This is a genomic window from Bacteroidota bacterium, from assembly GCA_030706745.1.
GTDB lineage: Bacteria > Bacteroidota > Ignavibacteria > Palsa-1295 > Palsa-1295 > PALSA-1295.
The window spans coordinates 57672-223536 of sequence record JAUZNX010000006.1 but is presented as its reverse complement, the minus strand read 5'-3'; the positions used below and the strand labels follow the sequence as shown (position 1 = coordinate 223536).

Here is a 165865-nt window from a genome sequence, read left to right as displayed (position 1 = left end):
TTTGCCGCCAACGGCCCGATCATCCGGTCCACGGACTCCGGCTCGAACTGGACACAGCTCAGTCTCACAGCTAACACGAGCAGGCTGGCATCCAGTGGGCCGTATCTCTTTGCTGGCACGGATTCCGGTGTGTATGTATCCCTTGACTCTGGCAATACCTGGCGCCAGGAGAACGATGGCCTCGGCAAGTATTATCAGGTCAATTCTCTGTGTGTCTTCGATACGCTACTCTTTGTCAATACGGCCCTGGGTTTTCCCTATTATACGGCCATGCGCCCGATCCGGGAGATGGTGGACACGACGAAGAGCGCGGTGGCGGCAGGGCCGGTGCCGCAGGATACGCTTTCGATTTATCCGAATCCAGCGACCGGGCTTGTTACGATTTTTGCTGGCACAATTCCGATTGAACGAGTGAGTGTGCTTAATCTGCTCGGAGTGGGAGTTCTCAACTCTCCGAATCCACACACATCCGAACTTACGCTTGATCTTTCCGAGTTGCCTTCGGGGACCTACATCCTCCAAATCATGACCGCGAAGGGGACCATACTGCGGAAGGTTATCCGAGAGTGATTGTAAAATAAAGTTAAGAATTAATGCAGCAACCGGCGAGTTAATTCTTGTTATATAAGCGGAGGGGGTTCTCTTCATCAAATCCATCCTTCCAGTCACGATTGGGTCCGTTCATGAATTTTTTCCGAAAATCAACAACAAAATTATTCGGCAAGATGGGGAAAGTGTGGCTCGAGGAGGGGTGAAGTGTTTGCTGATGAGTTTCCCGGGCACACCTGTTGCTCCTGCAGTGGTCGAAAGGAGAATTCATCATGGCGTTCACGGTATCATCCGGGACTATTCAGACGAAGCAGACCACGCACGTGCATACGGGCCCGGCGTATCAGGCGTATCAGATTTTGCACGTTGGCTTCAGCCTGTTGCCGCTGATCGTTGGTCTCGATAAGTTTTTCGACCTGCTCGCAGGTTGGGATAAGTACCTATCGAATGCGTACGCGAGCCTATCGCCATTCGATCCAGTCACAACGATGAAGGCCGTCGGGGCAGTCGAGATTATTGCGGGCTTCATCGTGGCGTTCCGGCCAGCGATCGGAGCGTACATCGTTGCCGTGTGGCTGCTGGGGATCATCGTGAACCTGCTGTTGCTGCCAGGATATTACGATGTGGCCTTGCGCGATTTCGGTCTATGCCTTGGTGCGCTTGCGCTTGGTCGCCTCAGCGAGGAGTACGATCACCGCCACTGATGTGAGTGGCCGATCGGCGACACAACTTGCTCTCGCTCTGTTGTCGCGTCACCTTGATCACGACACCACTTCTGATCCTCTGTCTCGTCGCGTTTCTGGCGGGCTTCGTGGATGCCATTGTCGGCGGCGGCGGATTGCTCCAGATCCCAGCGGCGATCGTGCTGTTCCCGGGCATCCCAGTCGCGACGATGATCGGGACCACTAAGATACCATCGTTCTGCGGGACCAGCATGGCGGCAATGCAGTACTCGCGACAGGTCACGCTGAACTATAAGCATTTGGGACTCATGGCAGCAATCGCGAGCGTTGCTGCATTCAGCGGCTCTCGAGTCCTGACGCTTGTGAGCAACGATTTTATGAAGCCGCTCCTGCTTGTGGTACTGACTGCCGTGGCAATCTATACCTATACCAAGAAGAATTTCGGAGTCCACACGGAGCAGGAACATTCCGAGCGGTCGCATCTGATCTATATCGTTTTGATCGCACTGGTGATCGGATTCTATGATGGGTTTATCGGTCCCGGCTCCGGGAGTTTCCTGATCCTGACGTTCATCACGTTGCTCGGCTTCGATTTTTTGAAGGCGAGTGCGACCGCGAAATTCGTGAACCTCGCTACTAATACGGGGTCGATCATCCTGTTCGCGGCAAGCGGGAAGATCATCTATGGCATCGCGCTCCCAATGGCGGCCTGCAACGCAGCCGGTGGATTCTTGGGAGCTAAGTTGGCGATTCTGAAAGGGAATAAGTTCATCCGGATATTCTTTCTGAGTTTGGTGGTTGTGATGATCGTCCGGTTTGGGTATGATATTTTTTGGAAATAGCAGATGACCGATGACCTGAAATCACGCGCCGAGCGCGAAATGGCAGAGCAGCAGAAGGCGATGCGCGAGATGGGTCCCTATATGACGATGGGGATCCAGCTCGTGCTGACAATCCTGGCATTTTTCGGACTCGGGTATTGGCTGGACAGCACTCATCATTCTGGATCGCTTTGGCGGGTTGTCTGCACCGGATTTGGGGCATTTGCAGGCCTGACGTACTTCGTCCTAACAGTGCTTCGGTTGTCGAAAAATGATGAAACGAAAGGCGGCTGAATTGCATTTGGTGCGCGCCGCCGCACGGGAAGGGTTGGCCTCAAAATGGCCTAATTCGACGCGAAAGGTAACAAACGGGTGAGATTTGCGTAAAGCAAGCCAGAAATCTCCCGTCCATGACAACAATACAGCGAGAGAGAGACGATTTGAGCTTACGACCGAAGACTTCCGCCATGGCCCTGCCAGCTAGCAAGCTTGCCGTGCGGAGCGTGACAGAGCTTCTGGCCAGCCAGGAGGCGACCCGGTTCTTCCTCCGGCAGTACTACCGCCTGACGTTTGCACTGGTTGCCGTGGCCACAGTCCTGATGTATTTCCTGGCAACTCCGGCGTTCATGCAGGCGTGTTATTTTGGGATGGCATTCCCGATCGTCACCAGTTTCGTCAGCTTCCTGATCACCGAGTGGGCATTCGAGCAGCCGAACATGATCTTTTTTACGGTTGCGATCATGAGTGTGATCGTCCGCATGTTCAATTTGCTCATTGCATTTTGCGTCGGGTACCTCATCCTGAAGATGAACGGCGCCGGGGTGATAATTGGATTGCTCGCGACGTATTTCTCCTATCTGGTGATTGAGATCGCCTACATCCACAACAAAGGGAAGCTGCTCGGGCAATGATGGAAGGCCAGGATACGATCGCGTTAACCTCGTCCCAGACTGCCCCAGCCGAGGCGGCCAAGCCGAACTTCTTCAATGAAGGGTTCGGATTTCTGGGCAACCACCACACCCTCGATTTTACCCTCGATGCCGGCCCGGTTCATTTTGGCAAGGTGCCACTGCCGTATATGTTCTTCGACCAAGGTAGCTTCCACTATTTTGGCAGTGAGTCTTCCTTAGTTTCGACGGGTGTCTACACGACCGATATGAGCAAGGAAGCCTCGCCGATTGGCGAGAAGGGGAAGGCGATCCGTAAGGACGGCCATCCGATCGGATTAGACCTTTCGATCACGTCGAATTTGTTCTTCTTGCTATTTGGAACGCTCATCACGTTGGTTGTGCTGCGCACCGCTGCGTCCAAGGCCAAGAAATCGCTGGTGCCAAAGGGGCTTCGGAATATGGTCGAAGTACTTATCGTATTCGTGCGCGACGACATTGTTTCGCCGAACGTCGCTGAACCATATGGCGAACAACTTCTGCCTTATTTCCTCACGACGTTCTTCTTCCTCATGATCGTGAACTTGTGTGGGCTGCTGCCATACGGACACACGGCGACGAGTTCGCTCGAGATCACCGCGGCACTCGCAGTCTGCACGTTCATCGTCACCCAGGTGGTCGGTATTCGCTCGCAGGGTATTAAGACGTTTCTGCTCCACCTGACGGGTGGATTGCATGAGATGGAGCTTTCGATCTTTATGAAGATCTTCCTGCTCCTCATCATGGTGCCCATCGAGATCATGGGGCTATTCACGAAGCCATTCGCACTTGCGATTCGTCTTTTTGCGAACATGACGGCAGGGCACATCATCATCGTGTCGCTCATTTGCCTGACATTCATGTTTCACAGTCTGGCGGTCGGCGCGTTCGTGACGGTGCCGTTCTCGCTATTTGTCTATCTGTTAGAGATTTTCGTTGCGGTGCTGCAGGCGTACATTTTTACGACCCTGTCGGCAGTATTTATCGGGATGATGGCGCACTCAGAGCACGATGAGCATGTTCACGACAAGGACTTGCCACATCCGCCGGATGGCGATCATCTGATCGGGACGGTCCATGCGTAGCAAAATGCGCATTCGTCCGTATAAGCGTTTGGCAGTTGCATTTACGTTACATAAAGGACAATAGACTACTATGAATCCAGCAGGATTTGCATTCTTAGGAGCCGGAATCGGAGCGGGTGTTGCGGTGCTCGGCGCAGGACAAGGTATCGGCAAGCTCGTTTCGTCGGCTATCGAGTCATTGGCCCGTCAGCCAGAGATGGCAGGCGGTCTTCGCACGACGATGATCATCGTCGCGGCGCTCATCGAAGGTATCGCGCTCTTCGCGCTCGTTATCTGCATCATTCTCGCGACCAAGTAACGAGTGGATGAGTAACGAGTAGCGAGCGGCCTTTGCCGCTTGTCATCACTCGCTACTTGTTGCGCGTTACTCGTTACTGAACGAGCATGCTTGAAATCAACCCAGGTCTGATGATCTGGACGTTCATCATCTTCATCGGTCTCCTCGTGATTTTGGGGAAGACCGCATGGAAGCCGTTGCTCGCGTCGTTGAAAACACGCGAGCAGGCGATTGCCGATTCGCTCGACCGAGCAGAACAGGCGCGCGCCGATGCGGAACGTCTGATCGCGGAAAACCAAAAGGAACGCGTCCTTGCCGAAGCGGAAATCCAAAAAGCGCTGAAGGAAGGGCGTGACTACGCCGAGAAAATGCGCAAGGACCTGGTCGAGAAAGCCAAGGTCGAAGCGGCCCGATTGCTGGCACAGGCGCGGCTGGAGATCGAACACGATACGCAGCATGCGATCCGTCAGCTTCGCTCGGAAGCCGCCGATCTTGCCATTCTGGCGACATCCAAATTGCTGGATGAGAACATGAATGAGGACCGGCATCGCGCTGTCATCAATAAGATGATCGCCGATATGCCAGATAATCAGCGCTCAAAAGTCACAGCATGAATCGACGCATCGCACATCGGTATGCATTAGCACTGATCGGATTGGCCGAGGAGCTTAAAATCCTCGACCCAATTGCCGATGATATGCATTCTCTTGAAGAGACCATTCGCGATTCGCGAGGACTGAAGATCCTGCTAGGAAGTCCGGTCGTGAGCCCAGACCGGAAGCTCAAAGTATTGCGGGAGATCTTCGACCATCAGCTTCAAGAGCAGACGATGGCGTTCGTTTCGTTACTGGTTCGTAAAGGCCGATCCGAATATCTCTTTGCGACAGCGGAAGAGTTTTTGAATATGCTTGACGCCCGTCGCGGCATTTTGCATGCGCGTATTCAGAGCGCAAGTACATTGTCGGAAGAGCAAAGGATCGAAGTGCAGGCGAAGCTCGAACGAATGACTGGCAAACGGATTCGTCCGGCATTCTCGCTCGATCCTGAACTTCGCGGTGGATTCATCGCTCGGATTGGCGATGAGTTGGTCGATGCCAGCCTTTCCCACCAACTCGAATTGCTTCGCGAACAATTTCAGCGTGGTGGTTCGCCAATCTTGAATTGATTGTTGTGCGAGTCTTCTTGCTTTGCCTTCTTTCCATTGCATCGGTCTTACTTGTCTCGACCGTCCATGCGCAGCAACCCAATCCTGGGACCCAACCTTCCCATGTGACCCAACCATCTCATGGAACGCATAAGCAGCGAAGACCAGCAAAGCCATCGGTCCGGATTATGCCTGCTGCGGTCTTTCATCCAACGTGTAACCTAGACTCCAATTCGGTCGGATACTTTTTTTTTCCGCCGAACCTTGGTGCTGAGTGGATGATGCGCACCATCTCCCAGATCATGGATGCACATAGCAGAGTATTAAAAAGCGATACCACCTTCAGTTTCGAGCGGGTCATCAGCGACTCCAATCGAACATTGCAGGGATTGCCCATTTTGCGGTGCTCGTCCTCATTTCCGTTTCACGCTGGCGCTCAGGATAGTGCGAAGCGTAAGGAAGTCGAGTATTACCTCGACGACTCCGTCATCGTTGCAGTTATGAACCACTCGGTCTCCAACGGTCTGAGTCACATCCTGTTGGTGAATCCCCTGCGGGTAGGAGCCTCCTGGCGAGATGACGCTGACGATACGATCCGAACAAAGGTGATTTCGCTGGATGAACCGGTCACGACTTCGTTGGGGACATTTCCACACTCCCTTGTCGTTCAGTCGCGGGTCGGATTTGGAGAGCTTTCCAAGTACTTTGTTAAAGGGGTAGGCATTGTCAAAACGGTTTATCGTGGACTATCTCCGCGAGAGAATGGATCGTTTGTCGTCACGACGGAACTCGTCCGGCTTGATGCCGGCGATCCGAAACGAAGTATCAAGTTTCGATTCCCAAAATTAGTAGCGAAGCCGATCGCAGTACCGAAAACGAAATCAAGGAAGAAGTAATCATGGCAGCAGTGCGTCCGGATGAAGTCAGTGCCATTCTTCGTCAGCAACTGGCGGGGTTTGAGAAAGAAGTCGATGTCTATGACGTGGGCACGGTGCTCATGATTGGCGATGGCGTCGCACGCGTGTATGGTCTTTCGAAGGTCATGGCTGGTGAGTTGCTGGAATTCCCGAATGGAGTGCTCGGCATGGCCCTGAATCTCGAAGAGGACAATGTCGGCGCCGTTTTGTTTGGTGATGAAACCCTTGTCAAGGAAGGGGATACCGTCCGCCGAACCAGCCGTATTGCCTCGATGCCGGTCAGCGATGCCATGTTGGGGCGCGTGGTCAATCCGCTCGGCATTCCGGTCGATGGCGGTCCGGAAATCACACCAGAGAGATATCTTCCGCTCGAACGCAAGGCGCTTGGTGTGATGCAGAGGCAGCCCGTTAAAGAACCGCTGCAAACCGGTATCAAGGCAATTGATGGAATGATCCCGATTGGACGCGGCCAGCGCGAACTCATTATCGGCGATCGCCAGACTGGAAAGACAGCGGTTGCGATCGATACGATCATCAACCAGAAGTATACCCACACAGAAGAAGCTGCCAAGCGCGGCATCCAGCCCGTCTATTGTATTTATGTGGCGATCGGTCAGAAGGCTTCGACCGTTGCGAACGTGCGCACTAAGCTCGAAGAGCAGGGCGCGATGGCATTCACAACGATCATCATTGCCACAGCATCCGATCCGGCACCACTGCAATTCATCGCTCCATATTCCGGCGCAACACTTGGCGAGCATTTCCGCGATTCAGGACGACATGCGCTCGTGGTGTATGACGACCTTTCGAAACAAGCCGCAGCGTATCGTGAAGTTTCCCTATTGCTTCGCCGGCCACCGGGACGCGAGGCCTACCCCGGCGATGTGTTTTATCTTCACTCACGCTTGCTCGAGCGTGCGAGCAAGCTGTCGAACGAACTCGGTGGCGGATCGCTGACGGCGCTTCCCGTGATCGAAACGCAGGCTGGCGACGTATCTGCATACATTCCCACGAATGTGATTTCGATTACGGACGGTCAGATTTATCTCGAGCCGAATCTTTTCAACGCCGGTATCCGCCCTGCCATCAATGTTGGTATTTCGGTTTCACGCGTGGGTGGAAGTGCCCAGATTAAGGCAATGAAGAAAGTTGCCGGCACTTTGCGTTTGGATCTCGCACAGTATCGCGAGCTCGAGGCATTTGCCAAATTCGGCTCCGATCTTGATAAGGCGACACAGCAGATGCTTCGTCGCGGTCAGCGCCTTGTCGAACTTCTCAAGCAGGGCCAGTATCAGCCGTTGCCGGTCGAGGAGCAGGTAGTCTCCCTGTTCGCAGGCACTCAAGGATTTCTAGACATGCTCCCAGTCGAGGATGTTCGCCGATTCGAGCTTGCTCTACTCGAAGCGATACGGGTTCGGCAGCCCGAATTGCTCACCGCCATTGCAGATAAGAAGGAAATGACGCCGGAGATCACCGAACAACTGAAGAAGACAATCGGCGATTTTGCCGCCAGTTTCAAATAGGCCGCACGAGTGCGGCCACTCGGGTGCTCCGAATTAATGCTTCGTGTGTTAGTCCTTTGATGACTAATTGCGCGAAACGACTCATCGTCTCCTTTTGCCTTTCCGGCGTGATGTTTTCGGGCACCTGCCTGCGAGCCCAACAAGCAGATAGTACACACGCCGATTCTCTCGGTCGTACGGCGTTTCGGACAACGAATGTTGTGCCCTATGCACCATCGGGGCTCGAGCGGACAATCGATTTGGTACTCAGTGGAGGGGCCGGACTCTATGATCGAGGCAGCACAAGCGGGTTTCAGGCGATGGCCAATGCCGATTTCTTTGCGCGAACAAGTTCGCTCAATCTGACAGCAGGATTTCACTTCGGGTTTTCTAAGCCAGCCACAGAGGGCCTTACGCTGGGTCTCAGATTCCCGATTTCGGAAACAGATCCCAACCACGGTATCTTCGCTGATGTAGCGTTGCTCGTGACTGATAATGGTCAGGATAGCGATGCTTTCCAGACAGGGCTACGGGGTGCGCTCGCTGCGAGGTCCGGACTGTTTGAATATCGATTGGCAGCCGAGTTTCGGCGTCTGCCTTTTTCTGGTGGGCCGCTCGAAGCATGGGGAGGAGTTGAAGCGGGGTTTGCTTTCAATCTTCTCCGTGAGGGAATTCGTGAGCCTTCTCGGAAGGATTCCCTCTGGGCCGCTCTGAAATATATCGCGAGCGCGCAGGATTTTGAGGATTTGCAGAGGGTCCAATCCAGTGCTGAACTTGATCGCTGGCTCGATAGCTTCTGGGAAAGCAGGAATCCGACTGGCTCGCCTCGCAACGAGGTCCGGGAGGAATATATGCGTCGCATTCGGTTCGCGAATGAGCACTACGGGACCGAGCATCATTTGGGCGTGGCAACAGACATGGGGCGCGTGCTGCTGCTCTATGGCGAGCCGGATCGCACTGAAAATGCCTTTTCGACCGTCAGCCAGGACCGAAAATATCAACTTTGGGTCATGGAAGGCAGAGTGAAGGGATACCAAACGGCAATATTTTTGTTTGTCGCGCTCGAAGGCGGACGGTATTCTGCCTATTATGTGGGCCAGGGCGGATTTCGGGAGGTTTATTCGAATGTTCGAGGTGAATATTCCGATGGCATTCCCAGCGATTTGCCACCCGCGATGCTCAATTACGTTCAGACGTTTGGAAGATAGAAGTGCTGAGTGCTAACTGCTCAGCAAAAGATAGTTATTACTTAGCACTCAGCATTTACCCATGGCGACATTACGCGACATTCGTCGGCGCATTGCAGGCGTTAAATCCACCTCAAAAATCACGCAGGCGATGAAGATGGTCGCGGCGGCCAAACTTCGCCGTGCGCAGGATTCCATCAATGCCGCACGGCCATATGCTCGCGCGCTCGAACATCTGCTCAAGGAGTTGCTTCGCAGCGCCTCCCTCGAAGGGGCGCGCTCACCATTGCTATCCGGGCGGAGTTCGGATAAAGATGAGCGCGTGATCCTGATCGTGGTGACAAGTGACCGGGGTCTCGCTGGGGCCTTCAATTCGAATTTGCTGAAGTTTACGGAGAGCCGCATTCGCGATCTGTATCAGGCGCACAAGGATTCAGGCCGACTATCGATTGTTCCGATCGGACGCCGATCGACAGACTATTTCACCAAACGCGGCTACAAGATCGCAGCCAAATACCCCGGCATCTTTACAAAGCTCGAGTTCGATACCGCGCGCTCGATCACACTGTTTGTCAGTGATCTGTACAATCGCGATGAGGCCGACCGGGTCGAATTGCTTTTCAACGAATTCCGCTCCGTCGTGTCGCAGCGGCCAATTGCGGAGCGATTGATGCCAGTCCTCGATCCATCGAGTTTTGTCGAAGGTAAAGGCGAGCCCGAGCGGGATTATATTTTCGAACCGGACCCGATCTCGATCCTGAATGTTCTGGTGCCGCGACACCTGGAAACCATGCTGTGGCGCGCATTGCTCGAATCCAATGCGGCCGAACAAGGAGCCCGCATGACAGCAATGGATTCCGCCACGCGCAATGCGAGGGACCTCATTAGCGCATTGCAGCTTACCTATAACAAGGCCCGTCAGGCCGCGATCACAAAGGAAATTCTGGAGATTTCCGGCGGCGCCGAGGCACTGGCGAAGGGATAAGTTGCAGACTAGATTGCACGGATCGGGAATGATACCCAGGATTGATCCGCGGGATTGAAGATTACGTGACATCACAGAATCTCAGATCTATCGAGAGTCGAATCAGGGATGCTTGTCGCCGCGCCGGACGTGAGCGCAAAGATGTTCGCTTGCTGCCTGTTACGAAAACCCGATCCATCGCGGCGGTTCAGCAAATGTATGATCTTGGTCTCCGAGATTTTGGAGAGAGCCGCGTCCAGGAATTGTTAGAAAAGAAGACCGCGCTTTCGGCTGATATTCGCTGGCATTTTATCGGCCATCTACAATCGAACAAGGTTCGGCAAATAGCATCCTTCATAAGTTCTGTTCAATCGATAGATTCGATAGAGACCGCACGTGAGCTTGCGAAAAGAGCAGCCGAGCACCAGAGAGTCATTCGCATTCTGGTCGAGGTCAACATCAGCGGTGAGGCGCAAAAGCAGGGCGTGGCTCCACGTGATGTCCAAGCCTTAGTGGTTCAAATTGTGGAAACGTGTCCAAGTCTCGTCGTTGCAGGCCTGATGGGGATGGCGTCGCTCGAAGAAGATCTCGGGCGGACGCGACCGCAATTCCGCATCCTGCGCGAACTTCGCAATGAGATTCAGGAACGGCAACCGCAATTAAAGAGCTTTACAGAGCTATCGATGGGCATGTCGAACGATTTCGAAATTGCCATCGAGGAAGGAGCGACTATTGTCCGTATTGGCAGCGCACTTTTTGCGAGCGATGAGTAGTGAGTAACGCCTGTTGCTCGTCTGCTGTTACTCTTCGCGCGTCATTTGGCACCCATAACCCGTTACGATCATGCGTCTGAGCGCCCTCGAAATCAAGAAGAAGGAATTTCAACAGAAGATGCGCGGCTGCGACCCCGAGGAGGTGCAGGCGTTTTTGGATCAGGCCTCGATGGAAGTCGAGACGCTTGGTACGGAAAAAAAAGAGCTCGAAGATGCACTGATGACCGCGCGGGAACGGCTCGAACATTACACCGCGCTGGAGCAAACAATTGAAAAGACGCTCGCCGCGGCGCAACAGACGGCCGTCACGATGACCGAGCAGGCGAAACGCGAAGCCGAATTGATCCTCCGAGAAGCCGAGATCGAGCGTTCACGCAAACTGAATGATGGCCGAATGGAGAACGAGCGCGTGGAGCGAGCGTTGCTAACACTCCGAACGGAGTACGACGTAACGCTGGCCCGCATGCGTTCCCTGCTGTCGAGTTTCTCCACGTTTGTTGCAACGCTTGAACGAGACCGGGAGAATACCTCCATGTCGACGAATGGTATTCCCTCCATTGCAACAAGCGAAGCCGCCACTGCAAGTGTCTGATATTTCTTAGATCGGAGTCTCCGATGCGAATTGTACTATCGTTTCTTTTTGCACTACTCGCCGCCGGTTGTTTGCGGGCACAAGTCTGTACCGTTAAGCATGATGGTGGGATCTACTCCGGTCATGATGCGACTGGAGGTCACCCACTTTGGGAGGAGAGCGTCATGCTCCAGCCAAAAGGGCCCTGCAAAGTTGTCCTGCTTTATCTGTATCTCTTCGGCACGACGCCGGTCCAGGACACGATTTGGCTTGCCGGCGATGCCTCCGAAGGTCTGACGCCACCGAGCCATTATGTCTGGGACCATAATCTATTGACAGATCCAATCGTATTTACCACGAATGGTAAGACAGGCTGGGATACAATCGATATTAGCGACCGCAATGTCCGAAGCGATGGCTACGATCGCATCGTTGTGCAGCATCGCTTGAGAACAGGAGGCCCGGCGCTTTGCATTGCGCGTGGTGGGCTCACAAAGCCGGTTGCATCTTTTTTGTATGATCCCTGGACGCCCAATTCGGGCTTTTACAACATTCCGGGGATTCTGTATCTGCCCAGCGGCGACTACATGGCTCGGCTCGGGGTGCGCTATGATTATCCGGCCGGCGATTCTTCTCAAGCTCCTCCGCCAGCTACGCTTGTCGATGTCGCCACGCAAGTTGGTCTTGCTTCGGGTAGTGCACATGTCCTGGCTGATAGGGTGAGTGTCGCTGATTGGAATGGTGATGGATGGGATGACATAGCGATCGGCTCGATGTTTTTCCAGAACAAGGGCGACGGTACGTTCCAAGACGTTTCTTCGAAGATCAATATTGCCGCTTCGTCAACGGTATGGGGCGATTTCGATAATGATGGCCTGATCGACTGTTATGCAATCAATGGTGGCACGGGTGACAAGCTCTTCAAAAATAATGGCGATGGGACTTTTACCGATGTAACGGCACATTCCGCCCTGATGAATCCCTACCCAACAGTTACGCCGATTTGGTTCGATTACGATCACGATGGCTGGCTCGATCTCTACATTGCGAATGGCCGTTCCGTTGATGCGCAAGGCAATGAGACCTATCATCCACAGAAACTCTGGCACAACAATCAGAATGGGACCTTCACGGATGTCAGTGACGATGCGCAAATTACCAATGGCGATCCGGATCCTTACTATGACTGCTGGGGTGCCGCACCGGGTGATTACGATCGCGATGGATGGCCAGATATATTCGTAGCCACGTACCGTCTCGCCCCAGATTTACTCTTTCACAATTTGCATGACGGAAGCTTCGAGGAAGTCGGTGCCGCGACGGGTGTACAAGGAACCGAGACCGTTGTTCCGAACTATTTCGGACACGGTATTGGGTGTGATTGGGGTGATTTCAATAATGATGGCTTGCCGGATCTTGCAGTCGGAAACCTCGGTCATCCCGATCAGCGCGGGCAGTATTCGAATCCGTCGCTCATTTTCAAGAATGGTGGCGGTCCCGATTTTCAATTTACGGACATGCACCAGCAAATGGGGCTCAAGTTTCGTGAGATGAATGCCGGCATTATCTGGCTCGATTTGAATAATGATGGGTATCTCGATCTTTGGCATTGCCAGTACTCTTACAATGATGTTGGAGATACCGTAGGTCTTCCGCTCATCGAGCAGTACCGTCCATCGCGGATGTATTTGAACGAGGGGCCAGACAGCAACTTCCGTCTTAAGGATGTCACGTGGCAGCTTGGTTCACTGATTCACGGGTCATGGACTGCTGCACGTGGGGATTTCAATCATGATGGACGTATGGATATTGTCGCGGCGAGTGGCAAGAAGAGCCAGGGCGTGAAGCTGTTTCAAAACAATATTGCGGGTGCCGGCAACTGGATCGAAGTTCGGCTCAAGGGCGACCCGGTGCACAAGGTCCCGATGGATGCGTATGGAACCTCGATCACCGTTTGGGCGCATGGCATGCAGATCTATCGGGATCTGATGGGCGGCGGTAGCGGCACAACCGGCACTCAAAATACCAACATGTATCACTTCGGTCTCGGAAGCGCAACGGTTGTGGATAGTTTGGTCATTCGGTATCCGAATTCCCGGCGCCGCACCATGTATGATGTTGCTGCAAATCAGTTATACACCATTCCTTATGATGAGAGTAAGAACGCTGTTCTATTGGGATTACAGGGTGCCGTGCTCCAGGTTGGCGAAGTAACGACCAGCTCTTCCGCAGCAAGTGTTTCCATTACAATGCCGTCAACGGCGCACAGTCTCACGCTAAGGATTCTAGATGTGCTTGGGCATGTACTTGCTGTGTCAATTCATTCTGAGGCTCTCTCCGGTCCGCAGTTTCTGCGGCTCGCTTCGCCACTTGCCAGCGGCATTTATTTTCTGCAAGCGGAAACCGAGCATGGCAGTGTGAGCCGCAAGTTCAGCGTCCTGCGCTGAGGAACAATGCCTGCTCCGAAAATCAGTGTCGTCGTCATCACGCGCAACAGGCTCGCATACCTACGAGAGTGTGTGGAGTCGGTCCTCTTGCAGGACTATCCAGCGTTCGAACTACTGATCGGAGATAACGGCTCGACGGATGGTACGGTCGAGTATCTTCGAGAGTTGACAGGACGTGACAACCGCGTGATGGCGCTTTTCAATGGCCGCAACCTTGGTTCGTGCGAAGGACGCAATCTGTTGCTTCAGCGTGCGGCGGGGGACTTGTGGTTTATCATCGATGACGACGCCGCATTTCAATTCCGGGACGATCTTCTCAAAGTAGTCTCGGTGTTCGAGAAGCACACGAGAGCCGGAGCAATTGGATTTACCGTTGTCAATGCCGACGATCCAAAGACACTTAATCTTTGGATGTATCAGGCCAATCCCGATCGCGCTCGGAACACGGAATTCCGCTCCGCACAGTTTGCAAGCTGTGCCGTGTGTTTCCGGCGGGAAGCGATGGAGGTGTCGAAGTTTGCACCGGGAGAATATTTTGTCAATTCGTTCTTCTATAGCTGGGATGAATTCCCAATCGCCTGGCGGCTGCTCGAAACCGGATGGGAATGTTGGTATTCTCCGTTGGTCGCAATCCGGCATTATGGTTCATCGACAATTGACGTTCCGACGGCCCACCGTGTGCGATTAGATGCGAAAAGTATTGGCCAGTTTGCCGGACTGATATTGCCCTTTCCGCATGGCTGGTGGCGGTATGTGGTACGGCTCAGCCTCTGGATGCTGAAGCGCGCTACGCGCACGCACACGCTGAAAGCGTGCCTCACCGGATTCTTGGAAGGCATCCCCGCGTTCTTCTCCGAACGCCGAAAGCGTATCAAGGTACGGGCTTCAACAGTCCGGGGCTTTATTCGCTTGGTGGAAGCTGAGAAAATAATTACGAATTACGAATGACGAATTACGAATGAGCTTCATTCAATTCGTAATTCGTAATTCGTTATTCGTAATTGAACAGAGTGTATCCAGAACTTCGAACATCCGTTTCTCCCGATGAGCGCGAGCACTTAGTGTTGCGCTCATGGAAAGAGAACAACATCTTCCGCCGCTCCGTCGATGAGCGAAGTGCGGAGCACGTCTTCTCGTTCTATGAAGGGCCTCCGACTGTCAATGGCACGCCTGGTATCCACCATATTTTTTCGCGCGCGCTGAAGGATGTTATTTGTCGCTACAAGACGATGTGCGGTTACCGGGTCGAACGCAAGGCCGGATGGGATACGCACGGGCTACCAGTGGAGATTGCAATCGAAAAAGAACTCGGCTTCCGTCATAAACATGACATCGAAGAATATGGCGTCGAGAAGTTCAATGCACTTTGCCGGCAGTTCGTCTTCGATCTGATCGGTCGCGACGGCGGATTCAATGAGTTTACCGAACGGATGGCCTACTGGGTCGATCTGTCCGATCCATACATCACCTGCACGAACGACTACATTGAATCGGTCTGGTGGGCGCTAAAGAAATTTCACGACGCGGGACTGATCTACAAAGGATTTAAGATTCAGCCCTATTGTCCGCGCTGTGAGACGGCATTGTCGTCACACGAAGTGGCGCTCGGATACCGCCAAGCAAAAGACCCGAGCGTGTACGTGAAGTTCAAGCGAAAGAATGTCGATACTGATGAATACTTCCTCGCGTGGACGACGACGCCGTGGACGCTGATCTCCAATGTGGCGTTGGCGATGCATCCCGATGTTGACTACGTTACCGTCCTTAATACCCGCAAGGACCGCGCGCCGGAACGGCTCGTGCTTGCGAAGGCGCTTGTGAGCAAGCTCGAAGGCGAGGTAGAGGTTCTAGCCGAACATAAAGGCAGCGACTTCGAATACCAAGCGTATGAGCCGCTCTTCAACTATGTGCCTATCGAGGGGAAGGCATTCTATGTCGTGCTCGGCGATTACGTAACGACGGAGGATGGGACTGGCATCGTCCACACCGCACCCGCATTTGGCGAGGACGATTTCCAGATCAGCAAGAAGTACACGTTGCCGGTTATCAATCCGGTCGATAAGACAGGATCATTCGCGCCCAGCATTACCGATTTTGCAGGACAGTTTATCAAGAGCGCCGATCCTGCGATCATGGATAATCTCAAGGGTCGTGGTCTGCTCTATCGCAAGGAGACAATCGAGCACACCTATCCGTTTTGCTGGCGCTGCGAGTCGCCGCTGATCTATTATGCGCGCGATTCCTGGTACATCCGAGTGACGGAGTACAAACAGAAGCTCATTTCGGAAAACAAGAAGATCAACTGGCAACCGCCGGAAATCCGAGATGGGCGCTTCGGCAACTGGCTGGAAGATCTGAAGGATTGGGGAATCTCGCGAGAGCGATTTTGGGGTACGCCTTTACCGATCTGGGTTTGTGAGGCGTGCCAAAAGCAGAAGTGCGTTGGCTCTGCCGCGGAATTGGCTCAGCCCAAAGATTTTGATTTGCATAAGCCATACGTCGATGAAGTCACATTCCAGTGCAACTGTGGTGGTGTGATGCGTCGCACGCCTGAAGTCATCGATGTCTGGTTCGATTCCGGATCGATGCCCTTCGCTCAGCATCATTTCATGGGCGAGTCTGCGAGCCCCCTGAATTATCCTGCGGACTACATTTCCGAAGGTGTCGATCAGACGCGCGGGTGGTTTTACACGCTGCACGCGATCAACACATTCCTCTTTGGCCACGCACCATATCGGAATGTGATCGTCAACGACATGCTGCTTGATAAGAATGGGCAGAAAATGTCGAAGTCAAAAGGCAACATCGTGAATCCGTTCGAGGTGATGTCTCGCCATGGTGCGGACGCCACGCGGTGGTATTTGCTTTCTGCATCGGTGCCATGGAAGCCACGGTCGTTTAACGAAGATGATCTTGGTGAACTCGAACGAAAGCTGTTCGGGACGCTGACGAACACGTATGGGTTCTTCGCGCTGTATGCAAATATCGACAAGTATCATCGTAGCCAGGATGCCACCAAGGTGGATAAGCGACCAGAAGTAGACCGGTGGATTTTATCCAAGCTGAACTCACTGGTCGCATCTTGCCGTGCGGATTTCGATACATATGAAGTCACGCGGCCCGCGCGCGCGATTCAGGACTTTGTCACAGAACAGCTTTCGAACTGGTACATTCGCCGCAACCGTCGTCGATTCTGGAAAGGCGAGCAGGGAGAGGACAAGCAAGCTGCATACGATACGTTATATGAATGCTTGCTGACGATCTCGAAATTGATGTCCCCGATCGCGCCATTCTTTTCAGACTGGCTCTATAGTGCGCTCGGCGGTCCCTTCGATTCAATTCATCTCGACGAGTACCCGCAACCTGATCCGGCACTGATCGATATGCCACTCGAGCGCCGGATGGAAGCGGCGCAAGTCGTCTCCTCGCTCGTGCGGCAAATGCGCGAGCGCGCGAGGCTCCGCGTGCGCCAACCGTTGGCCCGTATCCTGATTCCTGTCGCGGACCGGCGTGAGATCGAGGAATTGCGACGCGTTGAGGATGTCATTCGTGATGAAGTGAACGTTAAGCGGATCGAATACGTGGAAGCCGGTGATAGCGATGTGATCAAGTTGAAAGCGAAGGCGAACTTCAAGACACTCGGTTCGCGACTTGGGAAGTCGATGAAGATAGTTGCTGCCCAGGTGCAGAAGCTGACGCAAGAGGAGATTCGGACGTATCAAATGACTGGTGGCTTGTCGATGAATATCGATGGCCAGAACTTCGATCTGCTACGAGGAGACATTGAAGTTACGGCGGAGGATGTCGAGGGCTGGCTGGTTTCGAGTGAGAGTGGGATGACCGTGGCACTCGATACTCACATGACGCCCGAACTCGAACGAGAAGGCATGGCGCGAGAATTCGTCAATCGCGTGCAAAATCTCCGGAAGGATTCGGGATTCGATGTGACGGACCGGATCGGAATTCACGTTGCTTCCGCTTCGGAGGAGATCATGGAAGCGGTTCGCGCTCACGCCCGGTTCATTCAGGAAGAGACGTTGGCTGAGTCAATTTCATCGAATGGAGATGTTTCTGGCGACGCTTCGGCTATCGTAGATATCCTCGAACGAGCTGTTTCTATATGGCTGTCACGAATTCCATAGATCAGCCGGATGGCGGCTGCATTCCGGATTAAGGAGTATTTCGAAAATGCCTGAAATATCATTGAGTCGCTTCAATGAACTAATCCTCCTTGTACAACAAGACCTCGAGTTAAGAAGCAAGCTTGTTCAGACGGGGGAGCTCTTCGGCGACTACCATCCTTTGATGGAGGCCTTGCACACGTCTAATGGCACGCGGTTGGAGACTCTGATCGATAGTTTTGGTTGGCCTATACTCGAGATTGACGGCCCAGAAGTCTTGAAAGCTGCGTGGCTAATCGTGATGCACGCCATTTCGCTTCCAGCACTCCAAAAGAAGGCTCTGAACCTCCTCAGAGCCAGCGGTGGTTGTTCCCCTGAGGAGTTAGCGATGCTTGAGGACAGAATCTTAGTATTTTCTGGCATGAAGCAAAAGTTCGGGACTCAGTTCGATTGGAGCCGTGATGGTTGCCTTCTTCCGTATCCCATTGAGAATATCGAATTCGTTGACGAGCGAAGATGCACTATCGGCCTGCCGCCACTTTCGGATGGCATCGAGCGACTCCGCGAGCGAGCAAGACTCGAAGGTGAGAAGCCACCGAGCGATTACTCTGCCTACCTTTCTCGGCGCGAGAGTTGGATGCTTCGAGCGGGGTGGATCTATCAAGTCTCTGATATTGATGAAGCATTCCACCAATTTTGACCTCAGTATTTCGGATTCTTTCGGGCACCCGTGTGTTTTGACTCATCCGTTTTAAAAAACGACCGTTTTCTACAATTCTATGGCGAAATCGAGCAAACTGAAACGGGGACAAGCCGCGAAACCTGCGGCGAAGCCCGTCAAACGGGCTATCAAGGCGAAGGCCGCGAAACCAACGATGAAGGCAATGCCGAAAGGAGCTTCGAAGGCTTCCCGGTCCGTCACTGCCACATCGAAGAAATCTTCGGCGAAAACAGTCGTAAAGAAGGTGATTAAGGCTGTTTCGCGGAAAGTCGCAACGATCGCAAGTCGCGGTAAAACAAGTGTGAGCAAAAAAACTGCTCCAAAACCCCCATCAAAAGCCGGCGCGGGTTCGAAAATTGCCAAGAGAGTAGTTGCCAAGGCCGCTAGTCCGGCCGCGATCAAGACGGCGGTGCGCTCGAACGGCGCAGTTCCGCCAGTAATGGGCGGAGCCAAAGGTAACGCCAAAAGCAAGAACAGAAATTCAGGAATGCCAACATCAAAAGTGACCCCAAAAGAAATTGCACCAGGCGGTGGACTTGTCCAGCCAGCGACGAAGTCTGCCCCGGCCATGCGACTTCGTGCGGACGATGCCGAGATTCTCGCCACCGCGAAGGAACGCTACAGTACGAAGGACCTCGATCAATTTCGCAAGCTAATCCTTGAGCAACAGCTCGAGGCGCGCGAAGAATTTGATATTCTGAGTCAGAATATTCTCGACACATCCGGCGAGTTTGAAGCTGACAATCAGACGTATTCGTTGCACACGGCCGAACAAGGTACGGATGCCATCGAGCGGGAAAAGACCTTTCTTCACGCGCAACGGACAAGCGACTACATCAAGAAGCTTGACGAGGCCATCGAACGCATCGACCGTGGAACGTACGGGATTTGCGTCATTTGCGGCGGCCTGATCGAGAAGCAACGCCTCCAGGCAGTGCCGATCACGCAGAAGCATGTGGACTGCAAGAACCGCACAAACACACGTCGTCCTGCCGAAAGCGGTCAGCGCGAAATGGAAGAGCCCGCAGCGAATATCGAATAAGGGATTTGTGCGTTTACACCAAGTCCTGACCTTTTTCATTTCGGTGCTTGGCCCTGACTGACTTGGCATTCGTACTGACACATGGCCGTTCTCTGGATCACAGTTATCGTCGTTATTTTCGATCAGCTGACGAAGCTGCTCGTGAAGGGTTCGCCGTGGAGTGTACTCCCATTCCCGGGAATGCGGTATGGAAGCTCGATTCCGTTTATTGACGATATCGTTCGGATTACCTATATCGAGAATGCTGGTATCGCGTTTGGCATTAGCATTCCTGGGTTTAAGGTTGTCTTCGCGGTATTTTCCATCGTTGCCTCCATTGCGATCCTCTGGTATTTGAAGCACAATCTGGAACGGTTGCGCACAAGCGAGCGCGTCGCGCTTGCGCTCATTCTGGGTGGTGCTGTAGGCAATCTGATTGACCGCGTCTTCTATGGTGTTATCTATCACGAGCAATCACTCTTTTATGGTCGCGTGGTCGATTTTGTTGACTTCGGCTATCACCGCAACTGGTTTCCTGTTTTTAACGTCGCCGACTCATCGGTCACGATTGGTGTTGGGCTCCTGATCCTTCTGCTCATGCGCCATAAACCTTCGCAACCGGAATCAATTGTTGCTGAAGGCGAGCCGCTCCCGATGGAATCGAAACCTAATGAACCTGAGGCCAGAGAATCACACTCCGAGGCCGCTGAGTCTTCCGCGCCATGAATGCCACCGAAGGAATTCCTTCGGACGAGTATCGCTCAAGTCTACCTTCGACATCGCGAACGATCGAGATTGCTGCTCCGAGGGGCGAACATCCCGAGCGCGTCGATCAGTATCTTTCCCGACAGATCGCGAACAGTTCGCGGAGCAAGATTCAAAGCGCGATTGCGGCGGGAGCAGTTCTTGTCAATGGACAAGTCTTAGACAAGCCTTCGTACAAGGTCCGAGGCGGTGATTTGTTTCAGATTACGATTCCCCGGCCACCGCCCATGCAGGCCGAGGCGGAGGACATCGCGCTCGATATTATTTTCGAAGATGAAACGCTGCTGATTATCAATAAGCCCGCAGGCATGGTCGTGCATCCGGCACATGGGCATGCAACCGGTACCTTGGTCAATGCACTGCTGCATCATATTAAGGAATTTCGCAAGGGGTATCCATCGAGCGAGCCCGAGCGGCCCGGGATCGTGCATCGGTTGGACAAGGACACGTCGGGCTTGCTCGTAGTTGCAAAGACAGAAGAGGCGCATCGTAACCTTGCGCGGCAGTTTTTTTTGCACACCGCACAGCGGACATATAACGCGATCGTCTGGGGTATCTTCAAGGAGCGCGCGGGCCGTATCGAGACGTTGATTGGCCGGCACCCACGCGACCGAAAGCGCTTTGCGGTAATTAATGAAGCTCCACTCTATCTAAAAGAGAAGGAGGGGGGAGGCGGCAAGATCGCAATTACCGACTATGCCGTCCTCGAGGAGTATCTTGGATTCTCTCTCGTCGAGCTCCGCTTGCAGACAGGCCGCACGCACCAGATCCGTGTTCACATGCAGCATATCGGGCATCCGGTGTTTGGGGACGTGACATACGGTGGCCGAGCGATGAATGTCATGCGGCAGGATATTCCGCAGTGGAAGTCGAAAATCGAGCATCTCTTGTCGGACTTTCCCCGTCAGGCATTACATGCTCGGTCGCTACGCCTGAATCATCCCACGACCGGCGAGCGGATGGAGTGGTCAGCGCCTCTGCCGGAGGATATGGAGCGGGTGTTACTGGAGATGAAGCGGATGGCGCAGAGGAAATAGATACAATCTGAAGAATCTATCTGCGCAATCCGCCAAATCAGCGTAATCTAGGTTCTATGATCTTCCATTCCTTCTCGGTCACCGGTGTGATCGAAAGCCGCGAGCCTTTTTGGAGGATGACCATCTTCTCGAGTCCCTTAGTCTTTCGAAGCTCGTCGATCGAGATCGGTTCCTTCAGGTGTTTGACGTACTTCACCTCGACGGCGCACCAGATCGGATTCGCCTCAGTCGCTTTGGGATCGAAGTGGGAGTCCTTCGGGTCGAAGGCAGTCTCGTCGGGGATTGACGTGCTCGCAATCTCACAAATACCGACGATGCCCGGTCGAGAGGCATTACTGCCGCTACCCATATTCGAGTGATAGAACAGCGCCATGTCGCCCGGCTTCATCTGGTCCCGCATGTAGTTGCGGGCCTGGTAATTGCGCACGCCCGTCCAGGCGGTCGTCTTGTCGCGTTTCAGGTCGTCGATCGAGTACGATTCAGCGTCGGATTTTAAGAGCCAGTATTGCATTCCAGTAACGAGTAAAGATGAGATCATCGATGATCTCATCTGAGCAACGAGTAACGAGTCTGAGGAACATTCCGGTTTCGAATGACCTATAGGCTCTGTCGTCATGTATATCGCTCCGTATCGCAGACTGTTCGAATCTGGCGAGCTTGCCCGCCGGGCGGAGCAGCTTGTTGGTATGCTCGAATCGTGCAATATCTGTCCGCTTGATTGTCATGTCAACCGGCTCGAAGGTGAGATCTCACGATGCTACTCGGCGCGCCTGCCGATCGTCTCATCCTATTGTCCGCACTTTGGCGAAGAGCCGGCGCTGGTCGGTACGCGCGGAGTCGGCAATATCTTTTTCGGGAATTGTAATCTCAAATGCTCCTATTGCCAGAACTATGAGATCAGCCAACGCTGGAAAGAAGAGCGCAAAAACGAAGTGACGGTTCAGCGGCTTGCCGAGATGATGATCGAGTTGCAGGACGTGCATCATTGTCATGCCATCGGCTTTGTCTCGCCGACTCATTTTGTGCCGCAAATGGTCGAAGGGATTTTTGAAGCATGTAAGCTTGGACTCCATCTGCCAATCATTTACAATACCAACTGCTATGATTCCGTCGAGGTGCTCCGTATACTCGATGGAATCGTCGACGTTTATCTGCCGGATCTGAAGTACTCCGAGGACGAGATGGGGTATACATACTCCGGCGTGAAGGAATATGCGAAGCATTCACGGGCGGCGTTGCGGGAGATGTATCGGCAAATGGGCAGTACGCTGGTGATGGGAGATGATGGATTGGTCGAGCGCGGATTGATTATTCGCCATCTTGTCTTACCAAACGACCTTGCCGGGACGCGTGAATCGTTTGAGTTCATATCGAGTGAGTTGTCTCCCGGCGTGACTCTTTCGGTGATGTCGCAGTACTATCCGACGAACAAGGTGTCCGACGAGAACGCCGAGAAATTTGAATCGCTCCTGTTGCTCAATCGCCGCATTCGCGAGCGCGAATATGACAAAGTGCTCGACATGCTGGATGAGTTCGGAATCGAAAATGGCTGGGCGCAGGAGTTCGAGAGTCAGGACTACTACCGGCCGGATTTCTCAGACCGTGTTACTCCCTTTCAAAGGTAAGTCAGACCGGTTCCGCTCTATACCGATTCGTTCAATATGCTATAGATTCGCATGGTGCGACCATTAGAGCGTACTGTCTCACGTTCGAAGGTCATGCCAACTTTTTCGGCGACGCGTTGAGAGGCGATATGCTCGGGATCGACAAGCGAGACAAGTCGCGAGAGTCCTGCAACGGCAAACGCATAGTCTGCCAATGCTCGAGCGCCTTCAGTCGCGTAGCCGTTACCCCAATGGTGCTTCGCAACCAAGTAGACCAACTCCGTTTCCACAGCCCCATCTACTTCTTTTTGAATCAACCCAAAATCTCCGATGTATTCGTTTGTATGAGTTTGGATCGCTGTCCAGAATTGGTTCGGGGTGTGAATGTCAGTTGCGTCTTCATGCGTGAGAAGATCATCAATATAGGCCAGCAGTTTTGTTCTCTCTCGTGGGCCACCCATATATCGCATCGTTTCCGCATCGCACCACATATCCACCGAATGTGGGATGTCTTCGCGCTCGAGCGAGCGAAGCGTGAGTCGTGGAGACGTGGTCAGTATAGCCATTCCGAGGCTAACCGATTCCGATTGCAGGTCATTCTCTGACCCGAGTTATTTTCTGATCTCGCCCGTTTCCATGCTCCAAAACAGCAGGTCCAACTCATCGAGCGAGATGTCGATGCGTTTCGCATACTCGTGCCATAGCCTTTCGATCTCCAGATAGCGTTTCTTCGTCGGGCCGCTCATCGGAATCTCATTGATTACACCAAGTCGGGTCAGATGCTTGAAGATATGCCGGTCGAGAATGGCGAGTCCGCGTACGCCGATGTTGCGGAGAAAATGCGAGGCTTCCTTCATGCCGAGTCCCTTCACGCTGGCTAAGACGATCTCACGCTTTGCCTCAGGCGTTGCGGTTTGATCGAGCAAGTAGGGCAGCAAATCTGGAAAGCGCTCGCGAATCTCGAGCAAGCGCTTCGCTTTCACATTATGAAAGCGGATATAATGCTTCGCATCTCGCAAATAGCTCATCGGATCGAACCCACGTTCAAGAAAGTGATCCCGGACAAGTTCGGCTATTGTTGCCTCGGCATTTGCTGCACTCGATTGTGGTGTAAGAATACAAAAGGCAAGTTCGTAAAAATACTGATCGGGGGGAACATCCGAGAAGTCCAGTAGACGTTGCAGAATAGCCGATTGTCGTTCGGTGTAGACTGAGCGCCATGGCTCTGGCAGTTTATTCATTTGCAAGTATGAGCGTGCCATCAGCGCTTTCGTGAATGAATTGTTCAGCGACGAGCGTCTTGACCAGTTGTTTGATAAAGGGGGCGAAACCAGCGCCTTCAATCTCGAATCGCTTCTCCATGGTTGATGTAAGAGTGCGCGTCGCAACCCCATCCGCGTTCGCAATAGTCCGCAGCACGCGGCCTCGCCATATGCGTCTCGGTTCTCCAAAATAATGTGGCTCGGAACGAGCGGACTTCTGAGACGAATGCTCCATCGTAACCGATGGGCAGGAGCGACGGAGCGGACACTCCAGGCACTTTGGTGCATTCTTTGTACAGATGGTAGCACCCAAATCCATCAGTGCCTCGTGCCACGCGGAGGACTGACCCTTTGGCAAGACCGACGCATCAAATTCGTACAGATCTTTCTTTGGCAAGGTCGTCCGGTTGTTCGGCATCTTCTTCCAGAGCCGAGAGAGCACTCGTTCGACATTCACATCGATGACAGGCATATCCGCATTGTACGCAAATGCCAGGACAGCACTGGCTGTATATTGTCCAACGCCGGGTAGCTTCTGTAACGCTTCAAGCGATTTAGGAAACGTGCGTAGCGCAGCCAATGCCTTCGCGGCGCGATGCAAATAGAGTGCACGACGGTTATAGCCGAGCCCTTGCCATGCTCGCAATACTTGGGCTGGTGTCGCATTCGCGAGCGACTTCACGGACGGAAACTGCTTGAGGAAGATTGGCAATCTGCGATCAACGTGTGTTGTGCCCGTTTGCTGGAGCATGAATTCACTCACGAGCACGATGTATGGCGATCGCTTCACTCCGCGCCAGATAAAGCTGCGTTTGTTCGCAGAATGCCAGGCAAGTAATCGAGGTACGATGCTACGCCGGAATGCCTTCGTGCGTGAGGCGGTCGAGGATGTTCTTGTTGCCACTCAAGTGCAACAACGTAGGAAGCGCCTCATTTGACACCCATTGGATTTTATTGAACTCGCAATTTTCCATCGTTCCGGTCCATCCCCGGACCAGGTAATAATGAATGTCGTAGGTCAAGCCATTCGAATAAGTGGCAGTCTCCCGCAGCCATTCCTGCGCATCGGTGATATGAATCGCCAGTTCTTCCGAGAGTTCTCTTCGAAGTGCGTCCAGCGCGGTCTCTCCGACTTCGAGTTTTCCTCCAGGGAATTCCCAATGCAATCCGTAAATTTTGTCGGGACGACGTTCGCCCATGAGGACACAGCCATCCCTTAGGAGGAGACCGACGGCAACAGAAATGGGTATCATGCAAACCGGAGGGCGTCGAGCGGCTGCATCCGAGCGGCAATTCTTGATGGTATCAGGCAGGCCGCCAGCGCCAGCGCGAGAGCGATCCCAGATACGATCGCATAGTGCTGCCACTCGATCGAGACTGGAACGGACGACATGAAGTAAATCTCGGCGCGAAGCTTGAAGAAGTGATAATGTGCTTCGAGCGTACAGAGAACAAACGCGATCAGGTCGCCGATGAGCGTCCCGAAGATAGCGATCGTCATTCCCTCCGTGACGAAGATGCGAGCAATTCCGCCCATCGTGGCCCCAAGAGTTTTCAGTACTCCGATCGAGTGTGTCTTTTCGATCACAATGAGTAAAAGTGTGGAAACCACATTGAATGTTGCCACTAAGATGATAAGCCCGAGAATAATCGGGATCGGCTTCTTTTGCAGATCGATCCACGCGAAAATGGTTGGATAAACATCATACACGCTCCGCGCGAAGTAGGGATATCGGAGTACCCGGTTGATCTTCCGTGTGACAGGATTCGCATCCGCGATGGATGCAGTGCGAATATCATATCCGGTCACCTGCGTCATGCTCAGACCATTGAAAGCCTGCGCGGCCGGAAGAGTTGTGAAGGCCACAGAATTATCATATTGCGTCATGCCGGTCGAGTAAATACCAACGACACGAAATTTTCGGAGATTGGCAAGAATATCTTCCCGCGAACGGAGCCGTTCATTCATCCGGATGGCCGCAAGTGTCTTGCCGGTATCGATATGGAGGTCGCTCGCAAGGCCGATGCTGATCAGGATTGGCGGAAGGGAATCGGGAGTTGTGGAGGCGAAGTCATGTCCTCGGACAATGCGATGTCGCACAAGAGCCGCTGTATCGGAAAGCGGAAGCCCACGCAAAATAATACCGGCCACACCATGCGGTGAACGCAAGATCGCTTCGCGTTCGACGAAGGGCACCATCGATCGAATCTCAGGCACCCGTTGCGTAAGAAAACGGGTCGTGCCGGGAAAATCGGGTAACGGTCGATTCCCGTATGAGCTGATCTCGACATCGGATGTAAAGCCGAGCACATTATTCGTCAAGGTCTTTTCAAATCCGGAGAGAATCGAAAGTGTGACGACGAGTGCAGCTACTCCGAGTGCGACACCAGCGGCCGCGATGAGCACAATCGTCGAGACAAATCGGTGCTCGGCCCGGTCTTCCGACTTGTTGCTCGCACTCTGGCCATGTCTCCGCTCTGCGGTCAGATATCGAGCAGCGATAAACCGGGAGTATTTCACGGTTACTCGGCGTCCACAACTAAATGATCTGGATTGGTCGCATCTCCATGGATGCCCACATACCGAGCCGTGTAATAACCACCGGAATCAAGGATTTCGTTGTAAGAAGAAAGGACTTGCGTAAAGCCGGTGGGAATGACAAGTAACTGATGCTTGCCAGCCGGTACATCGGCGTATCCACTTAATTCGCTAAACGGGATCGTATCCAATGGATTTGAAACATTGTCGAGTGCGAGACTCATCGAACTCAAATAGTCAACGCCATTGATGAACCGGATACGTGCATAGCCTCTTGGAATCGGTTTCCATTTGAGTGAATCGTTGTTGACGCCACCGTTGGTATTAATGCTGGGATTTCCGTTCGAGGATATGCGCCAGGAAAGTGCAAAAGTATTGATACTGGCATCGGGCAGTTGTTTCCCCGAGAGCACAATACTATCAACGAGTTGGCTATTGAAGAATACGTAGTAACGAGCATCCGAATCCGGAACCAGTGGCAGGTAATAGGGCTGTGTGCCAGAACCAGTACTCACAAAACCAGGATCGTCGGGGTTCGATGTAAGCTTGAGAACGAAAGCACTCCTTCCATCCGGATACATAGAAACGAATCGCACAAGCGCCGGGCCGGTCGGAACAGAAATGTACGTCGTATCACGGATGGTGGTCGGCGTTACCGGATCGGAGCATCCCGTGAAAGAGAATGCGAGCAGAAGAACGATGGGAACAGAAAGAAGCAGTTTCATCGCGAGTTCGCCATACTTAATGCTGGTAGAGATACATACATCGAAACATCCAACGGAATCATGGAATAATTTCCCTGGAATCAAGAATTCAGTGGAAAACAATTCTCGATTCGGAATTGCAAACAACTATTTTGAGTTTACGGTGCGCCGAACCAATTAATGTCGAAATCCTCCCGCAGTGTTCGTACCAAAACTTTTTACCACTCTTTCCGGCTACGACCGTAAGGCCTTCGGCCGCGATCTGGGCGCCGGAGTAATCGTTGGCGTCGTTGCCCTTCCTCTTGCGATTGCGTTCGCTATCGCGAGTGGAGTGACTCCCGATAAGGGGCTCATTACCGCCGTCGTGGCGGGGTTCATTATCTCCGCGCTCGGTGGGAGCCGTGTCCAAATTGGCGGGCCGACTGGCGCGTTCGTCATCATCGTCTATGGCATTGTCCAGAAGTATGGCATCGATGGTCTCATAATCACAACGTTTCTTGCCGGGATCGTTCTGGTTATCTTTGGTCTGGCAAAACTCGGAACCGCGATCAAGTTTATCCCCGCGCCCGTCATAATCGGGTTCACGAGCGGTATCGCGGTGATCATTTTCACGTCGGAGATTCCGGATTTTCTTGGCGTCCGATTCGACAATCCGCCAGCACACTTTCTGGCGAAGTGGGCACTTTATCTTTCCAGCTTCGGCTCCGTGAACTTCTATGCGGTCGGGATTGCGCTCCTGACGCTGCTGATTATTGTGTTGTGGCCGCGCATCAACAAGACGATCCCGTCGCCGTTCGTTGCTCTGGTGATTTCGACCGGAGTTGTATCGCTGTTTCACATCCCGATCGAGACGATCGGCTCGCGGTTCGGAGCCATCCCAACTATGCTGCCGCACCCGCACATGCCGCACGTGACATTGGCTGCGATTCGGGAGCTGACTCCGTCCATCTTCACCGTCGCGATCCTCGCTGCCGTCGAGTCGTTGCTTTCGGCTGTGGTAGCCGATGGCATGATCGGTTCGAAACACCGGTCGAACATGGAATTGATTGCTCAGGGCATCGCGAACATAGGGTCCGCCGCCTTCGGAGGAATACCGGCAACGGGCGCCATCGCGCGGACCGCAACCAACGTTCGTTCGGGTGGTCGCACGCCGATCGCCGGGATCATCCACGCGATCACATTGCTACTCATCATGCTGTTGCTTGGGCAACTGGCTTCGACAATACCGTTGGCCGTGCTCGCGGCGATTCTCGTCGTCGTGGCATACAACATGAGCGAGTGGCACGCATTCGTCGAGGTGTTCCGCGCACCGAAGAGCGATCTTGCCGTACTGCTGGCGACTTTTTTTCTTACGGTGCTTGTCGATCTCACGGTCGCCGTGGAAGTTGGGATGGTGCTCGCGGCGTTTTTGTTTATGCACCGCATGGCGCAGGTCACGAACGTTCGGCCATTTACGAGCGAGATCGAAGAGCCGCAAAGCGAAACGGATGCAATTCGACCAGCGAAATTGCCTCTGCCAGATGGCGTGATGATCTTCGATGTGAGCGGCGCGCTATTTTTCGGTGCGGCTGAGCAATTCGCCGAGACGATCAACTCGCTACATGCCTTCCCTCGCGTGCTCGTCCTTCGTATGGCGGATGTTCTGGCTGTCGATGCGAGCGGCCTTAAAGTGTTGAGAGATCTTCATCATCGCGCGATGGTGCACCATTCCACATTGCTCATTACAGAACTTCATGCCCAACCACTCGTTGCGTCCCAACGAGCGGGACTACTCGAACTCATTGGCGAGGAGAATATCCATGCGACGCTGGAAGATGCGATCGCTCAGTCACGAGTAATCAGAGCAGAACATTAGGTTATGTGGTGAGATGTTGTATATTTGCGGACCTAACTTCGCAACGTTTCAACAGATCATGATCGCACAGTTTCGGTTTAATCTTCTCGTTCTTTGTGTTGCCGTCATGGGTTGCAGCAATAGCAACTCTCCGTCTGGCAGTTCGACAAACAATAGTCCGGATTCGACAAAGAACAATCAGCTGTCGGGTCCGGCAGCCTTTCGGGTGATTGTCGGACATGATACGATCTACCGGACCAACTCTGCGGCGACGTACGGTGCAATCGCTACATATTCCAACACGAGCATATCGGGTCAGCCGGGAGGGAATTCATTGTTCATTCAGCTTCAATATACTCCCGCATCGCTCTATGCCACAACTGTGACAACGAACATTGATATCCCGATTTCCGGGGCGGTCGTGAAATCATATCCGGTGATGCCAAGGAACAGCCCGGACGGAGTGTCGATCACAATCGACTCGGCAATGCAGGACTACAACTCACGCGCGGATGGGACATTCACGATCACCAAGTTCGATACCGTGATGAATCTGGTCTCGGGGACATTCCGCTTCACGGCTTCGCCGAACTTCAATCCATCGGAAATCGATACCATTATCGGTGCTTTTAACGATGTCGGGATCAGTAATGGGACATTCGGGCAAGGAAGTATTTCCGCCATTGTTGATGCGCAGGGCTATCATCCCGATCAAATATCCATCTCAATGACCGAGACGAACGGACTCTCGCTGGATGCTGTCGAGGGTAATCCTCCGGTCTACCGAACCCTACAGATGCAAGTTAAGGACCCCAAGGTTGGTTTGTTTCCATTCGCACAAGGAACAACCGCCGGCACGGCGAACGTCGAGTTCGATCAGCAGGCATCGGTCATGCTGCAAGTGCGAGGAAATATGGGGACACTCAACATCACATCATTCGATACCGTGACTCGCCGGATTTCCGCGACCTTCTCGTTCTCCGGGACGGATACCCGTACCGGCCGTACTGTTTCAACGACAAACGGCAGTATCAATAACCTTCAGTGGTTCATCCCCTAATGACGTCTTAGCCGATTTCAATATCGAATGCATCGAGCAATCCCAGCACTTCGGGCAGATCGAAGTGGGCACCCTTGATCGTGTTAATGCGCGGATCGACGGAATAGCCGCGTGCCGTGCGGAAGTCGGCCTTCGTGAGGTTGGTATTTCGAAACGTGCAGTCTTCGAAGCTTGAATTCTCAAAGTTCGCTTCTGTCAAATCGGCGTCCGCAAAATCGACGAATTGTAGCGTACAGCCGTTGATCTTGATCTTCTTGAGTTTAAGCTCTGCGAACGAAGAATATCGAATCAGACAGTTTGTAAATGAGAGCAAAAGCAACTCCCGCTTGGCTGTGAAGAAATTGATGCCCTCGATCTTCGAATTGACGAAGTGTGCCTGAATAACGGCGCCATCAACTTTCACAGAACTCAATGTAGAACCTTCGAATGTGCAGCCGATGAATTTCGCATCGCGGGCATCGGTGCCGATGAGTTCGCATTGCCTGAAGGTCGCGCCTTCAAATTCGTTGCCGCGTATGTCTTCGAATTCCTGCTTCTCGTAGAGTCTCATATTTCGGTTTCTTTGCGGATGCTCATATAATAGATAAGAACACACATTTGGATGCATTGAATGTAAAATCGCAGTATATTTGCACCATGTTGTTTCGTCTTAATCCATTACGCATCCTCTTGGTCATGTCCTTGGGAGGCATGATGGCCTGTTCATCCAACCCATCCGCACCGGGAGGGTCTGGTGGTGCATCGAAGGCCGATACTACGCGACGCGCTCTCAAGATCTTGCCCGATTCATCAACGGCGACAATCCGCACGCTCGCACACTTTACCCTCTCGTCAAGTCCATCGCTGCCGAAGCGCTATTCGATTGCATGGAGCTTCGATTTGGCGCAAGTTGTCCGCACCAACACCGATTCCGTCTCCTATACGTTCACCACAGTGGGGAAGCATACGCTGCGCGCGGTCTATATCGATTCAACCGGCAGCAGGCGGGATTCTGCCACGAGCATTATCACGATCGTGGACACCGTATCGCCACTGTCAGGTGGGCTCGGCGCATTTAATATCACGGTCAATGGCGAAGCCTTCGATCGGGGTACGGTCCCGATGTTTTGTACCGCTACAGCCACCTTTTCCCATTTCCTCTTCAATGGCAGTCCCGGAGACCGGATGCAACTCGGCCTCGATTATTCGCGCACGCAGTATAACCTCACCGGAGATGTCCACTTGGCCTTTTGGGTCCGGTTGAACAACCTCATGCCATCGACCTATACGCTGACGACGTATGGCGACGATAATGGTGCATACGCTCAACTTATGAAGGACTCTAAAGAATTTTTTTCGCTGCCGGGCGGCTCGTTTACGATAACTTCATTCGATACGGTGCATAATACAATTTCTGGCACGTATTCGATGGTGCTCCAGGATGCGGGCGGTCTTAGCGTGTTCGATACGGTCAAGGGGTCATTCACCAATGTCTGTTTTAACGTCGGATTGTTTGGTCAGGGACTATATACCGCGAACGCCGGTCCTCTAACCATTCAGCAGGATGGTCCCAAAAACTTTTTCATATCAGAGTACATCCCTCCTGTCGATCGACTCCAGCTTGAGAGCGTTCAAAATGATTCGTCGCGGCAAGTTCTTAGAATTTGGATCACCTCCCCGCGAGTCGGCACGTTCCCAGTCGCCTGGCCTCCTCGGCCAGGCACAGCCTACTTTGAGTACAGCGCAGGTCTTGATTTTTACTCGACCATGAGTGGCGGACCTGGCTCCGTCACGATTACTGCATTCGATACTGTGACCCGCCGCGTTTCCGGGACGTTCTACGTTACAACTCATATGCAGACCGGCGGAAAGAAGATGGACGTGACGAACGGTGTCATCGACAACGTCATGTGGGGACGCGATTAACGGACTTCGCCTTGCGGCGCAACCACGAAAGCTCCTGCCTCGCTGCTCGCAGGAATCCCTCGAACACCGTCCGGATTGGTCTGCCGCGCGTGAAGGCACATGCGATCGAGTACAGCGTGCGTACGGAGAATCTCGGCTCGTTCGCGATCGCATAGATCGGCTCCCAGCTCTCGGGCTCGAACTTTGCCTTGAAGAATTCCAGGCCCTCGAAATCATAGAATCGCTTGCCGTGAGCGCGAGCCCAGCGAAGTAAGAAACGAATGAAAGCGGGCGGAGCCTCCGGCAGATATCCACCAAAGGGAATGAGCGGCGAAAGTCCGAGTGTCAAGTAGTCGAACCCATCCTCGGCGAGTTGTTCGGCTGCGGTGTGCAGCATCAACTCGACCGTCCCGTTCGGAGCGTTTGGCGAACGGACGAACTGCTCGACGAGCCAGCCATTGCGCTCGGGTACCGGCGAGATATTCAGGAAACCAAGCAACTCCGTGCCGCGAAAGGCAACGAAGAGTCGGCGATCAGAGAGATTCGAGAGCGTTTCCGGCTCCACGAGGAAATGGAGGCTGGGAAGCCCACGCGTTTCGAGCCAATCGTGCAGGAGCGCATGCAGACCAGGATGGTCGGTTGCCTTGTCTGCGTTCCATCGCTCGACTATCACGCCCTTATTCCACGCGCGGTGCAACTGTGTGCGGAGCGAGCGCTTCTCCTCCATCTCGCGCGCCAACTCCGCCGGTCGCCAAACCGGCTGGGCACCCAGGAGCAACACCGAATAGCCGGGCTTGCTGGCGATCTCGCGTTCAAGCCGCGCTTCGCTTGCGAAGTAGCAAACGCGAAGTCCATGCGAGCGGGCATCGGCTTCGAATTCTTGCACGACATCGTTAATTACGTCATCGGCACAGACCGGTGCGCCGCCAACGATCCGTGTGCCCGAGAATTGGACGTACCCGACGACAGCCACATGCCGCTCGCTGAACCAATACTCAAAGCCCGGATTCAGCAGTTGGTAGCAGGTCGAATTCCATCCAAAGCGGAGGATGAGTTCGCGGACTCGGGGCTTATGGCTCTCACCACTATCGGTAATCACGGATTACCTATTCGTTGACGAAGCTCCGCGTCACAAGTTCGCCGTCGGCCATCGCGCTCACGCATATTGCTTCTGCTACGGAACCTTGAATCCGAGAACGGGCGATGGAGTTTGGTTGAGAGACGTGAGAACGTACTTGCGAGTTGCTGGATCGTAATAATCATTTGGTGGGCTCGCTCCAACGATGGGTGCGCCATAAACTGCTATGTAAACAGAATCACCTGATTGAAACCCTTCGCTCTTGATTGTCAGAAGGTCGATTGGCTCCCAAAAGGTCATGGAAGTTGTATCGTACAAGTTTTGGGCCCCTGGATAGTAATGGTAGTAATACGCAGAGTAGTGTCCCAAACTCGAAGAGACGTCTGATGAGTGCGAGATGTATACGGCTATTCCGCCCATGGTAATAGGCGTGCTTCCCCCATATCCTCCTCGCAAGATGAGATAGCTGTGGCCGTACCCCATGATTGTTGTATCCACCACGTATGCGGAGTGAAGGCTCAGTACCAATTCCGGTTGTTTATAAAGTGTTGGATTCCTGTAATACGGATCCTGTGGTCCGTTCAGGTAAATCGTCGAATTGCCACCCCCCTCGATCATTTTTCCAATCCATCGAACCTCTCCGTACCCGTTTTTGGAAAATCGGACGTTGTAGGTGCCTTCCGGTACTCCATTAAGTTGGAATATTCCGCTATCATTCGTGATGGTAGAGATCGCAGTGCCTTCGAAAGAGATTTGCACGCCGCTGTAGGGCGGCGTGTACGAATCATAGGCATTAGCCAGCGAAACGATACCCTTGACCGTCGCCATCCCCGTATCCGGCGCCAGCGTTTGAGTCCGGCACGAGAGGAAGCTGAGAGCCGCGAATGCCGAAAGGACCACCAGGAATGACTTCATTGGGTGTTTCCAGATTGGTTAAGTTGTAATAAGAACCTCAGATAATTCGGAAAGTTACACCCTCAAGAAATCTTATGTCCGCAACCCTCATAAAGGGGACTCTTACCCCCATATTTTGTGTTCTCTCAACAGCCAAAAATCGCTGTTTTTAGGTGCATTTCGAGCGATTTTGGCGTTCATATTGGGCACCTCGGAGTAGAGCGCAACCATCGTTGCGCGCAGCCCCTGATCCGAGGGATTCAAATACGGTTATTCACGGATTTTTGACCGGTTTCAAACCCGGTCTATACCCCATTTTTGATGGCAAATCATCAGCAAGAATACGGCGCCGAAGATATTCAGGTACTTAAAGGTCTCGAGGCCGTTCGCCGCCGGCCGGCAATGTACATCGGCGATGTCTCCTCACGCGGGCTGCATCATCTCGTCTATGAGGTTGTCGACAACTCGATCGATGAGGTCTTGGCTGGCTACGCGAGCGAGATCAATATTATCCTCAAGGAGGACGGCTCGATCGAAGTCGCCGATAATGGACGTGGTATTCCGACCGGGATGCACGCGGGCGAAGGCGTTAGCGCGCTTCAAGTTGTCATGACCGTGCTGCATGCCGGAGGTAAGTTCGATAAGGGTGCGTACAAAGTTTCTGGAGGTTTGCATGGCGTTGGTGCGTCAGTTGTGAACGCGCTCTCGGAATGGTGCGAAGTTGAGGTCCATCAGGATGGGAAGATCCATTACCAGAAGTACGAGCGCGGCGAGCCATTGGCCGATGTGACGGTCATCGGTAAGACGAAGAAGACTGGTACGGTCACCCGCTGGAAGCCGGACGCGGATATATTCAAACAGTCCATCACTATGCGAATGGACGTTCTGCGCGAGCGCATGATGGAGTTGTCGTTTCTCAATCCGCAAGTTACGATCACACTTAAGGACGAGCGAACGAAAGAAGATGAGACGTTTCATGCGAAGGGTGGTATCCGCGACTTCGTGAAGCATGTCGATCGCACGCGTATTTCGCTGCACAAGCCGGTCTTTATCGAAGGCGAGCGCGATGCAACACCGGTCGAGATTTGCTTCGAATACAATGATGGCTTCAACGAGAACCTGTTCTCGTACGTGAACAACATCAACACACATGAGGGCGGCTCGCACGTCGCGGGATTCAAAGCAGCGCTGACGCGCACGATGAATAACTATGCGACGAAGAACAATCTTGTCAAGTCAGATAAGATTTCGCTCACCGGCGATGACTTCCGCGAGGGACTGACCGTCATCATATCGGTCAAGGTACCCGAGCCGCAGTTCGAAGGCCAGACGAAGACGAAGCTCGGCAACTCGGAAGTGAAGGGCATCGTCGAGGGCATCATGAACGAGCAGCTCGCTCAGTTCCTCGAAGAGAATCCGCCGATCGGCAAGCGGATCATCGAGAAGGTGCTCCGCGCTGCAGAGGCGCGCGAAGCGGCCCGCAAAGCTCGTGACATCGTGCGCCGCAAGAACGCACTCGAAAACTCCGCACTTCCCGGTAAGCTCGCCGATTGCTCGATCAACGATCCGGAGCATTGCGAGATCTATCTGGTTGAGGGAGATTCCGCCGGTGGCTCCGCTAAGCAGGGCCGCGACCGGCGCTTCCAGGCGATTCTCCCGCTCAAGGGAAAAATTCTGAACGTGCAAAAGGCGCGCTTGCACAAGATGCTCGAGAACGAGGAGATTCGCAACATCTTCACGGCGCTTGGCGTCGGCATTGGCGAACAGCAGGATCTCACCAAGCTGCGATATGGCAAAGTCATCCTCATGGCTGATGCCGACGTCGATGGCGCGCACATTCGCACGCTGATCCTCACGTTGTTTTACAATCACATGAAGGACCTGATCGAAGCAGGTCACATCTACATTGCGCAACCGCCGCTTTACAAAGTCAAGAAGGGCAAGCAGGAGCACTATGCCTACAATGACGAAGAGCGCGACGAAATCCTGAAGCGCCTGCGAACTGGCAAAAAAGAAGAGGACGAGATCGTTGAGATTGTCGAAGAAGTTGCCGTAAATGGTGAAGCAACCACGGCACAGATGATGGACGGCGTGGCAACGAAGGGCACCGTAATCAGCCGCTTCAAAGGCTTAGGCGAGATGAATCCCGAGCAGCTTTGGTCCACGACGATGAACCCCGAGACGCGCACGCTGCTGCAAGTCCGCATCGAAGATGCCTACGCCGCCGCGAACATGTTCGAAACCCTCATGGGCGATGCCGTCGAACCCCGCCGCGAGTTTATCGAAAAGAACGCGACCTATGTGAGGAATTTGGATGTGTGATGAAGCTGCCGAATGTGGAGCGGGCAGTTGTTGCCGACTCAAAGCTAACAGAGTATCTCCTTTCAACCACTCATGCCGAAGGTAAGGAGAAGGCTGTTGTATTCTTTTCCCGTGGATTTAGCGTCGAACGCCTGGATGAGTTGAGACAAGCACTCCTTCAAGTAGCACAGGAAAATCCCGTGACTCAATCATCCGAAACCGTACACGGGATGAAATTTGTCGTGGAAGGGCGACTTCGGACTCCCAACGGGTTGCCACTGTCTTTGAGGACCATCTGGATGATCGACCGTGGTGGAACCATACCACGCCTAATCTCGGCTTATCCTTTATAATAGGGACCATTGAAGATGATTAAAGAACATGATCTTGTCGTTCTCGAGCATGACATCGACGATCTGGGACTTGCGCGCGGTGATATTGGCACGGTAGTCGGGGTTTATGCTGATGGGAAGGCATTTGAAGTAGAATTTATGACCGCCGGAGGCAAGACCATCGATGTGCTGACACTGGAACGAGCGGATGTTCGGCCGTTTACCGGACATGAGATTCTGCACACGCGTGAGATGGAAGCAGTGTCGTAGCGCACTACCTGGTTTTGTCTGCCGATTCTTACCATGAATCCCACAAATCCCAGTTCTCTCTTCCGCCGCGAGTGGCCGACTGCCCTGGTCGTTCTTTTGCCGTTTGTTGTCTTCGTAATCATCTGGCCATCACTTCCGGCACAAGTGCCGATGCACGTCGACTCGCACGGGATTGTGAACCGTTACGGCATTCCTATAGAGTTGCTGATCCTGCCCGGCATCAACCTGCTCGTTGCGATTCTGCTTTACTTCATTCCGCGCATCGATCCGAAGCAAGCGAACATCGCGGCTTCCTTGCCGGCCTATCGCTGGATACGGTTCGCAATTGCCGCGTTTCTTACGTGTGTGTTTGGTCGCATGCTCGCGACGACGCTGAATCCGACGTTCGATGCGATGCCATTCATCGGGATTGGTCTGCTGGTGCTCTTTTGTATGCTGGGCTTCTTGATGCCGAAGTTGAAGCAGAATTATCTTATAGGCATTCGCTTACCTTGGACGCTCGATAGTGAAGAGAACTGGCGGCGGACGCATGCCTTCGCAGGTAAGTGGTGGGTACGTGGATCTTTGTTGGGAATTGTTCTCTCGCTCGTGTTTCAATCCATTAGCTTCTTCATCGCATTTGGTACATTGATTGTGCTTGTCATTAGCACGGTGATATATTCGTATCGACTCTTTCGGCGGGAGACTCAACACGTTAGCTGACTTTGCGTAGATACCAAATCGGACTTCCGAATCCAATATGAACGCTGCCACTTTCAGGGATAAACCTCGATAATTCAGAGCCCATCCAATCGGTAATCGATTCAAGCGGCTCGCCTCGCTCCATCGCGGCGCTGATGTTGCTCTGTGTGAGCAGGTAGGCTGTCAATGATTCTTTAGTAAACTCCGGCCATTCCTCGTGCATCGATTTATGCACGAAGTCAAAACCCTCCGCATTCGCGTCCTCAGGTGTGAATTGGACTCTTGGTCGTGGAGGTGTCGGAAAACGAGATAGATATTCTGCAAACCAAGGCTGAAAGTCAGGTTTTTCCTGCATCATCGCGGAGAAGTAGTTATCGTACACAACGATCCAGCCACGGCTCTTGAGTACCCGTCTTGCTTCGCTGAAGAATTTCGCTCGATCGAGCCAGTGAAACGACTGCGCAAGTGTAATGAGATCGAACGAGTTATCCTCGAACGGAATGGCCTCGCCCGGAGCTTGCGCGAAAGCAAGGTGTGGTGCCGTGGGCACGTGGCGCAACATTTCAGGTGAGGTGTCAATCCCTCGAACCTGTGAAGCGACTTGCTGAAGGGCTCGTGAAGAGAGGCCTGTTCCGCATCCCACATCCAGCGCATTGTTGAAGGGAACATGATCCTTCAGAAACTCTGCAACTTGTGCGACAACGGATGGATGGAAATACGGCCTGCCCTTGGCGTAGAAATCGGCGGCAACTTCTGATGACCAGTAGCTCATGACCACAAATATACGATTCAGCCAGTAGCAAAAATAAAAACCCCTCTTCGAATGGAAGAGGGGTTTTGAAATTCAGCGCGTTCGCTTAATTCCTTCGGTCGCGGAATCCGCCGCCACCTCCATTGCGCCGGTCGCCGCCGCGATCTCCGCCGCCACGACGATCGCCGCCACCGCGTCGGTCGCCGTAACCACCGCGGTCGCCGCCGCCTTCGCGGCGCTCACGTGGACGCTCCTCGTAGCCTTCCGGTACCGGAAGCAACGCCTTGCGCGACAGCGAGAACTTGCCGTCGGGCTTGACAGCGATGAGCTTTACGTCAAAGACATCACCCACCTGGATGACATCCGAGACGTTCTCGACGCGCTGGTAATCGATCTCCGAAATATGGAGCAAGCCTTCCTTCTTGGGAAGGAATTCGACGATCGCACCCAGTCCTTCGCGGACCTGGGTGACGCGACCGGAGTAGGTCCCGCCTTCTTCCGGCTCCGCGACGAGCGCCATAATAAACTGCTTTGCGCGATCCGACGCCTCGCCCGAAAGCGCAGCGATCGTGACCGTTCCATCTTCCTCGATGTTGATCTCGACGCCAGCATCGGCCTGAATCTGGCGGATCGTCTTGCCACCAGGTCCGATGACGAGTCCGATACAATCGACCGGCACCTTGACTGTCGTGAGACGCGGCGCGTATTGCGAGAGCTCGGATTTCGGTCCCGAGAGAGCCTCCGCCATCTTGCCGAGAATGTGCAAGCGGCCATCGCGCGCTTGCATCAGCGCCTTCTCGAGCAGATCGAAGTCGATGCCCTTGATCTTCATATCCATCTGGCAGGCGGTGATACCATCACGCGTGCCGCAGACTTTGAAGTCCATGTCGCCAAGATGATCCTCGTTACCGAGAATGTCCGAAAGGATCGCGACGCGATCACCTTCCTTGATGAGGCCCATCGCAATGCCGCTCACGGGCTTCTTCAGCGGTACACCAGCATCGAAGAGTGCCAGCGTGCCGGCGCAAACCGTCGCCATGGAACTCGATCCGTTGCTTTCGAGAATATCGCTCACGATACGGAGCGTATATGGAAATTCTTCGACGGTCGGAAGCAGCAACTTGATCGCGCGCTCGGCGAGATTGCCGTGGCCGATTTCGCGGCGACCGGTTCCGCTGTAACGTCCAACCTCACCGACGGAATACGGCGGGAAATTGTAATGCAGCATGAACCGCTTGGTCGTCTCGGGGAAGAGACCCTCGATGTTCTGCTCGTCGCGCTTGGTGCCAAGCGTGCAGCTTGTCAGCGATTGCGTCTCACCGCGTTGGAAGACAGCAGAGCCATGCACGCGTGGCAGAACGGCAACTTCGCACTCGATCGGACGAATTTGCGTGGAGTTACGTCCATCGAGACGATGGTTGTTATCCAGGATCATATTACGCATCTCACGCTTCTCGATGTCATACAGGATATGATCGACATCGCCGCGGATGTGCTCGAACTGCAACTCGCCGACAGTCTCGGTGAGTGCCTTGCGTGTTGCGTCACGGGCCGAGTGCGTTTGCAGTGAGCGTTCTTCCTTTGCGAGCACAGTCTTGGCAAGCTCGCGCAGCTTTGGCGCGGCAAGGGCTTCGACCTGCGCGATGAGCGCCGGGTCCATGATGTGCTCGTCCTTGATGCGCTTCGGCTTTGCGAGGCCACACTCTTTGACGATGCGCTCCTGACCGATGCAGAGTTCACGAACGGCGTTCGAGCCGGCGCGGAGCGCTTCGATAAACTCGGTCTCGCTGATCTCGTGCGACTCGCCTTCAACCATCAGGATCGAATCCTTCGTCCCGGCGACGACGAACTCGTAGTCAGCCGTTTGAAGTTCGGTGTAGGTCGGATCGATGATGATCTGGCCGTTGACGCGTGCAATGCGTACTTCCGCGACCGGCTCTTCGAATGGAATGTCGGAGATGAGCAGCGCAAGCGAGGCCGCAGTTGCGGTGATCGTGTCGGCATCGTGCTCCTGATCGGAACAGAAGATGGTCGCGACGATCTGCGTCTCGACGCGCCAGTCCTTCGGGAACATCGGGCGGATCGGACGATCGATCTGACGGGCGGAGAGAATTTCTTTCTCGGTTGGGCGGGCTTCGCGCTTGAAGTAGCCTCCCGGAATCTTGCCGGCGGCAGCCGCGCGCTCGCGGAATTCTACCTGCAGCGGCATAAAGTCAATGCCTTCTTTTTCCTTTTCGGCGGCGACTGCGTTGACCAGCGACATCGTGTCGCCGAGACGGACCATCACGGATCCGTTCGATTGCTTGGCATACCGGCCTACATCGAACTGCATCGATTTGCCGTTGCCGTACTGTACGTCGTATTTCATTATAGTGGATAGTGTATAGTGGAAAGTGGATAGTGTGCAGGGCCGTTCATGCGGCCATGCCACAAAGAAGATAGCAGACGAGTAGAACTATCCACTCTCCACTATCAACTATCCACTATTTCCGGATTTCGAGCTGCTGGATCAGCGCGCGGTATTTGTTCACGTCCTTCTTCGCAAGATAGTCCAACAAGCTGCGGCGCTTGCCGACCATCTTGAGCAGACCGCGACGACTGTGGTGGTCCTTTGGATTCTTTTCGAAGTGAGGGGTGAGCGAATTGATGTTGGCGGTGAGAATCGCGATCTGGACTTCCGCGCTCCCGGTGTCGTTTGGCGCTTTGCCAAACTTGGCAGCAGACTGCTGCGTGATCTCTTTGGTAACTGGCATTATAAGTAATGTCGTATAGCGCCGTGAAATTGAACATCTGCCCGGAACCTCGCGCTATCAAAGCCGCCGGACAGCTTGCTCCTCGTTGGAGCTGTTATGTAAACTTTTTGAACTGGCGGGAAACGGGGGATTGGGCGCAATAATTCCAGTGTAGCGCATGCTTTAGCTTGCGCGCAGAAGCGCACAGGACTACGCAAACGGATTCCGAACGGTCATCCGATTGCGGATGCGCATGCCATTCTGCATGTCTTCGGAGTAGAGTCGAGGAAGATCAAATCGTACGGTCGTATATCTCTTCGCGCGTCAAGGGTGTGAACTCATCGACGGGAACGGGATGATTGATCATACGATCGACAAGGCGGGTGCGGCGCTTACCAACGGAGAGCGATACATGCACCGTCTCGCCCTTCACAAGCTCGCGCTTATACTCAGCGGGGATGCGGATGATGCCATCGCCCTCTACCGTGCCTTCAAAATCAATGCGGTCCATAGTGATTCCATAACACGAGCGAGACCACATTCGTTGAAGGCGCCCGAACTCCCGGTAGCACCACCCTGTTCGTTTGCCAGCGTTGCAATGAGCAATTAGGGATGACCTATCATGCTATTGGTGGCATGGCTGAGGCTCCAAAGACCCGCCAGCCCCCGCGCCGATGTGACCCGGGGCGCGAGTTCGGCCCACGCGAACACTGAGAAGTTTCACTCTTCGCTATTCCCTAAGCTGGAATCACTTTGCTGCAAGCGGCTGTTCGCTTAAGCGAACAGCCGCTTGCATGTGCTTCTGCTACCATTGGAACTCTATTACGTTTGGCAAAGCCAAACGTAATAGAGTTCCAATGGTTTATGTCCTTTAGATCCACTCAAAGGTCCACCTCACAACTCGGCCAAAATAACGGTCCAACTTCTCGGGAATTCGATTGCCGGGATTGAAGTTTCCTGTTCGTATTCGGCTAATCTTGCTAATTTATGAGGATTATAACTTATTATGAAGTCGGCCAATAAGTCGGCCAATAAGTCGGCCAATAAGTCGGCCAAAAGTGCCAAGCTAAATGGGAAATCAGTGGCCCGGAAGGCTGTGATGCCCATGTACAGCGGAATCTCTCAAATGGAGCCGATGTGGCCCGCCCGCCCAAGTCTCGAAGAGAAAGCGGTTGAACTCCTCAAACGATCGCAACAGCTTTCGGGCAAACTCCATCCCATCACCCAGCGTCAGACCTCTCAGCTCCTTCGGCTGATGAATAGCTATTATTCCAATCTCATCGAGGGAAATGTCACGCATCCATTGGACCTCGAGCGCGCACAAAAGAACGATTACTCTGCGGAGCCTCGCAAGAAGGCGTTGCAGATTGAAGGGCGAGCACATATCGAGGTGCAGGAACAGTTTGAGCGAGAGCTACGAGATTCTTCAGATGTCGATGTTGCGTCACCGGAGTTTCTCCTGAGCATGCACAAAAGCTTTTACGATAAGCTCCCGGAAGAATTCAAATTAGTCCGTGCGACTGCCGGCAACGTGCTGAAAGTCGTGCCAGGCAAATTTAGACGGGATGATGTGCAAGTCGGCAAGCATGTTCCGCCGCAGCACTCCTCGATCCCTCAGTTCATGGAGCGATTTCACGAAGTCTATTCTCCAACTCCTCTCGGCTCCGTGAAGAGAATTATCGCCGCTATTGCAGCACATCACCGACTCGCGTGGATCCATCCCTTCTTAGATGGGAATGGACGGGTTGTCAGGCTTTTTACGCACCTCTATTTTATGAGGGCAGATCTGGATAGTAATGGGCTGTGGTCGCTCTCCCGCGGTATTGCGCGGAAAAGGGAGGAATACTATAAAGCACTGGAGGCCGCAGATGCACCCCGTTACAACAATTATGATGGACGCGGCAATCTCTCGCAACGCGGACTGGATGACTTCGTCGATTTTTTGCTCGATGTTGCAATCGATCAAGTGAACTTTATGTCTGGTCTGCTCGAGACCAACGCGATGCTCGATCGTCTTACGCAATATGTCGAACTTCTTGCGTTGCAAGGAGTGCTCGACACGAGCGCGAAATATCTTCTTACGGAGATTTTCTTAAGAGGAGAACTTCCGCGAAGCGAGGTAGCCAGGCTGACTGGTACATCGGATCGCTCCGCAAGGAGAATTACGCAGGCTCTCACCAAACTGGAACTTGTCACTTCACTCACTCCGCTTGGCGCGCTTCGGCTAACTTTTCCGATCAAAGCAGTCCCGTATATCTTTCCCGCGCTCTATCCCGCTGGAAGCATCACGTAGAGACGAGCTACACCCTACTTGCCTCCACGCGCCCGAACTCCCGGTAGCACCACCCTGTTCGTTTGCTAGCGTTGCAATGAGCAACCATGGGCATGGCTGAGGCTCCAAAGACCCGCCAGCCCCGCGACGCTCGACCCTGAGCGCGAGTTACCCACACCTCACGATACCTCCACGATTTCCCAAATATCTCTGTCAATCGCACTTAAATGAGCTTCAAATCGCTCCTTGTGAACCGCGAAGCAAAGCAGATGCGTCGGACGCGAGAAACCTACGTAGAGCAACCTTGCGGTTTCATTCTGGTACGTTCCTTTGATCTTAGCACTGCCATTCAGGAAAGGTCCGGGGAGTCTGGATGACTCATACATTTTCTGGTAAAAGGACTCCATGTACAACGTTGCTGTGTGCGTGTGTCCCTTTACTGCGTGAACGTTTGACACTTCAATCCTAATGTCTCCCGATGGCTCGATGGCAACGTTTACATCTCGACTTTCGGAGGTATTCTCCCCAACCGATTGACTCGATGCTGAGTCTGCATTGACAAATGTGATCGCGTCCGCTTTCGTAAGAGTCTTGTCAAGCCAGCCCAACAGATTAGGAAGGAAGATGCGCAGGTCCCTCAGGGCCTCAGTAGTCTTCCCGTTTGCCACCGCACTGCACCATTGAAAGAGCTGAAAATTAAATTCGTCCGAATATTTTGTATCTCGCGTGAGGTCAAGTTGATTCAATTGGCGAAGAAAGCGCGCTTGCGTATAGTATCTATTGTTCTCATCGCGTATATCTTCAAGTCGTAACACCTTCAGAATGGCGTTGATGAGATGACTACGTATTGCTCTCACGCACTGACTTACCGGATCCATCGCATCGAAGTAAGCCCTAAGGCAATAATAATTTGAACCTGACTCTTGTTTGACACGCTTGAAATCAGCAAAGTATCTAGAGAGTGTCGTTTCCGTCTCTTTCTCTTTCGTCACCCAACAGATTGCATGGAACCCATTTGCTGTATTGGATGGAATAGCCCCGGAGTCGACATGCGTTCGGATAATTCGGATGTACTCATTAATCACGTGCGAAGGCTCGGTATAAACCAACAAGCAAGGCTTAATTGGCACACGAAGCTCCCGCCGCCCATCTATTGCTATAGGAGTGAGGGCGAATGGCTGCACGACTTTTGCGACTTGACTGCTCAAGCGATATGACCCTTTTAGGGAGAGTATTCGATCAGGCGCTCGATCCTGCCAAATCTCCCCGGTAAGCCCCTCGTATATCGCTTGGTTCTTGTCTCCGATCCTTTGATAAATGGGTTGATGAGGCCCCGAAGGTGCAAAAAGCGTCTCTAACAAGGTGTATTGGTGGGGATCCATATCTTGCATCTCATCAACGAAGACGTATGGGAATCGCTTTCTCACAATTGGGGTAAGCTCAGGGACAAGAATGAGATAATGCTTGGCAAGGATATAGGCGTAATCAAACGAAAGATAACCCTCGGCGAAAGTTTCTTGAGTAATCGCCAGCAGTGCATTAAATTTTGGATTGGTCTTCGACTTCAGGAGCGCTTTACCATCAATCCCATTCCTAAAGCATTCCTCGTTGTAGTCGTAACGAATATTTTTCACGTGCGCTTCGATCAACGCATTGCAGAGGCGCCTAACCTCTGGCTTATTCTCTCCGGCGATTTCTTTCGCGGTCGCAATGTGCATGCCATAGAACCACTTCCCGAGACTTCCGAAATCTTCGCGTTGTTGCACGAGACGGAAGTTCTTCCAAAGCCTCTCCGAAAAAGCTTCTGAATCGACACGGTCAAATCTAACTCCGAGACAGTTGTGTCCGTAGGGTATTGCAAGGAATTTATCTGTGAAGCTCTGTATTGTGCCGACGTAGTTAGGATACGCGAATAGCTTCGGACAGTGGATGCCAATTGCATTCTTGATCTCATCCACTGCTGCGTTTGTGTGCGAAAGTACCAGGACCCCAGATCCGTCATTCAGAGGCAGATGCTTCTCGATAATCAGCAGTTTGGCAAGGAGCGCTGTTGTCTTGCCACTTCCTGGAACGGCCTGAAGGTCTATGGTTTCAAAATTGCGAATGAAGGCCCGACGTTCATCATCGAACGTCATGCCGGCGGGCAACAGAATACCCTCGGCGTATTCGATGTCACCGTTAGTGACTACTAACGCGGCAGGCATACTTTATGGCATCGATGAGATAAGAAATATTAGTGTCGGTCTCGATATCAGTCTTCGCAACTGCCCCTTCATCCAGGAGCTTGGCGAAATGCTGGGCAATGATAGTCTTCGAAATCTTGCCCCTGGCCAATTCCAGCACCTTGGCTTCTCCCAAAATTTGAGAATAGATCGAACTGGCTATCTCAGCTTCACTCTTACTCCAACCATTGAAGTGCACGTCTATATTCGTAATTGCCGTGACATATTCTGCCAATCCGGTCTCGCTCATTCCTTCATCCTCCTTTTTCTCACGCAATGCCTCCAAGATTGCCTTGTAGAATGTCCTTCGGAGTTTAGTCGATCTTGCAATACAGTACTCCAAGGTCCAATGCGGGGAGACGAATGTTTTTACTGGTACGCCATCGTACTTCGCCTTCTTGGTTGTTGTTTTACTTTCTGCGTCAGCACCTTCATCCTCAGGCATAATGTCGAGGTCGGTTACGACGGCCACAGGCATCTCCATGGGGGGAGGAGCCTGCCTTTGAAAGATGCTGGAATATCGCAAGAAGGCGAGGTTCCCGACATTAACGACGGAAACACCCTTCTTCGTAAGGTCGCAATCAATGGCCTTGGCGAGAGCCGGAATCAGAATTTCCTCTGCCCACCCTTCGACAAGGATGACTCCTTTCGCGAAAAATAGATTTGCTTTCGTTGCGTCGAGAAATCTCTCAAGAAATGTGTAGTCGGGGCTTTTGAGTCTGGTGCAACCATCCTTCATCGGAAAGACATTGTCGCCACTACACAAGATCAATTCTTTTAACTTGACCTTTGAACCAATATTCGGACTGTGCGTGGTGAGAATCAGTTGAGTACCGCTTATCTCTCGGAGTGCCGCAATGATACGCATTTGAGCCTGAGGATGAAGGTGAGCTTCGAGTTCTTCGATGAGGCCGAGGCGTAGCCCAGTCCAATCCTTCTTCTCAAGGTGAAGCAATTCAGAAGAAACAAAAAGTCGGTTCAGGGTGCCGAGCCCAGGGTTCAAGTCATTTTTCAAGCTCAACTCGAGCTTCTCAAGAATCTCCTTTACTTCCTTCTTCGAAGTTACATCAAAGTTAGATTCTTTCGATTCATCGTACATCTCACTGAGCAGACTATCGACTTTGTCCTTCAGCTTCTTACCTTCTTGATCCTGGGATGGCGCTTCGCTACCGTCAGTCCCAACGTCCACGCCTTCAAAATATCCAAGGATGGAATCATTGAATCTCTCGAAAAGACGGACCAAAAAATGAGTTGTTTCTTTGCCCTTAAAAGCCTCGTGGCTCGCAAGAATTTGTGACAGTCTTGAATTCCTCTTTGGGGTCAAGTCGCTCTCGGCATCGCGCAATGGCTTGAGGTAAGTGACTTTCAGGTATTCTTTTGCGCCGGCATCGAGAAGATAACACTCGTCATCGACGCCAGCCCTCACGTCAGATGGTAATATTCTTCCCTCCTCCAGTTTGCGCTGTACCTCGTAAACCAAGCGCAAGTATGGCACCTTCTCCTTAGACCCGGTCTCGGTAGTCTTCTCTTTCCATCCTAACCATTTAGTAAAGTTCTTTGCTTCGATGTCCTTAAAACCGTCGAACTCTAATTCTATTCTCAGCTTGGCGGAGTCATTGAAAAAATCCTCTCGCTCAATTCTCAACCACTCGTAGCTTTGCGTCTTGAGCGTGAGCTTAATTGCATCAATGATAGCTGATTTCCCCGAGTCGTTCTCACCGATCAGAACATTGAGCCCATTCGAGAAGTCGAGACTCAAGTGGGGGTTCCGAAGATCGAGCGTTGACTCTTGACCCGCGCGTCCGTACTTTCGGAAATTCCAGAGCTTAATATTAGAGAGGTACATGATTCTCCTTTCGTACAGTCATAGCAAACTTACGGCAAAAAGCTGCGCATGCAGGAATTTCTGGAGCGTAGAAGCGGGCACTTCCCCACGCACGGCGGGAGTGCGGGTGTGTTGGGCGGGTGGTGGTGGAGCGCCCGGCGCGGCGGGGTGGCGCTTCACGGCGCTTCCGCGCCGCGCTACACAGCGCCGCCTCTCCGAGGCGGGGACCGGCGGGAGCTTGTCGATTGGTCCCAACGATTATTTGCAGAATTCATCGAAAATATGCGATGCCGGATGGGTCGAACAACGTTGTAATAGATGGAAGGGGGGCTCTTCCGTAATGATGAATGTGATGTGAAAGAATAATAAGCTTATACACAAAATGAGCTAAAGTATATAATTAGATGATGTCATTGCAACACCTGGACCCTCGAACCTTGTTATATATGGGGTGAAGGGGGGCCTCTCGATTTGTAGTGTTTGTTTCAGTGGGACATTCGCCCGTTACTGGGGTCCAGTCAATTGAAACAGACCGAATCGGGATTCTACCTTTCGTTTGGAGTTCATTGACAATTGAAATTTGGGGCAAGCTGAAGCATGCTCCACACCGAGACCTGAAACAAACGAGCAATTTTTCACGTCCATAGACGTCAATCACCATAACAATGACAGCGGAACTGACGCTTAGCGATATCAAGGGACTGGGTAAGGCTGAGGGCTCGAAACGGCTCGAGGCTGCCCGGCAGTCGCTCGTCCGATTTGTGTCATCACGCGTGCGAGATCTCGAAACTGCCGAGGACATCGTGCAGGACGTGTTCCTGAGCCTTCTGCGCTCATCGAACGCGGTCGGGAGTCCGGACATGATCATCGAGGACGCCGGCGCCTGGCTTGCCAGGGCTGCGCGAAACCGGATCATCGACTGGTACCGCAAGCACAAAACCGAGCGGATTACACCGGAGATCGAGCGGACGGCGCGATCGACGAGCAATGCGCTGAGCGATCTCGCAGCGAGCGACGCCTACGAAGCGTTTATCGATGCGCTGGCCGAGATGCCGGCGAAGCAACGCGAGATCTTCGTGATGAACGAGATGGAAGGCGTCAGTTTCCGCGAAATTTCCGAAGCGACTGGAGAAAATCTGAACACGCTCTTGGCGCGGAAGCACCGGGCTGTTCAGTTTCTTCGGAAGCGGCTGGCGAAGTATCAGTTGGAATTCGATGAGGGTTAACCACCCCGCATCATAGTCGATGCACCCGCCTTGAAGGGGCAGGGTAGTCTATCCAAAATGGTGAGGTAATAATGTTTATATTCGCACTTGCGATTCTCGGGCTGCTCGCGATGCTGCTTTGGAATGCGCTCATTCCAGATCTCTTTCATGGTCCATTCCTGAACTACTGGCAGGCGGTTGGACTGGTTGTGCTGTCCCGTGTGCTAGTTGGAATTCGCGGTCCGCGTCGTGGTTGGTGGAAGCCGTGGCACAAGCGGCATTGGAAGGGTTCGGACAAGAACTGGAACTGGGGATGGGACTGCGGCCCAAGTTGCGGACCATCATCACATGACTGGCGCAAGTGGGCGAAGATGTCGCCCGAGGAACGTCAGCAAGCCAAAGAAGAGTGGAAGCGCAACAAAACCGAGTGGAAGCAAGAGTTCAGAATTCGATTCGGTGAAGATAAGCCTGAAGGCGGCTCACCAGGAGTATAGCAGTCTGGGTATCATTTTCGCGCAATGCATGACAGCCGGACTTTCTATCGCCCGCATGCGTTGAGGGTCCAATGCAATTCATAGACGAAGCGAAAATTCGAATCGGAGCCGGTAAGGGTGGCGATGGTGTCATCTCCTGGCGTCGGGAGAAATATGTGCCTAAGGGCGGTCCCGATGGCGGCAATGGCGGCAAGGGTGGGGACGTATATTTCGAGGCCGATCCACAATTTTCGACGCTTCTCGACTTCCGATATAAGCGGGAGCATGAAGCTGAAGATGGTGCCAAGGGAGGCGGTAGCAATTGCACGGGCCGCAATGGCGAGGACCTTGTGCTACGCATGCCAGTCGGGACAATAGCCCGCGAAGCTGGTACCGATCGGGTGCTTGCTGATCTGACTGAGTCTCATCAACGCATACTCGTTGCGAAAGGCGGCAAAGGCGGAATGGGGAACTGGGCGTTCAAATCGCCGACGAACCAAGCACCGCGCAAACAGACCAACGGAAAGCCGGGTGAGGCTCTTGAGGTCGAACTCGAGCTGAAATTGTTAGCAGACGTTGCCTTGGTGGGCTTCCCGAATGCTGGAAAGTCCACGCTGATTTCACGCATTTCGGCAGCGCGGCCAAAGATCGCGGACTATCCTTTCACAACGCTGGTGCCGAATTTGGGCATTGTTAGAGCGCCGGAAGAGCATAAGTCTTTCGTCATGGCGGATATTCCCGGCCTGATTGAAGGCGCGAGCGAAGGCAAAGGCCTCGGCATGCAATTCCTGCGTCACATCGAGCGGAGCCGCGTCCTGCTGTTTCTGCTGGACGGGATGTCTTCGGAGCACGATCCGAAGACCGCCTACAAAATCCTGCGGAATGAGTTGAAGCGTTATGATCCTCTGCTCCTGAAAAGGCCATCAATCATCGCCATCACCAAGGGCGATGCAATTGGTGAAGATGAGCATGAAACGCTCGCGCGTGCTCCAATAGACAAGCGGAAACCACTTGTCATTAGCGCCGTTACGGGCTTTAATATTGATGTACTGATCCGGAAGCTTTGGAACCTGCTTCAGCAGGAATCTTAGCGGAGAACGATCGCCGATAGTACGACGAGGGCACTCAGCAGGGATACAACTTCAACGAATACGCGGGCAATAGATACTTCGGGGCGTCCAAACATGGCTTATTTCTCTTAATTGTGGCAAACTAACTGTCTTCAAATGGGAAGGAGCTGGCAAAAGCCCACATTCCCTGGTAACTAAACTAAGGAGACACAATTGTCTCAGCACTAAAATACATGAGTCACCTATGAAACGCAAGAGCTCAAACACAAAAAACAGATTGCATTTAGAAAATAGGTGATTTAGGTTAATCGGTGCTTGTTGAGCCGTCTCATTTTGATACACTATTTTGCAGATTTGGGATTAGACGTCTATCGCATCAATCTGCCCTCGTGAAAGATATTGAGAAGAAACCTTCGGAGATGTCCACGTATTAGTACAGTTGTATGGCTCACATTCTGATAATCGACGACGAGGCTGGAATTCGCGATACTCTCGCGATGATCTTCGAGTATGAGCATCACCAAGTTTCGACTGCCGAGAGCGGCATCGAAGGGCTGAAATTTGCCCAGAATTCCGATACGCCGATCGACTGCATTCTCTTGGATGTCAAAATGCCTGGCATGGATGGCATTGAGTGCCTGGAGAAACTGAAAGAAATCAGGCCCGATGTGCCGGTTATCATGATCTCTGGTCATGGAAATATTGAGACGGCTGTCGAAGCGACTAAACTTGGCGCATTCGATTTCCTCGAAAAACCACCGGATCGTCAGCGCTTGCTCTTGCTCGTTCGAAACGCGACCGAGAAGAAGCAACTTGTTAGTGAGAATCGCGTCATGCGCGAACGCCTCAAGGGCAAGGAGCGCATGCTGGGCACCTCACAGGCGATGCGGAACATTCGGGCAATCATCGAGCGTGTCGCCCCGACAGATGCGAGGGTACTTGTCACGGGAGAAAACGGTACGGGTAAGGAGCTTGTCGCAAGAGCCATCCATCGTGCATCCAAGCGAGTGGACAAGCCGTTCGTCGAGGTGAACTGTGCGGCAATTCCGAAGGATTTGATCGAGAGTGAGTTGTTCGGCCACGAGAAGGGATCGTTCACTGGGGCAGCAGCTCAGCGCATTGGAAAATTTGAGCAAGCCGATCTCGGAACATTGTTCCTGGACGAGATCGGCGATATGTCGATGGACGCCCAAGCCAAGATGCTTCGCGTCATTGAAGAAGGCAGATTAGAACGTGTTGGCAGTTCCTCAAGCCGCCCAATACCTGTAAACGTCCGGATCCTCGCGGCAACGAATAAGAACTTGCCAGAAGAAATTCGGCAAGGCCGCTTTCGTGAAGATTTATATCATCGCCTGAATGTCATTCCAATACATGTTCCACCATTGCGGGAGCGGCGCGAAGATATTCCGCTGCTCGTCCGTGCGTTCGGTGAAGAATTTACCGGAGAGATGCCGCGAAAATCTGTCCGTTTCGATGAGGGCGCCATGCGGTTACTCACACAACTCCCATTCAGCGGCAATATTCGTGAGCTGCGCAATATCGTCGAACGGATTGTGATCCTCGTCCCAGGCGATATCGTTCGTGTGGAAGATGTCGAGCGCCTTGGGCTAGCGTTCTCAATGTCCGAATACTCGGCAGATGGTCGTGAATCAGAATCGCAACGAGTCGACGCACCATCCAATGAATTAGAAAAGAGCGTAATTCTCACCCCAATCGACCGGCGGCGGATCGAATCGGTTGAGCGCGATTATGCCTTGATGGATGAGGACCATCCTCTTGATGGCGCGATGCAGGCTCCGACATTTCAGGAATTTAAAGATCGGGCGGAGAAAGTATTCATCGAGGAGAAGCTTCGCGAACATAATTATAACATCAGCCGAACGGCCGAAGCCCTTGACATCCAACGTTCGCATCTCTACACCAAAATGCGAAAATTCGGCCTGACAAAGGATAGCAAGGGCATTGAAACCGTAGCGCCGGATTTGAAAGATGTGAGCGATGTCGATCTTGAAGATGATGATATGTTGTAAGCGCAGCAGCCATCTGCTCAACAAAAAATCACGAACCTTCGCGCAGCCCTGTGCGTTGCGTTCCTGTTCTTTCAAAACAGTATTTGGTCCGCCCTGCGCGACTACCTCACTCTAAGCAAAACGAATGGGAGAATCACTAAAAGATAAGATGGAGCGTGCGCTTGCCGATGGGTTCGAGCGCGCACAAGATGATAAGGTCCGTGAACTGAACCGGCTTTCTCGAACTGGCAAGAAGATCACCCGTAAAGATTACAATACTCGCAATCTCGCCGATCTCTACCACGAGTTAGGCCTCGAATATCCAAGTGGAGTGGCACTTGGCGAGTATCAGAACAATTAGCGTTTCCGGCTTTCCTTATTCTGGTTGTTCGGGACGATACTTAACCCTTATTCGCTCGAACCAGTCGATGATTCTGCGGAAATAGGTGCGTTCTGGTTGCAGCAGAAGGTTATAATCGGCTGCACAGGCACTGAAATCTAATCGAACTGGCTTGATCTCCGCAAGCGGGACAATATCCATTTGATAGAGCTCATCCTCCGGGCAAACCTGTGTTACGTCGGCCGAGTCTATGGCATAGAGTCTGCCCTTAATAATCAGTTGTTGTAACGTATCGAAATCGGCTGGCTCCAGTTGAGCGAGTGCATTTATCGTGTGAAACTTTCCGTCCTTTCCACGCTTGGTGGTATGGACACCCATCATATGATTTGTGTCCATGAGGAGCATATCATAAGGCTTGTTCTCAAGTCCACTACCGCTAATCCGAAAGCTGAACTTAAACGGAGCCTTGGCAGCGGCAGTGCTTGTGCGTGATGTCTGGTCATTCGATGTCCGGGTCACGGTCTTGCTCGAGCATGAGACAAGAAAGCAAGCGGCAAGAAAGATCGCGATTCTCATTGTACGTTGCGAATGTTCCGAAGTGTCTCTGTTGCTGCTTCGATGGAAGCCGACGATTCACTAAATGCTTTTAGAATAAAGTGAGGCGCGTGTTCGCCTAAGGGTGCAAAATGCCGATCGAGATACGGATCTCCAAACAAAATAAGCCCGGCAAATCCTGGCCCGTGCTCCGCGAGCGTTGCGCCTATGCTGCGCATCATACGTGGGACGGACCATTCGGTTGCAGTAGAATCGATGTAACCGCGAGCCCGATGAAAGACGGCCAGCACCGTATCTTCATTCAATATTGGAATTTCGCCGGAACTGGCTACAACAGTCTTGATACTGTCAAAGAGGCTTCTTACACCTGCGATGAATTCTTCACTTCTTTGAATGGCTTTGGCTCCATTGTCGATCAAGACGATGAGCGATCTTGAACGCATTTCCGCTTTGCCAGTCAATTCGATTGCGCGGCGTGCTATTTCGGTCGCGAGCGATTTATTCTCGCTTTCCAGGTGGCTCAGTCGTTCGAGATTTGGTGCGGGATTGCCGGCAAATGTCTTCAGCGAACGGATCCGCGATATTCGTGCGAGGATATGTCCGCTCGTGATCCTTGCGTGATTCGTGGCTTGCAGTAATGCATCGAATGCAATTTCAGGTTCTGGTGGCATCAGGATGATGTCTGCCCCGGCGAGAAATGCTTTCACGGTGGCTTCGCCATCATCAAAAGAAGCTCTAATGGCACGCATCTCCAATGCGTCCGTAACAATGACCCCATCAAATCCAAGTCGATTACGGAGCAACTCCGTTGTCAGGAGTCTTGAAATGGTAGCGGGCAATTCGCATTCATTGGGTTGCGCACCAAGTACTCGTGCAAACTCTGGCGTCGCAAGATGACCTGTCATGATCGACTTGACCCCATGCTGGATCATTGATCTGAATGGTGGTAGCTCGATTTTCTCAAAGCGCGAAACACCATCCAGAATCACCGGTAACGCACGATGCGAATCCACGGATGTGTCACCATGGCCGGGAAAGTGCTTTGCTGTTGCATTCACGTGCTCGGATTGCAGACCAAGCATAAACGGAAGAGCGAACGTTGAGACTGTCTCGGGATTATCTCCGAATGAGCGCGTATTGATGATCGGGTTATCCGGATTCGAATTTACGTCCGCAACTGGCGCAAAATTCCAGGAAAGTCCGAGCGCCCGCATTTCGTTGGCTATCGCCTGTCCAACTTGATACGCGAGTCCTGGTTCGCCGGCTTTGGCGATTGCCATCGCATCTGGGAATTCGGTCCCACACTCGAACCGCATGGGCAGGCCAAATTCACAGTCGGCTGAAAAGATCAAGGACTTCGGTGTCCCATCGAGATGTGTCCGATGCCCAGCCTCATTTTGTAGTACCGTTACAGCATTCGCGACGGATTCTGCTTGGCTGCCGAACATGCAAAACCCGCCAGCCTTGTTTTCACGCACGAGGCGGAATATTCGTTCGCGATAAGCACTGTCCTCCGCAAATGCCTCGGCATTGAGCCGAGGCATCAGAACTTGGCCGAGAAATGTCTCTTCGGGACTCATTCGCATTGCAGTCTTGTAACTACATCGTGCTCCAGCTAACTCCCACACAACAAAAAGCCCTGAGTACTGAGCGACATCTTGCCATTACGGCGAATGCCGGTTCAGGTAAGACGCGCGTGCTCGTCGAACGGTATGTCAATCTGTTCGAAACCGCCCCGGACCTCCAGGCCCAAAATGTCGTTGCGATTACCTTTACGGAAAATGCCGGAGCGGAGCTCCGAAAGAAGATCCTTGGCGAGGTCAATGAGCGAATCGCAGCACTTCCGCGAGTGAGTGATCGACGGTCCCGTCTGACACGATTGCGAGATACCCTTCCCAGCGCGTTCATCGGAACGATCCACAGCTTTGCATCTCGGATGCTCCGCTCCTATCCGGTTGAGGCAAATGTCGATGCCAGCTTTTCTATCATTGAAGGGGCGGATGAGCGGCTCTTGCGGGAAGAGGTAATCGAGCGCACATTTTACTCACTGCTCGATGAGGCTTACGAGCAGCCAGAAGAGCCGCCGGTGTTGCACCTCTTCCGCGCGCTCGGTCGAAAGGAAGTGAGCCAACTGGTTCGCACGTTACTCGCAAATCCTGCTCGCACGAATGCCCTTCGTTTGAAGCTGCTGGTGTTGACTGATGATACCATCCTCTCCTCGTGGCGCGAGAAGGCTGAAACGCTTCTGCAATATCCTCAATCCGCCAGAGATTTGATCTCGGATCTTTACGCAAACGTGAAGACCGGAAAATTAGGCAAGGAAGTTGTGCCATATTTCGAGGCGTATCTCAAGGCCAGGGAGCCATTTGCAGTAGTGTTCGCATTCGCCGCATTGGCCAAAAAGATGATGACCAACGCAGGCACGATTCATTCGCAACGCATCGATCTCAAAAATGTATCTCCTGACCTCGTAGCAGAGCGCGAGGAGTTTGTTGCATACATCCAGCGACATAAATCCCTACTGGAGTCCATTCCTGCATCTGAGGAAGATTGGCTCCGCGAGCATCGGGCGTACATCTCGCTCATGCGAAGCGCGACGACCCTTGCCGATCAAGTCGCAATAGAATATACTGCAGACAAATCCGCATACGGACTTCTCGATTTCAATGATCTGATTCAGCGGTTTCATCGTCTGCTCGAAGAGCCGCGGATTCGCGAGGAGCTGAGCCGCCAGTTCCGGTTCATTATGATTGATGAGTTTCAAGATACAGACGCTTCGCAATTCGAGCTTGCACGACTTCTCACAGAGAATTTCAGTGCACATACGAACCTCATGATCGTTGGCGACCCAAAGCAGTCGATCTATGGCTTCCGAAATGCCGATGTGGCTGTCTTTCACGAGACCGAATCGAAGATTTCCGGGCAAGTACTTTCCGGAGATGCACTCGCGGAGTCGATCACACTTTCGCTCAGTCCCGAAGAGGAGCGGGGCCGCATTCAACTCGGTGAATCCTTTCGGATGGCATCGCGACCTCTGGCCACAATCAATAAGCTATTTCACACGCTGATGCAGCCAGCCACGATGCCGTTCGCGGCCAGGCATGAGGTGGCATACTCAGAACTGATCTTTGGTCGCGTCGTCGAAACTGCCGGAGGGGTGGAGTGGATCTGTCCAGTAAGGCCCTCAAAATCATCGCTTGGGGAAGGCGTCGAGGGGGAAGACTCTATCTCCGAGGATGCCGCAGAATCCGAACTCATTGCTCGAAAAATCGCTGTGATTGTCGGCAATACTCGATATCAGATCGAAGAGAACGGCAACCTGCGCGAAGCTCGATATGGCGATGTGGCAATCTTGTTGCGATCCCGGACTAATCTTCCGTTGATCGAGCGATCGCTTCATGCATTGGGAATTCCGTTCGTAGTCTCGAAGGGCGCTGGATTCTTTCTCCAACAGGAAATACTCGATGCGACCAGCTACCTTTCTTTTTTGATTTCGCCAAACAATGATATTGCACTGATCGCCATCCTGCGCTCTCCATTCTTCGCGCTCAGCGATGTCGATCTGTTTCAGATTGCACTTCACAGTGCAAAGCATCAGGAGGGCGTTGCGCTCAGCTTCTGGGATAAACTTCGCCGCTACTGCTCGCAAGCTCCGAAACCATATTTGTTGCATGCGCTTGAGCTACTTGAAGCAAATCTTGCGATTGCTGGCCGAACCGGTGCCGCGTTCCTACTCGAGAAAATATACTCCGAGACAGGAATGTTCGCTACGCTTGCGGCGGGTGCCGATGGCCGCCAAAAGATTGCGAACCTCGAGAAATTCCTAGGCATGGCTCGCGCATCCGATGCCGGAGGGTTTTCGAGCCTGTTCGATTTTGTCGAACGCATTCAGTATCTGATCGATGAAGACGAAAAAGAGTCGCAGGCCGATTCGGCCGGCGTGACAGATGCAGTTCGGATCATGACCGTCCATGCCGCGAAAGGTTTGGAATTTCCGATCGTAGTCATTCCCTTTCTTCAGAAGCGCTTTCAGTTCGATTCACGCGGAATGCTGGATCCCGAAATTGGGCTCCATATCCGTTTCTCCGATGCCGAGCGACAGCCGCTTATCGCCGAAATCATACGCGAAGAATTTCACGCTCGGACCATCGCCGAGGAGAAGCGTATCTTCTATGTTGCAATGACGCGTGCTCGCGACCATTTGATTCTCTCTTCCACACTGCCAATGAATTCGCCGAAAGATAGTTGGTTGGCGTGGGCGGGTGCGGCATTGCCCGCGGTTTTTGATGAGTCATGTAGCACCATTCCGCTTGAAGAGCGAGTAACTCGGTACGATTCCAACCGCCGCGAACGATCGGAGACTTTTATCAAGTTTGCGATACCCTTGTTGCGAACCGAGAGTGATATTCCCCTTGCTCGGCGTGACACGACCGTTGAGGCTCCCGATGAACTTGGGCCGTTCCATCTTTCGCCGATCACGATTGAGCGAAGCACCTCACGGTATAGTGCAACACAATTCCTCAGATTCCGGGAATGTCCGACGAAGTATCATCTGTCATATGCTCTCGGGCTTCCGGAAGAGCCGAGACTTGCTTACGATCTTGAAGCGGATCTTCTCTCCGAGACGGTTCGCGGATCATTGCTGGGCCAGATCGTTCATAGAGTGCTCGCCTCGATCGATTCCCTCGTTACGGGTCGAACGGTGAACGCCGCCAAAGTGGACCGTGAGTTAAGCACCGTATTCTTCTCGCTTGGTGTGTTGGATACTCGCGAACAATCGAAGCTGCGGCACGAGGCACTGCGCCACATTCAGAATGTTATCGATTCACCGCTGGCTTTGAAAGTCATCGCTGCAAGCGATGTTCGTACAGAGTATTCTTTGCAGACCCAGGTGCCAAGTGGTAATACATTCTATGGTATCATTGACCGGCTGTATCGCGATGCGGATGGCATTTGGACCATCCTGGATTACAAAACGGAACATAGTCATAATAAAGAACGCGATCGCGCCAACCGAGAGCGCCACAAATTTCAGCTGCGTTTCTATGCATATCTCGTCCATCTCATGTATCCCGAAGAGTCGTGCATAAAGTCAATTCTCTTCTATACTGACCGAGGCGAAGCCTTGGAATTCTCCTTTACTCCTGAAGATTTCATCGGACTGGAGGTCGAGTGTGACGCGATGATCGAGCGGATTCGACAGAACGAAATGGTGACGGATCTCATCGATCTGGACCGTAATCTCAAGCATTGTCCGGACTGCAAATTCTTGAGCGGTGAAGCCTGTATTGTGCTGAACGCCTCAGAATCCGAACGCAAGACCGGCCAGATAGCCATATTCACTTAGGGTACGCAAGCCGGGGCCGTTATATGAACGACTTGCACTGCCGATAGGGCCGATATAAGGAAAGTACCATACTCGACCCAACGCGACAATCGCGATTTCATATTTGCCACCAGTCCAAATCGTGTAACGCGCCCGGAGTGACGCGGCCATTAGGAGCGCCTGCCATGCAGTCTCCGATGTGTGTGTGTCGGTAATATTTGTCGTATCGTGTGTGACATCCGCTGATGCACCACCGAGACCGAAGCCCAATCCAAATCCAGCACCGAGACGAAAATCGGATGCCGTGATGAGCGTCCGATTTGTCTCCAAACCGATCACGGTCACCTGGAGATTCTCTGATACGCTCGCTGGAAAGTTCTTGGAGCCACCGAGTATTTGCGCATCAGTCCAAATGCCGCTCCAATTTCGAGTTTCATTAATATGCTCGAGAAAGATCGAGAGCGACTGCACACCATTGGTCTCAAAGCTATAGTAGAAGTGCTCGATCGTCGGGTTCGTGAAGAATCCGCGATTGATATCATTGCTCTTCACCAGTGACGCTTGACCGTTCGCTGCAAACAGAAATCCCGCCTCACGCGGCATGTTCTGCGCAGTAGATGATAGTGGGTAGATAATAGTGGATAGTGAATAGAGGAAAATGGATAGTGCCCATACTATTGGCAGCATCCGCTTCTCATCGATCAATCTCCACTCTGTGCATTTCAACTGTCCACTACCCACTATCAACTATCCACTACTAATAGACGCGTTTCTTTGGCTTGTACTTCGTCACAGCGACAGGCCGGTATTCGAGGGTTGGGGCCGCAAAGCCCGACTGATTTCCCTTGGAGGCAAATGTATGCTTCATCCAATTCTTATCGTCTCGCTCAGGGAAGTCCTCTCGGGCATGACCACCGCGTGTTTCCTCGCGATTTAACGCGCAATTGACAACCACGTTAGCTGTATCGAGTAAGTTGCCAAGCTCGATCGCTTCGAGCAGATCGGTATTGAATTGCATACCCTTGTCATCGATCACGACGCGAGAATATCGTTCGCGAAGACCGACGATCTTATCACGAACGCTCTCTAAGCCTTTAGCGGTGCGGAAAATACCGCAGTCATCCATCATGATCTGCTGCAATTCGGTGCGGATTGGCGCGGGTTTCTCGCCGGTTGCGCGCGACTTGATCTCATCGATCTTCGAGCGGGTCCACTCGCCGGCCGTTGCCGGGAGTTTCGCATACTCCGCGCCAGCCTTCAGGTAATTCGCAATTGCCTTACCGCCTCGACGTCCAAAGACGATGATATCAAGCAGCGAATTCGTGCCGAGTCGATTCGCACCATGAACGCTAACGCAAGCGCACTCGCCCGCAGCATAGAATCCACGCGCAAGGCCATCGCCGCTGTTGCTGCGCACCTGACCATCAACGTCAGTCGGAATTCCGCCCATCGCATAGTGCGCGGTCGGCTGGATCGGCACGCCTTCAGTCGTCGGTTCGACGCCAAGATAGGTCCGCGCAAATCCAGTGATTTCCGGAAGCTTCTCGTTGATGACCGATGCCGGCAAATGGGTCAGATCGAGGTCAATGTAAAATGTGCCATCGGAGCCCTTGATGCCGCGGCCTTCGCGAATCTCCTGAATGATTGCGCGCGAAACCATGTCGCGCGGAGCCAAATCTTTCACGGTCGGCGCGTAGCGCTCCATGAAACGCTCACCATCTTTATTGCGAAGGATACCGCCTTCGCCGCGAGCTGCTTCGCTCACCAGAATGCCAAGCTTCCACAATCCCGTCGGATGGAATTGCATAAATTCCATGTCTTCAAGTGGCAGACCTGCGTTGTAGGTCAGCATGAAACCATCGCCGGTGCCGACGTGGGCGTTCGAGGTGATGCGCCAGATGCGGCCATCGCCGCCGGTGGCGAACATCACAGCCTTTGCATGGAAGGTATGAATCGCGCCGGTCAGAATTTCGATTGCGATGACGCCCGAGCAGACGCCGTTCTCATAGAGCAACTCCGTCGCAAAAAACTCGCTGAAGAAGTTGACATTGTTCTTGAGGCAGTTCTCATAGAGCGTGTGTAGCATCACATGGCCAGTCCGGTCCGCGGAGTAGCACGCGCGCATGACTGCGACTCGCTTTGAGTCCGGATCGTTCGGATCGGTCGGACGGGTATGACCGCCGAACTTGCGTTGCGCAATCTTGCCTTCCTCAGTTCGAGAGAATGGCATGCCCATATGCTCCAACTCGATCACAGCGCGCGGTGCATCGTTGCACATCGTTTCGATTGCATCCTGATCGCCGAGATAATCAGAGCCTTTGACGGTATCGTATGCGTGCCACTCAGGATTATCCTCTTCCTGATTGCCCAGCGCAGCGCAGACGCCGCCTTGGGCCGCGCCGGTATGCGAGCGGAGCGGATGCACTTTCGTCAGCACCGCGCACGTGTAGCCAGCAGGAATTTCCACCGCCGCGCGAAGCCCTGCACCGCCCGCGCCTACTATGATTACGTCGAATTGATGTGTCATTAATTCCTTTCGTCGCGCCTTCAAACAGAGGTGAACGCAACCCTGGTTGCGTTTGGAGAACGCCTTTGTCCTGCAAAAATACGACACGAACGCGATGTTTTTCTGAAGCCGTCATTGCGGGGAGGCCGAAGGCCGACGAAGCAATCTCGTTCAGGGCATCCAATTGGCCGCTAAATGCGAGGTATGAGGGTATTTCAATTGTCAATGAACTCCAAACAAAAGGTGAAATCCCGATCCGTTCTATTTCAATTGACTGGACCCCAGTAACGGGCGAATGTCCCACAGAAATAACTCGATAAATCGAGAGTACCCCTTCCATCTATTACAACGTTGTTCGATGGTCACGGTGTTGCAACGACATCATAAAAATATATAGTAAGGCTCAGTTTGTGGATAAGTTTATTGTTCTGGCAGTGGACATTCATAAATTTGCGCTGTAAGCTTGATGGTGTTAATTGGATTATCAAAGCCTTCTACGTATACGTTGAAAGACACTTAGTGAGAATCAACATATAGGTTGTTAATAGGAATCGTTACTTAAACATATGGGTTGATATGCGAATGAGTAAAAGGATTCAAAGAAAGCAACTCGACGAAGTACTCCTTAATGTAGGTAGTTTCCCCACGATCGCTGCCCCTGCGAGGGGATGGCTTCATGCCATTCGTCAATCATTGGGGATGCCGCTCCGAACGTTGGCAGATAGGATTGGAGTGACGCCTCAAGCAATCGAGCGTATCGAGAAAAGAGAGGCCGATCGGAGCATTACGCTTGCCTCGCTCCAAAGTGCGGCGGAAACGCTCGATTGCCTATTCGTCTATGCGATCGTTCCGAAGCGCCCGCTGGAAGAAACACTTCACAAGGCCGCAGAGCAAGCAGCGGATGCAATGATGAAGGGCGTCGACCAATCAATGGACCTCGAAGGTCAATCGGTTGAAGTCAGTGGCTCACGAGAGGAGCTTATTCTCAAACTCGAAAATAACCCGCGCCTGATCTGGAGGTGGGTGAAATGATATTCGATTATTCCGAAGGTGCCACACCAATTGACCCGAACGACGAGAGCGATCTGATCCCAAAGAACATCGCAACTCAGTCGCAACTCAACGAGGTGGAATTTCAGAATATCGTCATGTCCCGAGCGTGGTCGAGGGCTCGCAAGCATGGCGACCTATTAACAACTGCATTCATGGAGCGTCTGCATAAACGAATGTACGGAGATGTGTGGAAATGGGCTGGCAAACGCCGAATTGTTCAGCTTCAGAATGAAAAATTTGCCGATTACTACATCATAGCTACTGCAACAGAGAACATCCTTGCTGACTTCCGGTATCGATTGCAGCACGCGAGACCCAAAACGCAAGCAGAATGGAACCGGCTTGGTGCGGAGTTTCATCATCGCATCGTAAAAGTCCATTACTTCAAAAATGGAAACGGCCGGCATGCGCGCGAGCTGACGGAGCTTCTGCTCATGCAATATGGCCAAGCGCCATTTACCTGGGGAAGCGAATCGCTCTCTCGAATGAGCGAAACCCGCGACCGATACATCGAAGCCCTTCACGCGGCAGATGATGGCAATTATTCACTACTTACAGAATTTGTCAGGACATAATGGAGGATGACCACTGGGGGAGGCCTGGCATCCCCGTGCACGGCACCTGTTAATTTGTCGGGTCGTTTGGGTGCAATCAATCACGTTTACACATGAATCTCTCCGGCAATACCATTCTCATTACTGGTGGCGCGACGGGCATCGGCCTGGCGATGGCGCGCGCATTTGTTGCCGCGTCCAACACAGTGCTCGTCAGTGGCAGGCGGGATGCAAAGCTCATGGAGGCGAAGGTTGCTATACCAGAACTGTTGACGAAAGTCAGCGATATTTCGGATGCATCGGAGCGGACATCACTCGCCGATTGGGCACGCTCGGAAGGCGTGAACATCCTCATCAACAACGCCGGCATCCAGCGCGAGATCGATCTTAAGCGTGGCATTCCGGCACTCGACGAAGGTGACAACGAATTCCGAATCAATTTCGAGGGTGCAGTCTATCTCACCGCAGGACTCATGCCGCACTTGTTAAAGCAACAGAACGCGGCGATCTGCAATGTCTCTTCGGGTCTCGGTTTTATCCCCATCGCCTCCATGCCGATCTATTGCGCGACGAAGGCTGCGATCCACTCGTACACCATCTCACTTCGGCATCAATTACAGCCGACCGGTATCAAGGTATTCGAGATCATCCCGCCGACGGTCGATACCGAACTCGATCGTGGTGCGCGTGCCAGGCGCGGACAAACCGACCGCGGCATTCCTGCAATGGACGTAGCGGAAGCTGCGATCAAGGGGATGTCCGAAGACAAAATGGAGATTGCGGTTGGGATGGCAGCGAATCTGATGAGCGCACCGAAGGATGTTGCCGATCAAATCTTTCGACGGATGAATGGAGTGCGATGACGGCGGGCTTTAGTTACGGTGGTATCTTTGTAGAATGAACATGGAAGTGATTGAGGTCAGGGTTTGTCCCGATTGCGGCGTGGCATCATCGGGCACGTATTGTCCGGCGTGCGGTGAGGAGATGGAGCCAGCGCTGCCAACGGTCAAGCATTATCTGAGGGAGCTATCGCGCGAGTTTGTCGAACTTGATTCGAAGCTCGTCCGCACGGTTCCTGCACTCTTCCGGCCCGGGTTTTTGATGAAGGAGTATACTGCAGGCCGGCGGCAACGCTACATGAAGCCGTTGCGCCTCTATCTTCTGATAGGCATCGTATTCTTCTTGTTCTTCGGTTCGATGGCAAAGGAAAAGATTCAGCGACCGCTCCCATCACACTCCGGAGTCCTCAATCTTGCTGTGAACACCAGCAACGCAACACATGCGCGACAGAATGGAGTGGCAATCCTAACTTATGTCACCGAGATTGCGCCCTATACAATTCTGATTTTTTCCGCACCACTCCTTGCTTTGAGCCTCAAAATCCTTTATGGCCGCAGGAGGCTCTATGTGGAGCACATCATATTCTCCTATTACGTGTGTTCCCTGGCTTTGATAGTGTTTGCTCCTGGTGTGTCACTCGATTCTGGCGATTTGACGATCGCCGGACTCACTGCATTTCTGATCTATCTGTTTGTTGCCATGAGGCGTGTTTATGCCGATCGCGGTGTGGCCCTCTTTCTCCGGTTTGTGACTACAACAGTCGCCTACTTTTGTCTGATGGCGCTTTCCCTTGCCATAAGTTTAGGTGCAGCTTATATTTATGGAGTGCTGACGGGTGTTATTCCAAAGGGTGCGTCCGTATATCTCTGAAGAAAGACGCTACCGAACTACAACGACTCTGCTTCGCGCAATGGAGCGCCCATGGTATTGAACTCCAATCATATAGAATCCGCTCGGCAATCCCTCAAGACTCACCGCCTGATCGCCAGAAAGTAACGACATTGGAATCGTTCTCACTGGAATTCCCAGTTCGGTAAAGACGACAACTTCTGCGTCAAAATCTCGCGATGCATGCAGATCAATCGATGGTTCGCTGCCACTCTGGACGCGCAGGATCTGAATCAGCGGCTCGCCTTGCATGAAAGCCCGGAGTGTCGAATCGCCGCAGCCAAGGATGGTGATGTCAAATGGGGAATTCGTGATGGATGCCGCTGCAACGCAATCATCGAAGAGCGTATCATTAAAACGAATTTGATCGGCGGAGTAAATTGCTTCGCGGCCTATCGTGAGATATGTCCGGTAGGGTATGCGCGCGATGTCAGTACCTGCGGGCAAATCTTCCCCGTGCGGGTGCCGCACGACGAGCGTTTCGCTCCCAAGTGTGTGCGATTCGCGTAAGATCGAGAATGGTGGCATGACGTCAGGGCCAGGAGCAAGCTCGAGCATCGTGCTATCGAATGAAGTCTGCATCAGAATCGAATCGAGTCCGGTTGAGCCGGAGATGGAATCGAGCAGACGCAGCGTGAGCAACACAGTATCACCAGCTTTGACTTGTGCTGATGGATTGCCATTGGCGAGCAGTGTCAGGTGGGGTAGCAAGCGATTGCCGGCGACGTTGCCAGTGATTCGTACGGTGTCGTAATATGCTACACCGTGCGAATGGTACGCGAGGTAGAGCGTCCCGGTATCCGGTGTGTGGAATAGCGGATCGTGCTCGATAATAATCGGATAATCGCCACTGATCGGGTAGGGCAGTGTATCCCGAAGTACCAGACGAAATCGCGATGGTGGCTCGATTCTCGCCGAGTCGAATACGGCCGGTACACAATCATTCAGATAACGAATGAAGAACGTAGAATCGGTCGGGCCGCACTGTAAACCATTGATCTCAATCCGATGCGATGCTGCCAGCGGACGATCGAAGTGCCCGCCATCATACTCAGTCGAGTCTCCAATGTATCGCCACAACGTGAAGGTCGTTGCGGCGGCATCTTCACCGGGCGCGTAAATGTAGCTGCCGCGTACATAAAATCGCGTGTCATTTTCTTCGGACGGTCCGATGTTTCCGCGCCGATCTGTGACGGGCGGCCATGTTTGGCCACCGTCGTCCGATCGAAGTATGCCGCTGCTCGTACTGTTGGGGTCATTGTTTGCTTCGACGAAGAGCGCACCACAGGGGCTCTCGCGCATCGTGCCGGTGGTCCAGAACTTGCGACCCGGGAGCAAGCTGACGAAGTTCAGTCCGCCATCCGAGGAGACATTGAGGGTCTGATGGTTCTCCGATGCGGCCCAAACGAGTTGGTGCACGGTATCAGCAAGGGGTTGCCAGGTCTCGTCATTGCCGCCACGAAGGACGCCTGTCCAGGTCAAACCGCCATCCGTCGTTCGCAAGTAACCGGGATCGTGATAGTGTGTAACAATACCACTATCGTCGTTCAGGAAGGCGTAGCCATTGAGTGGAGGATCGGTCGCGAACACGCTCCACGTGAGACCTTCATCGGTAGATAGGCACGAGTGTTTGATTCCCTGAACGGGCCATACAGATAGGAAGAGAAGATTTTGCTTTGGCCGATAACATATCGAGGAGCAGTAGGCGGTCGGAGCGGTCTGAGCGGACCACGTCACTCCGCCATCGGTTGTCTTGAAGTACGGAGCGCCAGTCGATGACCAATTGGAGAACCACCCAGTGAGCGAATCTTTGAATGCGAAATCGGATGCATCGAAACCGTAATCGGAGGCCACCGTTGGCAGCCAGGTTTCGCCGCCATTCGTGGTGCGATAGACCATACTATCTGCGCCCACAAACCCGATGCGTGGAGGACCTGGCATATCGAGAAACTGAATCGTGAAGATCTTATGCGGGAACGTCGCAAGCTTTTGCCAGAGATTTTCCTGCGGCTGGGCATTGGCAAGGGAGGACAAAACCACAAATAGTAAGAGTGCAACGCAAAGCTTCTTCTGAACAGAGCGAATCCTAAAGGACCGCTCCCCGAAGGGCAAGCGATGCTTCACTGCGCTCAGAATAACGTAGGGTTGGGTGCTCACGAATTACTTGTCGATGATAAGAACTTCGAAACCGGGAGAATGTTACACGTAAATTCGCAGCCAAATGATCCAACGCATAATCCTCGCCTGTTTCCTGACTTGTATCGCCGCCTCTGCTTTTGGGCAGGGCTATCAAGGCCGCGATTTCTGGATTTGCTTTCCGGCCAATGCCATTTACGAGCAGGGTACCGCCATTGAGCTGACCCTTCATATCACGTCTGACTCGCGGACGACCGGCACAATCCAGCTGATGAACGACACAGGGAAGATCCCGTTTTCGGTCGAGTATGGAGCGGAAATTCCCGTTGAGATCGATTCGTCGATCGTTATCACTTCCAGCGGGCAGGTCGAGCGCAAGTCCATTCACGTCACGTGCGATCACGATATAACACTCACGGCCGTGAGTCATCGCAAGGCGAGCACCGATAGCTATGTGGCGATTCCAACGTCAATGCTTGGGAAGGAATATATCGTAGCAGGTTATGCCTCGTTGATGTCTCAAGGCTATCCGACTTTCACTTCTCAGGCAGAAATTATCGCAACCGAGGACAATACACTCGTGACGGCCCATCTGACTGCCACGACGCGTGATGGCGAGCCTGCCGGAAGGACGATCATGTTTGTGCTGAACCGTGGCGAAGTCTTCCAATCACAAGGCGCGGGCGATTCGGCGCATAGTGACCTGACTGGAACAATCGTGACAGCCAGCAAGCCCATCGCCTTCTTCACCGGCCATCGATGCGCGCAAGTGCCGAATGACGTGCAGTTCTGCGATATGCTGCTCGAAGAGGAGCCGCCGGCCAACGATTGGGGAAAGGAATTTATCGTGACGAAGTTCGAAGGCAAGACCTATTCTGTCGTGCGTGTCATTGCGCGGGAGGACTCAACAGAGGTCGTTCTCAATGGCGCCCGCGTGGCGAGTTTGCAGAAGGGAGGATATTGCGAAATCGACACACTTCATTCGGATGCAGAAATTCAGGCTTCGAAGCCAGTGCTTGTGGCGCAGTACTCGACGAGTGCAAATGCAGACAGCATCAAAATTGGCGATCCGTTTATGCTGATCGTAGTGCCGAACGACCGGTTTATCAAAGAAGTAGCGACGACCTCCGTCGGCACAGGTCAGTGGTATCATTACCTCAATATTGTGGCCCCCGACTCCGCGTTCAGTTCGATCCGCGTCGATGGCCGGAAGATTGGCCCAAACGTCAAGCATACACGAATAGCTGACAAACTGAGTGTCGTACCACTATTAGTGGAAGCTGGTCGCCATGTTGTGAATTGCGTGTCTCCCATTGCCGTCTATTCCTATGGATTTGGTGCTCTCGGCGAGAATTACGATTCCTACGGTCATGCCTGCGGAATGAGACTGGATATAAACAAATAGCTATGAAATCACTCTTGGTTTTGTCACTTGCCCTGTGTGCCTCTTCATGCGTTGTTAATTTCAAAAGCGAGAAAACGGCGACGAATATCATCCACGTCGATATCCGGTGCTCGTATCCCGGCAAAAGCGAGCTGAACACGTATGAAGGATACTACAAAAAGGAGATCGCGCCGGGCCACTACGCGCAGACAAATATCACACTCGATCCGGGCCAGCAGTTGTTGATCCTGAACAAGGCGCTGGTGCTCCATTTCTACCAAATGCCCGCCAAATTTACCCATACCAGCGAGACCGACACGCTGCACCACTCGCTTCGCATCCAGGCCGATACGCTGGACCACACGATAACGTGGCAAGGCTCGATTCAAGGGTTGCATCCAAATACTTACCATCCGGAACAGCTTTTCGAATATATCGACTCGATCGTCCGCTCCACCGAGGAGTACCAGGCTTTGCCGAAGGTTGCGGGGGAGAAGTGAACGATTCCCCCTGATTGCTCGTACTCCTAGAGCCCGGACACGCCTGTTCCGGTCCGTTTCGTCAGAGTCCCGCCTACTCAAGTTTCCATCGTCTATTTCAACAATATGCAGCAAATCAAGAATATCACGGACGTCGTTTCCGTCAAGGATCAGAGCGTGAAGTCGCGCTATCAGAACGGTGTCAAGATTCCGATCACGACATTCATCGAGGACTACATGAACGGGCGTGTGGATCTCAAATGCTCGGTGCAGGAGATCATCCAGAACCGAACGTTCTTTTTCAATTACAAATACACGCAGCACCATCTGAAATTTCTGTTCTCGAAGTTCATACCCCAGGTCACCATCCACTCGAAGGCGCAGGATGAGCGGGTGATACGGGATCACTACGATCGCGGCAATGATTTCTTCGCTGGATTTTTAGGTGACCGTATGGTCTATACGTCTGGCTTTTTCAAGACGGGTCTCGAGGACTTGGAGACGGCGCAGGACCAGAAGATGAACCTCGTCTGCCAAAAATTGCAGATGAAGAAAGGCGAGCGCCACCTTGATATTGGCTGCGGATGGGGAACGCTCGTCGCACATTCTGCCAAGTATTACGGGACGGACTCGACCGGTATCACGATTGCGCAAAAGGGCGCGGACTACGCGAACGATCAAATCGAGCGTTGGGGTGTCAAGAGTCATGCTCGCGTTCACCGCATGGACTACCGCTCGATCCCGCAGGACAAGTTCGATAAGATCTCATGCCTCGAAATGGCCGAGCACGTGGGCGTTAAATATTTCCAGCGCTTCATGAGGCAGATTGCCGGACTATTGAAAGACGACGGGCTTTTTTATCTTCAGATCGCCGGACTTCGCGCCGGATATCATCAGGAGTCGCTCGTGTGGGGCGGATTTATGGGAGAGTATATCTTCCCTGGTGCTGACGCGAGTTGCCCGCTCAGTTTTGTTGTCAAGCGCCTCGAAGGTGCCGGCTTCGAAATTCACTCGGTCGAAAATGTTGGTATCCATTACTCACTCACGATCCAGAAGTGGTACAACAACTGGCAATCGCACAAAGCAGAAATTCTTGCCAAGTATGGCGAGTGGTGGTTCCGTTGCTGGGAGATCTTCCTGGCCTGGTCGGTCGATATTGCGAAGCAAGGTAATTCGACCTGCTTCCAGATCGTCTGCAATAAGAACCTCGATGCCTACAACCGCGCGCGCTTCTTCGGTGGCGTAAACTTAGGTGAGCGCGACCTTATATCGAACACGAAGGTTGCCTCTGGCGGAGTGCTGGAAGCAGCCTAACTCTCAGGCAACAGCAAAGCTGTGTTGAAATGAAAAGGCCGGGTCAAAGACCCGGCCTTTCTATTTATACCTCTGCTGGTTCTGGATGATCGCCGCCAGAATCCGTGTGCGCTTCGTGGTGCGCTTCTTCTTCTGGTGGGGCCGTCGTGATGCCGGCTTCCTTCATCACTTCATCGATCGAGGCCGTTGGAAGGGAAACGGGCTGTGCGTCCGGTCCGACACCCGCCTTCGTCTCGATCGTAAACAGCAACTCTGCTCCGTTAGCCGCGACATCGACCTTGACGAGTGTACCATCCTTGACCGTCCCCTTCAGAATTTCCTCGGCGATTGGGTCTTCGACAAATTTCTGCATTGCGCGCTTGAGTGGGCGCGCGCCGAATGTCTTGTCATATCCTTTCTCGGAGAGGAAGTCCAGCGCCTTATCGGTCAGTTCGACCTCAACGCCCATCTCATGCACCCGCTTGAGCAACTTGCCGAGCGAGATCTTGATGATCAGCTTGATATCGTCCTTCTCGAGGTGACGGAAGACAATCGTGTCGTCGATACGATTGAGGAATTCCGGATTGAAGAGTCGCTTCATGGACTCATCGACCTGGTCCTTCATCTTCGTATGTTCATCGCCGCCGGCAGACTCCCCAAATCCGATGCGGGCCTGCTTCTTAATGTCCTTGGTGCCGACGTTCGACGTCATGATGATGATCGTGTTCTTGAAATCGACGCGGCGACCGAGCGAATCGGTAAGTTGGCCATCATCGAGTACTTGCAGCAGGATGTTGAACACATCTGGATGCGCTTTCTCGATCTCGTCCAAGAGTACGACCGAATACGGTTTGCGACGGACCTTCTCGGTCAGTTGGCCGCCTTCTTCGTACCCGACGTATCCTGGAGGCGCGCCGACCAATCGGCTCACGGAGAATTTCTCCATGTATTCCGACATGTCAATGCGCACCAGTGCATCATCGGTATCGAAGAGATACCGCGCGAGCACTTTCGCGAGCTCGGTTTTTCCCACGCCCGTAGGGCCAAGGAAGATAAAGCTGCCGATGGGCCGATTCGGATCTTTGAGTCCGGCGCGAGCCCGGCGGATTGCCTTCGTCAACTTCTCGATGGCCTCGTCCTGACCAACGACAGAGCCACGCAGGGACTCCATCATGTTGAGCAACTTCGAGGTTTCACCTTCGGCAACCTTGTTAACCGGGATACCCGTCATCATTGCGACGACATCTGCAATGTCCTCTTCGCTGACTTCGTAGACCTGTGCGCCCGTCTCGGCCTCCCACTGGGAAACAGCCAATTCGAGATCTTGCTGATACTTCTTTTCAAGATCGCGCAAGCGAGCCGCTTCTTCGAAGTTCTGGGTCTTGACGACAAGATTCTTTTCGGTCTTGACCTCTTCGATCTTCTTCTCCAGCTCCTCAATATTCTTCGGCGCATGAACATTTGCCAGATGCACGCGGCTGCCGGCTTCATCGAGCACGTCAATGGCCTTATCGGGCAGGAAACGGTCCGTGATATAGCGGTCGGAAAGTTTTACAGCTTGCTCGATCGCCTTCTCCGAGTAATGCACGCTATGGTGCTGCTCATACTTCAGCTTGATGTTATTCAGGATCGTGATCGTCTGCTCGACAGTCGGCGGATCGACAATGATCTTCTGGAAGCGTCGGTCGAGAGCACCATCCTTTTCGATGTACTGGCGGTACTCGTCTAACGTCGTCGCGCCAATGCACTGGATGTCGCCACGGGCCAGCGCCGGCTTGAACATGTTCGAAGCATCGAGCGAACCCGAAGCGCCACCGGCGCCAACGATTGTATGAAGCTCATCGATGAAGAGAATGACGTCTTTCGCTTTTTCAAGCTCGTTCATCACAGCCTTCATACGCTCTTCGAACTGACCGCGGTACTTTGTGCCGGCCACGAGTGCAGCCAGATCGAGGGTGACCACGCGCTTCTCGTAAAGAATGCGCGGGACCTTCTTCTGAACGATGCGCAGCGCCAGGCCTTCCGCGATTGCGGTTTTGCCAACGCCTGGCTCGCCAATAAGCACCGGATTATTTTTCTTGCGGCGTGAGAGCACCTGGCTCACGCGCTCGATCTCCTTCTCTCGGCCCACAATGGGGTCGAGTTTGTCGTCCGCAGCCATTTTGGTCAGGTCGCGACCGAAGTTATCGAGCACGGGCGTTTTCGTCCGCTCGGGCTTTTTCGTCGCGTCTGCCGCGGCGGTTTTTGGCGGTGATGTTGGGCGGCCCGAGATGATATTATCAAGCTCGGCACGTACGGCATCGTAGGTGACCGTAAACTGATTCAGGATTTGCGCGGCAATATTATCCTCATCGCGCAACAGCGACAGCAGCAGGTGCTCGGTGCCGATGACATCGCTCTTGTACAGTTTGGCTTCGAGATAGGTGATCTTCAGCACCTTCTCAGCCTGCTTGGTCAGCGGGATATTGCCGATCGTGAGCGTCGATCCGGATGACCGAACGGTATCCTCGATCGCCTTCTTGATCTTATAAAGGTCGGCCCCGAGATTGCGGAGGATCTTGACCGCGATCCCTTCGCCCTCCCGAATAATCCCGAGGAGCAGGTGCTCCGTGCCGATGTAATCATGGCCTAGCCGGATCGCTTCTTCGCGCGACAGCCGAATGACGTCCTGAACTCGATTTGAAAAATTGCCTTCTGGCATAATGTTTCTCCTAACAGCAGCTAAACTTGTGTGGCGAAGGACCTGTATGGTCCCGCATTCCACTTCGAAATTACGACTTGAAACTCAGCCTTCCACCAAAACCGTCCTTATGTTTCCTAAAATCAACCATTGTGCCATTCTAAGCGCCATAGCGGATGAATCTGATGCAAAACCTTACAGACAATTACGCATGCCTGTACTATAAGTAACACTAGACCAGGGATGGAATTACACCTCGCACGCGAAATGAAGTCGATTTAATAGCGGAATTTGTACCCATCATGGTAAGTTCTCATCGTTTGAAGCAACGCAAAATTCATCGAGCTACTCCTAACGGGTGATGGTCTTACTCTCTCGAACGCCTCTTATCCGGGCAATTCTGAGTTTTGCGATTCTTGGTCTTGCGATGCTGTTGCTGCCGAAGCTTTCCCATGCGCAGCCAAGCATTCAATGGCAAAAGTGCTTTGGATCGATCAGCGATGACTATTTCTTCTCCATTATCCAAACCCGCGATGGAGGATACGCGGCATGCGGGTATTCCCTATCCAATGATCTTCCTCGCCATCACACTGGCCCAAATGAGGACGCCTACGTGGTGAAAATGGATGCCAGCGGCAACCTGGAATGGCAAAAATGCTACGGTGGAACGCAGAATGAAGAGGCATATCAGATCATCCAGACCAGAGATGGCGGGTACGCCGTGGCGATTCGGGCGGAGTCGAGCGATGGCGACGTGCCCATGAACAATGGATGTGGCGATGCCTGGATCATCGTGCTCGATGATACCGGTGCCATTGAGATGTCGAAAGTATTTGGCGGCCCGAATGAAGATGCTGCTGAGGGCATTGTCGAGCAGGCGGATCGCTCGCTTGTTTTTGCCGGGTACAACCGGTCAGCGACACCGGAGACGGGCGCGCACCACGGTGGCGCCAGCCAGAATGATGACGGTTGGGTGGTAAAACTCAACGCTCCGAATGGCGCAGCCAATTGGCAACGCTATCTCGGAGGATCTGCTCGGGACTTCTTTCAGGCGATCATCCCGACCCGCGATGGTGGATTTGCCGTGACCGGGCTTACGAATTCGACCGATGGTGATGTGGGGGGATATCCCCGCCAAGATACATTCTATAATCTCTGGGTGTGTAAGCTCGATAATGGCGGGTTGATCCAGTGGCAACGACAGTATGGTGGCTCCGCGAACGACTGGGGCAATTGCATCATTCAGACTTCTGATGGTGGCTATGCAGTTGGGGGGATGGCTATGTCGGATGATTTCGATGTATCTGGCAATCATGGCTCAAAGGATGGCTGGTTTCTCAAGCTCGACTCCGCCGGAAATATTCAATGGCAACGATGCTTTGGCGGGACACTGGTCGATGCTCTCTGGTCCATCGTCCAAAATCGAGATGGCTCATACACCATTTGCGGTCTGAGCAACGACACGGATGCTGTCGGACAACATGGTGGCTTTGACGGTTGGCTCATGCAAGTTGATTCGAGCGGTAATCTGTTGTGGCAGCAGCGACTTGGTGGAAGTGGCTATGAATGGCTTCATTGTATCATTCCCACAAATGATGGAGGCTATATGATTGCAGGGCACACATCCTCTAACGATGGCGACGTGTCTGGCAATCATGGTGGCAACGATGCCTGGGTATTGAAGCTTGCCCCTCAGGCCGGCGTGGCAAGCACCCCACTACAGCGCCAAAACGATTTCGTTCTCAGTGCCATCCTGAATGCGGAAGGATCTTCGGCCGAGCTCCACTATTCCATTCCGTGCGATCATTCGACCGTGTCAATTGAAGTCACAAACATTCTTGGAATCCCAGCCCAGCACATAAATGCCGTCGAGCAATCCACTGGCGACCACGCAACAAATATTGATTTGAGCAAACTGTTTGGCGGGACCTATTTTGTTACGGTACATGCTTGTGGCTCCATTCAGACCCGAGCAGTTCAAATCATTCGATAGCGCATGCTCGATCCTTCCTCATGGGGTTCTATTCACTTCTTCAGGAGAGGCTTCCGCTATGGCTTCTCCGAACGAGCAGCGATCAAAGTAGTGGTCGATGCAGGAAGCGCGGTACTGACATAATATGCGGTCGTTTGAAGTTATCCTACTCGTTCTCTTGTGTTTCGGCTCGCCATCGCGGGCCCAGGATAGTGCGCGCTTCGCACGTTTAGGATATGTCATTGGCGCATCAGTCGCATTCTCGCTTGCCGATTATGTCGGGTATAGTCTCGCTCGCGTCGATAATGTAAACGGTCACGCGCCGATATGGTATCGACTCATAGAATCCTCAGTACAGGCCGGAATGAGCTATTTACTCTACGAAAAATTTGGCTTACCATCGACGATCGCATTCAATTTGATTTGGTGGACATGGGGCGATGATCTCGGTTATTATGGCTGGGCGAATGCGCTCAATCCCGGGAAGCAAAGCGTTGGGGTTTGGGAGAACCGGGAGGGAAATGGTCTTCGAAGTAATCACATTACGTGGGCCAGTTGGACACCCATCGGTGTGTTGCGCCCGCCAGGCAGCCTCATCGCCCGCGATGCTTTGATTGCGCAAGCGATGGTTGGATTCTCCGTTTCAATGGCAATTCTCTGGTGAAGCCTATGAGAACGATCATCATACCAGTCGTCCTCACAATGCTTCTGGCGACCGACGTGCAGGCGCAGGATAGCACGCGTGTTCAGCGGATCGAGTATGTCGTCGGTGCCTCACTGACGTTTGCGCTTGCTGATTATCTGGGCTGGAATCTCGACATCTACAATCACCCGGGTAATAGCAAAGTGGTCTACCGGAGTCTACAACTTGTAGCACAAGCGGCAATTTCCTACTTCTTGTATAAGACCTGTGGTCTGAACTCGGCAATCGCGTTCAATCTTGTCTGGTGGACCTGGGGCGACGATCTCGCTTTTTATGGATATCAGCTCGGAATTAATCCGGCCGCTCCATGGCCGAATCGAAACCTCGATAATAACTTGCGTGATAATGCGATTCGCTGGGCAGGGTGGACTCCGATCGGGCTCATGAGGCCTCCCAACAGCATCATCCCACGCGACGCGTTGTATGGTCAGGCGGCGGTCGGATTTGCACTTTCCATGAGTATCTTATGGTGACCGTTCGACAATTGGTTCTTAGTGTTCTCCTCGTTGGAATTGCCTCGGGCCAGGTGGTGCGAGCCCAGGATAGCTTGCGTGCGCAACGGTTCGAATATGTGATTGGCGCGACGGCGGCATTTTCATTGTTCGATTTTCTTGCATATAGCGGCGGACGAACCGTCTTCAACTTTGATAACGGAAGTTCGGGGTTGATGGTCTATCATATTCTGCAAAGTTCTCTTGGTGTGGCCATTAATTATTTTCTGTATCGGACCTGCGGCCTGCCTGCGGCACTCGCCTTCGATTTGACTTGGTGGACATGGGGAGATGATCTGGCATTTTATGGTTGGGCTGATGCGCTTAATTTGCCATCGCCATGGCTCAATCGGACCGATAACGGCTTGCGGAATAATCCCGAAATCAGCTGGGCATCCTGGACACCAATTGGAATGGTGCGACCAAAAGGAAGTTCCATCGCACGGAGCACGATTGTTGCTCAGGCAATCGTCGGGTTTTCAATTTCATTGGCATTCCTTTGGTGAATTGTCTGCGCCTCTTTCTTCTCATGGCTATTTGCCTTCTGCTCCTTGCTTCCAGCACCCGAGCCCAGGATCGCTTGCGCGTGCAACGGATCGAATATGTAATTGGCTCGTCACTTGCGTTTTCATTGCTCGATTATGTCGGCTTCAATCTCGATGTCCGGCAGTTGCACAATATTGCGTGGGTCTATCATGGCATTCAGAGCGTGGCGCAGGCCGCGATCACATATTTTTTGTACAAGACATGTGGTCTGAGTTCGGCGATCGCATTCAATCTAATTTGGTGGACCTGGGGCGACGATCTCGGATATTATGGTTGGGCTTATGCGCTCAATCCTCCTTCGCATGGCTCATGGGAGAACAGGGTCTATAATGGCCTGCAGAGCCATCAAATTAGCTGGGCGTACTGGACACCCATTGGGCTTCTCCGACCTCGATCGGCCTTGATCGCCCGCGATGCGCTTGTGGCGCAGGCCATTGTTGGCCTTTCTGTTTCCATGGCCATCCTTTGGTAACAAATGAATCTTGCATCCGGATGGTTATTCAATGACGAGTACATCGCACTTAGCACTCAGCACTTAGCACTTAGCACCTAAAACTGTGTCAGCCGTCAAACAACGCGCCGAAAAGGCATACTTAAACGAATCCTTCCTGACGAGCCCTGAAGCTCGCATCATTCGCATGCTTTCGGAGTATGTCGAGCCGCGCATGCGGCTCTCGCATGCACGCGTGCGGGATACTATTGTATTCTTTGGCTCTGCCCGCATTCAGTCGCCCGAAGAAGTCGATGCGGAGATTCACCAACTTGAGAATGCTCGCTCGCTTGCCCAGCAAACGAACTCGATGTCGCCCGATGTCGAGACCGAACTCGATGAGGCGATGCGGCGCGCCAAGATGCACAGCGATTTTTCACGGTATTACGTCGAGGCATCCGAGCTGGCGCGCCTTCTCACGGAGTGGTCCATCACCAAAGCCGCGCAAAATTATGAGCGAGCGCAGGTGGCAAAAGGTCAGATTGCGGCCGCGCAGGTGAAGGAGCAAATTCCTTACGTCAATGTGGAGACCATCAAGACGCACTCCTTTAAACAACGATATGTCATTTGCTCCGGCGGCGGACCCGGCATCATGGAAGCAGCTAACCGGGGCGCAACGCTGGGCGGGGGGAAGTCCATCGGGTTCAACATCGCGTTGCCCTTCGAGCAAATGCCGAACAGTTACATTACCGATGAGCTGAACTTCGAATTCCACTATTTCTTCATGCGCAAATTTTGGTTTGCATATCTCGGTAAAGCCCTCGTTATTTTCCCCGGTGGGTTCGGCACGATGGACGAACTCTTCGAACTCCTCACCCTGATCCAAACCGGCAAGATTCGCAAGAAGATGCCGATCGTCGTTTACGGTCAGGATTATTGGCAGCAAATCGTGAACTTCGATAAACTTGCTGAATTCGGAATGATCTCTCGAAGCGATCTGAATCTCGTTCACTTCAGTGATACCCCAGAGGACGCATTCGAGCACATCAAGAGCGAGCTAACCCGACTCGATGAAGGCGAGGAGACATTCCTGCATTCGAATCCGCTGACGTAGGCGGTGGTGATGGCAAAGGGCTATTCCGAGTGCCCTCCGAATTCGGAGAGTCACTGGTTGGTTTGAATACAAAATTCAAACTACGATTACATGTGGATACTATCGACAATCGCGATCCTCTGTATGACAACCAGCCTTCGGGCAACGCCGGTGGACAGCGGGAAATGTCCGTGGAAGCTGCCATTCACACTGCGTGGCACGTTCCTGGTTGAGCAACAACTGTTGCATGTCGGATTTAACTCGACGACTGGCCAGTGCTACGAAGCTGACCCGTGGGTTGCTGACTCTGTGCTAGTAGGAATAGGCGTTACTGTCGACACTACACTCAAGGGTGCCAGCCTAGTTATCCGTGGAGATACGCTACGGTACCAGCGCCAAATTGGTTACTCGGGCGAGTTTGACTCTGGAGGAGAAGATTTTAGAGTGTGGATTGTCTTCGCTCCAAATAGCGATAGCATTCGCACACTTCAGTTTAGCGTTGACTCCTCTGGGGAGAGTTTTCAGTATCACGCAGATTGGAGCTATTCTGGCAGCGCATTCCTTTTTGGTCTCACCTACGACAGCGCATCGATTCAATGTCCACAACTCGGCGTAGGGCAGATGCTAAGTCTTCAATGTGAGAAGAGGTATTGCCATCACATCGGTCCAGGTGACGGCCACAAATCGACACTCCTTGGCACCTACTCCGCCGACCTTTCTGGAATCTTCCCTCCCACTCATCTTACAAATGGTACGTCCGCAGTGCGAGAGGTGACTCAATTAAGGAGTTTATCCATTCGCTCCTTGGGCGGCTCCATCGAATGCGCTTTCGCATCCTCTCCGAATCCGAGAACTCTCGAAGTATTCACACCCCTCGGTGTGAGGATCACCGAGCAGTCAATTGCAGTGGGAGAGACTTCAGCGACTATCCCGCGCCTCCCGTCTGGACTCTATTTCATCCACATGGAAGGCGCGTTGGTGAAGGTATTCGTGTCGGAGTAGACTTAGCGGGCAACAGCGCTAACCGGCTCGACTCGTCCAGTCGCGGTAATTAACTTGCCATTACCTGTCACAGTCGCACCCGCAGGATGGAGGGCATGTCTCTCCCCAATCTGCTGACGCCACATGGCATAGTAAAGTCCTTTGAGCGCGAGCAAGTCGGCGTGATGGCCCGACTCGACGATCTGGCCTCGTTCGAGCACGAAGATCCGGTCGGCATGCATGATGGTCGAAAGCCGGTGTGCGATCATGACGGTAATGAGATCGGTCCGGCTCGAAACCTCGCGAATCGTCTCCGTGATCTCTTCTTCGGTCAGTGAATCGAGCGAAGACGTCGCCTCGTCAAACACAAGCAGGTTCGGCTGTCGGAGCAAGGCGCGCGCAATAGAGAGTCGCTGCTTTTCACCACCTGAGACTTTTACGCCGCCTTCGCCGATCACCGTGTCTAATCCCTCCGGCGCGCGGGCAAGCAGACCTTGACAGGAAGCTTTTTGTAGCACGTCCATGCACTCGGCATCCGTCGCATCAGGCCGGACGAATCTGAGGTTCTCGCGGATGGTCCCGCTGAAGAGCTGCGTATCCTGCGTGACCATTCCCATCCGCTCGCGGAGTTCGTCGAAGTCGATATCCGTCCCGGAAATTCCATTGTAAAGGATTCGACCTGCCTGCGGTGGATACAGTCCGACGAGTAGCTTCACCAGCGTGGTCTTGCCAGCTCCGGATGGTCCGACGAATGCAATGGTCTCACCCCGCCGAGTCTCAAACGATATATTGGAGAGCGCGAAGTTGGAGGAAGAGAGATGCTTGAAGGAGACTTCGTCGAATGCCAGACTCTGAATCGTGCCGATTGCTGCGGGCTTCTCCGGCTTTTTCTCGATTGGCATTTTCAGCAAGTCTTCGAATATGCTAAGTGATGCTTCGGCTTCTCGGAATGTATTGATGATATTTCCAAGCTCCTGCAGCGGACTGAAAATGAAGAACGAATAAATGTACAGCGCGAAAAACTGCCCATACGTGATCGCGTGGGTGAACACGAGAAACAGCATGAGGAACAGAATGCCATTGCGCAGACCGTTCACAACAGTCCCTTGCAGGAAGCTAAGGCGCCGGATATACTTCACCTTTTGAAGTTCGAGCTGCAGAATCTTGTCCGTCGTCGAGTTCAACCGGCGGATTTCCTGATCGGCAAGTCCAAGACTCTTGACAAGCTCGATATTGCGGAGCGATTCTGTCGTGGATCCGGCAAGCGCGGTTGTCTGAGTTACAATCTTCTTTTGGATGGCCTTGATCTTCTTTCCGAGTACCCAACTCATGTAACCGATCACCGCCATTCCGAAGAAGTAGGCCGGAACAATGCTCCAGTGAACATAGAATGAATAGCCAATGACGAACAGAACGCCGATGAGCGTCGTGAACACAAAGCCAACTGCAGATTGGATAACCTTCTCGGTATCTGTTCGAACTTTCTGCAATTTCCCGAGTGTCTCACCGCTTCGTTGGTCTTCGAAAACCTGATACGGCAGCTTGAGCGAATGCTCGACGCCTTCGCTATAGATCTGGACTCCGAGCCGCTGCGTCAGGACGTTGGTATAATAGTCCTGAAAATTCTTGGCCACTCGCGAGACAAACGCGGCGCCCATCATGAGCAGGATCAGCGGTCCCACGCCCCCAAAGAATTCGGAGGAGGAGAGCGCCTCGAACTTTTTGACGTAATTATCCAGAATCCGCGCGAAGATCATTGGATCGACGAGCGAAAACAGTGTATTGACCGCCGCCAAGCCAAGCGTCAGTAGGACGAGCTTGCGGTATCCGCGAAGATAGCGTAATAAGAGCTTCATAATTTGGACGACGAATAGACGACTGACGTTTCAACGAATATTTTATTGTTGGGTTTCCGGGGCAGGTTTGAAGGATGATGGGTTGAAGGACAGGGGTGGGATCCGACCCTTCATCCCTCAACCTTGATCCCTCAGCCGCTCCACAACGGCGAGGGTGCGTGCCCGTTCATCAATCAGCCCATCCTTCAAGAATTTCTGAATATTCGTCCCCGAAGAGCCAATCTGTGTGTGGCTTTCCGGATCGACCGGGACAAACTTCCGGGCCAGACCAAGATGCGTATTCGATGTCATGAGATAGGTCTGGGCGACATCGCGCAAGGCGCTCAGGATTTCGCTGTCGCCCGATGCAACTGCGGCAATGATGTTTGGGGCTCCATTGGCAAACAAGGCTTCGGTTTCCTCGAGCTTCGCGTAGTCTTCCGGCAGCAGATAATTACGTCTAAGATAATCGCCGTGATTGAACTCGTGGATGATGGCATCCGCTACCGTTTGGACCTCTGGCGGATACTTCCGATCGAACGCAATCTCGAATACGTGCTTGAGATTCACTCCAAGCAGGAGATCGATGATATAGGACCACGGTTGGTCGCCAGCATTCACTCCGCGCAACGTGCGGCCCTGGACCACGACGGTCTGGAAGTACTCGGTCAATGCTTTGAATTCATCGCGGTCGAGCGTCTGCGCCAGTTCACGGTTCAATGTTACAATGCGCTCGAAGTCGGCTGTGGCGCTATGGAGAAGTTCGAGGACGTCTTTGGATCCCGACGAGAGTCGTTTGTGCGCTTCGAGTAATTGAAGCGCAGCACTTTGGAAGTACTTGGTCCCTTCGCGGTTGATGTTCGCGAAAGCAGCCTCGCCCGGTCCCGGACGGAATTGGGCGTGGAGGCCATTCACTTTGGGATTGTGCAACAGATAGAAGAACGCCAGGAAACGGTGCTCGACCCCAAGCGAGGCGGCAAGCGGAATCATCACAGATTCTACTTTTCCCACGGCCAGCTTCAGTTCCTCCGATGGCACAGCTCGCTCGTGCCGATAGAGCGAGCTGTGAATCATCGAGATATAGGTGAATCGCTCGCGCTCCTGCTTGCACACGTGAGAAATTGCGCTGCAGGCACGAACGGATTCTTCCGCGAGCGCGTGGATGGCACCGAGCGCGGGGCCATCATCGATAGCTTTATTCAACTCCGGGAAGCGGAGTCGCATCCAGGCGGAGTAATCGTCGGGCGAAATGGTAATTGGCAAGGGGCGAGTCTGTTCTCTGGTTAGTAATCTCTAAGACTCAACTCCTTGAGTTGCTCCCGAATGATATTGAGTCCGATCTGAAGTTCTTCGCGTGTGATGTTCAGCGGCGGACGGAAGCGAATTGAGCGGTCGCCCGCGCCGATCAGAATCAGACCTTCCTCGAAGCATTTCGCCTTTAGGAGGTCGCGCATTTGCGCTTCGGCCAGATCGAACGCGCACATCAGGCCGCGGCCGCGGGCTTCGGAAACGAGTTCGGGGAATTCCATCCCAAGTTTCTCGACCTCTTCGAGCAGGAATTCGCCTTCGATCGCCGCATGCTCGACAAGTTTCTCTTCAGTGATGATTTCGAGATAGCGTTTGCAGCGGAGCATATCGACCAAGTTGCCTCCGAACGTCGAGTTCAACCGGCTCGAGCGTTGGAAGACATTGTCGTGGACCTCGTCCACGCGGTTCGAGGCAAGGAATCCGCATACTTGCGTCTTTTTGCCAAAGCTCATGAGATCAGGTTTGACAAAGTGCTCATGCGCCCACATTTTCCCAGTCAGTCCGATGCCGGTCTGCACTTCGTCGAAAATCAGCATGGCTTCGTTCTCGTCCGCAAGTTCGCGCAACGATTGGAAGAATGCGGGCGAAAAGTGGTGATCGCCACCTTCGGCCTGGATGGGCTCGATAATGATCGCGGCAATGTCATCCGGATTATTGATGAAGGCGTCCTTCATCTGTTGCACGGCACGGGCTTCGTCCTTGCGCGCCAACTCGCGATTGGCTTCGGTCTGCGGAAAGTGTAGATACGGAGAATCGATGCGCGGCCACTCCTTGAACTTCGGGAAGTACTGTGTCTTATTCGGATCTGTATTCGTGAGCGACATCGTGTACCCCGAGCGGCCATGAAATGCGTAACGGAAGTGCATGATGAGCCGTCCACGTTCTGCGGTATAGCCGCGTGCGAAGTTCTTACGGACTTTCCAATCGAATGCCGTCTTAATAGCGTTTTCGACTGCAAGCGCGCCTCCTTCGATAAAGAATGAATGCGGCAGATACTCCGGCATCGCCAGACGTGCAAAAGTCTCGACGAATTCGGCCATCTCAACGGTGTATGCATCTGAGCTCGACGGCTTGTTGACTGCCGCGCGCCGGAGTTTCTCCTGAAAGGACGGCTCAAAGAGCTTCGGATGGTTCAGCCCGATCGGGCTCGATCCGAAGAATGTAAAGAAATCGAGGAATCGCTTGCCACTTCGGGCGTCTTCGATCCAGGAGCCGCGCGAGCGCTCCAGATCGACGACGAGATCGTAGCCATCGGCCAACATGTGCCGGTTCAGCGTCTCGTGTACTTTGTCGGGAAGGATAGTGACCGGCTCGAACTTGCGGGAGGTGCCGCCATTCATGGAATGACCGTTCGAAGCTGGCTGATTGTCGGTGAGGATTGCAGCTTTCATAGTAATTTTGAAACAAAACTCCGGGAGCAATAGGTCTCTCGGCACTTTTGCGGCGAATTGGGCCTCTTGGGACTATCAGAACGATCTTTATCTTCCTCATTCGGGCGTATCAGCAGCTCATATCGCCGCTGTTCCCGCCGTCGTGCCGGTATACTCCGACCTGCTCGGAGTATGCGGTGCAGGCAATCGAGCGGCACGGGATATTCGCTGGCGGATGGCTCGCGGTGAAGCGTATTAGCCGATGTCACCCCTTCCACAAAGGCGGCTACGACCCTGTACCCTAACACTTAGCACTCAGCACTTCACACATGGCAACCAAACTTTTCGCCTTTGCAATGATAGCGATCATTGCCTTGCTCGTACTCGCCGCGCTCGGTGTGTTCGCCGGGAAGGTCGGGTTGTTCTTTACGCTGATGTTGGTTGCGGCATTAATCCCGATGCTGATAGCGGCTTATGCCGCGCTGAAGCTCCGAAGCAAGAAGCGAGACGATGTCGACCGGTCGCGCGGGAGCGTCCTCAAGCATGTCTGGGAAGAGCAGCAGCACCGGGAGTGGTGACGCTCACTTGTACGCTTGCCGCACGCGAGCTTCCAATGTGTCTTTGTAAGCCGGGCCTGCGGTAAAACCATTGGTGACGAGTTTGCCATCCTTGCCCAGGACAAGCGACTCCGTTACATAATAGGTCGGACCAGAAAGTCCCGCAGTGGCAAATTGGATCTCTACCCGTTGCGTGGAATCCGTGATGAACTGACTCAAAAAATGATGAGCGGAGACATACGAGGTGACAGTATTGAAATTTGTTGGCGCATTGTCATCCGCGAATGCGATCGTGCCCACGCTATCGCCCATCTCGGAACGGACCGAATCGAGTGATGCGTATTGTGCGGTGGAATAGGAATCCGAGGTCTTCCCGAATACAAGGACGACGGGTTTGCTCCCCTGATATTCACTTAACTTGTGGGAGATTCCGGTCGAGTCGAGCCACTTGAACTCGATTCCCGTGCCGGTGCCAATTGATGCCAGAGCATAAAGTGTCGAGACATTGGCGGAATGCTGCGCATTCGAATTCAGATAGTCCGTAGATTGAACGGTAGCTGTTGAAGGGGCGCACGCGGTGAGCGCGAGAAGAGAGACTAATAGCGATTTCTTCATTGCCAGCGAATAGATTGAGACGTGATTGGACTCTGGTGACTGTGATCTCTCTAAGAGAAACCACGCTACCAGATAAATGGTACCAATCGGTACTTCACGATTCTGGAATAGTCAGAATATACCGGAAGATTGGCAGCGAGGAATCTCTCCTCATCGAGAAGCCTCAAGATGATAACTAACGTGATTGGAACGACCGCGATCAATCCCCACCAGGATCCAAGCGCAAGCGGCACTCCGATGAGGAAGATGAGTCCGCCGACATACATCGGATGCCGCACAACTGCATAAGGTCCGGTCGAAATGACCGTCTGCTCCGCCATCACCTCGATCGTGCCAGAGGTAAATGTGTTTGCCTTGAATACGAAGAATACCAGCAGCAATCCAAGCGCCACCATACCATCACCGGCAATGACGATCGGAGCCGGAACCAAGGACCAACCCATCCGGTGATCCACAGCCGGGAATGCGATGACAAGCAGGAACGCAATCTGTGCAAAGCCTTGGATGATCTTCTGTGACTTTTGCTTCTCTGCTGCCGGGCCGGCATTGACCCGCCGTTCCAAAAGCTTTGGATCATACTTCATCAAATAGAGCGTGATCGCGAGCACGGACGATCCAAAGATCGTCAGGAAGAGCCAAGCTTGCCAGTAGCCGAATGTTCCAGCGGCTGAGAACAGGACCGCAGCCAAAATGAGTATCAATGCGAGGAGCCCGCCAAGTGCTTTCCGGTTCAGATCGGTCATTGGTTACAAAGTTACAGCAAAATTTTCCCGTTTGCCGGGTGCGGTATGGCTATTGATTCGTGTTACGCATTGCCTATGCCGAACTTCAAGCGAACCCTCATCACCGCCGCGCTGCCGTATGTTAATGCTCCGTCCCACGTCGGGCATCTGGCCGGATGCTATCTACCGGCCGATCTCTATGCGCGGTTCAAGCGCCTGAAGGGCGAGGATATCCTCTTCATTTGCGGCTCGGACGAACTCGGCGCGGCAATTACGATTTCGGCGGAAAAAGAGGGCGTCTCGCCGCAGATCATCATCGATCGTAACCATACGCTGAACAAGGCATCGTTCGAGAAACTCGGAATCTCGTTCGATTATTACGGCCGTACCTCCAGCGCGACGCACCGCGAGACGGCGCAGCAGTTCTTCCTGGAGGTGCATAAAGGAGGTTATCTCGTCCCAAGAGAAGAGCCACAACTCTATGACGAAGCAGCGAAGATGTTCCTGCCGGACCGCTACGTCGAAGGCACGTGTCCCGTTTGTTCATCGACGAAAGCGCGCGGCGATCAGTGTGAGAATTGCGGGACTTACCTGAACCAGACCGAGCTGATCGACCCGATCTCAACCGTTACCGGGACACGACCGGTCTTGCGGGCGACCAAGCACTGGTATTTCGCGCTCTCCAGATTCCAGAACCAGCTCGAAGATTACGTTGAGAGTCACCGGCTCGATTGGAAGGACAACGTTCTGCAAGGCGCACGGAGTTGGCTCAAATCCGGATTGCAGGACCGGCCCATCACCCGCGATCTCACCTGGGGTATTCCGGTCCCCCTTGACGGCGCCGAAGGCAAGGTACTCTATGTGTGGTTCGATGCACCGATCGGATATATCAGCGCAACCAAGGAGGCGCGGTCGACCGACTGGCAAACCTGGTGGCAAGATTATGACACCCGCTGGGTGGCATTTCTTGGCAAGGATAATATTGTGTTTCACACGATACTATTTCCGGCGATGCTCATGGCGCACAATGCATCAGGCGCCGATCGGAAGTTCATCTTACCAGATAACGTCCCTGCGAACGAGTTTATGAATCTCGAGTCGCAGAAGCTTTCGAAATCGCGCGGCTGGATCATCGAGATTCACGAGATGCTGGAGCGGTATCCGGTGGATGTGATCCGCTATGCCATCGCGACGATGCTGCCCGAGCAAAAGGATTCGGACTTCACCTGGCGCGAGTTTCAGGCGCACGTCAACAACGAACTGGCCGATATCTTTGGCAACTTCGCGAACCGCGTGCTCACGTTCGCCTCGAAGCATTTCGAGAACAAGATCATGGGCAACCGCAAAGAGTTGGACGATGCCGGCAATGCTATGCTCGCGCTGTTCGGCACGCGCGCGAAAGAGATTGCCGCGCTCTACGAGCGATTCCGCTTGCGCGAAGTGACCAGCGAGACGATGGACCTTGCGCGCACGGCGAATAAGTATTTCAACGATGCCCAGCCGTGGAAGCTGATTAAAGAAAACAAAGAGGAAGCGGCGAAAGTCATTCGCTCGTGCTTGGAAGCATTGCGCGCGCTTGCGATTTATTTTGCCCCCATTACCCCGGATGCCTCGAAGCGCATTCTTGCCACGCTTGGAAGCACCGATCCGGAAACATGGGACAACGCCCACGAGCCGAAGCTCCACGGGCAAGTCGCTATTGGGCCAATCGAAATCCTGTTTCACAAGATCGAGGACGAGACCGTGGCGAATGAAGTCGAGCGACTCCGAACGATGGCAGCGAAGGTTGATGCCGCGGGCGCCGGGGTCGGCGCCCACCACGCGAACTCTGCACTCAGCACTTCTGGCGCAACCACGGCTGCGCCTGAGCACTCAGCACTTATTTCCATTGACGACTTCAAGAAGATTCAGCTTCGCACGGCACTGATCCTGGAAGCCGAGCGCGTGCCGAAATCGAAAAAGCTTGTGAAGCTCCAAATTTCTTTGGGCGAAGAGAAGCGCCAGATCGTCGCCGGCATTGGCGAGAAGTACACGCCGGAGCAACTGGTGGGGAAGACGATCGTTGTGGTCGCCAACCTCAAGCCGGCAAAGCTGATGGGTCAGGAGTCGAACGGAATGCTGCTCGCGGTGAACGATGCGAATGGTGTTGTCTCGCTCGTAACACCAGAATGGGCCGCGATGGATGGGCTGGAAGTGCGGTAGGGTAGTGAGGATCGTGGTTCAGTGATGTGAGCTTTTCCGATTTCGATTGTTAAGGAGCCATGAAGCCATTTTGTGTTCGTCTTATTCTGCTCGCCGCAATTGCGGCGTTTGCTCCGTTTTCTGCTCAAGCCCAGTGGTCCGCCGACCAAAAGCTCTCCACCACAGACACCAACGCCATGCTCAACGAGAACATGGGCCGCTGCCTTGCCGTGAGCGGCGATAGCGTCTATGTCGTGTGGGTTGACACTAAGACTGGTTCGGTCTACCACAAGCATTCCTATGACGGCGGCTCGACGTGGAGCGCGGATATGATCGTGGCCACCGGCCACTGTGCGTTTCCTTCGATCGCGGCGAGTGGCGGCAGTGTGCATATCGCGTATCGCGGAGCGATCGGCACCGATTACTACTCCTATTATGTCCGGTCATTGGATGGCGGCAATACGTGGGGCGCAGCCCTCTCGCTTGGAAAATTCTACTGGTGGCCATCGATCACCTGCGAAGGCAATCACGTATTTGTTGCGATCAACGATACGCTTGCCAACACAGCCTATAACTCCGAAGTCTATTTCTTCCGCTCGATGGATAACGGATCGACGTGGGACTCCCTCGTTCGCATTTCGAATGCCGCGGGGCGCTCAGAAGATCCGAGCATTGCGGCCGCAGGTGGCTGCGTCCACATGGCGTGGAACGACAACCGAACGGGCATCATGCAAACGTGGTATCGCCGCTCGACCGACGCGGGTGCGACGTGGCTGCCGGATACCCAGCTTACGAATTCGACGGTGTTCTGTTATTTCCCAATTCTTTGCGCATCGGGCTCGAATGTCGATCTCGCATACGGCGACCGACAGACTGGCAACTATGAGATTCACTTTAAGCAGTCTACTGACTTTGGAGAGACGTGGGCAGGCTCTATCCAGCTAACCCATGCCGGAGGCACTAGCACGGAAGCGTATCCCGTGATCGCGCGGAGCGGCGATGACATTCACGTCGTCTGGTTTCTATTCGGTGGCGGCGTGTACTACGAACATTCCGGCGATGGCGCCAGATCTTGGGACTCTGAAGTGACGCTATCGTCGAAGGCCAGCAACCCTTTCGTTGCCACCGGAAACGGGGCAACCCACGTTATATGGATCGATCATCGTGAAGGATATGCGGCGGTATATTACAAGCATCGCTTGGTCGTCAGCAAGCAGGCAACGCTTGCGGTACCGACGAATCTAGCGTTTGAGAAGTCGCGGGTAGGCGGAGAAGTCGATCTTTCAATCGAGATTTCAAACCCAACCAATACTGCGATTGCAATTCTGAAGGATACCATCGATTCTCCGGTGTTTAAGTGGGTCAGTGCGGCTCCGCCCATGATCATTCCTGCGAATGATAGCATTCGGATTACAATGGGCTTCTCTCCAACCAGTTCGCAGTCTTATTCCGGAGCAGTCTGGATCATAACGAACGAAAGCAGTATAAATCTGCATCGGATTATGTTGAGTGGCGAGGGAGTCAGTCAATCAGTAGTGACGGCAGGCAGCTCAATCGATCAGATTCAGATCTTCCCGAATCCGGCGAACACAAACGCGACGCTCCGGCTCACCAATCAGACGTCGCTAGAAAATGTATCGCTTAGTTACTATGACGTTGCTGGCAAACTCCTGGGTACCGAGACCATTGGGAATGTGAGTGCAGGCCACGTGAATCTTCCGATGCTTTTACCGCAAAGCACCGGTGCACTCTTCGTCCGTGTCACGTCCGATGGAAGGCTGCTTGATGAACTCAAGATTGTGCAATCCCGGTAACTCAGTGCTCGACCGTAAAGCGGACAGTTTGCGTGCCTCTCTTTGTTGTTACGTTGCAGAAATAGACGCCGTTCGGAATCTCCGTGACGTCGAACTGGAACTCACCGAGTGTTGAACCCGAGGTTGTTCCAGTAGTATAGGACTCCACCGTGCGTCCCAGCACATCGAGAATCATCACATGTTCGATCTCGTCATTGGTGACATCGATGCGAGCCGTTGTGCCAACCGGATTCGGAGAGATCCAGAGTGAGCCGGTGATCGCGGGAGTCATGGCGACGGAAGAAGACGAAGCGACGCCCGTCCCATAGACTGTCACAATATCAGGAAAGCCGCCGTGAGTAAAGACGGATACATGGTTGCTATCGCGGCCAATCACGTGCGGCCGATATGCGACGATGACCGTCTCTGTCTGTCCTGGTCCGATCGTATCTCGTCCAAGCGGGGATACGACTGAAAAAATCTGAGGTCCAAGGACGGCAATGGAATCGACGAAGTGACTGACGGAGTCAAAGTTGACGAACGTAAACGATTTCGTGAGACTCGAGCCGGTATCTACGTCGCCAAAATCCAAAGTCGAAGTGCTGAACTTGAAGATCGGGACCTGCGTCCACGCCGAGAGTAGAAAATTGCTGACATTGCCAGACGGAAACGAGTTGCCAATTGCGATGAACCTTCCGGCGTGAGGATTGCCGGTCAACTTCCCGACCGGGACGAAGCTGAGAATTTGGTTGCGGCGCGTACCCATATCGGCGTCCAGAAGGGTCAGACCGTTAACTCCGAAGGAAGAGTCCAGAAGGCCTTTACCAAAAAATTTCATCGCGGCGCCAACGGTATGACCGCCGGGCGTCACCGGTGCCAACATTTCACCGGCTAGTAAAATACTGCCATCATTTGTCAGGGTAATTCCCTTTGGAACAACCTTCGAAAGGACTGGGTCCGTTGCGTAGCCATTCGATCCGTAATTGTGGTCGAGCACGCCGTTGGTATCGAAACGAAAAATCGCATAGGGGATGTGCGTGGAGGAATCCGGTGCAGCGACCACGTACAAATACTTATCCCTTGCGGAGAAGATTGAAATTATCGTGCTATTCGGCACAATGCCCGGCCGCAGCAAAGCATTGACACCGAACGTGCTGTCGGGTCGGCCATTGGTGTCCAAACGGGAAAGGAGAATCTCGCCGGTCGTATCGGCGACTCCAATGAGGAGATAGCGGTGACTGGGAAGTTGGAAGCCATGGACCTGATGGACTGCGGCTGAGACTCTCGTTAGCCCACCATTGCCAAACCGCGACTCCAGGGTACCAGTCGTGTCAAACCATGCGATGGAGAACCCAGCACCGGGCAAACCACCTCCGACATAGCCCATCGCCACGAACCGCTGTTGTTTCGTCGTACCCACCCAGATGGATACTGAGTCGATGCTGCCGAATTCACCATGGCCAATAGTCTGTGCAAAGCTTCGGCGTCCCGTCCCTTCAAATGTCGCATCGGGTGTTCCATCGGATTTCAGATGATAGAGCGTCGGGAACGATGAGTCCTGAGATGGCGCAACTGAATTCGTGCTGCCGCCAACGGCAAATACGCTGTTATCCGGCATCAACAGGAGTTGCAGCGGGTAGTCATTGGTCCCGCTCCAACTCACGTTCGCCATTCCGTTCGTGCCAAAACCAGGCAGCGGGTTGCCGTAGACATCATAAAACAGTAGGCCGAAGTGAATGCCGTTATTCGTCTGGTCGTAAATCTTCCCACCGGCCAGGACATCGAGCGAAAAGCGATTCGCAAAATAACAGGTCACCTCCGCGGACGTGCCACCTGCGGCGGATTCGATCTTTCCAGGCGTGCTAGCGGCTGCGGCGAACCCGGAGTCGAGCTCGAGCGGTCCGACATTGCTTTGCGCGAAACTACGGCTTGGAAGGGTGCAGACGGCGAGGGCGCTGGCGAGCGCAAGAATGATAAACGACCGACTCATGTCAGGAATTAAGAGTTAAGAATGAAGAATAGTAACCGCAGTACTCTACTCTTAATTCTTAACCCCCAATTCCCAACTCAAAATCCTTACTGGCCGGTCACCCACATCATGGCCTTGGATTCGCCAAGCGTCATGTTGGTTAGAACCAGGATGCCAATGAGTATAACCGTGGCAAATTGCCGGGACACAAGGGCGCGGAGTTCTTCGCTGGCGCCACTCATGGCGTTCGCTCCCTGCAGTTCAGCGATCGCCATCTTCTTGATCTTTTCGCCGCGCGGGATCGTACCGACAAAGGCGACTACCATCAGGACGATAAACACGCATTGCTTGAAGGCGAGCCACGGAAACGTGGAGAACGGAAAGAAGGAGTACTGGATGAGCGTGAGCGCCACGCCAGTAACCAGCAATCCAATGAGTGCCAACTTACCCATGATCTCTCCAAGGTTGGCCATCGAGCGAATCATCAGGAGTTCACCCATCGTGCCCCGCCCGGCTTTGCCGGTAATGCGGCCGATGATTGTGACAGCGACGATGCCGACGGCAATGCCGACAAAGATCAGATGCAAAATAACGAATGTTGTGTAAAGCATGACGACAAGAATAGATTAGGTGTTTAGAGACAGGAAGCGGTTACCCGCCGGGTGCTCCCACCGCAGGCGAAGGCGCCGCTTCCAAACGAACACTTTCATAACCCTTACGCTTCGCGACGACACGGTAATCAAATTCACCATTCGAATGAGGATTACCATTCTCGATCACGTCGAATCCGGTGGCGCCTTTGACGACATAGGCCCCGGCGATCTCCGAATTCATTTGAAGGAACACACGCATGGGATCAGCACTATCAATCGTCACCGTTGCAAGAAACGTCGGATCGAGATTGATGTGCGCATGACCATTAACCAAATGGCCCGAGCCATAGTCCGTGAAAAATACCTCGGCCGCTTCTTCGCAGTACAGCTTGCGCCAGCCATCTCCGACCGGTACCAAGGCGGATTTCGTACCAGTGGCAGTCTGGTTGCCGATGACATGAAGACCCAGGCCACCACTGAAATAACCGGAATACCCTCCTGAATCCGGCGTGACCCCGTAGATACCAATATAACCGTTGCCCAGTATACCTTGACCTCCAACTGTGGCGCCATTGTATCCATACACACCTGCGGCCTGGCCCTGTGTCGAAACGACTTTTCCAACTACCCCATAGGCTGGACTTGTCGAAGCATTCGTATTGACGCCATAAACTGCGGCACTGTGAGGTACAGAAAAATTATTCGGAGAATTCGTCTCGCCTCGGATCGCGATTGCCGTGCTTGCAGTGGACCTGACCGCGAATGCAGTATCTGCATTTGTCAAACCGGAATACGGAAGCAGGAAGGCGCCTGAGCCTCCCGTACCATTCGATGCAAACGTCACGCGGCCTTTGGTGTCGACAGTCACCGTGGCGTTCGTGTAAGTCCCTGCGGCAACGCCGGTGGTTGTAAGGGTTGGATTCGGATAGCTGCCAGCGAAGTCCCCTCCGGCATTTCCACCAGGTGGGAATGTGGACGGTTTGCCGGTAATGCTCGACCAACTCGCTGTGCCCGGCGCAACGGAAAGATCGACCGTCGGACCGTTGGGATTTGTGATCTTGACGCTATGATCGCTCGATCCGATGCTGGCGAGCGTTCCGCCGCTGGAGTTCAAAGCATACGGTGCTGCCGTCAGAGGCGAGCGTTCGGCAATTTCATTGCCGCCATCGATCGATAGACCGAGCCACATTGGCCGGTCGAAGGCCACCGATTGCGGAATCGAATCGAGCAGGATACTGAACATCCCATTCTGGGTGGTAACCGTGTCCTGCTTGCTGTAGAGTACCACCTTACCGGTCCGTGTGCCATAGAGTGCTGCCAGAAGGATATGCTGACCGTCAGGCAGCGGAACGCCCTTATTCGTCGCCAGAACGCCCTGGTACGAAATCGTCCGTGGAATTTGAGCGAAAAGTGCCGCTCGCGGTGTTATGGCGATGGCAAGAAGAACTATGGCGAGTGGGCGCATCCTAATTTTGAGGAGAATCTTGCTACGAAAATACTACGATTTGCGCTTCGCCACAACAAATTCGAGAAGATGAAGAACAGTCTCTCACAGCCGCATAACACGGCACACATCACCGCAGAAGTTGCGATTGAGCAAAATCCATTTTTCGATCTGGGTCTCATTCCCGAGATTTGCGAACGGGTCGCCAAGATTGGCTACACCACGCCAACTCCCGTGCAGCGCGAGGCAATTCCGCTCGTGCTCGAAGGGCACGATGTCATTGGCATCGCGCAGACGGGTACCGGCAAGACCGCCGCTTTCATGCTGCCGCTCATCGACTCACTAATCTGCTCCGGCATCGTGGGCGAGAGCGAACCAGCAAAACCAAAATCCGCCCCGGCAAGACCCTCGGGCCGACCGGCCTCTGGCAGGCAGGGCGCGCGTGCTGCTGCGCCGAGAAGTCCTGCGCGGACTCCTCGCGTTCTGGTGCTCGAACCAACTCGCGAGCTCGCAGTCCAAGTCCACGAGGCAACCGTGAGCTTTGCCCAAGGATCCGGACTCCGCGCAGTTGTCATCTACGGCGGTGTCGGCCAGCGGCCACAAGAACGCGAGTTCGAGCGTGGCTGCGATATCCTCATCGCCACACCGGGCCGACTCAACGATCTGCTCGGTCAGCGCATCGTCTCGCTTTCCGGAATCGAATTCCTCGTGCTCGATGAAGCCGACCGGATGCTCGATATGGGATTCCTTCCTCAGATCAAGCGCATCACCGCACAGGTCCCACGCGATCGTCAAACGCTCATGTTCAGTGCCACGCTCTCGCATGAGATCGAGGAGCTCGAGCGCCGACTCACAAACGACCCGACACTTGTCGAAGTCGGCGGACGCCGCAAACCGGCCGAAGGCGTGACGCAGCAAATCTACTCGGTTATGCGGCTCAAAAAGCCGGAGCTGTTGCTCAAGCTTTTGCAGGACATGCAGCGTGATGCCAGCGCGACCGAAAAGCCGCTTACCCTCATCTTCACCCGCACCAAGCATGATGCCGATCGTGTCGCGCACGTGCTCGATCATGCCGGAGTCAACGTGACCAAGCTCCACTCCGATCTGACGCAAGCCGACCGCACCCGAGCGCTGGCTGATTTCAAGAGTCGAAGGTTCGACACCCTCGTCGCGACCGATGTGGCAAGCCGCGGACTCGACATCGAGGACATCAGCCACGTCATCAATTATGAGCCGCCCATGTCGCCGGACGATTACGTCCACCGCGTGGGCCGCACTGCTCGCGCCGAGAAGACCGGCATTGCGATCACACTCGTCGGTCCCGAAGAAGAGCCGCTGATGCGCGAAATTGAAAAGCGCATCGGCATGCAGATCGAGCGGACGACCATCGAAGGCTTCGCTCCGCCGCCGCCGATTGAAATGTCCATAGCCGAACGCCGACGGCTCAAGGGCTGGTCGAGGAGGTAACTCCCCCTCCTATGAAGCGAAGCGGAATAGGAGAGGGCTGGGGGTGGTTGACCCCTCTCAATTTTGTTTTTTGAATTTCATATTCATAATCATTATCGAATCCATTCCATTTCCGCCATTCGCTTCGATTTTATTCATGAAGGACTTCTCTCTTTTGTGTTGTCATTTAATGAACGCCCTCTCCGCTCGGGCGAAACCGCCTAAGTTGTCAATGAGCTAACGACCGGGGCCGCCTTCATCCCTCATCCTTCAGCCCTCATCCTTATCCCAGAAAACGGTGCCCATAATCTGTCGAACAACATACAACATTCCTCACCCCTCGCGCAAGGTGCCCATCAAAGAATTCACGAAGTATTTTTCGCCAGCGAAGTAAGAGCCTTGTCTTAGCTCCGGCGAGTGAGCAGCCGTGGGACTCGAGCATTCGACAACATGCCTGTAACAAATCCCAAAATCCGAGGTTCTTCCATTCGAAAGGACGTTCCTAATGAAGTTCATCCGTATCGGAATTCTACTTCTTCTCCCGCTCGCGGCACAAGCCCAGACAATCACGCTTGGGCCGATCACAAAGCTCGCATATTGCGTCGGCGATACGATGCTCGTGCCCTACGCGGCCAGTGGGACGTTCGCGAGCGACAATCACTTCTTCGTGCAGCTATCGGATGCGAGTGGATCGTTCGCGTCCTACGCGCCAATCGGAAATGACGCAGCTCTGAATGGGTCTATCAGCGTAGCACTGAACAATGTGGGATCACATTTCAGAGTAAAGGTAGCATCTACCAATCCATACGATACGTCGATGAGGAACGCGGACGACATTGCGGTTGTCGCATACCCATCTCCTATCCCAGGCACTATCGCACCACGTTTCAAGAAGCTTGGGCCGGTGGGTGATAACCCATTTACTAAAGCGATTGGGTTAGTCGGTACAGATATTCGGTTTGCGGATCGAGCAGCAGAAGCAAGCGGTTCAACTTATTCATGGACCTTTGGAGATGGATCGACTCCAACCTCATCTTTGACGGATTCTTCAGTCGTAAGGTTCGCTGCGGATGGCAAAAAGATCGGATCAATAACCGCAACGAATCCGACCGGTTGCATTACCGTGGATTCCTTCAAGTGTTTCGTTCTTAGTTGCAATCCAGTTATCCCTCGGGACGCGCACATAGTCACAGGCGATGAGACCGGCGATTATCCAAGCGTTTGGGTCAAGGCTGGTGGACGTTTCACGACGACCCACTTTCGAACGCAGTTTGTATATGTTGAACCCGCTGGCGTCCTGGCAGTCGGCGATAATGAGAACGGAGTCTACTTTGTTCGCGCGGGCGCTTCCATTACGAGTGGAATCACTCCAGAGTACCTTGCGGCAGTGCTATCTCCGGGAATGACGATTTCGAATTACGGCAATCTGGAAGACTTCGACACATTCTATTGTCCGGATCTCACATTCAATTATTCAGAGTTAGGAGTCACCTCCTACAATCTGCCGGAGTCCCAACTCTCCATCCACCAATCCTCCAATCAGCTTTTCGCCCGTGCCGATGCCGCCGAATCAATAAACCTAAAGCTCCTAAATATTCTCGGCGAGGAAGTGCTGGCAAAACACGGAATCGGTGAGATCGATCTCGATCTCACGTCGTTCCAGGAAGGGGTATATTTTGCAGTCGCGCAGGCGGGAAATCAGCACGAAGTGCGGAGAATCGCGGTAGTACATTAGAATTCTCATCATGAAGTTAGCTCGAATTTACCTTCTACTTCTTCTCCCGCTTGCAGTGCAAGCCCAGACAATCACGCTTGGGCCGATCACAACGCTCGCATATTGCGTGGGTGATACGATGCTCGTGCCATACACGGCCAGCGGGACGTTCGCGAGCGACAATCACTTCTTCGTGCAGCTATCGGATGCGAGTGGGTCGTTTGTGTCCTACACTCCAATCGGGAGCAACGCTGCTTCAGGTGGGATAATATCCGTGCCGCTAAACGGTTCGGGATTGCACTTTCGCTTGAGGGTCGCGTCGACCGATCCGTATGATACTTCAGCACATAATGGGAGCGATATTCGGGTTGTTGGCTATCCAACGGTTAAGCCGATGGGGCGTCGAGGGTCGCAGGACAATGACTTAGCTCAGCAATCCCGAATATGGGTCTCGCAACTGAATCGATTCGATACGGACTACCGGCCACTTGCGCTCCTCGATGAGCCGATTGTCTTTCATGACAAGTATGCAGCGGCGGGAGAGAGTTTTCAGTGGCATTTCGATCAGGATGCAACCATCAGCTCGTCCACCGATTCCGTCCCTACGATCTCATTTCTCTCGGAGGGAATCAAGACTGGCTCGCTCACGGTGATGAACTCAACCGGCTGTTCAGTTACCGATTCGTTCAATTTCCGCATCGTTGGTTGCACTCCGGTAATACCTCCATCGACAGTTACGGTAACCCGAGACACTTCCGACATCTATGCAGTGTCTATTTTGGTAAAGGCTGGTGCGCTTTATCGTACCGATTCATTCCAACACATTTACGTTGAACCGGGCGGAGCAGTACAGATCGCTGGCAGAGCCGTTGTCTATTTGGAGAGCGGTTCATCCGCACAATTCCTGGATGGCGGAGGAGGCGTCGTGATTGGGCCGACATCGATCACACTGCCAAGTAACGATATCTACGATACGCTATATTGCGGATCGCTCAGCTTTGACTATTCACTGTTAGCGGCAGGAGTTGCGGTCAATTCCATTTTCCCTTCCCTTCATCAATCCTCCAACCATCTCTTCGCTCGCGCCGCTGCCGAATCAATCGACCTGAAGCTTCTAAATATTCTCGGCGAGGAGGTAGTTGCGAAGCGCGGAATGGGCGAGATCGATCTCGATCTCAACACGTTACAGAATGGAGTTTATTTCGCAGTCGCGCAGGCGGGAAACCAGCACGAAATGCGGCGAGTGGCGGTGGTGCATTAGAAATCTCATTATGAAGTGTGCTCGAATTTATCTTCTACTTCTTCTGTCGCTTGCACTGCCAGCCCGCCCAATACCAAGTCACACCCCTTGTTAAGTGAATAGGAGTAACAGCATGGACATAAGGAAGTCATATTGGCGTGCGCTTTGGGTCCTGGCATTTTTTGCGATGTCCCCTCAGGTGAAGGGACAAAAGCTACCGGGTACCTGGCAGAAGGTGGTGTTGCCCGTTGCCAATTATAGCTTAGGGGATTTCGCATTTGCAGACAGTCTTCATGGCATCGCCTATTCATTTCGATGGAAAATCCTTTCGACAATAGATGGCGGCAAAAACTGGGTCCTCGATACTGACTTAGTGTCCAATATCAGTGGGAAGAGCACACTAAACACGGGCGAGTGTACCGGACCCCATCGGGGATTTTTCTTTTCCAACGACGAAACCGTATCCATCGCCCCAGGAGCAACTGCAGTCCATGAACTTCCAAATATCAGCGAACAGAATTGGAGATTCTATGTGATGCTGGGTGAGAAGATGTACGACACCTCGTACGGATTTCGTGTCGCAGAGTATGTAAGCACACATGATGAAAATGACTATCAGGACAGCGTCGTGATTCTTGTGACTCATGACGGCTGGCAGAGTTCGCAACTCTATGGCAACGCGTTTCTGCTCAACCCGGCGCCACATACAACTCCTCCTGTGTTGTATAGTGGTACCGTTGTCGATAGTAATGACATCTGGATGGGGCGTGGCGCGCTCCATAAAGCGAACGTTCTCCTGCACACCTCGAATGCGGGCACGACCTGGGATACCCTTTTGCCGGTCGACACCAATCGCTATAAGGTCAAAATTAGTGGAATCCAGGTCAATCCTAAGACACACGAAGTTTGCATTCTCTTCTTGGACAGCGGCTCGCCGGACTACGCCTATTCCAGCGATTATGGCAAATCATGGCGGGTCGATTCCACGTTCGGTCAACGGCTATGGCGGTTAGCAAATCCTGCCCCGGGGATTTTGTGGGCAATGATTGGCCAGGGCATCTGTCCGTGCATCTACATAGATCCGCCCGCCGCCATAGTTCCCAGCGAGATGGCGCATAAACTCGCGTATAGCTCCAATAATGGGGCGACATGGACGATTGATTCCGCAACCTTCGCTTCTGACTCGTTGGAAGAGATGCACTTCATCGACGCACGTCATGGCTGGATCGCCTCCTGGAGTCATGATAGTGTAGGAATATGGTATTACAATGCGGACGCAGAAAGCGGCGTGATAGAAGACAATCACTCTTTGGTATTGTCTAATTCAATTTATCCCAATCCCGTCCGCGATGAATTCACCGTCAGCTTCACGCAACCGGAGGGCGAGCGAGTCCGCTATGAGATTAACGATGCACTGGGCCATGCAGTGGCGCGTGGCGAGACGGATCAGCAAACGCTCACGCTCTCCGCGAGCAATTTTCCCTCGGGGGTGCTGCTGCTTCGCGCAGAAGCTGATGGCATCGTTAAGACATGGCGGTTCGTGGTGACGAAGTAGTGGGCCAAACTGGTCAGGCACTTGCTCCCGGCTTCTTTGGTTTTGGATTTTATGCAGGCTTATCATTATCACACAACGGTAACCAAGGAGCACGGAATTCTCTTGCCTCGGCTGCCTCTGGAGCCCGGTCAGGCGGTCTCGGTGACGATCGAGCCAACCCCGAAGTCGAAGACGAAGCGTAACTTTCCGCTACGGGGATTGCCGTTTGCATACCGGGACCCATTTAGCCCGGCTGTCGATCCCGACGATTGGAATATGTTGCGGGATGATCCTGCTTGACACGCATATCTGGTGTTGGCTGGCGAATCTTCCCGAGTTGCTATCGCATTCACAGCGATCGCTGCTCGAAGAGACGGAAGAGCCTCTTGCGGTTAGTGTGATTTCGCTGCATGAAGTTGCGCTCCTTGCCAGCCGAGCCCGGATCGATCTTCCGTTGCCAATCGAGCTCTGGTTTCAAATGGCGCTTGACGAGTCGTCAATTTCTGTCGTCGACCTATCACGTGAGATTATCATCGAATCGACGCGTCTTCCTGGCGCGTTCCATCGCGATCCGGCGGACCGAATCATTGTCGCAACGTCTCGAATTCTGGACGCGCCTCTTGTGACTTCCGATAGTGAGATATTGAAATATGAGCACGTGCAGATACTTCCGGAACGGAAGAATCCTTCTGTGGAGCTTAGGTAGAAAACGTTTCGTATCGCCTCTCATCCGAAACTTATCGCGCCTCATACCAGCTTATTCTCTTCCAATATTTGCCAATTTATGTCCACATCAGTTTTGTCGCTGGAGAACGTCACCAAGACGTATGGTCGGCAGGTTGCCGTAAACAACGTTTCGCTTGCGGTGCAGCAGGGGAGCATCTTCGGATTGCTCGGTCCCAACGGCGCGGGCAAGACCTCGACGATCCGCATGATCACCGGCATCACCTTGCCGGATCGTGGCGCGATTCGTCTCTTCGGTGAGACGCAACACGAAGACCATCAGAACCAGATTGGCTACATGCCCGAGGAGCGGGGACTTTACCGCAAGCTCCCGGTGCGCACGCAACTCGAATATCTCGGCTCGCTGAAGGGGATGGAAACCCGCGCGCTGAAACAGGCGATCGACTACTGGCTCGACCGATTCGAAATCAAATCCTGGGAAAAGAAGAAGACTTCCGATCTATCGAAAGGCATGCAGCAGAAGCTGCAGTTCATCCTGACGCTGCTGCACGATCCCGCGCTGCTCGTACTCGATGAGCCGCTCTCGGGGCTCGATCCCGTCAACGCCGAACTCATCAACGAAGTCTTGCTGGCGTTGCGAGGTCGCGGCAAGACGATCATTCTTTCCACACATCGAATGGAGCAGGTCGAGCAGCTCTGCGATGAGATCGCGATGATGAATGAGGGTAAGATTGTGCTTGCCGGTAAGGTGCTGGAGTTGAAGGCCCGCTCGGGCCGCACACTTATTTCCATGCGCTTCTCTGGCGATGCAAGTTTTCTGCGAACGTATGGCGAGGCGCGCGTAAAGATTCTCGAGCACACGCCGAATGAAATGTTGTTGGAGTTAGGCGTGAGCGAAAAGCCGAACGAGTTGCTCCGGAGTATCGCTGAGTATCTCGAGATCGAGAAGTGGGAATTGGTGAAGCCACCGATCAAGGAGCTGTTCCTCGAAGCCATCGCAAAGCAACCCGCCGCCACAACCCTTCAAGCTTAATCCGCCATGAACAAAACTCTTATCGTCCTCAGGCACGAATTCTTGCAGAAGGTCCGCTCGCGCACCTTTATCATTATGACGGCGATCGGCCCGCTCCTCATGGGTGCGATCATTGTCATTCCGGCCTACTTTGCGTCCACGAATACGGGCGAGGTGCGGAATCTGGTCGTGATCGATAGCACCGGACGACTGGCGCAAGCGATGATCGCGGCATCTAACGAGGACGCAGGCAAGTTCTTCACCAAGAAGATATCGACGAAGGTCACGCTCGAAAGCGTACAGCCCGGCCCGAACGTAACGGACTCGCTCGGCAAGTTGGTCGAGTCGAAGGCGCTCACCGGATACATGACGATCCCCGCGAACGCCATTGCTGACAGTGCCAGCACCGCGCAGATCAAGCTGCACAATCCGAGCGATTACACTGCCGTCGCGTTCTTGAAAGACTCGTACCGCGATGCCGTCCGCGACGCGAAGCTGACATCGCGCGGTATCGATCCGAAGGCGGTCTCGAATGTCGAGTCCGGCGTGCATGTGGAGACGATGAAGATCGAAGCCGGCAAAGAGAAGAAGGATAGCGGCGATACAGGAGTGGTGATGGCCTTTGTCACGGCGTTTATCCTTTACATCTCGATGATCCTCTACGGCACCATCATCATGAACAGCGTGATCGAAGAGAAGTCGAGCCGCGTCATCGAACTCATCGCATCGAGCGTGCGGCCGTTTCAATTGTTGGTCGGGAAGGTGCTCGGCGTTGCAAGCGCGGGCCTGATTCAGATTGGCGTGTGGGCGATCATGCTGGTCGCGCTGACGACGGTTGGCCTCACCGCCGCGAGCGCAATGCTGGGACAGGACGTGATGCCATCGATCTCGCCATTCCTGTTTCTCTATCTGATTCTCTTCTTTGTTCTTGGATTTCTGATATACGCGACGCTCTACGCGGCGATCGGCTCGACCGCTGAATCCGCGAGCGACGTGCAGCAGGTCTCGTTTCCGGTCGTGATGCTGCTGGTCATTCCATTTATCATGCTGCAGGGCGTGATCCAAAGTCCATCGAGCACGAAGAGCGTGGTGCTTTCGCTCGTGCCGTTCTTCTCACCGATTCTGATGCTCGCCCGCATCTTTACCGAGACGCCACCCTGGTGGCAGATCGCGCTCTCGGTCGCGCTGATGATCGGGACGTTCTTCGGCTGCCTCTGGCTCGCCGCGCGGATTTACCGCGTCGGCATCCTCATGTACGGCAAGAAATTCAAGCTCAGCGAGATCGCCAAGTGGGTGAGATACACGTGAAGTAAGCGCCACTATCGCTGTGTGCGCGGAAGCGCTGCTTCCGCGTTTTACACCGGGAAGCAGCGCTTCCCGGCACACAGGCAGAAGTGTACGGCAAGAAATTCAAACTCAGCGAGATCGCCAAATGAGTGCGATATAACTGAGGCAACAACAATTCGTGCCATTCAGAGTCTGACGAGCGCGACAGCATTATTCCGGATTTCAGGCCAAAGCTCATTCCTGGCCGTATGTTTGTCCAGCTTTCTTTCTTCTGTCGTCGCCTTTTTACATTTTCGAGTTTGAGTCTGCGGACTCAAATCCCTCCTTGCCGAACGGCGCCTGCGGACTTCTGTCGTCCACTGTTCTTAAACGAATACATCTATGACTCGTCTCAGCGCATTCGTGTGCTGCGGCCTGCTGCTCGTTTCCTTGAGCGCACGCGCCCAGCAAGTTCCGGTGCAATCCCGCACGCTCAGTTATCAAGGTACCCTTTCGTCATCCGATGGCTCTGTTATCGATGGGCTCCGCGATTTCACGATCCGGTTATATTCAGATGCAGAGGGACATTCGCTCGTCTGGCAGGACACCTACCATGCACAAGTTGTGAATGGTATCTTTAACATTACGTTAGGCTCCGGCACGCAGCCGTTGCCGGCCAGCGATGTGCTGTCCCATCCGATATGGGTCGGCATGCAGATCGGCACTGATGAGGAGTTGCGTCCGCTCGCGCCGCTGTCGGCATCGCCATTCGCGCTCTCGATCGCGGATCAGTCGGTCACGAAAGAAAAGATGGCGACCGACTACGTCAGTTCGATCACACTCAACGGCCAAAAGGTGAGCGGCAACGGCGCCGACATCAAACTCGAGACTGGCGACGGCATCGTCGCGGCGGTCGATCCGGCCACGAACACCTTGCTGCTGAAGTCCGGCCCAACATTGCTCGAAGGCGCTAAAGGCGGTGCTGTGCAGGGCAACACGACGATCAGCGGCTCGCTTACGGTGACCGGCACATCGTATCTTGGTTCGAGCTCCGCACCGGCGACGATCTACGGCAATGCGAACATCCACGGCGACATCATCATGTCAGCGGGCAAAACGATCACGATGCCAGGACTCGCCGCCAGCAGCGTCGTGCGCACGGACGCATCGAGCGTGCTCACGACCGGCGCCGTCGATCTTTCCACGTCTGACGTAACCGGCAATCTTCCGGTGACCAATCTCAATAGCGGCACCAGCGCAAGCTCTTCGACCTTCTGGCGCGGCGATGGAACCTGGGCAGCCGTCGGTGGCGCCTGGGGACTGACCGGCAACGCCGGCACGACCTACGCAACCAATTTCATCGGCACAACGGACGGGGAGAGCCTGCAATTCAGGGTGAATGATCAGCCGTCAGGTATGATCGAATTCACGAACAATCTAAATACCGGCTTTGGCTATCAAGCGCTAAAGAATAATACCTCTGGGGTAGGCAATGTGGCAAGTGGCTTTAATGCTCTGTTGAGCAATAGCACAGGCTCCTTCAACACTGCCACGGGTTATCAAGCGCTTCTTAATAACACTCTCAATGGCGGCAATACCGCAACCGGCACGATGACGCTTCGCACCAACACGACCGGTGTCCAGAACACAGCCACTGGCGAATCAGCATTGTACAATAACACTCTTGGCAATAATAATACCGCGACTGGAGTGACAGCGCTCTTTGGCAATACGACAGGTACCTACAACACTGCTCTCGGCTATGCTGCGAATGTTAGCTCCGGAAATCTCACGAATGCCACCGTTATTGGCGCGAACGCATCTGTTGCTTCCAGTAACACGATCCAACTTGGCGATGCGAACGTCACATCAGTGAGCACCTACGGCGGCCTCAGCGCTGGCAGCGGAACATTCACGACCGACGTGAATGGCAACATTACCAAGATCAACAACGTCGCGACGAGCTTCCCGTCCTCACAGGGCGGTGCAAATACGGTTCTGACGAACAATGGAAGTGGGACGCTCTCCTGGGCAGCGGCTTCGAGCGGCTGGGGACTCACCGGCAACGCCGGCACGACCTACGGCACAAACTTCCTCGGCACGACCGATGGACAGAGCCTGCAATTCCGGGTGAATAATCAGCCGTCCGGCGTGATCGAGTACAATGGCAATCAAAATACCGGTCTGGGCTATCAGGTATTGAATAGCAACACCACCGGCAGCGCCAATATGGCGAGCGGATATCAGGCGCTCTACTCCAACACGTCCGGCTCAGCCAATACGGCGAGCGGATATCAGGGGCTCCATTCCAACACGACGGGCTTCGCCAACACCGCCAGCGGGCTTCAAGCGCTCTATTCCAACACAACGGGCAGCTACAACACCGCGAGCGGGTTTCAGGCGCTCTATTCCAACACGACAGGCAGCGGCAACACCGCAAGCGGGGATGCAGCGCTCTATTCCAACACCACGGGCAACGACAACACCGCCAGCGGCTTGAATGCGCTCCAATCGAACACGACGGGCAGCTACAACACCGCGAGCGGCTATCAGGCGCTCATAGCTAACACGACGGGCATCAGCAACACCGCGAGCGGACTTCGAGCGCTCTATTCCAACACGACAGGCAACGACAACACCGCAAGCGGAGAATCTGCGCTCCAATTCAACACGACGGGCAGCTACAACACCGCGAGCGGAGAATCTGCGCTCATTTCCAACACGACGGGCGACAACAACACAGCCAGCGGCTATCAGGCGCTCTATTCCAACACGACAGGCGCCAGGAACACTGCGAATGGGGCCGATGCGCTCACAGCCAATACAACAGGCTTGAACAATACTGCAAGCGGATATGAAGTGCTTCAGAATAATACCACTGGGTCTGCCAATACTGGAACTGGCACACTGACGCTTTCCTCCAATACGATTGGGCAAGACAATACTGCAACGGGCTTCGCGGCGCTTCTCGCCAACACGACCGGCAACAACAGTACCGCGAACGGCTTCGCAACACTATTTAATAACACCACCGGCACTAACAACACTGCGGCCGGCTATCAGGCGCTCTATTCCAACACGACGGGAAGCGACAACACCGCGAGCGGGTATGAGGCGCTCGAATCCAACACGACGGCCGGACAAAACACCGCTATTGGAGAGAGTGCATTACAGACCCAGTCCTATTCCAACACCAATACCCCGTGGAACAGCAATAACGTCGCGGTTGGGTATCAGGCGCTGTATTCCAACCAGCCCACATCGACGTCAAACGGCATGCAAAATACGGCGGTAGGGAATTTTGCGCTCTTCGCCAACACGACCGGCAACTACAATACGGCGAGCGGATATCAGGCGCTCTACTCCAACACGACCGGCTACTACAATACGGCGAATGGATGGCAGGCGCTCTACTCCAACACGACCGGCTCCGAAAATACGGCGAGCGGAATGCAGGCGCTCTACATCAACACGACCGGCTCCGCCAATACGGCGAGTGGAAGTGCCGCGCTCCTCTTCAACACGACCGGCAACTACAATACGGCGAGTGGAAGTGCCGCGCTCTTCTCCAACACGATCGGCAACAACAATACGGCGAGCGGCTATTATGCGCTCTACAACAACACGACCGGCTCCGACAACACGACGAGCGGAGCCTATGCGCTCTACCACAACACGACGGCTGGACGAAACACCGCGATTGGAGAGAGTGCATTACAGACCCAGTCCTATGCCAACGGCGGCACGGCCTGGAACAGCGATAACGTCGCTGTTGGGTATCAGGCGTTGTATTCCAACCAGCCCACATCGACGTCAAACGGCATTCAAAATACGGCGATAGGGAATTTTGCGCTCAACGCCAACACGACCGGCAAATACAACACCGCGAACGGCTTTGGAGCGCTTCAATCCAACACGACGGGCGACAACAACACGGCCAGCGGGTTCAGTGCGCTCCTTCACAACACGACGGGCAACAACAACACCGCGAGCGGGTATGAGGCGCTCTATTTCAACACGACGGGCGCCGACAATACGGCAAGCGGAATAAATGCGCTCCTGTTCAACACGATCGGAACCTTCAATACTGCGAGCGGATATTCGGCGCTCAACGCTAACACGACGGCTGGACAGAACACCGCTATTGGAGTGAGTGCTTTACAGACCCAGTCTTTCTCCAACTCCAATACCCCATGGAACAGCAATAACGTTGCCGTTGGGTATCAGGCGCTGTTTTCTAACCAGCCCACATCGACAGGAAACGGCATTCAAAATACGGCGATAGGGAATTTTGCGCTCAACGCCAACACGACCGGCAAATACAACACCGCGAACGGCTTTGGAGCGCTTCAATCCAACACGACGGGCGACAACAACGCGGCCAGCGGGTATGCAGCGCTCTATTCCAACACGACGGGCGCCAACAACACGGCCAGCGGGTATGCGGCGCTCAACTCCAACATGACGGGCAGCAACAACACCGCGAGCGGCTATCAGTCGCTCATACTCAACACGACGGGCAGCAACAACACCGCCAGCGGGTATGAGGCGCTCTATTTCAACACGACGGGCAGCAACAACGCGGCGAGCGGCATGTATGCGCTTTATCACAACACGACTGGCGGCGACAACAGCGCGAGCGGCTACGAAGCGCTTTACTCCAACACGACCGGCAACTGGAACACCGCGAGCGGCCATACGGCGCTTCAGACCAACGCAACGGGAGACCACCTGACTGCCATCGGGGAAGGCGCGGACGTCAGCACGGACGGGCTGACGAACGCGACGGCCATCGGCGCGACCGCGATCGTAACGGCGAGCAATACGGTCCAGCTTGGCAATACCTCAGTCACGAACGTGAGTACCTCCGGAAACCTCACGATTACAACCGCTGGAAATGGGATCGCCATCAAGGGTGGCTCCAATGCGAAGATCGGCACGGCCACGCTTGCGGGTGGGACCGTTACGGTCAGCACGACAGCGGTGACGGGCAATTCGCTGATCTTCCTGACGGTTCAGGCTGCTGGCGGAACGGTCGGTAACTTAGCCATCGGGACTGTCACGGCGGGGACGAGCTTCGTCATCAACAGTAGCAATGCAGCCGAGACCTCGACCGTCGCCTGGCTCATTGTTGAGAAGAACTAAACCGGCATCCGCAGTTCGCAACGAAACTGCAGCGGCTAACTCCTAAACGGAATATTTTCAACCGTCGAGACGAGAGTTCAGAAAGAGCCTGCCCAATGTGGCAGGCTCTTTTTTTTCTCTTGTTTTTCTGACGAACTCGGAGGTCGGGGCGTTGCCGGGCTCACGGCGCTCCCGCGCCATGCTACACAGCGCGGCCTCTCCGAGGCGGGGACCGGCGGGAGCTTGTCGAAGGTCCCTACGATTATTTGCAGAATTCATCGAAAATATGCGATGCCGCAGGTATCGAACAACGTTATATTAAGTGAAGGGGAGTCTCTCGGGAAAATATGAAATATGAAGTATGAAATATGAAATTGGCTGTTTTCAATTCAATATGTTGGCTGTCACGGTGACACCGCAACTGCTTCATGAAAAACTTCCGAAAACGTAATATAAAATTATATAGCGTGTCTGATGGAACACGTGAGAATCGCGAGAATGGAGCTGGCGTTCATTAAATGACAACTCAAAAGAGAGAAGTAAAGTATTACTTTAACTTTGGGCACCTATTTCAGGCGGCAAGCTGCGTCACTTACCTAGTTTGTAGGCGAGGAGCGTTCGGGTCCAGGCCGGCATTGCCGGGCTGCCATTCGTGGAGCGTTCTTCTTGTTCTTTGACGAAATAGCCGAGCTTGGCGGAGTACCAGTAGGTATCGGTAATCACAAACGTGGAGTCGAGCGAAGGTTGACCGAATCGCGTGTAGACCGTCGTTTCCCGCGCGAGTTTCGTGCACACGAAGTATTGACCGGCCGCGAGCATGACCTCATCGTCCAGATACATATTCCGGATTGTGATGATGCCATCGCCGATGACCCCGTCCTTCTTCACTGGTGTTGTCGTGGTCATCTCGTATGGCATATGAGTACCGATGGGCAAGGCCAGGTTGTCGCAGCCGCAAATCCTGAGATCGCCATTGGCAAGGACCTGGAAGGAATCAATCGCTGTGGTCGAAAATGTGCCGATGGTATCTGACAAGCGATGAGCGTAAAACCTGGATGCAATGGTGTCCATGAGTGTGACATGCTCCGTAAGTTGCACGGCGGGATCGGTACCGGCATAGCGAAAGGTAAACGTGCTGCCATCCTGCGGGATGACTGCGGGATTAGCCGAAGGATCGGGGCCAGTCGAAGATTTGCAGCCAGCTATGGAAACGATGCATAGCACACTTAGGAGGAGTTGCTTCATGCAGTAAGAACTTCGGAGGGAAGGAAAAGTTACAGGATGAGAATAAGGATTCCGCGGAATCCCGGTTCTATCTCAGAGTATAGAATTCGGTCTTCTCAAAGGCATGGATCATGATCGTACCGGCGCGGACGAGGGAGACGAGAATTTTCGAGGCGCGCCGGTGGCTAATGTTGACCAGCTCGGCGAACTCATCGAGCGTGATGCGGCCATAGCGCTCCAGATAATCGAACAGGGCGCGCTCGTTGTAGCCGATCGAAAGTTTGAGCGGCTCGGATTCGGGACGCGCGCCACGCATGACTTGCATCATCTCTTTGCTGGCCAGGACGGACTTGTCTTCGTAGCGGACATATCCCGTCGCAGTCTGCTCCTTGGCCCGTCGGCCACTGGAATCGTATTCGACCAGATGATGCGGTTTGTTATGGCTTTCGGGCACGCGGACGAGCACGATGTCGAGTCCGCGTCCGGCATGGACATTTTCGGTGATGATGTCGGCTGGCGGCTCGATCATAAAATGCGCCGCATGCTCGATCTCCTCCAGTTCGGATTTCTCGCTGCGGACTCCGACGACGGTTCCGTCATCATCGACACCAAACAGGATGTAGCCGCCACGGGTGTTGGCGAATGCGATGATTTCGCGAGCAATTTTTTCGGGCGAAGAAAATCTTCGTTTGAACTCCACGTCCGATCCTTCGCCCGAGTCGATCAACTCGTACAGCTCGTGCCGGCGAATGGGGTAGGATAACGAACGCACTGTCTAAACCTGATTTAATAAGATGCTGCGGATAACGAACGACAAACTACGGACCTGAGAATCCGATCACAAACCGGCATCACGGTCCAGGGGATCTTACGGCGTATCTGCTGAGTCCTTCTGGCGTCAGGAGATAGATGATGCCATTGCGCATGGCCATATCGGTTGGCACCCAACGCCGGTCGTCGGTGCCGACGATGGTCCATCGGCCAATGGGATCGAGTGCCGGGGCGCGAAGCAGCGCGACTTCGGTCGGGCTAAAGACGAATACGGTATCGTTGGAGGTGAGGAGACGGCGGGTGGGCAGCATATCGGTGGCGCTCGGAATGGGTCCGAGGGAGCGGCGCGCGATGAAGTTGCCCAGGTTGTCGTATTCGACGACGGAATTATCAGCGTCATCGAGCACAAATAGTCGCTCGGTCTGGTCGACTGCGAGCCGTGCGGGACGCGTGACAATGGCTTCGGGCCGTGTGGCATCCGTGAAGCCACCGATTACGCGTTCGACGGTATAATCCGAACGGACTTTGAGCACTCGTTTATTTTCCGCGTCGGCGACATAGATATTTCCCGCATCATCGACTGCGACTGCGACGGGATAGCCGAATCGCTTCGCGGCATCCGGATTGTCGCGGGTTTGTAGCGTCGAGACGTAGGCGAGATCCTTCGTGTATTGCTCGATGCGATGATTGCGGGAATCAGCGATGAAGATCGCGGTGGAAAGCCGCGCGTCGACATCGAAGAGTCCGTTGAATTGGTAATGGTCCGAGCCGGTTCCGCTGACACCGGCGAGACTATCGCCGGTGTGGGTAAACTTTGCGAGCGTATTGCGACCCATGCTGATCGCATAGATATTTCCGAATTGGTCGATGCTAAGTCCGGTGCCACGCTCGAACGGATAAAGAAAATTTTGACGCTCGAGCGATCCCGTGATGGGCGCGGTCGCAACGGTTGTCTTCTGAGCGGAGCCGCAACCAGCAAGGCTCACAATCAGTATCAGCGCAAGGCAATACCTAGCATTCATGGTTATTTTCAAAATCGAATCCTGAGTGCCAGCCCGTATTCCTGTCGCGAAGGATCGTAGAACGATCCGATTGGAGTGGGCGACGGATTGGAAACATCGAAGTCATAAAGATTAGCAGCGATGTAGGCGTCCAGAAGAGTCGCAATGTACGTCAGCCCGACATAGATCCACCATTTATCGCGATCGTCACGGTAAAACTCACGGACCGGCTCGTTGCGCATCGCCCAGAGGCTATCGCCTGGGGTATGACGTGCGTATGCGTTGGTGATCGTATCCTGGGTATAGTGGTAGCGAAAATTCTGGATGTAGGCGCCATAGAGGAATCCGCCACCAAGTCCCCAAATGATCGGCACCTTCCACCATTGGTCGAGATACGCCTGGCCGGCGCCGGGAATTGCAGCGCTCAACAGTATTGCTTCAAGCGGCGATTTCGTCATGTGGAATGCGCCGGTATCCGGCGTGGCAGAGGTACGCTCGGCAGCACGGATAGTATCGACCTGCGCCCGCGCGGGCAATGCTGAATGGAGAATGATGATTGATGAAAGAAGACAGGAAATGATGATCCTTGCCCAACGGAGCGAACCCATTCCTTCATCATTCATCATTCTGCAATTACCAGTTGACGAAGCGCCGGTTAGCGCAGCGCTGCCACGCATTCGATTTCGACTCTTGCACCTTTTGGCAGCGCGGCAACCTGCACCGTGCTTCGAGCCGGACGCGAAGTCCCGAGCAGCTCGTCGTAGACTTTGTTCACAACCGCGAAGTCATCCATGTTGGTCAGAAAAATCGTAGTCTTCGCGACGTTGGCAAACGTGGCTCCGGAGGCCACGAGCACGCGGCGAAGATTCTTCATCACCTGTCGGGTTTCTTCCTCGATCGATCCATTTTTCATTTCACCGGTCGCTGGGTCGAGTGCGATTTGACCCGAGCAAAACAAAAAGTCGCGCGTGCGAACGGCCTGCGAATAGGGTCCGATCGGTGCCGGAGCGTCGGGGGATAAAACAATTTCAAGAAGGCTTTGCATGGGCAACGCTGAGTAAATAAAAGATGAGTGCTTCCGTTATGCTTCGCGCACGGATGACAGCAATTCTTGCAGGCGCTCTAGATCTTCGAGCGAATAAAATTGGATAGCGACTTCGCCGGTCTTGTCCGGTTTCATACGAATTTTTACCTGCGTGCCAAGATTGCGTTGTAAGCTGGTCTCGAGTTCGCGAACTCCGGCGATTGAAGTTTCGCTATCGGCATCTCCAGCGCCCACGCTCCGGCCGTTGTTCTCTACGCGGCTTCCGCCAATCCGTTTCGCGCCGGATGCCCGCTCACCCTGGGTGCTCCCCTGAACGGCGGAAGGTTTGCTGGACGCGAGGCGCGCAAGTTCTTCGAGTTTACGAACCGAGAGTCGGTCCCTTACCGCGACCTGCCAGAGTTCAACCTGCTTTTCGTGACTCTCGACTGCGAGCACGGCCTTGGCGTGTCCAGTGCTGAGTTCGCCAGCGCGGAGCGAATCTTTGATCGACTCAGGGAGCCGGAGCAGGCGGATGGAATTCGCAACCGTTGTCCGATCTTTGGAAATACGCTCGGCAACATCTTCCTGCGTCAAACCGCAATCCTCGATGAGGCGCTGATACGCTTCGGCTTCCTCGACCGGATTGAACTGCTCGCGCTGGACATTCTCGACAATTGCCATCTCGAGCATTTTCCGGTCGCCCTCGACTTCCAGAACATAGGCCGGAACATGCGTGAGTCCCGCCTCAATGGATGCGCGAATGCGCCGCTCGCCACTGATGAGTTCGAAGCGCTGATCTCCAGCACGCCGAACGGTGACCGGCTGGATCACGCCATGTGTGCGGATGGATTGCGTTAAGTCTTCTAAGCTCTCTTTCGAGAATTCCTTGCGTGGCTGAAGCGGATTCGGAGCAATGCGTGCGATCTCGACCATCGCGAGATATGGCCCGGTGCGCGGCGAGGCTGCTGCTGCCGGGCGAGAACGCAGTTCCGGCGAAACCTCATCCAGCTCGATTCCGCCGACGCGTTCTTCTGCCTCCGCGCCGGGGATGAGCGCGCTCAGGCCTTTCCCTAAAACCGATCGTGTTTTGGACATTCAGCGAAGCACAACCCCCTCCATGAGGGGGCGGTTTCCGGCAGGAGTTTGGGTCACTTCGAAAAAGTGATGGTCACGCGAGGTGATGCGGACGTGTCGGACCAATCAATCGTTTTATTGACGTCATTCTCGTCCACAAATACCCGAACTCCTGACTTGTTAGTCGAATCCACTGAAAAATAGGAGCTTGCAGGGTGGGGTTTGATTCCAATGAACGTTACGTTCGAGCCCGTTTGCGCAAAAAAATTAACTGAGCTGAGACCATAGTTCTCTGAATTGATTTGAAGTTCGAAAGACTCCTTTCCCCCCATTATCTGGTGATCATAGTAGTAATAACGATAAGCACTAAGACTAAGAACAGCTGAACCAACCTGGTTTAACACGCCACTTAGACCTTCTCGATAAACCACCTCTGTTTCCCAAAAATTGTTGTGAGTGGGGTCGGCAGGTGTGTAAGAATAGGATGTGTCCCGGCATGAAAAGGAAGCCCCGTTCCAGACAACTTGAAAGCCCGCAGAGATGCTATCAAGAGCGCGCGACGAAACTGTTGTGACAGTTCCAGGCTCACTGCGGTGCGCGGTTTGAATTGTTCGGTTAGTCATCCCGACACCTGAAATCGTGACGTGTTTGAAGCTATGTAAAGTAGCAAGATCGACATGCCCTAAGGCAACCGTTATCTTCTTACTGAATGACGAGAGTTGGTATTTGGTTGCCGAATCGATCAGCAATACGGTGACTATATACACACCTTCGTTCGAATAGGTATGAGTCAAGGAGTTGGCGGCTGATTTGGCGGAATCTCCATCCCCAAATCTCCAGAGATACAGCCACGTGGAGCGAATCGAATCCGATGCGGTCACCTTAAAGGATGTCGGGTCACCGGGACGCACCGTGTCGGGTGCTTGAATGGTTAGGATCGGCCCAGAAGTGGTCGGCCCGGAGGGGATCGGTCCGTTCGGAGTGGACAAACAAGACACGAATACCAAAAGAGGAATTAGAGGGATCGATCGATAAATGATTTTCATCGTAATCCATCAAACAGGGAAGGATGAATATGGTGCGGAAGGGCTCGATTTGTGACCTTAATGCGCCCTTCGATCACTGCATTTTGCCCGCCACTACCTTCCCCCGAATTGTGTTACTGCACCCCGATGATAAAGGCCATTATTTTCGCAATCGTCCTCCTGGCCGCATTTGGCGGCATTCTGATCAATAGCAAGCGGCTCATCGACTTCCTCCGGTTGGGCCGGTGGACCGACCGGTTCGATAAGCCCGGAGAGCGTTTGCGCCGTGTGCTGACGGTCGCCATTGGGCAATCGAAGATATTTCGCGATCCCATCGCAGGGCCGGTCCATGCATTCATTTTTTGGGGTTTCCTGGTGCTGATATTCGCCGTCATCGAGGCAATTGGCGAGGGACTTACCGCCGGGCATTTTTCGCTATCGTTTCTGGGGCCGGTTTACACTGTGATTACTGTCTCACAGGATATTTTTATGGCGCTGGTTGTGACCTCAGTCGTCGTTTCCTTCTGGCGGCGGTTTGTCACGAAGGTCAAGCGACTTCAGGGCGATCGACATGAGCGAATCGACGCCTCCGTGATTCTTCTTCTGATTCTGGTAATCGTCTGCTCGCTCACGATTGCCAACGCCGCTCGCATGGCACTCGGCAACTCATACGCGTGGGAAGTCCGTCCGCTTGCCGCGCTCCTTATGCCGATGTTTCTGGTGCAATCCGGCAGCCACTTGTCGGCCTCAGCGATGACGCCCTTCATCTATGAATCGGCGTGGTGGATTCACATTGTCTTCGTGCTCGGCTTTATGAATTACCTGCCGTACTCGAAGCACTTGCATGTTCTCACCTCATTGCCGAACGTATTCTTCGCCGATCTCAAACGCAAGAATTCTCTTGCGCCGATCAACTTCGAGGACGAGACGATCACGCAATATGGCGCCGCCGACATCCAGCATCTGACATGGAAACAGTTGCTTGATGGCGACACCTGCACGCATTGCGGCCGCTGCACATCGGTCTGTCCGGCGAACTCCACCGGAAAAATTCTCGACCCGCGCATGATTATCATTGCGACGCACAAGCGGATGCTCGACAAAGCGCCGTATCTCACAGCGCAGTCGGCATACGGCTTCGATACCTGGTCGGGTCAGGCCATGAAGTCTCACGTGGCCACGAGTGGAGAGGCGCTCAACGATGAGATCGTGACGCCGGAGAATCAGACGCTGAGCCACGCCCAGGGGATGTTGCTCTACCAAAAGCCCACGCTCACGCGCGAGGAAGTCGATGCGAAGAAATTCGTCGGCGATTACATCCCGGACGAAATGCTCTGGCAATGCACCACATGCCAGGCATGCATGACCGAGTGTCCTGTCACGATCGAACATGTGGACGAGATCATCGACCTGCGGCGCAATCTCGTGATGATGGAGTCGAGCTTCCCGCCGGAGTTGCAGTCCGCATTCGGCAACATGGAAAACAACTTCTCGCCGTGGGCATTCTCGCCCAGCGAGCGTGGGGAATGGGCCGAGGGACTTGGAGTGAAGACGATGGCCGATGGTGGTATGGACAAACCGCCAGTCCTCTTCTGGGTTGGCTGTGCCGGTTCGTACGATCAGCGCGCCAAGAGGATTTCGCGTGCGTTCGCAGAGTTGATGCAGATCGCCGGCGTTGACTTCCGGATTCTTGGCAATGAAGAGAAATGCACAGGCGATCCGGCGCGCCGCATGGGCAACGAGTATCTCGCGCAATCGCTGATCCGAGAAAATGTTGAGACGCTCAATCGCTATCAGGTCCAGAAGGTCGTGACGGCGTGTCCGCATTGCTTCAACGCAATTAAAAACGAGTGGCAGCAATTCGGCGGGAATTTCGAAGTAGTACATCATACCGAATTGATCCAGGACTTGCTCGATCAGGGCCGCATCAAACCGAAGAACGAATCACAGCAGAAAGCTACGTACCACGATTCGTGTTATCTTGGCCGCTCCAACGACATTTACGAAGCCCCGCGCACCTCGCTCGCAAGCGTGCCGGGACTCGACATTATCGAGATGGACCGTTCGCGCTCGCGAGGATTCTGCTGCGGCGCCGGCGGCGGACAAATGTGGATGGAAGAGAAGCAAGGCAAGCGCATCAACATCGAACGCACCGAAGAGGCTCTGGCCACCGGCGCGAAGGTTGTCGCATCGGCTTGCCCCTACTGCATGACGATGCTGACTGATGGCGTCAAAGCCAAAGGCGAGCAGGAGACCGTGCAGGTCAAGGATATCGCGGAGATCGTGCTGGAATCAGTGAGGTAAGTCTCCTCCATCAAAAATAGATGCGGGCAATCGCTGCTGCCTTGGTGTTCAGCTGGTGACCGGTTGGACTGGGTGCGCTCTGCGATGTTGATGGGGATGCTGGAGTGATCGTCGTGGTTCTCGTCAGCGTGCCGTAGTTCAGATATTCGACCTCTGCTTCGACACCCATCGAAAATGCACGCGAAAAGAAATACTCTCCGCCGAAGACAAGGCCAGCAAAGAAATCGGTTCGCGAGTAGTTATCTGTGCTTATCTGGATTCCAGAGCTGAAGAGGCTGTCGGTAGCCTTATCCGTTTCGTTATACGCTTCGATCCCAAGTTTTGGCCCTATGTACACACTGGCACCCGAAGCGACTGGAATGAGATAATAAAAGCCAGAGCCAAAGTGAAGAAGGCCGAAGGTCACGTCCCTGCCAGAACCATTGTACAGTGGACTCGAATAGGATGAGGAAACATAGCCGATCTCTGGTTCGATCTTGAACGCCGAGAAGCGCATCGGAATCAGGAAGTTGACCGCGCTGAGTGTCACATCGGAAAATGGATCCCGATTGTTCTCCGATCCAAGGACAGCTACGTTCGTTGTAATCGAAACGCCGAGCCCGATATGAAACGCCGAGTCATTTTGCACATTTGATTGCTGCGCGCTTGCGATATTTCCCGAAAGGAGTAAGCTCGATAGACTCAACGCGAGAAGACCCAGGGACTTATACACGAAGTCTTTCATAGAATTGACGAGTAAGTGGATGAAACAAAGATACGACAGCGGAGAGGAGGGAGCGACAAAATGAAACGTAGCCACTCGATACATTTCCGAGCACGCAGGTCTTCCGTTTGCCTTTGATAAAAAAAATGAGGGGCGGTCCCCCCACGGGCCACCCCTCTCCTCATTGGCTTAGGCACGTTTCTTCTTATCTCACGCGCCCGTTACCACTCTTTGCCTGAACTCCGATATTATCGCATCATGGTTCTGACTATCTTCCTGGATTAATGATGGCATATCCGATTCTGATCTTGTCCGATGTCGAATAGTTGGAGCCACTGGTGATCGTCGGTATCATGCTGACCCGGATGTCGAATGCTCCAGTAGTTCGATTATTAACGTCGATAAAGTATACCGCTGATCGGCAATCCGGCGCATTGCCATCGTCAATTTTTGAAAGCACGCTGATGAGCACGATGCTGCTGGCAGAAGCATATCGATTGTTGATCGTGAGGGTACCAAGATTTTGGAAGAGGCCGGCGGTGGGCGCAACTGTGCTAAGGTTTCCGCCGCCAAGCGTGAGTTCGATCACGCCGCTGGGTCCTTGCGCGGAATAGGCCGTCCCGCTGGCTGCGCCCTCGACGGTCGTTCCGACCCCTGGCGCTTCTGTTGTTCGACCCATTGCGAACTCGCCATCATTAATTTGCAGCGCGACGTTGGTCTGGCCTGCACTCGTGTTGACGTTGCCAGTTGCGAGCACTCCAATCGAACCGGTGCCCGCACCCGACGCGTTTCCCCAAGTGCCGACAGCGGCATTCAGTGTAGCACCGGTAGCCTCGCCCATGATGGCAGCGACTTCATCGGTTGTACCTGTGTACAGTGAACGCAATTGGTGCGCCGACGTCGTCGTATTGATCGCGACTTGTCCGGTGGAGAGAATACGCATTCGCTCCGTATTGGCAGTCTTAAAGACGAGCGGCTGTGCGTCCTTCGTCCCGAGATAATTGTAGGAGGCTGTCGTTCCGGCGTTGCCCCAGGTTCTCCAGTAGAAATTTCCGGTCGAATCCCAGACTGGTGGTGAATTCGACCCTGTAGAAGTGAGGAGATAACCGGTCGTTCCGGCTAGTCCATTAGGCATGAGTGCACCGGAGAACCGAATATTCCCGGTGACATCGAGTACTTCAGCGGGCGCATAGTTGCCAATGCCTAGTTTCATGGGGGTAGCTCCGGAAGAATAATACACGATGGTATTATCCGTGGTCACGTTGCATCCCTGGCCAAAGGCCATTGAATAATTGCCCGTAACGCTGTTGTAGCTGCCACCCAATACCGTTGAGTAGGTGCCACAGGCGCTGTTGTTGTTGCCCCCGACGACGATAGAGTAGGTGCCACACGCCGTATTGTATTGGCCTGCGACCACCGAGGCGTAGGTGCCGGTAGCTGAATTGTTACTGCCACCTCCGATCGTACTATATGCGCCGGAAGCTGTGTCATAAAATCCGCCAGCTACGTCGGATGCGTATCCCGAAGCGATGTTGTGTTCGCCCCAAACGACGGTTGCCGTTCCGGATGCCGCGTTGAAGTAGCCACTCGTAATTGAATAGTCGCCGGAGGCGACATTGCCTGCGCCATGGCCGTAGAGTGCAAGATGTCCGGTACCGCGCGACCACATCGTGTCAATACCGCCACCACCACTCGAGCTGAATCCTCTCCAGGTCAAATCTCCAAATCCATCCGTGCAGAGGACCCAGTTTGTTGCCTGGCCATCGGATGGAGGCCAAATGTAATTGGGTGACGCAGTCTGAACGCCGGCCTTGAAGCCTGTGTAATATGACCCTGACCCGGATGGCATAAACAATCGCAGCTCTTCCGCAGTATTGTTATTATTAATGAGGCCCATATTGCCGCCGGAATAGATCCGTACGCGTTCCGTGTCGTTCGTCCGGATGACCCAATCAACGGAGTCCTTCGTGCCGATAAAATTGCCGGTTGGGTTGGTGCCAGAGTTACCGAGCAAGAGCCAACCGCCACCGAGGAACGGGATCCAGGAAGAGCCATTATAATACCAGAATGTCGGAGCCTGACCGGCGTAAGCCCCGGTCGTCGCGGTATCCGTTTCGAAGATAAGCAATCCTGTCGCAGGCGATGCGATCCCGTTCTTCTGCGCCTCGGACATGCGTGGCACAAGCAATCCTTTCGAAGTGCTGGTCAGGTCAAGCAACGCGCTCGGATCGGGTGACGTGGTGCCGATTCCCACGTTGCCCTGTGCCCGAACCGAAAAGACGAATGTCGAATGCTGAAGGATGAATAGGAGAATGACAAATGCGGAACGGCGAACGAGCATTCTCGCAGAGGCGACCGCCATGCGCGGTGCCAGCCACAAGTGCTGCCAGCCATTCGTCATTCGTAATTCGTAATTCGTAATTCGCATTATCTCCCTGGGTTGACTATGAGATATGACAGACGGATCTTATCCGAAGTTGTATAATTCGAAGCGCTTGTAGTGGTCGGAATCATACCGATCTGAACGTCGAATCCTCCGCTGGTACGGTTGCTGACGTCGGCAAAATACTCTGCCAATTTACAGTCGGGGGCGACGCCGTCATCGCTCTTGGAAACGACATTCACGATCACAATGCTCGATGCTGAGCAATAGCGATTACTAACCGTGATCTTCCCAAGGTTCTGGAAGACACCCGAATTTGGTGCGACCGTCGAAAGGTTGCCGCCTGATCCAAGTGTCAGCTCGATCACACCGCTCGGACCTTGCGCAGAATATGCTGTGCCGGTTGCGGCGGATTCCACCACGCTGTACGAACTGGAAGTCTCGGTGGTGCGACCCATCGTGACCTCGCCATCATTAACTTGCAGGGCGACGTTCGTCGAGCCGGCGGATGTGATGCCATTGCCGGTTCCGAGCACTCCGATCGAGCCAGTACCCGTTCCTGAAGCACTTCCCCATACGCCGACAACTTGACTCGAAGTGGCGCCGGTGGCCTGCCCGAAGACGGCGGCCGTCTCATCGGTTGTTCCGGAGTAGAGGGAGTGTAATTGATGCGTCGTTGAAGTCGTGTTGATCGCAACTTGTCCGGTCGAGAGAATACGCATTCGCTCCGTCGCATACGTTTTGAAGACGAATGCCTGCGCATCGCTCGTGCCGATATAATTGAACGGGGGAGTCGTACCACTGTTGCCCCATGTGCTCCAGGCACCAAGGCTTCCGGCGGATGCCCAGACCGGCGGTGTACTCGCGCCGGCGGATTGCAGAATATAGCCGGGTGTCCCGGCAAGACCGTTGGGCATCAGTGCGCCGGAAAAACGCAGATTGCCAACGATATCGAGTGCTTCCGCCGGAGTTTGCGTACCTACACCAACTTTTGCGGGCGTATTACCGGAAGCATAATACACAACAGTGTTATCCGTCGAAACGAGTGCGCCGATCCCAAAGGCCAATGAATAATTGCCGCTGACATTATTGTTTGTACCGCCCAAGACCGTCGCATAACTTCCACATGCAGTATTACTCGTACCACCAACGACCACAGCATACGGACCGCAAGCACTGTTATATTGCCCGGCTACCACGGAAGAATATGAGCCGGTCGAAGAATTATTGCTGCCGGCACCGATCGTGGAGTAGTTACCACTTGCGGTATCGCTCGCACCTCCGGAGATGACCGAGCCATAACCCGAACCAATGTTGTTTTCGCCCCAGACAACGGAGGCAGTACCAGAGGCCCAGTTATCAAAACCATCGGTGATCGAATAATCGCCGGAAGCCGTACATCCGGCGCCGTGACCGATCAGCGAGAATCGTCCTGTTCCGCGTGACCAGAATGTATCGAGACCACCACCACCGGCTGATCCAAATCCTCTCCACGAGAGGTTACCAAATCCATCCGTACAAAGAATGTAATTTGTTCCGTTACCATCTGCCGAAGGCCAGGTATAGGTGACGGAGTTGGTTGTCCTTGGCGATGCTTTAAATCCAGAATAGAGGGATCCTGTGCCGGAAGGTTGGTAGAAGCGAAATTCCTCTGCCTTGTTATCCGCGTTCGTTAGCGCCACGTTGCCGCCAGCGTAGACTCGCAACCGCTCGGCATTGTTGGTGCGGATGACCCAGTCGACCGAGTCGAGAGTGCCGATGAAATTCGTGTTGGCACTCGTCCCGGAATTTCCGAGCACGAGCCAACCCGCACTGAGAAAGGGTACCCACGTCGTGCCATTGAAGTACCAGAACGTTGGCGTCTGTCCGGCATACGGTGAGATTGTTGCATTATCGGTCTGATAGATCATCAGTCCGGTAGCTGGCGAAGATATGGCAACCTTTTGCGCTTCCGTCATCCGAGGGATTAGCAGGCCGCGCGAGATGCTTGTCAGGTCCAGCAATGCGCTCGCGTCCGGAGCGGTCGTACCAATCCCCACGTTGCTGCTCTGGGCATGCGCCCTCGAGAGGCCAAATAATCCGGCCAGAACGAGAAAGATGAGGATGTTGCGGACGTTCTTCATCTGCCTGGATTGATTACGATGTATCCGATGCGAATATAATTCGACGCCGGGTACACATGAGTGTCCGATACAAACGGGATCATCGAGACGCGCAACGTGCATGAGCCGGACGCGCGGCTCTCGACATCGACTCGATAGATGGAGTTTCTGGGATCAGGGTTGCCGCCGCCGTTGATTTTATCGACTACTCCGACGAGAATGATGCTCGAAGAAGTAATGTAGCGATTGTTGATCGTGACGTTTCCCAAATCCTGAAACACGCCAGCAGTCGGAGGCAGCGTCGTCAGATCATTTCCCATCGAGAGTTGAATGACACCGGAAGGGCCTTCCTGGCTGTATGCAGCGCCTGAAGCAGCGGCGTCCGTAGCGGTGCCCGGCGATGGGTTCTGCGATGTACGGCCCATGGCGAACTCTGCCTGCGAAATTTGGAGGGCGACATTGGTGGAGCCTGCGCTCGTAGCACCATTGCCTGTGGCAAGGACTGCGATCGTGCCCGTGTTTGATGAACTCGTATTATCTGCTCGGCCCCAGACACCGACCGATTCGGATGAGGTAGTGCCAGTCGATCCACCAAATGCCGCGGCAGTTTCGTCCGTCGTGCTCGTACTGACGATATGAAGTTGATGAACCGGAGTCGTGGTGCCAACACCAACGAATCCAGTTGAGCGAATTCTGGCGCGTTCCGTTGCATTCGTTCGTATGACGAAAGCCATCGAATCTGTCGTGCCGATGTACGTTGTTGGCGGGCTGGATCCGGAGTTTCCCAACGTTGACCAGTTACTGGTTGTGGGAATTGAGACAGTCCCCCATGTGGGCGGCGAACCGGTCCCCGCCGATTTTAGAGTCAAGCCGGCGCTGCCTGATAATCCATTCGGAACCAAGGCCTGTGAGAGGCGAACGTTGCCGGTCACATCCATGGCCTCGGCCGGGCTCGTATTCTGAATTCCGGTTCGAATCGCAGTCGACGTTGGGGGATAAAAAATAAGTTGGTTCGATCCGGTTGGATGGGCATTATATCCAAAAACCAAGTTATTGTTGCTGGCGAAGGTATTGTCTGCTCCGTTGATGATAATGGAGTTGTCGCCGCTGGTGTGATTGGAATCGCCGCCCAGAATGACGCAGTCCTGTCCAGATGCCTGGTTTGCCAGACCTCCAACGATCATCGTGTTTTGCGACCCGGAAGAATTCCACGCTCCTCCGCGGACGACGCTACCGCCGTTACCGGAAACGCTATTGTTCGATCCACCGGTAACGCAGCCATACTTGGCGCTGCTACTGTTGGAGTCGCCAAATACAGAGGAAGCTTCGCTGCCGCCAGAGCAGTTTTCGGTCGATGCGATCGACCATTTTCCGTTAGTTCGATTAAGTGTACCGAGTGAATAGAGCGATGCCGTTCCGCTTCCGCGTTTCCAGAGTGTATCGCCAAACCCTCCTCCGACCGTGCCAAAAGTCTTCCAGCCTAAGGTCCCAAGACTATCATCGAGGGCCTGGCCGCTAATGCCATCTGTGGGCGGAAGAATGTAATGGATTGTGCTATCCTGATTGCCGGCCTGGAAGGAACTGTATAATGTCCCGGAGCCCGAGGGCTCATAGAATATCAGAGAGCCGGCTTTGTTCGTGGTGTTTGTCAGCGCTACGTCTCCGTTGGAGAGGACACGCGCGCGCTCATGATTATTGGTCCGTTGCACGAGATCGACGGAATCCTTCGTACCAAGGAAATTCGTCGAGGCACTCGTGCCGGCATCGCCTGTAAGCGACCACCCACTACCCGCTAGAGGCGACCAGAAGGAGCCAGTATAGTAGTAAAACGTGCCTCCAGTAGTATTATAAACCAGGTCCCCGGTTGCAGGCGAGGCGATCGCCTGCATTTGAGTGGTGGTCACTCTGGGAATCAACAAACCCTTTGAAGTCGACTCGAGATGGAGAAGGGCCGAGTTATTTGCAGTCGCGGTGCCGATCGAAACGTTCTGAGCAGATACGAGCGTGGGCTCCAAACACGCCAGTATGGTGCAACAGACCAAGGCAACTGTTGCTCGCGCGCATAGGGCCGAGGCAAAGCTCCGGCTCGGGTCCCTTCGGGCGCATCCAAACGCAAACATTAGCAAAGTATCCTACCATTTGGCGGAAATGGTCCACTACCAAGACTCATCCGCACTTCCCAAATATAGACGCTTTGAGAGCCGAAGTCAATCCTTCTTTGTAACTAATTCTACGGCTTTTGGATGAAAAGATAAGTTTAGTGGTTCGCCCATAGAATCATCGTCTCAGGGTGGTACACATTTGTCTCACTTATGGACAGTTGTCGGGCAAAATTGGTGGTTTCGCGGGACCTGGCAAAACTCATCGGATATAGTACCCTCGCATGTAGGATTTTACTTTTAGTGTCGTCGGCGTTCCAGAAGATACCCCTTGCGCCCATTTGAGTTGGATGTTGCCTGCAGTCGAGCCGGTAACCACCACGCCCCAAAAATGGATCGGAATATCTCCGGCGTTTAGTTGGATGGCTCCGGTCGAGGTGCCACTCGACGTAAGAATGAACGTCTCTTGTGATCCCAACCTGACATCATCGACGTAGATCCCGATATCCATTGAAGCCCCAGTGGGGATCGTCCACGCGAGCCGAATTTGAGGAGTTGTTGAGGCGACATTAGCATGCAAATATCCTTCGACTACCATCGAATCATTTGCGTTGATGGGAATGACCAGATTGTTGTCGTTTGTCAAGGTTGTCGAGTTCGAGATACTTTGATCCGCGGGTTTCTTGACAGTGATGACGCCGGTTGTGGATGTGGAAACGGTTGTGGAGGAGCTGATGACGATCCATCGGCTATCGGCTGCGCTGTATATCAGTTTCACGGCGCCCTTCCCGCTGATGACGATATCGCCGGTGCTATTCAGTGTCCAGATCCTGTTCGCAGCCAGCGAACTCGCGCTCTCGTTCGAGATTGTGATCTGCTGTGTTGTGGCATTGAATAGTACGAGCATCTTACCATCGACGCCGCCGGCAATGCCCGTGACCGAAAAGGAGGCCGTTGGTCCCGTTAGCCGGACAAAACTCGATGTGCCGATTGTGAGATTGTTGTTGGCTCCGTTCGAAGCCGAAACCGAAGAATAACGGGTAGCAAGATCGCCATTAATATCGAGGTAGGTTGCCGGCGCGGTAGTATTGATCCCAACATTGCCGCCTTCAAATATCCCGGAGTAGTTCGTGGTACCGCCGGTGGCATTGACATGGAGACCCACATTCGTGGCGGATGTCCCATTCCATGTCCCGGTCGATAGAATGTCCGTTCCGTATTTTGTGATGGAGGGTGTCGAAGATGTCGCCGTATTCGTAAGCAGATTGCCTGTGTAGTCAGCGGTCATTGCGCCCGAAGCCACTGTATGCAGCTTCGAGGTGGGCACGGCAGTTCCGATTCCAAGATTACCCGCAGTGGTCAGTCGCATGCCTTCGAGTGCATTGGTTTTAAAGACGAGATCAGCATTGTCCGTTGTCCCGACGAAGTTCGTCCCAGCAATGGTCCCGCTATTTCCAAGGAGTTGCCATGCGGTTCCGAGAAATGGTACCCAGGCCGTTCCATCATAATAGTAAAATGTTGCAGGACTGATTGCGCTGACGAAATCGGTACAGTAGACCAGCAGGCCAGTTGCGGGAAGGGTCACAGCATTCATTTGCGCGTGCGTCATCCTCGGCACCAGAAGGCCTCGAGTGATGCTTGTTAGGTCAAGTAAGGCGCTTGCATCGGGAGCCACGGTCCCGATCCCAACATTCCCCTGTGCACGGAGCATGCGCAGGTTTGGAGCTAGCGCAAGCATAACGGTAAATGTGAATGCCAACAGGCATTGTAGAGGCGCCCGGTGTTGAGGTTTGGCGAAGAAGAATGCAATCATAGTTCGAAGTTCGAAAGACTGTTCAGCGGATCAGTGTCCCACGGATATAGGATTTTGCCTTGAAGGTTGTCGGGGTCGATGACGAAACTCCTTGCGCCCACTGGATTTGAATCGTTCCAGCGTTTGCACCACTGATGACCATGCCATAAAAATGAATAGGAACGTCGGTACCGTTCATGCCCATGTCACCGGTTGATGCGCCGCCGGCAGTGAGCGTCCACGTTTCTGGCGGGGGTTGGATTACGTCGTCGGTGTAAATTGCGATGTCCATACTTGCTCCGGTTGGAATGGTGAATGCCATTCTCAAACTGCCGGAGCCGGTGTTATGATAATGGATATATCCTTCCACGATCATTGAATCATTCGCCGAGATCGGCAATTGCAGGTCGTTATCATTTTGCAGCGTTGTGGAGCTTCTGACACTTTCATCTGCTGGCTTCTTGGCGAAGATCAGTCCCGTGCTGGACGTTGAGACTGTGGTCGAACTGAGCACAATCCATCGACTGTCCGGCGCGCTATAAATCATTTTGACCGCCCCTTTGCCATCGACGACGATGTCGCCAGTGCTGTTGAACGTCCAAATCCGGTCTGCGGCCACGGAACCAGTGTTTTCATTGGAGATCGTAAATAGTTGGTTGGTCGGGTTGAATAGAATGAGGACCTTCCCATCCACGCCGCCGGCAACGCCGGTGACCGAGAAGTCAGCCGTTGGACCGGTAAGGCGGACAAAACTCGAGGTTCCGATATTGATGTCATTGTTGACTCCATTTGAGGCCGAATAGGAGGAGTATCGGATCGAAGCATCGCCACTGACATCCATATATGTTGCGGGTGCTGTTGTATTGATGCCGGCGTTACCGCCTTCGAAAATGGCCGAGTAATTTGTCGTGCCGCCAGTTGCATTCGTGTGCAGCCCGATATTGGTCGCCGATGCGCCATTCCACGTGCCGCTCGAAAGAATGTCCATTCCGTATTTGGTAATTGAAGCGGTCGAGGATGTCGCCACATTGGTCAGGAGGTTTCCTGTATAGTCCGTTGTCATCGCTCCGGATGCAACGGTGTGGAGCGCGGAAGCAGGCGTGGCCGTACCGACGCCGAGATTTTGCGATGTGCTGAGCCGCATGCCCTCCATGGCGTTTGCCTTGAAGACCAGGTCCGCATTATCTGTTGTCCCAAGAAAATCTGTACCGGCTATCGTACCACCGTTCCCCGATAATAGCCAGCCGGTCCCCGTCATTGGGATCCATGCTAAACCGTCATAAAAATAGAACGTAGTGAGGGACGTATTGAAAATGAGATCGCCGGTGCCGGGTGAAGGAACGGCAAACATTTGAGCGCTGGTCAATCTTGGCACGAGCAAGCCCTGCGAAGTGGAAGTCAGGTCAAGCAATGCAGTTGCATCCGGCGTCGACGTTCCGATGCCGACGTTCTGCGCGAAAGCAGCCGTTGAAAGCTCCAGCATGAGCAGTCCAGCGAATCCGAACACGGTGGCCACGTGCCATATCTTCAAGACACGGCGGAGCCCAACGGGAATGTGAATCCCCAGGTCTATCAGGGAGACCATTGCTAATTTTTACAGAGATGTTTTACGAACAGATGCTACATCATTCGGGGTAGCTCCCAAATATAGACACAAGCCAGAGAAAAAGCAAGCCTCGATTGAAATCTTTTTAAGAACATTCACGCTGCTTTGAAGATCATCCACCCGGATCAGCGAATTGGTGTCTCATAATCATACATGGTCGTCTCAACATACGACACTCTGGGCCGCTCAAGTTCACCAGCTCATCTCCAAAGGGAATGTGTGCGAAGCTTCGGCGGCAATATTCCAGCGCCGAGCGAAGGGATAACGAGGCTCAAAAAATCCTATCGACGGACAACAATGCTCTTCGCAATGTGTGAGTCGCCCGTCGTAATGCTCAGTTGATAGATCCCCGCAGGGAGGTGCGAGACATCCTGACTGAAGAGATGCTCGCCGGCAGTGAGATTAAGGTCCGCGATCTGCCCGACAAGTCTCCCGCTAGCATCATAGAGCATTGCATTTACGTGTCCATCTTCAGCAAGCCCGATTGAAATGTTCGCTAATTGCGATGTCGGATTCGGATAGATCGCAACCGAAAGCGAACTAGGAATCGCAATCTGGTGGAAGTCGAGCGTTCGAGATCCAGAGTGAGTGCGTGTGCCATTGGCATCGATCTGATACAAATCGTAGACATATGTGCCATTGGCAAGGCCATCGCCGTCGACCGTTTGATAGGTCGCCCCATAGGGTGATTTGGCGAGCAGTGATGAATCATGTTCGAAGCTCTTGATCAAAACCGATGGCTCGCCTTCGCGGCGACGTTCCACTTCGAACCCGAGACTTTGAATCTCGCTGTATGTCTTCCAATCGAGTACTACGTGATTCGCGACTTGCTTTACCGAGAACGGTCCCATTTCGACGGGCAGGGAGTTGTCGGAGGTAAGCGATGCGATTGTAAAGGGCCTGTTGATGATTGCGGTGCCATACTTAACGGCCGTAACCACTGCGGATTCGATCCATCCGGACAGATAGCTCGCTCCCGGCGAGAGCGCGCTCACACCAGCCGTAACCCATGCCGGCGTTGGGCCAGGAATGACGGGCGCCAGCGTATCCCAACGCGCGACTACAAGGTTCGACATCGTGGACATATACACCGACATCGTATAATCGCCAGGAATCCAGTAAAGCCGTGCAATTGCATCCGCTCCGCCAGTCGCCGGCGTTACGATATCTGCGTGCCAGTATTGAATCTTGCTGACTTGCTGCAATGGCGATTGGATCGAAGTGGTGTTGACATACGGATAGTTAAAATACTGCATCCGATATGTTGTCGCTGTCGCGCTCTGAGGAGTGATTGCACCGGTATTGCCACGTCCGCTCTTACCAACTGGAAACCAGAAGCGGTTCGTGGAGTTCATGTCCTTCTCACATGGGCCATCGACGTAGCTGGCAGCAGGTGCGACGGGCAGACCCGCATTGTTAACCCAATTGCCGTTGATCGTGAAGTTCAGCACGTTGGTCTGCGTGGTGTAGACAATGCCGTTCGTGAAATACGCATCCGAGTCAACGATTTCCTTTTGTGTTAGGGTCTTCGAGCCGCCATTTGTAAACTGAAGGTCATAGAACGTCGTGATCACTGCGCCACCGACATTCTGATTGGATGTACCGTTGAGGTTTACGGTGCCAGTTTTACGCTGGAATGTGCCATCATTCGTGAAGTTACCGCCAATGTTGTACCATCCCGATCCTCCGGCCGTGGCTGCACTGTTGTTCGTGAAGTCGGTTGTGATCGTAACGATGCCAGAGTCATCGATCGAACCAGTCTGGTTCTGATACGCCCCATTGACCTGCATGAACGAGTTAGTCTTTGTGACAATCGTTGCGCCCTTATTAATCATGAGCTGCGCGCCGGCCGCCTGAGCCATAACCATATACAGCACCGCAACTGCCAAAAGTCGAGCAATTCGACTGGCAGTCGCGGGGGCGCTGATATGCGTTTTGGCAAACGTCGCGTGCTGGGGCATCGCCGGCTATAATTTCCATCAGTTCCGGCGCCCTTAGTGGCAAACTAAATGAAGCCGGCAAACTAAACTATCGGTCCGGAAGCTAATAATATCACCCGTCCCGTCCTAAATATAGACACGCCAAAAGAGAAAGTCAATCCGAGCGGATATGAATTATTGTCGAATACGAAGGAATATGGAGAATTATTGGTATCAGAATTGGACAGTCTGTTCCAGAATGAGTCAAATGCGTCTCACTCTGATACTACCCAGATTCCTCCACTGAGTCTGCGATAGTCTGGCTGATGAGCGCATGGTTTCGCGCTCAAATAAGATGTAGGAGGACTTTTCTGATTAGGGGACGACTATTCACCCAAGATCAGCAACCGGGAGGCCTGACCGCCTCTCCAGAACACCCTGGCTATATAGACACCGGCTGGGAGGCTCATTATTGTTCGCATTTGCTCTGTGAACTCCCTGGACATTTCCGGGCGACCGATCACATCGTCCAATTCGATGCGTCCCTCCTGGTTTGCCCCGAGGACAACTGAGAGCTGCTTCCCCTGAATGGAGATTTGCGGATCCAAGGCTGGCTCTGCTTCCGATGTTGCCTGGACCCAGCGTTCGGCGAGCCAGGTTCTGATCCCATCATTCGAAACCTCGTAGAGATCATATTGCATCGGACCTGAAGAGGTATCCAGAACCGAATACAGCTGACCGTATCTTGATTGGGAAATCAGGCTGCGATCGGACAAGAAACTGGCTACGTTGACTGGGGCTATCCGCGAGCCTCGGTCTAATTCGAAGCCTGCAAGATTTATCTCGGCCGCGGTCTCCCAAGTGAGATCGACACCGCCCGGACCGCGTGTTGCGCTAAAGCTAACAAGATCGATTGGCGTAGGATGGTCTGTATATCCTTCGGATAGCATCCAGTAAAAGCTGCCAGAATCATTGGCAAGGCCAAGCACAGTTGTATCCCACTCGAAAGCGAAGGTCTCAGGATCGAAATTGCTGATTCCACTAAATGCCCATGCCCGGCCTTGATCGCGTGAGCGCCAGAAATGGAGGTGGTTTGGATTTGCGCCGTTTAGCTCGTCGCAATGGAGTTGGAAGGTCATTTCGTCCGGCGCGCCTTGCTGTGGCGAAGCACCTGGGGTGATCACAAAATATCGGAGCGCCGGCCTTGCGTCATCACGGGCACCTGGCGGCTTGTATCCATTGACACGAACGACTCGGGTGCGGCCAATGTAAGGGAGTGTCCCGGTGCGGATCGTTAGCCCGAGGCCATAAAAACTATCGACAGGATTTGAAGCATCGAGCGTTCTCGGAAACTCCGAATAGATTTTGCCGATCACATGACCACCGCATGGAGGATTTTCTTCGGTGAGGTGTGTCAGGATGTCCAGTGAATCGCAATGCAGATCGTCGAGATACCGAATACTCAGTACGGTATTTTTCCGCACAAGTACACTCCCAAGTTGCGAAGGCCCGGACCAATGGCATGTGTCTTTTCCACTGCTGCCAGTGAATCGATCGAAGACCCATACTTCAGAACCCGATGACTGCATGCCACAGCCGCGAAGCCCTGCGCCCGCCGAGCCGGATTCGCCACTATTCTGGTTCACAACGTCTCCTGATATTGTGACGACCTGCGTGTCAAATCCCTGTACATACGCGACTCGTGCGGCAGCGATGATGGAAGCGCCGGAATCGATCAGCAGCGTTCCGCGAATTCGCACCGGATTCGACCGAAACGAAGCGTCCATGCCGTTTAGCGTGAGATTGGCATACGAATGGTCTACAAGATTATTCGCAAGATAGGAAACGTCAATCAGATCGAGATTCTGTGAATAGTACTCGAACGTGCTCGAATCATCGAGGGCAAAGAGCGGACTTGAAAGAGAATCGAAAATGCCGGAGGTGGGAAACGGAATCGCTGATGACATGCGGAATAGTCCACCGGCTGCAACCTGAATGACAGGTCGTGGCGATACTGGAGCAGGAAACGCGAACCATCCGCTGCCAGCATCGAGCGTGCCGAATATTTGAACGAGGGTGTCGTTTGGCGAGGCACTAAAGAACAATGTATCTCTGCCAAGTGAGAATCGACCGTAGATGGTGACCGCATTCAACGCGGCACTTGAGGAATCAAGATAAACTGAATCCGCGCTGGCGATGATCACAGTATCTCCGGCTTGCGGTGTGATGCCTCCGGCCCATGTTGCCGCTGATGACCAAACTCCGCTTGATTGCGAGACTCGTTGACCGCCAAACATCGAGTTGGGCGTGCCAAAGATCACCATGGCGAGGATGGCAGTCACTGGCCACAGGGTCCGGCCTTGCTGTGCAATATTGGCGAACATTATACGTCTGGCAAACGATACGGATGATGTATCTTCCGCGGGAACCTAACATGTCGGAAATTTGAAGTAATTCCTGTTGTAACGAATGATCGCACGCCAACGTATGACTGACGACGTGAATCGTCGCCGATCTCTGATGGCATGAAGATTTCACAGTCTTCTACTATAATGGCTGATACTGTCGTGCTCACTCCTCAGTCGCACTCACTTTGGCTCAAATCCAAAGCCTGGGACCTTACCTGGATTTCCGGCTCCGTGTTGCTGGTAACGATACCGTATGCTTCCTATTACTTTGGTCAGGCGATCGGTCTCAATCCGGATACGGCTCGGAACGGCGTCAACATGCTTGTCGCCTTCCTAATCGGCGGGCCACACATGTATGCCACACATCTGCGCACGACGCTCGATCCGGAATTCCGCGCGCGGCATCAATCCATCTATCTGGCTGCGTTCGTCATTCCCGCGGCGGTGATTTATCTTGGCTACTATCATTTCGTCTTTCTCCTGACGTTCTTCTTCTTCTGGGCGAGCGTCCACGTCTTGCATCAGATCATTTATCTGGTGGATTGTTATAATGGCCGTGCCGATGACCGAGCGACCTCACGGGTTTCCACCTTCAAATCAAAAGCGATCGACTATTCGGTGGTGCTCACGGCGCTCTATCCCGTTGCGATGTACCGGTTCGTCCACGGCACGTTCAAGGTCGGGCAAAATACGCTCTACTTTCCGGACATGCTCAAGATCGATCCAGTCTGGTGGCTGGCATCCATTGCATTCGCGACAGCGCTCACGCTGTATATTTCAAAGACCTATCGCGAATTCCGAACCGGCGAGGGTAATATTCCGAAGACCGTTCTCATTACGGTCACCGTCATCGCGAGCTTCATCACCCCGATGTTCCACGAACTCGATGTGGCGTTCCAGGGCATGAACACCTGGCATTCGTTTCAGTATCTGGGACTCACGTGGTATATCAACCGTCTCCGCTACGATCGCGGCGAGTTACCAAACAAGATCTCAATCTTCTCGCGACCCGGCGAGTGGTGGCGTTACTATGGCTTCAACATGACGTTGAATGTTATTACGTTGCTCCTGATCGGGACCCTGCTCATCACGAAATCATACACCGGACTCTCCTTCGACCAGTGTTACTACATGGTTGTCCTTTGCTTCCTGCTGACGCATTACTATCACGATCACATCATCTTCACCGAGCGGACCAGCTTTGCCTCCGCGTCGGCACTGACGGCAATGTAAGGGCAAGCTCCAGCTTGCCCTGAGTATCTGTCACACCGCGAGACGCCTACTTGATCAGCGTTACGTGACCGGTAAGCTCCTTTGATTTGCCGAAAACGCCGTTGACTTTTAATGTCAGCGCAGGGGTATTCGCATTCCAGTTCTGTGTGATTTCCGTCTTGTATGCCGATTCCTTACTGGAACCATCGAGAGCAGGAATGGCCGAAGCATTCCGGGTCGCGGCGGATACCGTCACATTGGGTAAGCGATCGATTTCAAGTGAGAATCGTGGCGACGCTACACGGGACACCGCGCCAGTACCCTTCGTGTTGATTGCTCGGGCACAGGCGGTATATTCGCAAAAAAGATTGTATGTCCCTTCGGGTAGATTGGAGAAGCTGAATTTGCCTTCGGCATCGGTAGCAGCATGGTAAGTGCGTTCGGAGCCAACCATTCCAAGTTTGATGTCAACGCCTTTGAGTGGCGCGCCGGCAAGGACAATGGTGGCGTATGTGGCAATCGCAGCAAACAGGAAGAAGCCCAAATACTTATGTGATGTCTTCATCGAATTAAGGCGTTAAGTGCAAAACGACTCAGGCAGAATGCCTGCATCCCTGAAATCGTTCAGGCGCGGTCTTCTGCGTTCTTGGGAGACCAAAAGTGCTTCTCCATATCCACCAACTCCCCCTTGAACGTCACGCCTTCGCGCCGCAGCATGGAACGCATTCGCTCATAGCCGCCAAAGTGATGCGCGCCACTCAGTGCGCCCAAACGGTTGATAACACGTTGCGCCGGAACACCCGAGCCTTCCGGAAGAGCCGAGAGCGCCTGCCCGACCATTCGCGAGGAGCTTCGGATACCGAGTACCTCCGCGATTGCGCCGTAGGTCGTGACCTTTCCACGAGGGATTTGTTCTACGATCGCATAGACGCGCGCGTAGAAATCAGGCTGAGGTTTAAGGTGCCTCATAGAATCTATAGATTCTATAGATTTCATAGATTCTATGGGGCCCTTTGAATTCTTGTGACTCATCCAATCTTTTGCAACATTCAAAAATAGCGATTATTGGTGCCGGGGTGAGCGGGCTCGCTGCGGCTGTGAGGCTAAGCGAGTCCGGCTTTCGCGGCATCACGCTCTTCGAAGCCCGGCGTGAAGCGGGTGGTCGCACGCGCTCCTTCCTCGATCCAAAAACCGGCGACACACTCGATAACGGTCAGCACCTGCTAATGGGTTGCTACACCGCCACGCTCGACTATCTCGATCGAATTGGTACCAGCCGTCTCATCGAGCGCATTCCGCTTCGGATACCATTCTGGAGTCAAACCGGCGTTCGATCATTCACTATCGATCGCACGCTTGCCCCGCCACTGAATTTGCTCTCGGCGATTATGCGGACTTCGATGCTCACACTAGCCGAGAAGCGAAGCGCGGCCAATCTTGGCAATGCGCTCTGGCGCAACAAGCTGCCAAGTGACTTACCCAACTTAACGTGTGCCGAGTTGTTCAAGCGGTTCGAACAAGCGGCATCGCTCTGCGAGAAATTGTGGGAGCCGATCGTATTCGCTACGCTCAACGCTTCCACGGAGCAGGCGAGCGCGGTTCTTTTTACGAGTGTCATACGCGAGGCATTTTTCTCCTCCCGCAAGGCAAGTGCTTTGCTAATACCAAAGTGTGGCCTTTCCGAGTTGCTGATCGATCCGGCGACTGCACTGCTTGAGCGGCATGGGGCATTGACTCGATTGAGCGATCCGGTTCGGAACATCGAGATCGAAGCGACTGGCATCCGAATTGTCACTGATTCGGATGAGCAGGTGTTTGACAGGGTTGTCAATTGCACTAATGGCCTGCAAGGATCAAATCATACTACTGGCCCCGCTACGCAATACTCCCCAATTGTCAATGCATACTTTTGGCTCGATCGTACGATCTTCAATGCCCCCATTCAGGCATTCGTTGGCATGACACTTCAATGGGCCTTCCCGAAAGCCAGTATGTTTAGTGCGCAACGAGTGGCGCTGACCGTCAGCGCGGCAGATGCGATCGTCGACAAATCGAATGAAGAAATTACGAGTCTTTTGTGGAGCGATCTTGTGCGAACAGTGCCATCAGCACGTGACGCACAGCTCATGCACGCTCAGATCATTCGCGAGAAGCGGGCGACGCCGCTCTTCTCGCCAAACGTTCAAATGACGAGGCCACTGAGTACAACAGATGATAAGCGATTCATTCTTGCCGGGGACTTCGTTCAAAACGGCCTTCCCGCAACTATTGAAGGGGCCATTCGTAATGGATATGCTGCAGCGGACATAGCAATAGCGGATGCAGCAAGGAAGATGAAGGATTATTAAACCTACTTTTTCTCCGTGCGTCCGTATTGAGTTTACAGGCTCTATAGAACATAACAGATAAAGATGTCGGAAACCAATGTTATTGTCAATCGCGAGAGTCGTCCGAAGGTGGATGGCAAGCCTACGGCACGCGAAGTAGTGCAAACGGTCAAGCTCGGTCAAAAGAAACGGAACTTGAAACCGTTGTATGCCGTGCTGGCATTGCTGATCGTGGCGTTCGGTGCGTGGTACATTTTCTTCCGGCCGGCGGCTAAGGCGCCGCTCGTGATCCGATATGCCGCTGTGGATCTTGGCGGGATTTCCCAGGGCGTCACGGCGACCGGCACACTTCAGGCGGTAACAACAGTCCAGGTCGGCAGCCAGATTTCGGGCATGGTCAAAGAGCTCGACGCGGATTATAACACAAAAGTAAAAAAGGGGCAGGTTCTGGCGCGTCTGGATCCCGCGACGTACGAAGCCAATGTCACACAGGCCCGAGCAAATGTCGCGCGTGCACAAGCCGATCTCGATGCCAGTATTAAAGATGAAGCTCGCCAGCGCCAACTACTGGCCCGGCAACTCATTGCGCAGGCTGATTACGATGCCAGCAAAAATAAGTTGGAAGATGCAAAGGCATCGCTGCAACAGACGACCGCGCAACTCAAACAAGCCGAGGTCAACCTCGGCTATACGACGATTCTCTCGCCCGTCGATGGTGTGGTACAAGCGCGCAACGTCGATCGGGGGCAGACTGTCGCCGCGGGACTCAACGTCACGACTCTTTTCGTGATCGCGGAAGATTTGACCAAGATGCAGGTCTCTGCTAATGTCGATGAGGCGGATATCGGACAAGTTCAGCCCGGACAGAATGTGAAATTTACTGTCGATGCGTATCCTGGTGAGCCGTTCGTGGGAACAGTCAGCCAGGTCCGCATCAATCCGGTCACCCAACAGAACGTCGTCACGTATGCGGTCATTATTATGACTTCGAATCCGGATGGCAAGTTGTTACCGGGAATGACAGCGACCGTCACGATCGTCAACGCGAGCCGCGAGAATGTTCTGCGCGTACCGATTGCCGCAACCAGATTCCAGCCACCGCCGGAGTTCTTTACCGAGACGAAACTACCGCCAGATACCGCAGCTCGCGTTCGCAAACAGCGCGCGCCCGGTGATACAACTCGGCGGAGAATGGCTGGTGGACCCGCTGCAGGAATGGCCGGCCAGAAGGTCCAGTTCGCCAAAGTGTATATCAAGTCTAACGACAAAACCGGGCCGACGGTCAAGCCGGTGCGAATTGTTGAAGGTCTTACCGATGCGAATTATGCCGAAGTACTTCGGAGTACGCCGGAGATCAAAGTTGGAGATAGCATCGTCGTGGCAGCCTTCACGATGTCTCCGACTGCGAATGGCACTTCATCTCCGATCAACAGCCGGCCAGGGATGGGCGGGGGACGACGGTTCTAAAGACGTAACGCGTAACGCGTTACTCGTTACGCATCCACGCATTACGATCCAATATAATGACTCAACTCTTAAGCAGTATCGTCATGGCGTTTCAGTCGCTCGCCTCGAACAAGGTCCGCGCGGCACTGACGATGTTGGGTATTATTATCGGCGTGGGAGCGGTTATTACAATGACGGCCATCGGTCAGGGTGCCTCCCAGGCCGTTCAGAACCAGATCAATTCGATGGGCACGAACGCGCTGCTTATCTTTCCGGGAGCGGTGAATGTGGGTGGCATTTCCAGTGGAACTGGCGGCTCGCAACGGCTGACCGAAGACGATGCGAACGCGCTCAAGAAATCCGAGTGGCTTGCCGCCGTTGCACCGACCGTTGGCACCAGCGTGCAGGTGGTTGCCGCGGACGCCAACTGGTCCACCCGAATCACCGGTACGACGCCGGACTACTTCCGGGTCCGTAACTGGCCGGTTGTCAGTGGCAGTGAATTTACGGATGCCGACGCGAAGAGTGGTACGAAGGTCTGCATTCTCGGCAAGACTGTCGTGACCAATCTGTTTGGTGAAGCTGTCGATCCGGTCGGGCAAACGATTCGCATTAAGCATGAGCCATTTACTGTGGTCGGCGTACTCCAGGAGAAGGGCTCCAACTCGTTCGGACAAGATCAGGACGACATTATCATCGCGCCATTCGCGACCGTGCAGCGCAAACTCATGGGAATCACATGGGCGAATAACATCATGGCAAGCTCGATCACGGCCGAGTCATCAGCCGCTGCCAGTGCCGACGCCACACAAATTCTTCGTCAGCAACACAAGCTGTTGCCGAATGATGATAACGACTTCCAAATCCGGTCACAGGTCGAACTTGCCGCCGCTGCCGAACAGAGCACAGCGACGATGACGAACCTGCTCACGGCTGCAGCCGTCATCTCTCTTCTGGTCGGTGGCATCGGCATTATGAACATCATGCTTGTGAGCGTGACCGAACGCACGCGCGAAATCGGCATTCGCAAATCCATTGGCGCGAAGTTTACAAATATCCTCTTCCAATTCCTGACCGAAGCCATCACCCTGAGCCTCGTCGGCGGCGTCATCGGCGTTGTGCTTGGATACATTGCATCGAGCTTCGTCTCCAGTTCGAATGGCTGGATATTGGTCATATCCCCGCAGGCCGTTGGTATCTCATTTGGTGCGGCGGCCTTCGTCGGTATTTTCTTCGGTTGGTACCCGGCCCGCAAAGCCGCCCGGCTGAACCCGATTGAGGCGTTGAGATATGAGTAACACTTCATCGATGCGTGCGAGTTATTTACGCTTTGCAATCTTCGTTTTGACAGCGAGTGGCTGCGCCATTCCGACCGGTTGCGGATAGCCACGGCCGCGAAGTGCCGCGATCGGAATGATGATTTCCTTTTGCCCTTTGATGCGGCGCGTCATTGCGGGCCGGTGATCGATGTTCCGGTGGCTGGTTGATTCCTTGTTCGGTGACTCATTGCCCGATGTATCCTTGAGTGCGATGTCCCTCACAATGTTCGTATCGGTATTGGTCGTGATATCTTTGGACATTTCGTGCAGCGCAACGAGGACCATGGACTGCTCGTCAAGCGTCAGGTCTTTCATCGAGAGGCCGTACGTCATTAGTGTCGCGTCCAGATTCTCCTGCGTGTTGGTGTTGTGATCGTACACGTCGCGATAGATGTGAAGTTGTCCGCTATCCGCCACGATCGTCTCATAGCGCAGTTCGATTGCCACCGACTTCGGCAGGCGCACATTGTAGGTTGATTTCTTATCCTTCTCGTAGCTGGCAACGGCGGAATCAGACAGCGTCTTTCCGGAAAGTTGGGCCAGTCGCGGCGCGAAGTCGGTCGCATCCCGATCGACAAGGCCGACGCAGCCATGCGAGCCGAAGGTCCCAAGTTTGGCAGGTGACTTACCGCCATGGATCAACGAAGGTTCTCCGATGGGGATTTTCAACACTCCAAGTGGATTCAACTTGTCGCCCGCCGCGATCTTCTGTCCCACCTTCACTTTGCCGTTGGGACTTTCCACCCAGGATTCGTCCGGAGGCGTCCACGTCGGATTAAACAGTATCTCACGGGCCTTGCGCATCCCGGTCGGTAGCGGAAACTCCGGATATCCGATCGTGACCTCATAACTTTTCACCAGATTACCGCTATCGAATACATCCATTCGATACGCCGGAATATTCACCACCACACGACTATCCTTCGGCACCGCATTTCGTGTGCCTTCCATGGAATTGGTATCCGTAGCGGCCGTGCCGCCCGTCGCATCCGCACGATCGCTCCACTCTTCCTGCACGAACGCGAATAGCTTCGTCCGCTTGTCGGCTCCGATAATGGAATCCAGCAAACTGATCGCACGCGCTTTCGCATCGGCTGTCGAACCGGAATAGTCCCCAGTGTTCGCCATCTGCGTCTTCTCTAATCGCGCTGCTTCATCATGTGCGATGCGCCGCACCCGTAGAAGTTCGGTATCGGTGAGCCCGGTCCTTGCTTTGGCCAGAGAGTCGAACGTCGAATCGGCCATAAAGGCATCGAGGACCGGGAGCGTCACAGGATAGTTGACCGCAACGACGGCAGGCGATGTCGGTGCAGATGCGTTGTACGTTCGGGTTGTGGAACTGTCGAAGGCGGTCCCGTTGTGCGTCTTTGTGGTGCAACTCGAGAATCCGACGATCATCGAGATGAATAAGAGAAACGATAATAGTATAGAATGTCTGTTCGCGATCATGTAGTGTGTGTGTTGTTATTTGACTTGTCGTAAGATTGGATAGGGGTTGACGTTGACGCCATCCCAAAACTTCTTCGAATCCTGGATTAGCCAGATCGCAAAGTGAAGATGGTAATTCCCGGGACCGGCATCGCCCGAGTCACCGACGTAGCCCAGCAATTGCCCTTGCGCTACCTGCTCACCCTCGGTGAGTCCGTCCGCATAATGATCGAGATGCGCGTAGTAATATATGGTATGGCCATCCGGACTCAGCTCGTAGATGGTCGTGCCACCGAGCTTGCTTTGGAACAGCCGCACGACCTGCCCGGACGCTGCCGCGATGACAGGGCTATTGTGAGGCGCCATGATGTCGATCGCGTCGTGGATTCGGCCATTGCCTCGCGCTTGCGTGTAAGTATCGGCAAGTTGATCGGCCGTCGCACCAGCCACCGGAATGATCAAGCCTGTAGAAGCAGGCGAGGATGCAACCGGGGAGGGAGGAGCCATAACCGCCGGCGGCGGCAACTCTATCTTCGGGGTCGGGCCGCTTTGGTTGGTAACGTTCTTAGGAGCAAGAATTGTGGTGCTTGTGGAGTCAACATGGGAGGTCGAAGACTTCTGGATACTCGGCTGCTGGCGCTCCGAGATCCTAAACCACAGCGACGGGACAACGAGAATGAGCAAAAAGGCCGCAAAAAGGCCCACCAGGGTTCTCAACGAGAAGCGCATGACGTGCCCGCTTGCAATTGCAGAGCCAGACGGCTCCTGGCGCCCGCAAAGCCGCCCGGCTAAATCCGATCAAGCCGTTGAGATATGAGTAGCCTGTAACATTTGGGATGTTGCGCGTGTCGCTCGTGCATGAAGATAAGCGCGCTCGTAGTCGTGATACTGTGTGTTGCACCCATCGTCACCCAGGCGCAATGGGAACAGATGCATTCAGTAGATCGTAATATCGATACTGATCTTGTTTCGGCATTCCTGCCCGTTGGTAGTAAGATTTTTGCAGCCAGCTGTTATTTCGGAATCCTTAAATATTCGGAAAGTACAGCAAAATGGGAGTTAAGCGGACGACCGACTCCAGGAGAGGCGGGTATCGCGTCCCTTTATTCGCTTCATGATTCGCTCCTGCTGGCCGGAACAATTCTCGGAGTGTTCCGATCTACGGATTCGGGACTAACATGGTTCAAATCAGATAATAGTGCTCTGCCAGATCTGAGTACCGGATGGTACGTCTCGCAATTTGCCCAAAAGGGGGAATACCTCTTCGCTGCTTGTCATGGAGTATTTCGCTCTGCAGATTATGGCATATCTTGGCAGGAGGTGAGTGGTGGTTTGCCGACGGAATCCAGTGTAACGGGAATTGCAGCGTTCGGCTCTAAGCTCTTTGCGGGGACTGATTGGTATGGCCTCTATTGTTCTATAGATGATGGCGCGAGTTGGAGTGTCACATCGCTACAGAGCGACATCAGTGCTGTCACTATACATGATTCGCTAATTTTTGCCGGTACCTCTTACAATGGATTGTTCGTTTCCAAAGATGGTATAACATGGGACTCCAGCAATGATGGCCTTCAAAACAGGACCGTGTTTCAGTTCACATCGAGTGGGCAGAATTTCTTCGCAGCAACAGACAGCGGTGTCTTCCTTTCCACAAACAGAGGTCGAACGTGGGTCGCTGTCAGTGATGGTTTCCCGACGGATTTTCCGTTGCCGAGAGAGTGCTGGATCATGAGTCTTGGTGTTAGCAAGGGATACCTGTATGTCGGTCTGTGGCGTAAAGGAATCTGGCGTCGCCCGCTTTCTGAAATGATCGCTAGAAGCGCGGTGCCGGAGCAGCCAGTGGCATCAGAGCGTGAAGCCCAAGCCAATCCGAACCCATTCTCAGACAAGACGACGATCCGTTTCACAACCGCCGAGCGCGGACCCGCGCGAGTCAGCATTGTGAACATGCTTGCTGTCGAAGTCGCGTGTCTCTTCGATGGCGAGTTGGCTGCCGGCGAGCATGTATTCGTGTGGAGCAATTCTGGTGGCTTGCCTGATGGGACGTACGATTGTATCGTGCGGAGCAACAATCAGGTTGAGCGCGTGGCACTGATCCTTGCTCGTTGATCGGGGATCTGTATCCAACTCGATCGCGGCGTGCTGAATGATTTGTCGATGACTCTTGTATGAATGCTCACATGTCGGCAAGACACTGAGCTACTGCAAGTGAATCGTCACAGAGGTAAATTTCTCACCGGATTTCAACGGCTTCTTTTGCGGGCCGTTTTGCCATGTCTCCTGCTCATCGCTGGTCGCAGCTCCGTCACGGCGTTCGATACCTACTGGCATTCCGGCATGGCTACAGAAATTGGGACGCGATGGAAATTCAGCCCCGATGCGATTCGGGTTCTTCAGCTCAGCAGTTTCTGCGTAGATTATTTTGGACCGTTCATCACGGAAGCGATCGGCTTTGTGGAGAAGAATGCAAGCTACCTTGAGCTACGCAATCTTCCAACCACTGGTCGCACGCATGCCGCTTCCAACTTCATGCATTTCGATAATCTGGCCGGGCAGCTCGACCGCAACTGGAAATTCGATTACTTATGGTCGCGCCTGTTGGATAACACCCGCAATACCGTTGCATCGTATTACAAGGATACCAGTCTCAAACCGGACGATCGCAAGCGACTCATTCTTCTCGCGCTTGGAGCATCGCTTCACATGGTGGAGGATTTTTACAGTCATACGGACTGGATCCATTTCGATTTTGTAAAGAAAGGATTTCATCAGCAAAAGACTGCGGGCGGAGAGGATCGGACGCCGACATGGTTCGAAGTCCGGAAACGACTCGGAGCTCCAAACGCGCGGCAACGAACGGAGAATTGGAAATTTCGGATTTGCAGCGGTGTTTTTCCACCAGCCGACAACGTCCCTCTCAGCACGTTTGGTGTCCCGATTTCGCATACGATGATGAACCATGATAATTCGCAACTCTATTATGATGGGGCTTCACAAATTAAATATCACGCCTTCGGGGTCCATCCCGCCATGGACTCGGCAAGCGCCGTCGAGCATCAACTCTTTGCATACCACACAGCGATTGAAGCCGGGATCGAATGGATCGGCATGCTCGAAAATGATCCAGCGGCGAAACGCGCGATTGATTTTGCCAAAGGCTGGGACATGAAGAGCGTCGGCGCCGATGTTGCGGATGATTTGAAAGATGGATTGTATTCTTCCGTGATGATCTCGTGCATCATGCAGAAATGGGATGGCAACTATCCTCCCCCCGAGCGCGCCAAAGACTGTGGAGTATTCAAGCTGCTCGCGCATATCCATGTTCCGACCATGGAGAATACGTTTTGGGGTTCATTCCCAAAGGACAGTATATTAGAACATCTCTCAGTCGGCTTCGGCGATTCGACCGGTCATTATACATTCGATTCGTTATGGGTCGGGCGTCACCCGATGAAGCACGAATAAATCCTTGGGAGAGTTTTCACAAGTGCGCGAACGGCTACGCCACAACATTGTTGAGTATGCGTGATTATTTCTGAAGACCCGCGCCTAACTAATTTCATTCAACCCGTAACAGACTCCAGCATCACCGCGGCCAATGTCGTTATCCTCGGCGTCCCGACCGATGAAGGCATTCGCCGGAATGGTGGTCGCGTCGGTGCCAGTAAGGCACCTGCTGCAATCCGAGAATGGCTCGGAAAACTCACGCCATTTGCCGGCCCGCACTTCAAGCACCATCTCGACACGCTTCGAATCGTCGATCTCGGCGATATTACTCAGGGCAGTCTCGAAACCATGCATGAGGCGGCATCGAAAGTTGTCAGCGATATGATTGCTGCGGGGAAGATCATCATTGCCATCGGGGGCGGCCATGATGTCACCTATCCGCTCGTGCGTGGATTCCAAAGTGGTTTGAGCAGGCAGAACGGGCAGAGTGAGCCACAAGAGATTGGACTGATCAATTTCGATGCTCACCTTGACGTCCGTCCCAAAAAGAATGGGCAACATCATTCCGGCAGCAGCTTTCGTCTGTTGCTCGAAGAGGGGATCGTGAAAGGTCAGCACTTTGCCGAGATTGGGATACAGTCTTTCGTTGTAGCGCAAGCACAATTCGAGTGGGTCCTTCAGCAAGGGGCGCGCATCCTGACTTTCGAGGATACTGCGGATGCGAGCCTGCCCAATGCCTTCGAAGAGTGTGAATTTGCCATTACGCATGGCAATCCGGAAATGCCGGTCTATCTTTCATTCGATATGGACAGCGTGCGAGCTTCAGACGCTCCCGGTGTCAGTGCGCCGACGCCCATCGGGTTTCTTGCTGAAGAAGCCTATGAACTCTCGGTCGCTGCCGGACTTTCCAAGAATGTTCGGGTGCTCGATCTTGTGGAAGTCAGCCCACCACATGATCTTGATGGCCGCACATCGCGGCTCGCCGCGCGGATGATCGCAGGATTCCTGGCAGGAGTTGCCAATCGAGAGATTGGATGAAATCTATTGATTCAACAGAATCGATAGATTCCATTTTGCACTAATGCGGCTGTTAAAGCGTTTACCCGCCCGATGAATACAAACGGTCAATCGAAGAACGGACAGACGCCGAAAACGGGGACCCTGCTGGTAAAGCGGGCATTCCCACAAATGCTCAAGGGCGGCGTCATCATGGATGTTGTTAATGCCATGCAGGCGAAGATCGCTGAAGATGCTGGCGCGGTCGCCGTCATGGCGCTCGAACGCGTGCCGGCCGATATTCGCGCCGATGGCGGCGTTGCCCGCATGTCGGATCCTGAACTGATCCTCCAGATTATTGATGCTGTTTCGATTCCCGTAATGGCGAAAGCACGCATCGGACATTTCGTCGAAGCGCAGATTTTACAGGCGCTGGGTGTCGATTGCGTCGATGAAAGCGAAGTGCTCACGATGGCCGATGAAGAAAATCACATCGACAAGACGAAGTTCGAAGTGCCGTTCGTTTGTGGTGCTCGAAATCTTGGCGAAGCATTGCGTCGCATCGCGGAAGGCGCTGCAATGATCCGGACCAAAGGCGAGGCCGGCACCGGCGATGTGGTTGAAGCCGTGCGGCACGCACGCTCGATCTTTGGAGAGATTCGCAGGTTGCAAGCATTGTCAAAAGATGAGCGATATAGCTACGCAAAGAATCTCGCCGCGCCGCTCGATCTTGTCAATGAAGTTGCTGATACAGGAAAACTTCCCGTTGTGAATTTTGCCGCCGGCGGACTCGCAACACCAGCCGATGCCGCGCTGCTCATGCAGCTTGGCGTTGATGGAGTGTTCGTTGGTTCAGGAATTTTTAAATCTGGCGATCCGGCCAAGCGTGCCGCAGCAATTGTCAAAGCGACCACCTATTTCAACGATCCAGCAGCGCTCGCGGAAGTGAGCCGCGGTCTGGGCGAGCCAATGGTCGGTCGGACGGTTACTTCTCTTGCTGGAAGCGAATTGCTAGCTGGTCGTGGCATCTAAGCCCGTCGTCGGGGTACTCGGTCTCCAGGGCGATTTCCGCGAGCACATCCAGAAGCTGGAATCGCTCGGAGTGCAGACGCGCGAGATTCGCCGCACCAGCGATCTCGTTGGACTCGATGCGCTGATTCTCCCTGGCGGCGAATCAACTGCCGTTGCGATTCTGGAAAGTTCTGATGCCGCTCGAGGTATTTTCGATGAAATTCAAAAGCTTGGTAATACTGGGTTGCCAATCTGGGGCACGTGCATGGGTTCTATCCTGCTCGCGAAAGAAATAGAAGGCTCTAAGCAAGGCCGGTTGGGCCTCATGGACATCAGGGTTCGCCGCAATGCATTTGGTCCGCAACGGTTCAGCGCCGAGACTCCGGTCGAAATCCCGGCATTGGGTGCAGCACCATTTCCAGGAGTGTTCATCCGCGCGCCTCTTATTACACACGTTGGCAAAGGTGTCGAAGTGCTCGGTACGATCGAGAACGGCATCGTCATGGCGCGTGAAAAGAATCTGCTGGCCACTGTGTTCCATCCCGAAGTCGTCAATGATGCTCGAGTGCATGAATACTTTTTGAAGATGATCGGAGGCTGAGTTTCTACTTGCTGAGTTTCAATTTATGATTTCCCCTCGCCCGAAATGGTTGGCTGGGCACGAAGTTGTGAGTTATTATAGACTGATCTCTTGAAAGGAGGCAGTTATGAAAACACTCAGAAACGTACTGGGTGTATGTCTCGTGGCAGCGTTTGCCCTCATGCCACTCAATGAGGCAAGCGCACGAGTACATCACCGGTATATGAGACATCATATGGCAGCGGCCACAGCATCATCTTATTCGAGATCGCCTGGTTACATGACAAGGTCGGCTTACGTGCCAAGCACGAACCGCTACGATAACGGTCATGCGAACGTGATCAATAAGACCAGGGAAAAGTGGGCGAATGCAAAGCGCACCACCCGCTATGAAACGTACCGCCTATCTCATGGTGGCAACATCCCTGCCAGCGAGCGAGCGCAAGATGCTCGACGCGAAGCACAGGACCGCGCCCATGAAGCGCAAGACCGAGCCCGCATGGGCCGATAGCAATAATACTTGCCAGTGGCGTTCATGGCTCCGCTCCTTTATGGGAGCGGAGCTTTTGTTTCTTTGACAGTACCAAGCAGAATGGTCGCGATGACTGCAATCGCACCACCGAATAGAAATGGTGCCGCAGGACTGATCAGTTGCCAGAGAATTCCCGCAATCAAACTTGCCGGCAGCGCGGCAATTCCGACGGCGCCATTATAGATGCCGTAGGCTGCGCCACGTTCTTCCGGCGCCACGAGATCGGCCACGAATGCTTTCTCGACGCCCTCGGTCAATCCATAATAAATGCCGTAGACGATATACAGGGTCCAGATATGCCACGGTTCGCTCGCGAAGGCGAAGCCGACGTAAATCAGTGCATACGCGATCCAACCCGCCCGGATCAGCGCGCGACGCGTCAGGCGGTCGGAGAGAATCCCGGCAGGGTACGCCGAAAGTGCCGTGACCAAATTGAACAGCGCGATGATAACGAAGATCTGCCAGAGCGCGATGCCCAGGCTTTGTGCCCGAAGTACGAGGAATGCATCGCTCGATAGTCCCAGAGTAAAAAAGGCGACGATCAGCATCAGCCTTCGGAAGCGACGGTCCTTTCCAACGTGCAGGATATGTTTGAGGGGCGGCGGCGTCCGCCGCTCGCGCTTTTTTTCCTGCACGATGAAGAAGACGATCAGTGCTGCGATCGCGCTCGGAATGAGTGCGACAAGCATGAGCGTCTTCCAATGCGGGAGCGAGAGACCACCGCTGCCGAATGCGAATCGAGATGACTGCCAGTAATACAAGAGTCCCGCTCCGATCAGCGCGCCGAGCACGGCTCCGGCAGGATCGAGCGCGCGGTTCAGGCCAAACGCTCGGCCGCGCATCTGTGGCGAGACCGAGTCGGCGATAAGGGCATCGCGCGGTGCGTTACGAATGCCTTTGCCCGCGCGGTCCAGAAATTTGCTGAAGAGCGGAAGGACCCACGTTGTAGCAAAATAGAGCATCGGTCGGGCGAGGGCCGTCATGGTGTAGCCAGCTCCGGCAATGGTCTTGCGGTTGCCCCAACGGTCGCTGTACCAGCCGGAGAAGACTTGCAGCAATGATGCCGCCATGTCCGCGAGGCCTTCAATCAGGCCAATGACGCTTTTGGAGACACCCAGGGTAGCCGATAGGAAGAGCGGAAGTCCGCGCTGGACGATCTCGCCGGAAATATCATTCATCATCGCGGCAATCGAAAGCCAGATGACATTGCGAGGGAGGCGTTCCGGTGTTGGTTTCGGCATCATGAAGGATTGTCACGAACAAAAATAGCCGGAGCATCGGCTCCGGCTATTCATGCATAATTTCAATGTTGCCGTTAGGGCATCGTTTTGTTCAAGTGCATCACGAGCAACTTCGGAACATACGGCGAACCACTGCCGGCCTGGGTACTGCTTCCGACCGAGACGATCTCATAGATTCCTCCCGGAGCGGCTGTAAACGTACTCGAACTGCCTGCTACCGCGGCGCCGACCTTACCCACCGAGTCGGTGACAGTAATCTGGTTGTTCGCTGCGGGGATCACCACGATATTTGACATACCTGGTACCTTGCTCAGGAATGACATGTCGGGCAGGCCGGAAATCGAAGTATAAAAGCTGGTATAGGGCTTGGTTCCACCAACCGGATATCCGACTGCCGAGACGAATACGAGGATAATCGAGTCGGGATAAGAGTAATTCGGAATTCCGATCGCCGCGTAGCGAGGATTGGCCTTCATAGTTGAATCGCCGTTGTAGAAAACGAAGGAGATCGAGGTGTCCGAAGAAAGCTTTGTTTCATCGAATCCCAGCTTGTTGTTGTCGTTGAGATCGAACAACAAGTGGGCATTCTTTCCAGCATCATCCGTCGCGGACGCCGAAAGTCCAACCTTGTGGCTCGGGATCGATGTGCTTGCAAAATTCACTTCCCAAAGGCTGTTCGTTGGATCCACCATGTTGAATCCCGAACCCGCGGGTGTCAGTGCCGGGACAGGCCAAAACGTGAAGTTATCGCGCTCCGTAAATGTCTCGCCATTGATGACAAATCCAAGCTTGGTATCGCCATTGTAGTATCCACTCGCCGGCGGTACAATTCCGTTGACAACATTATACCGGAACGCCGGCTGCAGGGGAGCAGTCTGGTCGTTGCCAAGATTGTTGTCATCGAATGCACGCAGCCGGAAGTTATCCAGAGGAGCCTGTGCCGTGTCGGTCGTTGCCGTATCGGTTGGGAGCCGCGCGGGATCGCCGGCATATATCAGTGTATAAAAATTGCCACCGGTAAAGGTCTGGTCGGTCAGGCGCGCGAGCACTCCGGCAGTTGCGTTTCCGGTCTGAATCACGTAAAACGAGAAGCTTGTGTCGAGTACGGTCTTGAGCGGCACATAGTCCGAATTGGCATTAAAGGCAACACCATGGGAGCCGTTGACCATATCGATTACATCGCCAAAGCTCGGATCGTTGACGCGCATGGACAGATTCGGCGTACCGGGCTGCATGTTGATAAAGCGGACATAAGCTTTCGAAGAATCGAACGTACCGGACACGACACGGTCCGGAATTAGACGGGTTGTGAAATTTCCGTTGACCGTCGTGATCATGAGCGTATACTTTTTGCCGCCGACGATCGTCATTGTCGGATCTCCCGGAATATCGTGTTTTTCGGGATGTGTCGCTGGCGTGACGTCATAATGATAGACTGTTCCGGACGTGGACGCAAGAATTCCTGTGGTATAGACAGCCCCACCACCATATCGGAGGTTCTGGCTTTGCGGCAAAGCAGGGTGGTTTTCGCCATATTGCCACCAATACACATCCATCGATGAGGCAGGCCACGGCGCGAAGTTCATGACCCGGATATTGGCAAATTCTTGTGGTTGGACGTCCACGGTCCCGGCCTGACAGCCCGCCATGATCAGCAAGCACAGAGCGGGAGCGAAGAACAGTGTTTTGGCCAGCGGACGGCGGGAATTCTGCTTCATGATTTCTAAACCTGGATGATGTGGCGGGCGAGGAGTGAGGTCATTAATGATCTCACAGTCTCCCGCCCGTGTTCGGATTCTCGGAAAACAATCGAGAGTTCCGATGCGCTCCGGAAACCCTCCGTGGCGCACGAGCCAAGTACACACGAACCCGGAAAAGGTTGCGCGGGGCACTTGGACACCTGAATTGGAGTACAAATATACGATTCATTCCGGCTCGACGTCTCAGTTCGGGCTTCAGCCGCAAAGCATTGCCGCGCCGAGCGCGGCTTCTTCGGTAACCCGGGAGACTGAAATGGGCAGGCCGAATCGCTGTTCTGCGGCCTCCCGGAGCGATTGATTGCTCCGCATACCACTGCCGGCGCCGATCAGCCGCTGGTGTCGCATACGGCTTTCCCGTTCGAAATATGGCGCGGCAATCTCTTCGATCATTCCTTCGACGAGTGCTCGCAACAGTGGTGCAAGGAGAAAATTCTCTCTCGTTAGCCCGACGATCGAAGCCCGCTCGCCCTCCGGCCGAAACTTGCTACCGGCAAAGATCGGATCGAAATGAATGCCGTGGGAGGAAGTGCCACAGGCAAGCCGGTCCATGAGAGCGAAGATCTTCGACAGGTCAGATCGGCCCAACCTTTCAGACGGGCCTGACGGAGGTTCGAATTCGGAAAGAACATCTTGAATGAACAATGCCATCGTGCGGTAGGCCTCGCCGCCGGCGAGAGTTGGTACTGTCACGAGAAATCGATCCCGCATCAAGTATCGAATGTCCGTCCCTCGGCTGGCGAGGGGAGTGGTGGTCTCCCACATGCTCTGTGAGCCAGTTCCGAAGTTAAGCAGAAGGTCCGTGCTCGTACATCCTGCTCCCAGATAGGCTGCTTGCGTGTCCCCGATGCTGGCATGGACTGCTGTATCAAGTGGCAGGCCGAGTACGTTGGCAAGCGATTGTTCGACCTGTCCGACCCATGCTCCCGGCTCGAAGACATCCGGTAGGAGCGATTGCGGAATACCGAAGCTATCGAACACAGCATGTCGCCATTCCTTCCGTATGGGGTCGAACATTGCCCACGCCGCTGCACTGGTGATATCGGTAACGGCGTGGCCGGCGAGCAAGCTTGTGAGCCAATCGTAGATGCCGAGAACGTATGCGGAGCCGTTCGGCAGTGCTCCGTGCCGATTCCACCACGCAAGCGTCGTCAGCAGAAATCCATTGCGAACGTTGAGACCGGTCGGATCTTCACCAAACTGCGTCTCCAGTTTTGGCAGCATCGCCGTGCAGCGTTTATCCTGCCAGGTTACGAAATTGGTGAGTGGTCGAAGGCGCCGATCGACGACCAGTCCGCCATGCATCTGACCAGTAAATGCTAATGCGCTGATGCATAAGCCGAGTTCACTGGTCTTTCCTGCGAGCTTCGAGATAATCTCGAACGCCGCATCACGAATCGCGAGTGGATCGTGCTCGAAAAATTCGGGAGCGGTCGGGAGTCGCGCGGGAATTGGAAGTCGGTCGGTGTGCAGCACAGTACCCTCGGCGACCAGCGTGCCCTTGATCGCGGAAGAGCCGACATCAATGCCGATAACTGCTCTCATAAAGGACGCTCGAGAAAATCGACTTCGGTGGCGTGGCCGTCACGCACAAGGAATGTCCTAATTTCGAATGGAGAAAATGACGTGCGCCATCGCGCACCAAGCGTGGGAAATTCGAATGTGGCCTCGCTCGACTCGCCGGCCTGCTCCACGGCTCTGAGAATAATCCCATTGTCATCCTGAGCTTTCTTCAGTGCGCCAACGTGTATCGCTCTGCTATCCCGCTTGAAGCCGGCAAACGTGCTTGGCAATTGTCCGTTATGTCCGGATTCAGTCTGGACGATGAGAGGCGATTGAAAGCGCGCAATATGACTTCCACTCCAGTTGCCTTCATAGGGGATTAGCAGCAATCGGAATTCCTGTTCGCCCTGATCCTGGTACCGCTCGCGCTCGCCTTCGTGCATCACATGCGGCGGTGTATGATGTGCGAACAGCGGACTTCGCGCGGCAATGATGTAGATAAATTCGCTATCGACCGAATAGCTGTATTTCGAATCGGTGACAATCGCCACACCGTGAGAACCGTCGCGCTCCGTAACGCACACCCACATTTGTCCCGGCCATTCACGTGGTCCGGTAGGCCGCTGAACCCACGCATACGGAATCTCATAATTCGCAACGGGATCAGCGCATCCATGACGAAATCGGATCTTAAGAATCCGGTGCCGCTCGTGCCAATCGAGAAAAACGCGAATCTCGATCGCGGGGTCATCTTTCGTCCAAAGGATTTCTTCTTCCATGCGGGAGGCACCGCCACTACTCTTGATGCGGCAACCAGTTCGAAGCGGCCCATGCTCGATGGTCTCGATCGCATCGATACGAAATTCGCTTTCATAATCGGTAAAGGACGTTGCTCCATGTCCCCACGTATCAGACTCATCACGAACGATCACTGCCGGAGCATATTCAACCGGAAGTGTTATTTCACTCACATCAGTCACACTGACCGAATTGCTGCGTTCAATGCCAAAGACGCTCCATCCAAACGCCGGGACCGAAACGATGGCTGCATACCTCATTCGATCGTCACCAATTTTTCCGGATGCCTCAATTCTTTGCGATGGCACGGCTTTGCCATCTGGGGAAATCAACCGCACTTCTGGAAGTGGTTTCTGTCCGGATTCATGCGGAAGCCAGCATTCGAATTCGATCAATTCTTTGCGAGGGTGAGCGCTGAGATTGAAGACAACAAGATTTTCGATGTGCGCGCTCATATCAATGCGAGCCATCAGACTCCCAAGTTTGTCCCGGGTAATCCGATCGGCGACCGAAATAGCCTCGCGGTACATGGAAATCGAGTCATCGCACGCTTCGCGAATCGCCACACCACCCAGCAAGTCGTGAAATTGATTGAAGCATAGATTCTTCCATGCACGATCTAATTCAACCACCCCCTGCCCCCGCCTTGAAAAAGCGGGGGAATCCTCCGTCTTATCAAGGCGAAGGTCTTCGCGCATGATGAGCGATGCTTGACTTCCTAGCAGGTACTCGAAGAGGAATCCCAACACCTGCGCGCGCTCCGCAGTCAGCAGCGCATGCTCGGTACGGCGGTGCAGTTGCTTGATCTCGCTATGGGCGCTGTAGCAGCCAATGGCATGCGGTTGAATTTCATCATGAACGACGGGCAGCGTCGTGCAGTCGATTGCTGCGAAGAACCGTTCGGGCTCGCTTAGCTCGATGCCTCGTTGCTCTTTTCGCAAATCGGCAATATCCTCTAACTCCGCGATCGTCGGACCTCCACCATGATTACCGACACCAAAGAAAATCATCCAGGGTGGCTCCGGCGTGTAGAGCGGATAGTCTGGGAGTCGGTGAAGTTTCTCTCTTGTCGAAAATTCGTAATTTGAGTAATGCAGTGGAAGACGGTAGGCAGTCACGCGGTCGCCGCTCGGCGCCTCCCATTGGAAGAGCGAAGCGGGGAGTGGCTTTTCTTCCTCACCGGGTCGCATGAAGACGTAGGACGTAAGCCCTGCCTTTCGCAGCAACTGCGGCAGGTTGGCATTGTGGCCGAAACTATCGATGTTGTAGGCAACGGTTGCGATCTTCCCGAACCGACGCTGAAAATATTCTTGCCCCAGGAGTGCCTGACGAATAAAACTCTCGCCACTTGGTAGATTGCAGTCGGGCTCGACCCACCAGCCTCCGACAATTGCCCAGCGGCCATCGCAGACTGCTTGTTGAATGCGACCGAAGAGATCCGGGTCGGTCTCTTCGACAAAGGCAAAATGCGCCGCACTGGAGCAAGTGAAGATAAAGCCCGGAAACTCGCGGATGCGATCGAGAGCGGACCGGCACGTTGCGCGGAATGCAGCAAGGCCTTCCTCCATGCGCCACATCCACGCCGGATCGAGATGCGCGTTACCGATTAGGTGAATCTGGGGCAATGATGAATGTTGAATGATAATAAATGATGAAATAGATTATCCGATGAAGAACATCCGCTCTCCATCATTCATCATTCGACAGTCATCATTAATTCGCCCGACGGCTCATTGCCAGTGCCGGCCCCTTGAACGTCCCCCACTTGACGAGCGGGCGATAATGCCGCTCGACACGCTGGATGGTAATTCCAGTGCTGCGGCCGCCTCGAACTTCGAGGCTGCACGCGGCCGTGGCATTTCCCATGGCGGCACATTCAAACGGCGGATGTCCGCGCAGCATAGCGGCGATATAGCCGGCATTGAAGGCATCACCAGCGCCGGTGGCATCGACGACCGAGGTGACTCGAGGCACGGGGACCTCAAAAATCGTCGAGTCCATTTTCGCCGGATTCCGGAGTCCGACCAGCGTGCTCTGCGCGCCGCGGCAAAACGCGACTTCCGTAAATCCCATATTGCAGTAGTGATCGACAGCGGCCGCCGCTTCGCGATGGTTAAAGAGCAGGGCGTCGTCCTGAGCCGAGACGAATAAGACATCTACATGCGGTGCGAACACTGGTAACAGTTCGCGCAACGCATCGAGGTTGTCCCATAAACTTGGCCGCACATTGAGATCGAAGCAGACCTTAGCATGACCATGCGTTTCTCGAACGAGTTCGATCAGTCTGTTCCGATCCTTCATCACCGCAACCGGAATGGAGGAGAACAGCACGGCGCGTGCGCTCGAGGCATAGCGAATGAGATCCTCCAACGGCTGCGCAGAGAAGGCATAGGTCGCGGCCGAGTCTCGCCGTAAAAAGTGGAAGTGGGGATTGCCGCCTTCGTCTCGATGAATAAAATAAGCGCCGTTCGCTTTGCCCTCGAGAATTGGCGCATGCGAGAGATCGATATCTTCGGACTGGAGTACTTCAACGAGTCCATCGGTAAATGGATCGTCGCCAAGCGCGGAAATGAGTCCGGTCGTGAGACCGAGCGCTTTCGCAGCCGAGAGAGAGTTCAGCACATCGCCGGAGTAGCCGAGCTGATACATGCCGCGGCCGCTCTCTTCATCAACAGAATTCAACTCGGCAAGACATTCGCCGATTCCTATCAGGTCCAAGTTCGTTTCCATACTTCAAAAATACGACCCTTTTCGATGAGCGCTGTTCAGCTGGTCACATTTCATAGAATCCATAAAATCTATAGATCCTAATAAATCGCTGCGATGGTTACACCTGAATCACCCCCACATTGAACTTCCCGATCTCTGGCACATGGCTGGCGGCTTCGATGCCGGTGGAGATGATCTCTCGAGTGGCCCGCGGATCGACAATCCCATCGGTCCAGAGGCGCGCGGCGGCATAGAGTGGGCTCGTGTGCTCGGTGTAGCTCCGTTGGATGTCATCCAGCATTTTTTGCTGTAGCTCTTTCGTGATCGTCTCGCCGGTTTTCTTGAGCGAGGCGAGCTTGATCGAAAGCAGCGTCTTGGAGGCCTGCTGCCCACCCATGACGGCAATCTGCGATGTCGGCCAGGAGAAGATCAGTCTGGGATCGTACGCTTTGCCGCACATGGCGTAGTTGCCGGCGCCGTTGGAATTGCCAACGAAGAATGTAAACTTCGGCACGACAGAATTCGCGACCGCGCTCACCATCTTCGCGCCATCGCGCAGGATGCCCGCGTGCTCCGAGCGGCTGCCGACCATGAAGCCGGTCACGTCCTGCAGGAAGATGAGCGGGATGTGCTTTTGGTTGCAGTTCATCACGAAGCGCGCAGCTTTATCCGCAGAGTCGGAGTAGATCACACCGCCGACCTGCATCTCGCCTAAGGCATTCTTCACGACCGATCGTTGGTTCGCGACAATTCCGACCGACCAGCCATCGATACGAGCATACGCGGTGATGATCGTCTTGCCGAAGTCCGCCTTATACTCATCGATTTCGGAGCCATCGACCAGGCGTGCGATGACTTCGTACATATCGTATGGTTTGGCGCGATCGGCCGGCACAACGGCCAGCAGATCATCGGCAGGGAAGCGCGGCTGCAGGGCCGCTATGCGGTCGAAATGTTGGCGCTCGATAGGGCCGAGCTTGCTCATCAGGCTCCGGATCTTTTCCAGGCACGCATCGTCGTTCGGCATCTTGTAATCGGTGACGCCGGAAATTTCGGAGTGGACACGCGCGCCACCCAATGCTTCATTATCGATCCGCTCGCCGATGGCGGCTTCGACAAGTGCACTGCCGGCCAGGAATACGTGACCAGTGCCCTCGACAATCAGCGCCTCGTCCGACATGATCGGCAGATACGCGCCGCCCGCCACGCACGGTCCCATGATCGCTGCAATCTGCACGATGCCCGTGGCGGACATGACTGCATTGTTGCGGAAGATGCGGCCAAAGTGTTCTTTATCGGGAAAAATATCATCCTGCATCGGCAGGTATACCCCGGCGCTATCGACGAGATAGATGATCGGCAGATGATTTTCGAGCGAGATTTCCTGGGCGCGAAGATTTTTCTTGCCTGTCATCGGAAACCACGCGCCGGCCTTGACCGTCGCGTCGTTCGCGACAATGACCGCCAACCGGCCACTCACGCGGCCCAAGCCAACGACGACGCCCGCGCTGGGCGCAGCACCAAACGTGCGGTCGCCGCCTTCTTCTTCATACATCCCATGAGCAGCAAAGAGCCCGAGTTCGATCAGCTCCGTTCCGGGATCGATCAGCTTCGCAATCCGCTCGCGCGCAGTAAGCTTGCCCTTTTCGTGTTGCTTCGCGATGTTCTTTTCGCCGCCGCCGAGCCGGACGGTTTCGGCGAGCACGGCGAGTTTTCGCAGTTCATTCTGAACGTGATCGCGGGCGCTGCGGGCAGCGAGAGATTCGGGGTTGAGTGGCTTTCCTATGAGGCTCATGAGTGCAAAGTTACGAATCGGCACCAAACCCCGAAGAGATAATAACAAGTGCCGAGTACCGTGCTCCTCAAGACGCCGGAGGACAGAATGTACGCATCATCATCTGCAATCGGGCTCGAATATTTTCAACAATCACACTTCTGAATCTTTGGAATGAATTCTCTTCGGTGGTGTTAAATTCGAGTCGTTTGTTGGACTTCAACCATTAGTCAAGATTGTATGACGCGTCCCATGTTAGGTCTCTTCCTTCTCGCATGTTCTTTGTGTATCTCCTCATGCAGCAGCAGCCGGGCGGTCTATAAGCAGTACAGTGCTGACGACGATAAAATCGGGTACGTTGATGCTTTGCTCACCGATAGTACATACGAGGTGAAGTTTCGAGGAGGTGATTGCACCGAAGCAGCGGTTAATAATGGCGCGATGTATCGATGTGCGGAACTGACAACGAATAAGGGTTACGATTACTTTGTTATTCTGCGCGATACCATCGAACAGGAATATCAATTCCAGGGCTGGGCGCCAACCAATTACGGCGGCACGATCCAAAACAGGCCCTACAATGTGTATTATCCGGTGGGTGTGAAGGCATTCTCTGTCGGCAAGGGAGCTACGCCGAACAGAAGCGGAGCCTTCAACGCAAAGGACGTCATGGTTCAATACGCGAGTAAGATCATCAAGCCCGGACAGTGAGAGGCGAGCAGAGTAAGTACCCGAAACCCGCCATAGTGGTCGACGGGTGGCGAACCATATTATTGATCTATTCCGAAGACCAGCGCATCAATACGCAAGAGTCACCGATCCATCGGTGCCAGAGGAGCCGGCGGTGCCGTTCGCACTATGGCCATTGCCGGTGCCGCCCGTTCCCCCAAGATTCGTTGCCGTAGGCGGACCGCTCCCACCCGCTCCGCCGGCTTTATCACTATTCGCTGCTCCGTTTACCCCTGCCGCGCCAGCATTGCCATTCGTGTGACCGGCGGTCGAACTGCCCGTTCCGCCTGGACCACTCGTGCCCCCTTGCGCGTTCGTTGCGTCGTTCAGAGAGTTATGTCCGCGACCGCCACCCGTCCCACCGTTTGCTACTAACAGAGTACCGGAGGTACTTCCGACTATAGATGTAACATTGCCGTTACCGCCTACGGTCGAAAGCGTGCCCGTGCTCGTACCTGCGCTCCCACCACTGCCACCGATACCAACCGTAATCGTAAGAGTCTCGCCCGGTGTAACAGACAATCCCAACGGCGGAATATATTCGCCAGCACCACCTCCACCACCCGAACCTCCTCCGGTCCCGCCATTATCGCCCCCTCCGCCGCCTCCGCCGCCTGCTCCACCGATACCTGTGGCATAGATCGTGGTAATGCCAGACGGGACGACATAGGTTGTGCTCGAAGTGTATGTACGCTCGAAGGCCGAAGCATATTGCCAGGCGGTAAGGAAAGAATTCCTGTAAACTGTCTTGAGGCCGGCGTCGCCGGTCGCGGGTGCCGCGATCTGTAACTGGACTGTTCCGTTCGATCCATTCGTGTTATCAACGGTGCCGAAGATGAAAATACCAGCATCGTTATCGGCCTCTAGGTTGAACGGACCCACCATTTGTCCGGAAGATGAAATTCGTATGAAGACGGTATGGCCGCTCGCCCCTAAATCGACGAGGCCTTCAGCTTCTGCTTCAATCCTTGCGCCGGTGGGAATTGTAAGACCTACATTCATTCCATTCGCATTTGTCGCGCAATTCATCGAAACTTCTATTCTAAAGGACCAGAAGTCTCCTGCTCCGATTGGGAAAGACATTCCTGCGACGTTCACGGGTGTATTGCTCGATGCGCCGGTATTTGTGCTCGTATTAATTGGAGCACGGACCAGATACATCGCACCACTCCCGCCGAGCCCGCTGCCAGTACTCAGGCCGTTCACCCATCGAAGTTGTGCCGGGTTGCTTCCGTCTGTTGCTAGCACCTGGCCGCTCGAGCCATTCGTGGTGGGTAATTTGTAAGTGATTGCCGCAGTGGCAACACCGGCCTGGAGCGCCGTTAAGTTGGCGTTGGAGGAGTTTGCAAACGCCAGCGAGCCGGTGTTAGAAGATGCTGCTCCGAGTCTCAGAATCTCATTTGTGCTGACGGTTGTGCCATCATCGGCGATCGAGGCGTCGGCAAAATTCCCGACACTGCTTGTACTCCACTTTGGGATTCTGTTGTTCGTCAGTGTAGCGTTGTTCTCGACGATCGCAGTCGAACTCGATACCATTGGTCTTCCGCCGCTCAATGAAGTGCTGGCATTTGTTCCGCCATTTGCAATCGGAAGTGTGCTCGTGATATTATTAGAGTTCGAGAGGTTGATTGCATTCCGCGTAATAACTTGTCCCGCAATCGTGAGATAGTTCGGTGACCCGGCGAGACTTACGTCGCCGGTATTGGTGCCAGAGAGCGGCGCCCATCCAAGACTGCCGTTGCCATCCACGGTGACGAGCGTTTGTCCGGCGGCGCCGACGGTGCCCGGCAAGGTCAACGAATAGCTGCTCAAGCCGGAAGCCGGAGCCAACAGCGTCAGCGGAGTAATCCCTGCGGCATTTCCTCCCAGAACGAACTTCGTTCCGTAACGCTCAGCATAGACCTGCGCGAAGAGATTGCCATACGCGCTCAGGAGGATGAGAAGTACAGAAACGGCGTGAAGAATCTGTTTCACTGCTGTGAACGGTTGAAGAATTCTGAAATTCATATCCACCTCCCGCGACGGATTCCGGAATGCTAGACCGGAATCCATCGTCGAGGTTTTTCCGTCATACGTCGATTGCTGTTGAGCGAATCCCTTTATTCATCCGGATTGCTCAATTGTTGGCGAAGGAGCACCAGCGTTGGAGCGTGCTGTCGTACATAAAGCTGACGGAGCCAGCCGGCATGAGGATAATATTGCCAACCGATGTGTGGAAGCGGTTCGCTGCGGTTCCCGTCGTCGCTTCGTCTACAATCGTAATGACGTTCGAGGCGTCGGCATTGACGATGACTAACATCCTGCCCGTGACCGGATTATTCACGCTTGTCACGCGAGCGGCGCCGGAACCTGCCGTGAGCCGAATGAACGTGTTCGATGAACTGACGTCAATATTGTCGTTCGTCCCTGCCGAGAGGGCGAAATTTGCCGCTTCGGAGAATGCCAGCGAACCCATCGTTTGCCGTCCCGTCCACGTGTTGGCGCTCGCGAGATTCAGTCCGAGTTGGTGCGAACCGTCCACGCCCAGCGTCCCGTCGTGTTTCATGTTCTCGCCGTTAATCGCATTGCTCGTGCTGTTATTGATCGCTGTTGCGATGGATGGTCCAGCTGCCGTGTGAACGGCATTGACTGAAACCGCTCCGGTATTCAGGATTGTGGCATCCCCGCCCATGGCAACGCCGGCCGCCTGTCCACTACTGTTTCCGACCACGATATTCCCATTGGCTAAGGCCATTGAGCCGAGAGTCACAGAGCCGGACGGAAGGGAGACCGTACCCGTAACAGTCAGATCGGTAAACGAACCGGTGCTTCCGGAAATCGGTACGCCACTAATCGTGCCACCCGTGATCGTGCCCCCAGTGATCGACACGTTGTTCGCATTCTGTGTCGCGATCGAGCCCAACCCGAGATGCGAACGTGTCGTTGAGGAATTCGCAAGCGTTAGACTGCCACCAGTGTCAATGGTTGCATCCCCGCCGAGGGCTTTCGTGTTCCATTGGGTTCCATTCGCGATTAAGAGATTCCCTGCAGTCGCGGTTGTCGCTCCGAGCAAGGCCCCGTTAATTTTTCCGACCACCGTCGACGAAATGCCGCCGGTTACATCACCGTCTACTTGCACGTTGACGCCCTGCGGGTCTTGCCATGTCAGGTTGCCATTTCCATCCGTCTGGAGCACATATCCCGTCGAGCCATTATTTGCAGGAAGATGCCAGACCAGTGGACCGGAATTCGCGCCGGCGAAGAGTGTAAGACTATTGAACGGATTGGTTGAATCCGCGGCTAATACCACCTTCGTCCCAAAGATCCCCTTGAATGCTTGTGAGTGCGCGGCCGTCGCTGTCATTGCCAATGCAATGAGGACAACTCCGGTCATGAGTGTCTGTTTTGTTTTCATCGTCGTATGAGTTGAGAATGTGTAAGAGAAAAATCCTAGTTGGCTGAGTTCAAGAACCAGCCGTGCAGCACGTCATCATATTGGAAGGTCGCCATTCCGTTTGCGATCAGGATTATGTCCGTACCCCCCGGCACGATAAATTGATTCTCGGGTGCCGAGAGGGCAGAGCGGTTCTTGATCACGATCGGACTCGTGCCGATATTGATTAGCGAGACCACTCGCCCGGCCAGAACGCTGGTGCGATCCAGTCCCGTAAAATCGATGGAAGTTGTGTTGCTATTGAGGAGCCGCACATATCTCGCGCCGCTCTCCAACTGATAATTATCTGCGTTCGAATATAGAGGCTCCGGTGTCCAGACGCCCTTCGATGCTCCGAAGGAGAGTGTGCTCGTTGCGTCATCATACGTGAGATCGACACCGTTCGCCGATTGCAGATTGATCGTCTTCGCCTGACCAGGAATCGGTGTGCCGTTGATCGAGATCTGCTTGAGATAATTGAACGCGACTTTGTCCGCCGTGACCGCTCCTCGCGCGATCTTGTGTGTGGTAATGGCCCCATCCACCACGTTCAGCGCAAACGGCGAAGCCGTCAGTTGTGCCAGTGGACGCATTTCCTGGCCTTGCTCGACTTGTACTCCGATCCAAAGCGGGCGGTCCATCTCCTGTGGCGTCGGCAGCGGGGTATCGCCAGCGCCGAGTAATACGGAGAATACGCCGTCCTGCACTGTGGTATTGTACGTGCCGGCCCAAATTCTACTCTGTGCAAGACTGTCGGTATAGATTCGGAACGTCAGCTTATACTCCCCATTGAGCAGCGGTCCGGAAGAACCCGCTGTCCCAATGGAGAGTACGCCCTGATAGCTCACGAGCCGCGTGAGGTTGTCCTGGGCTCGGAGTGCGGGGGCTATGGCTGAGAGAAAGAAAATGAAAAATGCCCCCATCAGCCATATGATTCGTTTTGTCATGATGGCAGCGTGTTTCCTGTTGCCTGCCACAAAGGGGAAGAATCATGCCTTAGCTGGCAAGCTCTCCATACATGCTCATTCTCAACACCTGTCTGTTATCCAGACAATTCTTCGCACAACTGCCGTAAACTTCTTACGATACCGGTTTAGCAGGACGTGCGCAGCGCGGAGCCTGGCCCCTGAACCCGTCGAATGGGTCCCAACTATTATTTGCAGAATTCATCGAAAATATGCGATGCCGGATGGGTTGAACCTCGTTATACAGGGTGGAGGGGAGTCTCTTCGCAAATTACGTACTACGAATGACGAATTAAGAATTTGGCTCACAATCGGCTTTCTGGCGATGCGAACGAAGGGTTGCCAAAAGACACCGTAATTTATTCATGAAAAATATCCGAAAATTAAATATAAAATTATTTGCGCTGCCCAAGGGCCACAGGAAATTGCGATGCCAGATTGGGGGATAATTGGGGGACGGGCGGGAGCCGAATTCGAGATTTTCTGAACTTTTCAGGGCTGAGAGGCATTTGAAGGCGCTCCGAATCCTTGCCATCGCAAGGAAGGAGCCCCGCATCATGCTGGTGCATCATGCTGGTGCATCATGCTGGTGCATCATGCTGGTGCATCATGCTGGTGCATCATGCTGGTGCATCATGCTGGTGCATCATGCTGGTGCATCGTGCTGGTGCATCGTGCGGGTATGGAGTGAGATCACAGGTGATCTCGGGATCATATCAGATCTCATCGAACCAAGGAGCTTATTATGTTCGCGATCGTCGAGATTTCAGGAGAGCAGTTCAAGATCGACCAGGCCATGAAGTCGTTGCGCGTGCCGTACATGGCCGACGCATCGATCGGGCAGGAGGTCACGCTGGGTAATGCCATGGTATCGCAGAGCGAAGGCGGCATCAAGCTCGGCAGCGGTACACTCCCGACGGCGACGGTTACCGGCCATAGCCGTGGTGACAAGGTAATCGTCTTCCACAAGAAGCGCCGCAAGCGTTATCGTAAGTTGAACGGCCACACTCAGCAGTACACCGAGCTCGCTCTTAATTGGTAAGAACGCTCATAGCACTCAGCACTTAGCACTCAAGATTTTCCAATGGCACATAAAAAAGGAATGGGATCGACGCGCAACGGGCGCGATTCCAATGCACAACGACTCGGTGTCAAACGCTTCGGCGGAGAATTCGTCCGCGCAGGTAACATCCTCATTCGCCAGCGCGGTACGAAGTATCATCCGGGCACGAACGTGCTTCGGGCGAAGGACGACACGCTGTTCGCCATCGCAGATGGCTTCGTGAAGTTCTCCCGGTTCCGTCTGGACCGGCGGAAGGTCAGTGTCATTCCGGCCGAAGCCGCGAACGCATAAGTATTCAAAAGCCCGCTGCGAAGCGGGCTTTTTCGTTCTTTCACATTTTATTCCGCCTGCGCCGGCGCAATGCGAGGCCAGATCGCTTCAGCGTTCGGAACTGGTTTTGCCTGCAAGCCGAAGACGACATCATCGACGTATTCCTCGGAGCGCATTCCGACCAGCACCGACGAGACGCCAGGAACACTACGAACCAGCAATACCGACTTCTGCGAGAGCGAAAGGGCGTGATCCTCTGCGGGGAGCAGGGAGTCGAGTGCGGCATGAATCTTCTCGGCACGAGCGTGACCGCGATTCGAATAGTAGTTCGATATATGCTCGAAAACGTCATCGGCCGTCTCCGCATACTGGACCATTATGGAGTAGAGCCCTTCATCGTCTTTGGATAGTGGTCGAAGAATGTCGAAGACATATTGGAGTCGCGGCGCCAGTACGGTTTGGGAAATATCCTGCCACTCCTCGACGCTGGCGAACTCGCGCCAGTTGCCTTCGTCTAGGTTGCGTCCAAGCGTCATCAGCTTTTGTACAGCATCGCTGGACTGGGGATTGAGTGTGAGGCCTTTGAACTTAACGGAGAAGAACTCCTCCTCCTGCAAACGAAGATCATGTGTCAGATCGTCAATGTCCTGTTCCGGCGGGACTTCCCGCTCAGGAAAGTCTGCAAGGCGTATGAGTTGCTTGCCAACGATTGCATTCAGTGGACGATTAATAAGGACGCCGAGATTCTTCTCCCGGCAGAACTCCATAACGGTTTGTGTGCCACGCTTCTGGTTTCGCTCGGTGATGGCGCCATGCTCGAATATGTTGAGCGGAAATTGGACAATGGCAAAGTGATGATTTGGAGAGATGTCTTCAGCGGCTCGCCAGCAAGCTTCGAGCGAAGTGCGATTTACAGTGCCTTCGGGCTTGACGAACGTGTTTGAGCTGATGCCATACCACTGAATGCGGCCCTGCTCGACTTCAGACTCAAGATGGCGAAACGCCTTCTGAATGCGCTGATAGTACTCTTCTTGCACTTCATCTTCGGGGTGGCCTTCCGCGATGGCCCATTCAATGAAATATTCAGGATTATGGAGAAGATAGACATCAATTGCCGGCAATGCAAGGCGGTCGAGCGAAGCGGTGATTTGATCGCGAAGGAAGTCTGGGTGAATCGAGTGCCAAAGACCGTTGCTGTGGCGCACGAGGTCCGAAAGTTCAGAGCCAGCGGAGTAGTCGGCATGTGGGGCATTGGCTCGGAGCTGAATCTCCTCGAAGAGCGCCCCTTGAATATAGCTGCCCTTGGAGATAACGACCATTTCATCGCGTTTGGTAAGCCCTTGCTTCACCAAACCGGCGAGTACTTCTCCGATCAAACGCTCAGCGTTGCCGCCGGCGTAATTCGAGGAGGTATCGATCAGGTTGACGCCCATTCGAATTGCTTTGGCCAATGCGGCACGATGCGACGCTACCCGGTGATCGACGCGATAGGACCCGAACCCTGCGCCGCTTACAGTCAAGCCGGTGCGGCCCAGAGACCGATAGGAATCAGTCCATTCCGGATGCCGAATGGGAATGGTGTGAGTCGCTTCAGCCGTCGCGTGCCCGGCAATTTGCAGTTCTTCGAGTTGACCGTTTGCTGTGATATGCATGATGACTTTGAAACTTGCGCGCCTCGTAACCGTTTCCACCCTGCAACCGTGCCGAACATCAAGAATTCCATCCTGAGCGCAGAACACCGTGAGATTTAGCGAGCATCTCGGAAAGGGGGCGTGGGCATTTGCATCGCGAGCGCTACCGCTTGTTTATGCGATTGCCCTGATCATGGTTGCGCGCGCGATCCCGAGAGAGGAATATGGCACCCTACAAGTCTTTCAGGCTCTGTTTGGAATGCTCTTCACCTTCTCGGACGGATTTGCTCTACAGGCGATTGTGAAATTCGGGGTAGAGCCGAATGTGAATCTAGAGGAATTAGTGACGACGACTGTCGCCCTTTTCGTTGCGTTTTTGTCGGTGTCGTTAACAATACTCCTTATTTTCAGCTCCTTCGTTGCTTCGATTTTGAATATTGCTGCTTTGACGCAGCTTCTGCCCTGGCTCGCCCTCTTCGCTATCTTTACAATGCCGCGCGTCGTGTTTGCAAAAGTCTTGCAGACCAATTTTCGAATGAAGGAGATATTCTTCGTCGATTTTGCCAATTTCGGAATGGCCGCAATCGTCCTCGTTGTGTTGCTCACCTCGGGACACGTCCATTCTGCGACCGATGTCATTCGCGTCACGATTGCAACTGGTCTGCTATCTTCAGTCGTCGCCACGATACTCGTTCGACCATTCCTCAAGTTTCGTCCAAAGTACTCCCGTTCGATGCTTTCGCGCATCTCTAATTTCGTTCGTTATCAGGCGGCGATGGGAGTTGCGTCGACAGCTCAGCAAAATTTTGATACGCTTGTGGTTTCAGGGTTTGCAGGGGCAACGGGGGCAGCAGTGTATGGAGTAGCAAAAATGCTGTTCCGTGGATTCGACGTCGTACGCGAAACGATGACACTGTTTGTCTTTCCCGCGGCGAGTAAATACTATTCTCGCAAAGATATTCCTACACTTCGAGCGATCCTCGAAAAGAGTGTGAGTTTGCTTTATTTGGTGATGATTCCAGCAGGAATTCTACTGGAGATCGTGGCTCCAACACTATTCCATTTGTTGTATGGGACGAAGTACGATGCCAGCGTGCCAATTTTTCGGTTGCTGCTAATGGCGATTACGATCTTCCCAATCCAAATGGTCTTTGGAGTCGCAATGTCAGGCATGGGAAAGATCAAGGAGCTCTTTCGAATGTTTGTTTTGAGTCTGATAGTTAACGTCATTCTTGCGACGATCCTGCTTGCGACGATCGGTATTACAGGTGCGGCGATCGCTTTCGTTGTCGCAAGTGCGGTCCAGGCCGTTCAATTCTTAATCTATATTCGCAAGGAGGTTCAGGTTGTACCATCGCAATTACTGAATCGTGGGCTGTTTGATATTTTTGGGTATCTGCTCGACCTTAAGTAGATTCAGCATATTCCAATCGTCACAGCATTCGACTATCGGAAAGGAACCATCTGCGTAAGGTGCATGTAAAATCCCGCTCAATTCTTCACGATCGTGCTCCATCAATTACTTCAATGATAAAAAAGCTCCTCCGTCGCTCTCTTAGAGCGTATCTCACTTATACACCAATAAAAGTGGGTCGCTATCCTATCATGATGTTCTTTCACAGGTTCCTAAGCGAGCCTGCTACAGAGGAAGTCATGACGAAGGATCGAGGGCGAATGATACTAGACGTGGATGATTGGACACAATATACCATGTATTACAATCTATATGAGGCCAAATATGATAAGGTGATGCTTGCCTTGATGAAGGATACGAATGTGGTATTGGATATTGGTGGAAACGTGGGACAACATACATTATGGTTCGCCCGCTATGCGCGAAAGGTTTACTCTTTCGAACCCCTTCCTCGACTTGCAGATAGAATTAGACGCGAAATCGCGCTTAATCACTTGGAATCCAAGGTGGTTCTGGTTACTAAAGCATTGAGCGATGAAGCTAAGTCGCTTGTCATCACTGATCCGGATCGAGGAATGAGTGGCAACGCAAGTACGATCCTGGGTCGGTCACCGAATGAAAAGACTATCGCAATTCAGGCAATTCGTCTGGATGATTTCCTTGAGTCAGAAGGCGTGAAAACAGTTGATCTGGTCAATATCGACATTGAAGGCGCTGAATTGTTTGCCTTGCGCGGAATGCCGAATCTTCTTCGGAATTCGGCTCCCCCGCTGGTTCTGGAAATGAACGAGCTCATGATGGGCTTGGCTGGCTACACGTTTGAAGAAGTGCAGAATTATCTTGCAGAATTTGGATATAGGCCATTCCAAATGGTGAAGACCGGATTAATCGGACCGGTCAAAAAGATCATTTCGGACTCAGAGAACTTTTGCTTCCTCACTGAGAAGCACTTGGCCATGCCAAAGATTAAGAGCCTGATTTCTCAAGCTTAGCTTTTCGGGTAAGCCCCCGGATTGGGCTTATTAGTGTAGGCAGAAATGAAAGCGCCTCTAGATACTAGAGGCGCTAGTTCCAATGAAAACCAAAGTCCAATCTATCTTGCAATTACTAGCTTTGCGGTCTGGACCAAATTGTCGAATGTCATGCGAACGAAGTAGACTCCAGATTGAAGAGAGAGTTGACTCGCACGAATCTCATAAGGGCCGGGTCCCAAGTTTGATTGGAGATAAACAACTCGTGCGCCGCGAGAGTCATAAACTTCCAGAAGCCCAACTGTGCTCTGGGCGGATTCGAAGAAGAGAATGGAGTTGAAATCAGCGTCGTACCTCACTTCGAAATGAGATTGGGTCGAAGCAGTCTGGGGGCCTACTCCGGCAGTGGTTGGCTGATGCGCGATGTAATAACCCATAGCCTGAGGGGAGACGTCGAGGACTTCGACTGTATTAGTAATATATGGATTTACGGTTGTCATGTGTTGGAATGAGTCCACGATGGGGATGCCAACGAGTCCTCCGGCTGCCATGACCATGTCAGAGGGCAAAGAATTGTTCACACCTTGATGAAGGAACACGGCGACATGTTTGTCTCTCGAGAGATTAAGAGTCGGAGCATAATACCATCTCTGGTTCGGTCGATCATACCACTCGCAAGTCGGAGTCGTAATATTATCTGTTTCAATAGACCACACCCCACCAAT

General features: G+C 53.7%; 142 protein-coding genes (1 of these 142 running past the window's edge). 81 read left to right on the top strand and 61 right to left on the bottom strand.

Annotated elements, in window-relative coordinates; genetic code table 11:
- From Q8902_09320 to Q8902_09230, 19 genes are all read left to right on the top strand, one after another.
- A partial coding sequence (locus tag Q8902_09320; GenBank protein MDP4199759.1) for a T9SS type A sorting domain-containing protein occupies positions 1-570 on the top strand: 570 nt, incomplete at its 5' end.
- Positions 571-821: 251 nt separating this feature from the next.
- Positions 822-1253 carry a hypothetical protein gene (locus tag Q8902_09315; protein ID MDP4199758.1) on the top strand — a complete coding sequence of 144 codons (432 nt, stop codon included), beginning with the start codon at positions 822-824 and terminating at the stop codon, positions 1251-1253.
- Positions 1254-1306: 53 nt separating this feature from the next.
- Positions 1307-2074, top strand: coding sequence for a TSUP family transporter (locus Q8902_09310; protein MDP4199757.1), 768 nt, complete (start codon positions 1307-1309; stop codon positions 2072-2074).
- Between the two features lie 3 nt (positions 2075-2077).
- Entirely contained in the window at positions 2078-2347 is a 270-nt protein-coding gene (locus Q8902_09305; GenBank protein ID MDP4199756.1) for an AtpZ/AtpI family protein, read from the top strand.
- A 173-nt stretch (positions 2348-2520) separates the two neighbouring features.
- Positions 2521-2964, top strand: a complete 444-nt coding sequence (locus Q8902_09300; protein ID MDP4199755.1) for a hypothetical protein — start codon at positions 2521-2523, stop codon at positions 2962-2964.
- Entirely contained in the window at positions 2961-4064 is a 1104-nt protein-coding gene (atpB, locus tag Q8902_09295; protein ID MDP4199754.1) for a F0F1 ATP synthase subunit A, read from the top strand. The genes Q8902_09300 and atpB overlap by 4 nt, the downstream gene beginning before the upstream one ends.
- Positions 4065-4134: 70 nt before the next feature.
- A complete protein-coding gene (gene atpE / locus Q8902_09290; GenBank protein MDP4199753.1) occupies positions 4135-4362 on the top strand; it encodes an ATP synthase F0 subunit C in 228 nt (75 codons plus the stop codon).
- A gap of 86 nt (positions 4363-4448) precedes the next feature.
- Positions 4449-4955 carry a F0F1 ATP synthase subunit B gene (gene atpF / locus Q8902_09285; GenBank protein ID MDP4199752.1) on the top strand — a complete coding sequence of 169 codons (507 nt, stop codon included), beginning with the start codon at positions 4449-4451 and terminating at the stop codon, positions 4953-4955.
- The gene (atpH, locus tag Q8902_09280; GenBank protein MDP4199751.1) at positions 4952-5506 is read left to right on the top strand and encodes an ATP synthase F1 subunit delta; all 555 of its coding nucleotides are present in this window, start codon (positions 4952-4954) and stop codon (positions 5504-5506) included. The genes atpF and atpH overlap by 4 nt, the downstream gene beginning before the upstream one ends.
- A gap of 5 nt (positions 5507-5511) precedes the next feature.
- Positions 5512-6381, top strand: a complete 870-nt coding sequence (locus tag Q8902_09275) for a hypothetical protein (protein MDP4199750.1) — start codon at positions 5512-5514, stop codon at positions 6379-6381.
- Positions 6381-7925, top strand: a complete 1545-nt coding sequence (gene atpA, locus Q8902_09270; protein MDP4199749.1) for a F0F1 ATP synthase subunit alpha — start codon at positions 6381-6383, stop codon at positions 7923-7925. Before Q8902_09275 ends, atpA begins: the two co-directional genes overlap by 1 nt.
- Positions 7926-7984: 59 nt before the next feature.
- Positions 7985-9112, top strand: coding sequence for a GWxTD domain-containing protein (locus Q8902_09265; protein ID MDP4199748.1), 1128 nt, complete (start codon positions 7985-7987; stop codon positions 9110-9112).
- Between the two features lie 61 nt (positions 9113-9173).
- Positions 9174-10076 (top strand): ATP synthase F1 subunit gamma, encoded by a 903-nt coding sequence (gene atpG, locus Q8902_09260; protein MDP4199747.1) that lies wholly within the window; start codon positions 9174-9176, stop codon positions 10074-10076.
- Positions 10077-10141: 65 nt separating this feature from the next.
- Complete coding sequence (locus tag Q8902_09255; protein MDP4199746.1) at positions 10142-10828, top strand: YggS family pyridoxal phosphate-dependent enzyme; 687 nt, start codon at positions 10142-10144, stop codon at positions 10826-10828.
- A gap of 70 nt (positions 10829-10898) precedes the next feature.
- Positions 10899-11420, top strand: coding sequence for a DivIVA domain-containing protein (locus Q8902_09250; GenBank protein MDP4199745.1), 522 nt, complete (start codon positions 10899-10901; stop codon positions 11418-11420).
- A gap of 23 nt (positions 11421-11443) precedes the next feature.
- Complete coding sequence (locus Q8902_09245; protein MDP4199744.1) at positions 11444-13846, top strand: FG-GAP-like repeat-containing protein; 2403 nt, start codon at positions 11444-11446, stop codon at positions 13844-13846.
- A 6-nt stretch (positions 13847-13852) separates the two neighbouring features.
- Positions 13853-14794 (top strand): glycosyltransferase, encoded by a 942-nt coding sequence (locus tag Q8902_09240; GenBank protein ID MDP4199743.1) that lies wholly within the window; start codon positions 13853-13855, stop codon positions 14792-14794.
- 62 nt (positions 14795-14856) lie between these two features.
- Positions 14857-17988 (top strand): isoleucine--tRNA ligase, encoded by a 3132-nt coding sequence (gene ileS, locus Q8902_09235; protein MDP4199742.1) that lies wholly within the window; start codon positions 14857-14859, stop codon positions 17986-17988.
- Positions 17989-18034: 46 nt separating this feature from the next.
- Entirely contained in the window at positions 18035-18667 is a 633-nt protein-coding gene (locus Q8902_09230; GenBank protein MDP4199741.1) for a hypothetical protein, read from the top strand.
- A gap of 69 nt (positions 18668-18736) precedes the next feature.
- On the opposite strand, the gene Q8902_09225 is transcribed toward Q8902_09230, so the two are convergent.
- The gene (locus Q8902_09225; GenBank protein ID MDP4199740.1) at positions 18737-19141 is read right to left on the bottom strand and encodes a hypothetical protein; all 405 of its coding nucleotides are present in this window, start codon (positions 19139-19141) and stop codon (positions 18737-18739) included.
- 34 nt (positions 19142-19175) lie between these two features.
- Between Q8902_09225 and Q8902_09220 the strand changes: the two genes are divergently transcribed.
- From Q8902_09220 to Q8902_09210, 3 genes are all read left to right on the top strand, one after another.
- A complete protein-coding gene (locus tag Q8902_09220; protein ID MDP4199739.1) occupies positions 19176-19730 on the top strand; it encodes a hypothetical protein in 555 nt (184 codons plus the stop codon).
- Between the two features lie 81 nt (positions 19731-19811).
- A complete protein-coding gene (gene lspA, locus Q8902_09215) occupies positions 19812-20435 on the top strand; it encodes a signal peptidase II (protein MDP4199738.1) in 624 nt (207 codons plus the stop codon).
- Complete coding sequence (locus Q8902_09210; GenBank protein MDP4199737.1) at positions 20432-21511, top strand: RluA family pseudouridine synthase; 1080 nt, start codon at positions 20432-20434, stop codon at positions 21509-21511. Before lspA ends, Q8902_09210 begins: the two co-directional genes overlap by 4 nt.
- Positions 21512-21548: 37 nt before the next feature.
- Here Q8902_09210 and Q8902_09205 read toward each other — a convergent pair whose 3' ends face one another.
- Positions 21549-22022, bottom strand: coding sequence for an EVE domain-containing protein (locus tag Q8902_09205; GenBank protein MDP4199736.1), 474 nt, complete (start codon positions 22020-22022; stop codon positions 21549-21551).
- A 103-nt stretch (positions 22023-22125) separates the two neighbouring features.
- Here Q8902_09205 and Q8902_09200 point away from each other — a divergent pair, with 103 nt between their 5' ends.
- Positions 22126-23136: a radical SAM protein gene (locus tag Q8902_09200; protein MDP4199735.1), complete on the top strand. Its 1011-nt coding sequence runs from the start codon at positions 22126-22128 to the stop codon at positions 23134-23136.
- 17 nt (positions 23137-23153) lie between these two features.
- Here Q8902_09200 and Q8902_09195 read toward each other — a convergent pair whose 3' ends face one another.
- The 6 genes from Q8902_09195 to Q8902_09170 are packed head-to-tail and all read right to left on the bottom strand — an operon-like array spanning position 23154 to position 27641.
- A complete protein-coding gene (locus Q8902_09195; protein MDP4199734.1) occupies positions 23154-23681 on the bottom strand; it encodes a GNAT family N-acetyltransferase in 528 nt (175 codons plus the stop codon).
- Between the two features lie 45 nt (positions 23682-23726).
- Complete coding sequence (locus Q8902_09190) at positions 23727-24356, bottom strand: DNA lyase (GenBank protein MDP4199733.1); 630 nt, start codon at positions 24354-24356, stop codon at positions 23727-23729.
- A complete protein-coding gene (locus tag Q8902_09185; protein ID MDP4199732.1) occupies positions 24349-25281 on the bottom strand; it encodes an A/G-specific adenine glycosylase in 933 nt (310 codons plus the stop codon). The genes Q8902_09190 and Q8902_09185 overlap by 8 nt, the downstream gene beginning before the upstream one ends.
- Positions 25229-25630: an NUDIX domain-containing protein gene (locus Q8902_09180; protein ID MDP4199731.1), complete on the bottom strand. Its 402-nt coding sequence runs from the start codon at positions 25628-25630 to the stop codon at positions 25229-25231. Before Q8902_09180 ends, Q8902_09185 begins: the two co-directional genes overlap by 53 nt.
- Positions 25627-26898 (bottom strand): ABC transporter permease, encoded by a 1272-nt coding sequence (locus Q8902_09175; protein ID MDP4199730.1) that lies wholly within the window; start codon positions 26896-26898, stop codon positions 25627-25629. The genes Q8902_09180 and Q8902_09175 overlap by 4 nt, the downstream gene beginning before the upstream one ends.
- Positions 26899-26900: 2 nt before the next feature.
- Positions 26901-27641, bottom strand: coding sequence for a hypothetical protein (locus Q8902_09170; GenBank protein ID MDP4199729.1), 741 nt, complete (start codon positions 27639-27641; stop codon positions 26901-26903).
- A gap of 178 nt (positions 27642-27819) precedes the next feature.
- Here Q8902_09170 and Q8902_09165 point away from each other — a divergent pair, with 178 nt between their 5' ends.
- Positions 27820-29475 carry a SulP family inorganic anion transporter gene (locus Q8902_09165; GenBank protein MDP4199728.1) on the top strand — a complete coding sequence of 552 codons (1656 nt, stop codon included), beginning with the start codon at positions 27820-27822 and terminating at the stop codon, positions 29473-29475.
- Positions 29476-29533: 58 nt separating this feature from the next.
- A complete protein-coding gene (locus Q8902_09160; GenBank protein ID MDP4199727.1) occupies positions 29534-30514 on the top strand; it encodes a DUF6252 family protein in 981 nt (326 codons plus the stop codon).
- Positions 30515-30521: 7 nt separating this feature from the next.
- Here Q8902_09160 and Q8902_09155 read toward each other — a convergent pair whose 3' ends face one another.
- Positions 30522-31064, bottom strand: a complete 543-nt coding sequence (locus Q8902_09155; GenBank protein MDP4199726.1) for a pentapeptide repeat-containing protein — start codon at positions 31062-31064, stop codon at positions 30522-30524.
- 86 nt (positions 31065-31150) lie between these two features.
- Here Q8902_09155 and Q8902_09150 point away from each other — a divergent pair, with 86 nt between their 5' ends.
- A complete protein-coding gene (locus Q8902_09150; GenBank protein MDP4199725.1) occupies positions 31151-32419 on the top strand; it encodes a DUF6252 family protein in 1269 nt (422 codons plus the stop codon).
- On the opposite strand, the gene Q8902_09145 is transcribed toward Q8902_09150, so the two are convergent.
- Both Q8902_09145 and Q8902_09140 read right to left on the bottom strand, forming a co-directional pair.
- On the bottom strand, positions 32400-33497 hold the full coding sequence (locus Q8902_09145; GenBank protein MDP4199724.1) for a DUF2156 domain-containing protein: 1098 nt from the start codon (positions 33495-33497) through the stop codon (positions 32400-32402). The two genes, Q8902_09150 and Q8902_09145, sit on opposite strands and share 20 nt — an antisense overlap.
- Before the next feature lie 75 nt (positions 33498-33572).
- A complete protein-coding gene (locus Q8902_09140) occupies positions 33573-34391 on the bottom strand; it encodes a carboxypeptidase regulatory-like domain-containing protein (GenBank protein MDP4199723.1) in 819 nt (272 codons plus the stop codon).
- A gap of 300 nt (positions 34392-34691) precedes the next feature.
- Between Q8902_09140 and gyrB the strand changes: the two genes are divergently transcribed.
- The 4 genes from gyrB to Q8902_09120 are packed head-to-tail and all read left to right on the top strand — an operon-like array spanning position 34692 to position 37975.
- The gene (gene gyrB, locus Q8902_09135; GenBank protein MDP4199722.1) at positions 34692-36692 is read left to right on the top strand and encodes a DNA topoisomerase (ATP-hydrolyzing) subunit B; all 2001 of its coding nucleotides are present in this window, start codon (positions 34692-34694) and stop codon (positions 36690-36692) included.
- A complete protein-coding gene (locus tag Q8902_09130) occupies positions 36692-37024 on the top strand; it encodes a hypothetical protein (GenBank protein MDP4199721.1) in 333 nt (110 codons plus the stop codon). The genes gyrB and Q8902_09130 overlap by 1 nt, the downstream gene beginning before the upstream one ends.
- Before the next feature lie 15 nt (positions 37025-37039).
- Complete coding sequence (locus Q8902_09125) at positions 37040-37273, top strand: DUF4926 domain-containing protein (GenBank protein ID MDP4199720.1); 234 nt, start codon at positions 37040-37042, stop codon at positions 37271-37273.
- Between the two features lie 33 nt (positions 37274-37306).
- Complete coding sequence (locus Q8902_09120; GenBank protein MDP4199719.1) at positions 37307-37975, top strand: SdpI family protein; 669 nt, start codon at positions 37307-37309, stop codon at positions 37973-37975.
- Here Q8902_09120 and Q8902_09115 read toward each other — a convergent pair.
- From Q8902_09115 to Q8902_09100, 4 genes are all read right to left on the bottom strand, one after another.
- Positions 37968-38726, bottom strand: a complete 759-nt coding sequence (locus tag Q8902_09115; GenBank protein MDP4199718.1) for a class I SAM-dependent methyltransferase — start codon at positions 38724-38726, stop codon at positions 37968-37970. The genes Q8902_09120 and Q8902_09115 overlap by 8 nt on opposite strands.
- An 85-nt stretch (positions 38727-38811) precedes the next feature.
- Positions 38812-41073 carry a polyribonucleotide nucleotidyltransferase gene (gene pnp, locus Q8902_09110; protein MDP4199717.1) on the bottom strand — a complete coding sequence of 754 codons (2262 nt, stop codon included), beginning with the start codon at positions 41071-41073 and terminating at the stop codon, positions 38812-38814.
- Between the two features lie 115 nt (positions 41074-41188).
- Positions 41189-41458 carry a 30S ribosomal protein S15 gene (gene rpsO, locus Q8902_09105; GenBank protein MDP4199716.1) on the bottom strand — a complete coding sequence of 90 codons (270 nt, stop codon included), beginning with the start codon at positions 41456-41458 and terminating at the stop codon, positions 41189-41191.
- A gap of 271 nt (positions 41459-41729) precedes the next feature.
- Positions 41730-41948, bottom strand: coding sequence for a hypothetical protein (locus Q8902_09100; protein ID MDP4199715.1), 219 nt, complete (start codon positions 41946-41948; stop codon positions 41730-41732).
- 495 nt (positions 41949-42443) lie between these two features.
- Here Q8902_09100 and Q8902_09095 point away from each other — a divergent pair, with 495 nt between their 5' ends.
- Entirely contained in the window at positions 42444-43730 is a 1287-nt protein-coding gene (locus tag Q8902_09095) for a Fic family protein (protein MDP4199714.1), read from the top strand.
- A 158-nt stretch (positions 43731-43888) separates the two neighbouring features.
- On the opposite strand, the gene Q8902_09090 is transcribed toward Q8902_09095, so the two are convergent.
- Positions 43889-45913 (bottom strand): UvrD-helicase domain-containing protein, encoded by a 2025-nt coding sequence (locus tag Q8902_09090; GenBank protein MDP4199713.1) that lies wholly within the window; start codon positions 45911-45913, stop codon positions 43889-43891.
- On the bottom strand, positions 45888-47777 hold the full coding sequence (locus tag Q8902_09085) for an AAA family ATPase (protein ID MDP4199712.1): 1890 nt from the start codon (positions 47775-47777) through the stop codon (positions 45888-45890). Before Q8902_09085 ends, Q8902_09090 begins: the two co-directional genes overlap by 26 nt.
- A 644-nt stretch (positions 47778-48421) precedes the next feature.
- Here Q8902_09085 and Q8902_09080 point away from each other — a divergent pair.
- From Q8902_09080 to Q8902_09060, 5 genes are all read left to right on the top strand, one after another.
- A complete protein-coding gene (locus Q8902_09080) occupies positions 48422-48982 on the top strand; it encodes an RNA polymerase sigma factor (GenBank protein ID MDP4199711.1) in 561 nt (186 codons plus the stop codon).
- A 71-nt stretch (positions 48983-49053) separates the two neighbouring features.
- The gene (locus Q8902_09075; GenBank protein MDP4199710.1) at positions 49054-49455 is read left to right on the top strand and encodes a hypothetical protein; all 402 of its coding nucleotides are present in this window, start codon (positions 49054-49056) and stop codon (positions 49453-49455) included.
- Positions 49456-49526: 71 nt separating this feature from the next.
- Entirely contained in the window at positions 49527-50525 is a 999-nt protein-coding gene (gene obgE / locus Q8902_09070; GenBank protein MDP4199709.1) for a GTPase ObgE, read from the top strand.
- A 422-nt stretch (positions 50526-50947) separates the two neighbouring features.
- A complete protein-coding gene (locus Q8902_09065; protein MDP4199708.1) occupies positions 50948-52534 on the top strand; it encodes a sigma-54 dependent transcriptional regulator in 1587 nt (528 codons plus the stop codon).
- A 124-nt stretch (positions 52535-52658) separates the two neighbouring features.
- A complete protein-coding gene (locus Q8902_09060; GenBank protein ID MDP4199707.1) occupies positions 52659-52874 on the top strand; it encodes a hypothetical protein in 216 nt (71 codons plus the stop codon).
- A gap of 15 nt (positions 52875-52889) precedes the next feature.
- On the opposite strand, the gene Q8902_09055 is transcribed toward Q8902_09060, so the two are convergent.
- Positions 52890-53429, bottom strand: coding sequence for a hypothetical protein (locus Q8902_09055; protein MDP4199706.1), 540 nt, complete (start codon positions 53427-53429; stop codon positions 52890-52892).
- A complete protein-coding gene (locus Q8902_09050) occupies positions 53426-54988 on the bottom strand; it encodes a glycoside hydrolase family 3 N-terminal domain-containing protein (GenBank protein MDP4199705.1) in 1563 nt (520 codons plus the stop codon). The genes Q8902_09055 and Q8902_09050 overlap by 4 nt, the downstream gene beginning before the upstream one ends.
- A gap of 26 nt (positions 54989-55014) precedes the next feature.
- On the opposite strand from Q8902_09050, the gene Q8902_09045 reads away from it, so the two are divergent.
- The gene (locus tag Q8902_09045) at positions 55015-58755 is read left to right on the top strand and encodes a UvrD-helicase domain-containing protein (GenBank protein ID MDP4199704.1); all 3741 of its coding nucleotides are present in this window, start codon (positions 55015-55017) and stop codon (positions 58753-58755) included.
- On the opposite strand, the gene Q8902_09040 is transcribed toward Q8902_09045, so the two are convergent.
- A complete protein-coding gene (locus tag Q8902_09040) occupies positions 58711-59421 on the bottom strand; it encodes a hypothetical protein (protein MDP4199703.1) in 711 nt (236 codons plus the stop codon). The genes Q8902_09045 and Q8902_09040 overlap by 45 nt on opposite strands.
- A gap of 70 nt (positions 59422-59491) precedes the next feature.
- Positions 59492-61261 carry a succinate dehydrogenase flavoprotein subunit gene (gene sdhA, locus Q8902_09035; protein ID MDP4199702.1) on the bottom strand — a complete coding sequence of 590 codons (1770 nt, stop codon included), beginning with the start codon at positions 61259-61261 and terminating at the stop codon, positions 59492-59494.
- Positions 61262-61822: 561 nt separating this feature from the next.
- On the opposite strand from sdhA, the gene Q8902_09030 reads away from it, so the two are divergent.
- The 4 genes from Q8902_09030 (at position 61823) to Q8902_09015 (ending at position 64557) form a co-directional block, all read left to right on the top strand.
- A complete protein-coding gene (locus Q8902_09030) occupies positions 61823-62272 on the top strand; it encodes a mobile mystery protein A (protein MDP4199701.1) in 450 nt (149 codons plus the stop codon).
- Positions 62269-62868 (top strand): mobile mystery protein B, encoded by a 600-nt coding sequence (locus tag Q8902_09025; protein ID MDP4199700.1) that lies wholly within the window; start codon positions 62269-62271, stop codon positions 62866-62868. Before Q8902_09030 ends, Q8902_09025 begins: the two co-directional genes overlap by 4 nt.
- 92 nt (positions 62869-62960) lie before the next feature.
- A complete protein-coding gene (locus tag Q8902_09020) occupies positions 62961-63710 on the top strand; it encodes an SDR family NAD(P)-dependent oxidoreductase (protein ID MDP4199699.1) in 750 nt (249 codons plus the stop codon).
- Between the two features lie 40 nt (positions 63711-63750).
- A complete protein-coding gene (locus Q8902_09015; protein ID MDP4199698.1) occupies positions 63751-64557 on the top strand; it encodes a DUF3667 domain-containing protein in 807 nt (268 codons plus the stop codon).
- Between the two features lie 9 nt (positions 64558-64566).
- On the opposite strand, the gene Q8902_09010 is transcribed toward Q8902_09015, so the two are convergent.
- On the bottom strand, positions 64567-66732 hold the full coding sequence (locus Q8902_09010) for a hypothetical protein (protein MDP4199697.1): 2166 nt from the start codon (positions 66730-66732) through the stop codon (positions 64567-64569).
- Positions 66733-66796: 64 nt separating this feature from the next.
- Between Q8902_09010 and Q8902_09005 the strand changes: the two genes are divergently transcribed.
- From Q8902_09005 to Q8902_08995, 3 genes are all read left to right on the top strand, one after another.
- Entirely contained in the window at positions 66797-68116 is a 1320-nt protein-coding gene (locus Q8902_09005; GenBank protein ID MDP4199696.1) for an IgGFc-binding protein, read from the top strand.
- 2 nt (positions 68117-68118) lie between these two features.
- Positions 68119-68595 (top strand): hypothetical protein, encoded by a 477-nt coding sequence (locus tag Q8902_09000; GenBank protein MDP4199695.1) that lies wholly within the window; start codon positions 68119-68121, stop codon positions 68593-68595.
- 105 nt (positions 68596-68700) lie between these two features.
- Entirely contained in the window at positions 68701-69888 is a 1188-nt protein-coding gene (locus Q8902_08995) for a cyclopropane-fatty-acyl-phospholipid synthase family protein (GenBank protein ID MDP4199694.1), read from the top strand.
- 64 nt (positions 69889-69952) lie between these two features.
- Here Q8902_08995 and Q8902_08990 read toward each other — a convergent pair whose 3' ends face one another.
- On the bottom strand, positions 69953-72568 hold the full coding sequence (locus Q8902_08990; GenBank protein ID MDP4199693.1) for an ATP-dependent Clp protease ATP-binding subunit: 2616 nt from the start codon (positions 72566-72568) through the stop codon (positions 69953-69955).
- 337 nt (positions 72569-72905) lie between these two features.
- On the opposite strand from Q8902_08990, the gene Q8902_08985 reads away from it, so the two are divergent.
- The 7 genes from Q8902_08985 to Q8902_08955 all read left to right on the top strand — a co-directional run bounded on the left by Q8902_08985 (position 72906) and on the right by Q8902_08955 (position 78784).
- Entirely contained in the window at positions 72906-74540 is a 1635-nt protein-coding gene (locus Q8902_08985) for a hypothetical protein (protein MDP4199692.1), read from the top strand.
- Positions 74541-74664: 124 nt separating this feature from the next.
- Entirely contained in the window at positions 74665-75183 is a 519-nt protein-coding gene (locus Q8902_08980) for a hypothetical protein (GenBank protein ID MDP4199691.1), read from the top strand.
- Between the two features lie 5 nt (positions 75184-75188).
- Entirely contained in the window at positions 75189-75695 is a 507-nt protein-coding gene (locus Q8902_08975) for a hypothetical protein (GenBank protein ID MDP4199690.1), read from the top strand.
- A complete protein-coding gene (locus tag Q8902_08970) occupies positions 75689-76219 on the top strand; it encodes a hypothetical protein (GenBank protein ID MDP4199689.1) in 531 nt (176 codons plus the stop codon). Before Q8902_08975 ends, Q8902_08970 begins: the two co-directional genes overlap by 7 nt.
- A 23-nt stretch (positions 76220-76242) precedes the next feature.
- Positions 76243-76731 (top strand): hypothetical protein, encoded by a 489-nt coding sequence (locus Q8902_08965; GenBank protein MDP4199688.1) that lies wholly within the window; start codon positions 76243-76245, stop codon positions 76729-76731.
- Between the two features lie 85 nt (positions 76732-76816).
- Positions 76817-77803: an LOG family protein gene (locus Q8902_08960; GenBank protein ID MDP4199687.1), complete on the top strand. Its 987-nt coding sequence runs from the start codon at positions 76817-76819 to the stop codon at positions 77801-77803.
- 90 nt (positions 77804-77893) lie between these two features.
- On the top strand, positions 77894-78784 hold the full coding sequence (locus Q8902_08955; protein ID MDP4199686.1) for a hypothetical protein: 891 nt from the start codon (positions 77894-77896) through the stop codon (positions 78782-78784).
- 2 nt (positions 78785-78786) lie between these two features.
- Here the strand turns inward: Q8902_08955 and Q8902_08950 are convergent, their stop codons facing one another.
- The 3 genes from Q8902_08950 to lat form a co-directional block, all read right to left on the bottom strand.
- A complete protein-coding gene (locus tag Q8902_08950; GenBank protein ID MDP4199685.1) occupies positions 78787-80619 on the bottom strand; it encodes an ABC transporter ATP-binding protein in 1833 nt (610 codons plus the stop codon).
- 117 nt (positions 80620-80736) lie between these two features.
- Complete coding sequence (locus Q8902_08945; GenBank protein MDP4199684.1) at positions 80737-81861, bottom strand: DUF1864 family protein; 1125 nt, start codon at positions 81859-81861, stop codon at positions 80737-80739.
- A gap of 20 nt (positions 81862-81881) precedes the next feature.
- Positions 81882-83297 carry an L-lysine 6-transaminase gene (gene lat / locus Q8902_08940; GenBank protein ID MDP4199683.1) on the bottom strand — a complete coding sequence of 472 codons (1416 nt, stop codon included), beginning with the start codon at positions 83295-83297 and terminating at the stop codon, positions 81882-81884.
- Between the two features lie 74 nt (positions 83298-83371).
- Here lat and yidD point away from each other — a divergent pair, with 74 nt between their 5' ends.
- Positions 83372-83581 carry a membrane protein insertion efficiency factor YidD gene (yidD, locus tag Q8902_08935; GenBank protein MDP4199682.1) on the top strand — a complete coding sequence of 70 codons (210 nt, stop codon included), beginning with the start codon at positions 83372-83374 and terminating at the stop codon, positions 83579-83581.
- Positions 83582-83605: 24 nt separating this feature from the next.
- Positions 83606-83854, top strand: a complete 249-nt coding sequence (locus Q8902_08930; GenBank protein MDP4199681.1) for a hypothetical protein — start codon at positions 83606-83608, stop codon at positions 83852-83854.
- Positions 83855-83857: 3 nt separating this feature from the next.
- Here Q8902_08930 and Q8902_08925 read toward each other — a convergent pair whose 3' ends face one another.
- The gene (locus Q8902_08925; protein ID MDP4199680.1) at positions 83858-84448 is read right to left on the bottom strand and encodes a hypothetical protein; all 591 of its coding nucleotides are present in this window, start codon (positions 84446-84448) and stop codon (positions 83858-83860) included.
- A 65-nt stretch (positions 84449-84513) separates the two neighbouring features.
- A complete protein-coding gene (locus Q8902_08920) occupies positions 84514-85191 on the bottom strand; it encodes an isoprenylcysteine carboxylmethyltransferase family protein (protein MDP4199679.1) in 678 nt (225 codons plus the stop codon).
- Between the two features lie 75 nt (positions 85192-85266).
- On the opposite strand from Q8902_08920, the gene metG reads away from it, so the two are divergent.
- On the top strand, positions 85267-87372 hold the full coding sequence (metG, locus tag Q8902_08915) for a methionine--tRNA ligase (protein MDP4199678.1): 2106 nt from the start codon (positions 85267-85269) through the stop codon (positions 87370-87372).
- Positions 87373-87431: 59 nt separating this feature from the next.
- Positions 87432-89165, top strand: a complete 1734-nt coding sequence (locus Q8902_08910) for a T9SS type A sorting domain-containing protein (protein ID MDP4199677.1) — start codon at positions 87432-87434, stop codon at positions 89163-89165.
- 1 nt (position 89166) lies between these two features.
- Here the strand turns inward: Q8902_08910 and Q8902_08905 are convergent, their stop codons facing one another.
- The 3 genes from Q8902_08905 to Q8902_08895 all read right to left on the bottom strand — a co-directional run bounded on the left by Q8902_08905 (position 89167) and on the right by Q8902_08895 (position 93171).
- Positions 89167-91134 (bottom strand): T9SS type A sorting domain-containing protein, encoded by a 1968-nt coding sequence (locus Q8902_08905; protein ID MDP4199676.1) that lies wholly within the window; start codon positions 91132-91134, stop codon positions 89167-89169.
- An 86-nt stretch (positions 91135-91220) separates the two neighbouring features.
- A complete protein-coding gene (locus tag Q8902_08900; GenBank protein ID MDP4199675.1) occupies positions 91221-91724 on the bottom strand; it encodes a hypothetical protein in 504 nt (167 codons plus the stop codon).
- 40 nt (positions 91725-91764) lie between these two features.
- Complete coding sequence (locus Q8902_08895; GenBank protein ID MDP4199674.1) at positions 91765-93171, bottom strand: hypothetical protein; 1407 nt, start codon at positions 93169-93171, stop codon at positions 91765-91767.
- A gap of 69 nt (positions 93172-93240) precedes the next feature.
- Between Q8902_08895 and Q8902_08890 the strand changes: the two genes are divergently transcribed.
- From Q8902_08890 to Q8902_08850, 9 genes are all read left to right on the top strand, one after another.
- Entirely contained in the window at positions 93241-94617 is a 1377-nt protein-coding gene (locus Q8902_08890; GenBank protein ID MDP4199673.1) for a DEAD/DEAH box helicase, read from the top strand.
- A gap of 484 nt (positions 94618-95101) precedes the next feature.
- Positions 95102-96331 carry a T9SS type A sorting domain-containing protein gene (locus Q8902_08885; protein MDP4199672.1) on the top strand — a complete coding sequence of 410 codons (1230 nt, stop codon included), beginning with the start codon at positions 95102-95104 and terminating at the stop codon, positions 96329-96331.
- A gap of 10 nt (positions 96332-96341) precedes the next feature.
- On the top strand, positions 96342-97571 hold the full coding sequence (locus tag Q8902_08880; GenBank protein MDP4199671.1) for a hypothetical protein: 1230 nt from the start codon (positions 96342-96344) through the stop codon (positions 97569-97571).
- A gap of 112 nt (positions 97572-97683) precedes the next feature.
- Positions 97684-99105, top strand: coding sequence for a T9SS type A sorting domain-containing protein (locus Q8902_08875; protein MDP4199670.1), 1422 nt, complete (start codon positions 97684-97686; stop codon positions 99103-99105).
- Positions 99106-99156: 51 nt separating this feature from the next.
- Positions 99157-99384 carry a hypothetical protein gene (locus Q8902_08870; protein ID MDP4199669.1) on the top strand — a complete coding sequence of 76 codons (228 nt, stop codon included), beginning with the start codon at positions 99157-99159 and terminating at the stop codon, positions 99382-99384.
- The gene (locus Q8902_08865) at positions 99371-99790 is read left to right on the top strand and encodes a type II toxin-antitoxin system VapC family toxin (protein MDP4199668.1); all 420 of its coding nucleotides are present in this window, start codon (positions 99371-99373) and stop codon (positions 99788-99790) included. Before Q8902_08870 ends, Q8902_08865 begins: the two co-directional genes overlap by 14 nt.
- A gap of 78 nt (positions 99791-99868) precedes the next feature.
- Complete coding sequence (locus tag Q8902_08860) at positions 99869-100801, top strand: ATP-binding cassette domain-containing protein (protein MDP4199667.1); 933 nt, start codon at positions 99869-99871, stop codon at positions 100799-100801.
- A gap of 6 nt (positions 100802-100807) precedes the next feature.
- The gene (locus Q8902_08855; protein MDP4199666.1) at positions 100808-102088 is read left to right on the top strand and encodes an ABC transporter permease; all 1281 of its coding nucleotides are present in this window, start codon (positions 100808-100810) and stop codon (positions 102086-102088) included.
- A 360-nt stretch (positions 102089-102448) separates the two neighbouring features.
- Complete coding sequence (locus Q8902_08850; GenBank protein MDP4199665.1) at positions 102449-107191, top strand: hypothetical protein; 4743 nt, start codon at positions 102449-102451, stop codon at positions 107189-107191.
- 567 nt (positions 107192-107758) lie between these two features.
- Here the strand turns inward: Q8902_08850 and Q8902_08845 are convergent.
- The 7 genes from Q8902_08845 to Q8902_08815 all read right to left on the bottom strand — a co-directional run bounded on the left by Q8902_08845 (position 107759) and on the right by Q8902_08815 (position 113310).
- On the bottom strand, positions 107759-108415 hold the full coding sequence (locus Q8902_08845; protein MDP4199664.1) for a hypothetical protein: 657 nt from the start codon (positions 108413-108415) through the stop codon (positions 107759-107761).
- Positions 108416-108482: 67 nt separating this feature from the next.
- Positions 108483-109166: a putative DNA binding domain-containing protein gene (locus Q8902_08840; protein ID MDP4199663.1), complete on the bottom strand. Its 684-nt coding sequence runs from the start codon at positions 109164-109166 to the stop codon at positions 108483-108485.
- Positions 109167-109245: 79 nt separating this feature from the next.
- Complete coding sequence (locus Q8902_08835; protein MDP4199662.1) at positions 109246-110187, bottom strand: NHL repeat-containing protein; 942 nt, start codon at positions 110185-110187, stop codon at positions 109246-109248.
- 8 nt (positions 110188-110195) lie between these two features.
- Positions 110196-110792 carry a DUF5683 domain-containing protein gene (locus Q8902_08830; protein ID MDP4199661.1) on the bottom strand — a complete coding sequence of 199 codons (597 nt, stop codon included), beginning with the start codon at positions 110790-110792 and terminating at the stop codon, positions 110196-110198.
- 29 nt (positions 110793-110821) lie between these two features.
- Positions 110822-111211, bottom strand: a complete 390-nt coding sequence (locus Q8902_08825) for a RidA family protein (GenBank protein ID MDP4199660.1) — start codon at positions 111209-111211, stop codon at positions 110822-110824.
- Positions 111212-111247: 36 nt separating this feature from the next.
- The gene (locus tag Q8902_08820) at positions 111248-112285 is read right to left on the bottom strand and encodes a ParB/RepB/Spo0J family partition protein (GenBank protein MDP4199659.1); all 1038 of its coding nucleotides are present in this window, start codon (positions 112283-112285) and stop codon (positions 111248-111250) included.
- A gap of 53 nt (positions 112286-112338) precedes the next feature.
- Positions 112339-113310 carry a PKD domain-containing protein gene (locus tag Q8902_08815; GenBank protein MDP4199658.1) on the bottom strand — a complete coding sequence of 324 codons (972 nt, stop codon included), beginning with the start codon at positions 113308-113310 and terminating at the stop codon, positions 112339-112341.
- Positions 113311-113436: 126 nt separating this feature from the next.
- Between Q8902_08815 and Q8902_08810 the strand changes: the two genes are divergently transcribed.
- Positions 113437-115593 (top strand): (Fe-S)-binding protein, encoded by a 2157-nt coding sequence (locus Q8902_08810; GenBank protein ID MDP4199657.1) that lies wholly within the window; start codon positions 113437-113439, stop codon positions 115591-115593.
- A gap of 10 nt (positions 115594-115603) precedes the next feature.
- Here Q8902_08810 and Q8902_08805 read toward each other — a convergent pair whose 3' ends face one another.
- The 8 genes from Q8902_08805 to Q8902_08770 form a co-directional block, all read right to left on the bottom strand.
- Positions 115604-116317 (bottom strand): outer membrane beta-barrel protein, encoded by a 714-nt coding sequence (locus tag Q8902_08805; protein MDP4199656.1) that lies wholly within the window; start codon positions 116315-116317, stop codon positions 115604-115606.
- A gap of 247 nt (positions 116318-116564) precedes the next feature.
- Entirely contained in the window at positions 116565-118724 is a 2160-nt protein-coding gene (locus Q8902_08800; GenBank protein MDP4199655.1) for a hypothetical protein, read from the bottom strand.
- Positions 118724-120802 (bottom strand): hypothetical protein, encoded by a 2079-nt coding sequence (locus Q8902_08795; protein MDP4199654.1) that lies wholly within the window; start codon positions 120800-120802, stop codon positions 118724-118726. The genes Q8902_08800 and Q8902_08795 overlap by 1 nt, the downstream gene beginning before the upstream one ends.
- Complete coding sequence (locus Q8902_08790) at positions 120799-122685, bottom strand: hypothetical protein (GenBank protein ID MDP4199653.1); 1887 nt, start codon at positions 122683-122685, stop codon at positions 120799-120801. Before Q8902_08790 ends, Q8902_08795 begins: the two co-directional genes overlap by 4 nt.
- A 457-nt stretch (positions 122686-123142) precedes the next feature.
- On the bottom strand, positions 123143-124618 hold the full coding sequence (locus tag Q8902_08785) for a hypothetical protein (protein ID MDP4199652.1): 1476 nt from the start codon (positions 124616-124618) through the stop codon (positions 123143-123145).
- Positions 124619-124715: 97 nt separating this feature from the next.
- Positions 124716-126257: a hypothetical protein gene (locus tag Q8902_08780; protein ID MDP4199651.1), complete on the bottom strand. Its 1542-nt coding sequence runs from the start codon at positions 126255-126257 to the stop codon at positions 124716-124718.
- Between the two features lie 302 nt (positions 126258-126559).
- A complete protein-coding gene (locus tag Q8902_08775) occupies positions 126560-128239 on the bottom strand; it encodes a T9SS type A sorting domain-containing protein (protein MDP4199650.1) in 1680 nt (559 codons plus the stop codon).
- 344 nt (positions 128240-128583) lie between these two features.
- Complete coding sequence (locus tag Q8902_08770) at positions 128584-130581, bottom strand: G8 domain-containing protein (GenBank protein ID MDP4199649.1); 1998 nt, start codon at positions 130579-130581, stop codon at positions 128584-128586.
- Between the two features lie 168 nt (positions 130582-130749).
- Here Q8902_08770 and Q8902_08765 point away from each other — a divergent pair, with 168 nt between their 5' ends.
- Complete coding sequence (locus Q8902_08765) at positions 130750-131838, top strand: hypothetical protein (GenBank protein ID MDP4199648.1); 1089 nt, start codon at positions 130750-130752, stop codon at positions 131836-131838.
- Positions 131839-131884: 46 nt separating this feature from the next.
- Here the strand turns inward: Q8902_08765 and Q8902_08760 are convergent, their stop codons facing one another.
- Together Q8902_08760 and Q8902_08755 are read right to left on the bottom strand one after the other, a co-directional pair.
- Positions 131885-132382 carry a carboxypeptidase-like regulatory domain-containing protein gene (locus Q8902_08760; GenBank protein MDP4199647.1) on the bottom strand — a complete coding sequence of 166 codons (498 nt, stop codon included), beginning with the start codon at positions 132380-132382 and terminating at the stop codon, positions 131885-131887.
- Between the two features lie 59 nt (positions 132383-132441).
- On the bottom strand, positions 132442-132786 hold the full coding sequence (locus tag Q8902_08755) for an MGMT family protein (protein ID MDP4199646.1): 345 nt from the start codon (positions 132784-132786) through the stop codon (positions 132442-132444).
- A 71-nt stretch (positions 132787-132857) separates the two neighbouring features.
- On the opposite strand from Q8902_08755, the gene hpnE reads away from it, so the two are divergent.
- The 3 genes from hpnE to Q8902_08740 all read left to right on the top strand — a co-directional run bounded on the left by hpnE (position 132858) and on the right by Q8902_08740 (position 136888).
- Positions 132858-134165, top strand: coding sequence for a hydroxysqualene dehydroxylase HpnE (gene hpnE / locus Q8902_08750; GenBank protein MDP4199645.1), 1308 nt, complete (start codon positions 132858-132860; stop codon positions 134163-134165).
- A 63-nt stretch (positions 134166-134228) separates the two neighbouring features.
- Complete coding sequence (locus Q8902_08745; GenBank protein MDP4199644.1) at positions 134229-135611, top strand: efflux RND transporter periplasmic adaptor subunit; 1383 nt, start codon at positions 134229-134231, stop codon at positions 135609-135611.
- A 56-nt stretch (positions 135612-135667) separates the two neighbouring features.
- The gene (locus Q8902_08740; GenBank protein ID MDP4199643.1) at positions 135668-136888 is read left to right on the top strand and encodes an ABC transporter permease; all 1221 of its coding nucleotides are present in this window, start codon (positions 135668-135670) and stop codon (positions 136886-136888) included.
- Positions 136889-136909: 21 nt separating this feature from the next.
- Here the strand turns inward: Q8902_08740 and Q8902_08735 are convergent, their stop codons facing one another.
- On the bottom strand, positions 136910-138307 hold the full coding sequence (locus tag Q8902_08735) for a L,D-transpeptidase (GenBank protein MDP4199642.1): 1398 nt from the start codon (positions 138305-138307) through the stop codon (positions 136910-136912).
- A gap of 66 nt (positions 138308-138373) precedes the next feature.
- Positions 138374-138787 carry a M23 family metallopeptidase gene (locus tag Q8902_08730; GenBank protein MDP4199641.1) on the bottom strand — a complete coding sequence of 138 codons (414 nt, stop codon included), beginning with the start codon at positions 138785-138787 and terminating at the stop codon, positions 138374-138376.
- 4 nt (positions 138788-138791) lie between these two features.
- Here Q8902_08730 and Q8902_08725 point away from each other — a divergent pair, with 4 nt between their 5' ends.
- From Q8902_08725 to Q8902_08695, 7 genes are all read left to right on the top strand, one after another.
- The gene (locus tag Q8902_08725; protein ID MDP4199640.1) at positions 138792-139154 is read left to right on the top strand and encodes a hypothetical protein; all 363 of its coding nucleotides are present in this window, start codon (positions 138792-138794) and stop codon (positions 139152-139154) included.
- A 113-nt stretch (positions 139155-139267) separates the two neighbouring features.
- On the top strand, positions 139268-140446 hold the full coding sequence (locus Q8902_08720) for a hypothetical protein (GenBank protein MDP4199639.1): 1179 nt from the start codon (positions 139268-139270) through the stop codon (positions 140444-140446).
- Positions 140447-140545: 99 nt separating this feature from the next.
- Entirely contained in the window at positions 140546-141802 is a 1257-nt protein-coding gene (locus Q8902_08715) for a hypothetical protein (protein ID MDP4199638.1), read from the top strand.
- A gap of 60 nt (positions 141803-141862) precedes the next feature.
- Entirely contained in the window at positions 141863-142822 is a 960-nt protein-coding gene (locus tag Q8902_08710) for a formimidoylglutamase (protein ID MDP4199637.1), read from the top strand.
- Positions 142823-142894: 72 nt separating this feature from the next.
- Positions 142895-143812, top strand: a complete 918-nt coding sequence (gene pdxS / locus Q8902_08705) for a pyridoxal 5'-phosphate synthase lyase subunit PdxS (protein MDP4199636.1) — start codon at positions 142895-142897, stop codon at positions 143810-143812.
- Positions 143802-144392 (top strand): pyridoxal 5'-phosphate synthase glutaminase subunit PdxT, encoded by a 591-nt coding sequence (gene pdxT / locus Q8902_08700; protein ID MDP4199635.1) that lies wholly within the window; start codon positions 143802-143804, stop codon positions 144390-144392. Before pdxS ends, pdxT begins: the two co-directional genes overlap by 11 nt.
- Positions 144393-144498: 106 nt before the next feature.
- Positions 144499-144882 (top strand): hypothetical protein, encoded by a 384-nt coding sequence (locus Q8902_08695; GenBank protein ID MDP4199634.1) that lies wholly within the window; start codon positions 144499-144501, stop codon positions 144880-144882.
- A 38-nt stretch (positions 144883-144920) separates the two neighbouring features.
- On the opposite strand, the gene Q8902_08690 is transcribed toward Q8902_08695, so the two are convergent.
- From Q8902_08690 to Q8902_08665, 6 genes are all read right to left on the bottom strand, one after another.
- Positions 144921-146147: an MFS transporter gene (locus tag Q8902_08690; GenBank protein ID MDP4199633.1), complete on the bottom strand. Its 1227-nt coding sequence runs from the start codon at positions 146145-146147 to the stop codon at positions 144921-144923.
- A 71-nt stretch (positions 146148-146218) separates the two neighbouring features.
- Positions 146219-147862 carry a hypothetical protein gene (locus Q8902_08685; GenBank protein ID MDP4199632.1) on the bottom strand — a complete coding sequence of 548 codons (1644 nt, stop codon included), beginning with the start codon at positions 147860-147862 and terminating at the stop codon, positions 146219-146221.
- Between the two features lie 237 nt (positions 147863-148099).
- A complete protein-coding gene (locus Q8902_08680) occupies positions 148100-149446 on the bottom strand; it encodes an FGGY family carbohydrate kinase (GenBank protein ID MDP4199631.1) in 1347 nt (448 codons plus the stop codon).
- The gene (locus Q8902_08675; protein MDP4199630.1) at positions 149443-151827 is read right to left on the bottom strand and encodes a glycoside hydrolase family 38 C-terminal domain-containing protein; all 2385 of its coding nucleotides are present in this window, start codon (positions 151825-151827) and stop codon (positions 149443-149445) included. The genes Q8902_08680 and Q8902_08675 overlap by 4 nt, the downstream gene beginning before the upstream one ends.
- Before the next feature lie 88 nt (positions 151828-151915).
- Positions 151916-152932 carry a sugar kinase gene (locus tag Q8902_08670; protein ID MDP4199629.1) on the bottom strand — a complete coding sequence of 339 codons (1017 nt, stop codon included), beginning with the start codon at positions 152930-152932 and terminating at the stop codon, positions 151916-151918.
- Positions 152933-153029: 97 nt separating this feature from the next.
- Positions 153030-154706: an acyl-CoA carboxylase subunit beta gene (locus Q8902_08665; GenBank protein MDP4199628.1), complete on the bottom strand. Its 1677-nt coding sequence runs from the start codon at positions 154704-154706 to the stop codon at positions 153030-153032.
- Between the two features lie 231 nt (positions 154707-154937).
- Between Q8902_08665 and Q8902_08660 the strand changes: the two genes are divergently transcribed.
- On the top strand, positions 154938-155396 hold the full coding sequence (locus tag Q8902_08660; protein MDP4199627.1) for a hypothetical protein: 459 nt from the start codon (positions 154938-154940) through the stop codon (positions 155394-155396).
- An 87-nt stretch (positions 155397-155483) separates the two neighbouring features.
- Here the strand turns inward: Q8902_08660 and Q8902_08655 are convergent, their stop codons facing one another.
- The 3 genes from Q8902_08655 to Q8902_08645 all read right to left on the bottom strand — a co-directional run bounded on the left by Q8902_08655 (position 155484) and on the right by Q8902_08645 (position 159773).
- Entirely contained in the window at positions 155484-157388 is a 1905-nt protein-coding gene (locus tag Q8902_08655; protein MDP4199626.1) for a hypothetical protein, read from the bottom strand.
- Positions 157389-157530: 142 nt separating this feature from the next.
- The gene (locus Q8902_08650) at positions 157531-158808 is read right to left on the bottom strand and encodes a hypothetical protein (GenBank protein ID MDP4199625.1); all 1278 of its coding nucleotides are present in this window, start codon (positions 158806-158808) and stop codon (positions 157531-157533) included.
- A 35-nt stretch (positions 158809-158843) separates the two neighbouring features.
- Positions 158844-159773: a hypothetical protein gene (locus tag Q8902_08645; GenBank protein ID MDP4199624.1), complete on the bottom strand. Its 930-nt coding sequence runs from the start codon at positions 159771-159773 to the stop codon at positions 158844-158846.
- A 763-nt stretch (positions 159774-160536) separates the two neighbouring features.
- Between Q8902_08645 and rplU the strand changes: the two genes are divergently transcribed.
- Complete coding sequence (rplU, locus tag Q8902_08640) at positions 160537-160833, top strand: 50S ribosomal protein L21 (GenBank protein MDP4199623.1); 297 nt, start codon at positions 160537-160539, stop codon at positions 160831-160833.
- Positions 160834-160875: 42 nt separating this feature from the next.
- On the top strand, positions 160876-161145 hold the full coding sequence (gene rpmA, locus Q8902_08635) for a 50S ribosomal protein L27 (GenBank protein ID MDP4199622.1): 270 nt from the start codon (positions 160876-160878) through the stop codon (positions 161143-161145).
- A 47-nt stretch (positions 161146-161192) separates the two neighbouring features.
- On the opposite strand, the gene Q8902_08630 is transcribed toward rpmA, so the two are convergent.
- Complete coding sequence (locus Q8902_08630; protein ID MDP4199621.1) at positions 161193-162776, bottom strand: aldo/keto reductase; 1584 nt, start codon at positions 162774-162776, stop codon at positions 161193-161195.
- 88 nt (positions 162777-162864) lie between these two features.
- On the opposite strand from Q8902_08630, the gene Q8902_08625 reads away from it, so the two are divergent.
- Both Q8902_08625 and Q8902_08620 read left to right on the top strand, forming a co-directional pair.
- The gene (locus Q8902_08625) at positions 162865-164169 is read left to right on the top strand and encodes an oligosaccharide flippase family protein (protein MDP4199620.1); all 1305 of its coding nucleotides are present in this window, start codon (positions 162865-162867) and stop codon (positions 164167-164169) included.
- 239 nt (positions 164170-164408) lie between these two features.
- A complete protein-coding gene (locus tag Q8902_08620; GenBank protein MDP4199619.1) occupies positions 164409-165161 on the top strand; it encodes an FkbM family methyltransferase in 753 nt (250 codons plus the stop codon).
- 101 nt (positions 165162-165262) lie between these two features.
- Here the strand turns inward: Q8902_08620 and Q8902_08615 are convergent, their stop codons facing one another.
- Positions 165263-165865, bottom strand: partial view of a kelch repeat-containing protein gene (locus Q8902_08615; GenBank protein MDP4199618.1) — the end only. 915 nt of this gene lie beyond the right edge of the window; only the last 603 of its 1518 coding nucleotides appear in the window; the start codon falls outside the window, past its right edge — the gene reads right to left on this strand; it ends in the stop codon at positions 165263-165265.

Excerpts from the sequence above, each read along its gene's own strand:
- rpmA (MDP4199622.1), top strand. The coding sequence starts at position 160,876 with ATGGCACATAAAAAAGGAATGGGATCGACGCGCAACGGGCGCGATTCC.
- Q8902_08695 (MDP4199634.1), top strand. The coding sequence starts at position 144,499 with ATGAAAACACTCAGAAACGTACTGGGTGTATGTCTCGTGGCAGCGTTT.
- Q8902_09245 (MDP4199744.1), top strand. The coding sequence starts at position 11,444 with ATGCGAATTGTACTATCGTTTCTTTTTGCACTACTCGCCGCCGGTTGT.
- Q8902_08685 (MDP4199632.1), bottom strand. The coding sequence starts at position 147,862 with ATGAAGCAGAATTCCCGCCGTCCGCTGGCCAAAACACTGTTCTTCGCT.
- Q8902_09315 (MDP4199758.1), top strand. The coding sequence starts at position 822 with ATGGCGTTCACGGTATCATCCGGGACTATTCAGACGAAGCAGACCACG.
- Q8902_08880 (MDP4199671.1), top strand. The coding sequence starts at position 96,342 with ATGAAGTTAGCTCGAATTTACCTTCTACTTCTTCTCCCGCTTGCAGTG.
- Q8902_09130 (MDP4199721.1), top strand. The coding sequence starts at position 36,692 with ATGAAGCTGCCGAATGTGGAGCGGGCAGTTGTTGCCGACTCAAAGCTA.
- Q8902_08670 (MDP4199629.1), bottom strand. The coding sequence starts at position 152,932 with ATGGAAACGAACTTGGACCTGATAGGAATCGGCGAATGTCTTGCCGAG.
- Q8902_08735 (MDP4199642.1), bottom strand. The coding sequence starts at position 138,307 with ATGATCGTCGGATTCTCGAGTTGCACCACAAAGACGCACAACGGGACC.
- Q8902_09190 (MDP4199733.1), bottom strand. The coding sequence starts at position 24,356 with ATGAATAAACTGCCAGAGCCATGGCGCTCAGTCTACACCGAACGACAA.
- Q8902_08965 (MDP4199688.1), top strand. The coding sequence starts at position 76,243 with ATGGCTATTTGCCTTCTGCTCCTTGCTTCCAGCACCCGAGCCCAGGAT.
- Q8902_08805 (MDP4199656.1), bottom strand. The coding sequence starts at position 116,317 with ATGAAAGACTTCGTGTATAAGTCCCTGGGTCTTCTCGCGTTGAGTCTA.
- Q8902_09100 (MDP4199715.1), bottom strand. The coding sequence starts at position 41,948 with ATGGACCGCATTGATTTTGAAGGCACGGTAGAGGGCGATGGCATCATC.
- Q8902_09000 (MDP4199695.1), top strand. The coding sequence starts at position 68,119 with ATGAAATCACTCTTGGTTTTGTCACTTGCCCTGTGTGCCTCTTCATGC.
- Q8902_09155 (MDP4199726.1), bottom strand. The coding sequence starts at position 31,064 with ATGAGACTCTACGAGAAGCAGGAATTCGAAGACATACGCGGCAACGAA.
- atpB (MDP4199754.1), top strand. The coding sequence starts at position 2,961 with ATGATGGAAGGCCAGGATACGATCGCGTTAACCTCGTCCCAGACTGCC.
- atpF (MDP4199752.1), top strand. The coding sequence starts at position 4,449 with ATGCTTGAAATCAACCCAGGTCTGATGATCTGGACGTTCATCATCTTC.
- Q8902_08800 (MDP4199655.1), bottom strand. The coding sequence starts at position 118,724 with ATGCGAATTACGAATTACGAATTACGAATGACGAATGGCTGGCAGCAC.
- Q8902_08995 (MDP4199694.1), top strand. The coding sequence starts at position 68,701 with ATGCAGCAAATCAAGAATATCACGGACGTCGTTTCCGTCAAGGATCAG.
- Q8902_09220 (MDP4199739.1), top strand. The coding sequence starts at position 19,176 with ATGCCAACATCAAAAGTGACCCCAAAAGAAATTGCACCAGGCGGTGGA.
- Q8902_09140 (MDP4199723.1), bottom strand. The coding sequence starts at position 34,391 with ATGAAGTCATTCCTGGTGGTCCTTTCGGCATTCGCGGCTCTCAGCTTC.
- Q8902_08620 (MDP4199619.1), top strand. The coding sequence starts at position 164,409 with ATGACGAAGGATCGAGGGCGAATGATACTAGACGTGGATGATTGGACA.
- Q8902_08980 (MDP4199691.1), top strand. The coding sequence starts at position 74,665 with ATGCGGTCGTTTGAAGTTATCCTACTCGTTCTCTTGTGTTTCGGCTCG.
- Q8902_09240 (MDP4199743.1), top strand. The coding sequence starts at position 13,853 with ATGCCTGCTCCGAAAATCAGTGTCGTCGTCATCACGCGCAACAGGCTC.
- Q8902_09055 (MDP4199706.1), bottom strand. The coding sequence starts at position 53,429 with ATGAGAATCGCGATCTTTCTTGCCGCTTGCTTTCTTGTCTCATGCTCG.
- Q8902_08680 (MDP4199631.1), bottom strand. The coding sequence starts at position 149,446 with ATGAGAGCAGTTATCGGCATTGATGTCGGCTCTTCCGCGATCAAGGGC.
- Q8902_08900 (MDP4199675.1), bottom strand. The coding sequence starts at position 91,724 with ATGCTTTACACAACATTCGTTATTTTGCATCTGATCTTTGTCGGCATT.
- Q8902_08860 (MDP4199667.1), top strand. The coding sequence starts at position 99,869 with ATGTCCACATCAGTTTTGTCGCTGGAGAACGTCACCAAGACGTATGGT.
- lat (MDP4199683.1), bottom strand. The coding sequence starts at position 83,297 with ATGAAAGCTGCAATCCTCACCGACAATCAGCCAGCTTCGAACGGTCAT.
- Q8902_08870 (MDP4199669.1), top strand. The coding sequence starts at position 99,157 with ATGCAGGCTTATCATTATCACACAACGGTAACCAAGGAGCACGGAATT.
- Q8902_09090 (MDP4199713.1), bottom strand. The coding sequence starts at position 45,913 with ATGCCTGCCGCGTTAGTAGTCACTAACGGTGACATCGAATACGCCGAG.
- Q8902_09015 (MDP4199698.1), top strand. The coding sequence starts at position 63,751 with ATGGAAGTGATTGAGGTCAGGGTTTGTCCCGATTGCGGCGTGGCATCA.
- obgE (MDP4199709.1), top strand. The coding sequence starts at position 49,527 with ATGCAATTCATAGACGAAGCGAAAATTCGAATCGGAGCCGGTAAGGGT.
- Q8902_09095 (MDP4199714.1), top strand. The coding sequence starts at position 42,444 with ATGAAGTCGGCCAATAAGTCGGCCAATAAGTCGGCCAATAAGTCGGCC.
- Q8902_08855 (MDP4199666.1), top strand. The coding sequence starts at position 100,808 with ATGAACAAAACTCTTATCGTCCTCAGGCACGAATTCTTGCAGAAGGTC.
- sdhA (MDP4199702.1), bottom strand. The coding sequence starts at position 61,261 with ATGACACATCAATTCGACGTAATCATAGTAGGCGCGGGCGGTGCAGGG.
- Q8902_09195 (MDP4199734.1), bottom strand. The coding sequence starts at position 23,681 with ATGGCTATACTGACCACGTCTCCACGACTCACGCTTCGCTCGCTCGAG.
- Q8902_08975 (MDP4199690.1), top strand. The coding sequence starts at position 75,189 with ATGAGAACGATCATCATACCAGTCGTCCTCACAATGCTTCTGGCGACC.
- Q8902_09065 (MDP4199708.1), top strand. The coding sequence starts at position 50,948 with ATGGCTCACATTCTGATAATCGACGACGAGGCTGGAATTCGCGATACT.
- Q8902_09040 (MDP4199703.1), bottom strand. The coding sequence starts at position 59,421 with ATGCTGCCAATAGTATGGGCACTATCCATTTTCCTCTATTCACTATCC.
- Q8902_08925 (MDP4199680.1), bottom strand. The coding sequence starts at position 84,448 with ATGAAGAAATCGCTATTAGTCTCTCTTCTCGCGCTCACCGCGTGCGCC.
- Q8902_09300 (MDP4199755.1), top strand. The coding sequence starts at position 2,521 with ATGGCCCTGCCAGCTAGCAAGCTTGCCGTGCGGAGCGTGACAGAGCTT.
- metG (MDP4199678.1), top strand. The coding sequence starts at position 85,267 with ATGCCGAACTTCAAGCGAACCCTCATCACCGCCGCGCTGCCGTATGTT.
- Q8902_08910 (MDP4199677.1), top strand. The coding sequence starts at position 87,432 with ATGAAGCCATTTTGTGTTCGTCTTATTCTGCTCGCCGCAATTGCGGCG.
- Q8902_08955 (MDP4199686.1), top strand. The coding sequence starts at position 77,894 with ATGTGGATACTATCGACAATCGCGATCCTCTGTATGACAACCAGCCTT.
- Q8902_08720 (MDP4199639.1), top strand. The coding sequence starts at position 139,268 with ATGCATTCAGTAGATCGTAATATCGATACTGATCTTGTTTCGGCATTC.
- Q8902_08990 (MDP4199693.1), bottom strand. The coding sequence starts at position 72,568 with ATGCCAGAAGGCAATTTTTCAAATCGAGTTCAGGACGTCATTCGGCTG.
- Q8902_08630 (MDP4199621.1), bottom strand. The coding sequence starts at position 162,776 with ATGCATATCACAGCAAACGGTCAACTCGAAGAACTGCAAATTGCCGGG.
- Q8902_08760 (MDP4199647.1), bottom strand. The coding sequence starts at position 132,382 with ATGAAGACATCACATAAGTATTTGGGCTTCTTCCTGTTTGCTGCGATT.
- Q8902_09085 (MDP4199712.1), bottom strand. The coding sequence starts at position 47,777 with ATGTACCTCTCTAATATTAAGCTCTGGAATTTCCGAAAGTACGGACGC.
- lspA (MDP4199738.1), top strand. The coding sequence starts at position 19,812 with ATGGCCGTTCTCTGGATCACAGTTATCGTCGTTATTTTCGATCAGCTG.
- Q8902_09200 (MDP4199735.1), top strand. The coding sequence starts at position 22,126 with ATGTATATCGCTCCGTATCGCAGACTGTTCGAATCTGGCGAGCTTGCC.
- Q8902_08845 (MDP4199664.1), bottom strand. The coding sequence starts at position 108,415 with ATGAAGCAACTCCTCCTAAGTGTGCTATGCATCGTTTCCATAGCTGGC.
- Q8902_08740 (MDP4199643.1), top strand. The coding sequence starts at position 135,668 with ATGACTCAACTCTTAAGCAGTATCGTCATGGCGTTTCAGTCGCTCGCC.
- Q8902_08920 (MDP4199679.1), bottom strand. The coding sequence starts at position 85,191 with ATGACCGATCTGAACCGGAAAGCACTTGGCGGGCTCCTCGCATTGATA.
- Q8902_09030 (MDP4199701.1), top strand. The coding sequence starts at position 61,823 with ATGAGTAAAAGGATTCAAAGAAAGCAACTCGACGAAGTACTCCTTAAT.
- Q8902_09050 (MDP4199705.1), bottom strand. The coding sequence starts at position 54,988 with ATGAGTCCCGAAGAGACATTTCTCGGCCAAGTTCTGATGCCTCGGCTC.
- Q8902_08770 (MDP4199649.1), bottom strand. The coding sequence starts at position 130,581 with ATGTTCGCCAATATTGCACAGCAAGGCCGGACCCTGTGGCCAGTGACT.
- Q8902_08690 (MDP4199633.1), bottom strand. The coding sequence starts at position 146,147 with ATGATGCCGAAACCAACACCGGAACGCCTCCCTCGCAATGTCATCTGG.
- Q8902_08795 (MDP4199654.1), bottom strand. The coding sequence starts at position 120,802 with ATGAAGAACGTCCGCAACATCCTCATCTTTCTCGTTCTGGCCGGATTA.
- atpE (MDP4199753.1), top strand. The coding sequence starts at position 4,135 with ATGAATCCAGCAGGATTTGCATTCTTAGGAGCCGGAATCGGAGCGGGT.
- Q8902_08850 (MDP4199665.1), top strand. The coding sequence starts at position 102,449 with ATGACTCGTCTCAGCGCATTCGTGTGCTGCGGCCTGCTGCTCGTTTCC.
- Q8902_08950 (MDP4199685.1), bottom strand. The coding sequence starts at position 80,619 with ATGAAGCTCTTATTACGCTATCTTCGCGGATACCGCAAGCTCGTCCTA.
- Q8902_08725 (MDP4199640.1), top strand. The coding sequence starts at position 138,792 with ATGATCAAGCCTGTAGAAGCAGGCGAGGATGCAACCGGGGAGGGAGGA.
- Q8902_09080 (MDP4199711.1), top strand. The coding sequence starts at position 48,422 with ATGACAGCGGAACTGACGCTTAGCGATATCAAGGGACTGGGTAAGGCT.
- atpG (MDP4199747.1), top strand. The coding sequence starts at position 9,174 with ATGGCGACATTACGCGACATTCGTCGGCGCATTGCAGGCGTTAAATCC.
- rplU (MDP4199623.1), top strand. The coding sequence starts at position 160,537 with ATGTTCGCGATCGTCGAGATTTCAGGAGAGCAGTTCAAGATCGACCAG.
- Q8902_09170 (MDP4199729.1), bottom strand. The coding sequence starts at position 27,641 with ATGAAACTGCTTCTTTCTGTTCCCATCGTTCTTCTGCTCGCATTCTCT.
- Q8902_08930 (MDP4199681.1), top strand. The coding sequence starts at position 83,606 with ATGGCAACCAAACTTTTCGCCTTTGCAATGATAGCGATCATTGCCTTG.
- Q8902_09150 (MDP4199725.1), top strand. The coding sequence starts at position 31,151 with ATGTTGTTTCGTCTTAATCCATTACGCATCCTCTTGGTCATGTCCTTG.
- Q8902_08830 (MDP4199661.1), bottom strand. The coding sequence starts at position 110,792 with ATGATGAATGATGAAGGAATGGGTTCGCTCCGTTGGGCAAGGATCATC.
- Q8902_08905 (MDP4199676.1), bottom strand. The coding sequence starts at position 91,134 with ATGAGTCGGTCGTTTATCATTCTTGCGCTCGCCAGCGCCCTCGCCGTC.
- Q8902_08755 (MDP4199646.1), bottom strand. The coding sequence starts at position 132,786 with ATGAGGCACCTTAAACCTCAGCCTGATTTCTACGCGCGCGTCTATGCG.
- pdxS (MDP4199636.1), top strand. The coding sequence starts at position 142,895 with ATGAATACAAACGGTCAATCGAAGAACGGACAGACGCCGAAAACGGGG.
- atpH (MDP4199751.1), top strand. The coding sequence starts at position 4,952 with ATGAATCGACGCATCGCACATCGGTATGCATTAGCACTGATCGGATTG.
- Q8902_09210 (MDP4199737.1), top strand. The coding sequence starts at position 20,432 with ATGAATGCCACCGAAGGAATTCCTTCGGACGAGTATCGCTCAAGTCTA.
- Q8902_08890 (MDP4199673.1), top strand. The coding sequence starts at position 93,241 with ATGAAGAACAGTCTCTCACAGCCGCATAACACGGCACACATCACCGCA.
- Q8902_08820 (MDP4199659.1), bottom strand. The coding sequence starts at position 112,285 with ATGTCCAAAACACGATCGGTTTTAGGGAAAGGCCTGAGCGCGCTCATC.
- Q8902_09160 (MDP4199727.1), top strand. The coding sequence starts at position 29,534 with ATGATCGCACAGTTTCGGTTTAATCTTCTCGTTCTTTGTGTTGCCGTC.
- Q8902_08665 (MDP4199628.1), bottom strand. The coding sequence starts at position 154,706 with ATGAGCCTCATAGGAAAGCCACTCAACCCCGAATCTCTCGCTGCCCGC.
- Q8902_08865 (MDP4199668.1), top strand. The coding sequence starts at position 99,371 with ATGATCCTGCTTGACACGCATATCTGGTGTTGGCTGGCGAATCTTCCC.
- Q8902_08885 (MDP4199672.1), top strand. The coding sequence starts at position 95,102 with ATGAAGTTCATCCGTATCGGAATTCTACTTCTTCTCCCGCTCGCGGCA.
- gyrB (MDP4199722.1), top strand. The coding sequence starts at position 34,692 with ATGGCAAATCATCAGCAAGAATACGGCGCCGAAGATATTCAGGTACTT.
- Q8902_08810 (MDP4199657.1), top strand. The coding sequence starts at position 113,437 with ATGATAAAGGCCATTATTTTCGCAATCGTCCTCCTGGCCGCATTTGGC.
- Q8902_08815 (MDP4199658.1), bottom strand. The coding sequence starts at position 113,310 with ATGAAAATCATTTATCGATCGATCCCTCTAATTCCTCTTTTGGTATTC.
- Q8902_09205 (MDP4199736.1), bottom strand. The coding sequence starts at position 22,022 with ATGCAATACTGGCTCTTAAAATCCGACGCTGAATCGTACTCGATCGAC.
- pnp (MDP4199717.1), bottom strand. The coding sequence starts at position 41,073 with ATGAAATACGACGTACAGTACGGCAACGGCAAATCGATGCAGTTCGAT.
- Q8902_08645 (MDP4199624.1), bottom strand. The coding sequence starts at position 159,773 with ATGACAAAACGAATCATATGGCTGATGGGGGCATTTTTCATTTTCTTT.
- Q8902_08650 (MDP4199625.1), bottom strand. The coding sequence starts at position 158,808 with ATGAAAACAAAACAGACACTCATGACCGGAGTTGTCCTCATTGCATTG.
- Q8902_09005 (MDP4199696.1), top strand. The coding sequence starts at position 66,797 with ATGATCCAACGCATAATCCTCGCCTGTTTCCTGACTTGTATCGCCGCC.
- Q8902_08660 (MDP4199627.1), top strand. The coding sequence starts at position 154,938 with ATGTTAGGTCTCTTCCTTCTCGCATGTTCTTTGTGTATCTCCTCATGC.
- Q8902_09180 (MDP4199731.1), bottom strand. The coding sequence starts at position 25,630 with ATGATACCCATTTCTGTTGCCGTCGGTCTCCTCCTAAGGGATGGCTGT.
- Q8902_08895 (MDP4199674.1), bottom strand. The coding sequence starts at position 93,171 with ATGCGCCCACTCGCCATAGTTCTTCTTGCCATCGCCATAACACCGCGA.
- Q8902_08785 (MDP4199652.1), bottom strand. The coding sequence starts at position 124,618 with ATGCTTGCGCTAGCTCCAAACCTGCGCATGCTCCGTGCACAGGGGAAT.
- rpsO (MDP4199716.1), bottom strand. The coding sequence starts at position 41,458 with ATGCCAGTTACCAAAGAGATCACGCAGCAGTCTGCTGCCAAGTTTGGC.
- Q8902_08825 (MDP4199660.1), bottom strand. The coding sequence starts at position 111,211 with ATGCAAAGCCTTCTTGAAATTGTTTTATCCCCCGACGCTCCGGCACCG.
- Q8902_08780 (MDP4199651.1), bottom strand. The coding sequence starts at position 126,257 with ATGGTCTCCCTGATAGACCTGGGGATTCACATTCCCGTTGGGCTCCGC.
- Q8902_09250 (MDP4199745.1), top strand. The coding sequence starts at position 10,899 with ATGCGTCTGAGCGCCCTCGAAATCAAGAAGAAGGAATTTCAACAGAAG.
- Q8902_08970 (MDP4199689.1), top strand. The coding sequence starts at position 75,689 with ATGGTGACCGTTCGACAATTGGTTCTTAGTGTTCTCCTCGTTGGAATT.
- Q8902_09115 (MDP4199718.1), bottom strand. The coding sequence starts at position 38,726 with ATGAGCTACTGGTCATCAGAAGTTGCCGCCGATTTCTACGCCAAGGGC.
- Q8902_09230 (MDP4199741.1), top strand. The coding sequence starts at position 18,035 with ATGCCTGAAATATCATTGAGTCGCTTCAATGAACTAATCCTCCTTGTA.
- Q8902_08745 (MDP4199644.1), top strand. The coding sequence starts at position 134,229 with ATGTCGGAAACCAATGTTATTGTCAATCGCGAGAGTCGTCCGAAGGTG.
- Q8902_08875 (MDP4199670.1), top strand. The coding sequence starts at position 97,684 with ATGGACATAAGGAAGTCATATTGGCGTGCGCTTTGGGTCCTGGCATTT.
- Q8902_09125 (MDP4199720.1), top strand. The coding sequence starts at position 37,040 with ATGATTAAAGAACATGATCTTGTCGTTCTCGAGCATGACATCGACGAT.
- Q8902_09075 (MDP4199710.1), top strand. The coding sequence starts at position 49,054 with ATGTTTATATTCGCACTTGCGATTCTCGGGCTGCTCGCGATGCTGCTT.
- Q8902_09120 (MDP4199719.1), top strand. The coding sequence starts at position 37,307 with ATGAATCCCACAAATCCCAGTTCTCTCTTCCGCCGCGAGTGGCCGACT.
- Q8902_09025 (MDP4199700.1), top strand. The coding sequence starts at position 62,269 with ATGATATTCGATTATTCCGAAGGTGCCACACCAATTGACCCGAACGAC.
- Q8902_09305 (MDP4199756.1), top strand. The coding sequence starts at position 2,078 with ATGACCGATGACCTGAAATCACGCGCCGAGCGCGAAATGGCAGAGCAG.
- Q8902_09060 (MDP4199707.1), top strand. The coding sequence starts at position 52,659 with ATGGGAGAATCACTAAAAGATAAGATGGAGCGTGCGCTTGCCGATGGG.
- Q8902_08835 (MDP4199662.1), bottom strand. The coding sequence starts at position 110,187 with ATGAATGCTAGGTATTGCCTTGCGCTGATACTGATTGTGAGCCTTGCT.
- Q8902_08775 (MDP4199650.1), bottom strand. The coding sequence starts at position 128,239 with ATGCCCCAGCACGCGACGTTTGCCAAAACGCATATCAGCGCCCCCGCG.
- Q8902_08765 (MDP4199648.1), top strand. The coding sequence starts at position 130,750 with ATGGCTGATACTGTCGTGCTCACTCCTCAGTCGCACTCACTTTGGCTC.
- Q8902_09265 (MDP4199748.1), top strand. The coding sequence starts at position 7,985 with ATGACTAATTGCGCGAAACGACTCATCGTCTCCTTTTGCCTTTCCGGC.
- Q8902_09020 (MDP4199699.1), top strand. The coding sequence starts at position 62,961 with ATGAATCTCTCCGGCAATACCATTCTCATTACTGGTGGCGCGACGGGC.